General features: G+C 71.9%; 206 protein-coding genes, 6 tRNA genes, 1 other RNA gene, 2 pseudogenes and 1 riboswitch (1 of these 216 only partly in view). Of the genes and pseudogenes, 92 read left to right on the top strand and 123 right to left on the bottom strand.

The window, feature by feature from the left end; translation table 11 throughout:
• Together tesB and ACZ46W_RS27740 are read left to right on the top strand one after the other, a co-directional pair.
• Nucleotides 1-515 carry the 3' portion of an acyl-CoA thioesterase II gene (gene tesB / locus ACZ46W_RS27745; protein ID WP_468342910.1) on the top strand. It extends 361 nt beyond the left edge of the window, so only the last 515 of its 876 coding nucleotides appear in the window; its start codon lies off the left edge, out of view; it ends in the stop codon at nucleotides 513-515.
• Between the two features lie 15 nt (nucleotides 516-530).
• Entirely contained in the window at nucleotides 531-1001 is a 471-nt protein-coding gene (locus ACZ46W_RS27740) for a hypothetical protein (RefSeq protein WP_468342908.1), read from the top strand.
• 10 nt (nucleotides 1002-1011) lie between these two features.
• Here the strand turns inward: ACZ46W_RS27740 and ACZ46W_RS27735 are convergent, their stop codons facing one another.
• Nucleotides 1012-1779, bottom strand: coding sequence for a phosphatase (locus ACZ46W_RS27735; protein ID WP_468342905.1), 768 nt, complete (start codon nucleotides 1777-1779; stop codon nucleotides 1012-1014).
• 68 nt (nucleotides 1780-1847) lie between these two features.
• Entirely contained in the window at nucleotides 1848-2438 is a 591-nt protein-coding gene (locus tag ACZ46W_RS27730) for an SACE_7040 family transcriptional regulator (RefSeq protein WP_468342902.1), read from the bottom strand.
• Nucleotides 2439-2515: 77 nt separating this feature from the next.
• On the opposite strand from ACZ46W_RS27730, the gene ACZ46W_RS27725 reads away from it, so the two are divergent.
• From ACZ46W_RS27725 to ACZ46W_RS27700, 6 genes are all read left to right on the top strand, one after another.
• Entirely contained in the window at nucleotides 2516-4132 is a 1617-nt protein-coding gene (locus tag ACZ46W_RS27725) for a carboxyl transferase domain-containing protein (protein ID WP_468343415.1), read from the top strand.
• Between the two features lie 7 nt (nucleotides 4133-4139).
• Nucleotides 4140-6092 (top strand): acetyl/propionyl/methylcrotonyl-CoA carboxylase subunit alpha, encoded by a 1953-nt coding sequence (locus ACZ46W_RS27720; RefSeq protein ID WP_468342899.1) that lies wholly within the window; start codon nucleotides 4140-4142, stop codon nucleotides 6090-6092.
• Between the two features lie 14 nt (nucleotides 6093-6106).
• On the top strand, nucleotides 6107-7042 hold the full coding sequence (locus tag ACZ46W_RS27715; protein ID WP_468343412.1) for a hydroxymethylglutaryl-CoA lyase: 936 nt from the start codon (nucleotides 6107-6109) through the stop codon (nucleotides 7040-7042).
• A 3-nt stretch (nucleotides 7043-7045) separates the two neighbouring features.
• Entirely contained in the window at nucleotides 7046-8206 is a 1161-nt protein-coding gene (locus tag ACZ46W_RS27710) for an acyl-CoA dehydrogenase family protein (protein WP_468342896.1), read from the top strand.
• 156 nt (nucleotides 8207-8362) lie between these two features.
• Nucleotides 8363-9409, top strand: a complete 1047-nt coding sequence (locus ACZ46W_RS27705) for an ABC transporter substrate-binding protein (RefSeq protein WP_468342894.1) — start codon at nucleotides 8363-8365, stop codon at nucleotides 9407-9409.
• 5 nt (nucleotides 9410-9414) lie between these two features.
• Complete coding sequence (locus ACZ46W_RS27700) at nucleotides 9415-10308, top strand: siderophore-interacting protein (protein ID WP_468342892.1); 894 nt, start codon at nucleotides 9415-9417, stop codon at nucleotides 10306-10308.
• Between the two features lie 61 nt (nucleotides 10309-10369).
• Here ACZ46W_RS27700 and ACZ46W_RS27695 read toward each other — a convergent pair whose 3' ends face one another.
• Entirely contained in the window at nucleotides 10370-12001 is a 1632-nt protein-coding gene (locus ACZ46W_RS27695; protein WP_468342889.1) for a beta-N-acetylhexosaminidase, read from the bottom strand.
• A gap of 131 nt (nucleotides 12002-12132) precedes the next feature.
• Between ACZ46W_RS27695 and ACZ46W_RS27690 the strand changes: the two genes are divergently transcribed.
• From ACZ46W_RS27690 to glmS, 3 genes are all read left to right on the top strand, one after another.
• Nucleotides 12133-13014 carry a DUF4429 domain-containing protein gene (locus ACZ46W_RS27690; protein WP_468342886.1) on the top strand — a complete coding sequence of 294 codons (882 nt, stop codon included), beginning with the start codon at nucleotides 12133-12135 and terminating at the stop codon, nucleotides 13012-13014.
• Nucleotides 13015-13089: 75 nt separating this feature from the next.
• Nucleotides 13090-13365 carry a hypothetical protein gene (locus tag ACZ46W_RS27685; RefSeq protein WP_064069380.1) on the top strand — a complete coding sequence of 92 codons (276 nt, stop codon included), beginning with the start codon at nucleotides 13090-13092 and terminating at the stop codon, nucleotides 13363-13365.
• Nucleotides 13366-13412: 47 nt separating this feature from the next.
• Nucleotides 13413-15230 (top strand): glutamine--fructose-6-phosphate transaminase (isomerizing), encoded by a 1818-nt coding sequence (glmS, locus tag ACZ46W_RS27680; protein ID WP_468342883.1) that lies wholly within the window; start codon nucleotides 13413-13415, stop codon nucleotides 15228-15230.
• A 180-nt stretch (nucleotides 15231-15410) separates the two neighbouring features.
• On the opposite strand, the gene ACZ46W_RS27675 is transcribed toward glmS, so the two are convergent.
• Entirely contained in the window at nucleotides 15411-15980 is a 570-nt protein-coding gene (locus ACZ46W_RS27675; protein WP_468342880.1) for a GPR1/FUN34/YaaH family transporter, read from the bottom strand.
• 151 nt (nucleotides 15981-16131) lie between these two features.
• Nucleotides 16132-16653: a universal stress protein gene (locus ACZ46W_RS27670; RefSeq protein ID WP_468342877.1), complete on the bottom strand. Its 522-nt coding sequence runs from the start codon at nucleotides 16651-16653 to the stop codon at nucleotides 16132-16134.
• 571 nt (nucleotides 16654-17224) lie between these two features.
• On the opposite strand from ACZ46W_RS27670, the gene ACZ46W_RS27665 reads away from it, so the two are divergent.
• From ACZ46W_RS27665 to ACZ46W_RS27640, 6 genes are all read left to right on the top strand, one after another.
• Nucleotides 17225-17545: a hypothetical protein gene (locus ACZ46W_RS27665; protein WP_468342875.1), complete on the top strand. Its 321-nt coding sequence runs from the start codon at nucleotides 17225-17227 to the stop codon at nucleotides 17543-17545.
• A gap of 377 nt (nucleotides 17546-17922) precedes the next feature.
• Complete coding sequence (locus ACZ46W_RS27660) at nucleotides 17923-19170, top strand: helix-turn-helix domain-containing protein (RefSeq protein WP_468342872.1); 1248 nt, start codon at nucleotides 17923-17925, stop codon at nucleotides 19168-19170.
• A gap of 85 nt (nucleotides 19171-19255) precedes the next feature.
• Nucleotides 19256-19855 carry an oligoribonuclease gene (orn, locus tag ACZ46W_RS27655; RefSeq protein ID WP_468342869.1) on the top strand — a complete coding sequence of 200 codons (600 nt, stop codon included), beginning with the start codon at nucleotides 19256-19258 and terminating at the stop codon, nucleotides 19853-19855.
• A 111-nt stretch (nucleotides 19856-19966) separates the two neighbouring features.
• A tRNA-His gene (locus ACZ46W_RS27650) sits at nucleotides 19967-20039 on the top strand.
• 198 nt (nucleotides 20040-20237) lie between these two features.
• The gene (locus tag ACZ46W_RS27645; protein WP_468342866.1) at nucleotides 20238-22064 is read left to right on the top strand and encodes a rhamnogalacturonan lyase; all 1827 of its coding nucleotides are present in this window, start codon (nucleotides 20238-20240) and stop codon (nucleotides 22062-22064) included.
• 579 nt (nucleotides 22065-22643) lie between these two features.
• A complete protein-coding gene (locus ACZ46W_RS27640) occupies nucleotides 22644-24371 on the top strand; it encodes a glycoside hydrolase family 6 protein (RefSeq protein ID WP_468342863.1) in 1728 nt (575 codons plus the stop codon).
• 138 nt (nucleotides 24372-24509) lie between these two features.
• Here the strand turns inward: ACZ46W_RS27640 and ACZ46W_RS27635 are convergent, their stop codons facing one another.
• Nucleotides 24510-25562 carry a LacI family DNA-binding transcriptional regulator gene (locus ACZ46W_RS27635; protein ID WP_468342860.1) on the bottom strand — a complete coding sequence of 351 codons (1053 nt, stop codon included), beginning with the start codon at nucleotides 25560-25562 and terminating at the stop codon, nucleotides 24510-24512.
• 231 nt (nucleotides 25563-25793) lie between these two features.
• On the opposite strand from ACZ46W_RS27635, the gene ACZ46W_RS27630 reads away from it, so the two are divergent.
• From ACZ46W_RS27630 to ACZ46W_RS27600, 7 genes are all read left to right on the top strand, one after another.
• A complete protein-coding gene (locus tag ACZ46W_RS27630; protein ID WP_468342857.1) occupies nucleotides 25794-27137 on the top strand; it encodes an ABC transporter substrate-binding protein in 1344 nt (447 codons plus the stop codon).
• 17 nt (nucleotides 27138-27154) lie between these two features.
• A complete protein-coding gene (locus ACZ46W_RS27625) occupies nucleotides 27155-28135 on the top strand; it encodes a carbohydrate ABC transporter permease (protein ID WP_468343409.1) in 981 nt (326 codons plus the stop codon).
• A 2-nt stretch (nucleotides 28136-28137) separates the two neighbouring features.
• Nucleotides 28138-28980 (top strand): carbohydrate ABC transporter permease, encoded by an 843-nt coding sequence (locus tag ACZ46W_RS27620; RefSeq protein ID WP_468343406.1) that lies wholly within the window; start codon nucleotides 28138-28140, stop codon nucleotides 28978-28980.
• 60 nt (nucleotides 28981-29040) lie between these two features.
• Nucleotides 29041-30483, top strand: a complete 1443-nt coding sequence (locus ACZ46W_RS27615) for a GH1 family beta-glucosidase (protein WP_468342854.1) — start codon at nucleotides 29041-29043, stop codon at nucleotides 30481-30483.
• Between the two features lie 87 nt (nucleotides 30484-30570).
• Nucleotides 30571-31869, top strand: a complete 1299-nt coding sequence (locus tag ACZ46W_RS27610; protein WP_468342851.1) for an ABC transporter substrate-binding protein — start codon at nucleotides 30571-30573, stop codon at nucleotides 31867-31869.
• Between the two features lie 5 nt (nucleotides 31870-31874).
• The gene (locus tag ACZ46W_RS27605; RefSeq protein WP_468342848.1) at nucleotides 31875-32840 is read left to right on the top strand and encodes a carbohydrate ABC transporter permease; all 966 of its coding nucleotides are present in this window, start codon (nucleotides 31875-31877) and stop codon (nucleotides 32838-32840) included.
• A gap of 17 nt (nucleotides 32841-32857) precedes the next feature.
• Entirely contained in the window at nucleotides 32858-33655 is a 798-nt protein-coding gene (locus ACZ46W_RS27600) for a carbohydrate ABC transporter permease (RefSeq protein WP_468343403.1), read from the top strand.
• Between the two features lie 70 nt (nucleotides 33656-33725).
• Here ACZ46W_RS27600 and ACZ46W_RS27595 read toward each other — a convergent pair whose 3' ends face one another.
• From ACZ46W_RS27595 to ACZ46W_RS27585, 3 genes are all read right to left on the bottom strand, one after another.
• Nucleotides 33726-35195 carry a glycoside hydrolase family 18 protein gene (locus ACZ46W_RS27595; RefSeq protein ID WP_468342845.1) on the bottom strand — a complete coding sequence of 490 codons (1470 nt, stop codon included), beginning with the start codon at nucleotides 35193-35195 and terminating at the stop codon, nucleotides 33726-33728.
• A gap of 154 nt (nucleotides 35196-35349) precedes the next feature.
• On the bottom strand, nucleotides 35350-36738 hold the full coding sequence (locus ACZ46W_RS27590) for a HAMP domain-containing sensor histidine kinase (protein WP_468342842.1): 1389 nt from the start codon (nucleotides 36736-36738) through the stop codon (nucleotides 35350-35352).
• Nucleotides 36735-37424 (bottom strand): response regulator transcription factor, encoded by a 690-nt coding sequence (locus ACZ46W_RS27585; protein WP_468342840.1) that lies wholly within the window; start codon nucleotides 37422-37424, stop codon nucleotides 36735-36737. The genes ACZ46W_RS27590 and ACZ46W_RS27585 overlap by 4 nt, the downstream gene beginning before the upstream one ends.
• 69 nt (nucleotides 37425-37493) lie before the next feature.
• On the opposite strand from ACZ46W_RS27585, the gene ACZ46W_RS27580 reads away from it, so the two are divergent.
• Nucleotides 37494-38048 (top strand): hypothetical protein, encoded by a 555-nt coding sequence (locus ACZ46W_RS27580; RefSeq protein ID WP_468342837.1) that lies wholly within the window; start codon nucleotides 37494-37496, stop codon nucleotides 38046-38048.
• 11 nt (nucleotides 38049-38059) lie between these two features.
• On the opposite strand, the gene ACZ46W_RS27575 is transcribed toward ACZ46W_RS27580, so the two are convergent.
• From ACZ46W_RS27575 to ACZ46W_RS27565, 3 genes are all read right to left on the bottom strand, one after another.
• Complete coding sequence (locus tag ACZ46W_RS27575) at nucleotides 38060-38188, bottom strand: hypothetical protein (protein ID WP_468342834.1); 129 nt, start codon at nucleotides 38186-38188, stop codon at nucleotides 38060-38062.
• Between the two features lie 101 nt (nucleotides 38189-38289).
• On the bottom strand, nucleotides 38290-39156 hold the full coding sequence (locus ACZ46W_RS27570; protein WP_468342831.1) for a spermidine synthase: 867 nt from the start codon (nucleotides 39154-39156) through the stop codon (nucleotides 38290-38292).
• A 190-nt stretch (nucleotides 39157-39346) separates the two neighbouring features.
• Nucleotides 39347-39796, bottom strand: a complete 450-nt coding sequence (locus tag ACZ46W_RS27565; RefSeq protein ID WP_468342829.1) for a hypothetical protein — start codon at nucleotides 39794-39796, stop codon at nucleotides 39347-39349.
• 254 nt (nucleotides 39797-40050) lie between these two features.
• Between ACZ46W_RS27565 and ACZ46W_RS27560 the strand changes: the two genes are divergently transcribed.
• Nucleotides 40051-41385, top strand: coding sequence for a tetratricopeptide repeat protein (locus tag ACZ46W_RS27560; protein ID WP_468342826.1), 1335 nt, complete (start codon nucleotides 40051-40053; stop codon nucleotides 41383-41385).
• Here ACZ46W_RS27560 and ACZ46W_RS27555 read toward each other — a convergent pair.
• Nucleotides 41382-41978, bottom strand: coding sequence for a histidine phosphatase family protein (locus tag ACZ46W_RS27555; protein ID WP_468342823.1), 597 nt, complete (start codon nucleotides 41976-41978; stop codon nucleotides 41382-41384). The two genes, ACZ46W_RS27560 and ACZ46W_RS27555, sit on opposite strands and share 4 nt — an antisense overlap.
• 118 nt (nucleotides 41979-42096) lie before the next feature.
• On the opposite strand from ACZ46W_RS27555, the gene ACZ46W_RS27550 reads away from it, so the two are divergent.
• The 6 genes from ACZ46W_RS27550 (at nucleotide 42097) to ACZ46W_RS27525 (ending at nucleotide 47512) form a co-directional block, all read left to right on the top strand.
• Nucleotides 42097-43221, top strand: coding sequence for a hypothetical protein (locus tag ACZ46W_RS27550; RefSeq protein ID WP_468342820.1), 1125 nt, complete (start codon nucleotides 42097-42099; stop codon nucleotides 43219-43221).
• Nucleotides 43212-44801 carry a hypothetical protein gene (locus tag ACZ46W_RS27545; protein WP_468342818.1) on the top strand — a complete coding sequence of 530 codons (1590 nt, stop codon included), beginning with the start codon at nucleotides 43212-43214 and terminating at the stop codon, nucleotides 44799-44801. Before ACZ46W_RS27550 ends, ACZ46W_RS27545 begins: the two co-directional genes overlap by 10 nt.
• On the top strand, nucleotides 44798-46126 hold the full coding sequence (locus tag ACZ46W_RS27540; protein WP_468342815.1) for an AAA domain-containing protein: 1329 nt from the start codon (nucleotides 44798-44800) through the stop codon (nucleotides 46124-46126). The genes ACZ46W_RS27545 and ACZ46W_RS27540 overlap by 4 nt, the downstream gene beginning before the upstream one ends.
• Nucleotides 46127-46371: 245 nt before the next feature.
• Nucleotides 46372-46722, top strand: coding sequence for a hypothetical protein (locus ACZ46W_RS27535; protein WP_366131102.1), 351 nt, complete (start codon nucleotides 46372-46374; stop codon nucleotides 46720-46722).
• Nucleotides 46723-46830: 108 nt separating this feature from the next.
• Complete coding sequence (locus ACZ46W_RS27530; RefSeq protein ID WP_468342811.1) at nucleotides 46831-47448, top strand: bifunctional DNA primase/polymerase; 618 nt, start codon at nucleotides 46831-46833, stop codon at nucleotides 47446-47448.
• A tRNA-Lys gene (locus ACZ46W_RS27525) sits at nucleotides 47439-47512 on the top strand. The genes ACZ46W_RS27530 and ACZ46W_RS27525 overlap by 10 nt, the downstream gene beginning before the upstream one ends.
• A gap of 45 nt (nucleotides 47513-47557) precedes the next feature.
• On the opposite strand, the gene ACZ46W_RS27520 is transcribed toward ACZ46W_RS27525, so the two are convergent.
• The gene (locus ACZ46W_RS27520; protein WP_468342808.1) at nucleotides 47558-48799 is read right to left on the bottom strand and encodes a M6 family metalloprotease domain-containing protein; all 1242 of its coding nucleotides are present in this window, start codon (nucleotides 48797-48799) and stop codon (nucleotides 47558-47560) included.
• 550 nt (nucleotides 48800-49349) lie between these two features.
• Between ACZ46W_RS27520 and ACZ46W_RS27515 the strand changes: the two genes are divergently transcribed.
• Nucleotides 49350-51302: a putative bifunctional diguanylate cyclase/phosphodiesterase gene (locus ACZ46W_RS27515; protein WP_468342806.1), complete on the top strand. Its 1953-nt coding sequence runs from the start codon at nucleotides 49350-49352 to the stop codon at nucleotides 51300-51302.
• Here the strand turns inward: ACZ46W_RS27515 and ACZ46W_RS27510 are convergent.
• Nucleotides 51289-52194: a LysR family transcriptional regulator gene (locus ACZ46W_RS27510; protein ID WP_468342803.1), complete on the bottom strand. Its 906-nt coding sequence runs from the start codon at nucleotides 52192-52194 to the stop codon at nucleotides 51289-51291. The genes ACZ46W_RS27515 and ACZ46W_RS27510 overlap by 14 nt on opposite strands.
• A gap of 92 nt (nucleotides 52195-52286) precedes the next feature.
• Here ACZ46W_RS27510 and ACZ46W_RS27505 point away from each other — a divergent pair, with 92 nt between their 5' ends.
• On the top strand, nucleotides 52287-52691 hold the full coding sequence (locus ACZ46W_RS27505) for a nuclear transport factor 2 family protein (protein ID WP_468342800.1): 405 nt from the start codon (nucleotides 52287-52289) through the stop codon (nucleotides 52689-52691).
• Between the two features lie 41 nt (nucleotides 52692-52732).
• Here ACZ46W_RS27505 and ACZ46W_RS27500 read toward each other — a convergent pair whose 3' ends face one another.
• From ACZ46W_RS27500 to ACZ46W_RS27485, 4 genes are all read right to left on the bottom strand, one after another.
• Nucleotides 52733-54406 carry a glycosyl hydrolase family 18 protein gene (locus ACZ46W_RS27500; RefSeq protein ID WP_468342797.1) on the bottom strand — a complete coding sequence of 558 codons (1674 nt, stop codon included), beginning with the start codon at nucleotides 54404-54406 and terminating at the stop codon, nucleotides 52733-52735.
• Nucleotides 54407-54791: 385 nt separating this feature from the next.
• Nucleotides 54792-55874 (bottom strand): LLM class flavin-dependent oxidoreductase, encoded by a 1083-nt coding sequence (locus ACZ46W_RS27495; RefSeq protein WP_468342794.1) that lies wholly within the window; start codon nucleotides 55872-55874, stop codon nucleotides 54792-54794.
• 84 nt (nucleotides 55875-55958) lie between these two features.
• Nucleotides 55959-56678, bottom strand: a complete 720-nt coding sequence (locus tag ACZ46W_RS27490) for a maleate cis-trans isomerase family protein (protein WP_468342791.1) — start codon at nucleotides 56676-56678, stop codon at nucleotides 55959-55961.
• Nucleotides 56675-57511 carry a maleate cis-trans isomerase family protein gene (locus ACZ46W_RS27485; RefSeq protein WP_468342788.1) on the bottom strand — a complete coding sequence of 279 codons (837 nt, stop codon included), beginning with the start codon at nucleotides 57509-57511 and terminating at the stop codon, nucleotides 56675-56677. The genes ACZ46W_RS27490 and ACZ46W_RS27485 overlap by 4 nt, the downstream gene beginning before the upstream one ends.
• 76 nt (nucleotides 57512-57587) lie before the next feature.
• Between ACZ46W_RS27485 and ACZ46W_RS27480 the strand changes: the two genes are divergently transcribed.
• Together ACZ46W_RS27480 and ACZ46W_RS27475 are read left to right on the top strand one after the other, a co-directional pair.
• Nucleotides 57588-58538 carry a D-2-hydroxyacid dehydrogenase gene (locus ACZ46W_RS27480; protein ID WP_468342785.1) on the top strand — a complete coding sequence of 317 codons (951 nt, stop codon included), beginning with the start codon at nucleotides 57588-57590 and terminating at the stop codon, nucleotides 58536-58538.
• A complete protein-coding gene (locus tag ACZ46W_RS27475; RefSeq protein WP_468342782.1) occupies nucleotides 58531-59952 on the top strand; it encodes an amidase in 1422 nt (473 codons plus the stop codon). Before ACZ46W_RS27480 ends, ACZ46W_RS27475 begins: the two co-directional genes overlap by 8 nt.
• Here ACZ46W_RS27475 and ACZ46W_RS27470 read toward each other — a convergent pair.
• Entirely contained in the window at nucleotides 59933-60430 is a 498-nt protein-coding gene (locus ACZ46W_RS27470; protein ID WP_366131114.1) for a DUF3830 family protein, read from the bottom strand. The genes ACZ46W_RS27475 and ACZ46W_RS27470 overlap by 20 nt on opposite strands.
• Before the next feature lie 42 nt (nucleotides 60431-60472).
• Here ACZ46W_RS27470 and ehuB point away from each other — a divergent pair, with 42 nt between their 5' ends.
• From ehuB to ACZ46W_RS27440, 6 genes are all read left to right on the top strand, one after another.
• On the top strand, nucleotides 60473-61360 hold the full coding sequence (gene ehuB, locus ACZ46W_RS27465; RefSeq protein ID WP_468342779.1) for an ectoine/hydroxyectoine ABC transporter substrate-binding protein EhuB: 888 nt from the start codon (nucleotides 60473-60475) through the stop codon (nucleotides 61358-61360).
• Nucleotides 61357-62109, top strand: a complete 753-nt coding sequence (ehuC, locus tag ACZ46W_RS27460; RefSeq protein WP_468342776.1) for an ectoine/hydroxyectoine ABC transporter permease subunit EhuC — start codon at nucleotides 61357-61359, stop codon at nucleotides 62107-62109. Before ehuB ends, ehuC begins: the two co-directional genes overlap by 4 nt.
• Nucleotides 62106-62756 (top strand): ectoine/hydroxyectoine ABC transporter permease subunit EhuD, encoded by a 651-nt coding sequence (ehuD, locus tag ACZ46W_RS27455; protein WP_468342773.1) that lies wholly within the window; start codon nucleotides 62106-62108, stop codon nucleotides 62754-62756. Before ehuC ends, ehuD begins: the two co-directional genes overlap by 4 nt.
• Nucleotides 62746-63501 (top strand): ectoine/hydroxyectoine ABC transporter ATP-binding protein EhuA, encoded by a 756-nt coding sequence (gene ehuA / locus ACZ46W_RS27450; protein ID WP_468342770.1) that lies wholly within the window; start codon nucleotides 62746-62748, stop codon nucleotides 63499-63501. The genes ehuD and ehuA overlap by 11 nt, the downstream gene beginning before the upstream one ends.
• Nucleotides 63502-63667: 166 nt before the next feature.
• Nucleotides 63668-64426, top strand: a complete 759-nt coding sequence (locus tag ACZ46W_RS27445) for an IclR family transcriptional regulator (RefSeq protein WP_366131119.1) — start codon at nucleotides 63668-63670, stop codon at nucleotides 64424-64426.
• 86 nt (nucleotides 64427-64512) lie between these two features.
• Nucleotides 64513-64586: transfer RNA gene (locus ACZ46W_RS27440), tRNA-Lys, on the top strand.
• Between the two features lie 57 nt (nucleotides 64587-64643).
• On the opposite strand, the gene ACZ46W_RS27435 is transcribed toward ACZ46W_RS27440, so the two are convergent.
• From ACZ46W_RS27435 to ACZ46W_RS27415, 5 genes and pseudogenes are all read right to left on the bottom strand, one after another.
• The gene (locus ACZ46W_RS27435; protein WP_468342766.1) at nucleotides 64644-65297 is read right to left on the bottom strand and encodes a response regulator; all 654 of its coding nucleotides are present in this window, start codon (nucleotides 65295-65297) and stop codon (nucleotides 64644-64646) included.
• A complete protein-coding gene (locus ACZ46W_RS27430) occupies nucleotides 65276-66529 on the bottom strand; it encodes a sensor histidine kinase (RefSeq protein WP_468342763.1) in 1254 nt (417 codons plus the stop codon). Before ACZ46W_RS27430 ends, ACZ46W_RS27435 begins: the two co-directional genes overlap by 22 nt.
• A 107-nt stretch (nucleotides 66530-66636) precedes the next feature.
• Nucleotides 66637-67227: a lytic polysaccharide monooxygenase auxiliary activity family 9 protein gene (locus ACZ46W_RS27425; protein WP_468342760.1), complete on the bottom strand. Its 591-nt coding sequence runs from the start codon at nucleotides 67225-67227 to the stop codon at nucleotides 66637-66639.
• A gap of 179 nt (nucleotides 67228-67406) precedes the next feature.
• Nucleotides 67407-68729: pseudogene (locus tag ACZ46W_RS27420) on the bottom strand (SPFH domain-containing protein); the annotation flags it as partial.
• 56 nt (nucleotides 68730-68785) lie between these two features.
• Nucleotides 68786-70111 (bottom strand): peptidoglycan-binding protein, encoded by a 1326-nt coding sequence (locus ACZ46W_RS27415; protein ID WP_468342757.1) that lies wholly within the window; start codon nucleotides 70109-70111, stop codon nucleotides 68786-68788.
• A gap of 196 nt (nucleotides 70112-70307) precedes the next feature.
• On the opposite strand from ACZ46W_RS27415, the gene ACZ46W_RS27410 reads away from it, so the two are divergent.
• The 3 genes from ACZ46W_RS27410 to glxA all read left to right on the top strand — a co-directional run bounded on the left by ACZ46W_RS27410 (nucleotide 70308) and on the right by glxA (nucleotide 74671).
• Nucleotides 70308-70381 (top strand) — tRNA-Lys (locus ACZ46W_RS27410).
• A gap of 415 nt (nucleotides 70382-70796) precedes the next feature.
• The gene (locus ACZ46W_RS27405) at nucleotides 70797-72722 is read left to right on the top strand and encodes a glycosyltransferase family 2 protein (protein WP_468342754.1); all 1926 of its coding nucleotides are present in this window, start codon (nucleotides 70797-70799) and stop codon (nucleotides 72720-72722) included.
• Nucleotides 72719-74671: a radical copper oxidase GlxA gene (gene glxA / locus ACZ46W_RS27400; RefSeq protein ID WP_468342751.1), complete on the top strand. Its 1953-nt coding sequence runs from the start codon at nucleotides 72719-72721 to the stop codon at nucleotides 74669-74671. The genes ACZ46W_RS27405 and glxA overlap by 4 nt, the downstream gene beginning before the upstream one ends.
• Nucleotides 74672-74731: 60 nt before the next feature.
• Here glxA and ACZ46W_RS27395 read toward each other — a convergent pair whose 3' ends face one another.
• From ACZ46W_RS27395 to ACZ46W_RS27330, 14 genes are all read right to left on the bottom strand, one after another.
• Nucleotides 74732-75760 (bottom strand): glycoside hydrolase family 6 protein, encoded by a 1029-nt coding sequence (locus tag ACZ46W_RS27395; protein ID WP_468342748.1) that lies wholly within the window; start codon nucleotides 75758-75760, stop codon nucleotides 74732-74734.
• Nucleotides 75761-76135: 375 nt separating this feature from the next.
• Nucleotides 76136-76804 (bottom strand): class F sortase, encoded by a 669-nt coding sequence (locus ACZ46W_RS27390; RefSeq protein ID WP_468343400.1) that lies wholly within the window; start codon nucleotides 76802-76804, stop codon nucleotides 76136-76138.
• Nucleotides 76801-77388 carry a hypothetical protein gene (locus ACZ46W_RS27385; RefSeq protein ID WP_468342745.1) on the bottom strand — a complete coding sequence of 196 codons (588 nt, stop codon included), beginning with the start codon at nucleotides 77386-77388 and terminating at the stop codon, nucleotides 76801-76803. The genes ACZ46W_RS27390 and ACZ46W_RS27385 overlap by 4 nt, the downstream gene beginning before the upstream one ends.
• 125 nt (nucleotides 77389-77513) lie before the next feature.
• Nucleotides 77514-78293 carry an HAD-IIA family hydrolase gene (locus ACZ46W_RS27380; RefSeq protein WP_468342742.1) on the bottom strand — a complete coding sequence of 260 codons (780 nt, stop codon included), beginning with the start codon at nucleotides 78291-78293 and terminating at the stop codon, nucleotides 77514-77516.
• 81 nt (nucleotides 78294-78374) lie between these two features.
• A complete protein-coding gene (locus ACZ46W_RS27375) occupies nucleotides 78375-79898 on the bottom strand; it encodes an alkaline phosphatase family protein (RefSeq protein ID WP_468342739.1) in 1524 nt (507 codons plus the stop codon).
• A 137-nt stretch (nucleotides 79899-80035) separates the two neighbouring features.
• Complete coding sequence (locus ACZ46W_RS27370; protein ID WP_468342736.1) at nucleotides 80036-81097, bottom strand: 2-aminoethylphosphonate ABC transporter substrate-binding protein; 1062 nt, start codon at nucleotides 81095-81097, stop codon at nucleotides 80036-80038.
• Nucleotides 81098-81111: 14 nt separating this feature from the next.
• Nucleotides 81112-81909 carry an ABC transporter permease gene (locus ACZ46W_RS27365; protein WP_468342733.1) on the bottom strand — a complete coding sequence of 266 codons (798 nt, stop codon included), beginning with the start codon at nucleotides 81907-81909 and terminating at the stop codon, nucleotides 81112-81114.
• On the bottom strand, nucleotides 81890-82732 hold the full coding sequence (locus ACZ46W_RS27360) for a 2-aminoethylphosphonate ABC transporter permease subunit (protein WP_468342730.1): 843 nt from the start codon (nucleotides 82730-82732) through the stop codon (nucleotides 81890-81892). The genes ACZ46W_RS27365 and ACZ46W_RS27360 overlap by 20 nt, the downstream gene beginning before the upstream one ends.
• The gene (locus ACZ46W_RS27355) at nucleotides 82729-83775 is read right to left on the bottom strand and encodes an ABC transporter ATP-binding protein (RefSeq protein WP_468342727.1); all 1047 of its coding nucleotides are present in this window, start codon (nucleotides 83773-83775) and stop codon (nucleotides 82729-82731) included. The genes ACZ46W_RS27360 and ACZ46W_RS27355 overlap by 4 nt, the downstream gene beginning before the upstream one ends.
• The gene (locus tag ACZ46W_RS27350; protein WP_468342724.1) at nucleotides 83772-84455 is read right to left on the bottom strand and encodes a phosphonatase-like hydrolase; all 684 of its coding nucleotides are present in this window, start codon (nucleotides 84453-84455) and stop codon (nucleotides 83772-83774) included. The genes ACZ46W_RS27355 and ACZ46W_RS27350 overlap by 4 nt, the downstream gene beginning before the upstream one ends.
• Before the next feature lie 2 nt (nucleotides 84456-84457).
• A complete protein-coding gene (locus ACZ46W_RS27345) occupies nucleotides 84458-85570 on the bottom strand; it encodes a TIGR03364 family FAD-dependent oxidoreductase (RefSeq protein WP_468342721.1) in 1113 nt (370 codons plus the stop codon).
• Between the two features lie 88 nt (nucleotides 85571-85658).
• The gene (locus tag ACZ46W_RS27340) at nucleotides 85659-86429 is read right to left on the bottom strand and encodes a GntR family transcriptional regulator (protein WP_468343397.1); all 771 of its coding nucleotides are present in this window, start codon (nucleotides 86427-86429) and stop codon (nucleotides 85659-85661) included.
• A 74-nt stretch (nucleotides 86430-86503) separates the two neighbouring features.
• Nucleotides 86504-87247 (bottom strand): hypothetical protein, encoded by a 744-nt coding sequence (locus ACZ46W_RS27335; protein ID WP_468342718.1) that lies wholly within the window; start codon nucleotides 87245-87247, stop codon nucleotides 86504-86506.
• A gap of 259 nt (nucleotides 87248-87506) precedes the next feature.
• Nucleotides 87507-88574, bottom strand: a complete 1068-nt coding sequence (locus ACZ46W_RS27330) for an ROK family transcriptional regulator (RefSeq protein ID WP_468342715.1) — start codon at nucleotides 88572-88574, stop codon at nucleotides 87507-87509.
• A gap of 56 nt (nucleotides 88575-88630) precedes the next feature.
• On the opposite strand from ACZ46W_RS27330, the gene ACZ46W_RS27325 reads away from it, so the two are divergent.
• Together ACZ46W_RS27325 and ACZ46W_RS27320 are read left to right on the top strand one after the other, a co-directional pair.
• Nucleotides 88631-89698, top strand: coding sequence for a Gfo/Idh/MocA family oxidoreductase (locus ACZ46W_RS27325; protein WP_468342711.1), 1068 nt, complete (start codon nucleotides 88631-88633; stop codon nucleotides 89696-89698).
• On the top strand, nucleotides 89695-90159 hold the full coding sequence (locus ACZ46W_RS27320) for a heme-degrading domain-containing protein (RefSeq protein WP_468342708.1): 465 nt from the start codon (nucleotides 89695-89697) through the stop codon (nucleotides 90157-90159). Before ACZ46W_RS27325 ends, ACZ46W_RS27320 begins: the two co-directional genes overlap by 4 nt.
• Nucleotides 90160-90223: 64 nt before the next feature.
• Here the strand turns inward: ACZ46W_RS27320 and ACZ46W_RS27315 are convergent, their stop codons facing one another.
• The 4 genes from ACZ46W_RS27315 to ACZ46W_RS27300 form a co-directional block, all read right to left on the bottom strand.
• Nucleotides 90224-91081, bottom strand: coding sequence for a fumarylacetoacetate hydrolase family protein (locus ACZ46W_RS27315; protein WP_468342705.1), 858 nt, complete (start codon nucleotides 91079-91081; stop codon nucleotides 90224-90226).
• A 101-nt stretch (nucleotides 91082-91182) separates the two neighbouring features.
• Complete coding sequence (locus tag ACZ46W_RS27310; RefSeq protein WP_468342702.1) at nucleotides 91183-91884, bottom strand: YidC/Oxa1 family membrane protein insertase; 702 nt, start codon at nucleotides 91882-91884, stop codon at nucleotides 91183-91185.
• 87 nt (nucleotides 91885-91971) lie between these two features.
• Nucleotides 91972-92280: a DUF6412 domain-containing protein gene (locus tag ACZ46W_RS27305; protein WP_468342699.1), complete on the bottom strand. Its 309-nt coding sequence runs from the start codon at nucleotides 92278-92280 to the stop codon at nucleotides 91972-91974.
• Nucleotides 92281-92307: 27 nt separating this feature from the next.
• Nucleotides 92308-93072 carry a class E sortase gene (locus ACZ46W_RS27300; RefSeq protein WP_468342696.1) on the bottom strand — a complete coding sequence of 255 codons (765 nt, stop codon included), beginning with the start codon at nucleotides 93070-93072 and terminating at the stop codon, nucleotides 92308-92310.
• A gap of 65 nt (nucleotides 93073-93137) precedes the next feature.
• Between ACZ46W_RS27300 and ACZ46W_RS27295 the strand changes: the two genes are divergently transcribed.
• Nucleotides 93138-94151 carry an SEC-C metal-binding domain-containing protein gene (locus tag ACZ46W_RS27295; RefSeq protein WP_468342693.1) on the top strand — a complete coding sequence of 338 codons (1014 nt, stop codon included), beginning with the start codon at nucleotides 93138-93140 and terminating at the stop codon, nucleotides 94149-94151.
• 132 nt (nucleotides 94152-94283) lie between these two features.
• Entirely contained in the window at nucleotides 94284-94736 is a 453-nt protein-coding gene (locus tag ACZ46W_RS27290) for an excalibur calcium-binding domain-containing protein (protein ID WP_468342690.1), read from the top strand.
• A 12-nt stretch (nucleotides 94737-94748) separates the two neighbouring features.
• On the opposite strand, the gene ACZ46W_RS27285 is transcribed toward ACZ46W_RS27290, so the two are convergent.
• Nucleotides 94749-95852: an MrcB family domain-containing protein gene (locus tag ACZ46W_RS27285; RefSeq protein WP_468342687.1), complete on the bottom strand. Its 1104-nt coding sequence runs from the start codon at nucleotides 95850-95852 to the stop codon at nucleotides 94749-94751.
• 157 nt (nucleotides 95853-96009) lie between these two features.
• Between ACZ46W_RS27285 and ACZ46W_RS27280 the strand changes: the two genes are divergently transcribed.
• Nucleotides 96010-99162, top strand: a complete 3153-nt coding sequence (locus tag ACZ46W_RS27280; protein ID WP_468342684.1) for a DEAD/DEAH box helicase — start codon at nucleotides 96010-96012, stop codon at nucleotides 99160-99162.
• On the opposite strand, the gene ACZ46W_RS27275 is transcribed toward ACZ46W_RS27280, so the two are convergent.
• Nucleotides 99159-99806, bottom strand: a complete 648-nt coding sequence (locus ACZ46W_RS27275) for an ATP-binding protein (protein ID WP_468342681.1) — start codon at nucleotides 99804-99806, stop codon at nucleotides 99159-99161. The genes ACZ46W_RS27280 and ACZ46W_RS27275 overlap by 4 nt on opposite strands.
• Before the next feature lie 178 nt (nucleotides 99807-99984).
• Here ACZ46W_RS27275 and ACZ46W_RS27270 point away from each other — a divergent pair, with 178 nt between their 5' ends.
• Nucleotides 99985-100833: a helix-turn-helix domain-containing protein gene (locus ACZ46W_RS27270; RefSeq protein ID WP_468342678.1), complete on the top strand. Its 849-nt coding sequence runs from the start codon at nucleotides 99985-99987 to the stop codon at nucleotides 100831-100833.
• Nucleotides 100830-101054 carry a DUF397 domain-containing protein gene (locus ACZ46W_RS27265; RefSeq protein ID WP_468342676.1) on the top strand — a complete coding sequence of 75 codons (225 nt, stop codon included), beginning with the start codon at nucleotides 100830-100832 and terminating at the stop codon, nucleotides 101052-101054. Before ACZ46W_RS27270 ends, ACZ46W_RS27265 begins: the two co-directional genes overlap by 4 nt.
• On the opposite strand, the gene ACZ46W_RS27260 is transcribed toward ACZ46W_RS27265, so the two are convergent.
• From ACZ46W_RS27260 to ACZ46W_RS27245, 4 genes are read right to left on the bottom strand one after another with little or no spacing between them, the layout of a single operon-like run.
• On the bottom strand, nucleotides 101024-102025 hold the full coding sequence (locus ACZ46W_RS27260; RefSeq protein ID WP_468342673.1) for an aminoglycoside phosphotransferase family protein: 1002 nt from the start codon (nucleotides 102023-102025) through the stop codon (nucleotides 101024-101026). The two genes, ACZ46W_RS27265 and ACZ46W_RS27260, sit on opposite strands and share 31 nt — an antisense overlap.
• Nucleotides 102026-102027: 2 nt before the next feature.
• Nucleotides 102028-103029, bottom strand: coding sequence for a phosphotransferase family protein (locus ACZ46W_RS27255; protein ID WP_468342670.1), 1002 nt, complete (start codon nucleotides 103027-103029; stop codon nucleotides 102028-102030).
• Nucleotides 103026-105533 (bottom strand): hypothetical protein, encoded by a 2508-nt coding sequence (locus ACZ46W_RS27250; RefSeq protein WP_468342668.1) that lies wholly within the window; start codon nucleotides 105531-105533, stop codon nucleotides 103026-103028. Before ACZ46W_RS27250 ends, ACZ46W_RS27255 begins: the two co-directional genes overlap by 4 nt.
• 51 nt (nucleotides 105534-105584) lie before the next feature.
• Entirely contained in the window at nucleotides 105585-106187 is a 603-nt protein-coding gene (locus tag ACZ46W_RS27245; protein WP_468342665.1) for a hypothetical protein, read from the bottom strand.
• A gap of 189 nt (nucleotides 106188-106376) precedes the next feature.
• Between ACZ46W_RS27245 and ACZ46W_RS27240 the strand changes: the two genes are divergently transcribed.
• The 3 genes from ACZ46W_RS27240 to ACZ46W_RS27230 all read left to right on the top strand — a co-directional run bounded on the left by ACZ46W_RS27240 (nucleotide 106377) and on the right by ACZ46W_RS27230 (nucleotide 107466).
• Entirely contained in the window at nucleotides 106377-106844 is a 468-nt protein-coding gene (locus ACZ46W_RS27240; protein ID WP_468342662.1) for a hypothetical protein, read from the top strand.
• A gap of 15 nt (nucleotides 106845-106859) precedes the next feature.
• Nucleotides 106860-107099 (top strand): hypothetical protein, encoded by a 240-nt coding sequence (locus ACZ46W_RS27235; protein ID WP_468342659.1) that lies wholly within the window; start codon nucleotides 106860-106862, stop codon nucleotides 107097-107099.
• A 64-nt stretch (nucleotides 107100-107163) separates the two neighbouring features.
• Nucleotides 107164-107466 (top strand): hypothetical protein, encoded by a 303-nt coding sequence (locus tag ACZ46W_RS27230; protein WP_366131280.1) that lies wholly within the window; start codon nucleotides 107164-107166, stop codon nucleotides 107464-107466.
• Nucleotides 107467-107604: 138 nt separating this feature from the next.
• Here ACZ46W_RS27230 and ACZ46W_RS27225 read toward each other — a convergent pair whose 3' ends face one another.
• From ACZ46W_RS27225 to ACZ46W_RS27205, 5 genes are all read right to left on the bottom strand, one after another.
• Nucleotides 107605-108894: a DUF445 domain-containing protein gene (locus tag ACZ46W_RS27225; protein ID WP_468342657.1), complete on the bottom strand. Its 1290-nt coding sequence runs from the start codon at nucleotides 108892-108894 to the stop codon at nucleotides 107605-107607.
• A gap of 100 nt (nucleotides 108895-108994) precedes the next feature.
• Complete coding sequence (locus tag ACZ46W_RS27220; RefSeq protein WP_468342654.1) at nucleotides 108995-109603, bottom strand: DUF1707 SHOCT-like domain-containing protein; 609 nt, start codon at nucleotides 109601-109603, stop codon at nucleotides 108995-108997.
• A 25-nt stretch (nucleotides 109604-109628) separates the two neighbouring features.
• Nucleotides 109629-110594 (bottom strand): ABC transporter ATP-binding protein, encoded by a 966-nt coding sequence (locus tag ACZ46W_RS27215; RefSeq protein ID WP_468342651.1) that lies wholly within the window; start codon nucleotides 110592-110594, stop codon nucleotides 109629-109631.
• Nucleotides 110595-110602: 8 nt separating this feature from the next.
• Nucleotides 110603-111367, bottom strand: coding sequence for an ABC transporter permease (locus ACZ46W_RS27210; RefSeq protein ID WP_468343393.1), 765 nt, complete (start codon nucleotides 111365-111367; stop codon nucleotides 110603-110605).
• Between the two features lie 40 nt (nucleotides 111368-111407).
• A complete protein-coding gene (locus ACZ46W_RS27205) occupies nucleotides 111408-112208 on the bottom strand; it encodes an ABC transporter permease (protein WP_468342648.1) in 801 nt (266 codons plus the stop codon).
• 170 nt (nucleotides 112209-112378) lie between these two features.
• On the opposite strand from ACZ46W_RS27205, the gene ACZ46W_RS27200 reads away from it, so the two are divergent.
• Nucleotides 112379-114763: a transglycosylase domain-containing protein gene (locus ACZ46W_RS27200; RefSeq protein ID WP_468342645.1), complete on the top strand. Its 2385-nt coding sequence runs from the start codon at nucleotides 112379-112381 to the stop codon at nucleotides 114761-114763.
• Here the strand turns inward: ACZ46W_RS27200 and ACZ46W_RS27195 are convergent, their stop codons facing one another.
• From ACZ46W_RS27195 to ACZ46W_RS27185, 3 genes are all read right to left on the bottom strand, one after another.
• Nucleotides 114764-115084 (bottom strand): DMT family transporter, encoded by a 321-nt coding sequence (locus ACZ46W_RS27195; protein ID WP_468342643.1) that lies wholly within the window; start codon nucleotides 115082-115084, stop codon nucleotides 114764-114766. It abuts the gene before it with no gap.
• 38 nt (nucleotides 115085-115122) lie between these two features.
• Nucleotides 115123-115189: riboswitch (guanidine-III (ykkC-III) riboswitch) on the bottom strand.
• A 62-nt stretch (nucleotides 115190-115251) separates the two neighbouring features.
• A complete protein-coding gene (locus tag ACZ46W_RS27190; protein ID WP_073750705.1) occupies nucleotides 115252-115590 on the bottom strand; it encodes a GroES family chaperonin in 339 nt (112 codons plus the stop codon).
• 55 nt (nucleotides 115591-115645) lie between these two features.
• A complete protein-coding gene (locus tag ACZ46W_RS27185; RefSeq protein ID WP_468342638.1) occupies nucleotides 115646-115966 on the bottom strand; it encodes a DUF3618 domain-containing protein in 321 nt (106 codons plus the stop codon).
• A gap of 140 nt (nucleotides 115967-116106) precedes the next feature.
• On the opposite strand from ACZ46W_RS27185, the gene bcp reads away from it, so the two are divergent.
• The 3 genes from bcp to ACZ46W_RS27170 all read left to right on the top strand — a co-directional run bounded on the left by bcp (nucleotide 116107) and on the right by ACZ46W_RS27170 (nucleotide 118320).
• Nucleotides 116107-116574 (top strand): thioredoxin-dependent thiol peroxidase, encoded by a 468-nt coding sequence (gene bcp / locus ACZ46W_RS27180; RefSeq protein ID WP_468342635.1) that lies wholly within the window; start codon nucleotides 116107-116109, stop codon nucleotides 116572-116574.
• 130 nt (nucleotides 116575-116704) lie between these two features.
• Nucleotides 116705-118186: a glycine betaine/L-proline transporter ProP gene (proP, locus tag ACZ46W_RS27175; protein ID WP_468342632.1), complete on the top strand. Its 1482-nt coding sequence runs from the start codon at nucleotides 116705-116707 to the stop codon at nucleotides 118184-118186.
• Nucleotides 118187-118236: 50 nt separating this feature from the next.
• A tRNA-Leu gene (locus tag ACZ46W_RS27170) sits at nucleotides 118237-118320 on the top strand.
• A 61-nt stretch (nucleotides 118321-118381) separates the two neighbouring features.
• Here the strand turns inward: ACZ46W_RS27170 and rdgB are convergent.
• The 4 genes from rdgB to ACZ46W_RS27150 form a co-directional block, all read right to left on the bottom strand.
• Nucleotides 118382-118984: an RdgB/HAM1 family non-canonical purine NTP pyrophosphatase gene (gene rdgB, locus ACZ46W_RS27165; RefSeq protein ID WP_468342629.1), complete on the bottom strand. Its 603-nt coding sequence runs from the start codon at nucleotides 118982-118984 to the stop codon at nucleotides 118382-118384.
• An 11-nt stretch (nucleotides 118985-118995) separates the two neighbouring features.
• Nucleotides 118996-119379, bottom strand: coding sequence for a hypothetical protein (locus ACZ46W_RS27160; RefSeq protein WP_468342626.1), 384 nt, complete (start codon nucleotides 119377-119379; stop codon nucleotides 118996-118998).
• A 91-nt stretch (nucleotides 119380-119470) separates the two neighbouring features.
• Nucleotides 119471-120202 carry a ribonuclease PH gene (rph, locus tag ACZ46W_RS27155; protein WP_366131171.1) on the bottom strand — a complete coding sequence of 244 codons (732 nt, stop codon included), beginning with the start codon at nucleotides 120200-120202 and terminating at the stop codon, nucleotides 119471-119473.
• 76 nt (nucleotides 120203-120278) lie between these two features.
• Nucleotides 120279-120512 (bottom strand): PTS sugar transporter subunit IIB, encoded by a 234-nt coding sequence (locus tag ACZ46W_RS27150; RefSeq protein WP_031076305.1) that lies wholly within the window; start codon nucleotides 120510-120512, stop codon nucleotides 120279-120281.
• 167 nt (nucleotides 120513-120679) lie between these two features.
• Between ACZ46W_RS27150 and ACZ46W_RS27145 the strand changes: the two genes are divergently transcribed.
• Nucleotides 120680-121966, top strand: a complete 1287-nt coding sequence (locus ACZ46W_RS27145) for a PTS transporter subunit EIIC (RefSeq protein WP_468342622.1) — start codon at nucleotides 120680-120682, stop codon at nucleotides 121964-121966.
• 165 nt (nucleotides 121967-122131) lie between these two features.
• Nucleotides 122132-123397 (top strand): PTS transporter subunit EIIC, encoded by a 1266-nt coding sequence (locus tag ACZ46W_RS27140; RefSeq protein WP_468342619.1) that lies wholly within the window; start codon nucleotides 122132-122134, stop codon nucleotides 123395-123397.
• Nucleotides 123398-123448: 51 nt separating this feature from the next.
• Here the strand turns inward: ACZ46W_RS27140 and ACZ46W_RS27135 are convergent, their stop codons facing one another.
• Nucleotides 123449-124201 carry an MBL fold metallo-hydrolase gene (locus ACZ46W_RS27135; protein ID WP_468342616.1) on the bottom strand — a complete coding sequence of 251 codons (753 nt, stop codon included), beginning with the start codon at nucleotides 124199-124201 and terminating at the stop codon, nucleotides 123449-123451.
• A 164-nt stretch (nucleotides 124202-124365) separates the two neighbouring features.
• Here ACZ46W_RS27135 and ACZ46W_RS27130 point away from each other — a divergent pair, with 164 nt between their 5' ends.
• A complete protein-coding gene (locus ACZ46W_RS27130; RefSeq protein ID WP_468342613.1) occupies nucleotides 124366-124818 on the top strand; it encodes a type II toxin-antitoxin system PemK/MazF family toxin in 453 nt (150 codons plus the stop codon).
• 145 nt (nucleotides 124819-124963) lie between these two features.
• Here ACZ46W_RS27130 and ACZ46W_RS27125 read toward each other — a convergent pair whose 3' ends face one another.
• The 7 genes from ACZ46W_RS27125 to clpS form a co-directional block, all read right to left on the bottom strand.
• Nucleotides 124964-125914, bottom strand: coding sequence for a PLP-dependent cysteine synthase family protein (locus ACZ46W_RS27125; RefSeq protein WP_468342610.1), 951 nt, complete (start codon nucleotides 125912-125914; stop codon nucleotides 124964-124966).
• Nucleotides 125914-126192, bottom strand: a complete 279-nt coding sequence (locus ACZ46W_RS27120; protein ID WP_468342607.1) for a MoaD/ThiS family protein — start codon at nucleotides 126190-126192, stop codon at nucleotides 125914-125916. The genes ACZ46W_RS27125 and ACZ46W_RS27120 overlap by 1 nt, the downstream gene beginning before the upstream one ends.
• Before the next feature lie 139 nt (nucleotides 126193-126331).
• Entirely contained in the window at nucleotides 126332-126448 is a 117-nt protein-coding gene (locus tag ACZ46W_RS27115) for a putative leader peptide (RefSeq protein WP_023588470.1), read from the bottom strand.
• Between the two features lie 87 nt (nucleotides 126449-126535).
• Complete coding sequence (locus ACZ46W_RS27110; RefSeq protein WP_351808889.1) at nucleotides 126536-126958, bottom strand: M67 family metallopeptidase; 423 nt, start codon at nucleotides 126956-126958, stop codon at nucleotides 126536-126538.
• Nucleotides 126959-127054: 96 nt separating this feature from the next.
• Nucleotides 127055-128485, bottom strand: coding sequence for an amino acid permease (locus ACZ46W_RS27105; RefSeq protein ID WP_468342603.1), 1431 nt, complete (start codon nucleotides 128483-128485; stop codon nucleotides 127055-127057).
• Nucleotides 128486-128808: 323 nt separating this feature from the next.
• Nucleotides 128809-129384 (bottom strand): DUF2017 domain-containing protein, encoded by a 576-nt coding sequence (locus ACZ46W_RS27100; RefSeq protein WP_468342600.1) that lies wholly within the window; start codon nucleotides 129382-129384, stop codon nucleotides 128809-128811.
• Nucleotides 129384-129689 (bottom strand): ATP-dependent Clp protease adapter ClpS, encoded by a 306-nt coding sequence (clpS, locus tag ACZ46W_RS27095; RefSeq protein WP_366131180.1) that lies wholly within the window; start codon nucleotides 129687-129689, stop codon nucleotides 129384-129386. The genes ACZ46W_RS27100 and clpS overlap by 1 nt, the downstream gene beginning before the upstream one ends.
• A gap of 103 nt (nucleotides 129690-129792) precedes the next feature.
• Between clpS and ACZ46W_RS27090 the strand changes: the two genes are divergently transcribed.
• Entirely contained in the window at nucleotides 129793-131121 is a 1329-nt protein-coding gene (locus ACZ46W_RS27090; protein WP_468342597.1) for a nicotinate phosphoribosyltransferase, read from the top strand.
• A 127-nt stretch (nucleotides 131122-131248) separates the two neighbouring features.
• Nucleotides 131249-131836 carry an isochorismatase family protein gene (locus ACZ46W_RS27085; protein WP_468342594.1) on the top strand — a complete coding sequence of 196 codons (588 nt, stop codon included), beginning with the start codon at nucleotides 131249-131251 and terminating at the stop codon, nucleotides 131834-131836.
• Nucleotides 131837-131940: 104 nt separating this feature from the next.
• Here the strand turns inward: ACZ46W_RS27085 and ACZ46W_RS27080 are convergent, their stop codons facing one another.
• The 3 genes from ACZ46W_RS27080 to ACZ46W_RS27070 all read right to left on the bottom strand — a co-directional run bounded on the left by ACZ46W_RS27080 (nucleotide 131941) and on the right by ACZ46W_RS27070 (nucleotide 137453).
• Nucleotides 131941-132273: a hypothetical protein gene (locus ACZ46W_RS27080; RefSeq protein WP_468342591.1), complete on the bottom strand. Its 333-nt coding sequence runs from the start codon at nucleotides 132271-132273 to the stop codon at nucleotides 131941-131943.
• A 123-nt stretch (nucleotides 132274-132396) separates the two neighbouring features.
• A complete protein-coding gene (locus tag ACZ46W_RS27075) occupies nucleotides 132397-134853 on the bottom strand; it encodes an immune inhibitor A domain-containing protein (protein ID WP_468342588.1) in 2457 nt (818 codons plus the stop codon).
• 188 nt (nucleotides 134854-135041) lie between these two features.
• Complete coding sequence (locus ACZ46W_RS27070) at nucleotides 135042-137453, bottom strand: immune inhibitor A domain-containing protein (RefSeq protein ID WP_468342585.1); 2412 nt, start codon at nucleotides 137451-137453, stop codon at nucleotides 135042-135044.
• A gap of 221 nt (nucleotides 137454-137674) precedes the next feature.
• On the opposite strand from ACZ46W_RS27070, the gene ACZ46W_RS27065 reads away from it, so the two are divergent.
• On the top strand, nucleotides 137675-137920 hold the full coding sequence (locus ACZ46W_RS27065) for a hypothetical protein (protein WP_366131186.1): 246 nt from the start codon (nucleotides 137675-137677) through the stop codon (nucleotides 137918-137920).
• On the opposite strand, the gene ACZ46W_RS27060 is transcribed toward ACZ46W_RS27065, so the two are convergent.
• Together ACZ46W_RS27060 and ACZ46W_RS27055 are read right to left on the bottom strand one after the other, a co-directional pair.
• Entirely contained in the window at nucleotides 137906-138640 is a 735-nt protein-coding gene (locus tag ACZ46W_RS27060; RefSeq protein ID WP_468342582.1) for an RDD family protein, read from the bottom strand. The genes ACZ46W_RS27065 and ACZ46W_RS27060 overlap by 15 nt on opposite strands.
• A 55-nt stretch (nucleotides 138641-138695) precedes the next feature.
• The gene (locus ACZ46W_RS27055) at nucleotides 138696-140054 is read right to left on the bottom strand and encodes an RDD family protein (RefSeq protein WP_468342579.1); all 1359 of its coding nucleotides are present in this window, start codon (nucleotides 140052-140054) and stop codon (nucleotides 138696-138698) included.
• 227 nt (nucleotides 140055-140281) lie between these two features.
• On the opposite strand from ACZ46W_RS27055, the gene ACZ46W_RS27050 reads away from it, so the two are divergent.
• Nucleotides 140282-140692, top strand: coding sequence for an SsgA family sporulation/cell division regulator (locus ACZ46W_RS27050; protein WP_468342576.1), 411 nt, complete (start codon nucleotides 140282-140284; stop codon nucleotides 140690-140692).
• Nucleotides 140693-140700: 8 nt separating this feature from the next.
• On the opposite strand, the gene ACZ46W_RS27045 is transcribed toward ACZ46W_RS27050, so the two are convergent.
• Together ACZ46W_RS27045 and ACZ46W_RS27040 are read right to left on the bottom strand one after the other, a co-directional pair.
• Nucleotides 140701-141084 carry a VOC family protein gene (locus ACZ46W_RS27045; RefSeq protein ID WP_468342573.1) on the bottom strand — a complete coding sequence of 128 codons (384 nt, stop codon included), beginning with the start codon at nucleotides 141082-141084 and terminating at the stop codon, nucleotides 140701-140703.
• 93 nt (nucleotides 141085-141177) lie between these two features.
• A complete protein-coding gene (locus tag ACZ46W_RS27040) occupies nucleotides 141178-142557 on the bottom strand; it encodes an FAD-binding oxidoreductase (protein ID WP_468342570.1) in 1380 nt (459 codons plus the stop codon).
• A 97-nt stretch (nucleotides 142558-142654) separates the two neighbouring features.
• Between ACZ46W_RS27040 and ACZ46W_RS27035 the strand changes: the two genes are divergently transcribed.
• On the top strand, nucleotides 142655-144217 hold the full coding sequence (locus tag ACZ46W_RS27035) for a tetratricopeptide repeat protein (protein ID WP_468342567.1): 1563 nt from the start codon (nucleotides 142655-142657) through the stop codon (nucleotides 144215-144217).
• 4 nt (nucleotides 144218-144221) lie between these two features.
• On the opposite strand, the gene nthA is transcribed toward ACZ46W_RS27035, so the two are convergent.
• The 4 genes from nthA to hppD all read right to left on the bottom strand — a co-directional run bounded on the left by nthA (nucleotide 144222) and on the right by hppD (nucleotide 146676).
• On the bottom strand, nucleotides 144222-144806 hold the full coding sequence (gene nthA / locus ACZ46W_RS27030) for a nitrile hydratase subunit alpha (protein ID WP_468342564.1): 585 nt from the start codon (nucleotides 144804-144806) through the stop codon (nucleotides 144222-144224).
• Nucleotides 144803-145075 (bottom strand): SH3-like domain-containing protein, encoded by a 273-nt coding sequence (locus ACZ46W_RS27025; RefSeq protein WP_468342561.1) that lies wholly within the window; start codon nucleotides 145073-145075, stop codon nucleotides 144803-144805. Before ACZ46W_RS27025 ends, nthA begins: the two co-directional genes overlap by 4 nt.
• Entirely contained in the window at nucleotides 145068-145349 is a 282-nt protein-coding gene (locus ACZ46W_RS27020; protein ID WP_468342559.1) for a hypothetical protein, read from the bottom strand. Before ACZ46W_RS27020 ends, ACZ46W_RS27025 begins: the two co-directional genes overlap by 8 nt.
• A 181-nt stretch (nucleotides 145350-145530) precedes the next feature.
• A complete protein-coding gene (gene hppD / locus ACZ46W_RS27015; RefSeq protein ID WP_468342556.1) occupies nucleotides 145531-146676 on the bottom strand; it encodes a 4-hydroxyphenylpyruvate dioxygenase in 1146 nt (381 codons plus the stop codon).
• A gap of 121 nt (nucleotides 146677-146797) precedes the next feature.
• Between hppD and ACZ46W_RS27010 the strand changes: the two genes are divergently transcribed.
• From ACZ46W_RS27010 to ACZ46W_RS26975, 8 genes are all read left to right on the top strand, one after another.
• Complete coding sequence (locus ACZ46W_RS27010; RefSeq protein ID WP_366131197.1) at nucleotides 146798-147268, top strand: Lrp/AsnC family transcriptional regulator; 471 nt, start codon at nucleotides 146798-146800, stop codon at nucleotides 147266-147268.
• Between the two features lie 15 nt (nucleotides 147269-147283).
• A complete protein-coding gene (locus tag ACZ46W_RS27005; protein WP_468342552.1) occupies nucleotides 147284-147940 on the top strand; it encodes an ABC transporter permease in 657 nt (218 codons plus the stop codon).
• A complete protein-coding gene (locus ACZ46W_RS27000) occupies nucleotides 147924-149129 on the top strand; it encodes an ABC transporter ATP-binding protein (RefSeq protein ID WP_468342549.1) in 1206 nt (401 codons plus the stop codon). The genes ACZ46W_RS27005 and ACZ46W_RS27000 overlap by 17 nt, the downstream gene beginning before the upstream one ends.
• Nucleotides 149126-149920, top strand: a complete 795-nt coding sequence (locus ACZ46W_RS26995) for an ABC transporter permease (RefSeq protein WP_468342546.1) — start codon at nucleotides 149126-149128, stop codon at nucleotides 149918-149920. The genes ACZ46W_RS27000 and ACZ46W_RS26995 overlap by 4 nt, the downstream gene beginning before the upstream one ends.
• Nucleotides 149920-150888, top strand: a complete 969-nt coding sequence (locus tag ACZ46W_RS26990) for a glycine betaine ABC transporter substrate-binding protein (RefSeq protein ID WP_468342543.1) — start codon at nucleotides 149920-149922, stop codon at nucleotides 150886-150888. Before ACZ46W_RS26995 ends, ACZ46W_RS26990 begins: the two co-directional genes overlap by 1 nt.
• Before the next feature lie 99 nt (nucleotides 150889-150987).
• Nucleotides 150988-151578: an ArsR/SmtB family transcription factor gene (locus ACZ46W_RS26985; RefSeq protein WP_468342540.1), complete on the top strand. Its 591-nt coding sequence runs from the start codon at nucleotides 150988-150990 to the stop codon at nucleotides 151576-151578.
• Nucleotides 151579-151594: 16 nt separating this feature from the next.
• A complete protein-coding gene (locus ACZ46W_RS26980; RefSeq protein WP_468342537.1) occupies nucleotides 151595-151771 on the top strand; it encodes a hypothetical protein in 177 nt (58 codons plus the stop codon).
• Nucleotides 151768-153057 carry an MFS transporter gene (locus ACZ46W_RS26975; RefSeq protein ID WP_468342534.1) on the top strand — a complete coding sequence of 430 codons (1290 nt, stop codon included), beginning with the start codon at nucleotides 151768-151770 and terminating at the stop codon, nucleotides 153055-153057. The genes ACZ46W_RS26980 and ACZ46W_RS26975 overlap by 4 nt, the downstream gene beginning before the upstream one ends.
• Here the strand turns inward: ACZ46W_RS26975 and ACZ46W_RS26970 are convergent.
• The 4 genes from ACZ46W_RS26970 to ACZ46W_RS26955 all read right to left on the bottom strand — a co-directional run bounded on the left by ACZ46W_RS26970 (nucleotide 152996) and on the right by ACZ46W_RS26955 (nucleotide 158170).
• Complete coding sequence (locus ACZ46W_RS26970) at nucleotides 152996-153784, bottom strand: S16 family serine protease (protein ID WP_468342532.1); 789 nt, start codon at nucleotides 153782-153784, stop codon at nucleotides 152996-152998. The genes ACZ46W_RS26975 and ACZ46W_RS26970 overlap by 62 nt on opposite strands.
• A 93-nt stretch (nucleotides 153785-153877) precedes the next feature.
• Nucleotides 153878-154519, bottom strand: a complete 642-nt coding sequence (locus ACZ46W_RS26965) for an IclR family transcriptional regulator (protein WP_468342529.1) — start codon at nucleotides 154517-154519, stop codon at nucleotides 153878-153880.
• A gap of 280 nt (nucleotides 154520-154799) precedes the next feature.
• Entirely contained in the window at nucleotides 154800-156587 is a 1788-nt protein-coding gene (locus ACZ46W_RS26960; RefSeq protein ID WP_468342526.1) for a DEAD/DEAH box helicase, read from the bottom strand.
• A gap of 134 nt (nucleotides 156588-156721) precedes the next feature.
• Nucleotides 156722-158170: an MFS transporter gene (locus ACZ46W_RS26955; RefSeq protein ID WP_468342523.1), complete on the bottom strand. Its 1449-nt coding sequence runs from the start codon at nucleotides 158168-158170 to the stop codon at nucleotides 156722-156724.
• A gap of 160 nt (nucleotides 158171-158330) precedes the next feature.
• Between ACZ46W_RS26955 and ACZ46W_RS26950 the strand changes: the two genes are divergently transcribed.
• A tRNA-Cys gene (locus tag ACZ46W_RS26950) sits at nucleotides 158331-158402 on the top strand.
• Here the strand turns inward: ACZ46W_RS26950 and ACZ46W_RS26945 are convergent.
• The 10 genes and pseudogenes from ACZ46W_RS26945 to ACZ46W_RS26900 all read right to left on the bottom strand — a co-directional run bounded on the left by ACZ46W_RS26945 (nucleotide 158403) and on the right by ACZ46W_RS26900 (nucleotide 169689).
• Nucleotides 158403-158905: pseudogene (locus ACZ46W_RS26945) on the bottom strand (AAA family ATPase).
• 35 nt (nucleotides 158906-158940) lie between these two features.
• Complete coding sequence (locus ACZ46W_RS26940; RefSeq protein ID WP_468342520.1) at nucleotides 158941-161253, bottom strand: xanthine dehydrogenase family protein molybdopterin-binding subunit; 2313 nt, start codon at nucleotides 161251-161253, stop codon at nucleotides 158941-158943.
• On the bottom strand, nucleotides 161250-162614 hold the full coding sequence (locus tag ACZ46W_RS26935) for a (2Fe-2S)-binding protein (RefSeq protein WP_468342517.1): 1365 nt from the start codon (nucleotides 162612-162614) through the stop codon (nucleotides 161250-161252). Before ACZ46W_RS26935 ends, ACZ46W_RS26940 begins: the two co-directional genes overlap by 4 nt.
• Nucleotides 162611-163486 carry an FAD binding domain-containing protein gene (locus ACZ46W_RS26930; protein ID WP_366131215.1) on the bottom strand — a complete coding sequence of 292 codons (876 nt, stop codon included), beginning with the start codon at nucleotides 163484-163486 and terminating at the stop codon, nucleotides 162611-162613. The genes ACZ46W_RS26935 and ACZ46W_RS26930 overlap by 4 nt, the downstream gene beginning before the upstream one ends.
• Nucleotides 163487-163780: 294 nt before the next feature.
• Nucleotides 163781-165424 (bottom strand): beta-N-acetylhexosaminidase, encoded by a 1644-nt coding sequence (locus ACZ46W_RS26925; protein ID WP_468342514.1) that lies wholly within the window; start codon nucleotides 165422-165424, stop codon nucleotides 163781-163783.
• A 4-nt stretch (nucleotides 165425-165428) separates the two neighbouring features.
• A complete protein-coding gene (locus ACZ46W_RS26920) occupies nucleotides 165429-166262 on the bottom strand; it encodes a carbohydrate ABC transporter permease (protein ID WP_468342511.1) in 834 nt (277 codons plus the stop codon).
• Nucleotides 166259-167164, bottom strand: coding sequence for a carbohydrate ABC transporter permease (locus ACZ46W_RS26915; protein WP_468342508.1), 906 nt, complete (start codon nucleotides 167162-167164; stop codon nucleotides 166259-166261). Before ACZ46W_RS26915 ends, ACZ46W_RS26920 begins: the two co-directional genes overlap by 4 nt.
• Nucleotides 167165-167168: 4 nt before the next feature.
• On the bottom strand, nucleotides 167169-168473 hold the full coding sequence (locus tag ACZ46W_RS26910; protein WP_468342505.1) for an extracellular solute-binding protein: 1305 nt from the start codon (nucleotides 168471-168473) through the stop codon (nucleotides 167169-167171).
• Between the two features lie 201 nt (nucleotides 168474-168674).
• Nucleotides 168675-168962 carry a DUF3039 domain-containing protein gene (locus ACZ46W_RS26905; RefSeq protein ID WP_023588437.1) on the bottom strand — a complete coding sequence of 96 codons (288 nt, stop codon included), beginning with the start codon at nucleotides 168960-168962 and terminating at the stop codon, nucleotides 168675-168677.
• Between the two features lie 166 nt (nucleotides 168963-169128).
• A complete protein-coding gene (locus ACZ46W_RS26900) occupies nucleotides 169129-169689 on the bottom strand; it encodes a YqgE/AlgH family protein (protein ID WP_064072171.1) in 561 nt (186 codons plus the stop codon).
• A gap of 263 nt (nucleotides 169690-169952) precedes the next feature.
• Between ACZ46W_RS26900 and murA the strand changes: the two genes are divergently transcribed.
• Entirely contained in the window at nucleotides 169953-171293 is a 1341-nt protein-coding gene (murA, locus tag ACZ46W_RS26895; RefSeq protein ID WP_126886772.1) for a UDP-N-acetylglucosamine 1-carboxyvinyltransferase, read from the top strand.
• Nucleotides 171294-171629: 336 nt separating this feature from the next.
• On the opposite strand, the gene ACZ46W_RS26890 is transcribed toward murA, so the two are convergent.
• The 6 genes from ACZ46W_RS26890 to ACZ46W_RS26865 form a co-directional block, all read right to left on the bottom strand.
• Complete coding sequence (locus ACZ46W_RS26890; RefSeq protein WP_084894445.1) at nucleotides 171630-171911, bottom strand: HU family DNA-binding protein; 282 nt, start codon at nucleotides 171909-171911, stop codon at nucleotides 171630-171632.
• Between the two features lie 324 nt (nucleotides 171912-172235).
• Nucleotides 172236-173669, bottom strand: coding sequence for an NAD-dependent malic enzyme (locus ACZ46W_RS26885; RefSeq protein ID WP_468342499.1), 1434 nt, complete (start codon nucleotides 173667-173669; stop codon nucleotides 172236-172238).
• Between the two features lie 428 nt (nucleotides 173670-174097).
• Nucleotides 174098-176398, bottom strand: a complete 2301-nt coding sequence (locus ACZ46W_RS26880) for a HelD family protein (RefSeq protein ID WP_468342496.1) — start codon at nucleotides 176396-176398, stop codon at nucleotides 174098-174100.
• A 60-nt stretch (nucleotides 176399-176458) separates the two neighbouring features.
• A complete protein-coding gene (locus tag ACZ46W_RS26875; protein WP_468342493.1) occupies nucleotides 176459-177283 on the bottom strand; it encodes an anti-sigma factor family protein in 825 nt (274 codons plus the stop codon).
• The gene (locus tag ACZ46W_RS26870) at nucleotides 177280-177873 is read right to left on the bottom strand and encodes a sigma-70 family RNA polymerase sigma factor (RefSeq protein ID WP_064072166.1); all 594 of its coding nucleotides are present in this window, start codon (nucleotides 177871-177873) and stop codon (nucleotides 177280-177282) included. The genes ACZ46W_RS26875 and ACZ46W_RS26870 overlap by 4 nt, the downstream gene beginning before the upstream one ends.
• A gap of 109 nt (nucleotides 177874-177982) precedes the next feature.
• A complete protein-coding gene (locus ACZ46W_RS26865) occupies nucleotides 177983-178528 on the bottom strand; it encodes a CGNR zinc finger domain-containing protein (RefSeq protein WP_468342489.1) in 546 nt (181 codons plus the stop codon).
• Between the two features lie 95 nt (nucleotides 178529-178623).
• On the opposite strand from ACZ46W_RS26865, the gene ACZ46W_RS26860 reads away from it, so the two are divergent.
• Entirely contained in the window at nucleotides 178624-178863 is a 240-nt protein-coding gene (locus ACZ46W_RS26860) for a hypothetical protein (RefSeq protein WP_468342486.1), read from the top strand.
• Nucleotides 178860-179255, top strand: coding sequence for a type II toxin-antitoxin system VapC family toxin (locus ACZ46W_RS26855; protein WP_468342483.1), 396 nt, complete (start codon nucleotides 178860-178862; stop codon nucleotides 179253-179255). Before ACZ46W_RS26860 ends, ACZ46W_RS26855 begins: the two co-directional genes overlap by 4 nt.
• A 15-nt stretch (nucleotides 179256-179270) precedes the next feature.
• Here the strand turns inward: ACZ46W_RS26855 and ACZ46W_RS26850 are convergent, their stop codons facing one another.
• The 7 genes from ACZ46W_RS26850 to ACZ46W_RS26820 all read right to left on the bottom strand — a co-directional run bounded on the left by ACZ46W_RS26850 (nucleotide 179271) and on the right by ACZ46W_RS26820 (nucleotide 188829).
• A complete protein-coding gene (locus tag ACZ46W_RS26850; protein WP_468342480.1) occupies nucleotides 179271-180419 on the bottom strand; it encodes a uroporphyrinogen-III synthase in 1149 nt (382 codons plus the stop codon).
• Between the two features lie 89 nt (nucleotides 180420-180508).
• Complete coding sequence (locus ACZ46W_RS26845; RefSeq protein ID WP_468342477.1) at nucleotides 180509-181840, bottom strand: nitrate/nitrite transporter; 1332 nt, start codon at nucleotides 181838-181840, stop codon at nucleotides 180509-180511.
• Between the two features lie 135 nt (nucleotides 181841-181975).
• A complete protein-coding gene (locus tag ACZ46W_RS26840) occupies nucleotides 181976-182866 on the bottom strand; it encodes a chitosanase (protein WP_468343390.1) in 891 nt (296 codons plus the stop codon).
• Nucleotides 182866-184422, bottom strand: a complete 1557-nt coding sequence (locus ACZ46W_RS26835) for an acyltransferase family protein (RefSeq protein WP_468342474.1) — start codon at nucleotides 184420-184422, stop codon at nucleotides 182866-182868. Before ACZ46W_RS26835 ends, ACZ46W_RS26840 begins: the two co-directional genes overlap by 1 nt.
• Entirely contained in the window at nucleotides 184419-186545 is a 2127-nt protein-coding gene (locus tag ACZ46W_RS26830; protein WP_468343387.1) for a bifunctional polysaccharide deacetylase/glycosyltransferase family 2 protein, read from the bottom strand. Before ACZ46W_RS26830 ends, ACZ46W_RS26835 begins: the two co-directional genes overlap by 4 nt.
• A 60-nt stretch (nucleotides 186546-186605) precedes the next feature.
• Nucleotides 186606-187706, bottom strand: coding sequence for a hypothetical protein (locus tag ACZ46W_RS26825; protein WP_468342471.1), 1101 nt, complete (start codon nucleotides 187704-187706; stop codon nucleotides 186606-186608).
• A gap of 157 nt (nucleotides 187707-187863) precedes the next feature.
• Nucleotides 187864-188829, bottom strand: a complete 966-nt coding sequence (locus ACZ46W_RS26820; RefSeq protein ID WP_468342468.1) for a LysR family transcriptional regulator — start codon at nucleotides 188827-188829, stop codon at nucleotides 187864-187866.
• Between the two features lie 84 nt (nucleotides 188830-188913).
• Between ACZ46W_RS26820 and ACZ46W_RS26815 the strand changes: the two genes are divergently transcribed.
• Entirely contained in the window at nucleotides 188914-190242 is a 1329-nt protein-coding gene (locus ACZ46W_RS26815; RefSeq protein ID WP_468342466.1) for an MFS transporter, read from the top strand.
• A gap of 61 nt (nucleotides 190243-190303) precedes the next feature.
• Here ACZ46W_RS26815 and ssrA read toward each other — a convergent pair.
• From ssrA to ftsE, 5 genes are all read right to left on the bottom strand, one after another.
• Nucleotides 190304-190673: a transfer-messenger RNA gene (gene ssrA / locus ACZ46W_RS26810) on the bottom strand.
• Nucleotides 190674-190864: 191 nt separating this feature from the next.
• Entirely contained in the window at nucleotides 190865-191344 is a 480-nt protein-coding gene (smpB, locus tag ACZ46W_RS26805) for an SsrA-binding protein SmpB (protein ID WP_468342463.1), read from the bottom strand.
• Nucleotides 191345-191362: 18 nt separating this feature from the next.
• Nucleotides 191363-192550: a S41 family peptidase gene (locus tag ACZ46W_RS26800; RefSeq protein WP_468342458.1), complete on the bottom strand. Its 1188-nt coding sequence runs from the start codon at nucleotides 192548-192550 to the stop codon at nucleotides 191363-191365.
• Nucleotides 192551-192617: 67 nt separating this feature from the next.
• Nucleotides 192618-193538 carry a permease-like cell division protein FtsX gene (gene ftsX, locus ACZ46W_RS26795; protein WP_468342455.1) on the bottom strand — a complete coding sequence of 307 codons (921 nt, stop codon included), beginning with the start codon at nucleotides 193536-193538 and terminating at the stop codon, nucleotides 192618-192620.
• 39 nt (nucleotides 193539-193577) lie between these two features.
• Entirely contained in the window at nucleotides 193578-194267 is a 690-nt protein-coding gene (gene ftsE / locus ACZ46W_RS26790; RefSeq protein WP_064072157.1) for a cell division ATP-binding protein FtsE, read from the bottom strand.
• A 278-nt stretch (nucleotides 194268-194545) separates the two neighbouring features.
• On the opposite strand from ftsE, the gene ACZ46W_RS26785 reads away from it, so the two are divergent.
• The gene (locus tag ACZ46W_RS26785) at nucleotides 194546-194737 is read left to right on the top strand and encodes a hypothetical protein (protein WP_366131234.1); all 192 of its coding nucleotides are present in this window, start codon (nucleotides 194546-194548) and stop codon (nucleotides 194735-194737) included.
• An 87-nt stretch (nucleotides 194738-194824) separates the two neighbouring features.
• On the opposite strand, the gene ACZ46W_RS26780 is transcribed toward ACZ46W_RS26785, so the two are convergent.
• From ACZ46W_RS26780 to ACZ46W_RS26765, 4 genes are all read right to left on the bottom strand, one after another.
• Nucleotides 194825-195865: a hypothetical protein gene (locus ACZ46W_RS26780; RefSeq protein ID WP_468342451.1), complete on the bottom strand. Its 1041-nt coding sequence runs from the start codon at nucleotides 195863-195865 to the stop codon at nucleotides 194825-194827.
• A gap of 369 nt (nucleotides 195866-196234) precedes the next feature.
• The gene (gene prfB / locus ACZ46W_RS26775; RefSeq protein WP_468342449.1) at nucleotides 196235-197341 is read right to left on the bottom strand and encodes a peptide chain release factor 2; all 1107 of its coding nucleotides are present in this window, start codon (nucleotides 197339-197341) and stop codon (nucleotides 196235-196237) included.
• A gap of 49 nt (nucleotides 197342-197390) precedes the next feature.
• Complete coding sequence (locus ACZ46W_RS26770; RefSeq protein WP_468342446.1) at nucleotides 197391-198626, bottom strand: serine/threonine-protein kinase; 1236 nt, start codon at nucleotides 198624-198626, stop codon at nucleotides 197391-197393.
• A 126-nt stretch (nucleotides 198627-198752) separates the two neighbouring features.
• Nucleotides 198753-200414, bottom strand: coding sequence for a serine/threonine-protein kinase (locus tag ACZ46W_RS26765; protein ID WP_468342443.1), 1662 nt, complete (start codon nucleotides 200412-200414; stop codon nucleotides 198753-198755).
• A gap of 443 nt (nucleotides 200415-200857) precedes the next feature.
• Here ACZ46W_RS26765 and ACZ46W_RS26760 point away from each other — a divergent pair, with 443 nt between their 5' ends.
• The 5 genes from ACZ46W_RS26760 to ACZ46W_RS26740 all read left to right on the top strand — a co-directional run bounded on the left by ACZ46W_RS26760 (nucleotide 200858) and on the right by ACZ46W_RS26740 (nucleotide 210208).
• Nucleotides 200858-204154 carry an FtsK/SpoIIIE domain-containing protein gene (locus ACZ46W_RS26760; protein ID WP_468342441.1) on the top strand — a complete coding sequence of 1099 codons (3297 nt, stop codon included), beginning with the start codon at nucleotides 200858-200860 and terminating at the stop codon, nucleotides 204152-204154.
• Between the two features lie 133 nt (nucleotides 204155-204287).
• Nucleotides 204288-205691, top strand: a complete 1404-nt coding sequence (locus tag ACZ46W_RS26755) for an ABC transporter substrate-binding protein (RefSeq protein ID WP_468342438.1) — start codon at nucleotides 204288-204290, stop codon at nucleotides 205689-205691.
• A 4-nt stretch (nucleotides 205692-205695) separates the two neighbouring features.
• The gene (locus ACZ46W_RS26750; protein ID WP_468342435.1) at nucleotides 205696-207045 is read left to right on the top strand and encodes a carbohydrate ABC transporter permease; all 1350 of its coding nucleotides are present in this window, start codon (nucleotides 205696-205698) and stop codon (nucleotides 207043-207045) included.
• Nucleotides 207042-207908, top strand: coding sequence for a carbohydrate ABC transporter permease (locus ACZ46W_RS26745; protein ID WP_468342432.1), 867 nt, complete (start codon nucleotides 207042-207044; stop codon nucleotides 207906-207908). Before ACZ46W_RS26750 ends, ACZ46W_RS26745 begins: the two co-directional genes overlap by 4 nt.
• A 68-nt stretch (nucleotides 207909-207976) precedes the next feature.
• Nucleotides 207977-210208 carry a bifunctional glycosyltransferase/CDP-glycerol:glycerophosphate glycerophosphotransferase gene (locus tag ACZ46W_RS26740; RefSeq protein ID WP_468342429.1) on the top strand — a complete coding sequence of 744 codons (2232 nt, stop codon included), beginning with the start codon at nucleotides 207977-207979 and terminating at the stop codon, nucleotides 210206-210208.
• 33 nt (nucleotides 210209-210241) lie between these two features.
• Here the strand turns inward: ACZ46W_RS26740 and ACZ46W_RS26735 are convergent, their stop codons facing one another.
• The 5 genes from ACZ46W_RS26735 to ACZ46W_RS26715 form a co-directional block, all read right to left on the bottom strand.
• Nucleotides 210242-211885, bottom strand: a complete 1644-nt coding sequence (locus ACZ46W_RS26735) for a glycosyltransferase family 2 protein (RefSeq protein ID WP_468342426.1) — start codon at nucleotides 211883-211885, stop codon at nucleotides 210242-210244.
• Complete coding sequence (locus ACZ46W_RS26730; RefSeq protein WP_468342424.1) at nucleotides 211882-214107, bottom strand: CDP-glycerol glycerophosphotransferase family protein; 2226 nt, start codon at nucleotides 214105-214107, stop codon at nucleotides 211882-211884. The genes ACZ46W_RS26735 and ACZ46W_RS26730 overlap by 4 nt, the downstream gene beginning before the upstream one ends.
• Before the next feature lie 61 nt (nucleotides 214108-214168).
• Entirely contained in the window at nucleotides 214169-214543 is a 375-nt protein-coding gene (locus ACZ46W_RS26725) for a DMT family transporter (RefSeq protein WP_468342421.1), read from the bottom strand.
• Between the two features lie 10 nt (nucleotides 214544-214553).
• Nucleotides 214554-216098 (bottom strand): methyltransferase domain-containing protein, encoded by a 1545-nt coding sequence (locus tag ACZ46W_RS26720; protein ID WP_468342418.1) that lies wholly within the window; start codon nucleotides 216096-216098, stop codon nucleotides 214554-214556.
• Nucleotides 216099-216133: 35 nt separating this feature from the next.
• A complete protein-coding gene (locus ACZ46W_RS26715) occupies nucleotides 216134-217360 on the bottom strand; it encodes a glycosyltransferase 87 family protein (RefSeq protein ID WP_468342415.1) in 1227 nt (408 codons plus the stop codon).
• Nucleotides 217361-217586: 226 nt separating this feature from the next.
• Between ACZ46W_RS26715 and ACZ46W_RS26710 the strand changes: the two genes are divergently transcribed.
• The 3 genes from ACZ46W_RS26710 to rfbD are packed head-to-tail and all read left to right on the top strand — an operon-like array spanning nucleotide 217587 to nucleotide 220488.
• Nucleotides 217587-218657 carry a glucose-1-phosphate thymidylyltransferase gene (locus ACZ46W_RS26710; RefSeq protein ID WP_468342412.1) on the top strand — a complete coding sequence of 357 codons (1071 nt, stop codon included), beginning with the start codon at nucleotides 217587-217589 and terminating at the stop codon, nucleotides 218655-218657.
• The gene (gene rfbB / locus ACZ46W_RS26705) at nucleotides 218654-219643 is read left to right on the top strand and encodes a dTDP-glucose 4,6-dehydratase (protein ID WP_468342409.1); all 990 of its coding nucleotides are present in this window, start codon (nucleotides 218654-218656) and stop codon (nucleotides 219641-219643) included. Before ACZ46W_RS26710 ends, rfbB begins: the two co-directional genes overlap by 4 nt.
• 26 nt (nucleotides 219644-219669) lie before the next feature.
• Nucleotides 219670-220488 carry a dTDP-4-dehydrorhamnose reductase gene (rfbD, locus tag ACZ46W_RS26700; protein WP_468343384.1) on the top strand — a complete coding sequence of 273 codons (819 nt, stop codon included), beginning with the start codon at nucleotides 219670-219672 and terminating at the stop codon, nucleotides 220486-220488.
• A gap of 4 nt (nucleotides 220489-220492) precedes the next feature.
• Here the strand turns inward: rfbD and rfbC are convergent, their stop codons facing one another.
• Entirely contained in the window at nucleotides 220493-221131 is a 639-nt protein-coding gene (rfbC, locus tag ACZ46W_RS26695) for a dTDP-4-dehydrorhamnose 3,5-epimerase (protein ID WP_468342406.1), read from the bottom strand.
• 112 nt (nucleotides 221132-221243) lie between these two features.
• Entirely contained in the window at nucleotides 221244-221855 is a 612-nt protein-coding gene (locus ACZ46W_RS26690; protein WP_468342403.1) for a TetR/AcrR family transcriptional regulator, read from the bottom strand.
• Between the two features lie 123 nt (nucleotides 221856-221978).
• Here ACZ46W_RS26690 and ACZ46W_RS26685 point away from each other — a divergent pair, with 123 nt between their 5' ends.
• Genes ACZ46W_RS26685 through ACZ46W_RS26675 form a run of 3 tightly spaced genes read left to right on the top strand, consistent with a single transcriptional unit; the run spans nucleotide 221979 to nucleotide 224918 of the window.
• Nucleotides 221979-222887 (top strand): ABC transporter permease, encoded by a 909-nt coding sequence (locus tag ACZ46W_RS26685; protein ID WP_468342400.1) that lies wholly within the window; start codon nucleotides 221979-221981, stop codon nucleotides 222885-222887.
• Nucleotides 222880-223668, top strand: coding sequence for an ABC transporter ATP-binding protein (locus tag ACZ46W_RS26680; protein ID WP_468342397.1), 789 nt, complete (start codon nucleotides 222880-222882; stop codon nucleotides 223666-223668). Before ACZ46W_RS26685 ends, ACZ46W_RS26680 begins: the two co-directional genes overlap by 8 nt.
• 26 nt (nucleotides 223669-223694) lie before the next feature.
• Nucleotides 223695-224918 (top strand): glycosyltransferase 87 family protein, encoded by a 1224-nt coding sequence (locus ACZ46W_RS26675; RefSeq protein WP_468342394.1) that lies wholly within the window; start codon nucleotides 223695-223697, stop codon nucleotides 224916-224918.
• The last annotated feature ends 97 nt before the right edge of the window (nucleotides 224919-225015 follow it).

Here is a 225015-nt window from a genome sequence, read left to right as displayed (position 1 = left end):
TGCCACCCGCGCCGGACCCGGACACGCTGCCGACGGCCGCCGAGATCCTCCCCCGGTACGCGGACCGGTTCGTCCACCCGGACACCGTGGACCGGCTCCTGGAGGCCCGGGCGGCGGTCGACCTGCGGTACGTCGAGGAGCCCCCGTACGCGACGGCGGGCGTGCGGCGCGAGCCGCGCTCCCAGGTGTGGTTCCGCACCAACGGCAAGCTCGCGGACGACCCGCTGCTGCACGTGTGCCTGGCGACGTACGTCTCCGACATGACGCTGCTCGACTCGGTGCTCCTCGCCCACGGGCGCGGCGGCTGGGCGGTCGGTGACGTGGTGGGCGCGTCCCTGGACCACGCCATGTGGTTCCACCGCCCCTTCCGGGCGGACGAGTGGCTCCTGTACGACCAGGAGTCCCCCTCGGCCTCCGGCGGCCGGGGGCTGGGCCAGGCCCGCATCTACACCCAGGACGGCCGGCTCGCCATCTCGGTGATCCAGGAGGGCGTGGTGCGCGTCCCGCGCGGGTGAGGTTTCCTTGGGCCCATGGAAACACTGACGGGGGGAACGGCCCTGGCGCTGGCCGGAGTTGTGCTCGGCACGCTGGGCACGCTCATAGGCCAGCACCTGGCGACGCGGGTCGAGAACCGGCGCCACCAGTGGGAGCGGGCCGCCACCGAACGCGCGGAGCGGAAGGCGGCCATCATGGACTTCCTCGGCTCCGCGCAGCGGATCGAGCTGGTCCTCGACAGCAGGAACCTCGGGCTCTCGGAGGCGTGCGGCACCGACGAGGAAGCGCTGCACGACCTCTGGCTGGCGACCAAGGCCGTCGAACTGGTCTGCGCGAACGAGACCGCCGAGGCCGCCCGGGACTACGCCGGGGCGCTCCACGCACGCGTGCGGGGCGGCACCGCGAAGGCGGCGCGGCCCGCCAAGCGGGAGCGGCGGGCCGCGTTCATGGAGGCCGCGCGGCACGAGCTGAGCGGCGGCCGCCGCCACGGGCTGAAGGTCCGCTGAGCGGCCCGGGTCAGAGCAGCCCGGCCGCGTCCAGGAGGTACTGCGTCATCGGCTCGTAGAAGCGCGGGTCGACGACGTGGTCGTCCAGCGGGATGGTGACCTGCATGGTGCCCTCGGCCTCGCCGATGAACAGGGCGGGGTCGTTGCAGTCGGCGTATCCGACCGAGTCGATCCCGCGCTGCCCCGCCCGGCCCGCCCACCCGTGGTCGGCGACGACCAGGTCCGGCTGCACGTCCAGGTGGTCCAGGATCGCGTTCATCGGCTCGGGCGAATGGGTGTGCCACAGGCTGGCGCCACGCTCGAAGACGGCGACGTCCGCGAACTGCACGACGTACCCCTCGTCCGCGATCAGCCCGCCCGGGATCCGCACGATGTCGCACCCGGCGCCGCGCAACGCGGCGGCGGTTCTGCTGTGCACGTCCAGCAGCGCACCCGGGTGCCCGGTCGCGAACAGCACCCGCTGCCTGCCCGCCGCCGCCTTCCGCAGCCGCGCGGCCGCCCGCTCCAGCGCGTCGACGGTCAGCTCCGGGTCGATGGTGTCCTGCCCGGCCCGGTGCGACGGGTCGTCGTTCACCCCGCACCGCTCCGCCATCACGGCGAGCACGTCCTGCTCGTCCGTCCACCGGTCGCCCAGCTCCAGACCGAGCCAGTAGTGGCGGTCGCCGTTCGCCAGTTTGCGGTAGTGGGAGAGGTTGTTGTCGCGCGGCGTGGCGACGTCTCCGGCGATACGGGTACGGACGAGGTGCTCGACGAGGGCGGCACGGCTGGGTATCGGCATGGCCCCATTGTGCCGCCCCAGCACGCTGGGTGGCGGGGTGGTTCCGCCCCGTGGACGTGTCGCGCGCCTCAGTCGGCCGACGGGCTCCCCAGCGAGCCGAACGCCCCGTGCGCCAGACGGCGCAGCAGCCCCTCCATGGCCGTGCGGCCGAGGAGGCCGATGTGGGGGGTGGAGTTGAGCAGGCCGAAGACGGCGTGGACGGTGGCCCGGGCCTCCGCCTCCGGGGGCGCCGGGTAGAGCTCGCGGACCACGGCGACCCAGAGCTCGACGTACTGCCGCTGGAGCTGGCGGACCCTCTTTCGGTCGGTCTCCCGGAGGCGGTCCAGCTCGCGGTCGTGCAGGGTGATCAGGGGGCGGTCGTCGAGCGCGAAGTCGATGTGCCCGTCGATGAGCGAGCCGAGCAGCGCCTCGGGGTCGCCCGCCGCCTCCTGTACGCGTCGCCGGCCGCCGTCGAGGAGCCGCTCACTGATGCCGACCAGCAGCTCGGCCAGCATGGCGTCCTTGCCGGGGAAGTGCCGGTAGAGGCCGGGGCCGCTGATGCCGACCGCGGCTCCTATCTCGTCGACGCCTACGCCGTGGAAGCCGCGCTCGGCGAAGAGGCGGGCGGCCTCCTTGAGGATCTGCTCACGGCGCGTCGGGGCGTCGGTCCTGGTGCTCATGGGATTGATTCTAGACAAGGCGGTTAGCGGTCGTTAACCTGATGGACATACGTTAACGGTCATTAACTGGGGGCATGATGCAGCAGGCGCCTGTGCTGACCAGCACGGCAGATCCGGCCTCCGCCGCCTGGCAGGCCAATGAGGCGGCGCACCACGAGCTGGCCGACGGGCTGCGCGCCCGGCTGGCCGCCGCCCGCCTCGGAGGCGGCGAGAAGGCCCGCGCCCGGCACACCGCGCGCGGCAAGCTGCTGCCGCGCGACCGCGTCGACACCCTGCTCGATCCCGGGTCGCCGTTCCTGGAGCTGGCGCCCCTCGCGGCGAACGGGATGTACGACGACCAGGCACCGGCCGCCGGGGTGATCGCCGGCATCGGCCGGGTGAGCGGCCGCGAGGTCGTCGTCGTGGCGAACGACGCCACGGTCAAGGGCGGCACGTACTACCCGATGACGGTGAAGAAGCACCTCCGCGCCCAGGAGGTGGCCCTGGAGAACCGCCTCCCGTGCGTGTACCTGGTGGACTCGGGCGGCGCCTTCCTGCCCAAGCAGGACGAGGTCTTCCCCGACCGGGAGCACTTCGGGCGGATCTTCTACAACCAGGCCCGGATGTCGGGCGCCGGCATCCCGCAGATCGCCGCGGTGCTGGGGTCCTGCACGGCGGGCGGGGCCTATGTGCCCGCCATGAGCGACGAGGCCGTGATCGTACGGAACCAGGGCACGATCTTCCTGGGCGGCCCGCCGCTGGTGAAGGCGGCGACCGGCGAGGTCGTCACGGCCGAGGAGCTGGGCGGCGGCGAGGTCCACTCCCGCACCTCCGGCGTCACCGACCACCTCGCGGAGGACGACGCGCACGCCCTCCGTATCGTGCGGAACATCGTCTCCACGCTGCCCGCGCGCGGCCCGCTGCCCTGGTCCGTGGAGCCCGCCGAGGAGCCGAAGGTCGACCCGGCGGGGCTGTACGGCGCGGTGCCGGTCGACTCGCGCACGCCCTACGACGCGCGGGAGATCATCGCGCGGATCGTGGACGGCTCACGGTTCCAGGAGTTCAAGTCGGAGTTCGGGCAGACGCTCGTCACCGGCTTCGCCCGGATCCACGGCCACCCGGTGGGGATCGTCGCCAACAACGGCATCCTGTTCGCCGAGTCCGCCCAGAAGGGCGCCCACTTCATCGAGCTGTGCGACCAGCGCGGCATCCCGCTGCTGTTCCTCCAGAACATCTCCGGCTTCATGGTCGGCCGGGACTACGAGGCGGGCGGCATCGCCAAGCACGGCGCCAAGATGGTCACCGCCGTCGCCTGCACGCGCGTGCCCAAGCTGACGGTCGTCGTCGGCGGTTCGTACGGCGCGGGCAACTACTCGATGTGCGGCCGGGCCTACAGCCCCCGGTTCCTGTGGATGTGGCCCAACGCCAAGATCTCCGTCATGGGCGGTGAGCAGGCCGCCTCCGTCCTCGCCACCGTCAAGCGCGATCAGATCGAGGGGCGCGGGGAGGCCTGGTCGGCCGAGGACGAGGAGGCGTTCAAGGACCCGATCCGCGCGCAGTACGAGCAGCAGGGGAACGCCTACTACGCGACGGCCCGGCTCTGGGACGACGGCGTGATCGACCCCTTGGAGACCCGTCAGGTGCTGGGTCTGGCCCTGACCGCCTGTGCCAACGCCCCGCTGGGAGACCCCCAGTTCGGCGTCTTCCGGATGTGAGGGACTGATGTTCACGACTGTTCTTGTCGCCAACCGGGGCGAGATCGCGGTCCGCGTCATCCGTACGCTGCGGGCCCTCGGCATCCGCTCGGTCGCCGTCTTCAGCGACGCGGACGCCGACGCCCGGCATGTGAGGGAGGCGGACACGGCGGTACGGATCGGCCCGCCGGCCGCCGCCGAGAGCTATCTGCGCGTGGACCGGCTGCTGGAGGCGGCCGCGCGAACCGGCGCCGAGGCGGTCCACCCCGGGTACGGCTTCCTGGCGGAGAACGCCACGTTCGCCCAGGCCTGCGAGGACGCCGGACTGGTCTTCATCGGGCCGCCGGCGTCCGCGATCGCCCTCATGGGCGACAAGATCCGCGCCAAGGAGACGGTGAAGGCCGCCGGTGTGCCGGTGGTGCCCGGCTCCTCGGGCAGCGGGCTGAGCGACGACGAACTGGCGGCGGCCGCGCGCGAGATCGGCATGCCGGTGCTGCTGAAGCCCTCGGCGGGCGGCGGCGGCAAGGGCATGCGCCTCACGCGCGTGGAGTCGGCCCTGCTGGACGAGATCGCGGCCGCCCGGCGCGAGGCGCGGGCGTCGTTCGGCGACGACACGCTCCTGGTCGAGCGGTGGATCGACCGGCCCCGGCACATCGAGATCCAGGTGCTGGCGGACGGGCACGGCAATGTCGTCCACCTCGGCGAGCGCGAGTGCTCGCTCCAGCGACGCCACCAGAAGATCATCGAAGAGGCCCCGTCCGTCCTGCTGGACGACAAGACCCGCGCGGCGATGGGCGAGGCGGCCGTCCAGGCGGCCCGCTCGTGCGGCTACCGGGGCGCGGGGACGGTGGAGTTCATCGTCCCGGGCGGTGACCCGTCCGCGTACTACTTCATGGAGATGAACACCCGGCTCCAGGTCGAGCACCCGGTCACCGAGCTGATCACGGGCGTGGACCTGGTGGAGTGGCAGTTGCGGGTGGCCGCCGGGGAGCCGCTCGGGTTCGCCCAGGACGACATCACCCTGACCGGCCACTCCATCGAGGCCCGTATCTGCGCCGAGACTGTGTCCATTAAAGAGGGCTCCCGGGGCTTCCTGCCGTCCGGTGGCACGGTGCTGGCGCTGAACGAGCCTCAGGGTGAGGGGGTGCGCACCGACTCGGGTCTGAGCGAGGGCACGGAGGTGTCCAGCCTGTACGACCCGATGCTGGCGAAGGTCATCGTGCACGGGCCCGACCGCCCGACCGCGCTGCGCAAGCTGCGCGCCGCACTCGCCGACACGGTCACCCTCGGCGTCCCGACCAACGCGGGTTTCCTCCGCCGCCTCCTCGCCCACCCGGACGTCGTCACGGGCGACCTGGACACGGGCCTGGTGGAGCGGGACGTGGACGGCTTGGTCCCCCAGGGCGTGCCGGAGGAGGTGTACGAAGCCGCCGCGGCGGTACGGGAGGCCGCGCTCGGGCCACGGCCGGACGCCACCGGCTGGACGGACCCGTTCTCGGTGCCCAGCGGCTGGCGGCTCGGCGGGGAGCCCGTGCCGGTCACGCACTGGCTGCGCGTACCGGGACTCGAACCCGTCGCGCACCGGACGCGGGGCCACGCGCGCGTGACCGACGACCGGGTCACCGTCACCGTGGACGGCCTCACCCACACCTTCCACCGGGCCGGGACGTGGCTGGGCCGGGACGGGGACAGTTGGAACGTCCTGGACCACGACCCCGTCGAGGCGTCCCTCAGCCGGACCGCCCACGCGGGAGCCGATTCGCTCACCGCGCCCATGCCGGGCACGGTCACCGTCGTGAAGGTGGCCGTCGGCGACGAGGTGACGGCCGGGCAGGGACTGGTGGTCGTCGAGGCCATGAAGATGGAGCACGTCATCTCCGCCCCGCACGACGGCACCGTCGCCGAGCTGGACGTCACGCCCGGCACCACCGTCGCCATGGACCAGGTGCTGGCCGTGGTGGTCCCCAAGGAGGAGCAGTGACCGGCGGACTTCCCATGGCCTTCCCCGCGGACGGCCTGCCCGCGCGCGTGCGCATCCACGAGGTCGGCGCGCGCGACGGCCTCCAGAACGAGCAGGGCGTCGTCCCCACCGAGGTGAAGGCCGAGTTCATCCGGCGCCTCGCGGACGCCGGGCTGTCCACCATCGAGGCGACGAGCTTCGTCCACCCCAAGTGGGTCCCCCAGCTCGCCGACGCCGAGAAGCTGTTCCCGCTCGTCAGGGACCTCGAAGGCGTACGGCTGCCGGTCCTCGTGCCGAACGAGCGGGGGCTGGACCGCGCGCTGGCGCTCGGCGCGCGTGAGGTGGCCGTCTTCGCCAGCGCCACCGAGTCGTTCGCCAAGGCCAACCTGAACCGCACGGTCGACGAGGCGCTCGCCATGTTCGCCCCGGTCGTCACCCGCGCCATCGAGCACGGCCTCACCGTGCGCGGGTACCTGTCCATGTGCTTCGGCGACCCCTGGGAAGGCCCCGTCCCGGTCGGCCAGGTGGTCGCCGTCTGCCGGCGCCTGAAGGACATGGGCTGCGACGAGCTGAGCCTGGGCGACACCATCGGCGTGGCCACCCCCGGCCACGTGGCCCGGCTCCTCACCGCGCTGAACGACGCGGGCATCCCGACGGACGCGCTGGCCGTGCACTTCCACGACACCTACGGCCAGGCGCTCGCCAACACCCTCGCCGCCCTCCAGCACGGCGTCACCACGGTCGACGCCTCCGCCGGTGGCCTCGGCGGCTGCCCGTACGCCAAGTCCGCCACCGGCAACCTCGCCACCGAAGACCTCGTGTGGATGCTCCACGGCCTCGGCATCGACACCGGGGTCGACCTCGGCCGGCTCACCGCCACGAGCGTGTGGCTGGCCGGACAACTGGGCCGTCCCAGCCCGTCCCGCACCGTCCGCGCCCTCGGCGGCGCGGCCTCCCACAAGGAGTCCTGAGACATGTCCCTGGACCACCGGCTCTCACCGGAGCACGAGGAACTGCGCCGTACCGTGGAGGAGTTCGCCCGCGAGGTCGTCGCCCCGAAGATCGGGGACTTCTACGAGCGCCATGAGTTCCCGTACGAGATCGTCCGCGAGATGGGGCAGATGGGCCTGTTCGGCCTGCCCTTCCCGGAGGAGTACGGCGGCATGGGCGGCGACTACCTCGCCCTCGGCATCGCCCTGGAGGAGCTGGCCCGCGTCGACTCGTCCGTGGCCATCACCCTGGAGGCGGGCGTCTCGCTCGGCGCGATGCCGGTCTACCGCTTCGGCACCGAGGAGCAGAAGCGGGAGTGGCTGCCGCGCATGTGCAGCGGGGAGATCCTGGGCGCGTTCGGGCTGACCGAGCCGGGCGCGGGCTCGGACGCGGGCGGCACCCGCACCACGGCCGTGCGGGACGGCGACGAGTGGGTCATCAACGGCTCCAAGTGCTTCATCACCAACTCCGGTACGGACATCACGGGCCTGGTCACGGTCACCGCCGTCACCGGCCGCACCCCTGAGGGCAAGCCGCTGATCTCCTCGATCATCGTCCCGTCGGGCACCCCCGGTTTCACGGTCGCGGCGCCCTACTCCAAGGTCGGCTGGAACGCCTCGGACACCCGTGAGCTGTCCTTCTCCGACGTCCGCGTCCCGGTGACGAACCTGCTCGGCGAGGAGGGGCGCGGGTACGCCCAGTTCCTCCGCATCCTCGACGAGGGCCGGATCGCGATCTCGGCGCTGGCGACGGGCCTGGCGCAGGGGTGCGTGGACGAGTCGGTGAAGTACGCCAAGGAGCGGCACGCCTTCGGGCGGCCCATCGGCGACAACCAGGCCATCCAGTTCAAGATCGCCGACATGGAGATGCGGGCGCACATGGCCCGGATCGGCTGGCGTGACGCGGCGTCCCGCCTGGTGAGCGGTGAGCCGTTCAAGAAGGAGGCGGCGCTGGCGAAGCTGTACTCGTCGACGGTCGCCGTCGACAACGCCCGCGAGGCCACCCAGATCCACGGCGGCTACGGCTTCATGAACGAGTACCCGGTGGCCCGGATGTGGCGCGACTCCAAGATCCTGGAGATCGGCGAGGGCACGAGCGAGGTCCAGCGCATGCTGATCGCGCGGGAGTTGGGCCTGTCCGCCTGACCCCCGGGCGTGCGTCGCGGCCGCCGTCACCCACTGGCGGCGGCCGGCCGTGCTCCATCGCACACCGGGGCACCCTCTGGACGAGTCCTGAGGTTAGGCTAACCTACCTTCGACCTCGACCAGTGGCCGAATGCGGCCGTACGAAAGCGACTCGCCATGCCCAGCAACGCCCGAGCCACCCACCTCACCCGTCGCGGTCTGCTCGCCGCGGGCGGCGCCCTCGGGCTCGGTGCCGCGCTCGTGGCGTGCGGCGGCACCGACAAGGACGGCAAGGGCTCGGCCGAGGCCGGTGGGAAGTCCGGCCCGTGGAAGTTCACCGACGACCGCGGCAAGAAGGTCGAGCTGAAGTCCACCCCCAAGAACATCGTCGCCTTCATCGGCACCGCCGCCGCCCTCCACGACTACGGCATCGAGGTCAAGGGCGTTTTCGGCCCGACGACCGTCAAGGACCCGAAGACCGGCAAGGACAAGGCCGACATCCAGGCCGGTGACCTCGACGTCACGAAGGTGAAGAACCTGGGCAACGTCTGGGGCACCTTCAACATCGAGGAGTACCTGAAGCTGGAGCCCGAGCTGCTGGTCTCGGCGATGTGGGACAAGGACGTGCTGTGGTACCTGCCGCCGCAGTCCCACGACAAGATCGTCAAACTGGCGCCGACCGTCGCGCTGTGGGCCGCCAACACCACGATGCCCAAGGCCCTGGAGCGCCACGCCCAGCTCGCCGAGTCACTGGGCGCGGACCTGAAGGACAAGAAGACGGTCGACGCCAAGGCCCGCTTCGAGAAGGCCGCCGGACGGCTGCGCGCCGCCGCGAAGGCCCGGCCCGAGATCCGCGTCATGATCGGCTCGGCCAGCGCGGAGCTGTTCTACGTCTCGCTCGCCAAGATGTCCGCGGACACCGCGTACTTCGAGGAACTGGGCGTGAAGTTCGTGCGGCCGAAGGTGAACGCCCAGGGCTACTTCGAGGAGCTGAGCTGGGAGAACCTCGACAAGTACCCGGCCGACATCATCATGATGGACAACCGCAGCCAGGCCATCCAGCCCGCGGACCTGAAGTCCAAGCCGACCTGGACGCAGTTGCCCGCCGTCAAGGCCGGCCAGGTGATCCCGCGCTTCACCGAGCCGATCTACTCCTACGACAAGTGCGCCGTCCTCCTGGAGGACCTCGCCACCGCCATCGAGAACGCCAAGAAGGTGGCCTGAGCCGCATGTTCGGTTTCTTCCCCCTGAAGGTGGTGCGGACCCGGCGGCTCAGCCCGTCGATGGTGCGCGTCACCTTCGCCGAGGCGACCGGGGCTGACGGGGCCACAGGGACTGCCGGGGCGACCAGGGCTGCCGAAGCTGCCGGGCCGGGGCTGAAGGGCTTCGCCTCCGGGGGCCGGGACCAGAGCCTGTCGCTGTTCCTGCCGCACCCGGGCCAGCCGGAGCCGGTCATGCCGCCCCTGGAGGACGGCGACCTGTACGGCGCGCTCGGCGCGTGGCGGGCCATGCCCGACGACGTACGGGCGGTGATGCGCTCGTACACCGTGCGGGCACAGCGCCGGGACCTCGACGAGATCGACATCGACTTCGCCCTCCATGAGGACGGCGGCGGCCCGGCGTGCCGCTGGGCCGCGCGAGCCTCGGAGGGCGACCGCGTGGTCGTCCTCGGCCCGACCGTCGCCGACAACACCGGTGTGCGTTTCCGGTTGCCCGAGGACGCGGACGAGGTGCTGATCTGGGCCGACGAGACGGCGCTGCCCGCCGCCTCGTCGATCCTGGAGTCGCTCCCCGCCGGGATACGGGCACAGGTGTGGCTCGAAGTCCCGTACACCGCCGACCGGCTGGAGCCGCGGACGGCGGCGGACGCCACCGTCACCTGGCTGGTACGGGAGGAGGGCGCGCCCGCCGCCGCCGACGCCGTGCGCGCCGCCGGGCTGTCCGGCACGGCCCCCTACGCCTGGATCGCGGGCGAGGCCGGCTCGGTCAGGGCACTGCGCCGCCACCTGGTGGGCGAGCGCGGCATCGACCGCCGGCGCGTGACGTTCGTCGGCTACTGGCGCAAGGGCTTGAGCGAGGACGCCCTGCGCGAGGCCCCGGACACGTCGGAGCAGGACGCCTGACTCCGGCGGCCGGCGCCCGGGTACGGTCCCCGGGCGCCGGCTCCTTTCCGGCCGACCCCGCCTACTCCGTCCTCCACGGCACCTGCGGCGACCGGTAGAAGTCGACGCCCAGTGCCGCCAGGCGCGGCCCCTGCCCCGCGAGCCGCTGCTTGTACGCCTCCCAGTCGTGCGAGGCGGCCGGGGACCAGCCCAGCTCGGCGGCGCCGAGCAGCCTGGGGAACGCCATGTGGTCGATGTGCGCGTTCGACGAGATGGTCTCCGTCCACAGCGGCGCCTCGACGCCGGCGACGGCCGAAGCGGGCACGCCCGGGAGGTAGGTCGCCGGGTCCCAGTCGTACGAGCGCCGGACCTCGACGTACCCGGCCCAGGACAGGCCGAGCGGGGTGTCCTTGGTGTACTTCATGTCGAGGTAGAGCCGGTCGGCGGGCGACAGGATCAGCCCGGTGCCGTTCTGCGCGGCCCGCGCCACCCGCGCCTTCTCGGCGTCGCTGGTGCGGTCCAGGCCCCAGTACTGGGCGAGGGCGCCCTTGGCGGGGTTCGCGCCGGTGAGCTGGTGCCAGCCGATGACGGTCTTGCCGTACTTCGCCACGGTCGCCTGGGCCCGGTCCATGAAGGCGACGTAGTCCTCGTGGCTGGTGGAGTGCGCCTCGTCGCCGCCGATGTGGATGTACCGGCCGGGGGTGAGCGCGGCGAGCTCGCGGATGACGTCGTCGACGAAGTCGTAGGTGATGTCCTTGCCCACGCACAGGCTGCTGAAGCCGACGGCCGTGCCCGTGTAGAGGGGCGGGGCGACGCCGTCGCAGTTCAGCTCGGCGTACGAGGCGAGGGCGGCGTTGGTGTGGCCGGGCATGTCGATCTCGGGCACGACCTCCAGGTGGCGGGAGGCGGCGTGGGCGACGATGTCCCTGTACTGGGCCTTGGTGTAGTAGCCGCCGGGCCCGCCGCCGACCTGGGTGGAGCCGCCGTAGGTGGCCAGGCGCGGCCAGGAGTCGACGGCGATGCGCCAGCCCTGGTCGTCGCTCAGGTGCAGGTGCAGCTTGTTGATCTTGTAGAGCGCCATCCGGTCGATGTAGCGCTTGACCTGCTCGACGGTGAAGAAGTGCCGGGAGACGTCGAGCATCGCGCCCCGGTAGCCGAAGCGGGGCGTGTCGGTGATGGTGCCGCCCGCGACCTGCCAGGGGCCGCTTTGGCGGGTGCCCTCCTCTATGGAGGCCGGCAACTGCTGCCGCAGCGTCTGGACGCCGTGGAAGAGCCCGGCGGGCGTGCGGGCGGTGACGGTGACGCCCCGGCGACCGGACTCCATCCGGTAGCCCTCCTCGCCCAGCGCCGACTCACGGCCGCTGAGCCGCAGCCGGATGCCACCGGGCCCCTCGTCGTCGTCCACGACGGGCAGCGCGTACCCGGTGGACGGCCGCAGCACGTCCGCGAGGTACGCCCCGATCCGGCGCGCCTCGCGCGAGTCGTCGTCCACGTGGATGCGGGTGCGCGCGGTGAGGGTGTACGGGCTGCCACCGGGGCGTACGGAGGCGGGTACGGGCACGATGTCGCCGAGCGGCCGGGGGCCCGACGCGGCGGCGGCCCGGCCGGGCGCGGCACCACCGGGCGCGGCCCCGATGCCGGCGGCCCCGGCCGCCACGACGAGCAGCAGCGAGCCGAGGAGGCGGAGGCGGGGGAACGTTCTGTGCTGTCTCACGAGCTGGTCCCTTCGACGGGCCTCGCAACTGTGGTGCAGAGCAACCGAACGGTCACCATGCGTACCGTGCGCCTCAGGACGGGTCAAGGTGTAGACCACTTCCCGCCCCCTCCAATGCCAGAATCCTCCCCATGACGGAGATCATCCAGAAGGACGGGACCTGGAGTTTCGACGGGGACGTCATACGTATCGTGCCGGGTGGCGACAAGAGCGTGGGGCCGCTGCGCAGGACGCTCGGCGAAGTGACCGTTCCGCTGCGGGCGTTGGCCGGGATCTCGTTCGAGGCGGGGAAGAAGGCGGGCCGGCTGCGGTTGCGGCTGCGGGACGGCGCCTGCCCGCTGCTCCAGATCACCGGCGGCGGGCTGGCGGACGGCTCCGATCCGTACCGGCTGGCGGTGGCGAACGACCGCGGCGGGGTGGCGGAGTACTTCGTGGACGAGGTGCGCCACGCGCTGCTGCTGGAGCAGGTGGAGAGCGGACCCGTGGACACCTACCTGCTCCCGGTGCCGTCCCTGCCGATCACCGTCGGCGCGGGCGACGCCACGGTGACGTTCGACGGGGAACGCGTCCGCCTGGAGTGGAACTGGAAGACCGAGGAGTCCAAGGCGTCCGGGGGCGACCGCACCCTGGCGGTGGCCGACGTCCGGGCCGTGGAGTGGCTGCCGGCCGCCGGGCTGGAGAACGGCTACCTGCGCTTCCGTACCGACGGCACGGCGGCCGCTCCCCCGGCGCCCAAGTACGACCCGCACGCCGTGGAGCTGTGGGGCTTCCGCAAGGACCCGCTGATGGCGCTGGTCGGCGCCGCCGTGGTGGCGCGGCTGCCGCACCCGAACGCCCCGGTGGCCGCCCTCCCGGCGGCGGAAGCACCGCCCGCACCGGAGCCGGCGCCCGCCGCCGCCGACCATGACGTACTGCTGCGGCGGCTGCGGGAGCTGGGCGAGCTGCACCGGACCGGGGTCCTCACCGACGACGAGTTCGCCACCGCGAAACAGGCGGTTCTCAAGCAACTCTGACCAAAACGGACTCATCTCTGCCCGATATCGGGCAGGATTTTTGCCATCCATACCCGTGTCCTTCACTATCTACGGGTGCTCGAACACCGCCCGTCGCACGACGACCTCATCGACCACCTGGTCCGCAGCACCGCGCTCCAGCGCGGTGAGGCCGCCCGGGTGGTGCTCGACGTGCTGGCGTACTTCGACGAGACGACCGAGGAGTTCGTCCGCCGCCGCCACCGCGAGCTGCAATCCGGTGGCGAGGTGAACGCCACGATCTTCGAGCGCATCGCGGCCGAGCTGCCGCACCGCGCCGTGGCGCCCCCGGAGCTCTCGCTCCGGCAACTGCGCCGCATCGTCTACGGCTGAACGTCTCGGGCCGAGCACACACCACACACCTGGAGGGGCAACACTTTATGTGCGGAATCGTCGGTTACATCGGTAAGCGTGACGTGGCTCCGCTGCTGCTGGAAGGTCTGGCGCGGCTGGAGTACCGGGGATACGACTCGGCGGGCATGGTGATCACCAGCCCGAAGTCCACCGGCCTGAAGATGGTCAAGGCCAAGGGCAGGGTCCGTGACCTGGAGGCCCGGGTCCCCAAGCGCTTCACCGGCACCACCGGCATCGCCCACACCCGCTGGGCCACGCACGGCGCCCCGAGCGACATCAACTCGCACCCGCACATGGACCCCGAGAACAAGGTCGCGGTCGTCCACAACGGCATCGTCGACAACGCCCAGGAGCTGCGCGCCAAGCTCGAGGCGGACGGCGTGGTCTTCGCCTCCGAGACCGACACCGAGGTCCTCACCCACCTGATCGCCCGCTCCCAGGCCGAGACCCTGGAGGAGAAGGTCCGCGAGGCGCTCAAGGTCGTCGAGGGCACGTACGGCATCGCCGTCATGCACGCCGACTTCAACGACCGCATCGTCGTCGCCCGCAACGGCTCCCCGGTCGTCCTCGGCATCGGCGAGAAGGAGATGCTCGTCGCCTCCGACATCGCCGCGCTGATCGCCCACACCCGCCAGATCGTCACCCTCGACGACGGCGAGATGGCCACCCTCAAGGCCGACGAGTTCCGCACGTACACCACCTCGGGCACGCTGACCACCGCCACCCCCGAGACCGTGGAGTGGGAGGCCGCCTCCTACGACATGGGCGGTCACGACACGTACATGCACAAGGAGATCTCGGAGCAGGCCGACGCCGTCGACCGCGTCCTGCGCGGCCGCATCGACGAGAAGTTCTCCACCGTGCACCTGGGCGGCCTCAACCTGGACGCCCGCGAGGCCCGTGGCATCCGCCGCGTCAAGATCCTCGGCTGTGGAACCTCGTACCACGCCGGCATGATCGGCGCCTCGCTGATCGAGGGCCTGGCCCGCATCCCGGCCGACTCCGAGCCGGCCTCCGAGTTCCGCTACCGCAACCCGGTCGTGGACCCCGACACGCTCTACATCGCCGTCTCGCAGTCCGGTGAGACGTACGACGTGCTGGCCGCCGTCCAGGAGCTCAAGCGCAAGGGCGCCCGCGTCCTCGGCGTGGTGAACGTGGTCGGCTCCGCCATCGCCCGCGAGGCGGACGGCGGCGTGTACGTGCACGCCGGCCCGGAGGTCTGCGTGGTCTCCACCAAGTGCTTCACCAACACGGTCGTCGCCTTCGCCCTGCTCGCCCTGCACCTGGGCCGTATCCGCGACCTGTCGGTCGCCGACGGCAAGCGGATCATCGAGGGCCTGCGCAAGCTGCCCGGCCAGATCCAGGAGATCCTCAAGGGCGAGGAGGACATCAAGAAGCTCGCCGCCGTGTACGCGGACGCCAAGTCGATGATGTTCATCGGCCGTGTCCGGGGCTACCCGGTCGCCCTGGAGGCCTCCCTGAAGCTCAAGGAGATCTCCTACATCCACGCCGAGGCGTACCCCGCCTCCGAGCTCAAGCACGGCCCGCTCGCGCTCATCGAGCCCGCCATGCCGACCGTCGCGATCGTCCCGAACGACTCCCTGCTGGAGAAGAACCGGGCCGCGATGGAGGAGATCAAGGCCCGCAGCGGCAAAATCCTCGCGGTCGCGCACCAGGAGCAGGAGAAGGCGGACCACACGATCATCGTCCCGAAGAACGAGGACGAGCTCGACCCGATCCTGATGGGCATCCCGCTCCAGCTCCTCGCCTACCACACCGCCCTGGCCCTCGGCCGGGACATCGACAAGCCGCGCAACCTCGCCAAGTCCGTCACGGTCGAGTAAATCCCGCCCGTGACAACGGCAGCGACAATTGAGCAACCCCCGCGGCGAGCAACCACCTCCGCGAGAGCGGCGGCGGTTTAGCCGCAAAAGGGGGCGACCCCCGGCGCGTGCCACCAACGCGCCGGGGGTCACCCTTTTCGTACGGCCGGTGCCGCCCTTGCACCGGCCTCAGTGGCCGCTTCAGCCGGTGGCCGTCACACCCCGGCCCGCGGCGCGCCCTTTGAGCGTCGGCCACTTGGCGAGCGACGCGGTCGCGCCGTACCAGGCGCCGAGGCCCGCCAGCGCGGCAGCCCAGCCGCCGATCCGCCCGAGCGCGGAGGCGTCCGCGAAGGCGCCGATGCCGGAGAGCAGCAGGGAGAGCGTCAGCAGCCCGTACACGCCCTGACCGAGCAGCCCGCTGCCGGAGGCGGCCGTGGTCAGGGTGAGCGACAGCATCGCCCACAGGACCATGAACAGCCCGGCGGCCTCGGCGGAGACCGCGCCGCCGTCCACTCCGTTGCCCCAGGCGAACCAGAAGGCGCCGAGGCCGGCGAAGGCGGTGCCGGTGCGGCCGTTGCCCGCGCGCAGTTCGAGGAGGCCGGCGGCGAAGAGGGCGACCCCGCCGACCCAGGTGGCGAGGGCCGCGGCGTCGGAGGCCGCGACGTTGTCGATCACACCGGTGCCGCCGACGCCGTACGCCAGCAGCGTCAGACCGAGTGCGAGGTGGCCGAGAGTAGAGGTGGTGCTCCCCGCAGAGACGTCGTTGTCCACGGCGGGCTCCCTTCATGCTCATGTGCAGTTGTGCTGCTTCCCAGCCACCTGGATATACCCTTCACAAGCGCACAACCCACCTCGCGGGGCGGCCGAATTTCGCCTACGGGGAGGGAAATTGACGCCGCATCACCGGCGGATAACGGCGGGGCTACGGGATGACGACGACCGGCCGCTGCGCGCGCCGCGCGAGCCGTCCGGCGACCGAGCCGAACATGCGGCCGACGATCCCGTGCGTGGAGCCGACGACGATGGCGTCGGCCGAGTACTCGCGGCCGACCTCCTCCAGCTCGTGGCAGATGTCCCCGCCGCGCTCGACGAGGATCCACGGCACCTCGGAGAGGTAGTCCGCACAGGCCAGCTCCAGACCGAGGACCTCGGTGCGGTGGTCCGGTACGTCGACGAAGACGGGCGGCTCGCAGCCGGCCCACACGGTGGTGGGCAGCCGGTTCGCCACGTGCACGATGATCAGGCCGGAGCCGGACCGCCGGGCCATGCCGATGGCGTACGCGAGCGCCCGCTCACTGGAGGTCGAGCCGTCGAAGCCGACCACCACTCCGTGCTGGAAGGCGGGGTCGCAGGAGTGGCGCGTCTCTTCCGCCGCGAGGGGGTCGACCGGGGAGTCGGCGACCTGCCTGCGGTCCGCGGGTTCAGGGAATTCGTGACCGGCCATCGGTGTCTCGGCGAAGAAGTCCTCTTGGGAAGGAGCAGGGGTGCAACGGTTGGCGGCGGAGGTGTGTCCGGGAATCATCTTCCCAACCCCATACCCCCAAGGGTACGGCGGCACTCCTCCGCTGCCCAGTGCCCGCCACCCTGCTGCGGCGGCACACGGCGTTCCAGGGAGCATGCACGAGCCGGTCCCGTATGGCAATGCCGGATGCCCCTTACAGCGGTCCGCCGCCCGCCGCCGGGACCGCCCCGGAACCGCCCCGACCGCACCGCCACGGCCTCCCCACCGGCGCCGTGGCCACCCGGGCGGCCACTCACCAGCCCAGGCGGCCACTCACCGGCCCGGGCGGCCGGAGGCCCGCAGGCGCCCGGCCCGCCGGACGGCCACCCCGCCGCCACCCCGCCGGGACGGCCACCCCGCGCCGCGCACCTGCCGTAGCCGCCCGACCACGCTCCGCAGCCGGGCCCGCCCCCCCCCTGCCCGGCCATCCGGCCCCGGGGGCAGTGACCGGGGCGGCCGGTCGTCGTTGGCCACACGGTCCGACCGGTCATACCGCAGCCAGCAGGGAGCCCCCGTGCCCGCACACCCGCCCGCCCCCGCCCCGTCGTCCGCGTCCGAGTCGGCGAGCGACGTGGTCCGCTGGGCGGCCTTCAGTTGCGCCCTGGTCCCCGTGATCCTCCTCGTGTACGGCACGTCCTTCGGCGGCGCCGCCGGGACCGCCGTCGGGCTGGCCGCCGTGACCGCCGCCTGCCGGGTGCTGCTGCGCCGCTCGGAGCGGATGGCCGAGGAGAGCCGGCGGCCGGCCGCGCCGCACCGCGGCGGCCGGCACTCGCGACCCGGCACCGGAGCGCACCGAGGGGGCCGCCGCGGTGCGGGGTGTGCGCCCGTGGACTGACGCGTTCGCACACTCGCGCCCGTATGTTTTCAGCCAACTTCAGCGCACTGGCCATTCCTTGCCAGAATGGCCTGCCAACCCCCTTGTCACCAGGCGAGAAAGGACCGAGGGGGCCGCTCGCACCCTACGTGGATGGGCCATGCGCGCGAGGCGCACTTCCCTGCGGAGTCCGCGAGTGGAACGCTTCGTGATCGAATGCTTCGCGCCAAGTTGCCTTGTCGACATAGTGCCGAATACGGAACTTGTCGCTCCGGTGCCACGGGACACAGTAGATTCGATCATGACTATCGAAGACTGGGGACTCGTGCAAAACCGAGGGGAATCGTGCAGGAGCGACAGGACCTAGGAGACGCGAACACCGAGGGGGGCTTAGCGTCATGAGCCAGGACTCCGCCGCACCGGAGACCGGACGCAAACTGTCCGGCCGGCGCCGTCGCGAGGTCGTCGCAGTGCTGCTGTTCAGCGGCGGCCCCATCTTCGAGAGTTCGATCCCACTCTCGGTGTTCGGGATTGACCGCCAGGACGCCGGAGTTCCGCGCTACAGGCTGCTCGTCTGCGCGGGCGAGGACGGACCGCTGCGGACCACCGGCGGGCTCGAACTGACCGCGCCGTACGGGCTGGAGGCCATCAGCCGGGCCGGCACCGTCGTCGTACCGGCCTGGCGGTCGATCACCTCGCCGCCACCGGCCGAGGCGCTCGACGCGCTGCGCCGCGCACACGAGGAGGGCGCCCGCATCGTCGGCCTGTGCACCGGCGCGTTCGTGCTCGCCGCCGCCGGTTTACTGGACGGGCGGCCCGCCACCACGCACTGGATGTACGCGCCGACGCTCGCCAAGCGCTATCCGTCGGTCCATGTGGACCCGCGGGAGCTGTTCGTCGACGACGGCGACGTACTCACCTCCGCCGGAACGGCGGCCGGGATCGACCTCTGTCTGCACATCGTGCGCACCGACCACGGGACGGAGGCGGCCGGGGCACTCGCCCGCCGGCTCGTCGTGCCGCCCCGGCGCAGCGGCGGACAGGAGCGTTATCTCGACCGGTCGCTGCCGGAGGAGATCGGCGCCGACCCGCTGGCCGAGGTGGTCGCCTGGGCGCTGGAGCACCTCCACGAGCAGTTCGACGTGGAGACGCTGGCGGCCCGCGCGTACATGAGCCGGCGGACCTTCGACCGGCGCTTCCGCTCACTGACGGGGTCCGCCCCGCTCCAGTGGCTGATCACCCAGCGGGTGCTCCAGGCGCAGCGGCTGCTGGAGACGTCCGACTACTCGGTCGACGAGGTGGCCGGGCGCTGCGGCTTCCGCTCGCCCGTCGCGCTGCGCGGGCACTTCCGCCGCCAGCTCGGCTCCTCGCCCGCCGCCTACCGGGCCGCCTACCGGGCCCGGCGCCCGCAGGGCGACCCGGCGGGGCCGTCGGGGCCGCCGGGCATGGTGGAGTCGATGGTGCCGTCCCAGGTGCCGTCGGCGGCGAGACGGGCGGCCGCGGCGTCCACCGCGGCGGGCCCGACGGCGACCTCCGCGGCCCCGCCGGAGCACGGGCACGGCCACGCACACGGGCACGGCAAGGCGCACGCGGACGCCTTCACGGGCGGCCGGGCGGCCCTCCCGGGCCAGCGCAGCGCGCCGTAGCGGGCGCCCACCGCCATCGAGGGGCGGCCGTCGAGGGGAAGCGGACACGCGTCCCCCCGGCGGCCGCCCCTCTAAGGTAGGACGCATGAACGATCGCATGGTGTGGATCGACTGCGAGATGACCGGGCTCTCGCTGACGGATGACGCACTCATCGAGGTGGCCGCACTGGTCACCGACTCGGAACTGAACGTACTCGGTCAAGGTGTGGACATCGTGATCCGCCCGCCGGACGCGGCGCTGGAGACCATGCCCGACGTGGTGCGCCAGATGCACACCGCCTCGGGGCTGCTGGACGAGCTCCCCCACGGCACCACCCTCGCCGACGCCGAGGAGCAGGTCCTCGCCTACGTACGCGAACACGTCAAGGAGCCCGGCAAGGCCCCGCTGTGCGGGAACTCGGTCTCCACCGACCGCGGCTTCCTGCTGCGTGACATGCCGACGCTGGAGGACTACCTCCACTACCGGATCGTCGATGTCTCCTCGGTCAAGGAGCTGGCCCGCCGCTGGTACCCGAGGGCGTACTTCAACAGTCCGGAGAAGGCCGGCAACCACCGGGCGCTCGCCGACATCCGTGAGTCCATCGCCGAGCTGCGCTACTACCGCGAGGCGATCTTCGTCCCGCAGCCCGGCCCGGACTCGGAGACGGCGAAGCAGATCGCCGCGCGCCACGTCCTGCCGGAGTAGCCCGGCGACCGGCTCCCGGGCACGTCACCCGGCCGCCCGAAAGGCGGGAGCGAGCACCCTCCCGGACCCTGTACACTTTTTCTCGGCCGGTCGGGAAAAAGACCGGTCGTGGTGGGTATAGCTCAGTTGGTAGAGCACCTGGTTGTGGTCCAGGATGTCGCGGGTTCGAGTCCCGTTACTCACCCTGATCGATCGAGGCCCCGGTTCATGGAACCGGGGCCTCGGCCGTTTCCGGGCGACGTCGTTCCCGGCGAGGTCCGGCAACGCTTCCCCGCGCAGTGGCGACTGTGAGGTACGCAACACGACCCTCTCCCCCACAGGAGGAATCGTGCACCACCCACAGCACCGGATCCCCCGCACGAGACGTCGCCGTTCCGCCCTCATGGCCACCGTCACCGTCTGTGCCCTTCACGCGTCCCCCGCCGTGGCGGCCGAGGCCGCGGCCGCCCGGCAGGTGGAGCGGCTCGACCGGGGCGTCGTCAGCGTCCACACCGGGACCGGCAACCTGGTCGGCTGGCGGTGGCTCGGCACCGACCCCGACACCGTGGCGTTCAACGTCTACCGGGCCGGTACGAAGGTGAACGCCACGCCCGTCACCGGCGCCACCAGCTACTTCCACCCCGGCGCGCCCAGCCACGCCGACTACACCGTCCGCGCCGTCGTGGACGGCGTCGAGCAGGGCGACTCCGTCCACGCCGTGCAGTTCCGGGCCGGCTACAAGGACGTGCCCATCACGCCGCCCGCCGGGGGCACGACGCCGGACGGGGTGGCGTACACGTACGAGGCGAACGACGCGTCCGTCGGCGACCTCGACGGCGACGGCGCGCTGGACTTCGTCCTCAAGTGGCAGCCCACCAACGCCAAGGACAACTCGCAGTCCGGCCACACCGGCAACACGGTCGTCGACGGCATCCGGCTCGACGGCACCCGGCTGTGGCGGATCGACCTGGGGCGCAACATCCGCTCCGGCGCGCACTACACACAGTTCCAGGTGTACGACTACGACGGCGACGGGCGGGCCGAGGTCGCCATGAAGACCGCCGACGGGACCGTCGACGGGACGGGGAAGGCCATCGGCAACGCGTCCGCCGACCACCGGAACGGCAGCGGGTACGTCCTCGCCGGGCCCGAGTACCTCACCATGTTCAACGGCCGTACCGGAGCCGCCATGGGGACGGTCGACTACGTGCCGCCGCGCGGCAACGTGGCGTCCTGGGGCGACGGTTACGGCAACCGCGTCGACCGGTTCCTCGCCGGGACCGCGTACCTGGACGGCACCCGGCCCTCGCTCATCATGGCGCGCGGGTACTACACCCGGACCGTGATCGCGGCCTGGGACTGGCGCGAGGGGCGGTTCACCCGGCGCTGGACCTTCGACTCCAGCTCCTCGACGAACGCGGGCAAGGGCTACGACGGGCAGGGCAACCACAGCCTGTCGGTGGCGGACGTGGACGGCGACGGGCGGGACGAGGTCGTGTACGGGGCGATGACCGTGGACGACAACGGCAACGGGCTGTGGACGACGCGGCTCGGGCACGGAGACGCGGGCCACGTCGGGGACCTGAACCCGGCCCGGGCGGGGCTGGAGTACTTCAAGGTGTCCGAGGACAGCGCCAAGCCCGGCTCCTGGATGGCCGACGCCCGTACCGGTCAGATGCTGTGGCAGACCGCGTCGGGCGGCGACAACGGCAGGGGCGTCTGTGCCGACGTCCACGCCGGCTCGCCCGGCGCCGAGTCGTGGTCGGCCACCGACACCACGCTGCGCTCGGCGACCGGGGCCCCGCTCGGGCGGGAGCCGTCGAGCGTCAACTTCGTGAGCTGGTGGGACGGGGACACCACCCGTGAGCTGCTGGACGGCACCCGGATCGACAAGTACGGCACCGGTGGTGACACCAGGCTGCTGACCGGCGCCTCCGTGGCGTCCAACAACGGCACCAAGGCGACCCCGGCGCTCTCCGGTGACATCCTCGGCGACTGGCGCGAGGAGGTGGTGTGGCGTACGTCGGACAACCGGGCGCTGCGGATTCACTCGACGCCGTACGAGACGGGCACGAGGATCACCACCCTGCTGCACGACACCATGTACCGCACGGGGCTGGCGTGGCAGAACACCGCCTACAACCAGCCCCCGCACCCGAGTTTCCACATCGGGGCCGGGATGCGCGCGGCACCCCGGCCGGCGGTCACCACCCCGGTCACCGCCCCGTAGCGTCGCCGTAGTCGATGCCTGACGGCGCCGTTGCCGGGGTCCACCTGTTGCGAGCGCCAGGCCGAGGAGGAGGTTGCGCGTTCTGGTGTTCCGCCTTCTGCGCACGGGGGCTTCCTCTCGGAGTGGGGAATCGTCGTGCACAAGCCTTGAACCAGTGGGAGCGCTCCCACTATGAGGAGAGGGAGGCGAGCGGTCAAGGTGCTTGAAGAGTCGAAGAAAATCGACAGCGAAAATTGACGGCCCCTCTGTTCCTTGACGGAACTTGCCGCTACGGTCTGCTGCACCAGTGGGAGCGGTTCCATTTTTTCGGTCGGCGCATGGTCGCACGGGCCTTCGCACGCCCACCGGGCGCTCGCTCCTCCCACCACCCGCCGCGGCTCGTGGCAGGTGACTCGGCGACGCGCTCGTACGCCTGATCAGCGACTGAGCGACTCAGCGACGACCACGGCACGTCCCCGCACGTTCCGCATGTTCCGCACGTCTCCGTACGTCCGCATGTCTCCGCACGTCTCCGTACGTATCCGTCACAGGGCCGCGCGACCACCGACGCGCGCCCTCGACCGAGAGGTAGCACCGGACATGAGCCGCAGCAGAACCGCCGCACCGCCCTCCCGCCGCACCGCGTTACTGGCCGCCTGCACCCTGATGGCGGCGACCGGCGCCACCGCCACCGCGCTGAGCACCACGGCCGGCGCAGCCGCCCCGGGCTGCCGGGTCGACTACCAGGTCACCAACCAGTGGAGCACCGGCTTCGGCGCCAACGTCACCGTCACCAACACCGGTGACCCGGTGAGCTCCTGGACCCTGGAGTGGACCTACGCTGGCGACCAGCGCATCACCCAGTCCTGGAACGCGACCACCACGCAGACCGGCGCCGCCGTCACCGCCAGGAACGTGTCGTACAACGGCAGCCTGGCCACCGGTGGTTCCGCCTCCTTCGGCTTCAACGCCTCCTACAGCGGCACCAACGCCGTACCCACGACGTTCAAGCTGAACGGCGTGACCTGCAACGGCGGCCCGACGGACCCGCCGACCGACCCGCCGCCGCCCGTCGGCACCCGCGTCGACAACCCGTACGCGGGCGCCAAGGTGTACGTGAACCCCGAGTGGTCCGCGAAGGCCGCCGCCGAGCCGGGCGGCACCCGGATCTCCAACCAGCCGACCGGCGTCTGGCTGGACCGCACCGCCGCGATCAACGGTGTGAACGGCGGCATGGGCCTGCGCGCCCACCTCGACGAGGCGCTGCGCCAGAAGGGCACCGGCGAACTCGCCGTCCAGTTGGTCATCTACAACCTGCCGGGCCGCGACTGCGCCGCCCTCGCCTCCAACGGCGAGCTGGGCCCCACGGAGATCGACCGCTACAAGCGGGAGTACATCGACCCGATCGCGGCGATCCTGGCCGACCCGAAGTACGCGGGCCTGCGCATCGTCACGACGGTCGAGCTCGACAGCCTGCCGAACCTCGTCACGAACGTGACGCCGCGCCCGACCGCCACGCCGAACTGCGACGTGATGAAGGCGAACGGCAACTACATCAAGGGCGTGGGCTACGCGCTGGCCAAGCTGGGCGCCGTCAAGAACGTCTACAACTACGTGGACGCGGGCCACCACGGCTGGCTGGGCTGGGACGACAACTTCGGCGCGTCCGCCCAGCTCTTCAAGCAGGCGGCGACGGCCGAGGGCTCGACGGTCGCCAACGTGCACGGCTTCATCGTGAACACGGCGAACTACAGCGCGCTGAAGGAGGACCACTTCACGATCAACGACACCGTGAACGGCGTGTCGGTGCGCCAGTCGAAGTGGGTCGACTGGAACCGGTACACCGACGAGCTGTCGTACGCGCAGGCCATGCGGGCGGAGCTGATCCGGATCGGCTTCTCGTCGAACCTCGGCATGCTGATCGACACCTCCCGCAACGGCTGGGGCGGCACGGCCCGCCCGACCGGCCCCGGCGCGCAGACGAACGTCGACACGTACGTCGACGGCGGCCGCTACGACCGCCGTATCAACCCCGGCAACTGGTGCAACCAGGCGGGCGCCGGTCTCGGTGAACGCCCGAAGGCCGCGCCCGCGGCGGGCATCGACGCGTACGTCTGGATGAAGCCGCCGGGCGAGTCGGACGGGGCGAGCCGCGAGATCCCGAACGACGAGGGCAAGGGCTTCGACCGCATGTGCGACCCCACGTACACGGGCAACCCGCGGAACAACTACAACATGTCGGGCGCCCTCCCCGACGCCCCGCTCTCGGGCAAGTGGTTCTCGGCCCAGTTCCAGGAGCTGATGAAGAACGCCCACCCGGCGCTCTGACCACCGCCCGCCCTGACCCCGCCCCCGGTGACCGTCACGGCCACCGGGGGCGGACCCGGTCCGGTAAGACACCGCCCACCCGGGCCGGCCCACACGGCCAACGTGAACGAAACGCCCGCCCCGAGGGGCTGCCCCGCGTCACGTCGAGTCGCGGACCACCAGTTCCGTCGGCAGGACGACCTGGCTCGGCTCGGTGCCGGTGCCGGTGATCTCCTGGAGCAGTACGCGGGCCATGCGGCGGCCCATCTCCTCGATCGGCTGGCGCACGCTCGTGAGCGGCGGGTCCATGAGGCGGGCCACCGCCGAGTCGTCGACGCCGATGAGCGCCACGTCGTCGGGGACGCGCCGGCCCGCCTCGCGCAGCACGCTCCGGGCGCCCGCCGCCATGACGTCCGAGGCGGCGAAGACGCCGTCCACGTCGGGGCAGCGGTCCAGCAGCTCCCGCATGGCGCGGCGGCCGCCCTCCTCGGTGAAGTCGGCGGCGGCGACCAGCCGGTCGTCGGCCGGGAGGCCCGCCGCCTCGATGCCCTGGCGGTAGCCGTCGAGGCGGCAGCGTGCCACGTACATGTCGAGCGGTCCCGTGATGGTCGCGATCCGGCGGCGGCCCCGCCCGGTGAGGTGGTCGACGGCCGAGCGGCCGGCGCCCACGTTGTCGGAGTCGACGTAGGCCACGGGCTCGTCGCCGGACCGGCGGCCGTTCAGCACGGCGGGCAGGCCCAGTTCCCGCGCGAGGTCCGGCAGCGGGTCGTCCCCGTGGATGGACACCAGCAGCACACCGTCCACCCGCTGGGCGGACAGGTACTGCTCGAACCGCTGCCGCTCCTTGCTGGACCGGATCAGCGTCAGCAGGAGCTGCATGTCCGCGTCCGCGAGTTCGGCGCTGACGCCCCTGATGATGTCGAGGAAGTACGGCTCGGCGAACAGACGGGCCTCGGTCTCGGGTATCACCAGGGCGATGGCGTCCGTGCGGGCGCCGGCCAGCGCACGGGCGGCGCGGTTGGGGACGTACCCCAGCTCGGCGATGGCCTGGCCGACCGCCTCCTTCGCCCGGTCGCTGACCCGCGGCGACCCGTTGATCACCCGGGACACGGTGCCGCGCCCGACACCCGCCCGGGCCGCGACCTCCTCCAGCGTGGGCCTGCCGGTCTGCCGTCCACTCACCGCATCGGTCTCCCATCGAACCTTGAGCATCGAACATCGAAAGCCGGTGGCTGTCGTCAACCTAGAGGGTGCCCCTCCGCGGCGGCGAGCGGGAGTACCGGTTCGCAAACCCGTCATGGGAGCGCTCCCACCGTAGAGGAAAGCACCGCCGGCCGCCACCGACGACTTTGCGCACGCGCCTTGACACCCGTACCCGGCAGGCAGCAACCTTCCGGGCATGGCGCGGTGGGAGCGCTCCCACCACCGGACGAGGAGAGTGGAATGCGCACTTCCAGAAGTACCCGCGGCCGCCGCCGCCCCGCATCCGCGGCCGTCGCGGCGTTCATCGCCGGCGCGGCCCTGATCACCGGATGCAGCAGCGACGGCGGTGGCTCCGGCGGGGCCACCGGCGACGAGAAGATCACCCTGCGCATAGGAACCTTCGGTTCCTTCGGCTACGACGACGAGAACGGCGCCAAGCTCTACGCCGAGTACGAAAAGCTCAACCCGCACATCACGATCGTCGAGTCGAACGTCGCCGACGGCCAGAAGTACTGGGACACGCTGAAACTGCGCCTCTCCCGCAACAGCGGCCTCGCCGACATCCAGGCCATCGAGGTCGGCTACATCGCCGAGGCCATCGGACCCACCATGGCGAACAAGTGGGTGGACCTGTCCAGGACCGGCGGCGCGGACACCTCCGCCTTCCTCGACTGGAAGGTCAAGCAGGCGACGACGGCCGACGGCAGGGTCATCGGCCTCGGGACGGACATCGGGCCGATGGCCATCTGCTACAACAAGGACCTCTTCGCCAAGGCCAAGCTCCCCACGGACCGCACCGAGGTCGCCAAGCTGTGGGCGGGCGACTGGGCGAAGTTCGTCGCCACCGGCAGGACGTACCAGAAGAACGCCCCGGCCGGGACCGCGTTCCACGACTCCGCGAGCGGCCTGTTCAACGCCGTGCTCTCCAGCCAGCCGCAGCAGTACGCCAACGCCGAGGGCGAGCTCGACTACGAGAACAGCCCGGGTGTGCGCAAAGCCTGGGACCTGGCCGTCGAGGCCGCACAGGGCGGGATCACCGCCAAGCTGCGGCAGTTCGACGAGAAGGGCACCTGGAACGCCGGGTTCAAGAACTCCCGGTTCGCCACCGTGGCCTGCCCGAGCTGGATGACCGGCATCATCAAGGACCAGGCCGGACCGGCCAACAAGGGCAAGTGGGACATCGCGAGCCCACCGGTCGCCGGCAACTGGGGCGGCTCCTTCCTCGCCGTACCGAAGGCGGGCAAGCACACGGCGGAGGCCGCCAAGCTCGCCGCCTGGCTGACGGCGCCCGAACAGCACGCCAAGGTGTTCGGCGTCAACGGCAACATCCCGTCCACCAAGGAGACGCTCGCCTCGGCGGCCGTGCAGAACGCCAAGATCCCGTACTTCGGTGACACGCCCGTCGGCAGGATCTACTCGGAGGCCGCGGCCGGCATCACGCCCGCGCCGGTCAGCCGCTACGACGGCCAGGTGAAGACGTTCATCACCGACAACGGCATCCTCGACATCGAGCAGCGCGGGACGGCGCCGGACGCGGCCTGGGAGAACGTCAGGAAGCTGATCGACGACAAGATCGACCCGTGACCTGGAAGGACGCCCCCGTGGCCACCTCCGTCCGCGCGGCGGCCGACCGCGTGCCACCGCCCGATCCGCCCGCCGCCCGCGGGACCCCCGGGGCCGACTGGCGCAGTCGCCTCTACCGGTGGGACCTCAAGGCGTCCCCGTACGCGTTCGTCTCGCCGTTCTTCCTCTGCTTCGCCGCCTTCGGGCTCTTCCCCCTCGTTTACACGGGCTGGCTCTCGCTGCACCGCGTGGAGCTGGGCGGGGAGGCGGAGTGGCGCGGCTTCGGCAACTACACGGGTCTGTGGGACAGCGACTTCTTCTGGAACGCGCTGGCGAACACGTTCACCATCGGCGTCATCTCCACCGTCCCGCAGTTGCTGATGGCGCTGGGGCTGGCCCACCTGCTCAACTACCGACTGCGCGGCCGGGGGTTCTTCCGGGTCGCGGTCCTGGCGCCGTACGCCACGTCGATCGCCGCCGCGACGCTGGTCTTCGCCCAGTTGTTCAACAGCGACTACGGGCTGATCAACACCGTGCTGGGGTGGGTCGGGTTCCAGCCGGTCGACTGGGAGTCGTCCAAGTGGCCGGCCCAGGTCGCGATCTCGGTGATCGTCATCTGGCGGTGGACCGGCTACAACGCGCTCATCTACCTCGCCGCCATGCAGGCCGTGCCCCAGGACCTGTACGAGGCCGCCTCGCTGGACGGGGCGTCGCGCTGGCGGCAGTTCGTCAGTGTGACCATTCCGTCGATCCGTCCGACCATCCTGTTCACCATCGTGGTGTCGACGATCGGCGCGACCCAGTTGTTCGGTGAGCCGATGCTGTACGGCGGGAGCCTCGGGGTGAGCGGCGGCAGCGGGAACCAGTTCCAGACGCTGAGCCTGCTGATGTACGAGAAGGGCTGGGTGACCGGGGCGCTGGGGCAGGCGTCCGCCATCGCGTGGGTGATGTTGCTGATCCTGCTGGTGATCGGTGCCGTCCGGCTGCTCATCGCCAAGCTGAACAGGGAGACGGCGTGAAGATGAAGCAGGTGGCGGGGCGTCAGCACCACGCCGGGCCGCTGACGTACGTCCTGCTGGGGCTGGCCACCCTGGTCTCGCTCTTCCCGCTGTACTGGAACCTCGTCGCCGCCTCGCACACCGGTGAGCGGGTCGTGGCGGCTCCGGCGCCGCTGCTGCCGGGACCGCACCTCCTGGACAACCTCACCTTCGCCTGGAACCAGGTGGACATGGGTGAGGCGCTGGTCAACACCACGGTGGTGGCCGGGCTGGTGGCGGTGTCGACGGTGGTCTTCTCCACGCTCGCGGGTTTCGCCTTCGCCAAACTGCCGTTCCGGGGCCGCAATGTACTGCTGGCGCTGGTGGTGGCGACGATGACGATCCCGCCGCAGCTCAGCGTGATCCCGCTGTACCGGATCATCACCGACCTGGGGTGGGTGGACCAGCTCCAGTCGGTGGTGCTGCCGTCGCTGGTGGCGGCGTTCGGGGTGTTCTTCATGCGCCAGTACCTGCTGGAGGCGCTGCCCGTGGAGCTGGTGGAGGCGGCGCGGGTGGACGGGGCGCACAGCCTGCGGATCATCTGGCACGTCGTCTTCCCGGTGGCGCGGCCCGCCATGGCCGTGCTGGGCATGCTGGTCTTCGTGCAGGCCTGGAACGACTTCTTCTGGCCGTTCATCGCGCTGACGCCGGACGGCGATCCGACGCTCCAGGTGGCGCTGGCCGGGCTCGGCTCGGGGAACCACACCGTCAACCAGGCGATCGTGCTGACCGGCGCGCTGCTCTCCACCCTGCCGCTGCTGCTGGTGTTCGCGGTGCTCGGCAAGCACATCGTGGGTGGCATCACCTCGGGCGCGGTCAAGAGCTGACCGCGCGCGGTCGATTCCGTACGTACCACCATTCTCATTCTGCGTTGGGAGCGCTCCCGTATGACTGCGTCCGATTCCCTGCCGCTGACGGCGACCCGCCGGTTTCCGCCCGGTTTCCTGTGGGGCGCGGCCACCGCCGCGTACCAGATCGAGGGGGCGGCGGCCGAGGACGGCCGTACCCCGTCCATCTGGGACACCTTCTCCCGTACGCCCGGGAAGGTCTTCGAGGGCCATACGGGCGATGTGGCGGTCGACCACTACCACCGGTTCCGTGACGATGTGGCGCTCATGGCGGACCTGGGGCTGAGCGCGTACCGCTTCTCCGTCTCCTGGTCGCGGGTGCAGCCGACCGGGCGCGGCCCCGCCGTGCAGAAGGGCCTGGACTTCTACCGCCGGCTGGTGGACGACCTGCTCGCGCACGGCATCGAGCCGGTCCTGACCCTGTACCACTGGGACCTGCCGCAGGAGCTGGAGGACGCGGGCGGCTGGCCGCACCGGGCCACGGCCGAGCGGTTCGCCGAGTACGCCGGGATCGTCGCCGGCGCGCTCGGTGACCGCGTCGGCCGCTGGACCACCCTCAACGAGCCCTGGTGCAGCGCCTTCCTCGGGTACGGCTCCGGCGTCCACGCCCCGGGGCGCACCGACCCGGTCGCCGCCCTGCGCGCCGCCCACCACCTGAACCTGGGGCACGGGCTGGCGGTCCGGGCGCTGCGCGCCGCGCTGCCGCCGCGCGCGGAGATGTCCGTCTCGCTGAACCTGCACGAGCTGCGGCCGCTCACCTCGGCGCCCGTGGACCTGGACGCGGTGCGCCGGATCGACGCGGTGGGCAACCGGATCTGGCTCGGGCCCATGCTGAACGGCGCCTACCCGGACGACCTGGTGCGGGACACCGCCCACCTCACCGACTGGGGGTTCATCCGTCCCGGCGACCTCACCGACATCCACCAGCCCCTGGACACCCTGGGCATCAACTACTACACGCCCACCGTGGTGGCGGCGGCCCGCGAGGGCGCCGAAGGGCCGCGCGACGACGGCCACGGCGCCAGCGCGTACTCACCCTGGCCGGGCTCGGAGGACGTCGCCTTCCACCAGCCGCCCGGCGAGCGGACCGCGATGGGCTGGGCCGTCGACCCGACGGGCCTGTACGACCTGCTGCTGCGGGTGGCCGGTGAGTACCCGGGCCTGCCGCTGCTGATCACCGAGAACGGCGCGGCGTACGAGGACGAGGTGGCCGCCGACGGCTCGGTCCACGACCCGGAGCGCCTCGCGTACGTGCACGGCCACCTGGACGCGGTGCACCGGGCGATCTCCGACGGGGCGGACGTGCGCGGGTACTTCCTGTGGTCGTTGCTGGACAACTTCGAGTGGGCGTACGGCTACGCGAAGCGGTTCGGCGCGGTGCACGTCGACTACGACACGCAACGGCGTACGCCGAAGTCCACGGCCCACTGGTACGCGCGCGTGGCCCGTTCCGGTGAACTGCCCGCGCTCGACGGGGCGTAACCGGCACCGGTGGGTTCAGGCCGAGGCGCCCGGGCCGGCCCGGGCGCCTCGGCGCGTCGCGCTCCCGTTTGCGTACAGAATCGGCTCATGCGCGCACACATCCGCCGGTTCCGGAGGCGGGCCCTGCTGCTCGCGGCCGTCGTGGCGCTCGGCGCGGCCCCGGCCGCCGGCTGCGCCCACGGCGACCCGGCCGGCCGGACCACGCTGACCGTGGGCCTGTTCGGGACGTTCGGGTACGAGGAGGCCGGGCTCTACGCCGAGTACATGAGGCTGCACAAGGACGTCGTCATCGAGCAGACGTCCATCCAGCGCAACGAGAACTACTACCCGCAGCTCCTCACCCACCTGGTCTCCGACAGCGGCCTGGCCGACATCCAGGCCGTCGAGGCGATCAACATCGCGGAGGTCACGGCCACCCAGGCGGACAAGCTGGAGGACCTCGGCAGCGCGCCCGGGGTGCGCCGGGAGGACTTCCTGCCGTGGAAGTGGGCGCAGGCCACCACGAGGGACGGCCGCACGGTCGGGCTCGGCACCGACATCGGGCCGCAGGGCGTCTGCTACCGCAAGGACCTCTTCGCCGGGGCCGGGCTGCCGACCGACCGGGAGGCGGTGGGCCGGCTCTGGGCGGGCCACTGGCGGAAGTTCCTGGAGACGGGCAAGCGGTACCGGGCGAAGGCCCCGGCGGGCACCGCGTTCACCGACTCGGCCTCGGGCGTCCTGTCGGCCATCACCGGCAGCAGCGCCCGGCGGTACTACGACGAGGACGGCACCGTCGTCTACAAGACGAACCCGGCCGTGCGCGAGGCGTGGGACATCGCCGCCTCGTTCGCCACCGAGGGGCTGACGGCCCGGCTCCAGCAGTTCACGCCCGCCTGGGACCAGGCGTTCGCGAACGGCACGTTCGCCACCGTCTCCTGCCCCGCCTGGATGCTCGGCTACATCGAGGACAAGGCGGGCCCGGCGGGCGAGGACAAGTGGGACGTGGCGGCCGCGCCCCGGCCCGGCAACTGGGGCGGTTCCTTCCTGGTCGTACCGAGGTCGGGCGAGCACCGGGCGGAGGCGGCGCGGCTGGCGGCCTGGCTGACGGCGCCCGCGCAGCAGGCCAAGCTGTTCCAGCGGCGCGGCAGCTTCCCCAGCGCGTCCGCCGCCCACGCCCTCCCGGCCGTCGCGGGGGCGAGGCACCCGTACTTCGGCGACGCCCCGATCGGCCGGATCTACACCCGTGCCGCTCAGGGCGTCCCGGTGACGGTCCTCGGCCCGAAGGACCTGGTCATCGCGCAGAACCTGGCCGACGTCGGCATGCTCCAGGTGGACCAGAAGGGCCGGCGGCCCGAGGACGGCTGGGACGAGGCGGTCAGGACCATCGACAACGCACTGGACCTGTGAGCGCCATGGCGAGCGACACGACGACGACCCCCTTGCCGGAGCCCCGCGTGGAGCGGATCGCCCCGCGCGGGCGCACGCGCCGGTGGGGCGCGCGGTGGACCCCGTACGCGTACATCGCGCCGTTCTTCGTCCTCTTCGCCGCGTTCGGGCTCTTCCCGCTCCTGTACACCGGCTGGGCCTCGCTGCACCGGGTGGAGCTGACCGCGCCCACCGACATGGAGTGGGTGGGGCTGCGCAACTTCTCCCGCCTGCTGGAGGACGAGTTCTTCTGGAACGCCCTCGGGAACACGGTCACCATCGGGCTGCTGTCCACCGTCCCGCAGTTGCTGATGGCCCTCGGCATCGCGCACCTGCTCCACCACCGGCTGCGCGGCTCGATGTTCTTCCGCGTCGTCGCCCTCACTCCGTACGCCACGTCCGTCGCGGCCGCGACGCTCGTGTTCGTGCTGCTGTTCGGCCGGGACTTCGGCTTCGTCAACTGGGCGCTGGGGTTCGTCGGCATCGACCCGGTGGACTGGCAGAACGGCCGGTGGACCTCCCAGATCGCGGTGTCGACGATCGTCATCTGGCGGTGGACCGGCTACAACGCGCTGATCTACCTCGCCGCGATGCAGGCCGTGCCCGGCGAGCTGTACGAGTCGGCGGCGCTGGACGGCGCCTCGCGGTGGCGGCAGTTCGTGCACGTGACGGTGCCGTCGCTGCGGCCGACGATCCTGTTCACGTGCGTCGTGTCGACAATCGGCGCCACCCAGTTGTTCGGGGAGCCGCTGCTGTTCAACGGCAGCGCGGGCGCGACGGGCGGCTCGGAGCACCAGTTCCAGACGCTCGGGCTGTACCTGTACGAGCAGGGCTGGGTGAACCTGCACCTGGGCCGCGCTTCGGCGATCGCGTGGGCGATGTTCCTGATCCTCGTCCTCCTCGGGGCGGCCGTCGCACTGATCAACGCCTACCGGAGGAGGAGGTCGGGTTGAGGGCTCGTCCGGGCTGGATGACGTACGCCGTGCTCGTCGTCTTCGCCGTGCTGTCGTTGTTCCCGCTCGTGTGGACGGCGATCGCGGCGTCCAGCAGCAACGGCCGGCTGGCGCGGACACCGCCGCCCTTCTGGTTCGGCGGCAATCTCCTCAAGAACCTGGGCATCGCCTGGACCGACGCCGACATGGGCCTGGCGCTGCTCAACACGACGATCGTGGCGGGCACGGTCGCGGCGGGCACGGTCCTGTTCTCCACGCTCGCCGGTTTCGCCTTCGCCAAGCTGCGGTTCCGCTTCAAGAACGTGCTCCTGCTGCTGGTGATCGGCACGATGACGGTGCCGCCGCAGCTCAGTGTCGTCCCGCTGTTCATGCTGGTCGCCGAACTCTCCTGGACGGACCGGCTCCAGTCCGTGGTCCTGCCGGCGCTGGTGAGCGGCTTCGGGGTGTTCTTCATGCGCCAGTACCTGGTGCGGGCGCTGCCCACCGAGCTGATCGAGGCGGCCCGGGTGGACGGCGCGGGCGGCCTGCGGGTGGTGTGGCACGTCGTCTTCCCGGCGGCCCGGCCCGCGATGGCGGTGCTGGCCATGCTGACGTTCGTGATGGCCTGGAACGACTTCTTCTGGCCGATCATCGCCCTCACCCAGAGCAACCCGACGGTCCAGGTGGCCCTCACGTCCCTCGGCCGCGGCTACATCCCCGACCAGTCGGTCATCATGGCGGGCGCGCTGCTGGGCACGCTGCCGCTGCTGCTCGCGTTCGTGGTCTTCGGCCGGCAGATCGTCGGCGGCATCATGCAGGGCGCGGTGAAGGGCTGAGCCGGGAGCCGGGATGGGGCGCGCTCCGGCCGGGTGGGGGGCGGGCCCGGCCGGAGCGCTCGGCAGGTGGTCAGTTGTAGGCGGCGAACGCCTTGGTGAAGGCCAGCGGCTGCTGGAGGATCGAGCTGCACGTGGCGTCCGCGTGGTTCACGGCGCCGGCCGCGCACTGCTTGTCGCGGGTCGAGGACCACATCGACAGCCACCCGAGCCCCTTGGACTTCGCGAAGTCGACGAGCTGCGTGGCGTCGTCGACCTTGAAGATCTCGGTGGTGACGTCGTTGACGCCGATCATCGGGGTGACGGCGACGGTCTTCCAGGCGGCCGCGTCGGAGAGCCCGAGGACGCCCTTGATCTGCGCCTGGGTGGCGGTGGCGGCCTGGATGGCGTACTGGCCCATGTCGCCGCTGTACGCCGGGCCGTAGTCCATGGCCATGATGTTGACGGCGTCGATCCTCACGCCGTTCTTCTTGGCGTCGGCGAGGAGGTCCACGCCCGGCTGGGTCAGCCCCTCGGGCATGACGGGCAGGGTGAAGGACACGTCCAGGCCCGGGTGGGACTTCTGGAGCTGTGCGATGGCCTGGGCGCGGCGGGTGTTGGCCGCGGTGTCGGGCAGGGCCGCGCCCTCGACGTCGAAGTCCACCTTGGTGAGCCCGTACCGGTCGACGACCTTGCCGTACGCCTTGGCGAGGTCATCGGCGTTCGCGCAGTTGAGCGCCAGCTCGTGGCCCGCCGCGCCGCCGAACGACACCCGCACGTCACCGCCCTTGGCGCGCAGGGCGCCTATCTGGGCGGCGACCTTGTCGCTCGCCAGGTCGGTGACCCCGCCCCACAGGGGGGCGCAGGAGCCACCGGAGGTGATGAAGGCGAGGTTGAACTCCTTCACGCCCGTCTTGGCGGCGGTGTCGAGCAGGTCGTACGCGGGGTGGAGGGAGGTGTCGACGTACGGGGCGAACCGGGCGGCCGGTTGCTGTGCGGGCGGCGGGGTGGGGGTGCTCGCCGTCGGGGTGGGCGTGGGCTTGGTGGTCGCCGTCGGCGTGGGCGTCGGCTTGGGCTGTTCCGTCGGGCGGCCGCTGGGCTGGGGGGTGGGCCCGGGGTCGGCCGAGCACGTCGCCCTGTCGATGAGGCACTTCACCGGGTCGCCCGCCCTGCCCGCCGCGCTGGTGACGAAGCCGACCGTGACGGAGGCGCCGGGGGCCAGCTCCTTGTTCCAGCTCGCGGGCTTCACGGTGACGTGCTGCCCGTCCACGGTGTGGTCGCCGTTCCACAGGGAGCCGATCTGCGTGCCGGCGGGCAGGTCGAATTCGAGGGTCCAGTCCGACTGGGCCTTGTCCGTCTCGTTGGTGATGACGTACTGACCGGTGTAACCGCCGTCCCAGGAGCTGGTCCTGGTGTACGCGGCTCCGACGGCCGCCGCCTGCGCGGTGCCGGTGAACGCGAACGCCGCGCCGCCGATCACCCCGGCCGCCACGACCGCGCCGATCGCCCTGGTCCTGCCGCTCGCCCTGCGCCGGTGCGTGGCCCTGTTGCCCGTGCTGCCCATCGCGTGCCTGCCTCCGTACTGCTGTGGGGGGTTGGTGGTGCGGCAGCACGCTAGCGAGCCGGAAACGGACAAATGTTCACTACAGGACGGCGGTTGAGGAACTTAGGTTCTGCTTAAGGGAGCCATGGGAGCCGATTAATGATGGGCACGGCGGTCAATGATGGGCACGGCGACGCCGGCTCACCCCGCGCCCGCGCCGCCGCCCCTCCGTCGTGGCGCGCCGCCCGTCCAGGCCGATCCACACGCGGACCTCCGTACCGCCCAGGACCGAGCGCCCGATGCGGACGTCGCCGCCCGTCGACTCGGCGACCCGCCGCACGATGTCCAGCCCGAGGCCCGTCGAGCCGTCCCGCGCCCCGCTGTTGCCGCGCGCCAGGGCGGCCTCCGGGTCGGCGATGCCGGGCCCCGCGTCCGAGACGAGGACGATGACGGCGTCGTCGCCGTTGTGGACGTCGACGGAGAAGGCGGTGCCCTCCGGGGTGTGCCGGAAGACGTTGCCCAGCAGCGCGTCCAGCGCGGCGACCAGCTCCGGGCGGGCGACCGGGATGCGTACGGGCCGGTCGACGCCCGCCAGGCGCACCTTGCGGCCCTCGTCCTCGGCAAGCGCGGACCAGAAGTCCATGCGTTCGCGCACGACTTCGGAGGCGTCGCACCCGGCGCCCGGCCCGGTCGCCTGGGTCTGCGGCTTGGCCTCCCTCGCCGTGCGGATGATGGTGTCGACCTCGCGTTCCAACTGCTCCACGGCCGCCCGTGTCTGGTCGGCGGCGGGCCCGTCGCCGAGCGAGGCGGCGTTGAGGCGCAGCACCGTCAGGGGCGTGCGCAGCCGGTGGGAGAGGTCGGCGGCGAGCTCGCGTTCGTTGGCGAGGAGCTGGACGACCTGGTCGGCCATCGAGTTGAAGGCGATGGCGGCGGACTTCAGCTCGGCAGGCCCGTCCTCGGGAACGCGGGCGCCGAGCTTGCCCTCGCCCAGGTCGTGGGCGGCGTGGGCGAGCCGCTGGGCGGGCTGCACCATGCGGATGCCGAGCCGGTCGGCGACGGCCACGGAGCCGACGACCAGCGCGACGCCCACCCCGGCGAGGATCAGCCAGGCGGTGGCGAGGCCGTTGGTGACCTCGCCCTCGGGGACGTACACCTCGACGATCGCGATCTGACCGGTGCTGATGGCGGTCGGCTGGAGCAGGGCGTAGCCGCCGGGGACCTCGGTGGTGGAGGCGCGCGGTACGCGCTGGACGGTGGCCAGGTCCTTCGCGGTGGCCCGGCCGGTGCCGATCTCCATGGGGCGGCTGCCCGGTTCGCCCGACGCCGGGATGTGCACGGCCAGGCGCCCGGCGGCGCCCGCCTGGGTGGAGGCGACGGCCCGGTCGAGCTGGGCGCGGTCGGTGGTGATGGACAGGGAGGTGCCGATGGCGGCGGCCTGCCGTTCAGCGTTGGTGAAGGCCCGGTCGCGGGCCATCTCCTTGATGACGAGCCCCAGCGGCACGGCGAACGCCACCACGACCATCACCGTGACGGCCAGCGCCACCTTGACGAGCGCCCACCTCACAGCGGCGGCTCCAGCTTGACCCCCACGCCCCGAAGGGTGTGCAGGTAGCGGGGCTTGGCGGCCGTTTCGCCCAGTTTCCGCCGCAGCCATGACAGATGTACGTCGATGGTCTGGTCGTCCCCGTACGACTGCTGCCACACCTCGGCGAGCAGTTCCTTGCGCGGGACGACCACGCCGGGCCGTGCGGCGAGGAAGGCCAGCAGGTCGAACTCCCGGCGCGTCAGGTCCAGCCGCACCCCGTCCAGTTCCGCCTGGCGCCGCAGCGGGTCGACGGTGAGGCCGCCGACCTGGAGGACGCTGCTCGGGGGCGCCTCGCCGGTGGCCGCGCGCGAGCGCCGCAGCACCGCGGCCATCCGGGCGGACAGGTGCTCCACCGAGAACGGCTTGGTGAGGTAGTCGTCGGCGCCGTCGTTGAGGAGCCGGACGATCTCGGCCTCGTCGTCCCGCGCGGTGGCGATGATCACGGGTACGTCGGTGATGCCGCGCAGCATCTTCAGCGCCTCGGACCCGTCCAGGTCGGGCAGTCCGAGGTCCAGGATGACGACGTCGAAGCGGAAATGGGCGACCTCGCGCAGCGCCTCCAGTGCCGTGCCGACGCTCCGTACGGTGTGGGAGGCCTCGGTCAGGTGCCGGATGAGGGCGGAGCGCACGAACTGGTCGTCCTCGACCACGAGCACACTTGCCATGGGCGGCACCGTACGCCATACGGCGGAATGAGGGGGACCGGTGTTGACCTCTGGGGCGTGTGGTGCAGGATGGCCCGGATGCGTAGAGGACTCGTACATGCCATGGCGTGGTCGCTCGCCACGGGCGCGGCGGTCACTCTGTCGTGGTGGGGCGTGCACACGGTGATGGCGGGGACGGCGTACGACCCGCCGCGCGCCCTGCCGATCACGGCCGACCGCCCGGCGGCGACGACGCCGAGCGTGGCGCCGCAGGCGTCCTCCACGCGGCGCCCGAAGCCGTCCCGGACGCCGAGCCCCACGCCACCCCCGGCGTCCTCCGCCGCCCCGGACCGTGAGCCGTCGGCCACCCCGCCGCGCCGGTCGTCACCGCCGCCGACCACGCCGCCCGTGAGCACCGGCGACGTGAAGAGCTACACGGTCGACGGCGGCCGGGTGGCCTTCGACATCGGCGCCTCGTCCGCCGAGCTGGTCTCGGCGACCCCGGCGTCTGGCTGGCAGATGCAGGTGTGGAAGCAGCCGACGTACATCCGCGTGACGTTCAGCCGGGACGGCAAGGAGATCGACGTGTTCTGCACGTGGCACGACCACGCGCCGACGGTGCAGATCGAGGAGCGCGAGCGCTGAGCGCCGGGCGCTCAGTCCTCCTCGACCCGGTACGCCGTCGTCCAGGTGGCGCCGCAGCGGCAGTGGTAGTGCTCGATGAGCTCCCCGCTCTCGGAGACGCCCATGCCCTGGTGGACGCGAACATGGACATGCGTACCCATGAGTGCCTCTCTCTGCCATCGGGGACAATTGACCGATTTTCGCCAGGGCGTCTCATTGCGGCAAGGAAGCGTCCACCATGCGGACGTGACCTTTGCGGCCTTCAGCGGAACACCGAGGGGGGCGGTACGGGTGAGTCCTTGGCGCTCGCGTCGGTGACGGCGACCGCCCCGCCCGTGAAGTCGGTCAGCCCCCGCCCGTGCTCGACCCTCCCCGGGTGCGGGTCGGTCGCGACCCGGCGGGTCAGTTCGGCGACCGGCAGGGCGGTGTCGGAGGCGACGAGCACGGCGTTGCCGAAGCGGCGTCCGCGCAGCACGGCCGGGTCGGCGGCCAGCGCCAGCTCGGGGAAGACGGCGGCGGCGGTGGCGACCTGGCCGCGCACGTGGGCCAGCGGCGGCCCGTCGGCGAGGTTGGCGGCGTAGTGCCCGCCGGGTGCCAGGACGCGCCGCACCTCGGCGAGGAACTCGGTGCTGGTGAGGTGCGCGGGGGTACGGGCCCCGCTGAAGACGTCGGCGATGACCAGGTCCGCCCAGCCGTCCGGCAACTTGCCCAGCCCGGCGCGGGCGTCGGCGCCGCGCACCCGGATGCGGGCGGCCGGGTCGAGCGGCAGTTCGCGGCGCACGAGCTGGACGAGGGGCGCGTCGAGCTCGACGATCTGCTGAGTGGAACGGGGCCGGGTGGCGGCCACGTACCGGGCGAGGGTGAAGGCACCGCCACCGAGGTGGACCACCCGGAGGGGCCGGCCGGGCGGGGCGACGAGGTCGGCGACATGGCCGAGGCGCCGCTGGTACGCGAAGCTCAGCCGGGCCGGGTCGTCGAGGTCCACGTGCGACTGGGGCGCCCCGTCGATGAGCAGCGTCCAGGCCCGTGCGCGCTCCGGGTCGGGTATGAGTTCGGCGACCCCGCCGGCGACGGCCTCGACGACGGCCTCGGCCGCCGCCGCACGCCCACGCCGCTTGTTCCTTGCCATCCGCCCATTATCGGCGCTCGGCCCCGGAGCCCGGCCCGGACCGCGCCAGGCCAACGGGCGCGGGGCCGACCACGCCGGGCGTCCGGCGTGCCGGGCCGACCACGCCGGGCGTCCGGCGTGCCGGGCCGACCGCGCCGGGCACGCTCGAACGGCCCGGCGGGGCGACCGGCCGGGCGGGGCGGAGAGGGGCCTAACGGCAGTTGTCGGCGGCCTCGATCAGGCGGGCGGCCTCGCCGAGCGCCTCGCGCAGGACCACGGGGTCGGTGACCGGGCCGGTGTCGGTCGGGGGCAGCAGCCAGCCGGTGCCGGAGACGGGGGGCTCCGGCTGGGCGCCGGGGAGAGGAGGGATCCGCAGGCCGCGCCCGGAGGTCCGGGTGCAGGCGCTGCCCGGCATGTCCCAGCCGGCGGCGGTGCCCGGCGGCACCAGGAAGCCGAGGGTGTCGCACGACCCGTCGTGCAGCACGGGTCCGACGACGGGGGCGCCACCGCGCCGCAGGATGTCGACCGCTTCGAGGCCCTGACGGGCCGGGACGGTCACCAGATCACAGGGCTCGCCCCCGGGCGGGGCGCTCGCGTCGGGTGTGGGCCAGTGCTGCGCGGTGGTCCCTGACGCACCGCCGGATTGCGGGTTCGCCTGCATGCCGACCTCCAACAAGGGGTCCCCTCCTCGCTCGAGTCCCCGTATGGAGACACGTTGCGTCTCTCCACATGGTTCAACGCCCATGCGCGTCAACGGCTACGGCGGCACGCCGCCGCAAAGGATGGCAGTTCATGGCGGATCGTGGGTGAGATATCCCGTTTGTAGCCAAACAGCGCGTAGCCGGACCGTCACAGCAGGTACGTTCTTGCCCCGCCGGAACAACGGCAGTGCAGTACGCAGGAGAGGGCTCGGCCATGGCGTCGTCACGGGCAGTTCCCAATCTCGCCTTCCGCCGACTGCGCGGGCAGCGCTCCGCGGGGGAGTTCGCCGCCGCGGTCCGCCGGGCCGCCCGGGAGATCGGCGAACAGGTCGCGTGCGACGCCCGCTACATCGGGCGCGTGGAATCGGGCGAGATCCGCTGCCCCAACTACGCGTACGAGCGGGTGTTCCTGCACATGTTCCCCGGACTGTCCCTGACGGACCTGGGGTTCACGGCGCGGGAGCACGTACGCGGCCGGGGGGCGCGTGCCGCGGCCGCCGCCGCACCGGCGCCACAGAACACCATCCGGAACGATGAGGAGAGCGACGTGCTGCGTCGCGCATTCATGACGAGCGGCACCGCCACCCTGGCGGCCGCCTCGCTCGGCCTCGGCGGCGCCGTCCCCGCGCCGCGCGCCGGCGGCAGGTTCGGCGACGCCGAGGTGAACGCCGTCGAGGAGGCGGTGCGACGGATCCGGCTGCTCGACGACCGGCACGGCGCCGACCGGCTGTACCGGATGGCCGCCGAGCCGCTGCGCAGCGCCTACGCGCTGCTCGACGCCGGCACGGCGGCCCGCCAGTCGACCGCCGACCGGATGCACGCGGGCGCCGGCGAACTGGCGCTCTCGGTGGGGTGGCTGGCACACGACTCGGGCCGCCTGGACGACGCCCGCTCGCACTACGCCGAGGCCCTGGCCACCGCGCGCGTGGCGGGCGATCCCGCCCTGGAGGCGCACGCCTTCTCCAACACGTCGTTCCTGGCCAGGGACGCGGGCCGGTACCGCGAGGCGGTCCGGGCGGCGCAGGCCGGGCAGCAGGCGGGCAAGCACCTGTCCTCGCCCCGGCTGCTGGCCCTGCTGGCGCTGCGGGAGGCGGGCGGCTGGGCGGGCCTGGGCGACCGGGCCGCGTGCGAGGAGGCCCTGGGCCGGGCGCACACCCTCTTCGGGCGCGGCCCGGGCGACGCCGACCCCGAGTGGATGTCGTTCTTCGGCGAACCGGAGCTGGAGGCGCTGGAGGCCCAGTGCTGGTCCGCCCTGGGCGACTGGTCGCGCGCCGCCCGGCACTCGCACCGGGCGATCGTCCTCCAAAACCCGCACTTCACCCGCAACCTGGCGCTGTACCGCGCCCAGCTCGCGGCCGACCTGGCACGCGGCGGCTCCCCGGAGGAGGCCGCGGCGGCCGGTGAACGGGTCCTGGACCTGCTGGACCAGGTCCAGTCGAGCCGTATCCGCGCGATGCTGGCCGAGACGGTCCGGCTCCTCGCCCCGCACCCGGGCAACCCGGTGGTGACGGGGTTCGTTACCCGTCACGCGACCCTGGTGACCCGCTAGCTCTCCAGGTGCCCCGTGTCGTTCCAGCGCTCGATCGCGGGGGCGCCGTAGGCCCACCCGAGGGCGGACAGGCTCGTCGGGTCGAGGCGGACACGGGCCGCGAACGACACGTCCTCGCCCAGCCAGCGCGCGGCGATGGAGCGCAGGATGTGGCCGTGCGCGAAGACCAGCACGTCACGGTCGGCCGAGCGCGCCCACTCCACGACCTCGTCCGCGCGGGCGGAGAGCTGCGCCAGGGTCTCCCCCTCCGGCACACCGTCGCGCCAGATGAACCAGTCGGGCTTGATCGCCTTGATCTCGGCGGGCGTCATGCCCTCGTACGCGCCGTAGTCCCACTCCATCAGCGCGTCCCAGCGCTCGGCGCGGTCGCCGAAGCCGGCCAGTTCGCAGGTCTCACGCGCGCGTGCCAGCGGGCTCGTACGGATCTCGACACCGGCCAGGCCGTCCCAGGGCCCGCGGTGGAGCCGTTCACCGAGCAGCTTCGCGCCCCGGCGGCCCTCCTCCAGCAGCGGTATGTCTGTCCTGCCGGTGTGCTTGCCCAGCAGCGACCATTCGGTCTGACCGTGCCGGGCGAGCAGGATCCGCGGTGCCATGGGGGCTCTCCTGAAGTCTCGCGAGGGGTGTCCGTCCATCATCGCGCACGGGCTCCGGCGCCCTGGAGGGCGGGCGTCCGCTCCCCGGTTGTCAGTGCCGGATGCGAGACTTCCGCGGGTGAGCGAATCCCTGGGCAGCGGACCGGTTCGGCGTCCGCACACGACACTGCGGCACCAGCTCGCCGAGCTGCGCGGACCGGCCACCGCGCCGCGCCCGCTGGACGCCCGTGCGCTGGCGGCGCTGGCCGCCAATCCCGGCTGCCGGCGCCGGGCGCTGCTGGACGGCGCCGGGGTCGACAAGGCCGCGCTGGCGTCGGCGCTGGGGGCGCCGTCCGGCTTCGGCCAGTCGCAGTTCGCGTTCATGCGGGGCAATGCCTTCGAGGCGAAGGTGAAGGCCGACGGCGGCATGGAGCTGATGCGGCTGCTGGGCGTGGCCGAGCTCGAGGACGTCCGGGTCCCCGACCTGGCGGCCGCCGGGCCCGAGGGCCGCGCGGCGCGGACGGCGCTGGCGCTGCGGGAGGCGACCGCGGCCGGGGCGTGGGCGCTGCTGGACCACCCGATGCTGGCCCTGGAGGTGGCCGGTTCGCCCGCGTATCTGGAGCCGGACGCGGTCGTGGTGCACCCGGACGGCCGGTGGACGGTCGTGGAGATCAAGTCGTTCCCGATGATCGACGGTTCGGCGGACGCGGCGAAGGTCGGCGCGGCGGCCCGGCAGGCCGCGGTGTACGTGCTGGCGCTGGAGCGGGTCGCGGCCGTCACGGGCGGCGCCCGGGTGGCGCACTCGGTGTTGCTGGTGTGCCCCCGGGACTTCTCCAACCAGCCGACCGGTTCGGTCGTCGACGTACGCAAGCAGTTGTCCGTCACACGGCGGCAGCTCGCCCGCCTCACCCGCATCGAGGACATCGCGGCGGCGCTGCCCGACGGGGTGACCTTCGATGTGGAGGCGTGCTCGGCGGAGCAGCTCGCGGCGGCGGTGGAGACGGTTCCGCACGCGTACGCGCCGGAGTGCCTGGCGGCGTGCGAGCTGGCGTTCCACTGCCGGGACCGGGCCAGGGCGGCCGGCGCGGTGGAGGCGCTGGGGCGTTCGGTGCGCGGCGAGCTGGGCGGGCTGACGACGGTCGGCGCGGTGCTGGCGGCGGCGCGCGGCGAGTCCGGCGACCCGGACGACCCGACGGTGTCGGCGCTGCGGCGGGCGGCGGCGCTGCGGGCGGAATCGCTGGAGGCGGTGGGCGCATGTCGCTGATCTCCACGCTCGCGAGGCTGGAGGCCGTCGAGTCCGGGCGCGCCCAGCCGCTGGCCACCGTGCGGCACCGGCACCTGTCGGAGCGGCCCCTCGTCCTCGTACCGCTGACGACCGCCGGTGAGGCCGGTGCGCCGCTGGGGGCGCTCGTCGGGACGGACCCGGAGGAGCCCCGGCTGCTGGTCGTGCCGCAGCCGCGCGACCGGGACCTGCGGTTCGGGTTCCTCGCGGACCTGGCCGAGGCGGTCCTGCCGCACATCGAGGGGTACGCGGACGACGTCGAGGCGGCGGAGCGCAACGAGACGGACCCGGAGACCGGCAAGAAGGTCAAGGTCGAGGTGGAGCTGTGCGCGGACGCGCCGCAGCTCGTCGTGCCGAGCCGCGCGGGTATCGAGTACGTACGGCTGCTGGGCCGGTCGATGCGGTTCCGCCGCACGGCCGAGCAGGACCCGGAGACGCCGTTCCCGGCGCCGCCGCGCGTGCCGCTGCTCGGCCGGTGGCTGACGCATTACGGGGAGCGGGCCCGCGTGCCGGGCTCGTCGCTGCTGCCGGCGGCCACCGACCTGCTGAACCGGCACTGGGCGACCGGCCAGTCCTCGCTGGAGGACCAGCACCTGGGGGCGCTGCTCGCCTGGATCGACCCCCCGGAGGGGGAGTCGGGGGCGGAGGCGGCACTGCGGGCCGAGCTGGCGCGGGACCGGGAGGGGCAGTTGCTGTGCCCGCCCGCCGGTCCGGCGACCGACCCGGCGTTCGACAACCGGCTGCTGGCGCCCGCGATCGAGCGGTACGACCGGGCGAGGCAGGCTCTGGCGTCGGCGGAGGACGGGGAGGCGGCCGACGAGCGGCTGGGCGAGCTGCACCGGGCCGAGCGGGAGATCCGGCGGCTGATCCTGACCCAGCTCCAGCCGACCTGGCACGCCGTGTGGCGGGCGATCGGGCTGCTGCGCGCCCTGCCGCCGGGCGCGCGCGTGGCGGACCGGTGGACCCGCGACCGCTGGTCGTTCACCGGCCACCGGGACCGGGTGCGGGCGGGCGAGCCGCCGCAGCCGCGCCGGGACGACGCCGTGACGGCGGCGAACAAGCTGGCCGCACGGGAGAGCGCGCAGGCGCAGTTGGAGGCGCAGGAGGCGCTGGACGACCCGCTGGTGATGGCGGGGCGGCGCCTTACGGGTGAGGCGTTCGTGGCCGAGGTGGTGGACGTGACGATGGCCTGGTCGGAATCGAAGCGGCCCTCGCCCCGGCCGCTGCTGACGGTGCGGACGGACGACCGGCCGCACCTGGGCGAGCGGGTGAAGGTGTACCGCTCGCTGGACGGCAAGCCGCAGGCGGCGGAGTTCGTGCGGTACGAGGAGGACGGGGCGCCGGTGCTGCGGCTGCTGGACCGGATGGGCCGCTCCAGGGAACCGGTGGAGGGCTCCGTACCGGAGAAGGGCGACCGGGCGGTGTGGACGCTGTTCGAGCACGACCAGCGGGTGGGCCCGAAGCTCCCGGACCCGGAGGAGACACCGTGGACGCACGGCGGCCCGCCCCGCCCCGACGCGGTCGAAACCCCCGATGCCGTGACCCCGGAGGACCTGCTGTGACCTTCAACGCCTCGGTGGAGGCCGACCGGGCGACCCGCGACATCCTCGCCGACACGCTGCGCGGCGAGGCCCGGGGCGTCGTGGTGGACTCGCCCCCGGGCGCCGGCAAGTCCACCCTCGTCGTGCGCGCCGCGCTGGAGCTCGCGGCGGCCGGCCGCCCCCTGATGGTGGTCGCCCAGACGAACGCGCAGGTCGACGACCTGGTGCTGCGGCTCGCCGAGAAGGAGCCGGAGCTGCCGGTGGGCCGGCTGCACAGCAACGACTCGGACCCGTACGACAAGGCGCTCGACGACCTCGGCAACGTACGCAAGTCGGCGAAGGCGGCGGACCTGGCCGGGCTGGACGTGGTGATCTCGACGGCCGCGAAGTGGGCGCACGTGAAGGGCGTCGAGCCGTGGGGGCACGCCATCGTCGACGAGGCGTACCAGATGCGGTCGGACGCGCTGCTGGCGGTGGCGGGGCTGTTCGAGCGGGCGCTTTTCGTGGGCGACCCGGGGCAGTTGGACCCGTTCAGCGTGGTCGGCGCGGAGCAGTGGGCGGGCCTGTCGTACGACCCGTCCGCGAGCGCGGTCTCGACGCTGCTGGCCCACAACCCGGACCTGCCGCAGCACCGGCTGCCGGTGTCCTGGCGGCTGCCGGCGTCGGCCGCGCCGCTGGTGTCGGACGCGTTCTACCCGTACACGCCGTTCCGCAGCGGGACGGGCCCCGGCGACCGGCGGCTGGCCTTCGGCGTGCCGTCGGACGGTTCGGGCCCGGACCGGGTCCTGGACGAGGCGGCCGAGTCGGGCTGGGGCCTGCTGGAGCTGCCCGCCCGGCACACCCCACGCACCGACCCGGAGGCGGTACGGGCGGTGGCCCTGGTGGTGCGGCGGCTCCTGGACCGGGGCGGGGCGGCCGTTTCAGAGCGCTCGGAGCACCCCGTGCCGCTGGGTCCCGACCGGATCGCCGTCGGCACGGCCCACCGCGACCAGGCGGCGGCGGTACGGGCGGCGCTCGCGGAGCTGGGCGTGGCGGGGGTCACGGTCGACACGGCGAACCGCCTCCAGGGGCGGGAGTACGACGTGACGGTCGTCCTCCACCCCCTGTCGGGCCGCCCGGACGCGACGGCCTTCCACCTGGAGACCGGCCGCCTGTGCGTCCTGGCCTCCCGCCACCGGCACGCCTGCATCGTCGTCTGCCGCGCGGGCGTCGCCGGCCTACTGGACGAGCACCCCTCGACGGAGCCGGTCCAACTGGGCGTGACGGTGAAGTTCCCCGACGGCTGGGAAGCCAACCACGCGGTCCTCTCCCACCTGTCGGAACACCGCGTGGTGTGGCACCCGTGACCGATCCCCCGCGCCCCGCACCGCCACCCCGCCGGACGAAGTCCGGCACGCCGCCGGAGGCGGCCATGAACACAGCCCCGACGGCTGGGAAGCCAACCACGCGGTCCTCTCCCACCTGTCGGAACACCGCGTCACGTGGGCGCCATAGGGCGTACTTGCGGCGGGCGGGAGAATGGAAGGTGGTCCATCACGACGGGGGCGTCCCCGCGGGTGGGGGAAGCGCGTCGTGCGAGGAGGAGACACTCATGGCGGAAACCGAGCGGAGTGAGCGGCGACTGAGGCCCGCGCCCCTGCTCTTCGAACCCGCGGAGGCCGCCTCCGACCCCGAGCACTTCTTCGACCTGGAGTCGATGGAGGACCCCCGGGAGCTGCTCGCCCGGTCCACGGAGCTGGCGCTGGCGTTCCGGGCGGCGACCGACCGGGCGGTCGAGTTCCAGGCGCTCGCGGCCGCGCAGCTCGCCGATCCGCAGCGGTTCGACCGGCTGACGGCCGGGGACATCGCCGAGCGCGCCGAGTGGACCGAGGACTACGCCAAGAAGATGATCGAGTTCGGGCGCGACCTGCTGCGCAACGGAGGCCGTCCCGGCGAGGAGTAGCCGGGTGGCATATGACGGAGGCGGAAGATACTCCTCCCCGCCCCGTCCTGTCCCGGTTTCCGGCAACTCCCCGGAATCGCGCCGTCACCACCGGTAGACGTGGATGCCATGAGCGCATGGCTGCGAAACGACACGCCCCACGATCACGCCACGGAGGTCACGGCCGCGGGAGTCGACTGGCTGACGTCGGCGGCGGCGTACCCGCGTTCCACCCTCGCCCTGTGGCAGTCCCGGCCCGCCGCCCCGGCGGTGCTGCCGTGCGGCTCGGTCTTCGACGTGGTGAGCGTGGAGTCGGTCTTCGGACGCCGCATGCTCGACCGGCTGTGGGGCGAGGGCCCCGGCTCCGGCCCGGTGGCCGTGCACCGTGGGCGGATGCTGCTGTTCACCGCGCCCGGCACCGCGCACCGGCTGCCGTCCCTGCTCCGCTGGGAGGTGGGGGACCCGGGACGAAGCCCGAGCGGGAGGGGCGACGCCGTACCGCCCCTGCTGTGCCACGGCACCGGCGACGCGATCACCGTCCCCGCGCCGGCCCCCGGCGGCGACGGCGGCGCGCCGCGCTGGCTGGTGGCTCCGGACACCCGGCACCCCTGGCTGCCCGGCCCCGAGGTGATCCTCTGGGCATGTGTGCGGGCCGCCCGGGCGGGGGTGGCCGCCGGCGTGCGGGTTTCGATTTTTCCTACCGCCGACCAGGGTGCTAAGGTCTACGACGTCAGCAGGCGCCGCTAGCTCAGTTGGTTAGAGCAGCTGACTCTTAATCAGCGGGTCCGGGGTTCGAGTCCCTGGCGGCGCACAGACGGAGAAAGCCCCTCGCGGAAGCGGGGGGCTTTCTCGTGTGTCACGGTACGGTCACCCGGACCGTCCACGCGCCCGTCCGCGTCCGGTCGGCGACCTCGACCCGGGCGGTTCCCCCCGGCACCGTGAACGTCTCCCCCACGCGCAGCGGCGCGTCCGCGAGCGGCGGGTAGACCGACCGGTCCCAGCAGGCGTCGGTGGACGGATGGGTGTCGATCACCTCGACGGGCCCGCCGCCGGACACGGCGTCCGTACGGACCCGGTAGATCAGCACGCCCTCGGTGCAGGTGCCGTGGTCGTTCCCGGTCGCCCCGCGCGCCTCGATCGCCAGCGCGCTGTTGCTGCCGGTCCTGACGACCGCCAGCCGGGTGCCGACCGAGGCGCCCCGCTCGGGTCTCGCCGCCAGTGGCTCCAGGGTGAAGCGGCTGCTGCCGGGTCCGGCCACGCAGTGCACCTGGCGCCGGTCCAGCCAGCCCAGCTTCCACTTGTGCCAGCCGAACAGTTCCGGCGCCAGGGCGAACTGGCTGCCCATGACGTCCCAGTCACCCACGTGGGTGTCCCAGTCGCCCTTGCCGTCCATCGGCCGGTGGTAGAGGTCGGGCAGGTCGAAGACGTGCCCGGTCTCGTGGGCGAGGACGTTGCGGTCCGGCGGGTGCCGCTCGAAAACGGTCACCACGCGTTTGATCGGGGCACCGTCGGCGTACAGCGGCGTGTTGAAGTTGACGACTTTCGTCGCGTCGGAGTCCACGCCGGGCGCGTCCGGGTCGGCGACCAGGTAGACGATGTCGTACCGCGAGAAGTCGACCACCGGGTCGGCCGCGGCGAGCGCGTCGCGCAGGTAGGCGGCGCGGCGGTCCGGCGCCCAGTCGCGCCGTATGGCGTACGAGGTGGACGGGTGCGGCATCCGGATCCAGTCGCGCCGTGGATGCGGGCGGAGGGTGAATTTTCCGTACGAGGCCCGTTCGAAGAAGTGGCTGGTCTCGGGGAAGTAGTCGGCGGCGAGCTGGTCGGGGGCGGTCAGCGGCCGGGAGTCGGGGAACGACAGGAAGACCATCAGCGCGTCGAGCCGGCGGACGGGGCGCGGGTAGGCGGTGTTCCAGGTGTCCAGGCCCAGCGAGTGGTGGGCGTCGGTACGCCGCAGGGCGCACGGCCCGGCCACCGGCTCGGCGCTCGCGGGGCCGGCGACGAGTCCGGTGGCGGCGAGCGAGAGGAGGGCGAAGAGCCCCGCGGCGGTGGAGCGCAGGCGGCGGCGTTCCACTCCCTCGGGTGTCTGCTGACCCTCCACGTCAACCTCCGGTGCGGCATACGGGACGTCTCACCACCCTGTGGCGATTTGTGGTCATACGTCCTGTTCCGCTGCCCCAGTCGGGTGAGCCGCCGACGCGCCCCGCCGGTCCGGGAAGTTCACCGACAGTCACAACCGGTCACGGCAGGACCGGGCCGTGCCACACCCGTGCAGAAACGATCGGCCTCGTGTGGGTGGTGCGCTTCCTCACAACAACCCCACCTGTCTCACGCGGTGGCGGCGCTGGAACGGCCGCCGCGAGAGCCTCTATGATCGGCACACTTTCCTGGCCGACCCATCCCGACCACATCTGTGCGTCACAACTGCCTTGCGGGAGCGAGCCGTGAACGGAACCTCCGAAGGACCGGGAGCTGCGGCAGCCTCAACGACCGGAACCACCCGGCGTCCGGTCACAGAGCGTCATGAAACCGTCGGCGAACCGCGCCCCTCGGCCACCGCTGCCCGCGTCCTGCCCGAGACGCCCGACGCGCGTGCCACGACGCCCTCCCCACCGGCCCCGCCCGACCGCGCCCCGGCCCGGAACGACGCCGTGCGGCCCGCCCCGCCCCCGGTCGGCGACCGGCCGGACCCGGATCACGAGCCCGCCACGGCCCCGGCCTCAGCCCCCCGCACGCCGCGCTCGGACCGCGCCCCCCACACACCGCACCCGAACGGCGAGCCGGTCCCCCACACCCCGGCCGGCGAGCCCCCGGCCGGCGAGCCCGCCCGGGACACCCCCGGCACCTCCCCTGCCCCTCAGAGCCCGCACCCGGACCCCGCCAACGCCTCCGAGACCCACGCCCACGACTACCGGGCCGCCTTCAACGCGGCCCATATCGCGATGGCCGTCGTGGACCCCGACGGGCTCGTCGTGACCGCGAACGACGCCCTCGCCGCGCTGCTCGGCACCGACACCGCCTCGCTCCGCGAACAGGCCGCCGCCGACCTCGTCGACCTGGCGTCGGACAGCCGGACCTGGCACGCGTACCACGAGGTGCTGCGCGGCCGGCGCTCCCGCTTCCGCTGCACGCGCCGCCTCAAACACCCCGACGGGCGGTCGCTGTGGGCCGAGGTGACCGTCGCGCCCGTCACCCCCAGCCGGGGCGTCCTGCTGTCGATCGCCGACATCAGCGACCGCCGCCAGCTCCAGGCGCGGCTGCGGCACCTCCAGATGCACGACCCGGTGACCCGGCTGCCCAACCGCACGCTGTTCTTCGAGCGCCTGACCTCCGCACTGGAGAACTCCTCGTACGACGACGGCGGCACCGGCCGGATCGGGCTGTGCTACCTCGACCTCGACGGCTTCAAGGCGGTCAACGACACCCTCGGGCACCGCGTCGGCGACCGGCTGCTCGCCGCCGTCGCCGCGCGGCTCACCGAGTGCGCCGACAGCGACGGCTACACCCGCGGCGGCGGCCACCTCGTGGCCCGGCTCGGCGGGGACGAGTTCGCGATCCTCGTCGAGGACTCCACCGGTACGGAACAGCTCGCCGACCTCGCCAGGTCCGTACTCGCCGCCGTACAGAGGCCGTTCGACCTCGCCGGGCAGCGGCTGTCGGTGTCGGCGTCCATCGGGGTCGTCGAACGGACCGCCGCCGGCACCACCGTGAACGGCCTGATGCAGGCCGCCGACACCACGCTCTACTGGGCCAAGGCCGACGGCAAGGCCCGCTGGACGCTCTTCGACCCGGAGCGCAACGCCCATCGCATGACCCGGCAGTCGCTCTCCTCCACCCTCCGCCCGGCCGTCGAACGCGGCGAGTTCGCCCTGGAGTACCAGCCCCTCGTCGGCATGGCCGACGGAACGGTCCGGGGCGTGGAGGCGCTGGTCCGCTGGAACCACCCGCAGTTCGGCTCCCTGGCGCCGAATCGGTTCATCGGAATTGCTGAAGAGGACGGCTCGATCGTCCAGCTCGGCCGCTGGGTGCTGCGCACGGCGTGCCGGCAGGCCAGGCAGTGGCAGCTCGACCACCCGCACGAACGGCCGCTGTTCGTCAGCGTCAACGTCGCCGTACGCCAGGTCTGGGACTCCGACCTGGTCGCGGACGTCGCCGAGATCCTCGCCGAGACCGGACTCGCACCCCACCTGCTCCAACTGGAACTGACCGAGTCGGCGGTGATGGGCTCCGCCGGGCGGCCGCTGCAAGCCCTCCAGGCGCTCAGCGACATGGGTGTGCGGATCGCCATCGACGACTTCGGCACCGGGTACTCCAACCTCGCCTACCTCAGCCGCCTGCCCGTGTCCGTCCTCAAACTGGACGGATCCTTCGTCCGGGGCTTCCAGGACGAGGAGCATCCGAACCCGGCCGACGAGGTGATCGTGGAGGCGCTGGTGCAGCTCGCGCACCGGCTCGGGCTGACCGTGACCGCCGAGTGCGTGGAGACGTCCGGCCAGGCGGCCCGGCTGCGGCGCATCGGCTGCGACACCGGCCAGGGCTGGCTCTACTCCCGCGCGGTCACCGCCGAGCGCATCGCCGAACTGATCGGGGTCACTGCGGGCTGACCCCACGGCTCACGGTCACCGCGCTGCGGACGAAGTCCCGCACCACGCCCGGGACTTCGCCGTCACGGGACCACACCACCCCGACCTGACTGTGGCTCACGCCGCGCACCGGCCGGTAGACCACGTCGGGGCGCTGGTAGAAGCGGGCGGTGGCCTCCGGGGTGAGGCTGATGCCGTAGCCGTTCGCGATGGCGTTGAGCCACTCGTCCGGGTTGTTCGCCACCGCGCCGACCCGCACGGGGTGGCCGTCACGTTCGTCGGCGGCCAGCCAGTAGTCGCGCCACCAGCCGGAGGCGTCCGGCGTGGCGACGAACGGCTCGTCGAAGACCTCGCGGAAGTCGATGACGTCACGGCCGGCCAGCCGGTGCGTGGCGGGCAGGGCGAGCCACCGGTCCTCGGTGAGCAGCACCTCCACACCCAGCTCGTCCTGGCCGGGGAACGGCAGCCGCAGCAGCGCCACGTCGGCCTCGCCGCCGGCCAGCCCGGCCGTCGGGTCCTCCCAGCCGGTCTGGATCATCCGCACCCGCCAGCCCGGGCGGCGGCGGGCGAACTCGGCGATGATCTGCTGGGTCAGCTCGTTCGCGGCGGACGCCACGAACCCGACCCGCAGCACCCGTGCCGCCCGCTCCGCCGCGACCTTGGTGGCGCGCAGCGCGGTACTCCACGCCTCGAGAACGGGGGGTACGGCGGCGGCGAGCGCGGTACCCGACTCGGTGAGGGTCATGCCGTTGCGGGAGCGTACGAACAGCTCCACGCCCAACTGGGTTTCGAGTTGCCTGATCTGCCTGGTCAGTGCGGGCTGCGAGATGAATAACCGTTCCGCGGCGCGGGTCAGGTTGCCCTCTTCGGCGACGGCGGCGAAGTAGCGCAACAGCCGGGTGTCGATGTCCATGCCGCAAGGTTATGGATTCAAGCATTGGACCGGAGCGGTGGATCGGCGGGAAGCTCGATCACACAAGGAGCCGCAGGCCGGGGAGACGTGAGATGAGCAACCCCAACATCGAGTTGATCAGACGCTTCTGGGCCGGATACGCCACCGGCGACCTGGATGGCCTGCGCGACTCCGTGCTGGCGCCGGAAGCCGTGTGGCACGTACCCGGCAACCACCCCCTGGCCGGCAGCCACCGCGGCGCGGAGGGCATCACGACGTACCTGGAGGGGCTCGCGACCGGCGACTTCACCGCGGACGTGTGGTACGCCGGTGCCGACGAGAGCCATGTGGTGGAGGTCCACCACTGCGTGAGCCACCGGGGGGACGGCACGGACATCGACATGGACTGGGTGCTGGTCTTCCGCATCGAGAACGGGCGCATCGCCGAGATCCGGCACTTCCCGGCCGACCAGTCCGCCGTGGACGAGTTCTTCAACGTCCTGGTGGAAAACGGCTGAGAACCCCTGCCCGGAGTGACTCCGGGCAGGGGCGAAGGGTCTCAGCAGGCGCCGAGGTCCTGCCAGACACCCCACTCGCCGGTGGTGCCGGGCTCCTCGCCCTTCGTCCACCACTTGGCCTTCCAGGTGTGCCCCTTGTGCGAGACCTGGGCTCCGCCGGTGTACTCCGTCACCGACGACCACGCCGCCGCCGAGCAGCCCACGGGCGGGTCCGTCGGCGTGGGGGTCGGAGTCGGCGTGGGCGTCGGCGTGGGCGTCGGCGTCGGATCGGGGGTCGTCGGGGACGAACCGACCGCCGCCACGATGTCGTTGAGCAGCGTCGTCCGCTCGTCCAGGCCGAGCAGCGAGTACATCATCGCGCCCGCCAGGCCCCGGCTGTGGGCGTAGTCCGCGCGGGCCTGGATGGCACGCTTGTCCAGCCCGGTGAAGAACTCACCGTCCTTGTAGAAGTACGCGGCCTTCGCTTCGTCGTCCCAGAAGGTCGTCGCCGGGTTGTCGACGATGCCGCCGAGCTCCTTGTAGTGCGCGATGCCTGCCTGCTGGCTGACCGGCCGGGCGGCGGAGGCACCGGTCGCCGGCTGCGCGAGGCCGTTCTTGGCCCCGGCCGGAACGCCCTTCCAGCCCCGGTAGTAGAACTCGTACCCCAGCGTCAGCTTGTTCGCCGGGAAGCCACCGGCGATCCCGTAGGCCGGCTTGCCGTCGATCCAGGAGTCGATGGCGTTGTCGATCGAGTACTTCTCGTTCCCCGGCTTGATCGGGTCGGTCGGGTCACCGGCACCGGAGTACAACGGCGACTGGTGGTACGTCGGCCCGTCACCGTCCCAGGCGCCGTGCATGTCGTACGTCATGATGTTCGCGTAGTCGAGGTACGCGCCGATCTTGTCGGTCTCGATGTGCTTGATCTTGTCCTGGCCGGCCGGCAGAGCAGCGGTCAGCAGGTACTTCTTCCCCTTCTCCGCCCCGTACGCGTCGAGCTGCTTGCGGAACTCGGCGAGCAGCAGCGTGAAGTTCTGCTTGTCCTCGGGCCCGTAATGGTTGCCGAGGTGCCCGTCGGGCGAGCCCGGGTACTCCCAGTCGATGTCGATGCCGTCGAAGATCCCGGCGGCCGTACCGGGCCCGCCGTACCCGCCCTCGACCGGCAGATCGCCGGCGATGTACTGCTTGATGCACGAGGCCACGAACTTCTTGCGGCTGGCATCGGTCTTCGCGGCGTCGTGGAAGTACTTGGAGTAGGTCCACCCGCCGAGCGAAATGTTGATCTTCAGTTTCGGGTACTTCGCCTTCAGCTCCTTGAACTGGTTGAAGACGCCCACGATCGGCTGGTCCCACTTGTCGGCGACACCGTCCACGCTGTCGGCGGCCGAGAAGGAGCGCTGGTAATCGGCGTACGAATCACCCGCGCCGTCACCGGCGTTGGGGTTGTTGTCGTCACCGGCCGCCTTGTTGGCCTCGAAGCACGTCAGCTCCGTGGGGTGGATGTTGCCGAACGAGTAGTTCAGGACATCCAGCTTCCCGGCAATGCCCCGCGTATCCAGGTGCTTGGGGTAGAAGGCGTTCCCGTACACGCTCCACTGGTCGTAGTACGCGATCTTCACCCCACCGGAAGAGGCGGCGGTCTGGGCGCTGGCCGTACCGGCGCCACCGAACGAGGCCAGCACTCCGGCGGCGAGCGCCACGCTCGTGAGCGCGGCGATGAGGGGTCTGCGGTGGTGCACGTGCGGCCTCCGGGGGATTACGCAGCGGTAGTTGACGAAGTGATAGCCGCCGCGTGAACGCCCCGTCAATGGTCCGGACCAAAACAGGACTAGACCAATCTCCGCCCAAAATCCCTAGTCAGAGGGGCGTCCGCCCACGAAAAAGCCGCCGCCACCACGGGTGACGAGCGGCTTAAGCCGGGCTTAGGAAGCTTGTGCATCCGTTCCCAAGCCAGAACCAACGGTCAGACGGCGTACGACCGGGGTGGGGCCGTGCAGGGTCGCCCCCGCAGAGACCGGCGGCAAGGGGCGGGCTCCCTTACGCGTGGCCCAAGGCCGCCGGCCTCGAGGAGGTGAGCCCGGAGGGGCCACGCCCCCCACCCGAAAACCGACCCGCCCTCCCCGCTCACCCCGCCAAGTCGTACGCGTCCGCGATCAGCTCGTACGAGCGCAGCCGCGCCTCCGCCCCGTGCGCGTTGGCCGTGATCATCAGCTCGTCCGCGCCCGTGCGCTTCTGAAGGTCGTCCAGCCCGGCCCGGACCGCGTCCGGGGTGCCGTGCACGACGTTCGACAGCCAACCGTCGACGAAGTCCCGCTCGACCGCGCTGAACTCGTACGCCTCCGCCTCCTCCGGCGTCGGAATGAGCCCCGGGCGCCCGGTGCGGAGCCGGACCATCGACAGCGCGCCCGTCAGCACCTGCCGACGTGCCTCCCGCTCCTCGTCCGCGGCGAGCGCCGAGACGCCGATAAGGGCGTACGGCGCGTCCAGGACGGCCGAGGGCCGGAACGAGTCCCGGTACAGCTCCAGCGCCGGGATGGTGTTCCGGGCCGAGAAATGATGGGCGAACGCGAACGGCAGCCCCAGCATCCCCGCCAGCCGCGCGCTGAACCCGGACGAACCCAGCAGCCACACCGGCGGACGCCCCGTCGGACCCTGCACCGGCCCCGGCACGGCGTGGATGCGCGCGTAGGGGTGACCGTCCGGGAAGTCGTCGTCCAGGAAGCGCGTCAGCTCCGCCAACTGCTCCGGGAACTCGTCGGCCCCCTCCGCCAGCCGTTCGGTGCGGCGCAGCGCGGCGGCCGTGGCGCCGTCCGTCCCCGGGGCCCGGCCGAGCCCCAGGTCGATGCGCCCCGGCGCCATCGCTTCCAGGGTGCCGAACTGCTCGGCGATGACGAGCGGCGCGTGGTTGGGCAGCATGACGCCGCCCGATCCGAGCCGGATGCGCGACGTGTGGGCGGCGAGGTGGGCGAGGATCACGGCCGGCGACGAGGAGGCGACGCCGGGCATGGAGTGGTGCTCGGCGACCCAGTGGCGGTGGTACCCGCGCCGCTCGGCGAGCCGGGCGAGGTCGACGCTGGTGCCCAGCGCCTGGGTGGCGGTGCGGCCGCTGCCCACGGTGACCAGGTCCAGCACCGACAGGGGTACGGGCGCGCTCCCCTGCGCCTTGCCTCGTATGACGTCGTCGCTCACCGCTGGACCCTCCTGCACAGGAAACACGTACAGCCACCCAGCAACAGGAGGACCACTCCGCTTATTCCCCTCCCCCTCCCCCCTCCCCCCCTCCCCCGCGCGTCAGTCCTTCCGCGCGAACAGCGCCCCCAGCTCCGCCGACCACGCCCCCCGCCGCTCCGCCAGCCGCAGCCCCTCCCACACCGTCACCTGGTTGGCGGTGAGCACCGGCTTGCCCACCGCCGCCTCGAGCTCCGGCAGGCAGCCCACCGTGTGCAGTGCCGTATCCGGCACGAGGACGGCCTCCGCGCCCGGATGGTCGGCCGCCCGCACCAGCTCCAGCACCCGCTCCGGCCCCCACGTCGCGACCTCGGCCGCCGTGACGACCCCGCCCGCCCGCGACGCGACGACCTCGATGCCCGCCGCCTTCAGGAACCGGGCGAACAGCTCCGTGACGTCCTCCGGGTACGTGGCCGCCACCGCCACCCGCCCGGCGCCCACCTCCCGCGCCGCGTGGACGAAGCCGAACGAGGTGCTCGACGCCGGGAGCCCGGCCGTCACCGCCAGGGCGCGGACCTGCTCGTGGGCGCCCTCCCACCCGTACACGAACGACCCGCTCGTGCACGCCCACACCACCGACTCGGCGCCGGACAGGCGCAGCTCCTCCACCCCGGCGGCGAGCCGCTCGGCCGAGCCCATCTCCAGCAGGGCGTCGACGCGGTGGGCGTCCTCACCGATGTCGGTGTGGACGATCGGCACGTTGACGCCCGTGAGCAGCGCCTCGATGCGGGGGTAGTCGTCCTCGGCGGAGTGCCCGGGGTAGAGCAGTCCGACAGTCGTCATGTCACGCCCTCCTGGGGGTCGGGGGCCGCCGGGGCAGCCCCGGGGGCCGCCTGGGCGATCCCGGGGGCCGCCTGGGCAACCCCGGGGCCCGGCTCGGCGGCCCCGTTCATGAGCAGCGCCTGGTACGGGCCGACGGCCTCCGCGCCGATCCGGCGCAGCGCCGCCCACATGGTGACCTGGTTCGCGGAGAGCACCGGCATCCTGAGTTCCGCCTCCAGTTGCGGTATCGCGTCGTACGTCGCCAGGTTCGTGCAACTGATGAACAGCGCGTCGGCCGCGCCCCGCACCGCCCGCCGCGCCATGTCCACCACGTCGCGGTAGGGCACCTTCCAGATGTGCCTGGTCAGTCCGAGGAAGGCCCGCCCCGTGACGGCTGCCCCGGCTTCGCGCAGATAGTCCTCCAGGGCGCGGGTCACCGACTCGGTGTAGGGCGTGACCAGCGCGATCCGCCGCGCGCCCAGTTCCGTCAGCGCCTCCAGCAGGGCACCGGAGGTCGTCACGGAGGCGACCTCGCCCGCCCGGGTCATGGCCGCGCACATGGCCCGCTCCCCCGCGAGGCCCGCGACGAAACTGCCGGAGGCGCAGGCGTACGCGACGACCTCCGGCTCGGACGCCGACAGGGCCCGTACGGCGTCGGTCAGCGTCTCGTGCTCGCTGACCAGCCGGGCCAGGTCCAGGGACACCTCGACCGGCACGTAGGGCGTCCGGGTCAGCCGCAGCGAGACGTCGTCGGGCACCCAGCGCCACAGCTCGCGGTCGAGGGCGAAGTCGAACGGCGCGACGACGCCGACACCGCGCTGCGGGCCGGGCCCGCCCAGGAAGGAGACGTCCATGACAGGCCCCCAGCGTTCACAGGCTCCCCAGCCTCTTGTTGACGACGGTAGGTTCGGGTGCGAGCGTGGTCAATTGATGCCGCTGCCCACACTTCTCGTTCTCAGGGCGGACCCTCCGCCCCGCCTCGGCAGGCTGATCGGCCGGGCCGACGTCCGGTACGCCGACGAGCGCTCCCTCGCCTCGGAGCTCGCGGCCGCCGATGTGCTCCTCGTGTGGGACTTCACCTCCGACGCGGTCCGCGCGGCCTGGCCCGGCGACGGGCGCAGACCCCGCTGGGTGCACACGGCGAGCGCGGGGGTCGACCGGCTGCTGTGCCCGGAACTGGTCGCCTCGGACACGGTGGTGACGAACGCGCGGGGCGTGTTCGAGGAGCCGATCGCCGAGTACGTGGCCGGTCTGGTGCTGGCCATGGCGAAGGACCTGCCGGGCACGCTGGAGCTGCAACGGCAGCGGCGCTGGCGGCACCGCGAGAGCCTGCGGGTGGCGGGCAGCCGGGCGGTGGTGGTCGGGGCGGGGCCGATCGGCCGGGCGGTCGCCACGACGCTGCGGGCCCTCGGTGTGCGGACGGCGGTCGTGGGGCGGACCGCGCGGCCGCGCGTCCACGGCGCCGATGAGCTGGACCTGCTGCTGACGCGGGCGGACTGGGTGGTGTGCGCGGCGCCGCTGACGGAGTCGACGCGCGGCATGTTCGACGCGCGGCGCTTCGGGTTGATGCAGCCGTCGGCCCGGTTCATCAATGTGGGGCGCGGGCAGCTCGTCGTGGAGGAGGACCTGGTCACGGCGGTGCGCGAGCGGGGGATCGCGGGGGCGGCGCTGGATGTGTTCACCGAGGAACCGCTCGGCGAGGACAGCGCGCTGTGGGACGTGCCGGGGCTGATCGTCTCGCCGCACATGAGCGGGGACACGGTGGGCTGGCGGGACCGGCTGGCGGCGCAGTTCGTGGAGCTGTACGAGCTGTGGGCGGCCGGGCGGCCGCTGCCGAACGTGGTGGACAAGAAACGTGGGTACGTACCCGTGCATGACTGAGCCGACGACGTTCCTCACGGACCTGACCGCACGTCAACTCCTGGACGGTTACGCACGGGGCGATTTTTCGCCGGTGGACGCGGTGCGCGCGGCGCTGGAGCGCATCGAGGCGGTCCAGCCGCTGGTGAACGCGTTCGTGCGGGTCGACGCCGAGGAGGCGCTGGCGGGCGCGGCGGCGTCGGCGGAGCGGTGGCGGCGCGGGGAGCCGAGGGGGCGGCTCGACGGGGTGCCGGTGACGGTCAAGGACGTCCTGCTCCAGGCGGGCGGTCCGACGCTGCGCGGGTCGCGGACCACCCGTGCGCAAGGGGCGTGGGACGAGGACGCGCCACCCGTGGCCCGGATGCGGGAGGAGGGAGCGGTGTTCCTCGGCAAGACGACGACGCCGGAGTTCGGCTGGAAGGGCGTCACCGACTCACCGCTGTCGGGCGTCACCCGCAACCCGCACGACCCCTCCCGGACCGCCGGCGGTTCCAGCGGGGGCAGCGCGGCGGCGGTGGCCCTGGGGGCGGGCGCGCTGTCGCTGGGGACGGACGGGGGCGGGTCGGTCCGCATCCCGGCGTCGTTCTGCGGGATCTTCGGGCTGAAGCCGACGTACGGGCGGGTGCCGATCTATCCGGCGAGCCCGTACGGCACGCTGTCGCACACGGGTCCGATGACCCGGGACGCGGCGGACGCGGCGCTGCTGCTGGACGTGATCAGCGGCGACGACTGGCGGGACTGGTCCCACCTGGGCCCGGCGCGGCCGGTGAGCGCCACGCTCCAGGAGGGCGTGAAGGGGCTGCGGATCGCCTACTCGGCGTCCTTGGGCGGGCAGGTCGCGGTGCGCCCGGCGGTGGCGTCGGCGGTGCGGACGGCGGTGGAGCGGCTGGCGGGCCTGGGCGCGTACGTGGAGGAGGCCGACCCGGACGTCGCCGACCCGGTGGACGCCTTCCACACGCTGTGGTTCAGCGGGGCGGCGCGGCTGGTCCAGCCCCTGGGGCGGGAGCAGCGGGAGCTGCTGGACCCGGGGTTGCGGGAGGTCGCCGAGCGGGGTGCGCGGTACAGCGCGCTGGAGTACCTGGCGGCGGTGGACACGCGGATGGCGCTGGGCCGGCGGATGGGGAGGTTCCACACGTCGTACGACCTGCTGGTGACGCCCACGCTGCCGCTGACCGCGTTCGAGGCGGGCGTGGAGGCGCCGAACGGCTCGCGGCGCTGGACGGCGTGGACGCCGTTCACGTACCCGTTCAACCTCACGCAGCAGCCGGCGGCGACCGTGCCGGTCGGCGCGGACGGCGACGGTCTGCCGATCGGGCTGCAGTTGGTCGCCGCCCGGCACCGGGACGACCTGGTGCTGCGGGCGGCGCACGCGCTGTACGAGTCGGGCGCCGCGCAGGCCATGAGGCCCGGCGCCGCTACGCCCGGCGGAAGCTGAGCGTCTCGCCGAGCGCGCCCGCGCGCCACAGGTCCTGGCAGGCCTCGGCCATCCGGTCGAGGCCGTCGACCACCGTGCCCCACACGATGCCGGGGACCCAGCCGGTGTCGCCGTTCAGCAGCAGGTTGTTGCGCTCGTAGAAGAGGGCGAGGTCGACGGTGACGGGGCGGCGGGAGAGCTCCTCGCGCCCGTATCCGTACGCCGCCGTTCCCAACTCCGTACCTTCGAAGGTGAAGTAACACAAATCGCCCGGAATCGGGGTAACCGTCGGGTTCTCCAGCGGCGGTTCCGCCTCCGCGAACGCCGGAAACAGGGCATAGATCTCATTACGGGCATACTTCGCGTGGTAGACATCACCGCCCAGCGGCAGCGCGTCCCACACGGCCGCGCAGGTCAACGGCGCCCGGTCGTCCAGCAGTTTCGCGGTGCACCGCACCCCGCGCTTGTCCAGGGACACGGTCAGGTATCGGTCGGCCATCCCGTACGCATACCCCGACCGCTCCCGGGTAGCCGCGCGCCCATGGCTCGAACAGCTCGTCGACACAGAACTCACCCCATACGGCGGCGCACCCTCCTGCTGGCCCCGGCCGTGGCGGCCGTCGGCGCCGCCTCCGCCACCGGTTGCAGCCGGGTCGCCTCCGGCAGCGCGCTGGACCGGCTCAGATCCCAGGGCACCGTCCGCCTCGGCATCGCCGGCGAGGTGCCCTACGGGTACGTCGACGACCAGGGCGAATTCACCGGCGAGGCGCCGGAGCTGGCCAAAGTGGTCTTCAAGCGGCTCGGCATCGGCCGCGTCCAACCCGTGGCGACCGACTTCGCCTCCCTCATCCCCGGCCTGAACTCCCAGCAGTTCGACGTCGTCTCGGCGGGGATGTACATCAACAAGGAGCGGTGCGAGCAGGTCATCTTCTCCGACCCCGAGTACCAGATGCTCGACTCCTTCATCGTCCGCAAGGGCAACCCCAAGAACCTCCGGTCGTACGAGGACGTGGTGCGCACCAAGGCCAGGTTCGCCACCGGCACCGGGTACGCCGAGATCGACTACGCCGTGGCGGCCGGGTACCCCGAGAAGGACATCGTCATTCTCCAGGATCAGGTGGCCGGGCTGAACGCCGTCGAGTCCGGCCGCGTGGACGTCTTCGCCGGCACCGCGCTCACCACCCGTGAGGTGGTGAAGAAGAGCCGCCGGGCCGAGGCGACGCCGCCGTTCGCGGCCGTCGTCGACGGCAAGAAGAAGATCGACGGCGGCGGCTTCGCCTTCCGCCCCACCGACACCGAGCTGCGTGACGCCTTCAACACCGAGATCCACAAGATGAGGAAGAGCGGCGAACTCTTCCGCATCATGCGGCGCTTCGGCTTCACCGAGGCGGAGATGACCACCCTCACCGCCGAGGAGCTGTGCCGATGACCGCCGGACTCTGGCAGAACTGGGTACTCCCCGGCATCTGGATCACCATCCAACTGCTTGTCTACAGCGCGGCGCTCGGCGCGCTGGTCGCCTTCGGCGTCGGCATGGCCCGCACCCACCGCTCCCTGCTCGTCCGCTTCGTGGCGGGCGCCTACACGGAGATCTTCCGGGGCACGTCCGCGCTGATCCTGATGTTCTGGCTGTTCTTCGTGGTCCCGCCGCTGCTGGGCTGGCAGCTCGTCCCGATGTGGGCGGCGGTCCTCGCGCTCGGCCTGTCGTACGGGGCGTACGGCGCCGAGATCGTGCGCGGCGCCCTCAACTCCGTGCCCGAGGCGCAGCGGGAGGCGGGCGTCGCGCTCAGCTTCACGCCGTGGCAGCGGATGCGGCTGGTGGTGCTGCCGCAGGCGGTGCCCGAGATGATCCCGAGCTTCTGCAACCTGCTCGTCGAACTGCTCAAGGGCACGGCGCTGGTGTCGCTGCTCGGGGTCGGTGACGTGTCCTTCGCCGCGTATCTGGTGCGCCTGGCCACCCAGGAGAGCGCGCAGATCTACTCCATCATCCTGGTGATCTACTTCGTGATCGCGTTCGTCATCACCCGCTCCATGAAGGCCCTCGAACGGAAGACCAAGGCCAACCTGGGGGTGGTGGTCAAGTACTCCAATCCCCCGGGGGACAACCCCCGGACCCCCGGCAGAAGGACCAGGCGCCTCGGCGCGACCGGCACGTCTGTGCGGGGTGGTCTCCAGTGACCTGGGACTGGTCCGCGGTGGCGGACTTCATGCCGCGCTTCTGGGACGGGCTGCTGGTCACCCTCCAGGTGCTGGTGCTCGGCTCGCTGATCTCCTTCACCCTGGGGTTGGTGTGGGCGGCCGGTTTCCGGGCGCCGAGCCGGTTCGTGCGGTGGCCGGTCAACGTGGTGACCGAGTTCATCCGCAACACGCCGCTGCTGGTGCAGCTCTTCTTCCTGTTCTTCGTCCTGCCGGAGTGGGGGGTGCAGTTCTCGGCGCTGACCACCGGAACCCTCGCCATCGGGCTGCACTACTCGACGTACACCGCGCAGGTCTACCGGGCCGGTATCGACGCCGTGCCCGTGGGCCAGTGGGAGGCGGCCACCGCGCTGAGCCTGCCGGCCCACCGGACCTGGTTCGCGGTGATCCTGCCGCAGGCGCTGCGCCGGATCGCGCCGGCGCTCGGCAACTACGTCATCGCGATGCTGAAGGACACGCCGCTGCTGGCCGGCATCAGCGTGCTGGAGCTGCTCCAGCAGTCCCGGCTGGAGAGCGCGTCCACCTTCCAGTACACCGAGCCGCTCACGGTCGTCGGTGTCGCCTTCGTCCTGATCGCCTACCCGGCTTCCCTCTTCGTACGGTCCCTGGAGCGCCGCCTTGTCAAGTGAACCCGTCCGCAGTGAACTCATCCGTTTCGAGAACGTCAGCAAGCGCTTCGGCGAGAACACCGTCCTCGACGACCTGTGCTTCTCCGTCGAGGAGGGCCGGCACGTCACGCTCATCGGGCCGTCCGGCTCCGGCAAGACCACGATCCTCCGGATGCTGATGACCCTGGAGCGCCCCGACTCGGGGACCATCCGGGTGAACGGCGGCCACCTGTTCCCGGCCGACGAGAAGCAGAGGCGCGAGACGCGCAAGAAGATCGGCATGGTCTTCCAGCAGTTCAACCTGTTTCCCAACATGTCCGTGCTGCGCAACATCACCGAGGCCCCGGTACGGGTCCTCGGCCTGGACCGGGACGAGGCCGAGCAGCGTGCCCGGGAGCTGCTGGACCTGGTGGGGCTGGCCGACAAGTGCGGCGCCAGACCCGCCCAGCTCTCGGGCGGCCAGCAGCAGCGGGTGGCGATCGCCCGCGCGCTGGCGATGCGGCCGAAGGTGCTGCTGCTGGACGAGGTGACGTCCGCGCTCGACCCGGAGCTGGTCGCCGGGGTGCTGGACCTGCTGCGGGACATCGCCAGGAGCAGGGACATCACCATGCTCTGCGTCACCCACGAGATGAACTTCGCCCGTGACATCTCGGACGAGGTCTTCATGTTCGATTCGGGGAAGGTCATCGAGTCCGGTTCGCCGGAGAAAATCTTCTCCGATCCGGCGCACGAACGTACGCGCGACTTCCTCGGTGCGGTCCTCTGACCTCTCATTACCGACCGGAAGTGTGCCGGTGGCATATGCCCCCGTGTCCCGCCCCAGCGTATGCGTGTGGGGCGGGACAGTTTCTTGTCAACAGGAGCCCACGAAACGGCTCTTGGCGGCTATCGTGGTACGGAAGCTTGCGGTCACAACCTGGTAGGGGGAAACCGTGGCGCTGAAGCCCGAGCCGACCGCGCCGTTCCATTCGGTGCAGTACGCCCTGCGTGTTCTCGAAACGATCTCCAGGCACGGCGGCGGGGTGACCGACGTCCAGATCGCACGTGAGACAGGGCTCCCGGCCGGCCATCTGACCCCGCTGCTGCTGATGCTGCGCCGCGAGGGGTACGTCGAGCAGGTCAGCGACGGCGCCTATGTCGTGGGCGACTCCCTGGTGCTGCTGGGCTCGGGTGCCACCCGCCGCGAGGCCCTCCAGAACAAACTCCAGGAGACGCTCACCGAGCTGCGCGACTCCGTCGGCGCCGCCGTCTACATCAGCCGGTACATCGACGGCGAGGTCAAGATCACCCAGATGGCCGACGGTCCGCACACACCGAAGGTCAACGAGTGGGTCGACTTCCGCTCGGCGGCCCACGCCAGCGCGGTCGGCAAGTGTCTGCTGACCCAGCTCGACCAGAACGGCCGCCGCGACCACCTCTCCCGCCACAAGATCGCCCGGCTCACCTCCCGGACGATCACCAGCGAGAAGGTCCTGTTCTCCAAGCTGGACAGCCAGCCGCCGACCGTCCCGGTGCTGGACCTCCAGGAGTACGCCGTGGGCACGGTCTGCGCGGCGGTGCCGCTGACGGCCGGATCGGCGGTCGGCTGCCTCGCGCTGTCGCTCCCGATCGAGCACGCGCACCGGCTCCGCTCGGCGGCGGACACGCTCAATCGCAAGGCGGCACCGGTGGTGCTCTCGCTGGCCCTCTAAACCTCCCGGAGCCCTACTGTGAGCCAGCTCACGCCCTCGTGGTCGGGAGCACCCCTCGGACCAGGTAGTATTAACTCTGTCAGCAGGCGCCGCTAGCTCAGTTGGTTAGAGCAGCTGACTCTTAATCAGCGGGTCCGGGGTTCGAGTCCCTGGCGGCGCACAGACGGAGAAAGCCCCTCGCGGAAGCGGGGGGCTTTCTCGTGCTCGGGATCCGTCCTCACGCGCGGAGGAAGGCGAGGACGGCCAGGACCCGGCGGTGGGTGTCCTCGGCCGGCGGCAGGTTCAGCTTCCCCAGGATGTTGCCGATGTGCTTGCCGACCGCCGCCTCGGTCACCGTCAGCCGCCGCGCGATCTCGCCGTTCGAGTGACCTTCCGCCACCAGGGCGAGCACCTCGCGCTCGCGCGGCGTCAGCGCCTCCAGCGGATCACGGTGCCGGCGCAACAGTTGGCGCACGACCTCCGGGTCCACCACCGTGCCGCCCGCCGCGACCCGGGTCAGGGCGTCCAGGAACTCCTCCACCTGGCCGACCCGGTCCTTGAGCAGGTAGCCCACACCGCTGCCGTCGCCCGACTCCAGCAGCTCGGCGGCGTACGCACGCTGGACGTACTGGCTGAGGACCAGCACCGGCAGGGCGGGGCGCTCGGCGCGCAGCGCCACGGCGGCGCGCAGCCCCTCGTCCCGGAAGCCCGGCGGCATCCGCACGTCGGTGACCACGATGTCCGGGTCGTGCTCGGCGACCGCGCCCTGCATGGCGGCCGCGTCACCGACCGCCGCGACGACCTCGTGGCCGAACCGGGCGAGGAGCCCGGTCAGCCCCTCGCGCAGCAGCACACTGTCCTCGGCCAGGACTATCCGCAGAGGGCTCGGCACGGGATCTCCACTCGCAGCACGGTCGGCCCGCCCGTCGGGCTGTTGATCGCCAGTCTGCCATCGAGGACGGCGATCCGGTCGGCCAAGCCGGTCAGACCGGTGCCTTTCCGCGCGTCCGCGCCGCCCGTGCCGTCGTCCTCCACCTCTATGCGGAGCAGCTCGCCGCCGTGCCGGGCGGTGAGCCGGGCCCGGGTGGCGCCGCTGTGCTTGCCGATGTTGGTGAGCGCCTCGCAGACCGCGAAGTAGGCGGCGCTCTCGACGGGCGGCGGGAGGCGCGGCAGGTCGAGGTCGGTGTCCACGGGGACGGCCGACCGGTCGGCGGCGTCGGTCAGGGCGGCGCCCAGGCCGTAGTCGGCGAGGACCTGGGGGTGGATGCCATGGATCAGCTCCCGCAGCTCGGTGAGGACCCGGCCGGCCTCGTCGTGGGCCTTGGCGAGCTGGTCGGCGAGCGGACCGGGCGGGGCGTCGAGCCGGGCGAGGCCGAGGGTCATGGCGAGGGCGACCAGCCGCTGCTGGGCGCCGTCGTGCAGGTCGCGCTCGATGCGGCGGCGCTCGGCCTCGAACGCGGCGACCAGGCGGGCGCGCGAGCGGGTGACCTCGCCGATGCGGCGGCGCAGCTCGGTGTCGCGGGGCGCGAGGAGCAGCCGGGTCAGCGCGGCGCGGGCACCGGCCAGGGCGCCGAGCGGGTAGAGCAGGGCGGGCAGCAGGAGCAGCCCGCACAGGGCGGCCGCGAAGGCCACCGGGTACGTGGTGACCAGGGGACCCTTCAGCACCCGTATCTCGTGCCCGTCCAGGGCCAGCCCGACGGGCGTCGCCAGCAGGGCGAGCGGCGCGCCCAGGGTCACGGTGAGGGCGAGCAGCTCCAGGGGCCACAGCACGCAGCCGTGCAGCAGCGCGTACGCCAGCTCCCGCCAGGTGGCCTGCTCCCGCGCCCGGAGCCGGAGCCAGGCCCACAGCCCCGGCTCTTCCGGTATCCCGTGCGGGTCGGCGGCCGGGTCGGTGTCGACGAGCCGCAGCCGCCACCGCTCGACGCCGCCGAGGGCGACCCCGGCGAGCAGCAGCAGCGGCACGCCGACGAGCACCAGCGAGAACGCGGCCAGCACCAGCAGCACGGCCAGCACGGGTACGCCGACGAGCGCGCCGCTCGCCAGATAGCCGGCCGACCGCCAGGGCCAGCCGCCGCGCAGGTAGTCACCCCTGGTCAGGGCCTGCCAGGGCGTACGGGGATCCATGGGAATCACGGTAGGCGCCGGGCTCACGGCGCCACCATGGCCCCAGCGGGGGTACGCGGGGTATGGCAGGCCCTACCAGCCGCACGGCGGCTGTCCCTGCCCGTCCGTCAGAACTGCACGTCGGAGCAGGCGTAGAAGGCGTTCGCCGTGTCCGCGATGGTCCAGACGGCCAGGATCAGGTGCTTGCCCGTCTTGCCGCTGGGGATCGTCCCCTGGTGGGTCAGCGTGGACGGCGGCTGCTGGGCGTTGTACGGGACGGTCAGGAACGGCTGGGGGTCCAGGGCCGCGCGGGTGAGCGGCGCGGTGCGGTTCCAGCCGTTCTTGGTGATGTAGTACTTGAAGTCGGTGGTGCGGTGCCGAGCGGTGAACTGCCAGCGGAAGGTGTAGCTCTGGCCGCCGGTCACCCTCGTGGCGGGCCAATTGCCGCCGCGCGGGTCGTCGAGCTGGGCGAACTGCCCGTTGCCTCCGGCGCAGATCCTGCCGTCGGCGGGGCCGGCGGCCGGGAAGCCCTTGGGTCCCTCGACCGACTGGGGCTCCCACTGGATGTTGCCGCAGTTGGTCACGGTGCCGTTGGCACAGAGCTTCTGACGGCTGATCGGCGAGTCGGTGTAGCCGTGGCTGCTGGCGCTGCCGGTGGCCAGGAGGGAGACCCCGGCCACGCCGAGGGCCACCACGGCCGCGCCTATCTTGTGTCGCATGCTGTTGCTCCAGGTGGACGTGGGGGAAGTTCCATGAGCCGTGCTGCACGCGTGCGGGTGGTACGGGTGGTGCCGGTGGTGCGGGGTGGTGCGGGGTGATGCCGGGGGCACCACGGGTGGGGATTGCGGTCTAGACCAAGTTCCAATGTATGGACAGGAGTTGAGCATGTCCATACCAATCACGGGCCTTCGACCGGACCACTCCTGCCCGTGTAGAAGGCCACCGTCAGGTCCTTGACCAGCGCCTTGCGGTCGTAGTCGTCCAGCTCGACCAGACCACGCGTGGTCAGCCGGTGGACCATGTCGTCCACCGCGTCCACCACCGACGTCAGGACCGTGTCCCGGTGCTTGGCGTCGATCGCCGCGACCCGGCGCCGCTGCATCGCGGCCGCGATCTCCGGCGCGTACTCGATCCGCGTCGGCTGCGCCGAGAAGACGTCGATCCCCACCGGGGCGCACTCCGCCGCCAGCATCCGCGTCAGCGCCTCCCCCACCACCTCCGCGTCCCGCAGCGTCGGGGCGTCGTCGTGGAAGGCGTCGGCGGGCAGCCGCGACAGCACCCGGGCCATCGCCGACTCCACCTGCTCACGCAAGTACTGCTCGTGGTCCGCCACCCCGAGCGCCGCCCGTACCGTGTCCCGGATGCGCCACACCACCAGCACCACCACCCGCAGCGCGGTGCCGTTCGCGTCGACGGCCGGGAGCGGCTCGCTGCGCCAGTGCCGCAGCCGTACGTCGATCCGGCGCCGCAGCAGCAGCGGGCTCACCCACATGAGCCCCGTGCGCCGCACGCTGCCCCGGTAGTCGCCGAACAGGGTGAGGACCCAGGCGTACCCGACCCGCCCCCGCCCCAGCCCGCCGAACGCGAACAACACCACCAGCACGCCCAGTGCCAGCACCGCCCAGAACCCGAGCGGGATGCCGTGGTACGGGCGCGACGGCAGCCCCAGCATGCCGGTCACCGACACCGGCACCACCCCCGTCCACCACAGCAGCGCCGCGCACCCCGCCAGCGCGACCGTCCCGGCCGCCACCCCGGCCCACCCGGGCAGCACCGGCCCGGGCCGCTCGGCCAGCTCCGGGTCGGCGGCCGGCGCGCCCCGCCGCACCGGCGCGGCCACGCCGACAGCGACCGGCTCCGCCGGTGCCGCCGATGCCACCGGTCCTGCCGGTCCTGCCGGTTTCGCCGGTGCCTCCGGTGCTGCCGGCGCCACCGGTGCCGCTGATGCCGCCGGGGCCGCCGGTTCAACCCGTGCCGCCGATTCCGCCGCCGGTGCCTCCGGCGCAACCGGTACCGCCGGTGCCGCCGGGGTGACCGATGCCGCCGATGCGGCTGTCGCGGCCGGGCGTACCTCCGTGGTCACGCGGCTGCCCCGCACGACCGTGACCGGTCCGGCGGTGTCCACCGCTCCCGGGTCCTGCTTCCCGTCGTCCCGGAACAGCAGATGCACCGGGATCGTCCCGGTGGTCTCGTTCCCGATCACCGGGACGCGCCGACCGGCCGTCGCCCCGCCGCCCTCCGGCGTCGCCGTACTCAACCCTGCCTCCTCGTGGTCGTTCATCGGAACAGGCGCCGCCAGGTCTCGGGGCCCGGGTAGCCGTTGGCGGCGGCGCCGCGCCAGCCCTGGGCCCGCTGGAACGCCTCGACGTTGCGCCGGTCCGCCTCGCTCCAGCGCGGCCCGGGCCCTGAGCGGTAGTGGGCGCCGAAGCCCCGCTCCACCAACCGGCGCCCGAGCCGCTCGACGTGCTCGTTGGACCGGCCGGGCCGGAAGTGGTCGCGCCCCGGAAAAGCGGGCGCGCCGGCGGTCCGGCCGCCGTCGGGGATGTCCCGGCCCTCTCCCCTGACCAGCAGCCGCCAGGTGTCCGGGCCGGGCAGCCCGTCCGCGTCCCGTCCGGTCCAGCCCTGCGCCCGCTGGAAGGCCCGCGTCGCCTTGCGGTCCGCCTCGCTCCAGCGCGGGCCGGGCCCGGAGCGGTAGAAACGCCCGCCGCCCCGCTCGACGAGCATCCGCCCGAGTCTCGTGACGTAGCGGTTGTCCGCTCCCGGCCCGAACGACGCCCGGCCCGGGTAGGCCACGGACGCGCCGGGGCTGCCGGGGTTGCCGGGGGTCCCGCCGCTCAGGCCCTTGTAGCGGTAGGCGACGTAACGGCTGGAGTTGTTCCAGTACGCCATCGGGGTGGCCAGCCTGCGGGCGTGCGGCCGGGTCTGCTCGTAGGCCGTGTAGAAGGTGTGCGTGTAGTCGGTCCAGCCGCCGAAGATGGTGACGTGCGAGCCGTGGCTGGGGTCGGCCGGGTTGTGGAAGAGCAGGATGTCGCCGGGCTGGAGCTCGGAGCGGTCCAGCCGGGTGCCGAAGCGGTCGAGGGTGCCGGTCCATTCGTTGCCGGCGAGGTTCCAGGCCATCGACACGAAACCCGAGCAGTCCTGGCGGTACCCGTCCGTCCAGTACTTCTCCATGGAGTACGGGACCTTGGCGGCGACCCAGCGCTTGGCCCGGTTGATGATCTCGGCCCGGGTGGATTTGCGCAGGGCCGGGGCGGAGACGTGGCCGCCCGTCGGCCCGGCGTGCGGGCGCCCGTGCAGTGGCCCGGTGCCGCCCTGCGGGGTGGCCGCGTCCGGGTCGTCCCGGACCCTGCCGGGGCCCACGGGGCCGGCAGGACCGGCCGGGCCGGCGGGACCGGACGGGTGGGCGGCCGCGACGGCGCCGCCGCCGAGGGCCACCCCGGCGGCGGTGACCAGGACCAGGGCGCGGCGCGCGCCGTGCGCGGCGGGGTGGCCGCCGGACCGCACGGCCAGGCGGAGCGCGGTCTCGCGGCGCTGCCGGGCGCAGCCGGTGCAGGGGCAGTCGGCGGGGGGCTCGTACTCCTCGAAGTCCGGTACGGCGGCCATGCGGTTCCCCTCCAGGATCTTCCGGTGCTGCGGTACGGGCGCCAGTGTCTCAACTGTCCCGACATATCGCATTTTGACGGTTGAAAGGGAAAAAACGGCTCGCCGACAGGCCGGGAAGGGCCGCCAATGATCACCGGGCGGGCCGCGGTGGTCCGGAGCACCCCTGGAGATCGGGTAGAGTTATGCAGGTCAGCAGGCGCCGCTAGCTCAGTTGGTTAGAGCAGCTGACTCTTAATCAGCGGGTCCGGGGTTCGAGTCCCTGGCGGCGCACGCGAGGCCGAGGCCCTCTCACCACGGGTGAGGGGGCCTCAGTCGTACCACCGCTCCCGGGAAGCTCACAAACCATGCCCATGCCCGGCAAACGGTCCGTTTCACCCTTGCGATCAAGAGTGGCGGGCGTAGACCCTATCCTGGAGCCGATGCCCCTCAATGGGGCATGAGGTTCGTGCAGTTGGGAGCAGTTTCGGGGGATGCTCCGGTTGCGGGAACCGCGGGGTGGGGGCCCCGTTCACGACGGGATGCCGTGGCAGGCATCATGCAACCGGAAGGTCGTCTTTCTCTGTCTACAGGGACGGTGGCCTGCCACTTGTGCGTCGGGACACGCCGGTCCAAGGGGGGACCGCGCGCTCCGGACGGAAACGACACGACCAATCACGCAGCCAGCATGCGTGCGGGGGGAAGACTCATGACGTCGACGCCGACCGGCGCCCGGCAGGACAACGACCCGTCCAGGACCACCCAGCTCCGGGTACCCCCGCAGCTCCGGACCGGCGGGCCCCGGCAGCGCGCCGCCGCGAAGCCGCTGCCCCGCTACGACTACGAGCACTACAGCAGGCTCGCCGGTCCCCTCACCCAGCCGGACGCGAACAAGCCGTACAAGGTGCAGTACCGCTCGCTGATCTCGCAGGAGCCGCACCGCATCCGGATCGCCCTGATGCTGGCCGCCGCCCCGGTGCTGTCGCTGGTGCTGCTGGTCTGGCTGCTCCAGCCCTCGCACTGGACCGAGCGGGACTACCCGGCCTTCGACTGGCTGCCCGCGCTCGACATGGTGATGCTCGTCTCGATCGGCCTGATCGAGTTCTTCCGCTGCATGAACGTCCTGTCGAACGCACACGCGACGCTGGTCGCCCGTGACCCGGTCCCGGTCGTGCCGGAGTCCGGCACCCGGGTCGCCTTCCTCACCTCCTTCGTTCCGGGCAAGGAACCCCTGGAGATGGTGACGAAGACGCTGGAGGCCGCCGTCAGGATCCGGCACCGCGGCCTGATGCACGTCTGGCTGCTCGACGAGGGCAACGACCCCGAGGTCAAGGCCGTCTGTGAGCGCCTGGGCGTGCACCACTTCTCCCGCAAGGGCATCGCGAAGTGGAACCAGCCCTCCGGCCCCCACCGCGCCAAGACCAAGCACGGCAACTACAACGCCTGGCTGGACGCGCACGGAGACAAGTACGACTTCTTCGCCTCGGTCGACACCGACCACGTGCCGCTGCCGAACTACCTGGAGCGCATGCTCGGCTTCTTCCGGGACCCGGACGTCGGCTTCGTCATCGGCCCGCAGGTCTACGGCAACTACGACAACTTCGTCACCAAGGCCGCCGAGTCGCAGCAGTTCCTCTTCCACGCGCTGATCCAGCGCGCGGGCAACCGCTACGGCGCGCCCATGTTCGTCGGCACGTCGAACGCCGTGCGCATCAAGGCGCTCAAGCAGATCGGCGGCCTGTACGACTCGATCACCGAGGACATGGCGACCGGCTTCGAGATCCACCGCCACAAGAACCCGGCGACGGGCAACAAGTGGCGCTCCGTCTACACCCCGGACGTCCTCGCGGTCGGCGAGGGCCCCAGCGCCTGGACGGACTTCTTCACCCAGCAGATGCGCTGGTCGCGGGGCACGTACGAGACGATCCTCAAGCAGTACTGGAAGGGCTGGTACTCGCTGCCGCCGAGCAAGCTCTTCAACTACACGATGATGATCATCTTCTACCCGATGTCGGCCCTGAACTGGATCCTCGCGGCCCTCAGTTGCGCGCTGTTCCTGGGCCTGGGCGCCTCGGGTGTGAACATCGACCCGACCGTGTGGCTGATGCTCTACGGCAACGCCTCGGCGCTCCAGATCGGCCTGTACGTCTGGAACCGCCGGCACAACGTCTCCCCGCACGAGCCGGAGGGCTCCGGCGGTGTGGCCGGCATGGTGATGTCCGCGCTGTCCGCGCCCCTCTACGCCAAGGCGCTGCTCGACTCCGCCCTCCGCCGCAAGAGCAAGTTCGTGGTCACCCCCAAGGGCGACTCGGCGAGCCCGGACCGGTGGTTCGCGACCTTCCGCTACCACTGGTACTTCATCGGGATCTTCGGCGCCTCCATGGCCGCCGGTTTCGTCTTCGGGAACTCCCACCCCGCCATGATCATCTGGGCGTCGTTCGCCACACTGATCACCGCGACACCGATCTTCGCCTGGCGGTACATGCTGCGCCAGGAGAAGAAGCGCCCCAACCGGCACCGGAGCGGACAGCAGCATCCGCCCGCACCGGCCGTGGACCACGCGCCGCAGGCCAAGCCGAGCTTGGCCGAGCAGAACGACACCATGCAGATCGCCCTTGGGGGACGTAACAAATGAGCAGCCTGCCCGTCCGGCCCAACCACCGGAGGAACCGCGCCCGTCGCATCCTGATAGGCACGGCGGTGGTTGCTGTGGTCGCCGGGTTCAACGGACCGGCCCTGTACCGGTACGGCTCGGAGCAGTACCACGAGTACACGATCAACAAGCCGGAGTACAAAGCCGCCAACGGCCACTGGGACTTCCTCGACGTCCCCTCCGAGTTCCGGATCAACACCATCCACGCGGCCCTGCTGCACACCGGCAAGGTGCTGCTGGTCGCGGGGTCCGGCAACAACCAGAAGAACTTCGACGCGAACAAGTTCGAGTCGGTCCTGTGGGACCCGAAGACGAACAAGTTCAAGAAGATCCCCACCCCCAAGGACATGTTCTGCGCCGGGCACACGCAGTTGCCCGACGGGAAGCTGCTCATCGCCGGCGGCACCAAGCGCTACGAGAAGCTCAAGGGTGACGTCACCAAGGCCGGCGGCCTGATGATCGTCCACAACGAGGACCCGGACAAGCCGATCACGCTGCCCGCCGGGACGAAGTTCACCGGCAAGGCCAACGGCAAGACGTTCGTCTCCAAGGACCCGATCCTGGTGGAGAAGGCCGAGAAGGTCTTCGACAAGGCCACCGGCCGCTTCCTGCGCACCCAGCCGGGCCTGGGCCGGATCTACGTCGAGGCCGAGGAGTCCGGCAAGGAGTTCGAGACCGGCACCGAGGACAACTACAAGGTCGAGGGCCTCAAGGGCAAGGACGCCCGCAACGTCTACGGCATGGCGCAGAAGCTCGCCCTCGACAAGAAGGACTTCCAGGGCATCAGGGACGCCTTCGAGTTCGACCCGCTCGCCGAGAAGTACATCAAGGTCGACCCGATGAACGAGGCGCGCTGGTACCCGACGCTGACCACGCTCAAGGACGGCAAGGTCCTCGCCCTCTCCGGGCTGGACGAGATCGGGCAGATCGTCCCCGGCAAGGACGAGATCTACGACCCGAAGACCAGGACGTGGGAGTACACCGGGATCGAGCGCCGCTTCCCGACGTACCCGGCGATCTTCCTGATGGACAACGGCAAGCTGTTCTACTCCGGCTCCAACGCCGGGTACGGGCCCGCCGACGTCGGCCGTGACCCGGGCGTCTGGGACCTGGAGACCAACAAGTTCGACAAGATCCCCGGACTGAGCGACGCGGACAAGATGGAGACGTCCGCGACGGTCATGCTGCCGCCCGCGCAGGACCAGCGGTTCATGGTCATCGGCGGCGGCGGGGTCGGCGAGTCCCAGGAGTCCAGCGAGAAGTCCCGGCTGGTCGACCTGAAGGACCCCAACCCCCGCTTCAAGGACGGCGCGTCCCTCGACAAGGGCACCCGCTACCCGAGCGCCTCGCTGATGCCGGACGACACCGTCCTGGTCACCGGCGGGTCGGAGGACTACCGGGGCCGCAGCGACTCCAACGTGCTGGAGGCGCGGACGTACGACCCGAAGACCGGGCAGTACACGCGCGTCGCCGACCCACGGGTGGGGCGCAACTACCACTCCGGTTCGGTGCTGCTGCCCGACGGCCGTGTGATGATCTTCGGCTCGGACTCGCTCTTCGCCGACAAGGCCAACACCAAGCCGGGCGTCTTCGAGCAGCGCATCGAGATCTACACCCCGCCCTATCTCTTCCGGGACTCCAAGCCCAGGATCACCGGTGGCCCCAAGACGATCGAGCGCGGTGACAGCGGGGTCTTCGAGACCCCGGACGCCGCGAAGATCAAGACGGCCAAGCTGATGCGGCCGAGCGCCGTCACGCACGTCACGGACGTCGACCAGCGCTCGATCGCCCTGGAGATGAAGAAGACGGCCAAGGGCATCGAGGTCACCGTGCCGAAGAACCGCTCCCTGGTCCCGTCCGGCTGGTACATGCTCTTCGTCACCGACGACAAGGGCACGCCGTCCGAGGCGGTGTGGGTCGAGGTCCCGTAGGGCCACGCATGCGAAGAAGGGGCGCCCCCGGCGGGGGCGCCCCTTCTCGCGTCCGTCGTCCTACTTGCTGTTGCGGGCCAGTTCGAGGGCGTACTCCGGGAACCAGTCGCCCGCCTTCGGGCCGCCCTTGCAGTCGCCGTCGGACTCGCCCGGGCGCTTGATCCACAGGTACGCGTCGACCAGCGGGTCGCCGGTGTTGGTGGTGGGCGTCTCACCGAGGGCGCGGCCCGGGGGGTTGCACCAGTTCTCGGCCGGGTCGCCGCCGGTGTAGGGGCCGTTGCCGTTGCGGCTGGTGTCGATGACGAACGGCTTGTTCCCGACCTTCGCCGAGACCTTCTTGCCGTACTCCTTGCTGGCCTCGGTGGTCTGGAAGTTGGCCACGTTCACCGCGAAGCCGTCGGCCTCGCCGACGCCCGCCCGCTGCAACGGCTCGAAGATCTGGTCCGGCTTGCCCCAGCCGGCGTTCCCCGCGTCCAGGTACACCTTGGTGTTCGGGAGCTCCTTCAGGCGCTTGACGGCGCCCTTGAGCAGGTCGTACCGCTCCTCGTGGTACTCGCCGCCGGTGCAGCCGTCCACCATGTGCATCACGGCGTCCGGTTCCACGATCACCGTGGCGCGCCGGTCGCCGATGCCCTTGGCGACCTTGTCCAGCCACGCGCGGTACGCGTTGCCGTCGGCGGCGCCGCCAGCGGAGTGCTGGCCGCAGTCGCGGTGCGGGATGTTGTAGAGGACCAGCACGGCGTCCCGGTCGGCCTTCGCGGCGGCCTCGGTGAAGCCCCGGGCGTCCTCCTCCGGCTGCTCCGAGCCGACCCATTCGCCCACCGGCTGGGAGGCGATCTTCTTGATGAGTTCGGCGTCGTCCTTCTTGCCGTCGCGCAGATAGCTCGCGACCTGCTGCGCCGCCTTGCTGCCGGGGTTGACCCAGAACGGGTCGGTCGACTTCGGCTGCTGGCTCACGCCGGGCACGGCCTCGGGCTTCGCGCCGCCGTCGGAGGAGGTGCAGCCCGCCAGCAGCAAAGCCGCCGCGGCACCCACCGCCCCCACCGCGGCCGCCCTCGCGCGGGCACGCCCGGAGCAACTGCCGTACATCCACTCCCCCTTGGGTGCACTGTGTGCGGGTCCACCCCCCAGGTGTCCCCTCCCGGACAACCCGGTCGAATCCATCCTGACACAGGTGTCCGGAAAGCCACGAGGGCGGCCGCCCGGGCCCCGCGCGCCCCACCACCGAGGGCGACGGGATCGCGACATGGTGTCAGATGGCCTCTGGAACCCGCCGGTGCCGCGCTCTACAGTGAGCGGGAGCTGCCGGACCATCCCCGACCTCCCGCGCCGATGCCGGGCTTCTCCCGCAGCCCGGGTTCACGCGGTCGAGGGCCGGCTCGGTCGACGGCCCGGGGATGGGGGGTCCCCGGCAAAGCCGGGGAGGGCCGTCGGCCGGGCCAGGTGGCGCGTCACGCCGGTGCGTCAAGTCCCTCCGGTGAGGTACGCGGAGACCACGACGTTCGCCGTGTAGGCGCCGGACGCGCGGTCGAAGGTGCCGCCGCAGGTGATCAGGCGCAGCTCGGCCCGGCCGGGCTGCCGCTGCCCGTACGCCTTCTTCGGGTCGAACTCGTGCCGGGCGAAGACCTGTACGTCGTCGATGGTGAACTCGGCGACCGAGCCGTCCGTCCGCTTCACCGTGATCCGTTCGCCGGGGCGGGCGGAGCTCAGGCCGTAGAAGACGGCCGGTTTCGTCTCGGTGTCGACATGGCCGACGAAGAGCGCGGCGCCGTCCGTGCCCGGCTTCGCCCCGTCGCCGAACCAGCCGACGGTCTGCGCCCTCTCGTACGGGGGCGGGTCTATCGCACCCGCCTCGTCCAGGGCGCGCGGGACGACCGGGGCGGTGATCCCGAGCGACGGGACCTCCAGGCGCTCGGGCGCGGCGGGCGCCATCGGCGGGCGGGCCGGGGGCAGCGGCACGCCCAGGGGGCGGCCGACGGCGGCGACGTCACCGGTGGTGGGAGCGGACAGGCCGCCGGGGCCGGCCGTGATGTCCTTGCCCCACAGCCACAGGCCCAGCAGCAACAGCGCCCAGGCCACACCGGTGAGCAGCCGGCCCTGCCCGGCGGGGTGCGGTGCGGTGGACACGGTCAGTCCGCGCGGGTACGGCGACGGCGGCGTGTGCTGCGCAGCGCGACGGCGACGGCCGCGACGCCCGCCAGCACCAGACCGATCACGGTGTGCGGGGTGCTGGGCCCGTGTTCCTCGACGCCCCTGGGCGCGTCGGCGGCGAGCGCCGCGGTGCCTCCGCCGCCGGCCTTGACCGGGGCGACGGGGCTGGGCGGCGCGTGGTGGGTGACGTGGACGCTGCCGGCGTCGTGGTGGTCACGCCCGTCGCAGTGGACGGTGAGCGAGTACGTACCGGGGTCCAGGTGCGACTTGACGGTGGTGTCGCCGTGCAGCGGCCCGCCCTTGCCTTCGCGGCCGGACAGCTCGGACTCCGCGACGAACGCCTTGGACCTGACCGAGCCGTGCTTGCCGTGGCAGCCGTGGACCTGGATGTCCACGTCGCCGCCGGGCTTGACGGTGGCCGGGACGACCAGGGCCGTCACCTTCTCCCGGTGCTTCTCGCCGTCCCGGTGCTCATCGCCGTCACCGGCGTACGCGGCTGCCGTGGCCGACAGGACGAGGGCGCCGGCCGCCCCCGCGGCACGGAGAGCAAACAGAGCTGAACGCATCGTGAACCTCCTGCACTGAAGATTCACCCCGTTCGGCGGTTTCCGCATCCGCAGGGGGGCGGCTTTCACCCGGTCTTTCACCCGGTCGGGCGCCGCTGACCTGGGCTGATCGGCCCGGAGAAGGGTCAGATGCGATCGACCAGATCGGCGATCGAGTCGACGACCTTGGAGGGGCGGAACGGGTAGCGGTCCACGTCGGCGGGGGTGGTGAGCCCCGTCAGGACCAGGAACGTCTCCATACCCGCTTCCAGCCCGGCCAGCACGTCGGTGTCCATCCGGTCGCCGATCATGGCGCTGGTCTCGGAGTGGGCGCCGATGGCGTTCAGGCCGGTGCGCATCATCAGCGGGTTGGGCTTGCCCGCGAAGTACGGGTCCTTGCCGGTGGCCTTGGTGATCAGCGCGGCGACGGAGCCGGTGGCGGGCAGCGGGCCCTCGGCGGACGGGCCGGTCTCGTCGGGGTTGGTGCAGATGAACCTGGCCCCGCCGTTGATCAGCCGGATCGCCTTGGTGAGGGACTCGAAGCTGTAGGTGCGGGTCTCGCCGAGCACCACGTAGTCGGGGTCGTGGTCGGTGAGGATGTAGCCGATGTCGTGCAGCGCGGTGGTGAGCCCCGCCTCGCCGATGACGTACGCCGTGCCGCCGGGCCGCTGGTCGTCCAGGAACTGGGCGGTGGCCAGGGCGGAGGTCCAGATGTTCTCGACGGGCACGTCCAGGCCCATGCGGGCGAGGCGGGCGTGCAGGTCGCGGGCGGTGTAGATGGAGTTGTTGGTGAGGACCAGGAAGGGCCGCTCCGCATCCCGCAGCTTCTTGATGAAGGCGTCGGCGCCGGGGATGGGGACGCCCTCGTGGATGAGGACGCCGTCCATGTCGGTGAGCCAGGATTCGATCGGCTTGCGCTCTGCCATGGGGCGGGACTCCTGCCGTACAGGTTCATGCATGCGTGCTGGGGACGCCGCGACAGCGCTGTGGCGACGCCCCCAGCCTAATCAGGAAGCCGTGACCTTGACCCCGTCGATGGTCCAGTACCAGTTGTTGGACCCGGTGTAGCGGAACCGGAAGCTGACGCTGGAGGCCCCGGAGGGGACGGCGACGGTCAGCGACTGCGGCTTGGAGACGACGTCGGAGGTGTAGCTCTTGACGAGGGTCGGCGCTCCGCCGTTGAAGGAGGCCAGGACTTCGGCGGTCTGGCTGCCCTCCTGCCGGTAGAGCGTGGTGAAGTCCAGCGTGACCTTCGCCTTGCCGGTGACGCCGTACGCGGGGGTGACCAGGGTCGAGTCGTACGTACCGGAGAAGGACTTGTCCGCCCACTCGTCGGAGTCGGCGACCGCGAAGACGCCCCGCGCCCGGACGTTGAGCTCACGCTGCTGGTCGCGCTGGGTACGGGACCAGAACTCGTCGGTGGCGAAGGACCAGCCGCGCCACTCGGTCATGCCGCCCGTGCCCATGGCGTTGTTGATGACGGACCAGCCGCTGGGCGGGGTGTGGGTGAAGCCCAGGACCCCGGCGGGGATGCCGGTCTCGTCGACCCGCTGGGTGAGGGAGGACTGGAGGGTGTCGAAGGGGTCGGCGGAGCGCTGCTGGATGGGCTTGCCGTCCAGGCCCCAGGAGGGGTCGGGGGCGATGCCGAGCTGGTGGAACACGGTGGCGGCGACGTCGACGAGCCGGGTGTCGAGGGGTCGCGCGCCGGCCGCTATGCCGGGCCCGGTGGCGAGGACGAAGGTGCGCCGCTCCTCGATGGAGCTGCCGCCGTGGCCGCCCGCGTCGACGTGGCCGTGGTCGGTGGCGACGATGACGGTCCAGCGCTCGGTGGCGTAGGAGGGGCGGGCCTTGATGGCGGCGAGCATCCGGCCGAGCTGGGCGTCCTGGACGGCGATGGCGTCCAGGTACTTCTGTCCGGTGCCGTTCGCGTGCGCGACCACGTCGGTGTTGCCGAGGTAGACGAACAGGACGTCGGGGTTCTGGTCGCGCAGGATCGACTCGGTCTCGGCGGTGATGGTGGCGTCGTGGGCGACGTACCCGTCCCGGTCGCCGTCGAGGACCAGCTTGGCGTCGGCGCCGGGGGTGACGGTGCCCTGGGTGTCCAGCGGCTTCCAGTCGACGGCGGCGTAGGTGGACAGCTCGGGCCGCACCTGGGCGAGGCGGGCCAGGAAGCCGGGGTAGGTGCCGTAGTTCTTGCCGGTGAAGGTGTTGTCCCTGACGCCGTGCTTGTCGGGCCAGACGCCGGTGGAGATGGTCGACCAGCCGGGGCCGGAGGAGGTGGCGGCCATGGGGTTGGCGTACAGCAGGGACAGGCCGTAGGTGCCGTCTCTCATCATCGACTTCAGGTGCGGGGCGTTGGCCGCGTCGATCCTGTCGTGGCGCAGCCCGTCCATCCCGACGACGAGCACCTTGTCGCTGCTGGTGCCGTTGGGGAGGGTGGGCGCGGCGACGGCCGGGGCGGCGGCCACTGCCGCCGTAGCGGCTCCGGCCGCTGCTACGAGCACGGTACGGCGGGACATGCCGTTCGGCATCGGGAAACCTCCATCGAAGGGTCGGCGTACACGCCAACGCCCCTGGTTTTCCAGGGGCGTTGGTCCGTACCCGTTATCTTTCCGCTACCTTTCGCGGGGCACCAGGTACGTGCGGTGAACTATTGGCTTCGCGTTGGCTAGCTGCCCGTTGCGCTCTTCCACGCGTCGACGTACGACGTCAGGTTCTTGTCGATGTCCGCCCAGTCCGGTTCGAAGATGTCGACGCCCTCCATCAGCCCGGCCAGCTCGATGGCGTTGGCGTCGGTGGGCTTGACGTCGGCGCGGGCGGGGAAGCCGCCGCCGATGGCGCTGACCTGTCGCTGCGCCTGCTCGCTGAGCATGAAGTCGAGGAGCTTCTTGCCGTTGTCGGCGTGCGGGGCGTCCTTGACGAGCCCGGCGGCGTACGGGAGGGCGAAGGTGGTGGGCTTCCCGCCCTGCCGGGCCGGGAACCAGATGCCGAGGTTCGGCATGGACCTGGCTTGGGCGAAGTTCATCTGGACGTCACCATTGGCGACGAGCAGCTCGCCCTTGTCGACCTTGGGGGCGAGCTTGGAGGTGGAGGAGGACGGGCCGACGTTGTTGGCCTGGAGCTTCTTCAGGAACTCCATGGCCGGCTTCTGGCCGCCGAAGTCGTGCATGGCCTTGATGACGACGGCGGTGCCGTCGCCCGCGACACCGGGGGTCGAGTACTGGAGCTTGTTCTCGTACTTCGGATCGAGGAGCTCCTCCCAGGTGGTGGGGGCCTTGGGGAGTTCCTTCTTGTTGTGGACGAACCCGAAGTAGTTGTTGACGACGGACGTCCAGGTGCCGTCGGCCGCCTTGTCGGCGCCGCTCACCTGGTCGGAGCCCTTCGGCTCGTACGGCTGGAGCAGGCCCTTGGAGCCGGCCTGCTGGATGAAGGGCGGGAGGGTGACGATGACGTCGGCCTGGGTGTTGCGCTTCTCGCGCAGGGCGCGCTGCACCATCTCGCCGGAGCCGCCCTCGACGTACTCGACCCTGATGCCGGTCTGCTTCTCGAAGTCCTCGAAGACCCGGTCGTACCAGCCGTCGCCCTTCTCGCCCTTGAGGCCGTCGGCGCTGTAGACGGTGACGACCTTCTCGTCGGAGGCGGCGGGGGACCCGCCGCAGGCGGTGAGGCCGGCGGCGAGGAGGAGGCTGCCGGCGAGGGCGGCGAGCGGCCTGGTGGCGTGCTTAAGCATGACGTCGTTCTCTCCTAGCGGTGGGAAGCGCGGGTACGGATGCGGGAGACGGCCAGCAGGACGAGCAGGGTCGTCGCCATGAGGACGACCGCGATGGCCGAGCCGGTGAACAGGGAGCCCCGGTCCGTGGCGGTGAAGATCAGCACCGGCAGCGGCAGCCAGTCCGGGGGGTAGAGCATCATCGTGGCGCTCAGCTCGCCCATGGACAGGGCGAAGCAGAGCCCGGCGGCCGCGTTCAGGGACGGCAGCAGGAGCGGGAGCTTGACCCGGAGGAGTACCCGGACGGGCCGGGCGCCGAGGCCGGCGGCGGCCTGCTCGTACATCGGGTCCAGGCGGACCAGGGCCGCCGAGACGGACTGGTACGCGAAGGCCGTGACCAGCACGGTGTGGGCGAGGATCACGATCCAGCGGGTGCCGTTGAGGAGGAACGGCGGCTGGGAGAACGCCACGAGGACGGCGAGGCCGACCACGACGGACGGGACGGCGACGGGCAGCATGAACAGCGCGTCCAGCGTCCGCCGCCCGCGCCCCTTCAGGGACTGCGCGGCGAGGGCGGCCCACGTGCCGACGACGAGCGCGAGGAGGCTCGCCGTGACGGCGGTGACCAGGCTGGTGGTCAGCGCCTGGAGGGACTCGCCGCGCACGGCGGCGGCGTAGTGCTCGGCGGTCGGGCCGGAGGGCAGGGCGCCGGACCAGTTCGTCGAGAACGACGCGGCGAGGATGACGAGCAGGGGGACCGCGAAGAGCGGCAGGAACAGGACGGCGAAGAGGGCCCAGGCGGCCCACCTGCCCTTAGCGCTGTGCACCAGCACGACGGCTCACCACCCGGTACAGGGCGTACAGCCCCACGGAGATCGCGATGTTGACGACCGCGACGACGCACGCGGCCGGATAGTCGGATTCGAGGATCGCCTTGCCGTAGACGAGCATCGGCAGGGTCGTCACGCCCTTGGCGCCGGTGAACAGCACGATGCCGAACTCGTTGAGGCACATGACGAGGACGAGGCTCCCGCCCGCCGCGAGGGCGGGCAGCGCCTCGGGCAGGATCACCCGCCGGACGATCCGCCCGGGACCGGCGCCCAGCGAGGACGCCACCTCCAACTGCGCGGTGTCGAGCTGGGAGAACGCGGCGAGCAGCGGGCGCATCACGAAGGGCGTGAAGTACGTGATCTCGGCGAGCAGCACGCCCCACGGCGTCGTCAGGAACCGGAACGGCCCCTCGGCCGCGCCCGTGACGTCCGTCCACAGGCCGTTGGCCATGCCGACGGTGCCGTAGACGAAGAGGAGCGCGAGCGTGATGAGGAAGGAGGGGAAGGAGAGGAACACGTCGATGAACCGGGCCACCGCCTTCCCGCCGGGAAACGGCACGAACGCGATGACGAGCGCCAGCGCGAACCCGAGCACCAGGCACCCGACGGTCGCCCCGCCCGCCAGCCACACGGTCGTGACCAGTGCGTCCCTGAACGCCTCGGACGCGAAGACGTCCCCGTACGCCCCGGGGGCGAGGGACTCGCGCACGACCAGCCCGAGCGGGTAGAGGAACACGAGCCCGAGGACGGCGACGGGCGGGAGGGCCCAGACCCAGGGGGGTACGGCGCGACTCGCGGGCGCGCCCACGGACACCGGCGCGCTCACTCCGTCACCTCCGCTCCCAGCAGCACCGCGTCGTCCGGGGCGAAGTGCAGCGTCACGTCGGCGCCCAGGCGTGGCGGGTCGCGCAGCTCACGGAGGTCGGCCATCACCCGGTGGCCGTCGACCTCGGCGTACAGCCGGTGCGTGGCGCCCCGCCACTGGACCTCGGCGAGCGTGCCGCGCAACGCGTTCGGGCCGTCGCCGAGCCCGATGAGGTGCGGGCGGACGCACAGGGTGGCGTTCCCCGTCACGCCCTCCGGCACCGGCACCTTCAGCTCGCGGCCCGCGAAGGCGACCCCGTCACCGGTGACCGTCACCGGCAGGAGGTTCGCGTTGCCGACGAACGACGCCGTGAACCGCGTACGCGGCCGCCGGTACAGCTCCCGCGGCGTGCCGCAGTCCCGCAGCCGCGCCCGGTCCATGACGGCGATCCGGTCGGCGAGCGTGAGGGCCTCGACCTGGTCGTGGGTGACGTACAGGATGGACACGTCGGGCAGTTCGCGGTGCAGCCGGGCCAGTTCGGCGAGCATCCCGGAGCGCAGTTGCGCGTCGAGCGCGGACAGTGGCTCGTCCAGCAGCAGGACGCCCGGCCGGATGGCGAGCGCCCGCGCGATGGCGACGCGCTGCTGCTGGCCGCCGGACAGCTCGCGCGGGTAGCGCCTGGCGTACGCGGCCATGCCGGTCAGCTCCAGCGCCTCGGCGACCCGGCCCGGGATCTCGCCCTTCGGCGTCTTCCGGGCGCGCAGTCCGAACGCCACGTTGTCCGCCACCCGCATGTGCGGGAACAGCGCGTAGCTCTGGACGACCATCCCGATGCCACGCCGGTGCGGCGGCAGCGCGGTCACGTCACGGTCGCCGATGAACACCCGCCCCGACACCGGGCGTACGAACCCGGCGACGGCGCGCAGCGCGGTGGTCTTGCCCGACCCGGACGGTCCGAGCAGCGCCATGACCTCGCCGGGCCCGACGGTCAGGTCGAGGGAGTCGAGGACGACGTTCTCGCCGTACGCGACGGAGACCTGCTCGAAGCGGATGCCGCTGGTCATGACTCCACCCGGGCTAGGAGACCCGGCAGTTCGGCGACCGAGCCGAGGACGTGCGTGGCGCCCGCGCCCCGCAGTGCCTCGGCGTCGTGCGCACCGGTCAGCACCCCGGCGACGACCCGCGCCCCGGCGCGTACGCCGCTGAGCATGTCGTACGCGGTGTCGCCGGCGACCGCGACGCCCTGGACGCCGTCCGCCGCGCCGGTGCGGAGGAGGGCGGCGAGGACCATGTCGGGGTACGGGCGCCCGCGCCCGCCCGGGGTGTCGGCCGGGCACAGGGTCAGCCCGACGAGGTCGCGCCAGCCGAGCGCGCCGAGGATGGCGTCCTGGGTGACGCGGGCGAACCCGGTCGTCAGGACCACCGTGCGTCCCTGGTCGCGCAGTTCGCGGATGGCGTCGGCGGCTCCCGGCACGGGCGCGATCCGCCCGGCGGCGACGAGCTTGCCGTACGCCTCCTCGAAGGCGGTGTTGGCCCGCTGCGCGCGGGGTTCGTCGCCGAAGAGGTGGCGGAAGACGGAGATCTTGGACTCGCCCATGGTGGCGCGGACGTGGTCGAGCATGTGCTCGTCCGGTTCGGTGCCCAGCGCGCGGGCGGCCGCGGCGAAGGCCTCCTCGACCAGGCCGCCGTCGGCGACGGTGGTACCGGCCATGTCGAGAACGACGAGTTTCATGTCGGTCGTCATGGTCACCATCCCAGTTCGTTCGCGGTCGTTTCGGCGATGGCGGGCGAGCACGTCATGCCGCGTCCGCCGGGGCCGGTCACCAGCCACACGCGGTCGCGCACCCGCTGGCGGTGGACGACGCGGCCGGGGTCGGTGCACTGCGCGTACACCCCGGCCCAGCGGCGGCGGACGGGCGGCAGCGGGCGGCCGAGGAGGGACTCGACGACCCGGGTGAGGTGCTCGTAGGGGTCTTCGAGGGTGTCGAAGGCGAAGGGGTGCTCGTACTCGTGGGTGTCGCCGATGGTCAGCCCGCCGTCGAGGCGCTGGACCATCAGCAGTTGCATCCTGTGCGCGGCGGCGACCGGCTCCTGGGCCTGCCCGGCCTCCAGGGCGGCGGAGTCGTACGCCGGGTAGTAGCGGAAGCTGTCGGCGTCGGCGACGGAGGTGGTCAGGGGCTCGCCGAGCGGGTCGGTCTGCATCATCTGGAGGCGTACGCGGCGTACGGGGATGTCACCGGCGACCTCGCGGACGAGCCCGCCGAGCCACGCTCCCGTGCACAGGACGACGGCGTCGCCGGTGTGGACGTCGCCGTGGTCGTCGCGTACGGCGTTCTCGCCGATGACGTCGCGGACCTCGCGGCCGGGGAGGAACGTGTAGCGCCCGGAGGCGTTGAGGGCCTGCCTCAGGGCGAGTTGGGCGGTGCGGGGCTCGACGGCCGCGTCCCGTTCGCACCACAGGGCGGCGCGGAAGTCGCCGCGGAGGGCGGGGTTCATGGCGCGGGCGTCGTCGGCGGTGACCAGTCGGAAGCCGCGGGCGGCGGCGTCGGGGCGGGCGACCGCGGCTTCGGCGACGGCCAGCTCCAGGTCGGTACGGACGGGGGTGAGCGAGCCGATGGCCCGGAAGCCCAGCCCCGGGACGCGGGCGCCGATGCCCTCCCACAACTCGCGGGCGCGCAGGGCCGTTTCCAGCTCCTCGCCGCCGGCGCGGCCGCTCACCCAGATCTGGCCGAAGTTGCGGAGTGAGGCGCCGCGGGCCTCGCTCTCGCGCTCGATCTGTACGACCTCGTGGCCGCGTTCCACTGCGTGCCAGGCGTGCATGGTGCCCACCACGCCGGCTCCTACGACGATGACTCTCACGCCGGAAACGGTCGTGGCGGTGGGTGGCGCCGACGGGTCGGGGCGGCGACGGGAGGGTGAACGGCCCCTCAAGCTTGGCCTAGACCCGTTATCGATCCGTTACTTCCCCGAGGTGCGTCGTGAAGCTGAACCGGTCGCCCCGGTAGAGGGTGCGCACCCGCTCCAGCGGGCGGCCCGCCGTGTCCCGCGAGCGGCGGTGCAGCAGCAGCATCGGCAGGGCGGGCGGGGTGCCGATGAGCAGCGCCTCGCGCGGGGTGGCCAGCACGGTCTCGATGCGCTCGTCGGCGTCGCCGAACTCGATCCCGAGCCGTTCGCGGAGGTGGGCGTAGAAGGACGAGTCGGGGTCGAAGTCGGCGTCCAGGCGCGGGACCCGGGCCTCGGTGACGTACGTGCTCTCCAGGCCGACGCGCTCGTCGTCGGCGAGCAGCACCCGCTCCATGTGCCAGACGGGCTCACCGGGCTCGGTGCCCAGGTCGGCGGCGAGCGCGGCGGGGCAGGGGAAGCGGTCGAGGGTGACGAGGTTACGGCCGGGGCGGCGGCCCTGGCGGCGTACGCCCTCGGTGTAGCTGGCCAGCGACAGCGGCTGCTCCAGCTTGGGCCCGGCGACGACCGTGCCGCGCCCCTGGCGGCGCAGCCGGCCTTCGAGCAGCAGCTCGCGCAGGGCCTGGCGTACGGTCTCGCGGGAGACCTCGTACCGCACGGCGAGGTCCCGCTCGGCGGGCAGCGCCCGCCCCTCGCCCAACTCGTCGATGAGCGCCGCGACATGGGCCTTGACCGCGTAGTACTTCGGGATGCGGCCGTGCTCCGGGATGCCGGATCGGACGGGTGCGCCAGGTGCCTGGCCGTTCGGGTAGTCCACGTTGTCCACGGACGGGATGGTCGCAGACGTACGTGAACGGACGGGGGGACGGGCGGGACGCTCTCGCTGGCCGGTCAGCCCTTGCGGCCGCGCAGCCACCCGGCCAGGGAGAGCGTCGCGGCGCCGAGGAGGAAGGCGAGGGCGGAGGCCCCGGCGACGATCAGGACGTTCCGGCCGGTCCTGGGCAGTTCCTCGGCGAACTCGCTGGCGGGCTCCTCGTCCACGAGGGTGAACCGGTAGTCGGCCGACTCGCCCACCCAGTCGCCGTCGCCGCCGCGCCGCTGGACGATCGCGGCGTTGGCGGTGACCGCGTCGGGCCGGGCGTCGGAGGTGAAGGCGAGCCGGACGGGCACGGTGACGGTCCGGCCGGGCGGGACGGCGAAGCCACGGAAGCGGTCGCCACCGTCGTCCAGGACGCCGACGAGTTCGCTCTCGTCGGTCTCCTCGATGGTGACGGGGTACTGGCGGCCACCGTCCTCGTAGAACTCGAGCTGGATCTGGCCCGGCTTCAGCGCGCGGGCACGGTCGGTGAAGACGATCACGGGGTGGATGTTGCCGCAGGGCTCGCTGGTGGTGTTGGTGAGCTGGACGGTCCAGGTGTGGAAGCCGCCGCCGGGGCGGTAGGCGGGGGGTCCGCCGCTGATGCGGGTACGGATCGGGAAGTCGGCGGAGGAGGGGTTGCCGCACGTCGGCTGCCGGTCGGGGGCCGCGGCTTCGAACGCCCCGGTGCCGGTGCCGTCGGCCGGTGCGGCCGCGGTGAGCCCGAGTACGGCGACGGCGACGGTGGCGCCGAGGGCGGTGACGTTGCGCAGTCGCATGGCGGACCTTTGGCGGCGGCGTGGACGGTCGTACGCCGAGAACGTCCCCCACGAGCCCGTCGACACACCGGCGGAACGGCGACATCCCGCCGTACGGCGGCGCGGATGCCCCCGAACGGCGCATCGGCCCGCTGAGGCCCCTGCCCTCGGTCACCCCACGGCCGGCGCCCCTGCCCTCGGTCACCCCACGGCCGGCGCCCCTGCCCTCGGTCACCCCACGGCCGGCGCCCCTGCCCTCGTTCACCCCACGGCCGGCGCCCTACCGCCCGAACACCGGCGCCAGGATCAACTGCGCCGCGCCCTCCGCCACCGGGTGGGCCGAGCCCTCCGCGAGGGACACGGGCACCGCGGCGTCGCCCCCGCGCCGGGCGCGCTCCTCCAGTACGGCGCGCACGCCGCGCAGGAACGGCTCCACCGCGCCGGTCACCACCCGGCCACCGAGCAGGACACGGTCGATGTCCAGCAGCTTGACCAGGTTCGCCGCCCCCGCGCCCAGCACCCTGGCCGCCTCCGCCAGGTCGCCCCGCGCGACGGCGGCCAGGCACAGCGCCTCCAGGCACCCGTACCCGCCGCACCCGCACACGGGACCGTCCAACTGGATGGTCTGGTGCCCGAACTCCCCCGCCCCCGTCCGCGCGCCCCGGTACACCGCGCCGCCGAGGACGAGGCCCGCGCCCAGCCCCGTACCGAGGTGGAGGTACGCGAACGAGTCCCCGCCCACCCCGTTCAGCGCGAGGCTGAGCGCCGCCGTGTTCGTGTCCTTGTCGAGCACCACGGGCAGCCCGAGCCGCCGGGCGAGCTCGTCGCGCAGCGGGAAGCCGTCCCACTCGGGAAAGCCGGTCACCCGGTGCGGTACGCCCGCCGCGTGGTCGAGCGGCCCCGGCATGGCGACGCCGACGCCGAGGACGGTTCGCGTGGCGAGCGCGGCGACCTCCCCCGCCACCACGTCCATGACGACCTCGGCTCCCCATCCCAGGTCCAGCGGGACGACGCTCGCCGTGACGACGGCGCCCGACAGGTCGACGAGGACCGCGGTGAGCTCGTCGCGGTCCAGGTACAGGCCCACGGCGTGGGCGGCGCCGGGCGCCAGGCGCAGGACGGTGCGCGGCTTGCCGCCCGTGGAGGCGCGCCGCCCCGCGTCGACGGCGAGCCCCTCGTCGCGCAGCCTGCCGGTGATCTTGCTGACCGCCTGGGGGGTGAGCCCGGTCCGCTCGGCGAGTTCCAGCCGGCTGGCCCCGTCCTCGCCCGCCGTGCGCAGCAGGTCGAGCACCAGCGCGGCGTTGTGGCTGCGGAGGGCCGGCAGGTTCACACCCGTATCGCTGTTCACCGTCCCATTGTCGCGCCCGCTTGCACTTTGGCAACAGCGTTGCTTAAGTGGCGTGCATGACTGGACGACCGCTCCGCGTCGGACTCGTCGGCTACGGCCTGGCGGGGTCCGTCTTCCACGCTCCGCTGATCGCCGCGACCGAGGGCCTGGTCCTCGACACGGTCGTCACCGCCAACCCGGAGCGGCAGCGGCAGGCCCGTGACGCGTTCGGCGGGGTCCGCCTCGCCGCGTCGGCGGACGAGCTGTGGACGCGGGCCGGTGAGCTGGACCTGGTCGTGATCGCGTCCCCCAACAAGACGCACGTCCCGCTCGCGACCGCCGCCCTCAAGGCGGGCCTGCCGGTCGTGGTCGACAAGCCGGTCGCCGGCACGGCGGCGGAGGCGCGCGGGCTGGCCGCCCTCGCCGACGAGCGCGGCCTGCTCCTGTCCGTCTTCCAGAACCGCCGCTGGGACAACGACTTCCTCACTCTGCGCGCCCTGCTCGACCGGGGCGAGCTGGGCGACGTACAGCGCTTCGAGTCCCGCTTCGAGCGGTGGCGGCCGCGGCTCAAGGGCGGCTGGCGCGAGTCGGGGGCGCCGGAGGAGTTCGGCGGGCTGCTGTACGACCTGGGCAGCCATGTCGTCGACCAGGCGCTGGTGCTCTTCGGCCCCGCCGCCCAGGTGTACGCCGAGTCGGACGTACGCCGCCCAGGCGCCGAGGCGGACGACGACACGTTCATCGCGCTCACGCACGCCGGCGGCGTCCGCTCCCACCTGTACGTCAGCGCCACCGCCGCCCAGTTGGGCCCGCGCTTCCGGGTGCTCGGCTCGCGGGCCGGGTACGTGAAGTACGGCCTGGACCCCCAGGAGGCGGCGCTGCGCGCGGGCGAGCGGCCCGGCCCGGGGTGGGGCGCCGAGCCCGAGTCGATGTGGGGCGCGCTGGGCGCCGGTGAGTCCCCGCTGACCGGCGGCGGCACCCCGGTCGCGTCCCTCCCCGGCGACTACCCGGCGTACTACGCCGCCATCGCCGCCGCCCTGCGTGACGGCACGCCCCCGCCGGTCACCGCGCACGAGGCGGCGGCCGCGCTGGACATCCTGGAGGCGGCGCGCCGGTCGGCCCGCGACGGTGTGACGGTGACGCTGTGACCGCCCCCACCCTCGCGGAGCTGGAGGAGCAGCAGGCCCGCCTCACCCTCCCCCGCTTCACCTACGACGACGCCTGGACGCTCGGCACCCTCCTGGTCGACCTCGCCCGCGAGCGCCGCGCCCCGGTCGCCATCGACATCCGGCGCGGCGGCCAGCAGCTCTTCCACGCCGCCCTGCCCGGCTCCAGCGCCGACAACGACGCCTGGATCGACCGCAAGCGCCGCGTCGTCGAGCGGTACGCCGAGAGCTCCCTCCTCGTCGGCACCCGCTTCCGCGCCAAGGGCAAGTCCTTCGACACGGACTCCCGCCTGGACCCCGACCGCTACGCCGCCCACGGCGGCTCGTTCCCCATCACGGTGACGGGCGCGGGCGTCATCGGCACGGTCACGGTCTCGGGCCTGCCTCAGGTCGAGGACCACGCGCTGGTGGTGGAGGCCCTGGAACGCCTCACCGGCGCCTGACCAAAGACCGGCGGGCCACCCCCCTCCCCCGAGGGGTGGCCCGCCTTCCCTTTCACGCCTGACGTCAGGCGTCCTTGAGCTCCTGCCGCTGCCGCCCGAGCCCCTCGATCTCCAGCTCCACGACGTCACCGGCCCGCAGGAACGGCTTCGGCTCCGGCTGGCCCATGGCCACGCCCGCCGGCGTACCGGTGTTGATGACGTCGCCCGGGTACAGCGTCATGAACTGGCTGACGTACCGCACCACTTCCCCCACCGGGAAGATCTGGTCGGAGGTGGAGCCGTCCTGCTTCAGCTCGCCGTTCACCCAGAGCTTCAGCGACAGCGCCTGCGGGTCCGGCACCTCGTCGGCCGTCACGAGCCAGGGGCCGAGCGGGTTGAACGTCTCGCAGTTCTTGCCCTTGTCCCAGGTGCCGCCGCGCTCGATCTGGAACTCGCGCTCGGAGACGTCGTGGGCGACCGCGTACCCCGCGACATGCAGGAGCGCGGCCTCCGCGGAGTCCACATAGCGGGCCGTACGTCCGATGACTACCGCCAGCTCGACCTCCCAGTCGGTCTTGCGGCTGCCGCGCGGTACGAGCACGGTGTCGTCCGGGCCGACGACCGTGTCGGACGCTTTGAGGAAGACGACCGGCTCGGCGGGGGTCGCCTGGCCCGTCTCGGCGGCGTGGTCGTGGTAGTTCAGCCCGATGCACACGACCTTGCCGACGCGCGCCACCGGCGGCCCGATCCGCAGCCCGGCCGGGTCCAGTTCGGGCAGCACACCGGCGTCGGCGGCGGCGCGGACCCGGTCGAGGGCGGAGGCGTCGGAGAGCAGGTCCCCGTCGATGTCCGGGACGACCGCCGACAGATCCCGCAGGACCCCGTCCTGGTCGAGCAGCGCGGGGCGCTCGGCGCCCGCCGTACCGACGCGCAGCAGCTTCATGGTCTTCTCCCTGTGGTCGAGGTATGCCCCGGCCGATGGAGTGCGGCCATCGGAGGATTGGTCGATCCTCCAAGACATCGGACCACCCCGCAAGACCCCGTTCACCCAGTGGACGAGCCCCGGAAGAGGTACGCCCGCTCGGCGGCGGTCCAGGCGGTGCTCGTGACGACATAGAGCGCGGCGGCCAGGGGGACGACGGCGACGGTGACGAGGGTCGCGAACGACAGCAGCGGCATGACCTTCGCCATGCCGCCGGGCATGGCCCCGGGCGTGGCCCCGCCCAGGTCTCCCATCTCCGCCATCTGCCCCTTGGTACGCCGGTACGTGTACGTGGCGACGGCGGCGACGATCACGAACAGCGCCAGGTACACCAGCCCGGCGGCCCCGAGGACGCCGCCGTCCGCGAGGGCGTCCGCCCAGCGCCCGCCGAGGGGCGCGGCGAGCAGGGTGTGCCCGCTCAGGCTCCCGCCCGAGAAGAGGTGGTACATCAGGAAGAACGCGGGCGCCTGCAACAGGCTCGGCAGGCACCCGGCCAGCGGCGACACCTTCTCCTCGGCGTGCAGCTCCAGCACGGCCCGCTGCAACCGCTCCGGATCCTTGGCGTGCTTCTTGCGCAGCTCGGCCACCCGCGGCGCCAGCCGCGTACGCGCCTTCTGCCCGCGTGCGGCGGCCCGGGACAGCGGGTGCACGGCGAGCCGTACGAGCATGGTGAAGGCGACGATGGCGGCGGCCGTGGCGGAGCCGTGGAACAGCGGCTGGAGCAGCCCGGCGAGCTGCTCGACAAGTGAGGCGAAAACGGACATGGAAAGGAGCCCTCCGAGGGGTCTCGTCGTACCGGAATGTGACTCTCGGCATGACGAACCGCGGAGGAGGACCGGGAAGCGGAGCCCCTACGCGGCCGTCGGAAGGAGACGGCCGGGCGCTCGGGGCCGCCGGCGCCCGGAGGCGTCGGGGTCGCGCTGCGGCAGGAACGCGGTGCGCCGCTCACGGTCGCGGATGGCCGTACGCACCCGGGTCGGCGGTACGGCGGGCACGCGGCGCGCGGCGATGACGGCGCACGCGACGAGCTCGGAGCCGACGGCGACGAGCGCCACGGCAGCGGAGAGGGCGCCGCCCTCGGCGTGGAGGCCCTCGGAGAAGAGGAACAGCAGGAAGCCGACGAGGCCGCAGCGCGCCAGCGGCGCGACAAGACGACTCATGAACCCCTCACCCCCCCTCTCGTGCCTCTAACGTGGCCGCATCGAACGGAGTTCCCCCCACACGATGAGCCGGTACGCCGAACTGTACTCGGGAGTACACGTGGTGAGCGTCACGTAGTAGCCGGGCTCGCTGTACCCCTTCGGTACGGCGGCGATGGCGGCGGTATCGCGGGGCGAGGTCCGCGCGAGCGTCCGGTCGACCACGTACGTGAACACCCCGTCGCGCGTCTCGACGATGATCTCGTCGCCCTTCCGGAGCCGGTTGATGTACCGGAACGGCTCGCCGTGGGTGTTGCGGTGCCCGGCGAGGGCGAAGTTCCCGGCCTGCCCGGGCTGGGCGGTGCCGGGGTAGTGGCCGGCGTACCCCTTGTCGAGGAGGGGTTTGCCGACGCCCCGGCCGATGGGCACGGCGAGCCGGAGGGCGGGGATGCGGAGGATGGCGTACGCGGCAGGCTGCCGCACGGCCGGACGACTCGCCGCACCGGAGGCCCGGCCCGCGCTCTGCCCGCCCTCAGCCACCGAAGGCGAGGGCGCGGGGGCGGGGGCGGGGGCGGGGGCGGGGGCGGGCGGCGGGAGCGCCCTCCCTCCCCACTCCCGCTCCAGGGCGTGGACCTGGCGCTGGGCACCGGCGCGGGCCTGCTGGTTGGTCCACCAGAACTGGTGGACGACGAGGAGCATCAGGACGACCCCGACCGTCACCACGATCTCGGCCCCGACCCACATCCCCCGGGCGAGCATCCCGCGCCACCCGCCCTGCCGCCGCCGTACCACCACCGGTATCCGCTCGCGCACGCGGGCACCATAGGTGCTGCCCCGACAACCCACCAGACCCGCCGCACAGCAGTACGGTGTCCCCCATGCGCCCCGACACGCCTGCCGATCACATCACCGAAGCCGAGCGTCTGCTGCGCACCGCGGCGCAGTACCCCGAGGACCGCGAACCGCTGCTCCTCCAGGCGGCCGCCCACCTGGAGCTGGCCGGTGCCCGCGCTCGCGCGACGACGCTGTACGACGACCTCCTGGCCGCGACGCCGCCGCCGGAGAACCCATACCTGATCAAGGCCCTCAAGGCGGCCAACCTCTGGGAGTACGGCCACGAGGCCGAGGCCCGCGCCATCATCGAGGGCATCCGCGCCACGCCCCCCGCCGACCCGGCCGCCTGGGAGATCGTCGCGGAGACGCTGGAGGCCCACGACGAATTGGAATCCTCCGAAGCCGTCTTCACCACCGCGGTGACGACCCTGGTCCCCTCCCCGGACGACGAGGTCCCGTACCCGACGCAGTCCCTCCTCATGGGCCGCCACCGCGTGCGCCGCCTGCTGGGCCTCCGCCACGACGACTGGGACGTCCTGGCGGACCGCCTCCACACCGGCGCGGTCCCGCTGGACGAGCTGCACGACCCCAAGCGCCTGTGGTCCCTCGGCTCCTCCGACCCCGCCGAGCTCCAGGCCGAGATCACCCGCCTGCGCAGCGAGCTGGGCTCCTACCGCACGGCCCTGTCCCGCCCCTTCCCGGTGGCGGTCCTGCTCTGGCCGGCCGACGAGCTGACCGAGCTCCTCGCCGCCTACCCGGAGCTGGAGTCCGAGTACCCGACCCACGCGGCCCACCTCACCGACATCGAAGCCTCCCTCCGCGAACTCTCCGCCGCGGGCACCCCCAACCTGGGCATCGTCCAGGGCACGGTCCCCTCCTACGAAGCCTTCGCCGCCTCCGAGTCCACCTCCCCCTCCAACGCGGCGCTCCTCCCCCAGTACGCCACCACCCTCGCCGCCCGCGGCCGCGCCACCCCCTGGCCCCCGGCCCGCACCTCCCCGTGCTGGTGCGGCTCGGGCACGAAGTACGGGGACTGTCACGGCACTGCCCGAATCTGACCCTCCACGATTCGGATCGTTCCCCTCCTCTTCACCATTCGCATGCAGTACTTTCACAATTGACTACTGCCGCGACTGGCTCCCTGTTCCCCCACACAGTCCCAGTCCCTGTGTGCGAGGGAGACGTGTGCCATGACGAACGCGTACCAGCAGCCCACCACCGCCCGCCCCCTGTACCGCATGAAGCGCGTCTGGGCGGGCGGCCTGCTGCTCCTGCTGATCGGCACCGGCTGCGGAGCCCTGACCACCGAGGGCAACACCGAACCGGCCACCAAGGCCGCCCCCGCCGTCACCGTGACCACCACGGCCACGGCCACCGCCACGGTCACCGCGACCCCCACCACCGCCCCCGCCCCGGCTGTCACCGTCACCGAAACGGTCACAGCCACGGCCACGGTCACCCGCGAGGCCCCCGCCAACGACGACTCGGGCAGCGGCGATTCGGGCACCTCCGACGAGAACGTCTACTACCCCAACTGCGCCGCCGCCCGCGCCGCCGGCGCCGCCCCCGTCCTCCGCGGCGAACCGGGCTACGCCAGCCACCTGGACAGGGACAACGACGGGGTGGGGTGCGACAACGGTTGACCGGCGGCGTCCCTAGTCGGCCAGTCGCCAGTCGACGGCTTGTGGGGAGCCACCCCAACCAATGGGGCGCTCCCACACGGCCACGATGCCCAGCGATGCGAGGTAGTCGGCGTAGTGCCCTATGTCGTGGGTGAAGAGGGCGACCAAGTGCGGAGCCGGCTGCTGCTTCTTCTCGTAGTAGAAGTGCCGGTACTCGTACAACTGCCCAACGGCCTCACGTACGGCCCGGTATTCCTTCCCAGGCTTCACCGTCTTGCCCTCGACCAGCCACTCCCGCTCGGGTGAACGAGGGTCGCGGAGGACTACGTCACGCGGGTGCATCCCCTCGGTGATCGGGATGTACCCGCATGCGACGGCGTGCTGTGCGAACCTCAGCATCAGCGCCTCGTGTTCCTTGGTCCGCTCTTGTCTGCCGCCCTGGACGTCGACGTAGTAGCTCTCGCTGCTCTTCGGTCGGAACCCGCGCAGCGGGTCGTCGGCATGCCCACGCTCCGGGTACTCAATGACGGGTTCGTCGTCCTTCGGTGTCTGGAGCCAGAAGCGGTCGACGGCGGCGGCGTCCCGAAGGAGCTGCACCGCCTCGTCCAAATCGCTCGCCAAGACCTCATCTGACGGCAGGTCCTCGATCAGATACCGCCGCGCCGCCACATTGGCCTTCTCATACGAGCGCGGCCGCCAGTGCTTCGCCTCAACGCGCAGATCCATCGAGTCCTGCCACTGTTCAGCCAGCGTCGGCCGCAACGCTCCGCGCAACGTCTGTGCCTGTGCGGTCAGATAACGGTGCAGCTTGCCGCCCTTCCCGTACGCCTTACTCAGCTTGGTCACGCCCTGCTGGAGCGTCAGGGTGACCGAACTGCGGGGGTAGTCGAAGATGTAAGCGAGGTAGAGACCGTCGTGCGGGTTTTCGTTGATGGTGCGGTCGAAGACACCGATCCAGGGAGTCAGGCTCGCCTTTCCCTGCCCTCCGTAGCCGATGGCGGAGCACCTCTTTGGCCAGGGCAAGTCCGTTCGCTTCTCCACCGCCCACAGCAGGGCGTGTCCAGGAAGATCACTGGTCGCCATGCCATCAGGCTCGTACGTCTCGGCTATGCGTATCAGCAGGTCACGGAGGGACATTCACAGAAAGTAGCCCGAGTCGATCACTTTCGGCCACACAATTGACGATTAGCGATCAACATAGCCAAGTTACGGAGCACGGTCTGGCCATGCCAGACCAAGTTGTCAGTGCCTCTTGGTAGAACGAGTCCAACGATCACGTCTACTGGGAGCCGCGATGCCTCAGATCGGCAGCGATTCATCGACCCTGTCAGCGGGGCTGTACGAGCAGCTCATCACCATGCGGCTCGAACAGCAGTTGGCGGGGATCGCCGATCAGGGGTGGCACCAGATCAGCGGCACCATCGGGCCGGAGTCCGTCCCTCACGTCCTCGCCAGACACGTCGCCGAGACGGTGCGCCGCGTGCTCCACGGTCTGCCGGCCGAGGAGCGAGTCCACGCCGCGAACCACATCCTGGAATCCATCAGCACCCTGGAGGGCGCCCGCGAGTGGGTGGAGTTGGTGGCCGATGGCCCGCGTGAACTCCTCGCACTGGCCCGCCAGGAAGCCCCGGGCGTCTACGCGGTCCGACCGGCGACGCCCCTCTCGGACACCGCGCTCCTCACCAACTCCCCCGAGGACCCGAGCCTCGGCTTCGAGCTCCGTACCGAAATCGCCACCGCCGACCGCGTCGACCTCCTCTGCGCCTTCGTGAAGTGGCATGGGCTGCGCATCATCGAGCAGTCCTTGAAGGCCGCTTGTGAGCGCAGGGTGCCGATACGCGTCATCACGACGACATACATCGGGGCTACCGAACGCCGGGCCCTGGACCGCCTCGTGCGGGAATTCGGTGCCACGGTCAAGGTCAACTACGAGACCCGCTCCACCCGCCTCCACGCCAAGGCCTGGCTGTTCCGTCGCCACACCGGATACGACACCGCGTACGTCGGCAGCTCGAACCTCTCCAAGGCGGCGCTGTTGGACGGCCTGGAGTGGAACGTCCGCCTCTCGTCCGTCGCCACGCCGGACGTCCTCCGCAAGTTCGAGGGCACCTTCGACGCCTACTGGAGCGATCCCTCCTTCGAGACGTACGACCCGGAGCACGACGGCAGCCGCCTCGACGAGGCACTCACCATCGCTGGTGGCACGTCCTCAGCCTCCTCCACCCGAATCACGCTGTCCGGTCTGGAGGTCCGGCCGTATCCGCACCAGCGCGACATGCTGGAGCGTCTGGAGGTGGAACGGGCCGTCCATGACTGTCACCGCAACCTCCTCGTGGCCGCGACAGGTACCGGCAAAACGGTGATGGCCGCCCTCGACTACAAGCAGCTCCGCAAGCGGTACGGACGCGATCTCCGACTGCTCTTCGTGGCACACCGCCGGGAAATCCTGCAGCAGTCGATGCGGACGTACCAAGACGTGCTGACCGATGCGAACTTCGGTGAGCATTTCCACAGCGGTGAGATTCCTGAGCGCTGGAACCATGTCTTCGCCAGCGTACAGTCCCTCAATACACGTGCGCTGGAGCAGTTGACGCCCGACCACTTCGACGTGATCGTGATCGACGAGTTCCACCACGGAACATCGCCGACGTACCGGAAGATCATTGACCACTTCGCCCCCCTGGAGTTGCTCGGCCTGACGGCAACGCCCGAGCGGATGGACGGCAAGAACATCCAGGACGAATTCTTCAATGGGCGGATCGCCGCGGAAATGCGCCTGTGGGAGGCGCTGGAGAACGACCTGCTCAGCCCGTTCCACTACTTCGGCATCAGCGACAACACCGACCTCAGCGCGGTCCAGTGGAAGCGCGGTGGGTACGACGCGACGGACTTGGGCAACGTGCTCACGGGTAACGACGCCCGGGCACGGTTGGTCGTCAAGTCAGTGCAGGACAAGATCGCCAACCCGTCGACCATGCGGGCTCTCGGCTTCTGCGTGACCGTCGCCCACGCCCACTTCATGGCGGAGTTCTTCCGCACTGCCGGCCTGAACGCCGTCGCGCTGTCCGGCGAGACACCTCCCGAGCAGCGAAAGCGGGCCCTGGCCGATCTCAAGGCCGGCGCGCTCCAGGTGATCTTCTCGGTCGACCTCTTCAATGAAGGGCTCGACATTCCCGACGTTGACACCTTGCTCCTACTGCGTCCCACCTCCAGCGCCACCGTCTTCCTCCAACAGCTCGGCCGTGGGCTCCGGCGCAGCGAGAACAAGGCCGTGCTGACCGTTCTCGACTTCATCGGCCAGCACCGCAAGGAGTTCCGCTTCGAGAACCAATTCCGTGCGCTGACGAACCTCACACGTAAGCGCCTGCTGGCCAACATCGAGCACGACTTCCCCCAGTTGCCGTCCGGGTGCCAGATCATCCTGGAGGAAAAGGCCAAGAAGACGATCATCGCGAACATCAAGGACCAGATCGGCGTCAATGTCACCGCTCTGGCCCGCGAGGTGGCTGACTACGCCATCCCCGAGCTCAGTCACTACCTCGCGGAGAGCGGCCGTGAGCTGAAGGAGCTATACCGGGGCAGCGGAAACTCCTGGACCGGGCTGCTCCGCCGGGCTGGGCTGTTGAAGGCCGACGCGCCGGATGGCGAGGCCGCTCTGCTGAAGCGCATCCCTTCCTTCCTGCACGTCGATGACCCACTCCGCGTCGCGGCCTACACCCGTCTCCTCGAGGACAGCGCCCCCGCCTACGACGAGCTTGACGAGAAGGGCCAGGCGTACGCCCGCATGCTGTTCTTCCAGCTCTGGCCGTTGGGGGGCGTCACCCGCAAGGGCTTCGCGAGCTACGACGAGGGCTTCGCCAGCCTCCGCGGCCAGCACGCCTTCCGCGACGAGCTACGCCAGGTCCTGGCGTACAACCTGGCGCACACGGAGCACGTCCCGATCCCACTGGTGGGCGACCAAGCCGGTCTGCCGCTGACAGTGCATGCCTCGTACAGCCGCGAGGAGATCCTGCCCGCACTCGGCCAGTCATTCATCGGCGGCTTCCTACCGGGCGACTTCCGTGAGGGCGTGAAGTGGTGTGACTCCATCAAGACGGACGCCTTGTTGATCACCCTAGAAAAGGACGAGAAGGACTTCTCCCCGCAGACGCGCTATCACGACTACGCCTTGAGTGACACGCTCTTCCACTGGGAATCGCAGAACCAGACCTCCGAAACCTCACCCACCGGCCTGCGGTACCAGCGTCACGCCACGGAAGGCAGCCATGTCCTGCTCTTCGTCCGCCGCTACAAGAGCACGGACATAGGCGGAGCCCAGCCGTGGATGCTGCTCGGACCAGCCACGTATGACGGCCACAAGGGCAGCAAGCCGATGGCCATCACCTGGCGGCTCCACCACGAAATCCCCGCCGACGTGTACACCTACGCGGCGATCGCAGCGAGCTAGGCGTACGCCTCGGCCTCGAAGTGCGTCTGCGCCCGGTCCAGCGCTTCGTCCGGATCGCATCCGTGAGCCCGTAGCCAGTGGAGGAGGTCGGCGATCACATCGATCACCGCCTCCTCCGCGGCGGCGACGCTCAGCAGGCTCGGCGTCGCCACACGCGGCAGCTTGGACGCGCCGTAGAGGGTGAGCATCGCTTCGGCCCGGGTCACCCGTGCACCACCGCTGTGACCGTCGGGTGCGGTGAGGCCCGTCGCGATCTCGCACCAGGTCACCTTCCGGTCGGCGCGGAGCTGGACGCCCCAGCGATCGGCAACCGCGTCGATGAGGGCCATCCCTCGGCCGCCCTCGGCGTCTGGGCCGGCCTGGAGGAGGGTGGGCAGGGCTCGGGTGTCGGGGTCGTGTACCTCGATGCGGAGGTAGGTGCCGCTCATGGACATGGCGAGCGTCGCGGGCGTCCCGACGCCGACGTGCGTGATGACATTGGCGACCAGCTCACTCGCGCAGAGCTGAGCAGCTTCCGTCTGCTCGCCGAGTCCCCACAGTTTCAGGTGGGTCCTGATGACGTTCCGGATCCCGGCGGCCTCTCGTGGGTCCGCCAGGAACGGGAGTTCCCAGGGCTTTCTCGACATGCAGGCTTCGTGAATCATGTCCGTCCCCTTTCGCCGTGCGTCTCCGCCTCCCGAGGCGGAGCGTCACGGTGGCCAGCATGGAGCCTGACCCATCCCGCCATGCAATGTGCACAACGGGATTCCCACCAATGAGTGATTGGCACCAGCGTGGTGCGGAGCGGACACTTGAACGCCTCTCAGAGAAAAGAGGGTTGAGATGGCAGGGTCACCGACAGCCCGGCGCCGCCGCCTGTCGATCGAGCTGAAGAAGCTCCGCGAGAGCAACGGGTACACGTGCGCCCAGGTGGGTGAGGCACTGGACTGGAGTGGCTCCAAGGTCAACCGCATGGAAACGGGCCACGGGCGGGTCCAACCGTCGGACGTTGACGCGCTGTGCCGCTTCTACGAGACCGACGACGAACTGCGCGAGTTCCTCAAGTCGCTGGCTCGGCAGGCCAAGACGCGCGGCTGGTGGCAGGCACACGGAAGCGGAGTGCCACCTTGGTTCTCCATCTACATCGGCCTGGAGCAGGACATCTCCACGTTCAGGCAGTATCAGTGCGAGTTCGTGCCCGGCCTCATGCAGACTCCTGCCTACGCCGCCGAGTTGCACCGCGCAACGAACCAGCTTCCGCCCGAGGACGTCGAGCGGGCCGTACGGGTAAGGATGGAACGCCAGGCGATGCTTGCCCGCCCTGATGCTCCTGACGCCTGGTTCATCATGCACGAGGGCACCTTGCGCAACGTCATCGGGGACACGGCGCTGATGCGGGAGCAGTTGGAGCGCATCCTAAGCTCAATGGAGCTGCCGAGCGTGACCATCCAGGTGCTGCCCTTCGACACCGGCTCCTATCCCGCGACGGGGTCCTTCACCATGCTGGGCTTCCCTGATCCGGAAGACCCGGACATCGTGTATCGGGACGGCATCACCGATGCCATCTACCTGGAGGGGGAGAGCGACGTGCGGGAGTACGCGCGGGCGTTCGACATGCTGAGGGCCGCCGCAGCGAGCCCTCAGCGTTCCGCCCAGGTGATTCGGTCCGTACTGAAGGATTACGCGAGATGAATCAACGCCCCAGCCACATAGGCCCGACCGACCTTCGATGGTTCACGTCCTCGTACAGCAATGGCTCCGGTGGGGAATGCGTGGAGTGCGCGCCCACCCGTGACGGGATGCTCGTGCGGGACTCCAAGCGGCACGGTGGGCCTACCGTGGCCGTGTCCGGGCAGGCGTGGCGGGCCTTCGTCGGATGGGCTCAGCCCAGCCAGCGCTCCGCCGCCGCCTGAACGGCCTCTGGTGTCGGAACCGGGCGGGAATCGGCCGGCCAGTGGGGGTGGGCGGTCGCGAGCTTGGTGGTGAGTTCGTGGGCTAGGGCCAGGCGGGCGTCCTGGGACGGTTCCGTGGCGATGCGGCGGCCCCAGCGGACCGTGTCGACGATGGCGGACTTCACCGCCTCGTAGGCGAGGTAGTAGTCGAGGGCCTCGTGCCAGTGCTCGCGGCATGCGGGGGGTGCCGCGTGGTGCCAGGCGGTGGTGATGGCCGTTCGGTCGGCGGCCGTGGGGGAGGTCTTGTGGAGGTGGTCCGCGAGGTCGTAGACCGGGTCTCCCCACAGGGCCAGTTCCCAGTCGAGGAAGACGACGTGGTTCTGGTCGGTGAGGATCATGTTCTTGCGGTGGATGTCCGCGTGGAGCAGGCGGAAGGGGCGGGCGGTCAGGGTGGCCGCGCGGGTCTGGAGGAGGGCGCATGGGTCGTCGGGGACGCCGAGGGCGTCGTACAGGGCGCTGATGGAAGCGTCGCCCCGGTGCCGGATGGTGCGGACGAGGGCCAGGAGGCGGCCGGCGAAGGCGGGCGTGTCGCCGTCGCGGGGCCAGTCGGGCGGCACCGGCGGGAGGGCGTGGGGCGGGACGTGGAGCAGGTGGGCGAAGAGCGTCCCGATGGCGTCCAGCACCGGCTCGGGGAGCGGCTTGCCGTCGGGGGCGAGGTCGTCGACGCGGCGGCCCTCGACGAACTCGTGGATCTGGAAGTCGGGGTCGGCGCCCGCGTGCAGCAGGCGCGGGGCCGAGGGGACGTGCGGGGCGATGGCGGCGAGTACGTCGGCCTCCGGCCACAGGGTGGGGTCCATGGCCTCGGCCCCGCCCGAGCGCATCCGGACGATGACCGGGCCTCTGTCGCCCTCCACGCGGACGTTGCGGTGGTAGTGGCCCGACTGGGCGCCTTCCCGGGCGCGGGCCTCCTCGTAGAGGGCGACAGGGTCCACGGTTACCTCTCCAGCCAGGGGGCGAGGGCGGCGGCGACCCGCTGCGGGGTCATGTCGGGAGGCGAACCCCACACCCGGCGGGCGGCGTTCAGCTTCTTCGCCAGGCGGCCGATGAGGAAGTCCCGCTCCGCAGGGGCGGCGGGCCCGAGCTGCTTGGAGTACCTGATCGTGTCGACGATCGCCGACTTGACGCGCTCGTGGGCCATGTACAGGTTGAGGTCCGTGCGGGGGCCGGCGATGCACTGGGGCGGTAGCCGGTCCCGCCATTGGCGCAGCACCTCGGTCCGCTGCTCGTCCGGGTAGTCCATCTTGTGGAAGTGGATCGCGATCTCGTACACGGGGTCGCCCCACAGCGCCAGCTCCCAGTCCAGGAACCAGGTGGCCGCGTCGGAGACGATCATGTTCTTGCGGTGGAGGTCCGCGTGCAGCATCACGAACGGCCGGGAGGTGAGCCCGTCCCACAGCGGGTCGACCACCGCCAGCGGCTCGGCCGGGATGCCGAAGGCGGCGAAGACGTCCCCGTACTCCCCCAGGTGCGTGGTGTGGATGCGCCGGGTGAGGCCGGCCAACAGTCGGCCGAAGCCGGCGCTGTCGCCCGATTCCGGCCAGTCGAGCGGACGGGCCGGGGTCTTCTCCGCCGGGATGCGGGCCAGTTGGTCCATCAGCGTCACCACGTCGGTCATGACGTGGGCGGGCACCGCGCTGCCCCGTGGGCAGAAGCCGTCCAGGACGCGTCCCTCGATGAAGTGGTGCACCTGGAAGCGCGGGTCCTCCGACACATGGCGCAGCCCGGGCGCCTGGCCGACGTAGGGGCCGATGCAGGCGAGTACGTCCTCCTCGCGCCAGATCCGTACGTCCATCACGTCCGCCGCCGCGAGCGGGATGCGCACATTCACCTTGCCCTCCGGCGTACGCACCCCCACGTTGCGGTTGTAGTAGCCGGCGGCGGCATCCTCCGACGCCAGGGCCTGCTCGTACAGCGTCAGCCACGTCACGGGGCTCACGAGGCCACCTCTTCGAGCATCATCGACAGCACCTCGTCCGTCCGGCGGTTCAGGTCCTCCAGCGTGCCCAGCGGTCGCAGCAAGGGGCGGGCCCGGTCGGCGGCCGCCACGAGCTCCGGCGTCGCGAGGCCCGTCCGCTCGGCCGCGCTGTGGATCGCCAGGACCAGCGAAGGATAGACCTGGCACGCCTCGAACTCCCGCGCCGCGTGGTGCAGCAGCCGCTGTGTCGCCTGCCGCTCGCCCCGGCGCAGCAGCAGGAACGCCCGGAACATGTCCGCCCGCGCCCGCCCCGACCGGTAACCGGCCTGGTCCAGTGCGGTGTTGGCGTTGCGGAAGGAGACCTCCGCCCGGTCCAACTGCCCGAGCCGGAGCTGTGCGATGGCCATCGCCGTGTACACCTTGCCGAGCTCGTGCTGGGCGCCCAGGTCCCGCTGGACGTCGAGGGCCGCGCCCGCCTCCGCCACGGCTGCCCCCGGGTCGGTGAAGGCCAGCAGCTCGGCCCTGTTGGTCCGGATGTTGGCAAGGCCCACGACGGCGCCCACGGCCTGGTACTCCTCCTCCGCCTCGGCCAGGAGACCGGCGGCCCTGGTGAAGTCCATCAGGAACCGGTGGCCCAGGTGCATCAGGCGTTTCAGGTCGCCCCGGGTGACGCGCTCGTGCGGCGCGCAGATGCCGTGGACCTCCTCCGCCAGTGCGAACGCGCCCGCGAAGTCGCCCTGCCACATGCGGATGTCCGCGACGCACAGCCCAGCCGAAGCACGGGCTTCCCCGGCGTGCTCGGCCCATACCCGCTCGAAGATGCTCGCCGCGTGGCTGCTCTCCCCGGCGATCCGGCGCGCGTTCGCCCCGGCGAGGGCGAGCCGCGCCGACACCACGGACCGCACGGGCATGTCGAGGGCGGGGGTCATCGCGATGACCGCGCTCGCGTCCCCGAGTTCCAGCCTGGACTCCGCGTCCAGGCAGTCGGCGGCGTCCCGGATGCCGGGCAGGGCGTCCAGGGCGTACGGCGTCGCGGGCGGGGAGGCCAGGAAGTCCCGGATGTCCTTGATCATCCCGTCGCGGGCCTGCCGGCCGCTCATCACGACGGCCCGGTCGGCGTGCTTCTGGATCTGCTCCGGCGAGATGTCCTCCGCGTGCAGGCCGTGGTAAACGGCCTCCCGCAGCGGGGAGGACCGGGCCACGCCGGAGTCCCCCGAGCCGGTTTCCATCCGGTCCGCGAGCTCCTCCCAGTACTGCCGCATGACGGAGTGGACGTGGCGTTTGACGGAAGGGGACAGGTGGTGCTGGAGGGCGACGATCATGAGCTGGTGCAGCCGGTACCAACCCTGCGGCAGCGGATACGCGAACGAGTACGCGGTCAGTGACTCCCAGGTCAGCAGGTTCGCCGGCAGGTCGAAGCTCCGGCCGATCGCGCGGAACATCCCCAGGTCGAAGGTCCGGGCGACGCTCAGCAGCTCCAGGATGCGCACCTCGTCGGGCGCCACGTGCTGGAGGAACCGCTGGACGATCTCCTCGGCCGTCCCCGCGTCCGCCGCCGTCCTCGCCGGGTTCTGCGCGTGCGTGTCCACGGCGAGGTGGAGGTAGAACGGCACCCCCGCACTGGCCTCGGCGATCATCCGCTGCTTGGGGTTCTCGGTGATGCCCGCCTGGGCGAGGAGGTCCAGGCGGGCCGGCATCGGCAGCCCGTCGATCCGGGCCTTCCGGATCACCGTCTCCCACTCCTTGTCGTACGCCGCCCACGGCACCGTCTCCCGGCTCGCGAGGACGGTCAGCCCGCCGTGGAGCTGGCCGAGCAGGTCCCGCAGCCACGCGTCGGACCCGTAGCTGCGGCCGCCCGGCAGCGGTGTGGGCACCATCGCCTCGTAGGCGTCGACGAACAGGACGTACGGCCGCTCCTCGGCCGACTGGCGCATCTCCTCGGCGAACAGGTACGACACCGCGTGCCCCAGCTCGGCGTTCGACAGGTTGTCGAGCTCCTGGAGCGTCGGGTCGGCCTCGATCCGCTGGCGCCGCTGGCGGTTGGCCATGGCGCGGCCCGTCAGGCGCACGAGCCCGGCGGCCGTTCCGAAGACGGGTAGGCCCATGGCGTCGTCGAGGATCTTCGACAGCACCTCGCTGTCCTCGGCGAAGGGCGTGTTCTTCCGGTCCATCTGGAGCTGGGGGTGCACGCGCTGCCACAGCACGGCGTACGCGATGTCGAAGCGGTCGAACTTCACGCCCTGCGCCCCGAACTCCATGCGCAGCACGGCCAGCGCGTCCTCCTGCTGCCGCAGCGTGGGCAGTTGCAGGTCCAGACGGGCCGTACGGCAGGTGTCGGGGGTGCGGTTGCGCAGCTCCTGGAGGAGCCGGGACTTCCCGATCCCGCCGACGCCGACGACGTTCAGGATCCTCAGCCGGTCGGCGATCCCGTGCAGCTCCTCGTCGTACGTGGCGAGCAGTTCCTCACGGTTGAAGAACTGGCGTTGCAGCGCCGAAACTCGTCGATAACGCGGCCTGATCGGCATGGCGGTCGCTCCCCCTGATACCCCAACGCTACGAGGGTGAGGCTACGGGATTCAGTGCCCGGTCGCCCCCCGTAGCACCTCCATCACCCAAGGATTGTGCGGGAGTTGTGCTGCCCGGGCCTCGGCCATGAGCTCGTCGCGGTGGCACAGGCCCCGCTCGGCGATCTCCGCGAGCAGCACGGTGACGGCGTCCTCCGTCTCCAGGTACGGGATCGCGTCCATCACGGCGCGCGGCAGGGGTACGCAGGCGAGGCCGGCGACCGGTACGCGGCGTGCGGGGCGGATCGTGGGGCGTACGCGGACGTAGGCGTGACCGCGCGGGCCGGCGCGGTGGGTGACGAGGACGTCGACCTTGGGGGCCGGTACGGACGTGACGCCGTACAGGGCGAGGGCGGCCGGGCCGGTGAGGAGGGCGTCGGGGCCGGCGTACAGGAGGGCTCCGCGCAGGCGCTGTTGCCGGGTGGGCGCGGCGGTCTGGAGCACGATCACGCGTGGCAGCAGGCGGCGCCAGGGGCCTGGTGGTCGGCAGAGGCCGGCGATCGCGGAGGAGGCACAACCCAGGTCCATGAGCTGGTGGACGGTGGCGACCCCGTCCTGGGCGACGACGAGCGGGTCCGCGGCGAGGCGGTGCGGAGGCATGGGGGTGGTCGGCATGCGCGGTTGGTGCCCTAGGGGCGCGTGCGCCTATCCGCTTGGCCCTGTGCCGTTACGTGATGGTGGCAGGAAGGCTCCTGCACCACCCCTGGTGGTTACTTCTTGTCATCGGACGGTCACCGTGCGGTTGGGCGGCCGGTGCGCGGGGATCTTCGGCGCGTCGCCGAACCCCGATGAACGGAGCCTTGGATGCGCCGAGTTGTGAAGTACGCCCAGGTCTTTTGCGCCGCGGCCGTTCTGGTCGCCACGGCGGCGGAACCGGCGGCGGCGAGTGCGGTGGGGTACGCGAAGGTGAGCGGGTTCTGCTACACCATGCAGGGTCACGACCTCTGCCTCCCCTGGACGACCCTCGGTCACTTCATCCGGGGCTCGGGCAAGAAGATCACCCGGCAGGAGGCGTCCATCCAGGACACGGCCGGGCTCGACAGCGCCGGGGCGGCTTGGTGCAACTGGCGCATCGACTGGCGGTACGTGAACACCAATGGCCGCACGTACCAGGTCAGCCGGGGCGCTACCCACCACGGCTGCGACGGCTGGAACTCCATCGGCCGTGTCGACAAGAAGAAGCGCACGTTGAAGCACTACGGCAAGGCATGCGCGGACTTCTTCGTGAACGGTTCGAAGCGCGCCACCCAGTGCCACTACATCACCAAGTGACAGGTGGATCAGATCATGGCTCGACGCCTCCTCACCTCTCCCCAGGCCCGTGCGTTGCGGTGGCTGCTGATCGGCATGCTGTGCTCCATCGGCGGAGCGCTGTTGGTGATGGGGGTGACGCTGCTCCTCCCCGACGACGTGACGCGGTCAATCTCGGAGCGCACCTACAGCGGCCTGGTTCTTACCGCCGCCCTGGCGCTCTGCGCCGTCGTGTACGTACGCACCCGCCGCAAATCCCCCCGCCCCCCGCGTTAGCCTCGACCAAGGCATGACCGAGCGTCGTACGGGCGTACGACTGGACGTAAGGCAGGGCGACGACATGGCGAGGGTTCCGGCAGCGGTGGTGGCGGCGGGTGGGCTCGTCGGGGGGTACGCCGTGGCACGGTGGACGAAGAAGCGGCCGCTCGGTGGGGTGGCCCTGGCGGCGGCGGGGGCCGTGGCCGCGCGGGAGTGGCGGGAGCGCAGTGGGGGCAAGGCCGCCGCGGGGCTGACCGCGGCGTACGTCGCGGCGTTCGCCGGGTCGCATCCGCTGGCCAAGAAGGTCGGGGCGTGGCCGGCGGTGTTCTCGGTGGCCGGGGCGATGGCGGCGGCGTCGTGGGCGGTCAGCCGGAAGAGCGGTTGACCGGGAACGGTTGAACACCCGCTCGACGGCGTACGTATAAGACAGCACCTCCCCACAGTGGCTGGGCGGGTGACCGGTCGGGCAGGGGCCGGTCCCCCGCCCGGCGACGCCGGGCGGCGCCCGGGGTTCCCCGGGGTGTCAGCCGGCCACCACGTGGGAGATCGTGTAGATCAGCAGGCCCGCCAGCGCGCCGACCACCGTGCCGTTGATGCGGATGAACTGGAGGTCGCGGCCGATGTGGGCCTCGATCTTCTTGGAGGTCTGCTCGGCGTCCCAGCTCGCGATCGTGTCGCTGATCAGCGAGGTGATCTCGGCGCGGTACGTCGTGACGACGTACACCGCCGCGTCCTCGACCCAGCCCTCGACCTTCGCCTGGAGGCGGCCGTCGGTGGCCAGCCGGGTGCCGAGCGAGATGAGGGAGGCGCGGGCGCGGAGGCGGAGCTCGCTGCGTTCGTCCTCGGCCGCCGAGATGATCATGGCGCGTACGGAGGACCAGGCGGAGGCGATGATGTCCTGGACCTCGGGCCGGGCCACCAGGTCGGACTTGAGGCGCTCCACCCGGGCGCGGGTGTCGGTGTCGCCCTGGAGGTCGGCGGCGAAGTCCGTCAGGAACCGGTCCAGCGCGCCGCGCGCCGGGTGGGCGGGCATGTCGCGCATCTCCGTGACGAACCGCAGCAGCTCCTTGTGGACGCGCTCGCCGACCTTCCGGTCCACGAAGCGGGGCGTCCACCCGGGGGCGCCGCCCTGGACCGCGTCCATGATCGAGTCGGCGTGGAGGACCAGCCAGTCGTGGGCGCGGTTGCAGATCAGGTCGACCGCCCCGTGGTGGGCCCCGTCGGCGACGACCTTCTCCAGGGTCTTGCCGATCCCGGGCGCGATCTCCGCCGCCTCGGCCCGCCGCGTGATCGCCTCGCCCACCACCGCCTGGACGTCGGCGTCCCGCAGCACGGTCAGGGCGCCGCGCAGCGCCGTGGACAGCTCGGCCGTCACCCGGTCGGCGTGCGCGGGTTCGGCCAGCCAGGCGCCGAGGCGGCCGCCGATGCCGAGGGCGTGCAGCCGGGCGCGTACGACGCCCTCGGAGAGGAAGTTCTCGCCGACGAAGGAGCCGAGGGAGGCGCCGAGCTGGTCCTTCTTGGTCGGGATGATCGCCGTGTGCGGAATGGGCAGCCCCATCGGGCGCCGGAACAGCGCCGTGACCGCGAACCAGTCCGCCAGCGCGCCCACCATGCCGGCCTCGGCGGCGGCGGCCACGTAGCCGGGCCAGCCGGTCACGCCGGAATTGCGGGCCCAGGTCGCCAGGACGTAGATCAGGGCGACCAGGAGCAGCAGGGCGGTCGCGGTGAGTTTCATCCGGCGTACGCCCCGGCGCTTCTCCTCGTCGGCGGCCGTGTACGAGAAGGCGACCAGCGGGGTCTTCGTATGGTTCATCCGACTCATCCGGCTCCACCCGTCCGCGCGCGTGCGTACTTATGTCCCTATCTCAGGTACTCCTGAGCCGCACGGCGAGTTCCCCGCGAACACGGAAAGGTCACTTCCGGAGCTGCTTGCGGGCCGCCTTCCGCTCCTTGCGCTTCACGTCCACCCCGCCCATCAGCGCGAATCCGGTGATCCGCACGCGCGGCGAGCCGGGGGTGCCCTCGCCCGCGCCCCGGTCGTCGAAGCCGCCCATGAAGCCGAAGCCGGTCACCTCGACGTGCAGCTCGGGCGGGACGACGACCTGGATGCCGCCCATGACGGCGAAGCAGCGGATGACGATCTCCCCGTCCTCGAAGTCCGCCTCGCGCAGGTCGATGTCGCCGCCACCCTGGAGCACGGCCGCCGTGAAGTTCCGGGCGACGGTCCACTTGCCGCGCCGGCCGAAGCCGCTCCAGAAGGCGAAGGCGCCCTTGGAGGTGGCGGGCTTGCCGATGCGGGCCGGCCAGGCGGGGTCACCGGCCTCCACGGGGGCGGTGGTGGCCGGCAGGTCACGGACGAGCGGGGCCAACTCGCCGTGCGTACGCGCCTTGTACGCCAGGTCGAGCCGCTCCTCGAACTCGGTCATGTCGAGGCGGCCCTCCGCGACCGCGTCCCGCAGCCGCTCCGCGATCCGCTCACGGTCGGCGTCCGAGGCCCGCATCTCGGGCAGTTCGCTCGTCATACGAACAGACTAATGCGGGGTGCCGTCAGAGGCCCGTTGATCGCTCCGCGTACATCTTGGCGATCACCGTCTCGATGTCCGGCTCCCGCACCGAGAGGTCCACCAGCGGGTACTCGGCCGCGATCCGGGCCACCAGCGGCGCTGCCGACGTCGCCGCGGGGAACGCCAGCCACTGGCGCGGCCCGTCCACCTTCACCACCCGGGCGCCCTCCGCGGTGATCGGCGGCAGCTCCCGTTCCAGGTCCACCACCAGCGTCCGCTCGCTCTCGCCCACCTCGTGCAGGCCGCCCAAGGGCCCGTCGTACATCAGCTTCCCGTGGTCGATGACCATCACGCGCTTGCAGAGCTGCTCGATGTCGGTGAGGTCGTGCGTGGTGAGCAGCACCGTCGTGCCGCGCTCGGCGTTCAGGTCGCGGAGGAAGTCACGGACCTTCGCCTTGGAGATGACATCCAGGCCGATCGTCGGCTCGTCCAGGTAGAGGACCTCCGGATCGTGCAGCAGCGCCGCCGCGATGTCGCCGCGCATCCGCTGGCCCAGCGAGAGCTGACGGACCGGCACCTCCAGCAGGTCGGCGAGGTCGAGCAGTTCGACGCACCGGTCGAGGTTCTCCCGGAAGCGGGCGTCCGGGATGCGGTACATGCGGTGCACCAGGCGGTAGGAGTCGCGCAGCGGCAGGTCCCACCACAGCGTCGTGCGCTGCCCGAAGACCACACCGATGCGGCGCGCCAGCCGGGTCCGGTCCCGGGAGGGATCGATGCCCGCGACGCTCAGCCGGCCGCCGCTGGGGGTGAGGATGCCGGTCAGCATCTTGATGGTGGTCGACTTGCCGGCGCCGTTGGGCCCGATGTAGCCGACCATCTCGCCGCGCGGCACCCGGAAGCTGATCCCGTCGACCGCCCTCACCTGGTGCCTCTCGCGCCGGAAACGGCCGGCCTTGCGGCGTACGTCGAAGACCTTCTCGACGCCGTCCAGTTCGATGAAGTCCTGCATGTACGCGCTCAACTCCCCGTGCTCCGGTACGAACGAATCCCCACGCGCCAGGCCAGCCCCGCCACCGCCCAGAAGACCGCCGCGACCAGCGGCGAGGCGAACGCCGTCCACCCCGGCAGCCCCGCCGGTGCCTCGCGCCCCAGCACGTACAGCGCCGGGACCCAGTTCACGAAGGCGAGGGGCACCATGTAGACCACTCCGCGCACCAGGTCCTGCGCGAAGATCACCGGCGGGTACTGCAGGAGGGTGTTCCCGCCGTACGTGAACGCGTTGGCGACCTCCGAGCCGTCCTGTGCCCAGAACTGGAAGGCCGCGCCCACCACCATCACCGCCGAGAAGATCAGCCACCCACTGATCACCATCAGGGGCACCAGCGCCACCTTCACCGGCGTCCACGCCACGTCCAGCAGGACCAGCGACCAGACCAGCACGATCAGCCCCTGGATCACCCGCCCCACCCGTCGCAGCGCGAACCGGTCCGCCGCCACCTGCGCCAGCACCGGCACGGGCCGCACCAGCAGCGTGTCCAGCGTGCCGTCCCGCACCCGCCGCCCCAGCCGCTGGACCTGACCCAGCGCCAGGTCGGCCAGCCCGAAGGCGGTGCCGGTCGTCCCGTACAGGAAGGCCACCTCCGCGAAGGAGAAACCGCCCAGGCCGCGCACCTGACCGAACATCAGCAGGATGACGACGAAGTCGAAGCCGGTGGCCGTGAAGTTGGACAGCAGCGTCATCGCGAAGGAGAAGCGGTACGTCATGGTCGAGCGCACCCACATCGCGGCGATCAGCCCGTACGCCCGCAGCCCCGCGGTCACCTCAGCCACCCTGGACCACCACCCGCCGCGTCGCGGCCGCCTGGACCGCGCGCCCCGCCGTCAGCAGCACCAGCGCCCAGCCGGCCTGGAACGCGTACGCCTCCATCAGCTCCCACCCCGTCCGCTTCTCCAGGAACACATCCGCCGGGACCTGGAGCAGTGACGCCCACGGCAGCGCCCGCGCCACCTCGCCCAGCGCGCCGGGGAACACGGTCAGCGGCAGCAGCATCCCGGAGAAGAACGTCCCCGACAGCCAGGCCACCTGCACCACCCCGGCCCCGTCCATCAGCCAGAACGCGCTCAGCGCGACCAGGAACCAGACCGCGAAGCTCACCACCACGCCCAGCGCCACCGACACCAGGAAGGCGAGCCAGGTCAGCGGGTGCTCGGGCAGGGCGAGGTCGAAGGCGAGCGCCCCGATCGCCATCGGCGCCACGCCCCGACCGAGGAGCTGGAAGCCGGAACGGCCCAGGGCGACCGAGAGCCACCACATCTGAAGGTCGGCCGGGCGGTAGAGGTCGACGGCGATGTCGCCCGTCTTGACGCGCTCCATCAGCTCGTCCTCGAACCCGCCGCCCATCAGCCCGCAGGTCGCCAGCAGGGCCTGTCCGATCCACACATAGGCGAGCGCCTCGGCCATGTCGTAGCCGCCGAGACCGGGCCGCTCGTCCCAGAGGGCGATGTAGGTGTACGCCAGGATGAAGCCGAAGACGGTGTTGGTGAACACCCCGGCGGCGGTCGCCATCCGGTACGTCGCATAGCGCCGGAACCCGCCCGCCGCCACGGCCGCGTACAGCCGCATCTCCCCGCTCCCTTCCACCCCCGGAACACACCAAAGCCGAGGAGCCTAGCCCTCCCCGGTCCACGCCCGCGAGCGGTTTTCGGCCGCCGTTGCCGGGGTTGGGCGGGTGGGCCGTGCACTATGAGAGGGCTACGCAAGCCGGACATAAGCCACGAACCAGGCCGGAGACCATGAGCGACGAGCCATCGCAGCCAGGCTGGGAGCCCCGCGACCCGACCGTCGCCGGGCCGCCCCGCGAAGCCCCCGACCACCCCGCCAAGCGGAAGCGGAAGAAGCGCACCGGCTGGCGGCGGCTCGTCCCGACCTGGCGGATGGTCCTCGGCGCGTTCCTCTTCACCGCCCTGCTGCTGATCGGCGGCTTCTTCGCCGGCTACCACCTCGTCGACATCCCGCCCGCCAACGCCGCCGCCACGGCCCAGTCCAACGTGTACCTGTACCGCGACGGCACCCCGCTCGCCCAGAAGGGTGACGTCAACCGCGAGAACGTGCGCCTCTCCCAGGTCCCCCTCCCCGTCCAGCGCGCCGTACTGGCCGCCGAGGACCGCGACTTCTACTCCCAGCCGGGCGTGGACCCCGAGGCGATGGTCCGCGCCGCCTGGAACACGCTCACCGGCAAGGGCACCCAGGGCGGCTCCACCATCACCCAGCAGTACGTCAAGAACTACTACCTCGGCCAGGAACGGACCCTGGTCCGCAAGGTGAAGGAGTTCTTCATCTCCATCAAACTCGACCGGGAGAAAACCAAGGACGACATCTTCGAGGGCTACCTCAACACCAGCTTCTACGGCCGCAACGCCTACGGAATCCAGGCCGCCGCCCGCGCCTACTACGGCAAGGACGCCCAGGACCTGACGACCGCTCAGGGCGCCTACCTCGCCGTGCTGCTCAACGCCCCCAGCGCGTACGACGTCGACGGCCGCCCCGAGAACCGCTCCAAGGCGATCGGGCGCTGGAGGTACGTGCTGGACGCCATGGTCACGGAGAAGTGGCTCACCCACGCCGCCCGCGCCGCCACCACCTTCCCCGAACCGGAGGACGCCACGGCCACGACCGGCCTGTCCGGCCAGCGCGGCTACATCGTCCAGGCCGTCGAGGACTACCTCACCGACCACAACGTCATCGACAAGAAGACCCTGGCCCAGGGCGGCTTCCGCATCACCACCACGCTGGAGCAGCACAAGCAGGAGTCCCTCGCCGCGGCGGTCGACGACCAGGTCATGTCCCAGCTCGACACCGCCAACCAGACGGACCGCTACGTACGCGTCGGCGGCGTGTCCATCGACCCGGCCACCAGCAAGGTGGTCGCCATGTACGGCGGCGTCGACTACACCCGGCAGTTCGTCAACAACGCGACCCGCCGCGACTACCAGGTCGGCTCCACCTTCAAGCCGTTCGTGTTCGCCGCCGCCATCCACAACTCCTCCGTCACCCAGGACGGTGAACGCATCCTCCCCAACACCCGGTACGACGGCACCAACAAGCGCCAGGTGCTGGGCTGGGGCGGCCACCCGTACGCCCCGGCCAACGAGGACGACGTCGACTACGGCCCCATCACCGTGCGCACCGCCACGGACAAGTCCGTCAACGCGGTGTACGCCCAGCTCGCCGTGGACGTCGGCCCGGCGAAGGTGGAGCAGACCGCCATCGACCTGGGCCTGCCCGCCGACACCCCCGACCTGAACCCGTCGCCCTCCATCGCGCTCGGCCCGGCCACCGCGAGCGTGCTGGACATGGCGCAGGCGTACGCGACCCTCGCCAACCACGGCAAGCACGGCACGTACGCGCTGGTGGAGAAGGTCGAGAGGGACGGCGCCGAGCTTCCGCTGCCCGCCGTGGAGCGCAAGCAGGCGATCAGCCGGGAGGCCGCCGACACGACGACGGCCATGCTGCGCAGCGTCATCGAGGGCGGCACCGGCACCGCCGCACAGGCGGCCGGGCGCCCGGCCGCCGGCAAGACCGGGACGGCGGAGGACGACAAGGCGGCCTGGTTCGCCGGCTACACCCCGGACCTGGCGACCGTGATCACGGTGATGGGCCAGGACCCGGACACGGGGGCGCAGAAGCCGCTGTACGGGGCGCTGGGGCTGGAGCGGATGAACGGCGGCGGGGCGCCGGCGTCGATCTGGGGCCAGTACACCCGGGCGGCGCTGGAGGGCAGCCCGGTGCGGGACTTCGACCTGGTGCTGGCGGAGGGCGCGGACGAGGAGCCGGAGGAGGAGCCCTGGCCCTTCGAGCCCGGCGACTCCGAGGGCCCGGACGGCTGGAACGAGGAGGGCGACCAGGAAGGCATGGAGGCGGGCCGGGGACGGGAGGGGCGCGACGGGTACGACGGGGACGACGGCTACCGGGGCCCCGGCACGCCGGGCGGCCCGGGCGGGGCACAGGGCACCGGCGGTACGCGGGGGACGCCCACGGGTCCGGCGGGCGCCGCGACCACCGGGCCCGCCACCGGCACGCCCGCCGGCCCGCCCGGTGGCCCGGCACCCGCCGTGCCCGGCGTACCGCCCGTACCCGCCATGCCGGACGTACCGGTACCGCCGGTGCCCGGCCGGTAGTCAGTGGCCCGAGGTGGCCTTCAGGCCCACCACGGCGACCAGCAGCAGGCACACGAAGAAGATCCGGGCGGCGGTCACCGGCTCACCGAGCACCACCATGCCGACCACCGCCGCACCGGCCGCGCCGATGCCGACCCACACGCCGTACGCGGTGCCGATCGGCAGGGTCTTGGCGGCCTGGGACAGCAGCGCCATGCTGGCGACGATCCCGATGCCGGTGAGCAGGCTGGGCCACAGCCGGGTGAAGCCGTCCGTGAACTTCATCCCGATCGACCAGCCCACCTCCAGCAGACCGGCGACGATCAACAGGACCCAGGCCATGACGGCACCTCCGAGACGCGGGAAACGTACGAACAAGGGGTGCGTCGTCTTTGCGGAAACCCGGTACGGCGCGTCTCGTCGGGGTCCCTCCACGCTAGCAAACGCAGGCACGAAGGCCTGGTGACATCCGCCACCAGGCCTTTCCACACGCGTTGCGACAGGTGTCGCTACAGATACAGACCGGTCGAGTCTTCCGAACCACCGAAACGGTCCGCCGCGACCGCGTGCAGGTCGCGTTCCCTCATCAGTACGTACGCCACGCCCCGCACCTCGACCTCGGCGCGGTCCTCGGGGTCGTACAGCACCCGGTCACCGGTCTCCACGGTCCGTACGTTCTGACCGACCGCGACCACCTCGGCCCAGGCGAGCCGGCGGCCGACAGCGGCGGTCGCCGGGATCAGGATGCCGCCGCCCGAACGCCTCTCGCCCTCGGGCGTGTCGGTGCGGACCAGCACCCGGTCGTGCAGCATCCGGATGGGCAGCTTGTCGTGGGTGTTCTCGCTCACGCCACGAACCTACCTGCCCCGCCGCGTCCCGCACGCCAGAGGGTCATGGCTCGTGTCAGCCCTTGCGCTTCCGGGTGGTCAGGGCGAGCAGCCCGACCACGCCGACGGCGAGCAGCGCCACCGGCACGACCCGCTCCAGCCGCGGTGTGCCGTCCTCCGCGACGAACCGTCCCTTCACGTCGGTGACCACGCGGTTCACCGTGACGAAGGCCCGCCCCGCGGTCTGGTCGACCGTCGACGCCACCTTGGCCTTCGCGTCCCCGATGATCGTCTTCGGGTGCATGCGTACGCCGATCTCGTCGAGAGTGACGGCGAGCTGCTCGCGTCGGCGGACGATGTCCGCCTCGATCTGCGCAGGGGTCCTGGCTTCCGACACCGCGCTGCCTCCGTAGGTCCGTCCAAATCCGTGGTGGACAGTCTGTCAGCTCGGGGGCCCGGTGACTGTCGCAGACCCCCATTAGGCTCTGAAGGCGTACGACCATCCCCCCTCCCAAGCCCCCGAGGAGCCAGGAAGCCATGAGCGAGCGACTCCAGCCCGGCGACACCGCCCCCGCCTTCACCCTGCCCGACGCGGACGGCAAGGACGTGTCGCTCGCCGACTACCGGGGCCGCAAGGTCATCGTCTACTTCTACCCGGCCGCCATGACGCCCGGCTGCACCAAGCAGGCGTGCGACTTCACCGACAACCTCGACGTGCTCGCGTCGGCGGGCTACGACGTGATCGGGGTCTCGCCCGACAAGCCGGAGAAGCTCGCGAAGTTCCGCGAGAAGGAGGACCTGAAGGTCACGCTGGTCGGCGACCCGTCCAAGGCGACCCTGGAGGCCTACGGCGCCTTCGGCGAGAAGAAGCTGTACGGCAAGACGGTGACCGGCGTGATCCGCTCGACGGTCGTCGTGGACGAGGAGGGCAAGGTCGAGCGGGCGCTGTACAACGTGAAGGCGACCGGCCACGTGGCCAAGATCATCAAGGACCTCGGCATCTGAGCCGCCCGTCCGACCGGCCCGCCGCCATGTGACCGAAGTCCCCATCAATCAGGGCTTCGGTTTGCGAAAGCGAGGACCGAGCAGGTGTTCCCCTTGGATTGATCCCGAAGTCCAGGAAAGGAACCTGCCCATGGCGGCCACGGCCGATCCAGCGGCGGTCAGGCGCCACCGCATCCTGTTCCGCACCATCCAGCAGCGGAAGAACCCCAAGCTCCGGCGGTCCGACATCACCGTCACCGACCAGGCGGCGGTCAAGCGGGCCGTGAAGGCGGCCTCGCTCGGCAACGCCATGGAGTGGTTCGACTTCGGCATCTACAGCTACCTGGCCGTCACCATCGGCCATGTCTTCTTCCCTTCCGGGAACGACACGGCGCAGCTCCTCTCCTCCTTCGCGACCTTCGCCGTCGCCTTCCTGATCCGGCCGCTGGGCGGCCTGGTCTTCGGGCCGATGGGCGACCGGATCGGCCGCAAGAAGGTCCTCGCGCTGACGATGATCCTGATGGCGGTCGGCACGTTCGCGATCGGCCTGATCCCCTCGTACGCGTCCATCGGCTTCTGGGCCCCGGTGCTGCTGATCTTCTTCCGGCTGGTGCAGGGCTTCTCGACGGGCGGTGAGTACGGCGGCGCGTCCACCTTCATCGCCGAGTACGCCCCCGACAAGCGGCGCGGCTTCTTCGGCAGCTTCCTGGAGTTCGGCACGCTGGCCGGCTACGTCGGCGCGGCGGGCCTGGTCACCGCGCTCACGGCGGTCCTGGGCGACGCGTCCATGGAGGCCTGGGGCTGGCGCGTGCCGTTCCTGGTGGCGGGGCCGCTGGGGCTGGTGGGGCTCTACCTCCGGCTGAGGCTGGACGAGACGCCGGCGTTCCAGCAACTGGCGTCGGAGAGCGCGTCCGCCTCCGAGGCGGCCGACACCGTGGAGACGTCCGCCAAGGGCGACCTCGCCACGATCTTCCGCCAGTACTGGCCGACGCTGATCCTGTGCGTCGCCCTCGTCGGGGCGTACAACGTCACGGACTACATGCTGCTGTCGTACATGCCGACGTACCTCTCCGACGAGCTCGGCTACAGCGCGACGCACGGGCTGCTGATCCTGCTGGCCGTCATGGCGTTCCTGATGCTGGTCATCAACCAGGTGGGCCGCCTCAGCGACCGCTACGGCCGCAAGCCGCTGCTGATGGCGGGCATGCTGGGCTTCCTGTTCCTGTCGGCGCCGGCGTTCTGGCTGATCGGCCTCGGCGGCGTCCTCGCCATCACGGCGGGCATGCTGATGCTGGGCCTGTCGCTGGTGTGCCTGCTGGGCACCATGTCGGCGGCGCTCCCGGCGCTGTTCCCGACCCAGGTGCGCTACGGCTCGCTGTCGGTGGGCTACAACCTCTCCGCCTCCCTCTTCGGCGGCACCACCCCGCTGGTCATCACGGCCCTCATCAGCCTCACCGGCAGCACCCTGATGCCGGCGTACTACGCGATGGCGGCCGCATTGGTGGGTGTGGTCGCGGTGGCCTGCATGAAGGAGACGGCCCGTCAGCCCCTGGCCGGCTCACCGCCGTCGGTCTGCACGAAGGAGGAGGCCGCCGCACTCGTCCAGGCCCAGGCGCCCGAGCCCCGGTTCTGACGGGTGCCGCCCACCGGCCGCGGGCGGCCCACTACGATGGGGGCGCGCACGCGGCCGTGGTGGAATTGGCAGTCACGCTGGGTTTAGGTCCCAGTGGGGTAACACCCGTGAGGGTTCGAGTCCCTCCGGCCGCACGTACGCCCGAAGGGCCGCCCCCGTTTCCCGGGGGCGGCCCTTCGGGCGTAACCGGCCGCGTCAGCCGACCAGTTCACGGATGACCGGGACCAGGGCGCGGAAGGCCTGGCCGCGGTGGCTGATGGCGTTCTTCTCCGCCGCCGTCAGCTCCGCGCACGTGCGGGTCTCCCCGTCCGGCTGGAGGATCGGGTCGTAGCCGAAGCCGCCGGTTCCGGCCGGGACGTGGCGCAGGGTGCCGCGCAGCCGGCCTTCCACCACGCGCTCGGTGCCGTCCGGCAGGGCCAGGGCGGCCGCGCAGGCGAAGTGGGCGGCACGGTGTTCGGGGGCGATGTCGGCGAGCTGGGCGAGGAGCAGGTCCAGGTTGGCCTTGTCGTCGCCGTGCCGGCCCGCCCAGCGCGCCGAGAAGATGCCGGGCGCGCCGCCGAGGACGTCGACGCACAGGCCGGAGTCGTCGGCGATGGCGGGCAGGCCGGTGGCCCGCGCCAGGGCGTGGGCCTTGAGCAGGGCGTTCTCGGCGAAGGTGACGCCGGTCTCCTTGACGTCGGGCACCTCGGGATAGGCGTCCGCGCCGACGAGTTCGTGGTCGAGCCCCGCGTCGGCGAGGATCGCGTGCAGTTCGGTGATCTTCCCGGCGTTGCGGGTGGCGAGGATCAGGCGGGTCATGCCCCCAGTATCTACGGGGTGCAGACCTTGCCGATCTCGGTGGCGGCGTCGGTGACGGGCTTGATGTCCGGGGTGGTGTCGCCGTTCTTGACGGCGGTGCGGACGCTGTCGACGCCCTTGCCGAGGTCGTCGACGGCCTTGGACAGATCGGCGTTGTCCGTCTTGTCCTTGAGGCCGGCGAGCTCCTTGTCGATCTCGTCGAGGGACTCGTTGAGCTGCGTGGGGTCGTTGGTGGCGGACGAGACCGCCTGGCTCAGTTGGTCGACGCTGGTGGCGATGGAGTCGGCGGCCTGGACGCAGTCCATGGCCTTGTCGAGCGCGCCGCAGCCGACCGCTCCGGTGAGGGCGAGCACGACGGTGGCGGCGGCGAGAGCGGCGGTACGACGACGGCGCATGGAACAGGTCCTCCCGAGAGCTGCGGACGGGCGTACGGTTCGGCCCGTACGCCCGCACTCATAGGGACGCCCACGGGGGCGCCCTCGGTTGCTAGAGGGTGATGTCGAGGGCGTCGCGCTGGAGCGCGGCGAGGTCGGCGCAGCCTCCGGTGGCGAGGTCGAGCAGCGCGTTGAGCTCCTTGCGGTCGAAGGGCTCGGCCTCGGCGGTGCCCTGGACCTCGACGAAGCGGCCGTCGCCGGTGCAGACGACGTTCATGTCGGTCTCGGCGCGCACGTCCTCCTCGTAGCACAGGTCCAGCAGCGGCGTGCCGTCCACGATGCCGACGGACACGGCGGACACGGTGCCGGTCAGCGGCTTGCGCCCGGCCTTGACGAGCTTGTTGCGCTGCGCCCAGGCGACGGCGTCGGCGAGGGCGACGTACGCGCCGGTGATGGCGGCGGTGCGGGTGCCGCCGTCGGCCTGGAGGACGTCGCAGTCCAGGACGATGGTGTTCTCGCCGAGGGCCTTGTAGTCGATGACGGCCCGCAGCGAGCGGCCGATCAGCCGGCTGATCTCGTGCGTACGGCCGCCGATCTTGCCGCGTACGGACTCGCGGTCGCCGCGGGTGTTGGTGGAGCGCGGCAGCATGGAGTACTCGGCGGTCACCCAGCCCTCGCCGCTGCCCTTGCGCCAGCGCGGGACGCCCTCGGTGACGGAGGCGGTGCAGAAGACCTTGGTGTCGCCGAAGGAGATGAGGACGGAGCCCTCGGCGTGCTTGCTCCATCCACGTTCGATGGTGACCGGGCGGAGCTGTTCGGGGGTGCGGCCGTCGATTCGAGACATGCCCTGAGCCTAGTCGCCGATGTGTGAGGGGCCCGTTCCGGTACCGGAACGGGCCCCTCACGGGTGAGCGGTCAGCTCACATCATGTCTTCGATCTCGGCGGCGATCGGGTCGGCGTCGGTGCCGATGACGACCTGGATCGCGCTGCCCATCTTGACGACGCCGTGGGCCCCCGCGGCCTTCAGCGCGGCCTCGTCGACCAGGGCGGGGTCGGCGACCTCGGTACGCAGGCGGGTGATGCAGCCCTCGACCTCTTCGATGTTGTCGATGCCGCCGAGCCCGGCGACGATCTTCTCAGCCTTGCTGGCCATGTCTCTCTCCCTGCGTTCGGCGCACCTAGGTCTTTCGTCACGGTAACGCACGGTTGGCCCATCTTCGCGGGCGCGTTACCCGGTTGTACCGAAGGATGACGATCACCAGCGCCTACGATATCGCAACTGGTCTACACCAGTCTCGCCAGGAGACCAGGAGGACGCCGATGAGCTCCGACAGCGCGGCCGCACCCAGGCAGAAGCGGTGGACCGGTGCCTTCCAGGGGCTACAGAAGATGGGCCGCAGCCTCCAGCTCCCCATCGCGGTGCTGCCGGCGGCGGGCATCCTCAACCGGCTGGGCCAGCCGGACGTCTTCGGCGCCGACGGGCTGGGCTGGGAGAACGTCGCCAAGGTGATCGCGGGCGCGGGCGGCGCCCTCCTCGACGCCGACCTGGGCCTCCCGCTCCTCTTCTGCGTGGGCGTCGCGATCGGCATGGCCAAGAAGGCGGACGGCTCCACCGCGCTCGCGGCCGTCGCCGGCTTCCTGGTCTACCGGGGCGTGCTGCGCGCCTTCCCCAAGGACTGCCCGCCGGGCACCACCGACGTGGGCGGCGGCTGCCTGGGCGCGGACGACACCTTCGTGGCGTACACGTACCAGAACCCGGGCGTCTTCGGCGGCATCATCATGGGCCTGCTCACCGCCTTCTTCTGGCAGCGGTACCACCGCACCAAGCTGGTCGACTGGCTGGGCTTCTTCAACGGCCGCCGGCTCGTCCCGATCATCATGTCGTTCGTCGCCATCGCCTTCGCCGTGATCTGCCTGTTCGTCTGGCCCCCGATCGGCGACGCCCTGGAGGACTTCAGCGACTGGCTGGTCGGTCTCGGGGCATGGGGCTCGGGCCTGTTCGGCGTCGCCAACCGCGCGCTGCTGGTGATCGGCCTGCACCAATTCCTGAACGTCCCCGTGTGGTTCCAGTTCGGCACGTTCACCAAGCCGGACGGCACGGTCGTGCACGGCGACATCAGCATGTTCCTGGCGGGCGACCCGGACGCGGGGCAGTTCACCACCGGCTTCTTCCCCATCATGATGTTCGCCCTCCCGGCGGCCGCGCTGGCCATCACGCACTGCGCCAAGCCGCACCGCCGCAAGGAGGTCGGCGGCCTGATGCTCTCGGTGGCGCTCACCTCGTTCGTCACCGGCATCACCGAGCCGATCGAGTACTCGTTCCTCTTCATCGCCCCGGCGCTGTACGTGGTCCACGCCCTGCTGACCGGCGTCTCCATGGCCGTCACCTGGGCGTTCGGCGTGAAGGACGGCTTCAGCTTCTCGGCGGGCCTGATCGACTACGTCATCAACTGGGGCCTGGCCACCAAGCCGTGGCTGATCATCCCGATCGGCCTGGTCTTCGCGGTCGTCTACTACGTGATCTTCCGGTTCGCGATCACCAAGTTCGACATCCCGACGCCGGGCCGCGAGCCCGAAGAGGCGGAGACGGACGTCACCAAGCCGTAGCCCCTCGGCGTTACCGAATCGCAAGTTCCTTATACAACGCTCACCGTGCTACAACAGGTCTACACCACTACTGGTGTAGACCACGCGGCGCTGCCGCGCTTCCTTGAGACGCCGCCACCCCCATTTGATCATGCCAGGCGGCGCCTTGCCCACCTGGAGGAACTTATGTCCACGGCCAGCGCCGCCCCCGCGGCGGAGAAGAAGAAGGGCGCGGGCGTGATGTCGGTCATGCAGCGCATCGGCCGCAGCCTCATGCTGCCGGTCGCCGTGCTGCCGGCCGCCGCGCTCCTGGTGCGTTTCGGTCAGCCCGACATGCTCGGCCGGGAGTCCTTCCCGACCTTCGTCACCAAGATCGCCGGCTACATGGCGGCCGGTGGCGGCGCCCTCCTGGACAACATGGCGCTGCTGTTCGCCGTCGGTATCGCGATCGGCTTCGCGAAGAAGTCCGACGGCTCCACGGCCCTGGCGGCCGTCACCGGCTACCTGGTCTTCAAGAGCGTGCTCGGCACCTTCACGGACAGCAGCCTGCCCAAGAAGGAAGCCATCGTCGACGGCAAGATCGTCATGGTGGAGCAGGCCGTCGACGCCAAGGTGCTCGGCGGCGTGGTCATGGGCATCATCGTGGCTCTCCTCTACCAGCGCTTCTACCGCACCAAGCTGCCGGACTGGCTGGGCTTCTTCGGCGGCCGCCGCCTCGTCCCGATCCTGTCCGCCTTCGCCGGCCTGGTCACCGGCATCGTCTTCGGTCTCATCTGGCCGTGGCTGGGCTCGGGTCTGCACTGGATCGGTGAGAGCCTGGTCGGCTCCGGCGCCGTCGGCGCGGGCATCTTCGGTGTCGCCAACCGCGCGCTGATCCCGGTCGGCATGCACCACCTGCTCAACTCCTTCCCGTGGTTCCAGGCCGGTTCGTACGAGGGCAAGAGCGGCGACATCGCCCGCTTCCTCGCCGGTGACCCGAGCGCCGGACAGTTCATGACCGGCTTCTTCCCGATCATGATGTTCGCCCTCCCCGCCGCGTGCCTCGCGATCGTGCACTGCGCCCGCCCCGAGCGCCGCAAGGTCGTCGGCGGCATGATGTTCTCCCTCGCGCTGACCTCGTTCGTCACCGGTGTCACCGAGCCGATCGAGTTCACGTTCATGTTCATCGCCCCGGTGCTGTACGCGGTCCACGCCGTGCTGACCGGTGTCTCCATGGCGCTGACCTGGGCGCTGGGCATGAAGGACGGCTTCGGCTTCTCCGCCGGTGCGGTCGACTTCCTCCTCAACCTGGGCATCGCGTCCAACCCGTGGGGCCTGGCCCTGGTGGGCCTCTGCTTCGCGGCGGTCTACTACGTGGTCTTCCGCTTCGCGATCACCAAGTTCAACCTCCCGACGCCGGGCCGCGAGTCCGACGAGGAGCTGGCCGAGCTCCAGAAGGCCGAGGCCAAGTAACCAAGCCGAAGGCCCCCGGAACCGACCGGTTCCGGGGGCCTTCGCATGTCGTCACACTTCGTAGACCGCGCCCGCGTACGCGAGCTCCGACGGCCCGTCGTACACCGCCCGTGCGTCCGCCAGGTTCCGCTCGCCGTCCGTCCACGGCGGGATGTGCGTGAGCACCAGCCGCCCCGCCCCCGCCCGCGCCGCGTGCGCGCCCGCCTCGCGGCCGTTCAGGTGCAGGCCGGGGATGTCCTCCTTGCCGTACGTGAAGGACGCCTCGCACAGGAACAGGTCGGCACCCGCCGCGAGCGTGTCCAGCTCGTCGCAGACGCCCGTGTCACCCGAGTACACGAGGGACTTCCCGCCGTGCTCCACCCGGATCCCGTAGGCCTCGACCGGGTGGCAGACCTTCTCCGTACGCACCCGGAACGGGCCGATGTCGAACGAGCCGGGCTTGAGCGTGTGGAAGTCGAACACCTCGCTCATCGACTTGTCGGACGGCGTGTCCGCGTACGCCGTCGTCAGGCGCTGCTCGGCGCCGTCGGGGGCGTACACCGGGATGGCGGGGCAGCGACCACCCTCGTGGCGGTAGTAGCGCGCGACGAAGTACCCGCACATGTCGATGCAGTGATCGGCGTGCAGATGGCTGAGGAAGATCGCGTCCAGGTCGTACAGACCGATGTGGCGCTGCAACTCGCCCAGGGCGCCATTGCCCATGTCGAGGAGCAGCCGGAAGCCGTCGGCCTCTACGAGGTAGCTCGAACAGGCCGATTCCGCGGACGGGAACGACCCCGAGCAGCCGACGACGGTGAGCTTCATGGAGCGTGAACCTCCGAGGACGGGAGCCGGGCAGGCGCTGACAGGGGAGGTCGTGCGGTTTACCGAGCGTAAGGCGCGGCGAGCCGGGTCGCTCCTCCGCAGTGGCCCCTTGTGGTCGAACTCACCCGCGCTGTCACCGGTTCGGGCGGGTAGCGTCCGGAGGTATGGACACGTCCTGGTGGCTGGCGCTCGGCGCCGTCGTGGTGATCGCGCTGGTCGCGGCGGTGTCCGACGCGACGGGGCGCGGGCGCCGTCCGGGCGGCCGGACGCGCCCGCCGGCCCGCCCCGGCGAGCCGCCGCCCGGCCGGCGCCCCCGGCCGGGTGAGATCTGGTGGGCGGACGTCCCCTACGAGGACGGCCCCGGTTCCAAGGACCGCCCGTGCCTGGTCCTGGCGGTACGCGGGGACACGGCGCTCGTCGCCAAGATCACCAGCCGCTACCGGGACGAACGGCCGGGCGTGATCGCCCTGCACCCCGACGCGGTGGGCGACGCGCGGGGCCGCCCGAGCTTCCTGGAGACGGACGAGCTCCGTGACGTCCCGCTCCGGCGCTTCCGCCGCCGCGCGAGCCAGGTGGACCCCCTGGTCTGGGACCAGGTGCGCCACCTGTCGGCGTGACTCGGGGCCCCGCCCCGGGTCCCGTGCCGGGTGCGGACCGTTTGTGCCCACCCGTTCCGCCCCAGCGGAACGAATGCCCACAAACGGTCGGCGAGTCGGCGACCCCACCCGCACCCGGCGCCCTTGGCAGGGACCAGCGGAGGGCTTAGGCCCAGAGCTGGCCCTGGAGGGTATCGATGGCCTCTTCCGTCGTCGCGGCGGTGTAGACGCCCGTCGACAGGTACTTCCACCCGCCGTCGGCCACGACGAAGACGATGTCCGCGCTCTCGCCCGCCTTGACCGCCTTCTTCCCGACCCCGATCGCCGCGTGCAGCGCCGCGCCCGTCGAGACGCCCGCGAAGATGCCCTCCTGCTGGAGGAGCTCCCGCGTGCGGGTCACCGCGTCGGCCGAGCCGACCGAGAAGCGGGTGGTCAGCACGGAGGCGTCGTACAGCTCGGGGACGAAGCCCTCGTCGAGGTTCCGCAGGCCGTACACGAGGTCGTCGTACCGCGGCTCGGCGGCGACGATCTTCACGTCCGGCTTGTGCTCCCGCAGGAAGCGGCCGACCCCCATCAGGGTGCCCGTCGTCCCGAGCCCCGCCACGAAGTGGGTGACGGACGGCAGGTCGGCCAGGATCTCCGGCCCCGTCGTCGCGTAGTGCGCGCCCGCGTTGGCCGGGTTGCCGTACTGGTACAGCATCACCCAGTCGGGGTGCTCCGCGGCGAGCTCCTTCGCGACCCGCACCGCCGTGTTGGAGCCGCCCGCCGCCGGGGACGAGATGATCTCGGCGCCCCACATGGCGAGCAGGTCGCGCCGCTCCTGGGAGGTGTTCTCCGGCATCACGCACACGATGCGGTAGCCCTTGAGCTTGGCCGCCATCGCGAGTGAGATGCCCGTGTTGCCGCTGGTCGGTTCCAGGATGGTGCAGCCGGGCACGAGCCGGCCGTCCTTCTCGGCCTGCTCGATCATGTGCAGGGCCGGACGGTCCTTGATCGAGCCGGTGGGGTTGCGGTCCTCCAGCTTGGCCCAGATCCGCACGTCCTCCGAGGGGGACAGGCGCGGGAGCCGGACGAGCGGGGTGTTGCCGACCGCGGCGAGGGGCGAGTCGTAGCGCATCAGCGCATTCCGCCGGCCACGGCCGGGAGGATCGTCACGTTGTCGCCGTCCGACAGCTTGGTGTTGATGCCGTCCAGGAAGCGGACGTCCTCGTCGTTCAGGTAGACGTTCACGAAGCGACGCAGCTCGCCGCCGTCGACGATCCGCTCCTGGATGCCCGAGTGCCGGGTCTCGAGGTCGGCGAAGAGGTGGGCGAGGGTTTCCCCGCTGCCCTCGACGGCCTTGGCGCCGTCGGTGTAGGTGCGGAGGATGGTCGGGATGCGGACCTCGATGGCCATGGCGTGGGCTCCTGTCGGAAGCGGAAGGTGAGTCACAAGAAGCAGGGCAGGCAGGGCGTACTGCGTGCGCGCACGGACGGTTCGCGCGCACAGGGGCGCTGGTGCGCGGGCGGAACGGAGTGGTGCGCGGCCGGGCCGCTCAAGCGGCGGCGCCGCGCGGACACATCGCGCTGGCGAGGCGGCACAGGTCGACGTGCAGCCGCGCCACGAGCAGCACGGTGCCCGGCGTCTGTTCGCTCACGTCGATGGAAACCATGCGGTCATCGTATCGATTCCCGGTCCGGCATTCGGAGTGTGATCTCGCATGGTGGACGTTTTCCGCCCACAGCGCGAGACGGAACACTCAGTACGCCTCCACGACCTGGACCTCTTCCTCCGTGATCTCGCCCTCGACGATCCGGTAGGACCGGAACTGGAACGGTCCGGCGCCGTCGGTGTCCGCCGTCGAGACCAGCACGTAGTGCGCGCCGGGCTCGTTGGCGTACGACACGTCCGTGCGGGACGGGTACGCCTCGGTCGCGGTGTGCGAGTGGTAGATGACGACCGGCTCCTCGTCGCGGTCGTCCATCTCGCGGTACAGCTTCAGCAGGTCGCCCGAGTCGAACTCGTAGAACGTGGGCGAGCGGGCGGCGTTGAGCATCGGGATGAAGCGCTCCGGGCGCCCGGAGCCGGCCGGGCCCGCGACCACGCCGCACGCCTCGTCCGGGTGGTCCTCGCGCGCGTGCGCGACGATCTGGTCGTACAGAGCCCGTGTGATGGTCAGCATGCGCATCAGGATAAGCAGACGGGCCCGCCCGTACCGAAGGTCGGTACGGACGGGCCCACATCCTGGACAAGCCGTCCCGGACACCGCGCTAGAGGGTCACCGCTTGAACGCCGCGTTCTCCGGGTTCCGGCTCTTGAGCACCAGGTAGGAGACGCCCAGCAGCAGGCCCCACAGCGGGGCGCAGTACAGGGAGACCCGCGCACCCTCGTCGATGCCCATCATCACGATCACGCCGAAGATGAACAGCAGCGCGAACCAGCTCGTGAACGGGGCGCCGGGGGCCTTGAACTCCGACTCCGGCGCCTCGCCCCGGGCGACGGCGCGCCGGTAGCGGATCTGGGAGACCAGGATCATGATCCAGGCCCACATGCCCGAGATGGTCGCGAAGGAGACGACGTACTCGAAGGCCTTGCCGGGGGCGACGTAGTTGATCCAGACGCCGACCAGCATCAGCGCCGCCGAGAAGGTGGTGCCGAGCAGCGGGGTGCCGGACTTCGTCAGCTTGGTGAAGACGCGCGGGCCCTGGCCGTTGAGCGCGAGGTCGCGCAGCATGCGGCCGGTGGAGTACATGCCCGAGTTGCAGGAGGACAGGGCGGCCGTCAGCACCACGAAGTTGACGATGGCGGCACCGATGCCGAGGCCCATCTGCTCGAAGGCGGCGACGAACGGCGAGACGCCCGGCTTGAAGTGCGTCCACGGCACGACCGAGAGGATCATGATGAGCGCGCCGACGTAGAAGACGGCGATCCGCCACGGCACGGTGTTGATGGCCTTCGGCAGGGTGACCTTCGGGTCCTTGGACTCGCCGGCGGTGACGCCGACCAGCTCGACCGCGAGGAAGGCGAACATCACGATCTGGAGGGTCATCAGCGTGCCGCCGATGCCCTTGGGGAAGAAGCCGCCCTCGGACCACAGCATGCTCACGGACGCGGTGTCGGCGGCGTCGGAGAAGCCGATGGTGAGGATGCCGGCGCAGATCAGGATCATGCCGATGATGGCGGTGACCTTGATCATCGAGAACCAGAACTCCAGCTCGCCGAAGAGCTTCACGGAGATGAGGTTCGCGCCGTACAGGATGATCGTGAAGACCAGGGCCGAGACCCACTGCGGGATGTCCCACCAGTACGTCATGTAGGTGGCGGCCGCGGTGACCTCGGTGATGCCGGTGACGACCCAGAAGAGCCAGTACGTCCAGCCGGTGACGAAGCCCGCGAAGGGGCCGATGAACTCACGGGCGTACTCGGAGAACGAGCCCGAGACGGGGCGGTACATGAGCAGCTCGCCCAGCGCCCGCATGATGAAGAAGATGACGAGGCCGGCGATGGCGTACGCCAGGATGAGGCTCGGTCCGGCCTTGGAGATGGCCTTGCCCGCGCCGAGGAAGAGCCCGGTGCCGATGGCTCCGCCGATCGCGATCATCTGGATCTGACGGGCCCCGAGGCCCCGCTGATAGCCCTCACCCTCGCCGGATGCGGCCCCCGCGGCCTCACTGCCGTCGTGCTGCTTGTCGACCTGCACTGAGGTCATGGTTGTGCGCCTTTCTCCACGCTGATCCGCGTCGTTCGCACTGGACTGCGCGTGACCGCGGATCAGGTCCTGATCCCCCCGGATATGGATGGAGTGCCACCGGCGGTCTGCCGGCCGTAGCGCACCCGGGAACAGGGGTGGCGTCCCCGGGCGATTCGAGAAGGTTTATCACGGTCGCAACCGTGATCGACTCGCACGAGAGTGACGCGCGCCACAGGGAAAAGCGGACAAACGGCACCTACGGCCGCAATGGAGGGTGCGCGGGTAACCCGATCGTTATACGGATTTGAGCGTCCGCTGAGCGAACGAAGGTCACACCGGGGTCACATGAGGGTCTCGACCAGAGTCTCCTGGAGGGCGCCCAGCCACAGGTACGCCATCACCATCGGCTTGCGCGGGTCGGAGTCCGGCAGCCGGTACAGCGCCTCGTTCTCGTCGTCGTCCCGGACGTCGAGCCGGGTGCCGATGGTCAGCCGCAGGTCGTTGAGCGCGCCGAGCCAGTGGCGGGCCTCGTCGGCCGTCAGCTTCAGCACCGCCCCGCCCTCGCCCGCCACGCTCAGCGCGTCCAGGCTCCGTACGACGGTGAGGGCGTCCTCGCGCTTGCGGGCGCGCAGGTCGTTCTCGGTGTAGCGGCGGAACTCGGCGGACGCGGCGCGCAGCTCCTCGTCGCCGTCCTCGTACGCGTTGGGGAAGAGGCGGGCCAGCGCCGGGTCGGCGGGCGGCTCGCTGGGGCCCTCGCGGAACAGCTCGGCCAGCGGGTCCTCGCCCTTGGGCGGCACCTCGCCGGGCCCGATCAGCTCCAGGAGCTGGACGGCCAGGGAGCGGAGGATGGAGATCTCGACCTCGTCGAGCGGCACGGCCGCGCCGCCGCCGGGCAGCGCCTCGAAGTGCCCGCTCATCAGGTGCGGTCCTGGGAGAGGGTCGCCCACAGTCCGTAACCGTGCATGGCCTGCACGTCCCGTTCCATCTCCTCGCGGGTGCCGCTGGAGACGACGGCCCGGCCCTTGTGGTGCACGTCCAGCATCAGCTTGTGCGCCTTGTCCTTGGAGTAGCCGAAGTACGCCTGGAAGACGTAGGTGACGTAGCTCATGAGGTTGACCGGGTCGTTGTGGACGATCGTCACCCAGGGCACGTCGGGTTCGGTGACGGCGAATTCCTCTTCGGCCGCTTGGGTGCGTTCGATCTCTGCGGGAGCAACACTCACCTAGCCCATGCTGCCACTCGGGGTGGGGGGTCGCACAAACGGGGCTCGTACGATCCGGGCGGGAAATCGTCACTCTGACGAGTATTCGGGGTAGCATCGTCGTATGAATGCTGCGGATCTTGGGCTGCCGGTGGACGTGCCGTCTACCGCGCTCTTCACCGACCAGTACGAGCTGACGATGCTCCAGGCGGCACTGCGGGGCGGCACGGCCGACCGGCGGTCGGTCTTCGAGGTGTTCACCCGGCGGCTGCCCGAGGGGCGGCGCTACGGCGTCGTGGCCGGCACCGGCCGCGTGCTGGACGCCGTGGAGAACTTCCGCTTCGACGCGGGCGTCCTCGGCTTCCTCCGTGAGCGCGGCATCGTCGACGAGCCGACGCTGGCCTGGCTCGCGGACTACCGCTTCGGCGGCGACATCTGGGGCTACCCCGAGGGCGAGGTGTACTTCCCCGGCTCGCCGATCCTGCGCGTCGAGGGCTCCTTCGCCGAGTGCGTGCTGCTGGAGACCGTGATCCTGTCGATCCTCAACCACGACTCGGCGATCGCGGCCGCCGCCTCCCGGATGTCCGCCGCGGCCGGCGAGCGGCGGCTGATCGAGATGGGCGCCCGGCGCACGCACGAGCTGTCGGCGGTCGCCGCGGCCCGCGCCGCGTACGTGGGCGGCTTCTCCTCCACCTCCGACCTGGCGGCGGGCTTCCGCTACGGCATCCCGACGGTCGGCACCTCCGCGCACGCGTTCACCCTCCTCCACGACACCGAGCGGGACGCCTTCCGGGCGCAGGTGGACTCCCTGGGCCGTGGTACGACGCTGCTCGTCGACACCTACGACGTGGCCGAGGCGGTGCGTACCGCCGTGGAGATCGCCGGGCCCGAGCTGGGCGCGGTGCGCATCGACTCCGGTGACCTGCTGCTGGTCGCGCACCGGGTGCGCCAGCAGTTGGACGAGCTGGGTGCGCGCGACACGAAGATCGTCGTCACGTCGGACCTGGACGAGTACGCGATCGCCTCGCTGGCGGCCGCGCCGGTCGACGCGTACGGCGTCGGTACGCAGCTCGTGACCGGCAGCGGTCACCCCACGTGCTCGATGGTCTACAAGCTGGTCGCCCGGGCCGAGTCGGCGGACCCGAAGGCGCCGCTGCGGTCGGTGGCGAAGAAGTCGCTGGGCGGCAAGCTGTCGATCGGCGGGCGCAAGTGGGCGGCGCGGCGCGTGGACGCGGACGGGGTGGCCGAGGCGGAGGTCGTCGGCACCGGTCCGGTACCCGTCGGGCTGGCGGACCGCCAGCTCCTGGTCGAGCTGGTCAAGGGCGGCGAGGTGGTGGCGCGCGAGCCGCTGGAGGCGGCGCGGGAGCGGCACTTGGCGGCGCGGGCGGGGCTGCCGATGTCGGCGATCCAGCTCTCCCGGGGCGAGGCCGTCATTCCCACGGAGTACGTCTGAGACGGCGGCCCCGCGGGCGGTGGGTGCCCCCTCCCGCCGGGCCGGGTAAGTCTCTAGGCTCGATCCCATCCCCCGGAACCACGCTCGCACGTCCGACCGACCGCTCCCCCACCGAAGGACAACCGCCATGCACCGCGCACTGATCGTCGTCGACGTACAGAACGACTTCTGCGAGGGCGGCAGCCTCGCGGTGGCGGGGGGCGCGGATGTCGCCGCCGCCATCACGGACCTGGTCGGCGAGGCCGCCGGGGCCGTCTACCAGCACGTCGTGGCCACCCGTGACCACCACGTCGACCCCGGCGACCACTTCTCGGACGCGCCCGACTACGTCCGCTCCTGGCCGAGGCACTGCGTGGCCGGTACGGAGGGGGTGGGCTTCCACCCGAACTTCGCGCCGGCGGTCGCGTCGGGCGCCATCGACGCGGTGTTCGACAAGGGCGCGTACGCGGCGGCGTACAGCGGCTTCGAGGGCACCGACGAGAACGACGTGCGGCTGGCCGACTGGCTGCGGGAGCGGGAGGTCACGGAGGTGGACGTGGTGGGCATCGCCACCGACCACTGCGTGCGCGCCACCGCCCTGGACGCGGCCCGTGAGGGCTTCCGCACCCAGGTGCTGCTGGACCTGACCGCCGGGGTCTCGGCGGAGACCACGGAGCGGGCCCTGAAGGAGCTCCGGGACGCGGGCGTGGAGCTGACCGGCAAGCCGGTCCTCTGACGCCCGCACCGGCCGAGGGGCCCGTGGCGCCCCCACCGGCCGCCAGGGCGCTCAGGGCTGCCCGCACCGGCGGCCAGGAGGCGCTCGGCGCGGCCCGCACGGCGCTAGGGGGCGCTCGGGGCGCCCCAGGCCCTGGACTGCGGGAGCAGGGCGCGGATGGGGCGCCAGAGCTCGGTGTGGCTCTCCGGGACCGTGCGCCAGAGCAGGCCGTCGGGGTGGTGGAGCACCGCGGTGATCTCGTCCGGAGTGGGCGGGTGGGTGTTGCCGCGCAGGTAGACCGCTCTCAGGCCCAGGTTCCGCAGCCGGGTCAGGGCGCGGGCGCGGTTGGCCGCGTGGACCAGGACGCGGACCGTGGAGCCGTCGCCGACCGGGCTGGGCAGGCTCAGGGCGACCACGACCTTGCCTCCGGGCAACTTGGTGAAACCTCCGCCGGGCATACGAAACCACTCCCCCGTGAGATGGTGTGTCAATAAGAAAGGGTCACCACGCACCTAAACAGAATCGGCCGCCGCCCGCTAGGGGGCGACGGCCGATCATGCTTTGACCTGCGGTGATGCCTTTTACTTGGTCGACGGGCCGACCTGGACCGTGATCGTCTGGCCGTTCTTCGGCTGCTTGACGATCGCGATCTTGGTGTTGGTGTCAGTTACCTTGACGCCCGCACGCGGGTTCGACTCGTACCAGTAGACACCCTTGCGGTCGTCGAAGACCGGGACACCCGGCTGGGACGCGATGGTGGCCGCGACACCCGCCTTGTGCAGGGTGAGGCCGTTCGTCCGGTAGAGGCTGAACGGCGAGTCGTAGGACTGGATGCGGTTGCGCATCAGGGTGCCGTCGGCCCACTTCGTCGGCGTGGCGTGGGCGTCCACCGGAAGGATCAGGCCCTGGCCCGGGTGGACGGCGGTGTTGTTGTCCTTCTGGGATGTGTCCCACTGCCAGACCATCAGGCCGGTCTGGTACGGGTAGTGCTCCACCCAACTGTCCATCGGCGCCGCGAAGCCGAAGTTGTACGGGCCGACCTTCAGGGTCTTGTCGTACGAGACGTACTGGCGGTTCTCGGCGATGTAGTACTGGTCGTACTCGTTGGTGAAGGACTCGCCGATCCGGGAGAAGCCCTTGGGGGTCCAGCCGTTGTCGCCGTTCTCGGCGTTGTCCGAGAAGACCGCCGCGCCGTCGGCCGTCAGCGTGATGGCGTCGGCCGTGAAGCCCTTGCCGCCCGCGCCGCCGTCGGTCTGGTAGCGGAAGCGGAGGTCGAACTTCTTACCGGCGTACGCGTCCAGCGGGTACACCAGCTTCTGCCACGAGCCGGAGACGTCCGTCAGGGCCGGGGCACCGCTGGCGTCGGCCGGGATGGCCTTGCCGCCCGCCGTGCCCGCCAGGGCCGTCCAGTTCTTGCCGCCGTCGGTCGACACCTCGGTGTAGAGGTAGTCGTAGTCCTTCTCGATGTCCCACCAGCCGTCGAGCGTGAGCTCGGCCTTGGCCTTGCCGGTGAGGTCGACGGAGCGGGTGAGGGTGTTCTTGAGGTCGTCACCCATGTCGCTCCACCACTGCGTGGCGCCCTCGGCGGGCTTCACGACCGGGGTGGTGACCTTCTTCTTCGGCAGCTCGACGACGAGGGCCTGCGGGTTCTTGGTGTTGTACTCCGCGACGCCCAGCGTGTGCTTGGACTTGGTCGCCGCCTTGGCCTTCTCGTAGTTGAGCCAGCCGAGCTGGAGCTTGTCCCACGCGGTCATGTCGCCGGGCAGGTCGCCGATCGAGTCCTTGCCGGTGCCCAGCCAGGAGCCGGACGACATCAGGGACCAGAAGCCGGTCGAGTTCTCGGCGCCCGCCCTGCCGGAGGTGTCGTACAGGTCCGGCAGGCCCAGGTCGTGGCCGTACTCGTGGGCGAAGACGCCGAGGCCGCCGTTCTCCGGCTGCATCGTGTAGTCGCCGACCCAGATGCCGGTGTCGCCGATCTGCGTACCGCCGGCCTTGTTGTTCGCCGGGCCGGTCTTGCCGGCGTCGGTGCCGTACGCGTACCAGCGGTGGGCCCACAGCGCGTCGCCGCCCTGGGCGCCGCCGCCCGCGGACTCATCCTCGCCGGCGTGGACGATCTGGAAGTGGTCGATGTAGCCGTCGGCCTCGTTGAAGTTGCCGTCGGCGTCGAAGTCGTAGCGGTCCCACTGGTCGTACTGGGCGAGCTGCGCCTTGATCTCGGCGTCCGTCTTACCGGCCGCCTTCTGCTGCGCGGTCCACGCGGTCACACCGTCGCGGACGGCGTCCCAGACGTTGGAGCAGTTGCTGTTGCCGCAGTAGTTCGAGCCGTAGCGGGCCTCGTTGTACTCGACCTTGACCCAGTCGGAGACCGCGCCGTCGACCGAGTACCGGCCCGAGGAGGTCTTCTCGTAGTAGGTCTTCAGGGACTGCTTCTGCTGACCGGTCTTCTTGTCCTTGCCGGTGCCGAAGTACAGGTCCTGGAAGTGTTGCTGGTTGTAGTCCTTCTGCCAGGCCGTCGAATTGTCCTTCGTACGGTCCGGCTCGGCTATCTGGTTGTGCAGCGGGCCGGGCGTGCCGCCGTACTTCGGCTTGAGCGTGTGGTCGTCGCCGTCGTCCGCCCGGTCGATCAGCGTCGTGTTGTCGACCTTGTCACCGAACTCGACCAGGATCGTGAAGATCTTGTCGGTCTTCTCGCGGCCCAGCTCGACGTACTTCTTGTCGTCGAGCCTGACGACCTTGGAGGCACCCCTGCGCTCCACCTTGAGGTCGCCGGCCAGCACCTGCTCCAGCGCCGCCTCGCGCGCTTGCGCCTGCTGCTTGCTGAACGGGCCGTCGAGGTCGTGGTCGACCTTGGCGGCGTGGTCGTGTCCGGGAGCCCCGTGTCCCGCGTCGTGCGCGCCCGGTGCCGGGTCATGGCGCTCGATGCCGTTGGTGGGGCGGTTGTCGGCCTGCGCCGTCGTGAGGGCCGAGGCGGTCGCGGCGGTGGCGGCCAGCGCCACGATCACCGCGGACGCTCTGAACGCCCGTCGTCTGCTGGTCACTTGATCTTGTCCTCCCCGCGCCCGCGAACCGCGGATGGGGGGTCGATGTGATATCCGCGTGCGGTGTCGCGCCACAAGTGACGACATTCGACCGGAGAATGACGCGAAAAGACAGATCTTGACTTGGACAGGCCAAGTGCTCTATGTGAACAGACCGCCCCGCATTGCGAACAGGAGAACCGGCCAGGTCACCCGGTGGACGGGCCGACTTCCACGGTGATCCAGGAGCCGTTGGGCGGTTGGGCGGCGATGGCGATCCGGGTGTTGGTGTCCGTGGTCCGCACCCCGCCGAACTCGTTGTCGGCGTACCAGTAGACACCCTCGTGGTCATCGAAGACCGAATTGCCCGCGTGTGGTGCGATGTAGTGCGGTACGCCCCGCTTGTGGAGCGTGAAGCCGGGAGTGGGACGGAGGCTGAACGCCGCGTCGTACGGGGTGATCTTGTTGGACATCAGCGTGCCGTCCGGCCACGTCATCGGGCGCGGATGGGCGTCCACCGGCAGCAGCAGGCCCTGGCCGGGATGGTCGGTGACGTTGTTGTCCCGCTGCGAGGTGTCCCACTGCCAGATCATCAGCCCGGGCCGGTAGGCGTAGTGCTCCACCCAGTTGTCCCGGGGCTTGGGGAACCCGAAGTGGTACGGGCCCGTCGCCAGCACCCGGTCGTACGACACGTACTGCCGGTTCTCCGCGATGTAGTACTGCGGGTAGTCCCCGGTGACCGACTCCCCCACCCGCGCGAACCCCCGTGCCGCCCAGCCACCGTCACCGCTCCCCTCCGCGTCGTCCCGGAACAGCGTCACGCCGTCCGCCCTCACGGTGATGCCGTCCGCCGCGAACCCCTTGCCGGCCACGCCGCCGTCCGTCTTGTAGCGGAAGCGGACGGCGATCCGCTTCCCGGCGTACGCGTCCAGCGGGTAGACCAGTTTCCGGTACGTCGCCGAGACCCCCGTCAGGGCCGGCTTGTCGCCGCCGTCCCGGGGGATCACCTCGCCGTCGGCCGTACCGTCGACCGCCTTCCAGGTCTCCCCGCCGTCCGTGGAGACCTGGACGTAGAGGTGGTCGTAGTCCTTCTCGATGTCCCACCAGCCGTCGAGCGTCAGCTCGGCCCGGGACCTGCCGGTGAGGTCGACCGTCCGGGTCAGCGTGTGGGACAGGTTGTCGCCGTGGTCGCTCCACCACTGTCCCGCTCCCCCCGCCGGCTTCACGACCGGGGTGGTGACCGTCTTCTCCGGCAGCTCCACGACCAGCGCCTGCGGCCGGTCGGTGTTGTACGCGGACACACCCAGCGTGTGCGTGGAAGCCTTGGCCGCCTCGGCCCGCTCGTAATTGAGCCAGCCGAGCTGGAGCTTGTCCCAGGCCGTCATGTCCCCCGGCAGGTCACCGATCACCTCCTTGCCGGTGCCGAGCCACGACCCGGACGACATCAGGGACCAGAACCCGACCGAATTCTCCGCCCCCGCCACGTTGTTGGTGTCGTACAGGTCCGGCAGCCCCAGATCGTGGGCGTACTCGTGGGCGAAGACGCCCAGCCCGCCGTTCTCCGGCTGCATCGTGTAGTCGCCCACCCAGATGCCGGTGTTCCCGACGGGCACGCCCCCCGCCTTGAACCCCGCCGGACCGGTGTCGCCGTCGTCCCTGCTGTACGCGTACCCCCGGTGCGCCCACAGCGCGTCGGGACCCTGCGCCCCGCCGCCCGCCGAACCGTCCTCACCCGCGTGCACGATCTGGAAGTGGTCGATGTAGCCGTCGGGCTCGTTGAAGTTGCCGTCGTTGTCGTGGTCCGTACGGTCCCACTCGTCGAACCGCGCCACCCGCTCCCTGATCCGGGCGTCCGTCCAGCCCGCCGCCCGCCGGCCGGCGACCCAGGCGGCCACCCCGTCGAAGACCAGGTCCTCGACGTTGGGGCAGTTGTTGCCGCCGCAGTAGTTCGAGCCGTACCGGGCCTCGTTGTACTCGACCTTCACCCAGTCCGACACCTCGCCCTCGACCGAATAGCGGCCGGAAGAGGTCTTCTCGTAGTACGTCTTCAGCGACTCCACCCCCTCGCCCTCGCCGAAGTACAGCCGCTCGTAGTGCTCGCGGTCGTAGTCGGGGCGCCAGTCCGTGGAGTTGTCCTTCGTCCGGTCCGGCTCGGGAATCCGGTTGTGCGGCGGGCCCGGCGTCCCGCCGTACTTGACGACGGGCGGCTTCGGCCCGGCCGGGCCGTCCGGGTCGTACATCGTCGTGTTGTCGACCTTGTCCCCGAACTCGACCAGGATCGTGAAGATCTTGTCCGTGCGCTCCCGGCCGAGCTCGACGTACTTGCGGTCGCCGAGCTTCACGACCCTGGAGCCGCCGCGCCGCTCCACGTTCGCCCGGCCGCTCAGCACCTGCTCCAGCGCCGCCTGGCGCTGCTGCCGCTGCCGGGCGCTGAAGGGGCCGTCGATGACGTGCCCGTCGTGCTTGCCCTCGGCGGTGCCGTGCGCGGTGTCGTCGTGCACGGGAGCGGTGGTGGCGGGAGCGGTGGCGGTGGCGGCTGTGGTGGCGGGGGCGACGGCTGTGGCTCCCGCCAGGAGGGCGAGCACGACGCCCGCTCTCAACGCGCCCTTGGTGTACGACACTTGTTACGGTCCTCCCCTGCGGATCGCGTCAACGGGCGCCGTCTTCAGGCCATATGGCATAGGCCGTGATGCTGTGCGCCCCCCATGCACCGGTACCGTGGGTTAGGTCACGCTTACTACCGGTTCCTCTCGGGCATCCACCGTCGTAGAGTCAGAAATCAGTGCGACCGAGTTGCGTGACCCCCATCCGGTGCTCCATTGCTTCGAGGACGGAACCCGCCATGCCGCGTCCGACCGCCGCACAGCTCGCCTACGGTTCGGCCACCGTCGTCTTCGCGACCGTCGCCATGCTGCTGATGTCCCGCACCACCACCGGACTGGGTGTCGCGATGATCGGGGTGGCCGCGCTCGCACTCGGCCTGCTGGTCGCGATGACACTGCCGCTGCCGGCCGCACGGCGCGCGGCGCACCAGGACGCGCGTGCGGCCGCCCCGGCGCGGCCCAGGGAGCACTCACTGCGTCGTTGACACGACGACGGTCCTGGCCGCCTTGTCGTGCAGGCCCTGCTTGTACGGCTTGTCGACCAGGATGAGGATCAGCAGGAGCAACGGCCACAGGCAGGGACAGCAGATCAACTGCGGCAGCCACAGCACGCCCGCCCGGGTCAGCGCGGCGTTCATGTTCGGCACGCTGCCGTCGTTGAGCATCGCCACCCGCATGCCCATCAGCCGCTTGCCGATGGTCTGTCCGTTCCGCTTCGCGGTCATGAGGGTGTCGTAGGCCACGTACGCCACGATCGCGATGAGCTGGAAGACCCACTGCCCGCCGTCGTTGGTGTTCTGCCACACCTCGGCCAGCTCGTCCTGGTCGGTCACCCTGGTGTAGATGTCGAACGGGATGCCGATGAGGGCCAGCGGTACGACGATGATGACCCAGTCGATCAGCCGGGCCAGGACGCGCCTGCCCGAATCGGCCAGCGGCGGCATCCCCGCCAGCGGATCGGCCCCGCCGTAGCCGTAGGGACCGCCACCGTAAGGGCCGCCGCCGGGACCGCCGCCGTAGGGACCGCCCCCGGGCGGCCCTCCGCCCGGACCGCCGTCGTAGGGCCCGCCTCCGCCGTAGGGGCCCTGTCCCCCGTACGGACCGCCGCCGCCCGAAGGGGGAGGCGGCGGTGCGGGCGGCGGCTGGGAGCCGTCGTCCTGCGGCTTCTTGCGGAACGGGTCGTCCTCGGGTGGCTCGTTGCTCATGGGGGCAGTGCATCCCGCACGGCGGGGCCCCGCAACGGATCACCGGCCGTTCGGGCTACCCGGCCACGAAGGTGTGGGCCGCCTTGTCGTGCCAGCACTGGCGCCACGGCCGGTCGATCAGGGCCCACAGGACGTTGACCACGCCGATCACCAGGACGCCGAGCACCCCGTAGACCAGCCAGCGCCGCAGCGCCGCGCCGAACGGCGGGGGCTCGTGCGACTCGATGTCCCGCACCTCCAGGCCCATCAGCCGCTTGCCGAGCGTACGGCCCCACTTGGCGGTCGGCAGCGCCTCGTACAGCACGCCCAGCACCAGCAGGGCGGCCAGCGCGATGCCGAAGTACGTCGAGGTCGTGCCGTCCAGGAGCCAGACCGTGACCGTCTCGCCGGACTGCTTGGCCTGCTCGATCTTGCCGTCGATGTGGTCGAGCGCCTTGATGACGAACGGCACGGCGACGGCGCCGGCGGCCGCCCCGAGGACCAGGGTGTCGATCAGCCGGGCCACGAACCGCTTGCCGAGGGCGGCGGGGCGGGCGGCGGCCTGAGCCTGGGCGGCGGCCAGGAACGGGTCGTTGACCGGGGGCTTCCACGGCAGGACGGGCTGCTGGACCTGCGCCTGCGGGTGCGCCTGCGGGTGGGGCTGCTGCTCCGGCTGGGCGAGCTGGTGCACCTGCTGCGCCCAGGACGCGGCGCCACCACCGGGGCCGTGGGTGACGGGCGCGGCGGGGGCCGTGGCGGGCGCGGGGGCGGGCGTGGCGGCGGCCGTGGCGGGCCCGGGCTGCGGGGCCGGGGCGGCCGGCTGCGGCTGGGCCGGGACCTGCGGGGTGCGCGGGGCGGCGTCCGGCTTGAGGGCGCGGATGGTCATCGTGCCGTCGGCGGGCTGCTCGGGCTTCGCCTTCGCCTGCGGCTTGACCGCGCGGATGGTGACCGTGCCCTCCGGGGCCGCCGCCTTCGCGGGCTCGGGCTCCACCTTCCGTACGCCGGGCAGCGCGCCGCCCGTCGGGTCGGCGGCGCCGGCGGCCGGGAGGCGCGGGTCCTGGCCCGCCTCGGCGCCCCAGGAGACCCGGCGGTCGCGGTCGCCGCCGAACCCGGTCTGACGCGAGGCGTCCGCCTGCCACGCGGACGCGGGCTCCGGCTCGGGCCGGGCCTCGGCGGCCGCCTCCTCCTCGTCGAAGAAGACCGGCCCGGTCTCCTCCACGGCGGGGGTCGCCGGGGCGGACGGCGCCGGGGCGGACACCGGGGCCGCCGAGGCCGGGGGCGTCGGCATCGCCTCACCGTCCTTGGGCGCGGGGCGGCTCGTCCCCGGCACCCAGGCGGCGCCGTTCCAGAACCGGATATATCCGGGGATGGACGGATCGGGGTAGTAGCCAGGCGTGGGGCTGCCGTCGCCGGTTGCCGGGGTTGGGGCGCTCATCACCGTGGTCCCGTATCTCCTCGAGGCCTCAATTCAAGGCACCACATCTACCAGACCGCCGAGCGCCCCCGGACCGGTCCGTCCACAACGACCACGATCCGGTCACATGTGTGTTACGGAAAGTAAGAGAAAACCCGTCGCCGGAAGTCGCGTAATGGCGGGCGCGGAACCGCCTCTCATCCGTGCGGCCCGCTCCAGGGCCGCACCCGAGAGAAGGGAACCGTCCCATGCAGCACACCGTCGTCGAACGCGAACTGGAGCTCAGCCTGGTGCTGTCGCCCGAGCGCAGCGTCCCCGTCCCGGCCAGGCTCGTCTACCGCACGGACGACCCGTACGCCGTGCACATCACCTTCCACATCGGCTCCGACCACCCCGTGCACTGGACCTTCGCCCGTGAGCTGCTGATCGAGGGGGTCTTCCGGCCGTGCGGCCACGGCGACGTGCGGGTCTGGCCCACCACGCTCGACGGGCGGGCCGTGGTGCTGATGGCGCTGTCCTCGCCGGACGGTGACGCGCTGCTGGAGGTCCCCGCGGCGCAGGTGTCCGCGTGGCTGGAGCGGACGCTGCACGTGGTGCCGCCCGGCTCGGAGTCGCAAGCGCTCGGCCTGGACGACGGGCTGGCCGAGCTGCTCGCGTGACGGCCCGGTCAGTCGGTCACGTACGTGTGCGTGATGAATTCGATCGAGTGGCCGTCGGGGTCGTCGATGTACACCCCACGGCCACCGTAATGGTGGTTGATCCGCTGCGGGTCCTGGTGGTGCGGGTCCGCCCAGTACGGCAGTTCGCGCTCCTGGATCCGGCCGAAGATCTCGTCGAACTCCTCCTCGGAGACGAGGAAGGCGAGGTGCTGCGGCACGATCCGGGGCGCGTCGTCGTCCAGGTAGTCCAGGGTGACGCCGCCCTCCAGCGGGACGCTGGCGAACGGGCCGAAGGGCTTCGGCTCGGGCGCGTCGATCAGTTCCGTGAGGAAACGGGCGGCGGCGAACCGGTCGCGGCTGCGGACGATGGTGTGGTCAAGACGAGCGGGCACTGCTCCTCCTTCATCGGTCCCCTTCACGCTATGCGGACGGCCGCGTCCGGACCATCGGACATGGGGCCTAGGGCGGAAGCCCCAGGCGCGCCCTCAGAAGAGCTTGCCGGGGTTGAGGATGCCGAGCGGGTCGAAGGTCTGCTTGATGCCGCGCTGCAACTCGACCCCCACCGGGCCGAGTTCGCGGGCGAGCCACTCCTTCTTCAGTACGCCGACGCCGTGTTCCCCCGTGATGGTGCCGCCGAGTTCCAGGCCGAGCGCCATGATCTCGTCGAACGACTCACGGGCGCGCCGCGATTCGTCGGGGTCGGTGTGGTCGAAGCAGACGACGGGATGGGTGTTGCCGTCGCCCGCGTGCGCGCAGACGCCGATGGTCAGGCCGTACTTGGCGGCGATGGCGGCCGTGCCGTCGATCATCGCGGCGAGCCGCGAGCGCGGTACGCACACGTCGTCGATCATCGTCGCGGACTTGACGGCCTCCAGGGCGGTCAGCGACATCCGGCGGGCCTTCAGCAGCATTTCGGACTCGGCCGCGTCTTCCGCCGGTACGACCTGGGTGGCCCCGGCGGCCGTGCACAGCTCGCCCACGGCGGCCATGTCGGCGGCGGGGTCGGGGCTGTCGAACGCGGCGAGCAGCAGGGCCTCGGTGGACTCGGGCAGGCCCATCCGGCCCAGCCTGTTGACCGCCCGCACGGTCGTACGGTCCATGAGTTCGAGGAGCGACGGCGTGTGGCCGCGCTCCATGACCGCGCACACGGCGTCGCAGGCGGCGGCCGCCGAGGGGAACTCGGCGGCCAGCACGAGCTGTTGCGCCGGCTGCGGCCGCAGCGCCAGCACGGCCCGCACGACGATGCCGAGCGTGCCCTCCGAGCCGACGAACAGCCGGGTCAGGTCGTACCCGGCCACGCCCTTGGCGGTGCGGCGGCCGGTGGACAGCAGGCGGCCGTCGGCGAGGACGACGTCCAGGCCGAGGACGTACTCCGCCGTGACCCCGTACTTGACGCAGCACAGGCCGCCGGAGGCGGTGCCGATGTTCCCGCCGATGGTGCACATCTCCCAGCTCGACGGGTCGGGAGGGTAGTAGAGGCCGTGCTCGCCGACGGCGCGGGAGAGCGTGGCGTTGACGACTCCTGGTTCGACGACGGCGATCCGGTCGACCGGGCTGATCTCCAGGATGCGGTCCATCCTGGTGAGGGAGAGCACGATGCAGCCGTCGGAGGCGTTCGCCGCGCCGGACAGGCCCGTGCGGGCGCCCTGCGGGACGACCGGGACGCGCAGTTCGGTCGCCGTGCGCATGACGTGCTGCACCTGCTCGACGGTGCTGGGCAGGACGACCACGGCGGGTGCGCCGGCGTCGCAGAAGCTCGCCATGTCGTGGGCGTAGGAGGCGGTGACGTCCGGATCGGTGAGGACGGCTTCCGCGGGCAGGCCGGCGCGCAGCCGTTCGTGGAGCCGGGTCACTAGGTCGTCCATGATCCCAGACTGGCATCCGGGGCCATCGGTGTGAACCCGTCGAGGGGGCGGGTTCGGGTACGCCGGGTGCTCGTCGTATTGACGCACAGTTGGCGCCATGAAGACGGAACGGGTCCCTCAGATCGTCCTGGGCGTGGGCGCGGGCGCGGTGCTGGCCGGCGCGGCCGTCCTGTTCGTACCGGGCGCCCTCGGAGACGGGCGCGGGGCGGCGCCCGCGCCCGGTGCCGTCGCGCGGGCCGTCTCGGCGGCGCACACCGGCACGCAGGCGTCGCTGCCCGAGCTGGCCGCGCTGATCGGCGAGCGTGAGTCGTGGCTGCGCGCGCACCCGGGCGACGACGCCTCGTGGGCGCTGCTGGGCACCGCGTACGTGGAGCGGGGCGCCCGGAGCGGTGACACCGCCTCGTACGTACGGGCGGAGAAGGCGCTGAAGCGGTCCCTGGCCGTCCTGCCGGCCGGGAAGGGCAACACCGACGCCCAGTTGGGCATGGCGGCCCTGGCCAACGCCCGCGGGGACTTCGCGGCGGCGCGGAAGTGGGGCGAAGCGGTGCGCGGGCACAAGCCCCGGCGCTGGCAGTCGTACGCCGTGCTGGTCGACGCCTACAGCGGGCTCGGGGACTACGTGTCGGCCGGGCGGGCGATGGAGAAGCTACGGGCGCTGCGCGCCGGGGCACCGGCGCTGTCGCGTGCGGCGCTGGTGTACCGGGACCGGGGCTGGCGCGAGGACGCCTCGGCGCTCGCGCACGACGCGGTGGCGATGGCCACCACGCCGGCCGAGAAGGCGGCGTGCCTGGCGCGGCTGGGCGACCTGGCGTGGGAGCGCGGCGAGCCCGCCGAGGCCCTCGCCGCCTACGAACCGGCGCTGCGGCTCGTGCCCGGCCACGCCCCGTCGCTGGCCGGGCGGGCGCGGGCGCTGGCCGCGCTGGGGCGCACGGACGAGGCGCTGCGCGACTACGGGGCCGCCCTGGAGGCGCTGCCGCTGCCCGAGTACGCGCTGGAGGCGGGCGAGTTGTACGAGTCGCTCGGCCTGGACGGGGACGCGCACACGCAGTACGAGATGCTGCGCGTACGGGCCACGGAGGCGGGGACGCACGGAGTGAACGGGGCGCTCGTGCTGGCCCGCTACGAGACGGACCACGCCGACCCCGGCTCCGCCGTCAAGCGGCTGCGCGCCGAGTGGGCCAAGGGGCACCGTTCCGTGCACGTCGCCGACGCGCTGGGCTGGGCGCTGTACCGGGCGGGGCAGCCGGAGGACGCGCTGCCGTACGCCAAGCGGGCCACGGAGGCGGGCCTGCGCAGCGCGCTGTTCGCGTACCACCGGGGCCAGATCGAGCGGGAGCTGCGGCAGTGGGGCCCGGCGCGCCGGCACATCACCGAGGCGCTCCGGATCAACCCGGACTTCTCCCCCCTGCTGGCGCCCAGGGCCCGCCAGGCACTGGCCGCGCTGGGCGAGCCCCCGGAGGGCGGGCCGAAGGACGTGTACGGCGAGGAGGCGCCGCGCCCGTCGGCGTCGTCGCGGGTCTGGTCGCCGCCCCCGCGCGATCCGGAGCGTCAGCGGCCGCAGTCGCGCAAGCCGCGGCGGCCGGAGGGTACGGCGTCGCCGAGTGCGTCCCCGTCGGTCTCCGCCTCGGCGCCTTCCGCTTCGCCGTCGCCCGGGCGGTGAGCGCTCACAGTGCCGCGGTGCCGATGAGCGCGTTGCGGGTGACCAGGCCCGCCAGGGCGTCCTCGTCCAGCCCCTCCGTGCCCTCCGGGCGGCGCGGCAGGACCATGTAGCGGGTCTCGGACGTCGAGTCCCACACCGTGACGGCGGTGGACGTGGGAAGGTGGAGCCCGAACTCGGCGAGCACGGCGCGAGGTTCGCGTACCACCCGGGCGCGGTAGGCCTCGCTGCGGTACCAGCCCGGGGACGGGCCGAGCAGGCGCAGCGGGTAGCAGGAGCAGAGGGTGCAGACCACCACGTTGTGGACCCGCTCGGTGTTCTCGACGACGCGGAGGCGCTGCTTCTGCACGCCCCCGGCGGCGTAGCCGAGCTCGGCGACGGCGGCCGTACCGTCGGCGAGGAGGCGTTCGCGGTACGCCGGGTCCGTCCAGGCGCGGGCGACGACGCGGGCGCCGTTCGCGGGGCCGGACTCGGCGAGGTAGGCGTCGATGACCTCTTCGACCGCCTCGCCGGCGATGACGCCGCGCTCCTGGAGGAGGGTCTCCAGGCGGCGTACGCGGCGGGAGATCACGGCGTCGTGGTGCTCGGTCACGCGTCCTCCAGATAGCTCTCGAACAGGTCGAGTACGACGTGGTGGTCGCCCTGCCCCCACAGGTCGCGGGCGGCGAACCGTACGGCGTACACCTGTTCCAGCGGGGCGTCCTCGACGCCCTGGGCGCGGGCGTCCGCGAGCGGGGCGCGGCCCTCCGGCTCGATGACCGTGCCGGTCTTGCCGCGGGCGTAGCGCGGGAGACGGGTGTGGTGCGGCGGGTCGTGGTGGACGGTGCGCACGGCGTCCCCGGCCCGGAACCGGTCACGCATCGAGCTCGCCCTCCTCGATCACGCCCTTGCGTTCGAGGAGCGTGCGGACGGCGTGGAACCAGCGCTCGTAGTAGGAGGCGGCGAGGTAGTCGGCGGGCGGCATCGTCTCGACGGCGTCCCGGAACTCGTCGAGGTTGTAGACGCCGGCGCCCAGCAGCGCCCGGTTGAGGGCGAAGACGCGGGCCTCCCAGTCGGCGCGGAAGGGCTGGGCGTCGTCGGCGGTGTCGATGGGGCCGAAGCCCTCCATACCGCCGACATCGTTGATCCTGGCCATGCCCGGCACCCTAACGGCCCCTGGCCACCCTCGTGTGCGTAATCCTCGCGCGCCCGCCCGTCCCCCCACGCCGGGCGGGCGCGCCCCGGGCACCCGCGCACCGGGCGGGTGCCGGGTGCCCGGGCCGGGTGCCCGGGCGCCCGGCGGGTGGCCGCGCCCGGACCGGCACCCGGGCGGAGGGTTACAGGTTGCCGCGCTTGGCCTGCTCCCGCTCGATCGCTTCGAAGAGCGCCTTGAAGTTGCCCTTGCCGAAGCCCATGGAGCCGTGGCGCTCGATGAGCTCGAAGAAGACCGTCGGGCGGTCCTGGACCGGCTTGGTGAAGATCTGGAGCAGGTAGCCGTCCTCGTCGCGGTCGGCGAGGATCTTCAGCTCGCGCAGCTCGTCGATCGGCACGCGCGTGTCGCCGACCCACTCGCCGAGCGTGTCGTAGTACGAGTCCGGGACGTCCAGGAACTGGACGCCGCCGGCGCGCATGGTGCGCACGGTGGCGACGATGTCGTTGGTGGCGAGGGCGATGTGCTGCACGCCCGGGCCGTTGTAGAACTCGAGGTACTCGTCGATCTGCGACTTCTTCTTCGCGATCGCGGGCTCGTTGATCGGGAACTTGACCTTCTTGGTGCCGTCCGCGACGACCTTGGACATGAGCGCGGAGTACTCGGTGGCGATGTCGTCGCCGACGAACTCCTTCATGTTGGTGAAGCCCATGACCTTGTTGTAGAAGGTCACCCACTCGTTCATCTTGCCGAGCTCGACGTTGCCCACGCAGTGGTCGATGGCCTGGAAGGTGCGCTTGGCGGGCGGCTCGACCATCGGCTTGGCGGTGACGAAGCCGGGGAGGTACGGGCCGTCGTAGCCGGAGCGGTCGACGAGGGTGTGGCGGGTCTTGCCGTACGTCGCGATGGCGGCGAGGACGACCGTGCCGTGCTCGTCCTTCACCTCGTAGGGCTCGGTGATGCCGGTCGCGCCGTGCTCGACGGCGTACGCGTACGCCTTGCGGGCGTCCGGGACCTCGATGGCGAGGTCGATGACGCCGTCGCCGTGCTCGGCGACGTGCTCGGCGAGGAAGCGGCCCCAGTCGGTGGACGGCTTGATGACGGAGGTGAGCACGAAGCGCGCGGCGCCGTTCGTCAGGACGTAACTGGCGGTCTCGCGGCTGCCGTTCTCCGGTCCGGAGTAGGCGACGAGCTTCATGCCGAAGGCCGTGGAGTAGTAGTGCGCGGCCTGCTTGGCGTTGCCGACGGCGAAGACGACCGCGTCCATTCCCTTCACCGGGAAGGGGTCGGCCTGCCGGGCGGTGTCAGGGGTGTGATCGATGGTCTCAGTCATGGCGGCAGGCTCTCTCCGATTGGCAAGGTGCGCAATAGTTGGTGTGGAGGCTGGTCAATCTGCCCAGTGGTTGGGCACTGTGGTGGGGCGTTCTGTACAGGGTGACCATTGGAGGGCCGTCATGGCGATCGATCATCTGGACGGCAGACTCATCGCGCTGCTGGCGCGTGAGCCGCGCATAGGGGTTCTGGAGGCGTCACGCCGGCTGGGCGTGGCGCGGGGCACGGTGCAGGCGCGGCTGGACCGGCTTCAGTCGAATGGAGTCATCCGGGGGTTCGGACCCGATGTGGACCCGGCGGCCCTGGGGTACCCGGTGACGGCTTTCGCGACGCTGGAGATCAAGCAGGGGCAAGGCGCCGATGTGCGCGAGCACTTGGCGGGGGTGCCGGAGGTGCTGGAGCTGCACACCACGACCGGCCACGGGGACATGCTGTGCCGGCTGGTGGCCAGGTCCAACGCGGACCTTCAGCGGGTGATCGACCGGGTTGTCGGTTTTGATGGCATCGTGCGGGCCTCCACGGCGATCGTCATGGAGAACCCCGTGCCTCTGCGGATCATCCCGCTGGTGGAGCAGGCCGCGTCGGAGGAGTGAGACGAGGGAGCGCGCGTGGGCTTCTGGGAGTACGTGGTCACCAGGGACCAGCAGTTGTTCACGGACGCGTTGCAGCACGTCAGCGCCGTTTTCCAGTGCATGGTGATCGCGACGGTGCTGGGCGTGGCGATCGCCCTGGTCACGTACCGCAGCGGGTGGGCGGGGAACCTGGCCATCGCCTCCACGGCGACGGTGCTGACCATTCCCTCGCTGGCGCTGATCGGTCTGCTGATCCCGCTGGTGGGGCTCGGCGTGGCGCCCACGGTGATCGCGCTGGTGCTGTACGGGCTGCTGCCGGTCGTGCGCAACGCGATCGTGGGCCTGCGGGGTGTCGATCCGGCGCTGGTGGACGCCGCGAGGGGCATCGGGATGTCCCAGGCCGCCCGGCTGCTGCGGGTGGAGCTGCCGCTGGCGTGGCCGCCGATCCTGGCCGGCATCCGGGTGTCCACGCAGATGCTGATGGGCATCGCGGCGATCGCGGCGTACGCGTCGGGGCCGGGGCTGGGCAATGAGATCTTCCGTGGCATCGCCTCACTGGGCAGCGCCAACGCCATCAACCAGGTGCTGGCCGGGACGCTGGGGATCGTGGTGCTGGCGCTGCTCTTCGACGCCGCGTACGTGCTGCTCGGGCGACTGACGATTCCGAGGGGGATCCGTGGGCGCGAGCATTGAGCTGGAGAACCTGTCGAAGAGGTACCCGGGCAATCCGAGCCCGGCCGTGGACAACGTCTCGATGGAGATCCGGGCGGGCGAGACGGTGGTCTTCGTGGGTCCCTCGGGGTGTGGGAAGTCGACGACGCTGAAGATGATCAATCGGCTGATCGAGCCGTCGTCGGGGCGCATCCGGATCGACGACGAGGACGTGACGCGGATCGATCCGGTGAAGCTGAGGCGGAAGGTCGGGTACGCCATCCAGTCCTCGGGGCTGTTCCCGCACATGACGGTCGCGGAGAACATCGCCCTCGTACCGAGGATGGTGGGCTGGTCGAAGGCGCGGGTGCGCGACCGGGTCGAGGAGATGCTGGACATGGTGGGGCTCGATCCGAGGGAGTTCCACGGCCGGTATCCGCGTCAGTTGTCGGGCGGCCAGCAGCAGCGGGTGGGGGTCGCGAGGGCGCTGGCGGCGGACCCGCCGGTACTGCTGATGGACGAGCCGTTCGGGGCCGTGGACCCGATCACTCGTGACCATTTGCAGGACGAGCTGATCCGGTTGCAGCACGAGTTGCACAAGACCGTCGTCTTCGTGACGCACGACTTCGACGAGGCGATCAAGCTCGGCGACCGGATCGCGGTGCTGCGCGAGCGCTCGCACATCGCCCAGTTCGACACGCCCGAGGCGATCCTGACGAACCCGGCGGACGACTTCGTGTCGGGGTTCGTGGGGGCGGGGGCCGCGCTGAAGCGGCTCAATCTCACGCGCGTACGGGATGTGGAGATCGCCGACTTCCCGACGGTGTCGGTCGACGACCCCTTGCAGACCATCTTCAACCGGCTGCGCGGAGGGCTGCACAACGAGCTGTTGATGCTGGACCGGCGCCGGCGCCCGTACAAGTGGCTGCGGCGCGGCGACCTGATGCGGGCGAAGGGGTCGCTGGCGCGGGCGGGGCAGTTGGTGCACGACACGGTGACACGGGACGCGACGCTGCACGACGCGCTGGAGGCGGTGCTGATCGACTCGGCGGGGCGGGTGGCGGTGACGGGGCGGCGCGGCGAGTACATCGGGGTCGTCGACATGGAGACGCTGATGAACTCGGTGCACGAGATGCTGGAGGCGGACCGGCTGGCCGCGATCGAGCACCAGCACGACCTGGAGCAACTGCGCCACCACCAGACCGAGGTGGAGCTGGAGGGCGGGTCGTGACCTCCCCGGTGGAGGAGGTGGACACGGAGCCCGTTCCGGTACGGCGCACGCCGAAGCGGCGCGTTCCGTGGCGGCGGCTGGTGGCCGTGCCGGCCGTGCTGACCGTGGTGCTGGTGGTGACGTACGTCTGGATCTCGGGCGCCCGGCTGGACGCGATCGCCGAGAACTCGCTGGCGGGCGGGAACGTGCAGTTGCGGCTGTGGCAGCACGTCCAACTGACGGCCGTCTCCACCTTCTGGGTGCTGCTCATCGCCGTCCCGCTCGGCATCGCCCTGACCCGGCGGGGAGTGAGCCGGGCGGCGCCGGTCGCGACGGCGGTGGCGAACGTGGGCCAGGCGACCCCGGCGATCGGTCTGCTGGCGCTGCTGGTGATCTGGCTGGGCATCGGGCCGTCGACAGCGATCGTCGGCATGGTGATCTACGCCGTGCTGCCGGTGCTGGCCAACACGGTGGCCGGCCTGCGGGCCATCGACCCGCAGCTCGTGGAGGCCGCCCGGGGCATCGGCATGTCCGCGTGGGGCACGCTGCTGCGGGTCGAACTGCCCCTGGCCGTACCGCTGATCCTGGCGGGCGTACGCACGGCGCTGGTGCTCAACGTCGGTACGGCGACGCTCGCGACGTTCGGCGGTGGTGGCGGGCTCGGCGACCTCATCACCTCGGGCATCCAGACGCAGCGGATGGCGGTACTGGTGCTGGGGTCCGTGCTGACGGTGGTGCTGGCGCTGTTCGTCGACTGGCTGGCGTCGCTGGCCGAGCTGGCGCTGGCCCCACGCGGGCTGGGGGCGGGCTGATGCGGTGCGGGCGGGCGGGGCTGGGAGTGTGTCTGGTGCTGGCGCTGTCCGGCTGCGGGCTGAAGAGCGGCTCGCCGATGGCCGACGACGTGCTGCCGGGCTCGGTGGGGCGCGGGCAGCCGCTCAAGGGTGCCTCGTTGACGGTCACGTCGAAGAACTTCAGCGAGAACATCATCCTCGGCCACATGATCGGCCTGATCTTCAAGGCCGCGGGCGCGGAGGTGCTGGACCGGACGAACCTGCCCGGTTCCATCAGCGGGCGCGAGGCGATCATCAAGGGCGACGCGGACGCGATCTACGAGTACACGGGCACGGCGTGGATCACGTACCAGGGCCATCAGAAGCCGATCGTCGACCCCGAGGCGCAGTGGCGGGCGGTACGGGACGCGGATGTGCCGAACGGCGTCACCTGGCTGCCGCAGTCCACGCTCAACAACACGTACACGCTGGCCATCAACAAGCGGAACAACGCCAAGTACCGGCTGCGCACGCTGTCGGACGTGGCCGCGCTGGCGCGCGAGGACCCGTCGGCGGTGACGCTGTGCGTGGAGAACGAGTTCGCGTCCCGGGAGGACGGGCTGCCGGGCATGCAGAAGGCGTACGGGATGAGCATCCCGGCCGCCAACATCCGCAAGATGGACGCCGGGATCATCTACACGCAGGTGGCGAAGTCGGACACCTGCCTGCTGGGCGAGGCGTACACGACGGACGGCCGGATCAAGGCGATGGACCTGGACACGCTCGCGGACGACAAGCGGTTCTTCCCCAACTACAACGCGGCGCCGTCGCTGCACTCGGCGACGTACGAGAAGTACCCGGCCATCGCGGGGCTGCTGAACCCGCTGAGCGCCAAGCTCAACACGGCGGTGGCGCAGGAGCTGAACGCGCGGGTGGACGTGGGTGGGGAGGACCCGCACGAGGTGGCGAAGGAGTGGCTGGTGGAGCAGGGGTTCATCAGGACGCGGTGAGGCGGCGGGGTGAGGAGAGAGGTAAGGAGAGGGAAGATGCAAAGGGTTGATTGCAAAGAAGTACTTGCAAGGAGTTCTTTGCAACTCTAGGGTGGGGGTATGCCCGAGCCCGAGAAGAACGACACCGGCGCGCCGGCGATCCGGCAGCTCGACCCGCGCTCCCTCCGCGGCCTCGCCCATCCGCTGCGCATCCGGCTGCTCGCCGCCCTGCGCCACCACGGCCCCGCCACCGCATCCCAACTGGCCGAGCGCCTCGGCGAGTCGAGCGGCGCCACCAGCTACCACCTGCGTCAGCTCGCCTCGCACGGCTTCGTCGAGGACGCCCCCGAGCGGGGCAAGGGGCGCGAACGCTGGTGGCAGGCCGTGCACCAGGGCACGTCCTGGGACGCGTCGATCTTCGACGAGCAGGACCCCGAGACGCGCGGCGCGGTCAATGTGTTCATGCACGAGATCGCCACCATCCACGGCCAGGAGCTGTCCACCTGGATCGGCACGATGAGCGACTGGCCGGCGGAGTGGATCAGGAACGCCGACCTGAGCGACTTCACCCTGCGGCTCGGCCCGCTCCAGGTGCGCGAGCTCAGCGAGAGGATGCACGCGCTCATCAACAGCTACCGCGACGTCGAACCGGCCGAGGACGCCACCAAGGTCCGCCTCCACCTGCACGCCTTCCCGCAGCAGCACGACTGAAGGGACCCCGATCACCATGCACTCCGACATACATCTGCGCCTGCACGAGCTGCGTGCCGCCGAGTTAAGGCACCGCGCGCCCCGGCGGCCGGCTCCCCGTCGCCCGCTGCGTACGCAACTGGGCTGGACCCTCGTCGAGCTGGGCCTCCGGCTGGTCGCCGCTCCCCCGCCACGCACCGCCCGTATCGCATGAGGGGGCCGGGCCCGCTGGCCACCGTCCTGGCCGCCAACGCCGTCTCCATCAGCGGCAACGCGCTGACCCTCATCGGCGTCCCGTGGTTCGCGCTCCAGACGACCGGGAGCCCCGGCAAGGCGGGGCTCGTCGCCTTCTGCGCCACCCTGCCGGTCGTCGTCTCGGCGATCGTCGGCGGACCGGTCATCGACCGGATCGGCCGCCGGCGCGTCAGCATCGCCTCGGACCTGGTCTGCGCGCTGGCCCTCGCCGCGATCCCGCTCCTGCACCACGCGGGGCGACTCGACTACTGGATGCTGTGCGCCCTGATGGGCGTCACCGGACTGTTCCACGCGCCCGGCGAGACGGCCCGGCACGTCCTCGTCCCCGACCTCGCCGAACGGGCCGGGACGACGCTCGCGCGGGCGGCGAGCCTGTTCGACGCGGTGTCGCGCGGGGCGCGGATGACGGGGGCGGCGCTGGCGGGCGTACTGATCGCGGTCGTCGGCGCGGAAACGGTCCTGCTGCTGGACGCGGTCACCTTCGGCCTCTCCGCGCTGCTGGTCTTCGGCGGCGTACGGGGCGTGCCGGCCGCCGAGCCGCAGCGGGCCGGTGCGCCGGTGTCGTTGGCGCGGTACCGGGCGGAGCTGCGCGAGGGGTACGCCTTCGTGCTCGGCTCCCGGCTGCTGCTGGCGATCACGCTGATGGTGATGTTCACCAACGGCCTCAACCAGGGCTGGAGTTCGGTGCTCCTGCCGGTGCACGCGCAGCGCAACCTGGGCGGCGCGGCCGCGATCGGCCTGGTCACGGCGGTGTTCGGCGGGTGCGCGCTGCTGGGGGCGCTGCTGTACGCGGCGGTGGGGCACCGATGGCGGCGGCGGACGGTGTTCACCGTCGCGTTCCTGGTCGGCGGGGCGCCGCCGTACGTGGTGGCGGCGCTCACGGACAGCGTGCTGCCGATGGTGGTGATGGCGGCGGTCGCCGGGCTGGGCGTCGGAACGCTCAACCCGATCCTGACGACCGTGATGTACGAGCGGGTGCCGGACGCCCTGCGCAGCCGGGTGGCGGGGGTGACGACGGCCGGGGTGCTGATGACCACGCCGCTGGGCGGGGTGGGCGCGGGCTACCTGGTGGAGCGGGTGGGTCTCGTACCGACGCTGCTGACGATCGGTGGCCTGTACCTCGTGGCGACGCTGACCCCGGCGCTCTTCCCCTCCTGGCGGGGCATGGACGCACCGGCGGAGGTCAGCAGCTCGGGACGTCCTTCCCCTGCCCGAGGGCGCGCAGCGACGACACCGCGTCCTTGAGCGTGCCGACCGGGATGAGCTGGAGGCCCTCGGGCTTCTCGGCCTGGGCGTCGGCGCACTCGTCCTTCGGCACGAGGAAGACGGTGGCGCCGTCCCGGTGCGCGGCCTGCGTCTTCAGGGACACCCCGCCCACGGCACCGACCGTGCCGTCGGCGGCGACCGTGCCCGTACCGGCGACGGTGCGGCCGCCGGTGAGGTCACCGCCCGAGCCGTTGCCCTGGATCTTGTCGATGATCCCGAGCGCGAAGAACAGCCCGGCGCTGGGCCCGCCGACGTCGGCCAGCTCCAGGTCGACCTTCACCTGCCGCGGGCTCTTGCCGAGGTAGCCGAGCGCGGCCTGGACGGCGCTGTTCTGGGACTCCCGCATCTGGCCGATGTTGCGCTTCTCGATCTCGGCGTCGGACTTGCCGGCCGGGTAGACGGAGTCGCGCGGCAGTACGGCCCGGTCGCCGCGGAACCAACTGCCGACGACGTCGCCGAGGTCCACGTCGGCGCGGGGCCCGGTGGCCACGATGGTCGTCATGCGCAGCTCGCCCTTGGTCGGGCGGACGGGTACGCCGGAGATCGTGATCACCGGGCGACCCTTGTGCTCCCCGAGCACGTCGCTGGTCCCCCCCGGCTGCGCGAGGGTGAACGGCAGCGGCGCGACCCCGGCGACGACGAGCAGCGCGACGACGGGAAGGGCGCACAGGGCGAGGGCGCGGGGGCGCGTGAGACTGGAGAACACGGTGCCAATCTATCGGCCACCCCGGGACCCCCGCCGCCGGGCGGGGCGCCCACCCGGCCGCCGGTGCGACGGTCCCGCCCCGCACGGCGCGGCTCAGCGCAACGCGTCCGCCACCTCGCGGGCGGCGTCGACGACGCGGGGGCCCACGCGTTCCGGTACGGCGTCCGCGAGCATGACCACGCCGACGCTGCCCTCGATGCCGGTCACCCCGAGCAGCGGGGCCGCGGCGCCGCTCGCGCCGGCCTCCAGCTCGCCGTGCGTGAGCGTGTAGCCGGGCTCGCTGAGCGCGCCCTGCCGGGCGGCGAGTATCGCGCGGCCGGCCGCGCCCCGGTCGAGCGGATGGCGGAACCCGGCCCGGTAGGCCACGTGGTAGTCCGTCCAGGTCGGTTCGACGACCGCGACGGCGAGCGCCTCCGCCCCGTCGACGAGCGTCAGGTGGGCGGTGGCGCCGATGTCCTCGGCCAGCGACCGCAGCGCGGGCAGCGCGGCCTCGCGCACCAGCGGGTGCACCTGGCGGCCGAGCCGCAGCACGCCGAGGCCGACGCGGGCGCGGCCGCCGAGGTCACGGCGGACCAGGGCGTGCTGTTCGAGCGTGGCGAGCAGACGGTAGACGACGGTGCGGTTGACGCCGAGTTTGTTGGACAACTCGGTGACGGTCAGCCCGTGGTCGGTGTCGGCGAGCAGCTTGAGGACACGCAGTCCTCTGTCGAGCGTCTGGGAGGTCTCCGCGGTCACGACGCCCTCTCCTTCGGAGTGAGTGACGGCGGACACTCTCAACGGCGGACGCGTCACCGGTCCCATCGGCGACGCACGGAGAGGCCGCCGGCAGGCCATGGCACACCGGCTGCGCTCCGCGGCGGCGCTGCCACGGGGCGTTTGCATTGCGATTGCCGGGACAGTAGCGAGCGACTCCGCTCAGCGGAAGCCCTCGTCCAGAATCCGGTCGCAAGCGATTGCCGTACGGAAATTTCGTCCCGTTACGCCCCAAGTGCACCGACGCTCGGCCGCGCGACGCTCAACGCATGCGCGTAGCCCACTCCTGGACCTTCTTGATCCGCTCGCGGATCTGCCCCGCCGTCGCCTCCGCGCTCGGCGGCCCGCCGCACACCCGGCGCAGCTCGGTGTGGATGACGCCGTGCGGCTTGCCGCTCTGGTGGACGTACGCGCCGACCATCGTGTTGAGCTGCTTGCGCAGCTCCAGCAGCTCCTTGTGCGAAACGACGGGGCGCCGCTCGGCCGGGAGCTCCAGCAGGTCGGCCTCCTCGGCCGGCTTCTGCCTGCTGTGCGCGATCTGCCGCGCCTGCCGCTTGCGCAGCAGCAACTGCACCTGGTCGGGCTCCAGGAGGCCCGGGATGCCGAGGTAGTCCTGCTCCTCCGCGCTGCCGGGATGGGCCTGCATGCCGAACTCGGCGCCGTCGTACAGCACCCGGTCGAAGACCGCGTCGGACTCCAGCGCCTCGAAGGGCAGCATGTCCTGCTCGCCGGTGTCCTCGTCCTGCTGCTTGTTCGCCTCGTCCATCTCCTTCTCGGACTGGGCGTACGGGTCCTCGTCGGCCCCGTCCTTCTTCGGCTTGTCGAGGGCGTGGTCGCGCTCGACCTCCATCTCGTTGGCGAAGGTCAGCAGCGTCGGGATGGTGGGAAGGAACACCGACGCGGTCTCGCCGCGCCTGCGGGATCGTACGAATCGGCCGACCGCCTGCGCGAAGAACAGCGGCGTCGAGATGGTCGTCGCGTACACCCCGACCGCGAGGCGCGGGACGTCGACGCCCTCGGACACCATGCGGACGGCGACCATCCAGCGGTCGTCACTCGCACTGAAGTCGTCGATCCGCTTCGACGCGCCCGCGTCGTCGGAGAGGACGACGGTCGCCTTGGTCCCGGTGATCTCGCGGATCAGCTTGGCGTACGCGCGCGCCGAGTCCTGGTCGGAGGCGATGACGAGGCCGCCCGCGTCGGGGATGCCCTTCCTGACCTCGGTGAGCCGCTGGTCGGCGGCGCGCAGCACGTTGGGCATCCAGTCGCCGCGCGGGTCGAGCGCGGTGCGCCAGGCCTGCGAGATCGCGTCCTTGGTCATCGGCTCGCCGAGCCTGGCCGCGACCTCGTCACCGGCCTTGGTGCGCCAGCGCATGTTGCCGCTGTAGCTGAGGAAGATGACGGGGCGGACGACGCCGTCGCCGAGCGCGTTGCCGTATCCGTACGTGTAGTCGGCGGACGACCGCCGGATGCCGTCGTTGCCCTCCTCGTACGTGACGAAGGGGATGGGGTTGGTGTCGGACCGGAACGGCGTACCGGTCAGGGCCAGTCGCCGCGTGGCGGGCTCGAACGCCTCCAGGCAGGCCTCGCCCCACGACTTGGAGTCACCGGCGTGGTGGATCTCGTCGAGGATGACGAGCGTCTTGCGCTGCTCGCTGCGGTTGCGGTGCAGCATGGGCCGTACGCCGACGCCCGCGTAGGTGACCGCGACCCCGTGGTACTCCTTGCTCAGCGGCCCGGCGCTGTACTCCGGGTCCAGCTTGATGCCTATCCGCGCGGCGGCGGCCGCCCACTGCTTCTTCAGGTGCTCGGTCGGCGCGACGACGGTGACCTGCTGGACCACGTGGTGGTGCAGCAGCCAGGACGCGAGGGTGAGCGCGAAGGTGGTCTTGCCGGCGCCGGGCGTCGCGACCGCGAGGAAGTCGCGGGGCTGTTCCTGGATGTACTTGTCCATCGCGGCCTGCTGCCAGGCACGCAGCTTGTTGGCGGTGCCCCAGGGGGCGCGGCCGGGGAAGGCGGGTGAGAGGTGATGGGAGGCGGTAGTAGTCACGGTCTCCGATTCGGTCTCTCGGCTGTTACGTACGACAACCGGGCCACCCTACCGGTGGCCCGGCACCACCCCGCCCGGGACGGCGCCGTGACCTCGCGGAGTGCGACGCGGGTCACATTCCCCGCGCCGGGCGGTCACCGCGGTCCGGGCGCGGCCCGCAGCCTCGTCGCCACCCACGCCCCGGCCAGTCCCACCGCCGCCATCGGCAGGAACACCGCCGCGAAGGCCACCGGGTGGGAACCCCCGGCCGAGGCGGCGTGACCGGCGACCGAACCGCCGCCCAGGGCCGCGAAGGCGGCGCCGCCGGCGGTGAGGAGCAGGGCGTTGGAGAGGCCGTCGGAGATCTGGAGCGCCGCCGAGTTGGTGCCCGCCTCCTCCGGTGCCGACAGTTTCAGCAGCAGCACGCTCGTCGATGCGATGACCATGCCCATGCCGAAGCAGCCGAAGCCCCAGGCGACGCCCACGATCCACACCGGTACGGAGGGGAGCAGCACGCTCGGCGCCGTCGCGATGGCCGCCGCGACCAGCAGCATCCCCAGCACCATCAGCCGCTCCCGGTACGGCTCCACGCGCGGCCGCGACTGGATGTACGAGCCCAGTGCCCATGTCGCGCCGCCCACCGCCAGCGACAGCCCGGCCAGCGTCGGGCTCACACCCCGCTCGGTGACCAGCATCAGCGGCACGAACGACTCGGCCGAGATGAACGCGCCCGCCGCCACCCCGCGCAGCAGCACCACCGACGGCAGCCCGCGCGCCGCCCGGTAGGTGCCGCGCGGCAGCAGCCCGAGCGCGGCGGGGACCAGCAGCGCCACGCCCGCCACCGCCGGGGCCAGCGACAGCCACCTCAGGTCCTGGCCCGCGTACTGCAACAGGCCCGCGCCCAGCGAGATGCCCAGCGCCAGCCGGATGCGCCGCCCGTCGAACGGCACCGCCGGCGCCTCCGGGTCCGCGGGCCCCGACGCCATCCGCCGTATCGCCGGCAGGGCGAGCGCCAACGGCAGGACGACGAGCACCGGGATGCCGACGAACACCCAGCGCCACCCGAGCTGCTCGGTGACCGTCCCGGCGGCGAGCGGCCCGACGATGGAGGGCACCACCCAGCCGGCCGCGAACGCCGCCATGATCGCGGGCCGCAGCCGCTCCTCGTACGCCCGGCTGACCACCACGTACAGGCCCACGATCACCATCCCGCCGCCCAGCCCCTGGACGGCCCGCCCGAGGATGAACAGCCACATGGCTCCCGCCGTCCCCGACATCAGCAGCCCCGCCGCGAACGCGGTGATCCCGACGGTCACCGGCGCGAGCGGCCCCGCGCGGTCGGACCACTGACCGGACAGCACCATGGCGAAGAGGCTGGTGGTGAAGTACGCGGAGAACGCGAACGCGTACAGCGGTACGCCGTGCAACTCCCGCGCGGCGACCGGCATCGCGGTCCCGACGGCGGTCGCCTCGAAGGCGATCAGCATCACGACGGAGACGATGCCGACGCTGAGCGCGCGGTGCTCCCGGCCGAGAACACCGCCGGGCTTTCCCTGCCCGGCGGCGGCGATTGTCCGGCTGTTGCTGCTGTCCAAGGCGGTCATGCCCCTCAGAGTAAGAGGCGTCCCCGCATTTGGCCCCTGTCCGGAGACGGGCCGCCCCTCGTCCTTCCGGCGTACGCCCATGAACACCGTGTGGCAGTCGTGTTGCGTCCGTTCCGCCACCGTGCCCGGGCGTTCTACGGTCGTACCGGAGCAACCGCCCGACCGTGTACCCGAGAGGCTCAGGGAGTCGCCTGCAAAGCGACTGACGCGGGTTCGAATCCCGCCACGGTCTCTAGACGGCGATCCTGGCCTCGCCCAGCCGGGCCAGGATCGTCTCCACCGTCTCGTCCACGGTGAGTTCCGAGGTGTCGAGCCAGAGCCCGATGCGCTCGGTCTCCTCCCGCATCGCCCGGTCCATCCCCTCGGGCGTCCAGCCGCCCCCGTATCCCGTCTTCCCCCGCCCCGCCTCCCGCGCGGCCACGGCGTCCGGGCGCGGGGCGAGCACGACAACATGGAAGGGCCGGGTCCGCACGAGCCGCGTGTACGCCGCCAGTTCGGGACCCAGCACCACGTCCTGCACGACGGCGGTGAACCCCTCCGCCGCGTACGCGTCGGCCGTCGCGGCCGACAGCCGGTAGCGCAGGCGCAGTTGCGCGAGCGCCCCCTCGCCCGCCCCGGCACCATCTCCTCGCGCCCCGACACGATCATGCGCCGGAACACGTCCCCCCGCACGTGCGCGGCCTTCGGCAGGCGTTCGGCGAGCGCCTGGGCGACGGTCGACTTCCCGGCGGCCATGACGCCGGTGACGAGGACGACGGCGGACACGGCGGCTAGGGTGCCGCCACCGCCGCCTGGGGGCGGATGGGGAGGCGGTTGACGGGGCGGCCGGTGGCGGAGCGGACCGCGGAGGCCACCGCGGCCGGGGCGGTGACCACGGGGACCGCGCTGGCGGCCTTGGCGCCGAAGGGGGCGACCACGTCGCGCTCCTCGACGAGTTTGACGATGCGGATGTCCGGGGCGTCCAGGGCCGTCGGGAGGGCGTAGCCGGTCAGGTCGGGGTGGCGGACCAGGCCCCGGGCGGTGCGGAGGTTCTCGGTGAGGGCCGCGCCGACGCCCTGGGTGACGCCGGCTTCGATGCGGGTGGCGAGCTGGGCGGGGTTGAGGACGCGGCCGACGTCCTGGGCGACCGCCATCTCGACCACGCGGATGGAGCCGAGCTCGATGTCGACGTCCACGACCGCGCGGATGGCGCAGAACGCGAGACCGACGAAGGCGTCGCCCTGACCGGCGTCGTCGAGGGGTTCGGTGGGGTGCGGGCGGCACTGCGCGGTGGCCCAGAGTTCCTTGCCGTCCATGGCCTCGGTGACGGTGGTGGACAGGACGCCGTCGTAGGAGGTGATCTTCCCGTCGGTGATCTGGAGCAGCTCGGTGGACATGCCGAACTTGTGCGCCAGGGGCTGGAGCAGTTGGGTGCGGACCATTTTCGCCGCGCGCTCGACCGCGCCGCCCGAGACCCAGGTGTGGCGGCCGTGGGTGGCCGGGCCGGCGGGGGGCTGGTCGGTGTCGACGGGGGCGACGTGGACCTCGTCGATGCCCAGCGTGTCCTGCACGATCTGGCGGGCGAGGGTGGAGAAGCCCTGGCCGGTCTCCACCGCCGCGCAGATGACGGTCGCCACGCCGTCGTGGACCTTGACCGTGGCCGTGGAGACCTCGTCGGTGCCCTCGGCGCCGAGCATGTGGACCATGCCGAGCCCGTAGCCGACGCCACGGCGTACGGCGCCGGGCTCGCCCGCGCCCTCCGGGCCGCCGGGGAGCAGCCAGCCGTCCTCCGGGGAGTCCTTCGGGAGCGGCGGGAGGGGGAAGTCCCGGACGGCCTGGAGGAGTTCGGCGACCGGCGCCGGGCAGGTGACCGTCTGGCCGGTGGGGAGGATGTCCCCGGTGGCCAGGACGTTGCGCAGGCGCAGTTCGGCGGGGTCCAGGCCGAGGCGGGCGGCGAGCTTGTCCATCTGGGCCTCGTACGCGGCGCAGACCTGCATCGCGCCCTCGCCGCGCACATGACCGGACGGCGGGTTGTTGGTGCGTACCGCCCAGCCCTCGACGAACGCGTGCGGGACGACGTACGGGCCGCAGGCGAAGGCGACGGCGGCGGCGAGCGACTCGGAGGACGCCTCGGCGTAGGCGCCCGCGTCGAGGAGGATCTGCGCCTCGACCTTGACCAGGCGGCCCTCCGCGTCCGCGTGGTGGCGGTAGCGCAGCAGGGTGGGGTGGCGGTGGGCGTGGCCGAGGAAGGACTCCTCGCGGGTGGCGGCCAGTTTGACGGGACAGCCGGTGCGCAGCGCGAGCAGGCCCAGCGGGATCTGGAAGCCCGGGTCCTCGCGGTCGCCGGTCGCGCCCGGCACGCCGGTGACGACGACCTTGACCTGCTCGGGCGGCAGGCCGAAGCAGGCGGCAGCCAGGTCGCGGTCGGTGTGCGGGTCGGTGGAGGCGGTGTAGATGTCGACGCCGCCGTCCGGGCGGGGCACGGCGAGCCCGGCCTCGGCGCCGATCGGCGCGGGGTCCTGGCGGCCGATGCGGTACAGGCCCTCGACGATGACCTCGCCCGTCGCCTCCGGGTCGCCGTAGCGCAGCGGGATGTGGCGGATCAGGTTGCCGTCGGGGTGGAGCGGCGGGGCGGCGAAGGCCTTCTCGGGGTCGGTGACCGGGTCGAGGACCTCGTACTCGACGGCGATGGCCGCGGCGGCGAGGCGGGCCGTGTCCGGGTGGTCGGCCGCGACGGCGGCGATGGCCTCGCCGTGGTGGCGTACGAGGTCGGCGGCGAAGACCGGGCGGTCGGCGACCGTGCGGCCGTACGTGGCGTCGCCGGGGACGTCCGCGTGGGTCACCACGGCACGGACGCCCGGCATCTCGGCGGCGGCCGTGGTGTCGATCGAGACCACGCGCGCGTGCGCGTGCGGGGAGCGGAGCACGGCCGCCCAGAGCAGGCCCTCGGCCCACAGGTCGGAGGCGTAGGGGAAGGTCCCCTCGGTCTTGGCGCGGGCGTCGGCGGACGGGAGGGACGCGCCGAGCCCGTGGGCCGGGAGCTCCTGCTGGGGCCCCTGGGGGCCGTCGACCGCCGGGATGGCGGTGGCCGCGTCGTTGCTCACGCCATGCCTCCGTCGTGCGGGTGGGGGATCTGGTGCGGGATGCGGGCCTGTGCGGCGCCCTCGCCGCCGTCGGCCACCTCGGCCGTGCCGGCCGCTTCGGCCGCGGCGGCCGCGCTGGCGGCGCGTTCGGCGACGACCTGACGCACGGCGTCGACGACTCCCCGGTAGCCGGTGCAGCGGCAGAGGTTGCCGCAGAGCGCCTGGCGGGTCTCCAGCTCGCTCGGGGCGTGGTTGCCTTCGAGGAGGTCGTGCACCGTCATGGCCATGCCCGGGATGCAGAAGCCGCACTGGACGGCTCCGCACGCGGCGAGGGCGCGCTGTACGTCGGAGGGCTCGCCGTCCGTGGCCAGCCCCTCGACCGTGCGCACCTCGCTGCCGGCCGCCGTCGCCGCGGGCACCAGGCAGGAGGCGACGAGGCGCCCGTCGACCTGGACGTTGCAGGCGCCGCACTCGCCTTGCGAGCAGCCGTCCTTGGCGCCGGCGAGGCCGAGCCGTTCGCGCAGCACGTACAGCAGGGACTCGCCGATCCACGCCTCGGTGACGGGACGGTCGGTGCCGTTGACGCGCAGGACGTACGAGATGTGCGGGTGCTCGTCGCTGTCCGTGACGTGGGTGGGAGACGCGGCGGGCTCGTGGCCGCCCTCCTGGGCCGCTTCCGGGGCCGCTTCCTGTGCCACTTCCTGGGCCGCCTGTTGAGCCGGCTCTGGGGCCGGCTCTTGAACCGGTTCGGGGTCAAGCTCCCCGGCCGGTTCCTCGTCCGGGCCGGCGGCGGGCACGCCGGCCGGTCCGTGGCCGGGTCCGTGGACCGGCTCATGGACCGGCGTCCGGGGCGCTTCCTGGGGTGCTTCCCGGGGCGGTCCGGGAACCGGATTCGATTCCGGGTGCGGCGCGGCATGCGCCTCCGGATGCGGATACGGCTCCGCTTCGGCGGCTTCCTGGGCGGGCTCCCGCACCGCGTCCGGCGTGGCCCAGGGCGCGGGCGCGCCGCCCGGGAGCGTCGCCGGCGGGTTGCCGCTCGTCCACTGCGAGGCGAGCGCCGAGGTCGTGAACTCACCCGATTCGTCCGGAAGGTCCCCCTGGGCGACCGGAATCGTCCACTGCCCGGTCAGCTCCGAGGGCGCGGGCTCGGGCGCCGCCGCCTGGGCCGCCTGGAAGTTCCACTGCGCCGTCGCGTTCGGGTCGTGCGCCGCCCACGCCTCCGGCGGCACGTAGCCGTGCCCGGGGGCCTCCAGCGGGGCACCGGCCGTCGACATGTCCGGCGGGAGCTGTACGAAGGCGGTCGCATCGCCGTCGTACTCGCCCTGGGGCGTCGGCTGCCAGCCGCCCTGACCCTGCTGGTTCTCGTTCTCGCCGGTGGTCACGACAGCGCCCTCCCCAGTGCCCGTCGGGCCAGCGCGGCGACCGTGCGCCGCAGGTGCAGTACGGCGGGCGGCAACTGCTCCTCGCCCGGCGGGTCCGGGATGCAGGCGGCCGCGACGTACTCGCCGAACGCCGTCAGCGCCTCCGGCGCCAGCCCGCGGTCGCCGTCCCAGTCGATGAGCGAGGCGATCCAGCGCTCCGCCTCCAGCGGCCGCAGCGGCATCGGGGCGATCGCCCCGACCGCGCAGCGCACGCCGCGCCGCGCCGGGTCCAGGACGACCGCGACGGACGCGGTGGCCCGCCCGGGGCCGGTCCGGCCGGTGGCCTTCAGGAACACCTGCGGGGCGTGCAGGAGCGGTACGCGGACGAACCCGATCAGCTCGGCGGGCCCGAGGAGTTCCCGGCCGGCCAGCAGGTGCGTCACCGGGATCTCGCGCGTGCCGCCCGGGCCCGCGACGACCAGGTCCGCCTCCAGGGCGGCCAGCACGGGCAGGGAGTCACCGGTGGGCGCGGAGGTGACGATGTTGCCGCCCAGGGTGCCCGCGTTGCGGATCTGGGGCGGTCCGGCCGCGCGGGCGGCCGCGGCGAGGGCGGGGATGAGCGCCGCGAAGTCGGGGCGGCCCATGCGCGCGTGCGTGAGGCCGGCGCCCAGCAGGGCGTGGCCGTCCTGGTACTGCCAGCCACGGATCTCATTGACGCGGCCGAGGCCGACGAGGCCCGCGGGGCGCAGTTGGCCCTTGTTGACGGCGGCCATCAGATCCGTACCGCCCGCCACGGGCACGGCGGCGGGCATGGCGCTGAGCGCCGCCACGGCCTCGCCGAGCGTGGCCGGCAGCGTCACGGACTGCGCCGCCTGCGGTGCGTGCGTGGTCAACCCGCTGCCCCTTCCCGGTGTCCCCGGCTGTCCCGGCTGTCCCGCCTGTGTTGCCGTACCGTACGTGCTCACAGCCCCGACGTGGCAACTCTGGCACATCTTCCGGGCCGGTCGGCGCGAGGGTCCGCGAAGGACGCATCCGCCCCGGACATCCCGTGACCTGCGAGATGGGCGGTTTGCCGCGGCATTGGCGGCACGCGCGGATTGCCACTTCTCGGCGACCTTGTACGACTTATTCCTGGCGGCCCACGGTCCCAGGTGCCGGGCGCGGGCGCGCGCGCCTTTCCGCCGGGCTCACACGTTTGGGGGCGCCCCCTCGATCGGGCGTCCGAGCACCCCCGGGCGCCGCTGCCACGGCAACGGTCCACCGGGCGGCCGGTAGTCGACGCCGAGCGCGTCAAGGCGCGCGTAGTGGGCGGTCATTCGGCGGGTGAAGTCCGCGAAGTCGCGCTCGGCGGGGTCGGCCGGGAGCCGGGTGGACCAGGCGACCTCGGCGAAGGCGGCGAGGCGGGGGAAGACCTGGTAGTCGACGCGGGAACGGCTGTCCAGGACCTCGGTCCAGACGTTCGCCTGGGTACCGATGATGTGCGCGGCCGCGTCCGGGGACAGCCCGGGCGGTACGGGTTCGAAGCGGTAGACGTCCTCCAGGGTGCGTACGTATCCGATGGGCACCGGCTCGTCGGGGCCGCCGTCCTGCCGGTGGTCCAGGTAGACGTGCTGCTCGGGGCACATGACGACGTCGTGGCCCGCCTCGGCGGCGGCGATCCCGCCGGCGTACCCGCGCCAGGAGGACACGGCGGCGCCGGGCGGCAGACCGCCCTCCAGGATCTCGTCCCACCCGATCAGGCGGCGTCCCCGCTCGGCCAGCCAGCGGTCGAAGTGCCGGACGAACCACGCCTGGAGCCCGTCCTCGTCGGCGAGCCCGAGCTCCTTCACGCGGGCCTGGGCCGCCGGGGACGCCCTCCACTGGTCCGTGGGGCACTCGTCGCCACCGAGGTGGACGAAGGGGGACGTGTCGGCGGGGAAGAGCGCGAGGACTTCCTCAAGTACGCCTTCGTAGAAGCGGAGGGTGTTGTCAGTGGGGGCGAGTACGTTCGGGTTGATGCCCCAGGTGTCCCAGACGGGGAGGGTGGTCGTGTCGATGACGTCGGTGTTGCCGAGTTCCGGGTACGCGGCGATGGCGGCCTGCGAGTGGCCGGGGAGGTCGATCTCGGGGACGACGCGGATATGCCGCTCGGCGGCGTACGCGACGATCTCGCGGATGTCGTCCTGGGTGTAGTAGCCACCGTGCGGGGTCTCGTCCCAGAGTTCCGAGGCCCGGTGTCCCCGTTTCGTGCGCGCCCGCCAGGCGCCGACCTCGGTGAGCCGGGGGTAGCGCTTGATCTCGATGCGCCAGCCCTGGTCGTCGGTGAGGTGCAGGTGCAGGACGTTGAGCTTGTGGGCGGCGAGGAGGTCGAGGTAACGGAGGACGTCGTCCTTGGGGAGGAAGTGGCGGGCGACGTCGAGCATCAGACCGCGCCAGGGGAAGCGGGGCGCGTCCTCGACGACGACGGCGGGGACGTCCCACTCACGGCGGGGCGGCCCGATGGGTGCCTTGCGGTAGGCGTCGGGCCCGAGGAGTTGGCGGTAGGTCTGGACGGCCCGGAAGACACCGGCGGCGCTGCCGCCCTCGATGCGCTGGGCGTAGCCGTCGATGACGATGCGGTAGCCCTCATGCGGCAGCTCGGGGTCGATGCTCAGCACGATGCGGTTGTCGTCGTCGGTCCCGGCCGGGAAGGGCAGGCCCGTGGCGGCCCCGATGGTGGCCCGGAACCACCGGGCGACGCCGTCGGTGCCCGGCCGGGCCTCCAGTTGGGTGTCCGCGTCGAGGACGTCGTACCCGGCGGGCGGCACCCACCAGGAGGCGGACGGCGCGGGGATCAGGTCCAGGGCATCCATGAGGTCAGTCCTTCACCGCGCCGCCGAGCCCGGACACCAGGCGGCGCTGTACGAGTACGAAGAAGACCAGCACCGGGATGGTCATCACGGTGGAGGCGGCCATGATGCCGCCCCAGTCGTTCTCGTCCGGCTTGAAGAAGACGAGCAGGGCCATGGGGAGCGTCGACCGGGAGGTGTCGCTGATGATGAACGACTTGGCGAACAGGAAGTCGTTCCAGGTCGAGATGAAGGAGAAGACGCTCGTCGCGACGAGCCCCGGCAGGACCAGCGGGAAGAGGATCTGCCACAGGAATCGTGCCCGGCTCGCCCCGTCGATGTACGCGGCCTCCTCCAGGGCCTCCGGGACCGCCTTGACGAAGCCGCGCAGCATCCAGATGGCGAAGGGCAGCGAGAACGCGATGTGCGGCAGGATCAGCGAGCCGAGGGTGTTGAGCTGGCCGAGGTCCCGCATGAGGAAGAAGAGCGGGATGGTCAGCGCCTCGATCGGCACCATCTGCGCGATCAGGAACATCACCAGCAGGGTCGTGCGGAACCGGAAGCGGAAGCGGGCGACGGCCGTCGCCGCGAGGAAGGCGATGAGGGCGGAGGCGACGACGACGGCGGAGGCGACGAGCAGGCTGTTGAGGAAGTAGCGGCCGAAGTCCTGCTGTTCGAAGACGCGGCGGAAGGAGTCCAGGGACGGCGACAGGGTCCAGGGCCGGGGGTCGGTGGACTGGATCTCACCCGCCGGTTTCAGCGCGGAGAGGACCATCCAGTACAGCGGGAAGGCGACGACGGCCGCGATGAGCAGGGCGGCGGCCTCGGCGGCGAGGCGCCACGGGCGCTGCGCACGGATCACAGTTCTGCTCCCTGGCGGCGTATCAGGCGGAGGTGGACGAGGGTGACCGCGAGCAGGATCAGCAGCATGACGACGCCGATCGCCGAGCCCAGGCTGTACTCGGAGGACGCGAAGGCCTTCTGGTACGCGTAGACGTTGAGGACGAGGTTCTGGCCGGCGATGCCGCCGCCGCCCGTCATGACGTAGATCTGGGTGAAGACCTTGAAGTCCCAGATGACCGACTGGATGGTGACGACGGCCAGGATGGGCCGCAGCATCGGGGCGGTGACGGAGCGCCAGGTCCGCCACTGCGAGGCACCGTCGAGGGAGGCCGCCTCCAGGACCTCGGACGGAATGGCCTTGATGCCCGCGTAGACGGTCACCATCACGAACGGGAACGAGCACCACACGACCTCGAACAGGACGAGCGCGAAGGCACTGAGGCGCCCGTACGTCCAGGAGAAGTCGCCCAGGCCGAGCAGCCTGTTGACGGGGCCGAAGTCGGGGTCGAAGAGGAACACCCAGACGGTGGACCCCGTGATGGCGGGCGTCGCCCAGGCACCGAGCGCGGCGAGCATGAGCGCGAGGCGCGGCAGGGCGCGGACGCGGGTGAGGAGCACCGCGAGGGCGCACCCGACGGCCAGGGTGGCGATGACGCACGCAGCGGCGAACAGCACGGTGGCGAGGAGGACCTGCCGGAACTGCGGGTCGCGCAAGAGCGTGGCGTAGTTGCCCAGCCCCTGGAAGGAGGTCGGCTCTCCGCCGCTGACCTGGGCCTGGGTGTACTCCAGGAACGAGATGAGCCCGAGCTGGTAGACGGGGTAGACGAGCAGGGCGCCCAGCACGGCGAGCGCGGGCGCGAGGTACATCCACGGCGTCCAGCCCCCGTGCCGCCCCGGGGAACGGTCGGCGTCGTGCGTCATGGGGTCAGCCCGCCGTCGAGGCGAACGCGGCGTTCATCTTCTCCGCCGCGTCGTCCGACGCCGCCGCCACGTCCTTACGGCCGCTCACGATCTCCTGGAACATCGTCGGGAGGACCAGCGAGGCGTCGATCCGGCCCCAGGCCGGGGAGGCGGGGACGAACCTGGTGCCGGCTGAGAGCGTGTCGATGAAGGGCTTCACGAAGGGCTGCTTCTTCGCCGCCTCCGCCCGCACGTCCGTGTACGTCGGCAGGAAGCCCATCGCGTCGAACAGCTCGCGCTGCGCGTCCTTGCCCGCCAGGGACTTCATCAGGTCCACCGCCAGCGTGCGGTGCGAACTGCTCCTGAGGACACCAACGTTGTTGCCGCCCGCGAAGGCGGGTGCGATCGAACCCGGCGTCACGCCCGGCAGCGGGACGACCGCGTACGCGCCCTTCGCCCTGCCCGCCTCCACCGCCGCGTGGCTGAAGTCGCCGCCGATGGCCATCGCGGCCTTGCCGGAGGCGAAGGCCGTGACGGTCGCGTTGCCGCCCATGGAGGCGCACTTGGCGGCGGGGCAGTTGTCGTCGCCGAAGAGCGAGGTGTACGCGGCGATGCCCTTGCGGGCGGCCGCGGTGTTGATGGCCGAGGTGTACGAACCGCCCTTCTCCGTGGCGAGTTCGCCGCCGTTCGCCCAGATGAAGGGCAGCGCGCCGTAGGTGTACGCGCCGCCGACGGCGATCCCGTACAGCTCCGGCTTCGCCTTGCGGATCTTCTTCGCGGTCGCGATCAGTTCGGTCTGCGTCCTGGGCGGGGTCAGGCCCAGCTCCTTGAACACGTCGGTGCGGTAGTACAGCGCCCGTACGCCGACGAAGAGCGGCGCGCCGTACACCTTGCCGTCCACCGTGACCGAGGCCCGTGCGGTCGTGTCGGTGTCCTTCGCCTCATCCCAGGCGCCGAACTCGGCGCTGACGTCGGCGAGTCCGCCGTCCCTGACGTACCCGGCGGTGTCGGTGTTGCCGTACTCGATGACGTCCGGCGCGCTCGTGGGGTCGTTGAAGGCGGCCTTGACGCGCTGCGCGCGGGTCTCGACGGGGATGTACTCGACCTCGACGGCGGCGCCGGGGTGCCGCTTCTCGAAGGCGGCGACGGCGGCGTCGACGACCCGCTCCTTGGGCTTGTTGTTGACCTCCTGGAAGAGCCAGACGCGCAACGTGCCGGTCTTCGCGTCCTCCTTCGCGCCGGTGTCGGAGGTCTGCGGGGCGCAGGCGGCCGCCGCCGTCATCAGGAGGACGGCGGCGACGGGGGCGGCGAGTCGGGCAGGAAGCTTCATGGCGGATCCCCTCCGATGGCGTTGCAGCATACGCAACGATCGTTTCGTGCTGCACAACACGCAGGAGGTTAGGGCGGACCCGGCACCCCCACAAGAGGTCTCGACCAGTCCGTGATCAAACGACGAAGGCCCCCGGGGCGCGTACACACGTACGCGCCACGGGGGCCATCGCCCAGCGGGCCCGGAGGCGGGCCGGGGACGCTACTTCTTGTCCTTGCCGCCCTTGTCCTTGTCGCCACCGGCGCCCATGGACTCGTAGATCTCCTTGCACATCGGGCAGACCGGGTACTTCTTCGGGTCGCGCCCCGGTACCCAGACCTTCCCGCACAGCGCCACCACGGGAGTGCCGTCGAGGGCGCTCGCCATGATCTTGTCCTTCTGGACATAGTGGGCGTAGCGCTCGTGGTCGCCGTCGCCGTGCGACACCTGCGGCGTCGGCTCTACGAGGGTCCCCGTACCTGCCCCGCGCTCGGGCTCAAGAGTGCTCATGAGCTCCAAGGGTACTCACGTCGGCGCCGTCCCGGGAGCGTGGCCCCACGCGCCCCGACACCCGGATGTGAAGCCCGTCACGCGCGCGCCGGGCCGTGGGCGGCCCCGGCGGATGGCCCGGCAGCCGGCCGACAGATGGCCGAAAGTCACCGTATCGGCCAAAGGCTCAGTTCAGCGAGGGATCGTCCGGGTACGTGGCGATCATCGCCAGCTCGCTGCGCTGGCGCCGCAGCACCTCCCGCCACAGGCTCTCGGGCCGTGGCGAGGAGACGTCACCCGGCTCGGAGTCCACGACGAACCAGGCGCCCTCGGCGAGCTCGTCCTCGAGCTGGCCCGGTCCCCACCCCGCGTACCCGGCGAAGATCCGCAGGCTGCCCAGGGCGGCGGCCAGCAGCTCCGGCGGCGTCTCCAGGTCCACGAGCCCGATGGCGCCGTACACCCGGCGCCAGCCCAGCGGACCCTCGTCACCAGGGATGACGGCGAGCCCGAGGGCCGCGTCGAGGGAGACGGGGCCGCCCTGGAACACCACGCCCGGCTCACCGGCCAGCGGGGCCCAGCCTTCGAGGATGTCGCCGACACCGACGGGTGTCGGGCGGTTGAGGACCACGCCGAGGGAGCCCTCGTCGTCGTGATCGAGCAGCAGTACCACCGCGCGGTCGAAGTTCGGGTCCGCCAGCGCGGGGGTGGCGACGAGCAGCCGTCCTGTGAGCGAGGACACCTCGGTCATGCCAGACATGATCCCGCATCTCGGCCGTTCGCGGGGGGTGAGCGGCCGACTCGCGACGACCGGGCGCGAGCCGCAGCTCATGGGGCGGCCGGCGTCGGTCCTGGCCTGAAGCGGACCGTAACCCTCCGCAAGGAGCGGGAGACGGAGGGTGTTGTGCCGAATTCATTACATCTGCCTGGCGTCCACGGGCTACCAAGAAGGCCACTCCGCCCCCTTACCCTTTTCCCTGGCCCCCTGCCCGACCTCTCCGGAACGCGAGATTCATGACCGGCACAGACGATGTACTGCTTGTCCACGGCGGAACCCCGCTGGAGGGCGAGATCCGCGTCCGCGGCGCGAAGAACCTCGTGCCCAAGGCGATGGTCGCCGCCCTGCTCGGCAGCGAGCCGAGCCGACTGCGCAATGTGCCCGACATCCGTGACGTCCGCGTCGTCCGCGGACTGCTCCAGCTCCACGGTGTGACCGTCCGGCCCGGCGAGGAGCCGGGCGAGCTGGTCCTGGACCCCACGCACGTCGAGTCCGCCAACGTCGCCGACATCGATGCCCACGCGGGCTCGTCGCGCATCCCGATCCTGTTCTGCGGCCCGCTGCTGCACCGCCTCGGCCACGCCTTCATCCCGGGCCTTGGCGGCTGCGACATCGGCGGCCGGCCCATCGACTTCCACTTCGACGTGCTGCGCCAGTTCGGCGCGACCATCGAGAAGCGGGCGGACGGCCAGTACCTGGAGGCCCCGCAGCGGCTGCGCGGCACGAAGATCCGGCTGCCGTACCCCTCGGTCGGCTCGACCGAGCAGGTGCTGCTGACGGCGGTGCTCGCGGAGGGCGTCACCGAGCTGTCCAACGCGGCGGTGGAGCCGGAGATCGAGGACCTGATCTGCGTGCTCCAGAAGATGGGCGCGATCATCTCCATGGACACCGACCGGACCATCCGGATCACCGGTGTCGACAAGCTCGGCGGCTACACCCACCGCGCGCTCCCGGACCGCCTGGAGGCGGCCTCCTGGGCGAGCGCGGCGCTGGCCACCGAGGGCAACATCTACGTGCGCGGCGCCCAGCAGCGCTCGATGATGACGTTCCTCAACACGTTCCGGAAGGTGGGCGGCGCCTTCGAGATCGACGACGAGGGCATCCGCTTCTGGCACCCGGGCGGCGCGCTCAACGCGATCGCCCTGGAGACGGACGTGCACCCCGGTTTCCAGACCGACTGGCAGCAGCCGCTGGTGGTGGCCCTGACGCAGGCCGCCGGCCTGTCCATCGTCCACGAGACGGTGTACGAGTCGCGGCTCGGCTTCACCTCCGCGCTGAACCAGATGGGCGCGCACATCCAGTTGTACCGGGAGTGCCTGGGCGGCTCGGACTGCCGCTTCGGCCAGCGCAACTTCCTGCACTCGGCGGTCGTGTCGGGCCCGACGAAACTCCAGGGCGCGGACCTGGTCATCCCGGACCTGCGCGGCGGCTTCTCGTACCTGATCGCCGCCCTGGCGGCGCAGGGCACCTCGCGGGTGCACGGCATCGACCTGATCAACCGCGGCTACGAGAACTTCATGGAGAAGCTCGTGGAGCTCGGCGCGAAGGTCGAACTCCCCGGCAGCGCGATCGTCTGACGCCCCGTAAGACGGCTTTCGAGCCCTGGACGGCCCCTCGCCCCCGGCGAGGGGCCGTCGGCCGTTCCTGGGGCCCTACAAGGCCTGTACGGGGCGTGTACTGGGCCTGTCCGGGGGCTGTACGAGCCGCGTACGAGCCGTACGAGCGGCGTACCGGACGTACAGGCCGTACGCCGGCGCGCCGCCCACGCGCGCGCGCCGGGGCCGCCACACGCCGCCCGCGCGTGCGTGCCGGGCCGCCCCCGCACCGCCCACGCGCGCGTGCCGGGGCCATGTACGCCGAAGGGCGGCCGCCCCGCAGTGGGGTGGCCGCCCTTCTCAACGCGCCATGGGGGCTTACTTGCCCTTGGCGGCTTCCTTGAGCTTGGAGCCCGCGGAGACCTTCACGCTGAACCCGGCCGGGATGTTGATCGGCTCGCCGGTCTGCGGGTTACGAGCGGTGCGAGCGGCACGCGAGGTGCGCTCGAAGGTCAGGAAGCCGGGGATGGTGACCTTCTCGTCGCCCTTGGCGACGACCTCACCGACGGTCTCGGCGAGCGCGGCCAGCACGGCGTCGGCGTCCTTGCGGGTCACCTCGGCGCGGTCGGCCAGGGCGGCCACCAGCTCACTGCGGTTCATGTTCTTACTCCCGTGTTCTTCTTGCCTATGAGGCGTGCCACGCGGCGGAGCCGCGTGTTCGGCCCAGCGAAGCCGATGCTGCCAGGGCCCTTGGACAGTCCCCGGACCGGGTCTGCTGTCAGACCCTCGCGCCCGAATACGCATCCTGCCCCCACCAGCGGCGGGAAAGCCAATCCGGCACCCTCCGGAGTCACACGAAAAGCGCCACAGCCCCGCCGTGGTGACGTTCGGTCGACTCCCCCGGGACTCTCCGAGACTTCCCGGGGCCGGAACCGCCACCCTAAAGGCGGGTTCACGGCCCCGGGACCCGCGACGCGCCGGAGGTCAGGCGGACGTGGGCGCCGTCACACCGGCGCCGGCGGCCTTGGCGGCGTCGCGCACCGCACCCGCCACGGCGCCCGCGACCTTGTCGTTGAAGACGGACGGGATGATGTAGTTCGGGTTCAGCTCGTCCTCGGTGACGACGTCGGCGAGGGCGGCCGCCGCCGCGAGCATCATCTCCGTGTTGACCGTGCGCGACTGGGCGTCCAGCAGGCCCCGGAAGACGCCGGGGAAGACCAGCACGTTGTTGATCTGGTTGGGGAAGTCCGACCGGCCGGTGGCCACAACTGCCGCCGTCTGACGGGCGATTGCGGGCTCGACCTCGGGGTCCGGGTTCGCGAGCGCGAACACGATCGCGCCGTCCGCCATGGCCGCCACGTCGTCGCCGGAGAGGACGTTCGGGGCGGAGACGCCGATGAAGACGTCGGCGCCGCGCACGGCCTCCTTCAGGGTGCCGGTGACGCCCTCGGGGTTGGTGTTGTCGGCGATCCAGCGCAGCGGCGACTCGGGGTCGGCGGAGATGAGGTCCTCGCGGCCCGCGTGCACGACGCCGTGGATGTCGGCGACCACGGCGTGCTTGACGCCCGCGGCGATCAGCAGCTTGAGGATGGCCGTACCGGCCGCTCCGGCGCCGGACATGACGACGCGTACGTCACCGATGGCCTTGCCCACCACGCGCAGCGCGTTGGTCAGGGCGGCCAGGACGACGATGGCGGTGCCGTGCTGGTCGTCGTGGAAGACCGGGATGTCGAGGGCCTCGCGCAGCCGCGCCTCGATCTCGAAGCAGCGGGGCGCGGAGATGTCCTCCAGGTTGATGCCGGCGAAGCCGGGGGCGATCGCCTTGACGATCTCGACGATGGCGTCGGAGTCCTGGGTGTCCAGGCAGATGGGCCAGGCGTCGATGCCGGCGAACCGCTTGAAGAGGGCCGCCTTGCCCTCCATGACCGGCAGCGCGGCCTTGGGCCCGATGTTGCCGAGGCCCAGCACGGCGGAGCCGTCCGTCACAACTGCGACGGAATTGCGCTTGATGGTGAGGCGGCGGGCGTCCTCGGGGTTCTCGGCGATCGCCATGCACACGCGGGCGACGCCCGGGGTGTAGACCATGGACAGGTCGTCACGGTTGCGGATGGGGTGTTTGGACGCCATCTCGATCTTGCCGCCGAGGTGCATCAGGAACGTACGGTCGGAGACCTTGCCCAGGACGACGCCCTCGATGCCGCGCAGCTTCTCGACGATCTCCTCGGCGTGCGCGGTGGAGGTGGCGGCGATGGTGACGTCGATCCGCAGCTTCTCGTGGCCGGACGCGGTGACGTCGAGGCCGGTGACCGAGCCGCCGGAGGATTCCACAGCCGTGGTGAGCTGGGAGACCGCGGTTCCGCTCGCGGGCACCTCCAGCCGGACCGTCATCGAGTACGAGACGCTGGGCGCCGTTGCCATGGCCGTGTTCCTCTGCTTTCCCTGGTTTCGTTGCCGCGCCGCGCCGGCGGGTGGCCGGGCGGAGCCCTCCGATGGTCGCACCTACCTGCGAGTAGCAGGTAATAGCGGTCGTTTCGGTCGTACAGTTTTCGGAAACTGTTTTCCACCATACGAGAGATGACGGTCTTGGCGGAAGCCCCAACGGACAAACGACAGCAGGTCCGCGCCATCGGAGGATGACACGGACCTGCTGTGTACGACGTGAGTGGCACCGACCCGCCATGCTCGCCTCGCGGCAAGTGGTCGCTCGAAGCGACGAAGGTTGGGCCCGGGGGCTTGGATCGGGCCGGTGCCACACCCAGGCTAACAAACCGCCCCGGTAAGTGATTCCCCCATCGCCAGTTGACTCGGAATCAGGCCCGGGACCGGTGGTCCGCCCGGCCCTCTCCTCAGTCCCTGAGCAGGTCCGGAACGCCCTCGGCGTCCGGCTCGTCGCGCCGCCCCGACACCACCGTGAGCTGCTGCGTCGCGCGCGTCAGCGCCACGTACAGCACCCGCAGGCCCGCCGGGGACTCGTCGGCGATCTCGGCCGGCGACACGACGACCGTCGCGTCGTACTCCAGGCCCTTCGCCTCCAGGCTGCCCAGCGCCACCACCCGGTCGCCCAGGTCCGCCAGCCAGCGCGCCGCCTGCTCGCGCCGGTTCATGGCCACCACGACGCCCACCGTGCCGTCCACGCGGTCCAGCAGCCGCCGCGCCTCCTCGCGTACGACCTCCGCCAGGTCCCCGTCCCGGACGGCGACGAAACGCGGCTCCACCCCCGTCGAGCGGACCGCCCGGGGCGCCTCCATGCCGGGCATGGCGAGGGCCAGCACCTTGGCCGCGAGCTCCGCGATCTCGGCCGGGTTGCGGTAGTTCACCGTCAGCTCGAAGCGGCGGCGCGGCCGGGTGCCCAGCGCCTCGTCCCGCGCCTCGGCCGCCTCGTCCGGCACCGACCACGACGACTGCGCCGGGTCGCCCACCACCGTCCAGGTGGCGTGCCGCCCACGCCGGCCGACCATCCGCCACTGCATGGGTGTGAGGTCCTGCGCCTCGTCGACGATCACGTGGGCGTACTCGGTGCGCTCCTGCGCCAGCCGCTCCGCCCGCTCGCGCTGGGTCTCCTCGCGTACCGGCATCAGCTCCTCCAGGCCGGTGAGCTGGTCCAGCGGGTCGAGCTCCCGCTTCTTGCGCGGGCGCGCCGGGGCGCCCAGCAGGGTCTGGAGCTCGTCCAGCAGTGCCACGTCGTGCACGGACAGCTCGTCGCGCCGCAGCGAGCGGGCCAGGCGCCGCACCTCGCCGGGGTTGAGCACCCGGCGCGCCCAGCGGCCGAGCCGCTTCTCGTCGGCCATGGCGGTCAGCACCTGGCGCGGGGTGAGCTCGGGCCACCAGGCGTTCAGGAACTCGATGAAGCTGTCCTCGGTGGTGACGTCCTCGTCGAAGGAGGAGCGCAGCTCGGCGGCCAGCTCCGGGTCGCCGGGGTGCCGGGAGGCGGCGCCCGACTTGGCGTACAGGGCATCCAGCAGCAGCTTGCGCGCCCGGGGGCGCAGCAGGTTGACCGGCGCCGTGCCGCCGAGCGCGGCGTGCCGGATGCGGGCCAGCTCATCGCCCTCCAGCTCCAGGCGCCGCCCGAAGGCCACCACCCGCAGCCGCTCGGGAGCGTCGCCCAGCTCGAGGGCGCCCCGCACGGCCTTGCGCAGCACCTTCAGCATCCGCGATGAGCCCTTGACGCGGGCCACGGCCGGCTCGTCGTACGCCGTGGCCTCCGCCCCGTCGACCAGGCTGCCGACCGCGCGGATCGCCACCTGGCCCTCCTCGCCCAGCGACGGCAGGACGCCCTCGGTGTAGGCGACCAGCAGCGGGGTCGGCGAGACGATCAGGATGCCGCCCGCGTATCTGCGCCGGTCCTGGTAGAGCAGGTAGGCCGCGCGGTGCAGCGCGACGGCGGTCTTGCCGGTGCCGGGGCCGCCCTCGACGTACGTCACGGAGGCGGCGGGCGCGCGGATGACGAGGTCCTGCTCCGCCTGGATGGAGGAGACGATGTCGCGCATGGTGTGGCTGCGCGCCTGGCCGAGCGCGGCCATCAGCGCGCCGTCGCCGATCACCGCCAGCTCCTCGCCGCCGAGGCGGGCCTTCAGCTCGGGGCGCATCAGGTCGTCCTCGACACCGAGGACCTTGCGGCCCCGGGAGCGGATGACCCGGCGGCGTACCACCCGGCCGGGCTCGACCGGGGTCGAGCGGTAGAAGGGGGCGGCGGCCGGGGCCCGCCAGTCGATGACCAGCGGGGCGTAGTCGGAGTCCAGGACGCCGATGCGGCCGATGTGGAGGGTCTCGCCGATGTCGGCGGTGTTGTCCGGGCGCACGGCGTCGTCGGCCGGCTCGATGGAGGTGTACGCGCCGTCGGGGCCCTTCTTGCCGTCCTTGCCGTAGAGCAGGTCGATGCGGCCGAAGAGGAAGTCCTCGTACTCGTTGTTGAGCCGGTTGAGGTGGATACCGGCCCGGAACACCTGGGCGTCCCGCTCGGCGAGCGCGCCGGGCGTGCCGACCTGGCCGCGCTTGGCGGCGTCGTTCATCAGGAACTCCGCCTCGTGGATCTTCTCCTCGAGGCGGCGGTACACCTGATCCAGGTGGTCCTGTTCGATACCGATCTCTCGGTCCCGGACCGTATCGACACCACGATCGACACCACGGTCGGCTTCCTGCGCGGCCACCGAGGCCCCCTTCTGACGTGCTGGGCAGCCGTCGAGCGTACGCCACGGGAGGCCGATATGTCAGGCGGTGGTCGCGTCGACCTCCACCAGGCGCTGTCCGTCGAACGTCCGGACCTCGAAGTGATCGATGTCGTTCCGGTCCATGGCCGCGCCGCCGTGGACGTAGAGCGGGTTCTTGCCGACCTCGTGCGTGCTGCCCGGGATGCCGTAGCCCCACTTCGGGACGGCCCAGGACGTGACGACCTCCTCCTCGCCGCTCTTGGAGACGGCGATCAGGTTGCACTTCAGCGGGCCCTTGACGTTCTTGAGCTCCAGGACGGTGTGGGTGCCCCAGGCCTTCTTCTCCATGCCGACGGTGGCGCTGACCTTGGTGGAGGCGTCGGTGTGCTGGACCTTCTCCTCCATGTGGTGGAAGAAGGCGTCCTCGGCGGGGCTGGTCGGGTGGGGGTCCGCGGCCTGGTTGGTGCGGTCGGTGTCGTCGCCGGACGTGGCGACGAACGCGGCCGCGGGACCGGCGATGATCAGCGCGGCGGCCGCCGCGACCAGGAAACGGCTGCGGCGGCGGCGCTGGGCGCGCTTGAGCGCGACCTCGTCGACCAGGCGGTCGAGCATCGGCGCCGGTGGGGCGCCGGGCGCGCCGGGCGCGCCGGTGCGTTCCGGCATCGGGAGGACGACGGGCCGGGCCGCCGGGCCGGGGGCCTCGGCGAGCATGGCCAGCATCGGTTCCATCCCGGAGAACTCCTCCAGGTGGTGGGCGCACAGGTCGCAGCCCGCCAGATGCGCCTCGAAGGCGGTGGCTTCGGCGTCGTCCAGAATGCCGAGCACGTACGCGCCGACGGCGTCGTGCACCGACTCGTTCCCCTGTGGAGCGTGGTGCGACGTCATGCCGAGATCCCCCTCTCCTCCAGCGCGAGCTTCATCGAACGCAGTGCGTAGAACACCCGGGACCGGACGGTCCCGCTGGGTATGCCGAGGATCTCGGCAGCCTCGTTGACCGTACGCCCCTTGAAGTACGTCTCGACCAAGACTTCCCGGTGGGCCGGGGTCAAATCGTCGAGCGCATCAGAGAGCGTCATGAGCCACAACGCCTTGTCGATCTCGTCCTCCGCGGGCATGACCTCGAGCGGCGACGGGTCGACCTCCTGCGGCCGGGCCTGCCGGCTTCGGTGGCCGTCGATGACGATACGCCGGGCGACCGTCACCAGCCAGGGTCGGACAGAGCCGGTCGCCCGATTGAGCTGACCGGCGTTCTTCCAGGCACGGATGAGCGTCTCCTGTACGACGTCCTCGGCTCGCTGGCGGTCGCCGGCGACGAGGCGGAGCACATAGGCGAGCAGGGGCCCGGCGTGTTCACGGTAGAGGGCCCGCATCAACTCTTCGTCCGGGACGTCGGGTTGGGTGCGTGCGGGCACCGCTCGATGCCGGGCTCGATGCGTCCCCCGACGGTCATCGGCCACGGCGGCATCCTTGCGCACCTGGAACCTCCCGGTCGAGACCTTGATCTGACTCGTTGTCTCCCATCACTACGGACACGGCGGCGGATCGTCTCAACGCGCGGAGATTTTTTCTCAGGAAGTTTCGGAACTAGCCGTGGGTACGCGCCCGGTGACGGGCCACGCGCTCTCTGTTGCCGCAGGTTTCGCTGGAGCACCAGCGGCGCCGGTGCCCGCGCGAGGTGTCGAGGTAGACGCGGTCGCAGCGGTCGCCCTCGCACTGGCGGAGCCGGGCACGGGCCACCGGGTCGGTGAGCAGCTCGACGGCGTCACGGGCGACGACCGCGAGGAGGGCGCCGCAGTCGGGCGGGGTGCTCAACGCCCGGACGAGGCGGCCCTCCTGGCCGGGTACGGCGCGGAGGGCCGGGGGCGGGGCGGCGGCGAGCGCGTTGAGGTGGTCGAGGCGGGGGCCCGCGTACCGGCCGCGTCCGTCGAGCTCGTCGCGCACCAACGTGTCGATGTCGCCGGCGAGTTCGGCGAACCGCCGCGCCCAGTGTTCGTCCACCCCGTCGAGCGGTGTCCCGGCCGGTACGAGTCCGGCGCCGACGAGCCACTGTGCGAGCCGCCCGCCGTCGGACGGGGGCTCGGCCATCAGGTCCAGGCAGAGCCGCCCGGAGTGGAACCGCCATGCCACCATGCGCCCCAGAGTGCCCGCCCCGGGCGGCGACCGGAACCCCGCCTGCGCGTCGGGGCGCGATTGCGGCACGCACCCCGCGCATGCATAATGCATGCATGGTGGCTCTTCAGATCCGTGACGTGCCGGACGAGGTGCGCGACATCCTGGCCGACCGAGCCCGGCAGCTCGGGCAGTCGCTCCAGACCTACCTCCTGTCCCTGGTCACCGCCGAAGCGGAGCGGGCGAACAACCTCGCGCTGCTGCGCGCTTTCGAGGACCGCGCCGACGGCGTCGACACGGCCATGACGGAGACCGTGGCCGAGATCGAGGCCGGCCGGGCGGAGCGCGACAGTTGATCGTCATCGACGCCTCCGTACTCACCGAGGCCCTGACCGGCGACGGCACAGCGGGCAAGGCCGCCCGTGCCCGGCTCATGCGGGACACTCACTGGGCGGCCCCCGAACATCTCCTGGTCGAGACCTTTCACGCGGTCCGGGGGCGACTGCTCGGACAGAAGATCACCCCCGAAAGAGCCGACGCCGCAATCGCGGCCCTGTCCGACCTCTCCCTGGAGACGGTCCAGGTACGGCGTCTACTCCCGCGCATGTGGGAGCTGCGGCAGAACGTGTCGGGCTACGACGCCGCCTACATCGCGGCGGCAGAGGCCTTCGGGTGCCCGCTGATCACCGGAGACGTGCGTCTCAGCCGCTGCGGGGCCGCGACGTGCGCCATCGAGGTCATCGGCTGACGCACCCCTCCATCCCTACGCGTCGGCGTACTTGGCGTCCGCGCCCGGGTCCAGGGCGAGCCGGTAGCCGCGCTTGACGACCGTCTGGATCAGCTTGGGCGCGCCCAGGGCCGAGCGGAGGCGGGCCATCGCGGTCTCCACGGCGTGCTCGTCGCGGCCGGCGCCCGGGAGGGCGCGCAGCAGGTCGGCGCGGGAGACGACCCAGCCGGGGCGGCGGGCCAGCGAGTGGAGCAGGGACATGCCGGCGGGCGGCACCGGGCGCAGGTCGCCGTCGACCAGGACCGCGTGGCCCCGGATCTCGATGCGGCGCCCGGCCACCGGGAGGGTGCGCGCCCGCGCGGGCAGCTCCTGGCACAGGAGTTGGACCAGCGGGCCGAGCCGGAAGCGGGCCGGCTGGACGGTGTCGATGCCGTGCGCCTGGAGCGGCAGCGCGGTGACCGGCCCGACGCAGGCGGCCAGCACGTCGTGGCGCAGCGCGTCGAGCAGCTCGGGCAGCAGGCCCCGGTCCTGGGCCCGGGACAGGAGCGACGCGCCCGCCGGAGCGCTGGTGAAGGTCACCGCGTCCAGCGAGCGGGCGACGGTCGCGTCGATGAGCCGGTCCAGGGGCGCCGGCTCCTCGGGCGGCATCCACCGGTAGACCGGGACGACCACGACGTCGGCGCCCGCGTCGCGCAGCGCCTCCACGAACCCGGGCAGCGGCTCCCCGTGGAGCTGGAGCGCGATGCGGCGGCCGGCCACGTCCTGGCCGAGGAGCCGGTCCAGTACCTCGGCCATGGAGTCCGAGGCGGGCGACCACTCCTCGGTGAGCCCGGCCGCGCGCACCGCGCCCTTGACCTTGGGGCCACGGGCGAGGACCTGCGCGTCGCGAAGCCGGTCCAGGAGCTCCTCCCCGTACCCCCAGCCGTCGGCCGCCTCCACCCAGCCCCGGAAGCCGATCGCGGTCGTGGCGACCACGATGTCCGGGGCGTGGCTGATCAGGGCCTTGGTGGCGTCGAGGAGCTCGGCGTCGTCGGCGAGCGGCACGATCCGCAGCGCCGGCGCGTGCTGGACGGCCGCGCCCCGGCGTTCCAGCAGCGCGCCCAGCTCGTCCGCGCGGCGGGCCGCGGTGACGCCGACGGTGAACCCGGCCAGCGGGCCGTGGGAACCATGCTCTTGCTGGTGCATGGCATCAGAGACTGGCAAGGATGCGTGACAGTCTCGGTTCGCGGAGATTTCTGCCCCGTTACGTGCCGTCCCGTCGCCTGCCACGCGCGTCACACCTCGGAGTAGCTGAGCTGCCGCTTGGCGGGGATCTCCACCGGGCGGCGAAGGTATACCGCCCAGGTGACGGTCAGGCACGCCCCGTAGAAGAGGAGGAAGGCGACGAAGGCGGCGGTGCCCGTGCCGGCGGTCTGGAAGGACTGCCGGAACGCCAGGTTGATGGCGAGGCCGCCGATCGCGCCGATCGCGCCGATCAGCCCGATCGCTGCGCCCGAGAGCCGCCGGCCGTAGGCCTCGGCCTCCTCGCCCGCCAGCCCGGCGGCGTACGCCTTGGCCTGGAAGATCGCGGGGATCATCTTGAACGTGGAGCCGTTGCCGAGCCCGCTCAGGATGAACAGCGAGATGAAGCCGACGAGGAAGACGGTCAGCGACTCGATCACGGACGCGTAGATCACCACACCGGTCGCGGCGGCCATGGCGACGAAGGTCCCCACCGTGATGCGGGCGCCGCCGTGCCGGTCGGCCAGGGAGCCGCCGAGCGGCCGGATCAGCGAGCCGAGCAGCGGGCCGATGAAGGTGAGGGAGGCGGCCTGGAGCGGCGTACGGCCGAACTGGGTCTGGAGGACCAGACCGAAGGCGAAGCTGTAGCCGATGAACGAGCCGAAGGTGCCGATGTAGAGGAACGCCATGATCCAGGTGTGGGCGTCCTTGACGGCCTCCTTGACGGCCCCGGTGTCGTTCTTCACGGGCGCCAGGTTGTCCATGTACAGGGCGGCGCACACGGCGGCGATCACGATGAGCGGGATGTAGATCCCGAGCACCACGCGCGGCTGGGCCGCCCCCGCCGTACCGATGACGAGCAGGCCGACGAGCTGGACGACGGGGACGCCGATGTTGCCGCCGCCCGCGTTGAGGCCGAGGGCCCAGCCCTTCTTGTGGAGCGGGAAGAAGGCGTTGATGTTGGTCATCGACGACGCGAAGTTGCCGCCGCCGACGCCGGTGAGCGCGGCCACCAGCAGGAACGTGGTGTACGACGTGCCCGGCTCCATCACGGCGTACGCCGCGCCCGTGGGGAGCAGGAGCAGCAGGGCGCTGAAGATCGTCCAGTTGCGTCCGCCGAAGCGCGCGACGGCGAAGGTGTAGGGGACGCGGATCAGGGCCCCGACGAGCGTCGCCACCGCGATGAGGGAGAACTTGCCGGCCGGGTCGATGCCGTACTCCGGGCCCATGAACAGGACCATCACGGACCACAGCGACCAGATCGAGAACCCGATGTGCTCGGAGAAGACGGAGAAGAGCAGGTTGCGCTTGGCGATCCGCTCACCCTTCTCCCGCCAGAAGGTCTCGTCCTCGGGTTCCCACTGCTCGATCCACCGGCCGCTCATCGCGTACCTCCACCTTGCTGTCAGACCCTGAATCCCGTCAGGACCGACGCTAGGGAGGATGCGTTTCAGCCCGGTCATATGACGTGACCGGGCTGAAACCTTGCTCTCACGGAGCGGGCGGGGCGGCGGTGAGGCTTACGACGCGCGGAAGGTCTCCCCGTACATCTGCCAGACCAGCGGCGTCTTCAGGGTGAGGTTGCCGTCGCGCAGGAAGGCGCGCTGCGCCGTGTCGATGCGGCTGGTGTCCTGGGCGGACTTCGACTCCGTCATGACCTTGCGGCACTCGTCCAGGAAGGCGTTCAGGTACGCCTTCTCCTTACCGCCCTCGGCCTTGGTCTTCTGGGCGGCCCGGACCCGCTCGCGGATCTCGTAGAAGCCGTTCTTGTCGATGCCGGGCCCGTGGAAGACCATCGCGTCGTAGTAGATGAACTGGCCGAGCGTCCCCAGGCCGTCCAGCTTGGCCAGGTCGACGGCCGGCTTGAAGTACATCGTGTCGCGGACCTTGTCCTGGGCCTTGCGGAAGGCCGGCTTCTCGCTCTCCGCCTGCCACGCCTCGACGAACCCGGCGCCCAGCCCCTCGTGCGAGTCCGTCCCGTCGACCGCGCGCAGCGCCGGCAGGTACTCGGCCAGGCCGTTGTCCGGGTGGTCCTTGGTGTACGACTCGACGAGGATCCGCATGTCCTTGGTGCCGGAGCAGAAGCCGATCACGCCGCCGCAGTAGCCGTCACCGTCGTCGCCGTCGGCGATGTGGCCGTACAGCGTGCGCCAGTCCTTCGTGGAGTTCATGGCGGAGCCGAGGATCTGGTGCGCCAGCTCCTTCTTGTCGGCGGCCGCGAGGCCGGGCGGCATCTTGGCGAGCAGGTCCTCGGCCGACTCCAGCTCCTCCTCCGCCCGCTTGGCCGCGCCCTGGCTCTCCGACTGGCCGGAGGCCTGCGCGGCCTCCGGCTTCGGGGCCGGCGTGAGGGTGAAGATCGTGAGGGCGAGGAGCGGGGCGACGGCGAGCAGCAGCCACCTGGCACGCAGGATCATGCGACGGAACCCTTCTTGCTGCGCGACGCCTTGCCCGCGCCCGACGGCCACAGCCTCGGGCGCCGCTTGGCGGCCACGTCCTCCAGCCAGCCGAACATCAGAATGCAGTAGGCGATCAGCGACCAACTGAAGATCAGCGTCGGCCATGGACTGTTCATCAGCCACGGCAGATCGCGCCACATCACTTCCAGGGACCACAGCCGGTTCCACATCGTCACGGCGATCGCGATGCAGACGTTGTGCCAGAGGTAGACGGTGACGGCGCGCGAGTTGAGCAGCGTGATGGCGCCGTCGAAGCGCTCCAGCAGGCGCGGCCACTCGGACCACGAGGGGCTGAAGTGCAGCAGCAGCAGGACGAAGCCGAAGCCCCAGAAGGCCGAGGCGAACGGCATGTTCCCGAGCTGGTTCTCGGCGCTCAGCCCGTGGTCCACGGCCCACCAGATGCCGAAGCCCATGATGAACGGGGCGATGGACGGGATCACGTAGTTGGGGAGGCGCTTGAGCACCCCCTCCTGGTGTGCCATGCCGAGCACCCAGCAGGCACCGAACTCGCCGATGCCGTACAGGATCGGGGCGATCGACTCGGCTGCCTGGAGGTAGCCGAAGTTGAGCGCCGCCATCAGCACGAGCGGCGCGGCGATCGTCAGCCACGGCTGCTTGCGCAGGGCCGCCAAGAAGAGCGGCGAGAGCAGGACGAACCAGAGGTAGGCGCGGATGTACCACAGGGGGCCGGCGAAGGGCTCGGCCCAGGTGCCGGGCAGGATTCCGGGGACACCGGCGAGCTCGGCGGCGTTGGGCGGGTCGCTGAGCGGCAGGACCCAGAACAGCAGCTCCAGCCACCAGGTGAGGGTGTCCTCGCCCTCGGCGGGGCCCCAGCCCTGGACGAGCATGCCGGTCACGCCGATCGCGCCGGCGGCCCACAGCGGGGGCAGCAGGCGCCGGACCCGGCTCTTGATGACCTGGGCGGGCGGGCGCTTGAGGGAGCGCGCCATCAGGTTGCCCGCGAGGGCGAACATGACGCCCATGGACGGGAAGACCAGCGGGAGCCACATCCAGCCGGTGAGGTGGTAGAGCACGACCCGGAAGAGGGCGAGCGCCCGCAGCAGGTCGAAGTACCGGTCACGGCCGGGCGCCTTCGGCGCTGCTTCGGGCACGGGGTCGGGGTCGGTGGCCGGCCCGGCGTCCGGGGTGGCGGTCGCCGTCACGGCTCCGGTCCCGGTCTCCGGCTCGGTGAGAGTCGCGGAGGCCGACGGGTACGCGGCCGGATACGCCGGCTGCCGGGCCGGCCCGCGCGGCGGCGCGTAGGGCTGGGCGAAGGGGTCCGGCTCCGTGCCGAACGGCGCGTACGACCGCGTGTCCTGCTCCGGCGCGCCCCATCCGGCGGGCTCGGGGGCCCGGCCGGCCGCCGCGTACGGCTGCGTGGCGTCGGCTGCACCGGACTGCTCGTACGGCCAGGCGGCGTAGGACCCGTCGTCGTAGGGCCGGTCGTAGCCGCGGTCGTCAGGGCGGCCCTCGGCGTCGTCGTACGGGCCGCCCCTGTAGTTGTCCGTCATCCGACGGGTCTCCGATCGTCACTGTGGGCGGCGCGCTGCGTGGGTATGGAGCCCGGCGCCTCCACGACTCCGGTGCGGCGCAGCTTCTGCCAGCGCAGGCGGCCGCCGGTGAGGGCGGTGATCCAGGACTGGAGCAGTACGACGTACATCAACTGCCGGTAGAGGATCTGCTGGAGCGGCAGGGAGATGAGGTGGGTCATCTTCTCCTTGTCGAGCCGGAAGGCGTACGCCGCGCACACCGCCTGCACCAGGAGCACGCCCAGCCACGCCAGGATCGTCTTCTGCGTGGGACCGAAGATCAGGCCGTACAGCAGGAAGACGTCGATCAGCGGCGCGAGCAGCGGTGTGATCACCATGAAGAGCGAGACCAGCGGCAGGCCGACGCGGCCGAAACGGCCGGAGGGGCCCCGGTCGAACACGGCGCCGCGGTGCTTCCAGATGGCCTGCATGGTGCCGTAGCTCCAGCGGTAACGCTGGGACCACAGTTGCTGGACGGACTCGGGGGCCTCGGTCCAGGCGCGGGCGTTCTCCGCGTACACCACGTGCCAGCCGTCGCGGTGGATGGCCATGGTGATGTCGGTGTCCTCGGCGAGGGTGTCCTCGCTCATGCCGCCGACCCGGTCCAGCGCGGTGCGGCGGAACGCGCCGACCGCGCCGGGGATGGTCGGCATGCAGCGCAGTACGTCGTACATGCGGCGGTCGAGGTTGAAGCCCATCACGTACTCGATGTGCTGCCAGGCGCCGATGAGGGTGTCGCGGTTGCCGACCTTGGCGTTGCCGGCCACCGCGCCGACGCGCGGGTCGCCGAAGGGCTGCACCAGGTGGCGGACCGTGGACGGCTCGAAGACCGTGTCACCGTCCATCATCACGATGATGTCGTGGCTGGCGTGCGCGATGCCGTTGTTGAGGGCGGCGGGCTTGCCGGAGTTGACCTGCCGGACGACGCGGACGTTGGGCAGCCACATCCGCTCGACGATGTCGGCGGTGCCGTCGGACGAGCCGTCGTCGATGACGATGACCTCGATCGGATGGTCGCTCGCCATCAGCGACCGGACCGTGTTCTCGATGCACTCCTTCTCGTTGTACGCCGGGACCAGGACCGTGACGGGTTCGGTGACGGGCGCGCCCCAGCGGAAGCCGCGCCGGCGCACCTTGCGGGCGTGCGCGAAGGCGAGGACGAGCATCAGGCCGAAGCGGCCGATGACGAGGACACCGACGATGGCGAGGCCGCCCACCAGGACGACGGTGATGTTCTCGGAGATGCCGACGGCGTAGACGAACGCCTTGCCCTTCCACAGCTCCATGCCGCTGACCTCGGTGTGGGCGCTGGGCGCCCCGAGGGCTTCGGTGAGCGTGGTGAAGTCGTACCCCTTGGCCTTCTGCTGCGGCAGGAAGCGGCCGAGGGCCGCGACCGTCTGCTCCCGGTTGCCACCGGAGTCGTGCATCAGCACGATCGCGCCCTTGCCGGGCTTCGGCGTGGCGTTCTTGATGATCTTGTCGACGCCCTGGCGCCGCCAGTCGTGGCTGTCGGTGTCGTTGAACGCCGCGATGTAGCCGCGGCTGCCGGCGTACTTGATCAGGTCCCAGTTCTTGTTGTCCAGGTGCCAGACGAAGTTCGAGTACGGCGCGCGGAAGAGGGACGAGCGGACACCGGTGGCGCCCGCGAGCGCCATCTGGTTCTGGGAGAGCTCCCAGTCGATGCGCTCCTTGGACTGGAGGGAGAGATCGGGGTGGTTGAAGGTGTGCAGGCCCACCTCGTGGCCTTCCTCGACCATCCGCTCGACCAGGTCGGGATGGCGCGCGGTCATGGCACCGGTGACGAAGAAGACCGCGCGGGCGTCGTGCTTCTTCAACTGGTCCAGGACCTTGGGCGTCCACACCGGGTCCGGGCCGTCGTCGAAGGTCAGAACGATCTTGTCGTTCGGGACGTTCAGGCTGACCGGCTTGTCCGGGTCCCTCGCGTCGATGACCGGTCCGCCCTTGTGCATGGCGGAGGGCACCTGGTCGCGGGCCTCAAGGAGCCGGATCCGGTGATCGGGCCGGATCTCGTTGTGTACGTAGCCGCGCAGCATCAGCATCGCGAACAGCGCGACCAGGAAGAGCGACGGCAGCAGATAGCGCATGGGCAGCCTGCGCCGGACGGCACGCGCCTTCTTCGCGCGCCGTCTGCCTGACGTTGTCATTTACGGTGTGCCTTCCGCGGCCATCTGCTGGCCGCCGCTCTCTTCGACCGGCGGATCGGTCGGGTCTTCCGTCGGGGTCGTCGGGTCGTCCGTGGGGTCGCCCTGCTCCGGCGTGGGGACCGGCGGCTGTGGGGTGGGGTCGTCCTTGGCGGGCCCGGGGGGCTGAGTCCTGTTCGCGCCCTTGTCCTCGGCCTCGCCCGCGGGGCGGTCCGGGCCGGTGCTGGGCGGGGTGGCGGGCTCGGCGGGGCCGCGCGGGTCCGCCGGGTCGGCCGGGGTGTCGTCGGCGGAGGCGGCACCGCTGGGCTGCGGGGCGGCCTCGCCGGTGGAGTGGGTGGGCACCGGGGCGCTCGGGCCGTCGGGGGCGTCGGTGGCGCCGGGGCTGGTGGAGCTGGCGGGGACGACCGTGGTGGTGTCGGTCTTCTTCTCGTCTGCGGGCCCCGGTATGAGGAGCCAGGGGGCGCTGGAATTGCCGCCGGCTATGGCGACGACGAGCGTGATGGCGTACACCGCGCACGCGGTCGCGAGCACCCAGCCGATGCGGCGGAACTTCTTGCTGCGGCGGCCGCTCTCGTCGACGAACACCGGCCCGTCGCCGGGCTCCTGCTCCGCCGGCGCGGAGGCCGGGGCGGGCGCGGAGGCCGGGGCGGGCGCGGACGCCGGTGCGGAGACCGTCACGGCCGGGAGCTCGGCGGTCTGGAACTCCAGGCCCAGGCTGTCGGCGCGGTAGGCGATGGTCTCGTCCTCGTGGGCGAGGCCGCCGGGCTGGTGGGCGTGGGCGGCCCCGGCCGGGTATGCCTGTCCGTCCGCCGCGTATCCGGCGCCGTCGCTGGGATATCCGTGACCGTCGGCCTCGTAGCCGGTGCCGCCGGGGTGGTAGGGCCGGCTGTCGGCCGCGTACCCGGAGCTGTCGGGATGACGGGCGTGACCGTCGTCCGGGTAGCCGTGGGCACCGGCCTGGTAACCGTGACCCTCGGGCGGGAATCCGGCACCGTCGGCTCGATGCCCGAACGCGTTGAACTCGCTGAGGCTGTCGAGCTGGACGGTGCTGTCGAGTGGCTCATTCTGGCGCCCGTTCCAGGCACCTTCTCGCCGATTGTCCACTTTGTACGCACATCCCCCACTGAATGGACCAAGGGTGCGCACACGGACTACCTGGGTACTCGCCACCGGACCGGGCCCCCACCCTGCCGGAGCGCCCCCACCACACTGCACCCGGACCATGAATGTAGCGCACGCTTATGACAAGAGTGCTTATGGTTCATTCATTTGGACACATGTGCAACAAATCACCCTCTGGTAGCCACGCTCCGGGCGGCATCTCCAGCCATCCTTCCGACTCGGCCATCTCGGCCGCCGCCGCGCGCAGCGCGTCGAGCCCCGGATGCTTCAGCCCCCTGCGCCACACCAGCGACACGGGCGACAGCGGTACGGGCCCGACGAGGGGCCGCATGACGCACCCGGGCATGGCCGGAAAGTCCACCGCGGCCAGAACTGGCGTACGCGTTTTGGCCATGACCCGGCGGAACTCCTCGAAGCCGATCGCCACCGGCGCCGGCGGCGCGACCCTGATGCCACGCCCGGCGAAGAGCCGCTCGGCCAGGTCGGTCCATTCCCTGGTCGCGGGGTTGCCGGCGCCCGCGTACACGCTCTCCCCGGCGAGCGCGTCCAGCTCCACCTCGACCCGGTCGGCGAGGGGGTGGCCCTCCGGCAGCAGCACGGCCATCGGCTCGTACCGCACGGGCTGCGCCGACAGCCGGGCGCGGACGGCGGGCGGCAGTCCGGCGAACCGCCCGAAGGACACGTCGAGGCGCCCGGCGGCGATCTCGGTGGCCGCGCTCGTCAGCCCGCTCTGGTAGCGGGCCATCAGCTCGCACTGGGGCGCCAGTTCGCGGGCCCGCGCCAGCACCCGGCCGCTGGTCAGGCCGTCGGTGTTGAGGTCCACCAGCAGCGGCCGCACCTCATCGGCGAAGGCGGCGCCCAGCTCGTCGTACGCCGCCAGCACGGCGTGCGCGTACGGCAGCAGCCGCTCGCCCTCCAGCGTGAGCGTGACCTGCCGGGTGGTGCGGGTGAACAGCTCGGCGCCCAACTCCCGCTCCAGGCGCCGGATGTCCCGGCTGAGCGCCTGCTGGGCGACGTACAGCCGGGCGGCGGCACGGGTGAAGTGCAGCTCGTCGGCGACGGCCACGAAGGCGCGGAGGAGCCGTGGTTCGATGTCATGGGCCACCCGCCGGAATTTACAACACGGGTGCGTCAATGGGCTCCCACCAGGTGTTGGACCGGCGGTCGGCCGCGAGGCGAGGCTGGGCGCATGCCGCAAACGACGAACGCTCCGCTGCTCGCCCTCACCCCCGAGTCCCCCGTCCTCGCCCCCCGCTACGAGGCCCCGCGCCACGACACCCCGTACCCATACGCCCCGCGACGGACGCCGCCCCGCACACCGCGCCGGAAACCAGGGCCCCTGGAGCGCTACGCCCGGCTCTTCGCGCTGCCCGGCACGCGCGCGTTCACCGTGGGCAACCTCATCGCCCGCCTGCCGATGGGGATGTTCAGCGTGAGCGCGGTCATCATGATCGCCGGGGCGTACGGCTCCTACGCCCTCGCCGGTGCCGTCACCGCCACCGGGCTCGCCGCCACCGCCCTGGTGGCACCGTTCACGGCCCGGCTGGTCGACCGGTACGGGCAGGCACGGGTCGCCGTGCCCGCCACCGTCGTCGCCGTAGCCGGATCGCTCGCCCTGCTGCTGTGCGTGCACCACCACGCGCCCGCGTGGACGCTGTTCGCCGCGTACGCGGCCACCGCGACCACGCCCAACACCGGCGGCATGTCCCGCGCCCGCTGGGCGCACCTGTACCGCGACGACCCCGCCGCCGTCCACACCGCGAACGCCTTCGAGCAGGCAGCCGACGAACTGTGCTTCATGCTGGGCCCGGTGCTCGCCGCGTTCCTGTGCGCCGCGCTGTTCCCGGAGGCCGGCACGCTGACCGGCGCCGTGCTGCTGCTCACCGGGGTGCTGGTCTTCGCGGCGCAGCGCGCCACCGAGCCGCCCGTCACGCCCCGCGCGGGCGGGGCGCGCACCCCGCTCCGTACGCCCGGCATGCCCGCCCTGCTGGCGGTGTTCCTGGCGACGGGCGCGGTGTTCGGGTCGATGGAGGTCGTCACGCTCGCCTTCGTGGACGGCCCGGCGGCCGGTGCCGTACTGGCGCTCCAGGCGGCGGGGTCGTGCGCGGCGGGCCTGGTGTACGGCTCGGTGCGGCCCGCACGCCACGTGGGGCGCCGTCTGCTGGGATGCCTCGCCGCGATGACCGCGCTGATGTCGCTGCCGCTGCTGGCTGCGGCCGGCACCGGCTCGCTGCTCGCGCTGGCGGGCGCGCTGCTGGCGGCGGGGATGGCGACCGCGCCGACCATGGTGACGGGCATGACGCTGGTCCAGCGCCTGACGCCCACGGCGCAGCTCAACGAGGGCATGACCTTGGCCGTCACCGCCCTGCTGGGCGGCATCGCGGCCGGCTCGGCGACCGGCGGCTGGACGGTCGAGCACGCCGGGGCGTGGGCCGGGTACGTGGTGCCGGTCGCGGCGGCGGCCGCCGCCCTGGTCCTGGCGGCGGCGGGTACGACGAAGGCCCGGCCGTCGCGATGACGGCCGGGCCTTCGCCCACATGGGATGACGGGTCCGGGGGGGCAACCCCCGGAGGTACCGCTCGTGGAGATGGCGGGAATCGAACCCGCGTCCAACGGTGCAGAACCAGGGCTTCTCCGTGTGCAGTCCGCTGCGCTTTTCTCGGCCCCGGAGATCACGCGGACAAGTCTCCGACGGGCTCAGTCACTGTTTGATTTCCCTCTGCACCCCGTGACCGGGTTCAGAGGTTTAGTTCCCTAGCTGATGCCAGGATCCGGGTCGGGAACAGCCCCGGGCTGACACTTCGCGAGTCGCTACTTAGGCAGCGAGGGCGAAGGAATCGCGCTTGGAGTTGGCGATTATTGGTTGCGACATATGGTTTACGAGATCATTGCCGCTTCCTCGACACGCTTCCCCTGCTTCGACATCCGCTGTCGAAACCGATCATCCCCATGTTGATTTATCAATGCCCCCGAAGGGGGCGCGCCTCTGCCGTGCGAGGCAGGTGCCATCGTACGTGACCAACGTACGACGGTGCCAGCGTATTCCCGGGGCGTCCCCCGGGTGTCCCCCGGGCGTCCCGGAGCCGGGCACGCTAGGTGTCAACGCCCGACCGGGCCGGTGTGTTCCCGGCCCCCGGACGTCACGCCCGCTGGCGGCGGCGCACCGCCGAGATGGCGCGCTCGGCCTCGCGCCGGTCCTGCTTCTCGCGGAGCGTCTGACGCTTGTCGTACTCCTTCTTGCCCTTGGCGAGCGCGATCTCGACCTTGGCCCGGCCGTCCTTGAAGTACAGGGACAGGGGCACGATCGTGTGACCCGTCTCCTGGGACTTGGACTCCAGCTTGTCGATCTCGACCCGGTGCAGCAGCAGCTTCCGCTTCCGCCGTGCGCTGTGGTTGGTCCAGGTGCCCTGGCTGTACTCCGGTACGTGCACGTTGTGCAGCCACGCCTCATTGCCGTCGATCTGGACGAAACCGTCCACGAGAGAGGCCCGCCCCTGGCGCAGCGACTTCACCTCGGTGCCGGTCAGCACCAGACCGCACTCGTAGGTGTCCAGAATGTGGTAGTCGTGCCGCGCCTTCTTGTTCTGCGCGATCAGCTTGCGCCCTTTTTCCTTAGCCATAGTGCCGCCATTTTCGCACTACGAGCCGCCCCCGAGGCCACTCAATACTGTGCGGGCCCGTTCCTCGGCACGATCGGGGGCCACCAGGTCCGGGGTAATGCCGCGGCCGTCGACGCTGTGCCCCGCGGGGGTGCGGTAGTGGCCGACGGTCAGCTCGGCGACCGAACCGTCGGGCAGGGGGCTCGGCATCTGGACGGACCCCTTGCCGAAGGTCCGGCTACCGACGGTGACCGCCCGGCCACGGTCCTTCAGGGCCCCGGCCAGCAGCTCGGCCGCGCTCATGGTGCCGCCGTCCACCAGCGCCACCAGGGGCCGGGCGGTGTCGCCGCCAGGGTCGGCGTACAGCGCCTGTTCCCTGCCGTGCACGTCGTACGTGGCGACGAGGCCGCCGTCCAGGAACGCGGAGGCCGCCGTGACCGCCTCGGTGACCAGGCCGCCGCTGTTGCCCCGCAGGTCCAGCAGGACGCCCGCGTCCGCCGGGGCGCCGCGGACCGCGTCCCGCACGCGCTGCCCGGCGCCCTTGGTGAACGCCGCCACCCTGATCCGCAAGGAGCCGTCGGCCAGCCGCTGCACGGTCACGTCCTCGGTGGCGAGCCTGGCCCGCCGCAGCGACTCGGTCCACGCGCGCGTGCCGCGCTGCACCCCGACGGCGACCACCGAGCCGGGCGGCGCGCCGTCCCCGCGCAGCAGGGCGACGACCTCGGCGGCGGAACGGCCGTCGACGGGGCGGCCGTCGACCGTGCGGATGCGGTCCCCGGCCTTCAGGCCCGCGCGGGCCGCCGGGCCGCCGCCCTGGACACGGGCCACCTCGATGCGGCCGTCAGCGGCACGCCGGGCGGAGAGGCCCACGCCCGTGTACCGGCCGTCCAGGGCCTGCTCGAACTCCTCGTACTCGCGCTGGTCGTAGACGGCACCCCACCGGTCGCCGCTGCGGCTGACGACCTCCTTGGCCGCCTTGGCACCGGACTTGCCGTCCGCCATCGCCTCGGCCGCCGCGCGGGCCAGCTCCCGCTGGTCGACCGGACCGCGCTCCACGCCGGGGCTCGCGGCGGCCCGGGTGACGGTACGGGTGCCCGCGTCCTCGCCGTCCTGGGGAAGGCAGTTGGTCACCGCGGCGGCGACGAGGACGGAGGCGAAGACGAATGTGAGGGCCGCCCCGCGGCTCCGTACGCCGCGGGGCCGGGTACAGAACTCGGGGCCCAGCATGGCGACCACTCTAGGACAAGCGAACGGCGCCGTACGGTTGTTGACCGCACGGCGCCAGGGGCGATCGTCACACCTTCAGATACTTGCGCAGCGCGATGGCGGCCGCCAGCGAGGGCATCAGCAGGCCGATGACCACGACGAGCGGCAGCACGGTGACCACCGCGTCCCAGCCGATGAAGTTCACCAGCGGCATGCTCTCGGCGAGGTTGAGCCCCGCGTCGATCATGAAGTACCGGCCCACCAGCAGCATCACGCAGGCCACCACGCCGCCCAGCAGGCCGGCGACGGCGGCCTCCATGATGAACGGCATCTGGATGTAGAAGCTCGACGCGCCGACCAGCCGCATGATGCCGGTCTCCCGGCGCCGGCTGAACGCCGAGACCCGCACGGTGTTGACGATCAGCATCAGCGCGATGACGAGCATCAGCGCCATGACGCAGAGCGCGGCGACGTTCATGCCCCGCATCATCTGGAAGAGGTTCTCCAGCGTCTGGCGCTGGTCCTGCACGGAGTGCACACCGGGCCGCCCGGCGAAGGCGGTGGCGACCACCTTGTACTTCTCCGGGTCCTTCAGCTTGACCCGGTACGACTCCTGCATCTGGTCCGGCGTGATGATGCTGGCGATGGCGGTGTCGCCGTACTGCTCCTTGTAGTGCTTGTACGCCTCGTCCGCCGTCTCGTGGTGGACCTTCTCCACGAGGTTGTCGAGCTTCTTGAGGTCGGTCTCGATCTCCTTCTTCTGCTGGGCGGTGACCGCGCCCTTGTCGCACGTTCCGCCGGCCGCGGCGTCGTTCTTGTTGCAGAGGTAGATCGTGACGTTGACCTTGTCGTACCAGAAGTCCTTCATCACGCTGACCTGCTCGCGCATGAGCAGCGCGCCGCCGAAGAGGGCGAGGGACAGAGCCACGGAGACGATGACGGCGAAGGTCATCGTGAGATTGCGACGGAGGCCGACACCGATCTCCGACAGTACGAACTGGGCGCGCATCGCGTGCGTTCAGCCTTTCCTTGCTAGTGCTGGTAGCCGCTAGTGCTGGTAGCCGTAGACGCCGCGCGCCTGGTCGCGTACGAGACGGCCCTTCTCCAGCTCGATGACCCGCTTGCGCATCTGGTCGACGATGTTCTGGTCGTGCGTCGCCATGATCACGGTGGTACCGGTGCGGTTGATCCGGTCCAGCAACTTCATGATGCCGACGGAGGTCTGCGGGTCCAGGTTGCCGGTCGGCTCGTCGGCGATCAGCAGCATCGGGCGGTTGACGAACGCGCGCGCGATGGCGACCCGCTGCTGCTCACCGCCGGACAGCTCGCCGGGCATCCGGTCCTCCTTGCCGCCGAGGCCGACGAGGTCGAGGACCTGGGGGACGGCCTTGCGGATCTCGCCGCGCGGCTTGCCGATGACCTCCTGCGCGAACGCGACGTTCTGCGCGACGGTCTTGTTGGGCAGCAGGCGGAAGTCCTGGAAGACGGTGCCGAGCTGGCGGCGCATGTGCGGCACCTTCCAGTTGGACAGCCGGGCGAGGTCCTTGCCCAGGACGTGCACCGTGCCGTGGCTGGCGCGCTCCTCGCGCAGCACCAGCCGCAGGAAGGTGGACTTTCCGGAGCCGGAGGACCCCACCAGGAAGACGAACTCGCCCTTCTCGATCTCGAGGGAGACGTCCCTCAGCGCGGGGCGGTTCTGCTTCGGGTAGGTCTTGGAGACGTTGTCGAATCGGATCACGGGTGCACCACGGTCGGCAGGGAGTAGGTGTGCGTGACCATACGCGACTGGGGATGCCGCGTGCAGTCGCCGTCCTGCCTTGCACCTTTTGTCGGGGTGAGGTACAAGCCCGAACCGGGGGTAATCCGGCGGGGCGCGCCTAAACTCTCCGGAGCTGGCACAGTGGGAGGGGGAACGGATGCGTTTCCCTGAGCGTTGTGCGGAGAGAACTGTGTGCACAGTCCGCGTCAGTGCACGGTCCGCGTCTGCGGCTCCGCCGCGCGGGAGGAGGAGAGCGCATGACCTATGACCGATTGGTGTGCGCCAACTGCGCGGCCCCCGTCAGCGAGGGCCGGTGCCCCGTCTGCCGGGCGAACCGGGAGCGTCTCCAGCAGGAGGGACCCTTCGGCGGGCTGAACCCGGTGGCTCTGCTGACGCTGCTGGTCATCCTGGTCGCGGCGGTGGCCCTGCTGGCCCACCAGACCGCGTAAGGCCCCGCTGTAAGCACGCTGTACGCACGGAGAGGGCCCGGGCGGCCATCATGGCCCGCCCGGGCCCTTCCGTCGCTCTACGGCACGTTACGCGGCCGTACGGCCACCGCCCACGAGGCGCGGCAGCATCCGGAAGCCGATGCCACCGGCGATCATCGTCGCGGCGCCAATGAGCAGGAACGAGGTCTCGGCGGCGCCGGTCTCGGCGAGCTCCTCCTTGGCCTGGCCCTGCTCGACCGGCTTCGAGCCGGCGGAGTCGGTGTCGGTGTTGTCGGCGCACTCGGCACCGCCGAGGTCGACGGTGCAGGTGCCGGCGTCGTCGCCGCCGGTGGCGGACCCGGCGGTGCCGCCCTGGTCGCCGCCGGTGCTGCCACCGTTGGTGGAGCCGCCCTGGTCACCGCCGTTGCTGCCGCCGGTGGCGGTGGAGCCACCGGAGTTGCCGCCGGAAGTGCCGTTGCCGCCGCTGTTGCCGCCGGAGTTGCCGTTCCCGCCGGAGTTGCCGCCGGAGTTGCCGCCGGAGTTGCCGTTGCCGCCGGAGTCGCCACCGCCGGTCACGGTGCCGCCACCGGTCGCCGTGCCACCCGTGGTCGTGTCACCGCCACCGGTCGCCGTGCCACCGCCGGTCGCCGTGCCACCGCCGGTCGCCGTGCCGCCACCGGTCGCCGTGCCACCCGTGGTCGTGTCACCGCCGCCCGTCGCCGTGCCACCGCCGGTCACGGTGCCGCCACCGGTCACCGTGCCACCCGTGGTCGTGTCGCCGCCACCGGTCACGGTGCCGCCACCGGTCACCGTGCCACCGGTGGTCGTGTCACCGCCGCCCGTCACGGTGCCGCCACCGGTCACCGTGCCACCCGTGGTCGTGTCACCGCCACCGGTCGCGGTGCCGCCACCCGCGGTCGTGCCACCGGCGATCTGACCGACGGTGTCGTTGCCGCCGTCCGTGCCGTCACCAATGCCGAGGCCGGCCTCCAGGCCGTTCTCGTCCGCCTCCGCCCGGACGCCGATACCGGCGACGTTGACGTCTATGCCGACCGCCGAGGCGGCGCCGGCCGCGGTCAGGGACGCTCCGGCCGCGATCACCGCGCCGGCTGCGATCCGCGCCACGCGGACCCGCGTCTTCTTGGTCATCTGCCTGCTACCCCCAGTAGCTGATTCGTCAGTGGAGCAGCGCTCGGGGCAGCGGACGCTGGGGGTCTTGCTCAGTTGCCCCCGATCACACGCGCCCCAGTCATGCGCATGCCGCGCGTCAGCTTTCCCAGTTTTCGTACAAGCGTCAAGGCGGTTGCGCGTGCGATGCCCGGAATGATCACACTTGCCTGGCCTGCAACGATGCAACTGTGACGTAAACGGCGAACACCGGCCTGCCATAGGCCGGTTTCCTTGTCGACAAAGCGAGGTGACGGCCAACGGGCCGCTTGCGTCAGCGAATTGGGCCGCGTACGCGAACGGCGCCGGACCGCCCGCTCGATGGGCTGTCCGGCGCCGGAACGCCGAGTGCTACTTCTCCTGCTGCTTCCGCCAGCGGATACCGGCCTCCAGGAAGCCGTCGATCTCACCGTCCAGCACCGACTGCGGGTTGCCGACCTCGAACTCCGTACGGAGGTCCTTGACCATCTGGTACGGGTGCAGGACGTACGAACGCATCTGGTTGCCCCAGGAGTTGCCGCCGTCGCCCTTGAGGGCGTCCATCTTGGCCTGCTCCTCCTGGCGGCGGCGCTCAAGGAGCTTGGCCTGGAGGACGTTCATCGCGCTCGCCTTGTTCTGGATCTGCGAGCGCTCGTTCTGGCAGGAGACCACGATGCCGGTCGGGATGTGCGTGATGCGCACGGCCGAGTCGGTGGTGTTGACGCCCTGACCGCCCGGACCGGAGGCGCGGTAGACGTCCACGCGCAGCTCGGACTCGTCGATCTCGACGTGGTCGGACTGCTCGACGACCGGCAGCACCTCGACGCCCGCGAAGGACGTCTGGCGGCGGCCCTGGTTGTCGAACGGGGAGATGCGGACCAGGCGGTGCGTGCCCTGCTCCACCGAAAGCGTGCCGTAGGCGTAGGGGGCCTTGACGACGAAGGTGGTCGACTTGATGCCGGCCTCTTCGGCGTACGACGTCTCGAAGACCTCCGTCGAGTACCCGTGCCGCTCGGCCCAGCGCAGGTACATGCGCTGGAGGCGCTCGGCGAAGTCGGAGGCGTCGACGCCACCGGCCTCCGCGCGGATGTTGACCAGCGCCTCGCGCTCGTCGTACTCGCCGGACAGGAGGGTGCGCACCTCCATCTCGTCGAGCGCCTTGCGGACGGAGGCCAGCTCCGCCTCGGCCTCGGCGAGGGTGTCCGGGTCGTCCATCTCCTCGGCGAGCTCGAAGAGGACGGCGAGGTCGTCGATGCGACTGCGCAGCGCCTCGGTCTTGCGCACCTCGGCCTGGAGGTGCGAGAGCTTGCTCGTGATCTTCTGCGCCGCCTCCGGGTCGTCCCACAGGGACGGGGCCGCGGCCTGCTCCTCGAGCACGGCGATGTCTGCCCTCATCCTGTCGAGGTCCAGGACGGCCTCGATCGACCCCATGGTCGAGGAGAGGGACTTCAGCTCTTCGGATACATCGACGACTGCCACGACACCAGCGTAACGGCTGCGTGCGACACCCCGGGCCCCCAGGCGGGCCCTAGGGCTGTGACGGGGCCGACTGCTTGGAGTCCTGGGGCGGGGCGCCCGGGTCGTCGTCGCTGGTCGCCACGTAGCCGCCGACCCCCGCGGCGGTGACGAGGGCGAGGGCGGCGATACCGAGGGTGAGGCGGCGCTTGCGGACGGTGCCGGACTTGTGGCGGGCGGAGCCGGGGCGGCGCCCGCCGGCCGGGCGGGGGGCGCGAGCGGTGCCGTGGGGACCGCCGGAGAGCTCGTCGGGGGCCGGGACGCGCATCGAGGTGTGGGTGTCCCGGTTGGAGTCGGTGGACGAGCCGGGGACCAGCGGGACGGCGGCCCGGCGCGGGGCGTTCGGGATGGTCGGGTAGGGGTCGTCCTCGTACGGCTCCGGGGCGGGCTCGGCGTCCGGCTCGTCGACGTCGAGCGGCGGCATGCCCGCGACGAGCGGGAGGAGGTCGTGCAGCCGGGCGGCGAGCTCGGAGGCGCGCAGCCGGGAGGCGGGCGCCTTGGCGAGGCACTGGACGATGAGCTGCCACAGCTCGTCCGGGATGCCGGGGAGCGGGACGACGGTCTCGGTGACGTGGCGGCGCAGGACGGCGCCGGGGTGGCCGCCGCCGAACGGCGTGAAGCCCGCGAGCAGCTCGTACAGCACCGTCGCCAGGGCGTAGATGTCGACCGCCGCGCGGGGCGGGAGCCCTTCGACGATCTCGGGGGCGACGTAGTCCGGCGTGCCGATCACGCGGGTGGACTTGGTGCGGCCCGGGGTGTCGATCAGTTTGGCGACGCCGAAGTCGGTGAGCAGGGCGGGGTGGGCGCCGCCGGGGCCGAGCGGCCCCTCCATGTCGAGCAGGATGTTCTCCGGCTTGACGTCGCGGTGGACGACCCCGGCGGCGTGCGCGGCCGCCAGGCCCTCGGCGACGTCCGCGATGATGGCGACGGCCGCCTCGGGGGCGAGGCGGCGCTCGCGGTCCAGCCGGGTGCGCAGGTCGGTGCCGCGCACCAGGTCCATGACGAGCGCGAGGTCGTTGCCGTCGACGACCAGGTCGCGGACGGCCACCACGCGCGCGTGGTCCAGCCCGAGCAGGGCGGTGCGCTCCTGGACGAAGCGTCCGACGAGTTCCTGGTCGGAGGCCAGGTCCTCGCGCAACAGCTTGATGGCGACGGGGCCCTCCGGGCCCTCGCCGAGCCACACCGTTCCGGCGCTGCCCCGCCCCAGGATCTGGTGGGCCGTGTACCGGCTGCCGATTTTCCGTGCCAAGACTGCTCCCTCAGCGGCTGGCGTTCCCGACCAAGTTACGCGGGCGCGGGCGCCGGTATTCACCTCCGAGGGGAAATCACCCCTCGGAAGTCGACAAATCGGCAAGGTTGCCGCCCGGAGGCCGGGTCACTGCCCGGACGGTGTGCCGGTGCCGCCGGAGCCGCCGGTGCTGTCGCCGATCTCCGAGATCCACCGGGACACCGTCGACACGCCGTCGCTGATGGCCTGCCAGTAGCTCTTGCCCTCGGCGATCCAGTCCTGGAGCGGGGTCAGCTCCCAGATGAGCCAGCCCGCCACGACGAACAGCACGATCGTGAACAGGCAGCCCTTGAGGCAGCCGAGGCCCGGGATGCGCATCGGGTTGGCGCTGCGCTGCCGGGGCTGGCGCGGCTCGCGTGGCGGGCGCGGGGCCGGCTGCTGGGGCTGCTGGGGCTGCTGCGGCGGGTGCGGCTGGTGGCGCTGCGGCGGGTACTGCTGCTGCGGGGGCGGCGGCGCGTACTGCTGACGCTGCGGCGGGCGCTGCGGCGGCCTCTGCTGCTGGGGCTGCGGGGGGTACGGCTGCTGGTGCTGCGGGGGCTGCTGGCGCTGCGGGCGGCGGCGCAGGGGGTCCTGGCCCGGGTCGAGGTACTGGACCTGGGTCTGCTCGTTGCGGTCCCGGGCGGCGCGCAGTTGGGTCTGCCACGGGTGCGGCTCCTCCGGCTGCGGCGGGCCGTCGGGGCGCGGGGGTACGGGCGGCATGACCGCGGTCGGGTCGGCCGCGCCCGCGCTGTTGGTGGGCATCACGCTGGTGGCGGCGTTGGGGTCGTACTGGCCCGCGTTGCTCGGCAGCACCTGGGTCGGGTCGGCAGCGCCCGGGGTCTCCGGGACGTGCGCCGGTGCCGGGTCGGGGGCGAGCAGGGCGCCCACGCCCTCGGCGGCCTCGATCTGGGCGGGCGTGGCGTGCACGCCGATGCCGGAGGCGACGGTACGCAAGGCCCGGGCGAGGTTCTCGGCGCTCGGGCGGCGCTCCGGATCCTTGCTGAGGCAGCGCTCTATGACGGTCCACAGGGGGCCGGGAACGGTCGAGGGTCGCCGCGGCTCCTCGCTGAGGTGGCGGTGCAGCACCTCCAGCGCGGTGCCGCCGGCGAACGGCGGGCGGCCGGTGACCAGCTCGTACAGCAGGATGCCGGCGCCGTAGATGTCCACGGCCGAGGTCTGCGGGCGGCCCTCGGCGGACTCGGGCGCGACGTACGCGGGCGTGCCGACGAATTCGTGCGTACGGGTGAGGCCGGGGCTGTCCGCGAGGCGCGCGATGCCGAAGTCGGTGAGCATCGGGTGCATCTGGCCGTCGCGCTCGGCGAGCAGCACGTTGGCGGGCTTCAGGTCGCGGTGGACGACGCCGTCTGCGTGGCTGGCGGCGAGCGCGTCGGCGATCTGGGCGGTCAGCAGGGAGGCGGCCACCGGGCTGAGGGGGCCGTTCTCCCGGATGTACCGGTGCAGGTCCGGGCCGTCGACCAGGTCCATGACCAGGGCGAGGAGGTCGCCCTCGACGACGAGGTCGCGGGTGCGCACGATGTTCGGGTGCGTCAGGCGGAGCAGGACGGAGCGTTCCCGGAGGAACCGCATCACCACGTCCGCGTCGTTCGCGAGCTCCTCCTTGAGGACCTTGATCGCGACGGTCTCGCCGGGCTGGCCCGGTACGGCCGCCTCGGCGCCCGCGGTCTCCCGCTGGCGGGCTCGCCAGACGGTGCCCGTGGCGCCGCGTCCGAGCGGCTCCTCGAGCAGGTACTTGCTGCCTACCGGCCGCACGTCATGCGCTCCCTGGATCGTGGTCCTTGCCTGGCCCGTGCCTCCCTCTCGGGCCCGCCCGGGTGTCCGACCCACTGTAGTGCCGCGGAGCGGCTCACCGGCGGGTCGTCTTCCGGTCCCGTTCGACCCTGCAAGACGCGTTCGAAGGGGACACGGTTGCCAGGGTGACATGAGCTGCGCCGGTCCACATGGTCCCAAGCCGTACGCAAGCAGGCGTTTTCATGATCGGGTGCGACCGATCAAGATCATTTCTGCCCGGGTCGGCGACGGGCTGTCAGTGGCAGGTGGGAGGATGCCTCCAGCACGGCCCATCGCGGGGTCGGGAGCCTCGTGGTCCGTGCCGACCTGACCGGACGACGCGTCCGTGGCGGGTGGGGGGCGAGCGAGACCGGCCATCCCCCTTCCCTGCCGGGCGCGCCGCGCAGAAGGGACCGCTGACGGCGATGCAGATCCGGCTGACCGTCCTCGCGGCGCCGCCCGGCGGCCAGGCCGCCGGGCGAGCCTGTGACGTGCTTGTCACCGCCCCGGCCGGGACCGCGCTGGCCGCCGTCGCGGGCGGGCTGGCGGCCGCCGTGTCGGGCGCCGACTCCTCGGGCGCCGTCGTGTTGTACGCGGGCGGGGAGCGGCTGGACGTCCAGCGCCGTGTCCTGGGCGAGCCGCCGCTGGTGGACGGAGCGGTGCTCTCGCTCCAGGTGCCCGGCGAGGACCGGGCGCCGCTGGACGGCGGGGCCGCGCGGCTGCACGTCGTGGCCGGGCCGGACGCGGGCGGGGTCCACCTGCTGCACGCCGGCCAGATCCGCATCGGCCGCTCCGCCGACGCCGACGTCCCCCTCGACGACCCGGACGTCTCCCGGCTGCACGCCGCGGTCACCGTCACCGAGAGCGGCCGGATCACGGTCGCCGACCTGGGCTCCACGAACGGCACCACCCTGGACGGCGCCGAGGTCGGCACCCGCCCGGTCCGCCTGGCGCCGGGCGCGCTGCTGCGGCTGGGCGAGTCGTCGCTGCGGCTGACGGCGGGCCCGCCCCCGCCGGACGGTGCCCCGCTGCCGACCACCCCCGACGGCGAGGGCCACCTCCGGGTGCCCCGCGCGGGCGCGGCACCTCCCCGGGCGGAGGCCGCCCCGACGGTGGGCGCCCCCGCGACCGGCACGGTGGGCGCCCCTTCGGCCGGCACCCCCACGGTGGGCTCGACGGTGGGCGCCACGGCCGCCGGCACTCCCGCGACCGGCACCCCCACGGTGCGCTCGACGGCCGGCACCCCCGCGGCCGGCACCCCCGCCGGCGGGGCCTCTCACGCACGGCTGCCGCGCCAGGGCGCCACGGCCGCCGGCCCCGGCGGGGCGCCCACGGGCCCGGACGGCACCGCGCCGGCCGCCGCGCACGCCCCCGACGGCACCCCACCCACCGCCGCCCCGCCCACCGGAAGCGCGCCGCTCGCCACGTCGCCGCTCGGCGGCGTGCCCCATCAGGGCGGCAGCGCCCGGCAGGCCACCCCGCCCCGTGGCACCCCCGTGGGCACCGCCCCGCACGCGACCGCCGCAGAGCCGCCCGTCGGCGCCGGAGAACCACCCGCCCCGCCCACCCGCAAGCGGGGCATAGGCGCATGGGCGCGGCGGTTCGCGGGCGGTGGGCGGGGCGACGAGGCGGTGCACGCGCCGGAGGGGCCCGTCACGGCGGCGCTCGCGGGCGGGGCCGTCCGGGAGACCTGGCCCGACCCGGCGGCCGTGCTGCTCACCGCGCTCGGCCCGGGACCGCGCCTGTGGGAGCGGGGCCCCGGCCACCCGGAGGCGCTGGTCGTGCGGCTCGGCACCACCGACCGGGCCGACCTGGCCGCCGTGCCCGTCACGGTGGGGCTGCGCGAGGCCGGTTCCCTCGGGCTCGCCGGGCCCCGGTCGCGGCTGCTGGGCCTGACCCGCTCCGTCGTGGCGCAGCTCGCCGCGCTCCACGCGCCCGACGGCCTGGAGATCGTGCTGATCAGCGGCGCGGGCCGGAGCCGCGAGTGGAGCTGGCTCGGCTGGCTGCCGCACGTGCGCCCGGGCCACGGCCAGGACTGCCGGCTGCTCCTCGCGTACGACCGGGAGCAGGCCGCCGCCCGGGCCGCCGAGCTGACCCGGCGGCTGGACGACGGGCCGCTCGGCCCCGGTTGGGCGAGCGCCGACCGCAAGGCCGTCGCCCGGGCCGCCGAGGAGCACGACGCGGCGTACGGCACGCGCACGGTCGTGATCGTCGACGGCGACCCCGGCTCCGCCGCGCTGCGCGAGACGACCGCCCGGCTCGCCTCGGCGGGCGCGGCGGCCGGCATCCACCTCGTCTGCCTGGCCGAGACCCCGGCCGCCTCGCCGCTGTCGCCGGTCGCGGCGACGTACGAGACCGCGTGCGCCGCGTCCCTGGCGTTCCGCGAATGCGGGGCCGTCGCCCTGCTGTCGGGCGACGTGGCGACCGCGCTGCGCCTGATGCGTACGGCCGGCGGGCAGCCCGCCGGTCACGGCACCGTCGGCACGGTCGACGCGGTCTCGGCCGCCTGGGCCGAGCGGTTCGCGCGGGCGCTCGCCCCGCTGCGGGCGGACCGCGCCGAGGGCGCCGAAGCCGGGGGTGCCGTGGGAGCAGCGCCCCGCCCCGCCTCCGTACCGCTGCCCCCGTCGTCCCGGCTGCTGGACGAGCTGGGGCTGGCCCGGGCCACGCCCGCGTCCCTGATGGCCCGCTGGGCCTCGGCCCCGGACGGCACCGCCGTGCTGGGCACCGGCCCGCGCGGGCCCCTGGCCGTGGACCTCACCGCGGAAGGGCCCCACCTGCTGGTCGAGGGTCCGGCCGGCAGCGGCCGCACCGAGCTGCTGCGTACCGTCGCCGCGTCCCTGGCGGCCGCGTCCCGCCCCGACCGGCTGGGCCTGCTGCTCGTCGACGGCGCGGGCGGCGGGCGCGGCGAAGGGCTCGCGCCCTGCACGGAGCTGCCGCACGCCACCGAGCACCTGGTGGCCTCCGACCCGGTGCGGATGCGGGAGTTCGCCCAGGCGCTCGGGGCGGAGCTGAAGCGCCGCGCGGAGCTGCTCGGCCGGCAGGAGTTCACCGAGTGGCACACCCAGCGGGAGGTCGCCGACCGCATGGTCGGGCAGCGCCCGCCCGCCCCCGGCGACCTCGACACCCCGCCCTCCGGCACGCTGCGGCTGCGCCCTGCCGCCCGTACCGCCGAGGACGAGGTTCCGCCGCCGTTGCCGCGCCTGGTCGTCCTGGTCGACGACTACGACGCGCTGGTCGCGCCCGCGCTGGGCAGCCCGGGGCGTCCCGCGGCCGGTTCGGTGGTGCGGGCGCTGGAGGCCGTGGCGCGGGACGGCCACCGGCTGGGCGTGCACCTGGTGGCGGCGTCCGCCCGGCCGGACCGCACGGCCGACACGGAGCTGGCCCGCGCGGCGCGGCTGCGCGTGGTGCTGGACGCCCCGCCCGCCTCCCCCGGGCCGGACGTCCCGGCGCCGGGGCGCGGCCGGCTGGGGCATCCGGACGGCCGGGTGACGCCGTTCCAGGGCGGCCGGGTCACCGGGCGCATCCCCCGTACGGCGACGCAGCGGCCCACGGTGGTGCCGCTGGAGTGGGAGCGGATGGGCGACCCGCCGGCCCGCCGCCCGGTGCGGGAGCTGGGCAACGGCCCGACGGATCTGGCGCTGCTGGCCAGCGCACTGGAGCGGGCGGCCCGCTCGGTCGGGGCGACGCCGCTGCCCCCGCTCACCACGCCCCAGCACCAATGAGCGGGCGCTGACGGGACGTCACGACCGGATCACGATCCCCGAGTTGACACGGAAGGCGGTATTGCGACCCCCGTACGCCCGGCGTAGACCTGACGGACGGGACGCGTACGCGCACGGAAGAGACGGGGCAGTGATGCGCACAACTCTTCGGACACGCAGGACACGCTGGACACGCACGACCCGCAAGGCGCCCAGGGCCGCCGCCGCGCTGGCGGCCGCCTGTGCGCTCGCCCTCGCCGGCTGCGGCGACGGTGACGGCGGCGGGGGCGGCTCCGAGCCGGACAAGGACACCAGGACCGGTGGGGCGACCGTTCAGTTGCCCAAGCTGGACGGTCAGAAGGTCCAGGTCGTGGCGGTGTGGACGGGCCCGGAGCAGGAGGCGTTCACCAAGGTCCTCGACGAGTTCGAGAAGCGCACCGGGGCGGAGGTCGCGTACGTACCGACACAGGACGCGATGCTGAACTACATCGGTACGAAGATCGCGGGTGGTGCCCCGCCGGACGTCGCGATGCTCCAGCAGGTCGGAGCGCTCCACCAGGCCGTGGAGCGCAAGTGGGCCAAGCCGGCCGGCGCCGGGGCCAAGGCGCAGTTGGCCAAGAACTACTCCAAGGGCTGGCAGGACCTCGGGGCGGTGAACGGCACCCAGTACGGCGTGTACTTCAAGGCGGCCAACAAGTCGCTGATCTGGTACAACACGGCCGTCTTCGAGAACGCGGGCGTGTCGGAGCCGAAGACCTGGAAGGAGCTGCTCACCACGGCGGAGACGGTCTCGGCGTCCGGCGTGACGCCCTTCTCGGTCGGCGGCGCGGACGGCTGGACGCTGACGGACTGGTTCGAGAACGTCTACCTCTCGCAGGCCGGGCCGGAGAAGTACGACCAACTGGCCAAGCACGAGATCAAGTGGACCGACCCGTCCGTGAAGCAGGCCCTGACCACCCTCGCCGAGCTGTTCGGCAAGCCGAACCTGATCGCGGGCGGCGCGGCGGGCGCCCTCCAGACGGAGTTCCCGGCATCCGTCACGCAGACGTTCACCGGCGGCGACCAGCCGAAGGCCGGGATGGTCTTCGAGGGCGACTTCGTCTCGATCAACATCGCCCAGACCGAGGCGAAGATCGGCGAGGACGCGAAGGTGTTCCCGTTCCCGGCGGTGGGGTCCGAGGCGCCCGTGGTGACCGGCGGGGACGTGGCGGTCGCGCTGACCGACAAGCCCGCGACCCAGGCGCTGCTGACGTTCCTGGCGTCGCCGGACGCGGCGGCCATCTGGGCGGCCGAGGGCGGGTTCATCTCGCCCAACAAGTCGCTGGACCCGGCGGCGTACCCGAACGACGTCCAGCGCGGCATCGGCAAGGCGCTGATCGCGGCGGGCGACGACTTCCGCTTCGACATGTCGGACCAGATGCCGCAGTCGTTCGGCGGGACGCCCGGCAAGGGCGAGTGGAAGGCGCTCCAGGACTTCCTGAAGAACCCGAAGGACATCGCGGGTACGCAGGCGAGGCTGGAGGCCGACGCGGCCAAGGCGTTCAAGGGCCAGAGCTGACGCCATGGCGGCGCCGACAGCGGGGGGCGCGGCGAGCACGTCGCCGGCGCCCCCGGGTTCACGCAAGAGCGTCACCGGCACCCGCAAGCTCGTCGCGGCCGGCTTCCTGCTGCCCGCGCTGGTGCTGCTGGGCGCGCTCGTGGTCTACCCGATCGGGTACTCGCTCTACCGGTCCTTCTTCGACCAGGCCGGCAGCGGCTTCGCCGGGCTGGACAACTACGTCGAGATCTTCACCGACGACACGATCCTCACGGCCGTCAAGAACAACGCCGTCTGGGTCGTGGTCGCGCCGACCGTCGCCACCGCCCTCGGCCTGATCTTCGCGGTCCTGACGGAGCGGGTGCGGTGGGGTACGGCGTTCAAGCTGATCGTCTTCATGCCGATGGCGATCTCGATGCTGGCCGCCGGGATCATCTTCCGGCTGGTGTACGAGCAGGACCCGGACCGTGGCGTCGCCAACGCCGTCTGGGTGGGCGTGCACGACACGTTCGCCGAGACGGCCGGCTACCCCAAGGCGCGGCCGCTGGGCGTCCACCCGCTGAAGGCTGCGGGCGGCGGGGCGTTCATCACCAAGGAGCCGGTGCGGGCGGGGACGCCCGCCAGGCTGCCGCTGATCGGCGTGGCGCCCCCGGACATGCCGGGCGACGCCGAGCCGGCGAAGGCGCCGGAGCCGTCCGGCGACGCGGTGTCGGGCACGGCGTGGCTGGACTTCACCCGGGGCGGTGGCGGCACGTCCAACACCATCGACGCCAAGGAGCTGGGCCTGAAGGGCCTGAAGGTGGAGGCGGTGAAGGACGGCCGGGTCGTCGCCACGGCGACGGCGGCCGCCGACGGCACGTTCTCGCTGCCCGAGGAGGCGGACGGCGCGTATCTGCGGCTGCCGGAGAGCAATTTCCGGGAGCGGTACAACGGCGTGGACTGGCTCGGCCCGTCCCTGGTCACCCCGGCCATCATCGGCAGTTACGTCTGGATGTGGGCGGGCTTCGCGATGGTGCTGATCGCCGCCGGCCTGGCGAGCCTGCCGCGCGAGCTGCTGGAGGCGGCCCGGGTGGACGGCGCCAACGAGTGGCAGGTCTTCCGCCGCGTGACGGTCCCGCTGCTGGCGCCGGTCCTCGCGGTCGTCCTGGTCACCCTGATGATCAACGTCCTGAAGATCTTCGACCTGGTGTTCATCATCGCGCCCGGCTCGGTGCAGGACGACGCGAACGTGCTCGCGCTCCAGCTCTACCGCTCGTCGTTCGGCACGGACGCGCACCTCGGCGTGGGCAGCGCCATCTCGGTCCTGCTGCTGTTGCTGGTGATCCCGGTGATGTTCTTCAACATCCGGCGCATCCGGAAGGAGACCCGGCGATGAGCGAGCGGCCGAAGGCGTCGGTGGCGGCGCGGATCGCGGCGCGGACCGGTGGCGGGGTCATGCGGGTGTTCCTCGTGCTGGTCGCGCTGTTCTGGCTGATGCCCACCGTCGGCCTGCTGCTGTCCTCGCTGCGCGACCCGGCCGACATGAACGCGAGCGGCTGGTGGACGGTGTTCACGGCGCCCGCCCAGCTCACCGCCACCAACTACGCGAACATCCTGGAGAACGACACCATCACCGGTTCGCTGCTCTCCACGGTCCTGATCACCGTGCCGGCGACCGTCCTCGTCGTCGTGATCGGGTCGCTCGCCGGGTACGCCTTCGCGTGGATGGAGTTCCCGGGCCGGGACTGGTGGTTCCTGGTCGTGGTGGGGCTGCTGGTGGTGCCCGTGCAGGTGGCGCTCGTACCCGTGTCGAAGCTGTTCGGCGCGGTCGGGATCTTCGAGACGACGCTGGGCGTCGTGCTGTTCCACGTGGCGTTCGGCCTGCCGTTCGCGATCTTCCTGCTGCGCAACTTCTTCGCGGAGATCCCGCGCGAGCTGCTGGAGGCCGCCCGGCTGGACGGGGCGGGTGAGATCCGGCTGTTCACGCGGGTGGTCATGCCGCTCGGCGGCCCGGCCATCGCCTCGCTCGGCATCTTCCAGTTCCTGTGGGTGTGGAACGACATGCTGGTCGCGCTGATCTTCGCGGACTCCGAGTCGCCGCCGATCACGGTGGCGCTCCAGCAGCAGGTGCGGCAGTTCGGCAACAACGTGGACATCCTGGCGCCCGGCGCGTTCGTGTCGATGGTGATACCGCTCGCCGTCTTCTTCGCCTTCCAGCGGCAGTTCGTCTCCGGTGTGATGGCGGGTGCGGTCAAATGAGGTACGCGGCCGTCCCCCGTATGCCACGGCGGGCGTAACCCGGTCGGTTCATCCGACGTTCCCGGGCCATGCCCCGGTTCAGCGTCATCGTCCCCGCGTACAAGGTCCAGGCCTATCTGCACGAGTGCCTGGAGTCGGTGCTCTCCCAGTCCTTCGAGGACCTGGAGCTGATCGCCGTGGACGACTGTTCGCCCGACGGTTGCGGGGCGGTCATCGACGAGTTCGCCGCCCGCGACCGCCGGGTCGTCGCCGTGCACCTGTCCGAGAACGCCGGGCTGGGGCCCGCCCGCAACGCGGGGCTCGCCCGGGCGACCGGCGACTACATCGTCTTCCTGGACGGCGACGACACCTTCGTACCGGGCGCCCTCCAGGCCATCGCCGACCGCCTGAAGGAGACCGGCTCGCCCGATCTGCTGGTCTACGACTACGCCCGCGTCTACTGGTCGGGCGAGACGGTGCGCCACGAGTTCCGCAGCCACCTCTCCGAGGCCGGCCCGGCGCCCTTCCCGCTGACCGAGCGGCCGGGGCTGCTGAAGGTGCTGATGGTGGTGTGGAACAAGGCGTACAAGCGGGAGTTCGTCGAGCGGGAGGGGTTCACCTTCCCGCCCGGCTTCTACGAGGACACCCCCTGGACGTACCCGGCGCTGATGGCCGCCGGGTCGATCGCGACGCTCGACCGGGTCTGCGTCCACTACCGCCAGCGCCGCACCGGCTCGATCCTGCGGACCACCAGCCTGAGCCACTTCGACCTGTTCGAACAGTACGAGCGGGTCTTCGCGTTCATCGACTCCCGCCCCGAGCTGGCGCGCTGGCGGCCGGTGCTGTTCCGGCGCATGGCGGACCACTTCACGTCCGTGTTCTCGGCCCGGGGCCGGCTCCCGCGCGGCTCCCGCGCCGACTTCTTCCGCCGCGCCCGCCGCCACTACCGCCGCTTCCGCACGCGCGGCGCCACGCCCAAGTTCACCACCCGGCTGCGCCACGCCCTGGTCCGGCTCGGCAGCCACCGCACGTACCGCGCCATCACGGCCGCCCGCGCGCACCTGAAGCGGACCGGGCGGTACGCCTCCTCCAGCGCCCGGGCCCTGCGCGGCGCGCTGCTCCAGCTCCACTACAAGGTCCAGCTCTGCCTGCCGCTCCGCGAGGACCGGGCGGTGTTCGCCGCCTACTGGAACCGCGGCTACGCGTGCGGCCCGGCCGCCATCGAGGAGCGGGTGCGCGAGCTGGCCCCGCACGTGCGCACCGCGTGGGTGTGCGGGCCCGAGCACTTCCACACCGTGCCGCCCGCGACGCGCAGACTGCGCCCGGGGTCGGCCGCGTACTGGACGGCGCTGGCCCGCTCCAAGTACCTGGTGAACAACGTCAACTTCGACCGGCGGCTGGTCAAGCGGCGCGGCCAGCTCCTGATCCAGACCCAGCACGGCACACCGCTCAAGCACATGGGCCTGGACCTCCAGTACCGGCCGGCGGCCGCGCGGGACATGGACTTCGCGCAGTTGCTGCGCAACATCGACAAGTGGGACGCGGTGGTGTCCGCCAACCGGCACTCCAGCCTGGTGTGGGAGCGGGTCTACCCGGCCGCCTACCGCATGCTGGAGTTCGGCTCGCCGCGCAACGACGTCTTCCACCGGACCACCGCCGCCGAGGTCGCCCGGCTGCGCGAGTCGCTGCGCATCCCGGAGGGCCACACCGCGATCCTCTACGCCCCCACGCACCGCGATTACGTGCGCCCGCAGCCGCCGCTGGTGGACCTGGAGCGGCTGCTGCGGGCGCTCGGCCCCCGGTACGTGGTCCTCGCCCGCCCGCACCCCACGCACGGCGCGCCCTTCGCCGCGACGGGCAGCCCCCGGCTCATCGACGTGTCGGAGCATCCGTCCGTCGAGCAGCTCTGCCTGGCGTCCGACGCGCTGCTGACGGACTATTCGTCGCTGATGTTCGACTACGCGGTGCTCGACCGGCCGATCGTGGTGCACACCGAGGACTGGGCGGCGTACCAAGCGGCCCGTGGCACCTACTTCGACCTGCGGGCCTTCCCGCCCGGCGCGGTGGCCCGCACGCAGGACGAGCTGGTCGACATCTTCGCCTCCGGCCACTGGCGCGGCTCGCGCTCGGCGCAGTTGCGGGCCGCGTTCCGGGCGCGCTTCTGCCCGTACGACGACGGGTACGCGGCCGAGCGGGTGGTGCGGCACCTGTTCCTGGGCGAGGACCCGGGGGCCCTGCCGCCCGTCGTCCCGCTGGAGGAGCGCCGCCCGGCCCCGTCGCTGGGCGGGGCGGGGGCGGTCCTGTTCCCGGCGCCGCGCTAGCCCCCCGGCGCCCGCCGGCCTCCCGGCGCCGCGCTAGCGGGAGCCGATCAGCGCCTTGGCGGCCCGGCGCACGGGCCCCCGCTGCACCACGGGGCCCAGTAGCCTGCCCGCCACTCCCCCGGGCCGCCAGCGGAGCTGCAACCGCCCCGCCTCCCGCCCCTCCGGCTCGACCGTGACGCGGTGGCGCCCCGCCCCGGGCACCTCGAAGGGCGCGAAGTCCAGGGGCGCGAGCAGCACCCCGGTGTTGCCGGCGCGCCCGTCGGTCACCTCCAGCACGGGGTGCCGCACGCCATGGAAGCCGTGGGCGGGCAGCGGGGCGGCGGCCACGTCGAGCCGTACGGCGCCCTCGAAGACGCCCCGCCCCGCCGGGTCCATCCGCAGCGGCACGGTCAGCCGCCGCCCGCCCGGCGAGACGTGCACTCGCGCCGGCAGGGGGGCGAGCGGGAGGCGCCGCCCCGGGTCGTAGGTGCGCAGCCGCAGCTCGACGGCGCCGTCCTCGCCGCGCCCCACGCGGGTGATCTCGTGCCGGAACCGGGCGGATCCGAAGGGGCAGCCCACCAGGTCCAGTTCCGTCAGGTCGAGGTCGGCGCGGCCGGCCGGTGTGCGGGGCGGTTCGCTCCCCCAGTACGTACGCCCGTCGCCGTCCGTGACCGTGCGGCGGGGTCCGACGCCCTGGCCCAGCCCCCGGGCGGCGAGCCGGGCCTCCTCGTACCGCCCCTCGCGCAGCAGCCCCACCACGACCCGCTCGTCGCGCCGCATGCGCCCGAAGGCGGCGGCGGACAGTCCCGCCAGGTACGGGAGCACCTCGGCCGCGAACTCCTCGACCCATGCCGGTTCCCGGTAGGGCAGGTCACCGGCGTACAGGCGGAGGTCGTGGGAGAGGAACTTGTGGTCCTTCTCCTCGCGTACCGCCGCCGACACTCCCTGCTCGGCCAGGAAGTCGTCGATCAGCCGCGCGATCGTCACCCGGTCCCGCACGTTGGAGATCAGATGCCGCCGGTTGGAGATGGTCGCGGCGTCCGCCGCCGCATAGGGCGCGATGTACCAGCGGTAGACCGGTTCGGTGATGACGGTGAAGCAACGGGCGAGGGTGTAGGCGCGGGCGGAGAAGAGCTGGTCCTCGTAGTGGACGTCCTCGGGGAAGCGGAGGGCGTGCCGGTCCAGGAACTCCTTGCGGTACATCTTGTTGGTCGACAGCGGCTCGAACAGCAGCCGTGGCTCGTCCTCGATGCCCCGGACCGTGCGGCGCCGGGCGAAGAGGTGCGCCATCCACGGGGAGACGTCGCCCGTGTCGGTGCGCACGCGTTCCACCGCGCCCATCGCGAAGTCGACGTCCGCCTCGGCGTGCGCGGCGAGCAGCAGTTCGCAGGCGCGCGGCGGGAGTTCGTCGTCGCTGTCGAGGAACATCAGGTAGGGCGCGCGGGCGGTCTCCAGGGCACGGTTGCGGGGTGCGCCGCAGCCGCCGCTGTTGCGCTCCAGCCTCACCACCCGGATGCGGTCGTCGCGCTCGGCCAGCTCCGCCGCGACCTGCGGGGTGGCGTCGGTGGAGTGGTCGTCGCTGATGACGATCTCGATGTCCCGGTGGGTCTGGGCGCGTACGGAGGCGACGGCGCGCGGCAGCCGCTCGGCGTCGTTGTGGACGATGACGGTGACGGTCACGTCGGGGAAGGCGTTCATGGCCGCGCGGCCTCCTCGGGCGTGGGGGCGGGGGTACGCCGCTCCAGCGGCAGGACCGGCGGCAGGCTCTCCTCGCCCTCGCCGAGGAAGACGCGGCGTACGACCCGCTCGGCGGCGCGCCCGTCGTCGTACTCGCAAAAGCGCAGCCGGAAGTCGTGGCGCTGCTTCGCGGCCGCCTCGTCGCACCAGGTGCCGTCGCGGAGGATGCCGGTGAGCTCGTCCTGGCTGCGGGTGACGTGGCCGGGCGGCTCGGCGGTGATGTCGAAGTAGACGCCGCGCGTGGCGGTGTAGGTCTCCCAGTCGTCGGTGTGCAGCACGATGGGGCGGTCGAGGTTGGCGTAGTCGAACATGATCGACGAGTAGTCGGTGATCAGCGCGTCGGAGGCCAGGGCGAGTTCCTCGACGGGGTCGTAGCCGGTGACGTCCAGGACGCGGTCGTGGCGTACCGGCGCGGGCAGCCGGTCGTGGAAGTAGTGGCCGCGCACCAGCAGGACGGTGTCGTCGCCGAGGTCGTCGGCGAGCCGGGGCAGGTCGAGGCGGGGGGTCCAGCGGCTGCGGGCCTGGTAGTCGCGGTGCGTGGGGGCGTACAGCAGGGCGCGGTGGCCGGGCTCGATGCCGAGCTTGGCGCGGGCGGTGCGGACATCGGCGGCGGTGGCGCGGTAGTGGATATCGTTGCGGGGATAGCCGTAGTCGAGGGACCGGTATCCGGCGGGGTAGGCGCGCTGCCAGGTCTCGGTGGAGTGGCTGTTGGCGGACAGGCTGTAGTCCCAGCGGTCGACGCGCTCCAGCAGGGCTTCGAGGTTGAGGCCCTGGGCGGCGGCGGGGTGGTCGCGCTGGTCGACGCCCATGCGCTTGAGCGGGGTGCCGTGGTGCGTCTGGAGGTGGACGGCGCCGGGGCGTTTGACGACGCTGTTGGGGAAGTTGACGTTGTTGACGAGGTACTTGGCGCGGGCGAGGACGTCCCAGTAGCGGGGCGTGCCGGGCACGACGTGGTCGGTGCCGGGCGGCAGCAGCGGGACGCGGTCGGGGTCGGCGATCCAGACCTGGCGGATGTCGGGGGCCAGTTCGGCGAGTTCGGCGGCGATGGCGGCGGGGTTGCAGTGGACCCCGCGCCCCCAGTACGCGGAGAAGACGGCGAGGTCCTCGTCGATGCTCCGGCGCAGCCCGCGGCGGTAGCGGTGGCGGGCGCGGGCGGCGGTCACCTTCTCGGCGCGGGTGGCGGCCCCGGCCCGGACGGCGCGGCGCTTGTCGTTGGCGATGCGCAGCAGCCGGTAGGCGAGGTGGGCGCCGTGGCCGAGGAGGGCGTGGCGTACGCCGTCGAGGCCGCCGGGCCGCTGGTGGCCCTCGGGGCGGAAGCGGGCGGTGTGGCGGGCGGCGCGCCGGAAGTACTCGGTGAGGAGGGCGGGCGGCAGTTCGTCGCGCCGGGCGAGGGTGGCCAGGTAGTCGCCGACCATCAGGTCGTAGAGCCGGGTGCGGAGGGCGGTGGGCGCGGCGGCGGCGTGGGCGAGCTGGTGGAGGCGTTCGTACTGGCCGAAGGCGGCGAAGTGCTGCTCGGGTCCGGCGGCGCGCCGCTGGCTGGGGCGGTCCTTGTGGCGGATCAGGCCGACGGCGGTGGTGGCGGTGATCCGCCGGGCGAGGAGGAGGACGGCGTACGAGAGGTAGAGCTCGTCGTGGCCTTCGGTGCCGATCAGCTCGGGGTGTTCGGCCAGCAGCCGGGCGCTGATGAGGCGGTTGCCGAGGAGCGGCGCGGTGTCGAGGAGCGCGGGGCGGGCGGCGAGGGTGGTGGGGCCGGGAGTGGCGGCGAGGAGGTCGGCTCCGCCGCTGGGCACGGCGTCGTCCCACCAGTGGGCGTGGTGGTGGTCGAAGAGCAGCACGTCCGGCGGTGCCGGGAGGGCGCGGAGGCGGGCGCTGAGGCCGGCCGCCGCGCCGTCGGGAAGCCGGTCGATGGCGGGGTGCAGGAACTGGAGGTGGTCCCCGGTCGCGGCGTGGGCGGCGGCGGCCCGGGCGGCGGCGGCCGGGGCGCCGGGGGCGACGGGCACGAGGGTGACGCGCGGGTCGCGCAGCTCGTGGTGGGCGGCGAGCGCCCGGGCCGGGTCGTCGGTGTCGGGGACGGTGACGACGATGTCGAGGTCGGGCGGGGTCTGGGCGGTGACGCTGTCCAGGCAGGCGCGCAGCCGGCCGAGCGGGGCGGGGCCGGAGACGATGACGCTGAGTGTGGGCATGGGCGGGCGGTCCTTCTGGAGCTTGCAGAGGTGGATCGGTTGGGCGTCAGTTCCGTGGGCGTCAGTTCCGTTGGCCGAGGAAGACCGTCACCAGGCCGATCACCACCAGCAGCGAGCCGGCCCAGGTCCACACCGAGGTCCGCTCGTGCAGCAGCGTGGAGCCGGCCAGCACGATCAGCAGATAGCCGAGGGCGTTGAAGGGGTACGCGATCGACAGCGGAACCCGGGCGAGGGTGGACATCCAGGCGACGGCGGAGATCGCGAAGACGGTGAGGCCCAGCACCACCCAGGGGGTGGTCGCGGCGCGCACGGCCAGGGAGCCGCCGGCCCTCTCGGCGGCGGTCGCGGCGGCCTTCATGCCGTGCTTGAGCATGATCTGGCCGGCCGCCGAGGAGAACACCGCGAACAGCAGCAGCATCAGGCTGGGCAGGGTCAACGTCCGCCTCTTAGACGCCGAGGCGGTGGGTGGGCGCGTCCACGGGGACGAACTGACGGTTGAGGATGTCCTGGACATCGATGTGCTCCCCAGCGATGATCGTCCGCGCCGCATGCGGGGTGAGCAGTGCGACGTACTGGTAGCCGAAGAGGGTGGGCCGCAGCCGGGTGAGCACCTTCGACACGGCGCCGAGCACCCGGGAGACCGGTCCGCTCCCGAGCACGGACCAGAAGGGCGCGCCGGTGGCGCCGATGGACAGCACGTCGTACCCGGCGGCGCGCACGGTGCGGCGGAGGCTGGCCCGGCTGAAGAACCTCAGGTGCGTCTCGTCGAGGATGCCGCGCCGGTCGTAGTCGAAGATGCCGAGCGCGACGCGCAGCCGTGAGTACCAGTGGCCGAAGTTCGGCACGGACAGCAGCACGTGTCCGTCGGGGCGAAGTACGGCGCGCAGTTGGGCGAGGAGGCGTTCGGGGCGGGAGAGGTGTTCGACGACGTCGCCGGCGACGACGTAGTCGTACCCCTCGCCGATGCCCTCGGGCAGGCCCTCCTCCAGGTCGGCGAGGAAGAAGCCCCCGGAGCACTTCTCGCGGACGCCGTCGACCTCGACGCGGTCGATGCCGGTGACCGTGTGGCCGAGGGCTTCGAGGCGCTCGGCGAACGCGCCGCCGGAGCAGCCGACGTCGAGGACGCGGCCGGGCGGCAGGTCGCGCATCCGGTCCAGGATGACGGCGTGGGAGGAGCCGTCGCCCTCCTTGAAGGCGTACTCGACGGGCTTGGGGATCCACCCGCACGTCCCGAAGCCCTTCTTGGCCAGCCGGTATTCGAGGACGTCCTTGACGACGTCCTTGGCGTAGCGCATGCCGTTGACGTAGCAGATCTCGTCGCCGTAGTAGGTGGGGATGGGGATCTCGCGGATGCGCATCCCGGCGTCGGCCATCTGCACGATGATCTGGGTGTCGAAGTCGAAGGCGTCGGTGTTGCGCTCGATGGGCAGGCGCCGCAGGGCATCGACCTTGTAGGCACGGTAGCCGGAGTGGAACTCGGTCAGCTCCGATCCGAGCAGTCTGTTCTCCAGCCGGGTCAGGACGCGGTTGCCGAGCCATTTGTAGAGCGGCATGCCGCCTCGGAGGGCGTCGCGGGGCCGCATCATCCGGGACCCGAACACGGCGTCGCACTCGCCGCGTTCGAGGGGCTCGACCATCCGGGGCAGCAGTTCGGGGGCGTACTGCCCGTCGCCGTGCAGCAGGACGACGATGTCGAGTCCCCGCTCGGCGGCGAGCGCGTACCCGGCCTTCTGGTTGCCGCCGTACCCGAGGTTCTTGGTGTGCCGCATGACGACGGTCGGCGGCATCCCGTCGAGCTGGGACCAGCGGCAGCCGGCGGTGAAGGTCGCGTCATGACTGGCGTCGTCGAGGATCAGGATCTCGGCGATCCTCGGCCGGAAGTCGGCGGGGATGCGGTCGAGGGTCTTCTCCAGCGTCGTTTCCGCGTTGTACGCCACCACCAGGATGCCGATCCTGGGACTGGTCGCGCTGCTGCTGTGGCCTTCCGTCACGGGCTTCTCCACTCTCGCGGGGGGTCGGGGGCAGGTCAGTCGGTGGCGGGTGCCGGGGCGGGCCGGGCCGGGGGCGGTGCCGTCGCCTGGGCGGGCCGGCGTCCGGTGGCGACCGCGCGGTGGATGGCCGAGGCGACGCAGAGGGCCAGCACCGCCCAGCCCAGGGCGCCGAAGGCCATCTCCGTGTCCGTCCAGTGCACCGGCCGCTGGCCGGAGTAGACCGAGGCGGCGACGGCTCCGACGACGGCGCCGTACGCCACGCCCTGCCACAGGCCGACGACGAACAGCCCGGCCGCCGGCCACGCCAGGTACTGGACGCCCGACGCCGTGCTCAGCAACAGCAGCAGCCCGAGCGTGGTGGCGACGGCGAGCGGCGCGTCGGCCGGGCGCCGCCAGACCAGCCAGACGCCCACGGCCATGATCCCGGCGACGATCAGGAAGTGGCCGTCGCCGCGCAGCAGCGTGACGTACGACTCCGGGACGTCGGCCCAGCGGGCGAAGCGGACGATGCCCCAGAAGCTGAAGTTGCCGCCCGCGTACTCCAGGACGTTCGCCTTCAGCCCGCCCGGTACGGTCACCACGACCGGCCCCCACACGGTGAGGAACAGCGCGGCGAACCCGGCCGTGAACCGCAGCAGCACGGGGCGGCCGCCGGCGCGCCAGGCGGTGGCGAAGAGCAGCGGCACGGCGACGACCGGGATGAGCTTGACGCTGAAGCACAGCACCGCCGCGAGCCCCGCCACCACCGGCCTGCCCCGGTCGACCAGCAGGTACGCGGCGGCGAACGCGAACATCACGGCGACCGAGTCGGTGTTGCCGTGGTAGCCGGACGTGGCCACGAGCACCGGGCAGAGCGCCGCGCCGACCGCGCACCACACCGCCGTGCGCAGCGAAGTGGCCCGGCGCCGCACGATGGCGAACACCAGCAGCACGGTGACGAAGTCGGCGAGACACGCCGGGAAGCGGATCAGGGGCCGCCACGGCACGCCCTGCTGGGCCAGCCACTCCAGTCCCAGCAGCATCCAGCTCGCCAGCGGCGGGTGGTTGTAGACCGGCAGCCACGGCATCTGCTCGGCGTAGATCCGTACCGGGTCCGTCCGGGCGATGGCCCGTGCGAAACCCCAGAAGAACCGCACATCGGCCGGCCCGCGCGTGTTCGCCGCGAGCGCCACTTTCGACACGAACGCGACCGCCGCGACAGCGATGACGATGATCCGGGCTTTCCGTACATCCCAGGACAGGGACGACATTCGGACGTTCATGGTTGTCGAACGTAGCAATACCGACCACACCACGCGAAGCACCTATTAACACACTTAAGCCGCAATGCAGTTCACCGCGTGGGTGCTGAGTGGGCGTTATCGCGCCGGGGCGGCTTCGCCGAATCACACGTATGGCCCACGGCGGCACGTAATTCGTGGCGCTCAACTCTCGTTCACAACCTGCACCTTGTCCCCGTCAGTTGAGGCAGACAGGCAGGCCAGTGAAGTGAAAGCACTCGTCCTCTCGGGGGGCGCCGGTACCCGGCTGCGCCCCATTACGCACACGTCCGCCAAACAGCTCGTCCCCGTGGCCAACAAACCGGTGCTCTTCTACGGGCTCGAATCGATCGCCGCCGCCGGAATCCGCGAGGTCGGCATCATCGTCGCCCCCGACACCGCCGAGGAGATCCGGGCGGCCGTCGGCGACGGCTCGCGCTTCGGCCTCGTCGTCACCTACATCCCGCAGCACGCCCCGCTCGGCCTCGCCCACGCCGTGCTCATCGCCCGCGAGTTCCTCGGGGACGACGACTTCGTCATGTACCTCGGGGACAACTTCATCGTCGGGGGCATCACCGACCTGGTGGAGGAGTTCCGCGCCACCCGGCCCGCCGCGCAGATCCTGCTGACCAAGGTGCCCGACCCGCGCGCCTTCGGGGTCGCCGAGCTCGACGTCGACGGACGGGTGGCCAAGCTGGAGGAGAAGCCCGCCCACCCCCGCAGCGACCTGGCGCTCGTCGGGGTCTACCTCTTCACCCGCGCCGTGCACGAGGCGGTGCGCTCCATCGAGCCGTCCGCGCGGGGCGAGCTGGAGATCACCGACGCCATCCAGTGGCTCATCGACGAGCACCGCACCGTCAAGTCGACCGTCGTCTCCGGCTATTGGAAGGACACCGGCAACGTCGCCGACATGCTGGAGGTGAACCGGTCCGTCCTGGAGCTCCTCACCCCGCGCAACGAGGGGTCCGTCGACGACGCCACCGAGATCATCGGCCGTGTCCGCATCGGCGGCGGCGCCACCGTGCGCGGGTCGCGCATCGTCGGCCCGGTGATCATCGGCGCGGGCACGGTCGTGGAGAACTCCTACATCGGGCCGTCCACGTCCATCGCGGAGAACTGCCGGGTCACCGACAGCGAGATCGAGTACTCCATCGTGCTCAGCGGCTCGTCGCTGCTCGGCGTGGGGCGTGTCGAGGCGTCCCTCATCGGCCGTAACGTCGAGATCACCCCCGCCCCGCCCATCCCGGCCGCCCACCGCCTGGTGCTCGGCGATCACAGCAAGGTGCAGATCTCGGCATGAACACCGCCACCCGTGTCCTGGTGACCGGCGGAGCCGGCTTCATCGGCTCCCACTACGTCCGTACGCTGCTGGGCCCCTCGGGCCCCGGCGGCACGGAGGTCACCGTCCTCGACCGACTGACCTACGCGGGCAACCCCGCGAACCTGGACCCGGTGCGCGACCACCCCGGCTTCGCCTTCGTGCACGGCGACATCTGCGACCCGGTCCTGGTCGACAAGCTGGTGTCCGAGCACGACCAGATCGTCCACTTCGCCGCCGAGTCGCACGTCGACCGCTCGATCCTGGGCGCCGACGCCTTCGTACGCACCAATGTGCTGGGCACCCAGACGCTGCTGGACGCGGCTCTGCGGAACCGTATCTCCACCGTCGTCCAGATCTCCACGGACGAGGTGTACGGCTCGATCGACACGGGCTCGTGGACCGAGGAGGAGCCGCTGCGGCCCACCTCCCCGTACGCCGCGACCAAGGCGTCCGCCGACCTGATCGCCCTGTCCTACCACCGCACGCACGGCCTGGACGTGCGGGTGACGCGCTGCTCCAACAACTACGGGCACCACCACTTCCCGGAGAAGGTGATCCCCCTGTTCATCACCCGGCTCCTGGAGGGCGGCCGGGTGCCGCTGTACGGGGACGGCTCGCACGTGCGGGACTGGCTCCACATCGACGACCACGTGCGCGCCGTCGAACTCGTCCGCACCCGGGGCCGCGCGGGCGAGGTCTACAACGTCGGCGGCGGTACGGAGCTGTCCAACCGCGAGCTGACAAGCGCGCTGCTCGACGCGTGTCACGCCGACTGGTCGCGGGTGGACCACGTCGAGGACCGCAAGGGCCACGACCGGCGCTACTCGGTGGACTGGACGAAGATCCGCGACGAACTGGGCTACCGGCCCGGCAAGGACTTCGCGACGGGGCTGGCCGAGACCGTCGCCTGGTACGAGCGGAACCGTTCCTGGTGGCGGCCCCTGCTGGACCGGGCGGCGCTGTGACCTGGGTGGTGACCGGCGCGGGCGGGATGCTCGGGCGGGAGGTGCTGCGGTGTGCGGGGGACGGCGCGATCGGCCTGACGCGGCGGGACCTGGACGTGACGGACCGGGAGGCGGTCCTGGCCGCGCTGCGGGCGCTGCGCCCTTCCGTGGTCGTCAACTGCGCCGCCTGGACGGCGGTGGACGACGCCGAGTCCCGGGAGCCGGACGCCCTGGCGGTCAATGGGACGGCGGTGCGGCACCTGGCCGAGGCGTGCGCCCTCGTCGGCTGCGCCCTGGTGCACGTCTCCACCGACTACGTTTTCGACGGCCACGCGCGCGTGCCGTACGCCGAGACAGCGGTGCCCGGGCCGCGCACGGCGTACGGGCGCACCAAGCTGGCCGGTGAGCGGGCGGTCCTGGAACTCCTGCCCGAGCGGGGGTACGTGGTGCGCACGGCGTGGTTGTACGGGGCGGGCGGCGCCAACTTCGTACGGACGATGATCCGGCTGGAGGGGTCCCGGCCGTACGTGGACGTCGTGGACGACCAGCGCGGCCAGCCGACCTGGAGCGCCGACGTGGCCGGGCTGCTCGTCCGGCTCGTGGGCGCGCCCCCGGGCGTCTACCACGCCACCAACAGCGGGGACGGCACCTGGTACGACCTCGCCCGCGAGACGTTCCGCCTGCTGGGCGCGGACCCCGGGCGCGTCCGGCCCACCACGAGCGCCGCCCACCCCCGCCCGGCGCCCCGACCCGCGTACAGCGTGCTGGGCCACGCCCGTTGGCGGGAGGCGGACCTGCCGCCGCTGCGCGACTGGCGGGAGGCGCTGGCGGAGGGGTTCGGGGCGCTGGTGGCGGCCGGCCGGTAGCCGGTCAGCGGCGGGTCGCCGGGACGCGCGGCCCGGTCGCGCCGGGCGTGCCGGTGCGGAGCGCCGCGTACCACTGGGCGCACGACTCGTAGGACGGCAGCAGGCCCGCGCGTTCGGCTTCGGCGAGCGTGGGGGCGGAGGCGTCCTTCTCGGAGAGTACGGGGGTGAGGCCGGCCGGCCAGTCGATGGCGAGGTCCGGGTCGAGCGGGTGGACGCCGTGCTCGTGGGCGGGGGCGTAGCCGCTCGAGCAGAGGTAGACGACGGTGGCGTCGTCGGTGAGGGCCATGAACGCGTGGCCGAGCCCCTCGGCGAGGTGGACCGCCCGGTGGTCCCGGTCGTCGAGCCGGACGGCCTCCCAGGCCCGGTAGGTGGGCGAGCCGGTGCGGACGTCGACGATCACGTCCAGGACGGCGCCGCGCACGCAGGTGACGTACTTGGCCTGTCCCGGCGGTACGTCGGCGAAGTGCACGCCCCGCAGGGTGCCCCGCGCGGAGACCGAGCAGTTCGCCTGGGCGAGCCCGAGCCCGTATCCGGCCGCCTCGTGGAGCTCCGGCGCCCTGAACCACTCGTGGAAGCTGCCGCGGTTGTCCCGGAAGACCCGCGGCTCCATGACCCAGGCGCCTTCGATGCTCGTCTCACGCACGCGTGACCCACCGTCCTTTCGTGTCGGTGGGTTCAACCGCCCGGCGCCCCGGCCGTCACCGAAGACGCCGCCGAGCGGGTGACGGCCCTCAAGCCCTCAAGCCCTCAAGCCCTCAGGCTTTCAGCGCCGCGACCGCCGACGCCGCCAGGTCGTCGAGGTAGCCCTCGGGGAGCGGTGTGCGGACCACGACCAGGCGCCAGTAGAGCGGGCCGATGATCAGGTCCAGCGCCCGGTCGGGGTCGGCGCCCTCGGGCAGTTCGCCGCGCGCGACCGCGTCGCGGACGACCAGGGCGGCCACGCCCTGCTGGCCGTCCAGCAGGGCCGCCTTGATCGCGTCGGCGATCTCCGGGTGGCGGGCGGCCTCCACCAGGAGGTCCGGGATGACCTGGGAGGCGACCGGGTGGCGCAGCGCGTGCGCGGCGACCTCCAGCAGGGCGCGGACGTCCCCGTACAGCGAGCCGGTGGCGGGGGCCGGGAGGCCCTGGGCGGCGAACGCCGTCAGCAGGTCGAGGACGAGCGACAGCTTGGACTTCCAGCGCCGGTAGACGGCGGTCTTGCCGACGCCCGCGCGCCGGGCGATGCCTTCGATGGACATGCGGGCGAACCCGACGGCCGCCAGTTCCTCGAAGACGGCGGCCCGGATCGCTTCGGTGACGTCCTCCCGGAGGACGGCGGCTCCGGCGGGCTGCCGGCGGGGCGGCGGTGTGCTCATGCCCGGGATCATAGCGCCGGCCCGCGCGTCACGACGGGACGGTTGCGTTCCGACGTCTCATCGTCCTACTCTCCCCGTAGCGACGAAACGGGTCCGTTCCGTCGCTCATCCGCCCGCGCCGAGGGAGACCGCCCTGTGAGTACGCAGACACTCGCGCCACCACCGACGGAGCAGCACGAGGACCTCCGCGCGCTCGCCCTCCGGCACGGGCTCACCGTCAGCGGCGCACGGCCCTCCCTGCCCGAGTACACCCGGCAGCTCTGGTCGAGGCGGCACTTCATCACCGCCTTCGCGACCGCCAAGCTGACCGCCCAGTACAGCCAGGCGCGGCTCGGCCAGGTGTGGCAGGTGATGACCCCGCTGCTCAACGCGGCGGTCTACTACTTCATCTTCGGCGTGCTGATGAACACCCGGGACGGCGTGCCGGATTTCGTGCCGTTCCTGGTCACCGGCGTGTTCATCTGGACCTTCACGTCCAGCTCGATCATGACGGGCACGCGCGCGATCAGCGGCAACATCGGCCTCGTACGGGCCCTGCACTTCCCGCGCGCCAGCCTCCCCGTCGCGCTGGCCCTGCAACAGCTCCAGCAGCTCGTCTTCTCGCTGTGCGCGCTGGTCGTCATCCTGTTCTGCTTCGGCGTCACACCCGGCTGGTCCTGGCTGCTGGCGGTTCCGGCGCTGTTCCTCCAGTCGCTGTTCAACACGGGCGTGTCGCTGGTCATGGCGCGGCTCGCGGCCCGGACGCCCGACATCGCGCAGCTCATGCCGTTCCTGCTGCGGACGTGGATGTACGTGTCCGGCGTGATGTGGAGCGTCGAGCACGTCCTCGCGAACAACCACCTGCCGCACGCCGTGCTGCTGGCCCTGGAGTGCAACCCGGCCGCCGTGTACATCGACCTGGTGCGCTTCGCGCTCATCGACAGCTTCACCTCGGACCAGCTCCCGCCGCACGTCTGGGCCGTGGCGGCCGGCTGGGCCCTACTGGCCGCCGTGGGCGGGTTCATCTGGTTCTGGAAGGCGGAGGAGACGTACGGCCGTGGCTGAAACGCATGCGGGGAAGCGGATTCCGACCGTCGTCGCGGACGGCGTGCACATCACGTACACGGTCCAGGGAGCCGGCCGGGCCGGCAAGGGCAGCGCGACGGCCGCGCTCGGCCGGATGCTGTCCCGGACGAAGGCGGCGCCCGGCACCCGGACGGTCCACGCCGTCAAGGGCGTCAGCTTCGCCGCGTACAAGGGCGAGGCGATCGGGCTGATCGGCTCCAACGGGTCGGGCAAGTCCACCCTGCTCAAGGCGGTCGCGGGCCTGCTGCCGACGAGCGAGGGCCGGATCTACACGCACGGACAGCCGTCCCTCCTGGGCGTGAACGCCGCCCTGATGGGCGATCTGACCGGCGAGCGCAACGTCATCCTGGGCGGGCTCGCGATGGGCATGTCGCGCGAGGAGATCCAGGAGCGGTACCAGGACATCGTCGACTTCTCGGGGATCAACGAGAAGGGTGACTTCATCTCGCTGCCGATGCGTACGTACTCCTCCGGCATGGGCGCCCGGCTGCGGTTCTCCATCGCCGCCGCCAAGTCCCACGACGTGCTGCTGATCGACGAGGCGCTGGCCACCGGCGACGCGAAGTTCCAGCGGCGCAGCCAGGAGCGCATCAGCGAGCTGCGGAAGCAGGCCGGGACGGTCTTCCTGGTCAGCCACAGCAACTCGGCGATCCGGCAGACGTGCGACCGGGCGATCTGGCTGGAGGCCGGACGGATGGTGATGGACGGCCCGGCGGGGGACGTCGTTGATGCGTATGAGGCACACACCAGGAAGAAATAGGGCATAGCGGGCTACAGTGCGCACCGATGACCATTTATCGGATCAGCGCACGCCGCACGCCAATCTTCACGGACCGGTCCTCAGCACTCCCGCTGGCCGCCGTGTGGGCCTTCACGCGCGCCGGGATGCTCGTGCTGCTGTGGCGCGACAGCCTCGGCATCGGCGGGATCGGCCGCGAGGTCTACCTGCTGTACCGGCACTGGTACCAGCAGCTCTCGCAGGGCACGTTCCCGCCCGACGACGTCACCTGGCAGTACCCGCCCGGCGCCGGGCTGGTGTTCCTGGCCCCGGGCCATGTGCCGGGGCTGACGTACTACCAGGCGTTCGTCGCCCTGACGCTGCTCGCCGACGCCCTCGTCACCTTCGCGCTCGCACGGGCCGGGACCAGCGGTGCCTGGCTGTGGGTGGCCGGCCTGCCGCTGCTGCTGCACCTGCCGCTGGCGCGGTACGACGTCCAGGTCACCGCCGTCGCGGTGCTCGGCCTGCTGGCCCTGCGCGGCGGGCACGCCCGGCTCGGCGGCACCCTGGCCGGGCTCGGGGCCATGGTGAAGGTGTGGCCCCTGCTCACCCTGCTGGGCACGCCGCGCGGGCACCTGACGCGCCGGGCGTGGGCGGCGGCGCTGGTGGCGGCGGGCGCGCTGTTCACCGTCCTGGCGCTCGGGTTCTCGCACACCCTGGACTTCGCCCGCCAGCAGGGCAGCCGGGGCGTGCAGATCGAGTCGGTCGGCGGCACCGCGCTGTCGCTGGCGAAGCTGTTCGGGTGGTGGCCCGGCGAGGTCCGCTACCGGTACGGGGCCTTCGAGCTGGCCGGGCCGTACGCCTCCAGCGTGGCCCACTTCGCGCTGGTGCTGACCGCGCTCGCCTTCTGCTGGCTGCTGCTGTGGCGGGTGCGGTCGTGGGAGTGGAGCGCGGCGACTCCGGTGGACGCCGCCCTCACCGCCGTGCTGCTGTTCACCGTGACCAGCCGGGTGATCAGCCCCCAGTACATGGTGTGGCTGCTGGGGCTCGGCGCGGTCTGCCTGACGTGCCGGGAGACCAGCCAGCGCACGGTGGCGCTGCTGCTGGTGCCGGCGGCGGCGCTCAGCGCGCTGGCGTACCCCGTGCTGTACGAGGACGTCATCGCCGTGACGCCGGTCGGCTGCGCGGTGGTGGCGCTGCGCAACGGGCTGCTGGTGGCGGCCGCGCTGCTGTCGTGCCGGCAGTTGTGGGCGGCGACGGTGCCGGGACCGCCCTCGCTCAAGGGGCTGTGAGACGCGGGGGGGGGGGGGGGGGGGGGGGGGGGGGGGGGGGGGGGGGGGGGGGGGGGGGGGGGGGGGGGGGGGGGGGGGGGGGGGGGGGGGGGGGGGG

The sequence above is a fragment of the Streptomyces sp. NPDC031064 genome, assembly GCF_055570965.1.
This window is presented reverse-complemented; position numbering and strand designations above follow the sequence as displayed.

Coding starts and splice junctions, on each gene's coding strand:
- rfbD (WP_468343384.1), top strand. CDS start 219,670: ATGCTCGGGCGGGAGGTGCTGCGGTGTGCGGGGGACGGCGCGATCGGC.
- smpB (WP_468342463.1), bottom strand. CDS start 191,344: ATGGCTAAGGAAAAAGGGCGCAAGCTGATCGCGCAGAACAAGAAGGCG.
- ACZ46W_RS27235 (WP_468342659.1), top strand. CDS start 106,860: ATGGCTCGACGCCTCCTCACCTCTCCCCAGGCCCGTGCGTTGCGGTGG.
- ACZ46W_RS27370 (WP_468342736.1), bottom strand. CDS start 81,097: ATGCTTAAGCACGCCACCAGGCCGCTCGCCGCCCTCGCCGGCAGCCTC.
- ACZ46W_RS27210 (WP_468343393.1), bottom strand. CDS start 111,367: ATGTGGGTGCGCTCGACCATGACGTACCGCTTCTCCTTCGCGATGACG.
- ACZ46W_RS27380 (WP_468342742.1), bottom strand. CDS start 78,293: ATGGCAGAGCGCAAGCCGATCGAATCCTGGCTCACCGACATGGACGGC.
- ACZ46W_RS27600 (WP_468343403.1), top strand. CDS start 32,858: ATGACGTACGCCGTGCTCGTCGTCTTCGCCGTGCTGTCGTTGTTCCCG.
- ACZ46W_RS27195 (WP_468342643.1), bottom strand. CDS start 115,084: ATGGCCTGGGTCCTGTTGATCGTCGCCGGTCTGCTGGAGGTGGGCTGG.
- ACZ46W_RS26785 (WP_366131234.1), top strand. CDS start 194,546: ATGACCTATGACCGATTGGTGTGCGCCAACTGCGCGGCCCCCGTCAGC.
- ACZ46W_RS26815 (WP_468342466.1), top strand. CDS start 188,914: ATGCCGCAAACGACGAACGCTCCGCTGCTCGCCCTCACCCCCGAGTCC.
- ACZ46W_RS27660 (WP_468342872.1), top strand. CDS start 17,923: ATGAGCCAGGACTCCGCCGCACCGGAGACCGGACGCAAACTGTCCGGC.
- ACZ46W_RS27430 (WP_468342763.1), bottom strand. CDS start 66,529: ATGGATCCCCGTACGCCCTGGCAGGCCCTGACCAGGGGTGACTACCTG.
- ACZ46W_RS27200 (WP_468342645.1), top strand. CDS start 112,379: ATGAGCGACGAGCCATCGCAGCCAGGCTGGGAGCCCCGCGACCCGACC.
- ACZ46W_RS26885 (WP_468342499.1), bottom strand. CDS start 173,669: ATGGCAACGGCGCCCAGCGTCTCGTACTCGATGACGGTCCGGCTGGAG.
- bcp (WP_468342635.1), top strand. CDS start 116,107: ATGAGCGAGCGACTCCAGCCCGGCGACACCGCCCCCGCCTTCACCCTG.
- ACZ46W_RS27720 (WP_468342899.1), top strand. CDS start 4,140: ATGTTCACGACTGTTCTTGTCGCCAACCGGGGCGAGATCGCGGTCCGC.
- ACZ46W_RS27305 (WP_468342699.1), bottom strand. CDS start 92,280: ATGAGTCGTCTTGTCGCGCCGCTGGCGCGCTGCGGCCTCGTCGGCTTC.
- ACZ46W_RS27545 (WP_468342818.1), top strand. CDS start 43,212: ATGTCGCTGATCTCCACGCTCGCGAGGCTGGAGGCCGTCGAGTCCGGG.
- ehuB (WP_468342779.1), top strand. CDS start 60,473: ATGGCTCGAACAGCTCGTCGACACAGAACTCACCCCATACGGCGGCGC.
- ACZ46W_RS27375 (WP_468342739.1), bottom strand. CDS start 79,898: ATGCCGAACGGCATGTCCCGCCGTACCGTGCTCGTAGCAGCGGCCGGA.
- ACZ46W_RS26835 (WP_468342474.1), bottom strand. CDS start 184,422: ATGACGGACAACTACAGGGGCGGCCCGTACGACGACGCCGAGGGCCGC.
- ACZ46W_RS27110 (WP_351808889.1), bottom strand. CDS start 126,958: ATGCTGACCATCACACGGGCTCTGTACGACCAGATCGTCGCGCACGCG.
- ACZ46W_RS27280 (WP_468342684.1), top strand. CDS start 96,010: ATGCCTCAGATCGGCAGCGATTCATCGACCCTGTCAGCGGGGCTGTAC.
- ACZ46W_RS26745 (WP_468342432.1), top strand. CDS start 207,042: ATGAGCGAGCGGCCGAAGGCGTCGGTGGCGGCGCGGATCGCGGCGCGG.
- ACZ46W_RS27700 (WP_468342892.1), top strand. CDS start 9,415: ATGTTCGGTTTCTTCCCCCTGAAGGTGGTGCGGACCCGGCGGCTCAGC.
- ACZ46W_RS26860 (WP_468342486.1), top strand. CDS start 178,624: ATGGTGGCTCTTCAGATCCGTGACGTGCCGGACGAGGTGCGCGACATC.
- ACZ46W_RS27205 (WP_468342648.1), bottom strand. CDS start 112,208: ATGCGGCTGTACGCGGCCGTGGCGGCGGGCGGGTTCCGGCGCTATGCG.
- ACZ46W_RS27395 (WP_468342748.1), bottom strand. CDS start 75,760: ATGTACGGCAGTTGCTCCGGGCGTGCCCGCGCGAGGGCGGCCGCGGTG.
- ACZ46W_RS27270 (WP_468342678.1), top strand. CDS start 99,985: ATGGCAGGGTCACCGACAGCCCGGCGCCGCCGCCTGTCGATCGAGCTG.
- ACZ46W_RS26975 (WP_468342534.1), top strand. CDS start 151,768: ATGAGGGGGCCGGGCCCGCTGGCCACCGTCCTGGCCGCCAACGCCGTC.
- ACZ46W_RS26875 (WP_468342493.1), bottom strand. CDS start 177,283: ATGACGTCGCACCACGCTCCACAGGGGAACGAGTCGGTGCACGACGCC.
- ACZ46W_RS27290 (WP_468342690.1), top strand. CDS start 94,284: ATGACGAACGCGTACCAGCAGCCCACCACCGCCCGCCCCCTGTACCGC.
- ACZ46W_RS26735 (WP_468342426.1), bottom strand. CDS start 211,885: ATGAACGCCTTCCCCGACGTGACCGTCACCGTCATCGTCCACAACGAC.
- ACZ46W_RS27315 (WP_468342705.1), bottom strand. CDS start 91,081: ATGAAGCTGCTGCGCGTCGGTACGGCGGGCGCCGAGCGCCCCGCGCTG.
- ACZ46W_RS27240 (WP_468342662.1), top strand. CDS start 106,377: ATGCGCCGAGTTGTGAAGTACGCCCAGGTCTTTTGCGCCGCGGCCGTT.
- ACZ46W_RS27565 (WP_468342829.1), bottom strand. CDS start 39,796: ATGCAGGCGAACCCGCAATCCGGCGGTGCGTCAGGGACCACCGCGCAG.
- ACZ46W_RS27120 (WP_468342607.1), bottom strand. CDS start 126,192: ATGGCCATCGAGGTCCGCATCCCGACCATCCTCCGCACCTACACCGAC.
- ACZ46W_RS27215 (WP_468342651.1), bottom strand. CDS start 110,594: ATGCAGGACTTCATCGAACTGGACGGCGTCGAGAAGGTCTTCGACGTA.
- ACZ46W_RS27510 (WP_468342803.1), bottom strand. CDS start 52,194: ATGGACATCGACACCCGGCTGTTGCGCTACTTCGCCGCCGTCGCCGAA.
- ACZ46W_RS27230 (WP_366131280.1), top strand. CDS start 107,164: ATGGCGAGGGTTCCGGCAGCGGTGGTGGCGGCGGGTGGGCTCGTCGGG.
- ACZ46W_RS27635 (WP_468342860.1), bottom strand. CDS start 25,562: ATGCTCAAGGTTCGATGGGAGACCGATGCGGTGAGTGGACGGCAGACC.
- ACZ46W_RS27610 (WP_468342851.1), top strand. CDS start 30,571: ATGCGCGCACACATCCGCCGGTTCCGGAGGCGGGCCCTGCTGCTCGCG.
- ACZ46W_RS26905 (WP_023588437.1), bottom strand. CDS start 168,962: ATGAGCACTCTTGAGCCCGAGCGCGGGGCAGGTACGGGGACCCTCGTA.
- ACZ46W_RS26750 (WP_468342435.1), top strand. CDS start 205,696: ATGGCGGCGCCGACAGCGGGGGGCGCGGCGAGCACGTCGCCGGCGCCC.
- rph (WP_366131171.1), bottom strand. CDS start 120,202: ATGTCTCGAATCGACGGCCGCACCCCCGAACAGCTCCGCCCGGTCACC.
- ACZ46W_RS27620 (WP_468343406.1), top strand. CDS start 28,138: ATGAAGCAGGTGGCGGGGCGTCAGCACCACGCCGGGCCGCTGACGTAC.
- ACZ46W_RS27265 (WP_468342676.1), top strand. CDS start 100,830: ATGAATCAACGCCCCAGCCACATAGGCCCGACCGACCTTCGATGGTTC.
- ACZ46W_RS27415 (WP_468342757.1), bottom strand. CDS start 70,111: ATGGCCGCCGTACCGGACTTCGAGGAGTACGAGCCCCCCGCCGACTGC.
- ACZ46W_RS27705 (WP_468342894.1), top strand. CDS start 8,363: ATGCCCAGCAACGCCCGAGCCACCCACCTCACCCGTCGCGGTCTGCTC.
- ACZ46W_RS27325 (WP_468342711.1), top strand. CDS start 88,631: ATGACTGGACGACCGCTCCGCGTCGGACTCGTCGGCTACGGCCTGGCG.
- murA (WP_126886772.1), top strand. CDS start 169,953: ATGACCGGCACAGACGATGTACTGCTTGTCCACGGCGGAACCCCGCTG.
- ACZ46W_RS26690 (WP_468342403.1), bottom strand. CDS start 221,855: ATGATCCCGGGCATGAGCACACCGCCGCCCCGCCGGCAGCCCGCCGGA.
- ACZ46W_RS27105 (WP_468342603.1), bottom strand. CDS start 128,485: ATGACCTCAGTGCAGGTCGACAAGCAGCACGACGGCAGTGAGGCCGCG.
- hppD (WP_468342556.1), bottom strand. CDS start 146,676: ATGACTGAGACCATCGATCACACCCCTGACACCGCCCGGCAGGCCGAC.
- ACZ46W_RS27575 (WP_468342834.1), bottom strand. CDS start 38,188: ATGGGTACGCATGTCCATGTTCGCGTCCACCAGGGCATGGGCGTCTCC.
- ACZ46W_RS27040 (WP_468342570.1), bottom strand. CDS start 142,557: ATGGACGACCTAGTGACCCGGCTCCACGAACGGCTGCGCGCCGGCCTG.
- ACZ46W_RS27490 (WP_468342791.1), bottom strand. CDS start 56,678: ATGACGACTGTCGGACTGCTCTACCCCGGGCACTCCGCCGAGGACGAC.
- ACZ46W_RS27100 (WP_468342600.1), bottom strand. CDS start 129,384: ATGAGCGGGCACTTCGAGGCGCTGCCCGGCGGCGGCGCGGCCGTGCCG.
- ACZ46W_RS26980 (WP_468342537.1), top strand. CDS start 151,595: ATGCACTCCGACATACATCTGCGCCTGCACGAGCTGCGTGCCGCCGAG.
- ftsX (WP_468342455.1), bottom strand. CDS start 193,538: ATGCGCGCCCAGTTCGTACTGTCGGAGATCGGTGTCGGCCTCCGTCGC.
- ACZ46W_RS27020 (WP_468342559.1), bottom strand. CDS start 145,349: ATGGCCAGGATCAACGATGTCGGCGGTATGGAGGGCTTCGGCCCCATC.
- rdgB (WP_468342629.1), bottom strand. CDS start 118,984: ATGACCCGCCTGATCCTCGCCACCCGCAACGCCGGGAAGATCACCGAA.
- ACZ46W_RS27065 (WP_366131186.1), top strand. CDS start 137,675: ATGCCGCGTCCGACCGCCGCACAGCTCGCCTACGGTTCGGCCACCGTC.
- ACZ46W_RS26915 (WP_468342508.1), bottom strand. CDS start 167,164: ATGACGCACGACGCCGACCGTTCCCCGGGGCGGCACGGGGGCTGGACG.
- ACZ46W_RS27355 (WP_468342727.1), bottom strand. CDS start 83,775: ATGACCAGCGGCATCCGCTTCGAGCAGGTCTCCGTCGCGTACGGCGAG.
- ACZ46W_RS27010 (WP_366131197.1), top strand. CDS start 146,798: ATGGCGATCGATCATCTGGACGGCAGACTCATCGCGCTGCTGGCGCGT.
- ACZ46W_RS26865 (WP_468342489.1), bottom strand. CDS start 178,528: ATGGTGGCATGGCGGTTCCACTCCGGGCGGCTCTGCCTGGACCTGATG.
- ACZ46W_RS27060 (WP_468342582.1), bottom strand. CDS start 138,640: ATGAGCAACGAGCCACCCGAGGACGACCCGTTCCGCAAGAAGCCGCAG.
- ACZ46W_RS27115 (WP_023588470.1), bottom strand. CDS start 126,448: ATGGTTTCCATCGACGTGAGCGAACAGACGCCGGGCACCGTGCTGCTC.
- ACZ46W_RS27250 (WP_468342668.1), bottom strand. CDS start 105,533: ATGCCGATCAGGCCGCGTTATCGACGAGTTTCGGCGCTGCAACGCCAG.
- ACZ46W_RS27350 (WP_468342724.1), bottom strand. CDS start 84,455: ATGACGACCGACATGAAACTCGTCGTTCTCGACATGGCCGGTACCACC.
- ACZ46W_RS27050 (WP_468342576.1), top strand. CDS start 140,282: ATGCAGCACACCGTCGTCGAACGCGAACTGGAGCTCAGCCTGGTGCTG.
- ACZ46W_RS27160 (WP_468342626.1), bottom strand. CDS start 119,379: ATGCGCCGTCGTCGTACCGCCGCTCTCGCCGCCGCCACCGTCGTGCTC.
- ACZ46W_RS27505 (WP_468342800.1), top strand. CDS start 52,287: ATGAGCAACCCCAACATCGAGTTGATCAGACGCTTCTGGGCCGGATAC.
- ACZ46W_RS27425 (WP_468342760.1), bottom strand. CDS start 67,227: ATGCGACACAAGATAGGCGCGGCCGTGGTGGCCCTCGGCGTGGCCGGG.
- glxA (WP_468342751.1), top strand. CDS start 72,719: ATGAGCAGCCTGCCCGTCCGGCCCAACCACCGGAGGAACCGCGCCCGT.
- ACZ46W_RS27130 (WP_468342613.1), top strand. CDS start 124,366: ATGGACACGTCCTGGTGGCTGGCGCTCGGCGCCGTCGTGGTGATCGCG.
- ACZ46W_RS26850 (WP_468342480.1), bottom strand. CDS start 180,419: ATGCACCAGCAAGAGCATGGTTCCCACGGCCCGCTGGCCGGGTTCACC.
- ACZ46W_RS27640 (WP_468342863.1), top strand. CDS start 22,644: ATGAGCCGCAGCAGAACCGCCGCACCGCCCTCCCGCCGCACCGCGTTA.
- ACZ46W_RS26955 (WP_468342523.1), bottom strand. CDS start 158,170: ATGACCGCCTTGGACAGCAGCAACAGCCGGACAATCGCCGCCGCCGGG.
- ACZ46W_RS27035 (WP_468342567.1), top strand. CDS start 142,655: ATGAAGACGGAACGGGTCCCTCAGATCGTCCTGGGCGTGGGCGCGGGC.
- ACZ46W_RS27645 (WP_468342866.1), top strand. CDS start 20,238: ATGGCCACCGTCACCGTCTGTGCCCTTCACGCGTCCCCCGCCGTGGCG.
- ACZ46W_RS26925 (WP_468342514.1), bottom strand. CDS start 165,424: ATGGATGCCCTGGACCTGATCCCCGCGCCGTCCGCCTCCTGGTGGGTG.
- ACZ46W_RS27135 (WP_468342616.1), bottom strand. CDS start 124,201: ATGAAGCTCACCGTCGTCGGCTGCTCGGGGTCGTTCCCGTCCGCGGAA.
- ACZ46W_RS27335 (WP_468342718.1), bottom strand. CDS start 87,247: ATGCGACTGCGCAACGTCACCGCCCTCGGCGCCACCGTCGCCGTCGCC.
- ACZ46W_RS27295 (WP_468342693.1), top strand. CDS start 93,138: ATGCGCCCCGACACGCCTGCCGATCACATCACCGAAGCCGAGCGTCTG.
- ACZ46W_RS27285 (WP_468342687.1), bottom strand. CDS start 95,852: ATGTCCCTCCGTGACCTGCTGATACGCATAGCCGAGACGTACGAGCCT.
- ACZ46W_RS27530 (WP_468342811.1), top strand. CDS start 46,831: ATGAGCGCATGGCTGCGAAACGACACGCCCCACGATCACGCCACGGAG.
- rfbB (WP_468342409.1), top strand. CDS start 218,654: ATGAACACCGCCACCCGTGTCCTGGTGACCGGCGGAGCCGGCTTCATC.
- ACZ46W_RS27090 (WP_468342597.1), top strand. CDS start 129,793: ATGAATGCTGCGGATCTTGGGCTGCCGGTGGACGTGCCGTCTACCGCG.
- ACZ46W_RS27595 (WP_468342845.1), bottom strand. CDS start 35,195: ATGGGCAGCACGGGCAACAGGGCCACGCACCGGCGCAGGGCGAGCGGC.
- ACZ46W_RS26800 (WP_468342458.1), bottom strand. CDS start 192,550: ATGCTGGGCCCCGAGTTCTGTACCCGGCCCCGCGGCGTACGGAGCCGC.
- ACZ46W_RS27150 (WP_031076305.1), bottom strand. CDS start 120,512: ATGGCCAGCAAGGCTGAGAAGATCGTCGCCGGGCTCGGCGGCATCGAC.
- ACZ46W_RS27225 (WP_468342657.1), bottom strand. CDS start 108,894: ATGAACCATACGAAGACCCCGCTGGTCGCCTTCTCGTACACGGCCGCC.
- ACZ46W_RS26780 (WP_468342451.1), bottom strand. CDS start 195,865: ATGACCAAGAAGACGCGGGTCCGCGTGGCGCGGATCGCAGCCGGCGCG.
- ACZ46W_RS27405 (WP_468342754.1), top strand. CDS start 70,797: ATGACGTCGACGCCGACCGGCGCCCGGCAGGACAACGACCCGTCCAGG.
- ACZ46W_RS26755 (WP_468342438.1), top strand. CDS start 204,288: ATGCGCACAACTCTTCGGACACGCAGGACACGCTGGACACGCACGACC.
- ACZ46W_RS27485 (WP_468342788.1), bottom strand. CDS start 57,511: ATGGACGTCTCCTTCCTGGGCGGGCCCGGCCCGCAGCGCGGTGTCGGC.
- ACZ46W_RS27740 (WP_468342908.1), top strand. CDS start 531: ATGGAAACACTGACGGGGGGAACGGCCCTGGCGCTGGCCGGAGTTGTG.
- ACZ46W_RS27735 (WP_468342905.1), bottom strand. CDS start 1,779: ATGCCGATACCCAGCCGTGCCGCCCTCGTCGAGCACCTCGTCCGTACC.
- ACZ46W_RS26730 (WP_468342424.1), bottom strand. CDS start 214,107: ATGCCCACACTCAGCGTCATCGTCTCCGGCCCCGCCCCGCTCGGCCGG.
- ACZ46W_RS27725 (WP_468343415.1), top strand. CDS start 2,516: ATGCAGCAGGCGCCTGTGCTGACCAGCACGGCAGATCCGGCCTCCGCC.
- ACZ46W_RS26760 (WP_468342441.1), top strand. CDS start 200,858: ATGCAGATCCGGCTGACCGTCCTCGCGGCGCCGCCCGGCGGCCAGGCC.
- ACZ46W_RS27085 (WP_468342594.1), top strand. CDS start 131,249: ATGCACCGCGCACTGATCGTCGTCGACGTACAGAACGACTTCTGCGAG.
- ACZ46W_RS27585 (WP_468342840.1), bottom strand. CDS start 37,424: ATGGCAAGTGTGCTCGTGGTCGAGGACGACCAGTTCGTGCGCTCCGCC.
- ACZ46W_RS27555 (WP_468342823.1), bottom strand. CDS start 41,978: ATGGCACCGCGGATCCTGCTCGCCCGGCACGGTCAGACCGAATGGTCG.
- ACZ46W_RS27715 (WP_468343412.1), top strand. CDS start 6,107: ATGGCCTTCCCCGCGGACGGCCTGCCCGCGCGCGTGCGCATCCACGAG.
- ACZ46W_RS27535 (WP_366131102.1), top strand. CDS start 46,372: ATGGCGGAAACCGAGCGGAGTGAGCGGCGACTGAGGCCCGCGCCCCTG.
- ACZ46W_RS27470 (WP_366131114.1), bottom strand. CDS start 60,430: ATGGCCGACCGATACCTGACCGTGTCCCTGGACAAGCGCGGGGTGCGG.
- glmS (WP_468342883.1), top strand. CDS start 13,413: ATGTGCGGAATCGTCGGTTACATCGGTAAGCGTGACGTGGCTCCGCTG.
- ACZ46W_RS27630 (WP_468342857.1), top strand. CDS start 25,794: ATGCGCACTTCCAGAAGTACCCGCGGCCGCCGCCGCCCCGCATCCGCG.
- ACZ46W_RS26830 (WP_468343387.1), bottom strand. CDS start 186,545: ATGCGCTATCTGCTGCCGTCGCTCTTCCTGGTCGCGCTGTTCGCGATG.
- ehuC (WP_468342776.1), top strand. CDS start 61,357: ATGACCGCCGGACTCTGGCAGAACTGGGTACTCCCCGGCATCTGGATC.
- ACZ46W_RS27275 (WP_468342681.1), bottom strand. CDS start 99,806: ATGATTCACGAAGCCTGCATGTCGAGAAAGCCCTGGGAACTCCCGTTC.
- ACZ46W_RS26675 (WP_468342394.1), top strand. CDS start 223,695: ATGACCATTTATCGGATCAGCGCACGCCGCACGCCAATCTTCACGGAC.
- orn (WP_468342869.1), top strand. CDS start 19,256: ATGAACGATCGCATGGTGTGGATCGACTGCGAGATGACCGGGCTCTCG.
- ACZ46W_RS27480 (WP_468342785.1), top strand. CDS start 57,588: ATGCCGCTGCCCACACTTCTCGTTCTCAGGGCGGACCCTCCGCCCCGC.
- ACZ46W_RS27710 (WP_468342896.1), top strand. CDS start 7,046: ATGTCCCTGGACCACCGGCTCTCACCGGAGCACGAGGAACTGCGCCGT.
- ACZ46W_RS27475 (WP_468342782.1), top strand. CDS start 58,531: ATGACTGAGCCGACGACGTTCCTCACGGACCTGACCGCACGTCAACTC.
- ACZ46W_RS26910 (WP_468342505.1), bottom strand. CDS start 168,473: ATGAAGCTTCCTGCCCGACTCGCCGCCCCCGTCGCCGCCGTCCTCCTG.
- ACZ46W_RS27605 (WP_468342848.1), top strand. CDS start 31,875: ATGGCGAGCGACACGACGACGACCCCCTTGCCGGAGCCCCGCGTGGAG.
- ACZ46W_RS27670 (WP_468342877.1), bottom strand. CDS start 16,653: ATGGCCGGTCACGAATTCCCTGAACCCGCGGACCGCAGGCAGGTCGCC.
- ACZ46W_RS27025 (WP_468342561.1), bottom strand. CDS start 145,075: ATGCGTGACCGGTTCCGGGCCGGGGACGCCGTGCGCACCGTCCACCAC.
- ACZ46W_RS26990 (WP_468342543.1), top strand. CDS start 149,920: ATGCGGTGCGGGCGGGCGGGGCTGGGAGTGTGTCTGGTGCTGGCGCTG.
- ACZ46W_RS27145 (WP_468342622.1), top strand. CDS start 120,680: ATGAGCTCCGACAGCGCGGCCGCACCCAGGCAGAAGCGGTGGACCGGT.
- ACZ46W_RS26845 (WP_468342477.1), bottom strand. CDS start 181,840: ATGAGCGGCCGGTGGATCGAGCAGTGGGAACCCGAGGACGAGACCTTC.
- ACZ46W_RS26900 (WP_064072171.1), bottom strand. CDS start 169,689: ATGACCGAGGTGTCCTCGCTCACAGGACGGCTGCTCGTCGCCACCCCC.
- proP (WP_468342632.1), top strand. CDS start 116,705: ATGGCGGCCACGGCCGATCCAGCGGCGGTCAGGCGCCACCGCATCCTG.
- ACZ46W_RS27220 (WP_468342654.1), bottom strand. CDS start 109,603: ATGACGAGCGAACTGCCCGAGATGCGGGCCTCGGACGCCGACCGTGAG.
- ACZ46W_RS27140 (WP_468342619.1), top strand. CDS start 122,132: ATGTCCACGGCCAGCGCCGCCCCCGCGGCGGAGAAGAAGAAGGGCGCG.
- ACZ46W_RS27730 (WP_468342902.1), bottom strand. CDS start 2,438: ATGAGCACCAGGACCGACGCCCCGACGCGCCGTGAGCAGATCCTCAAG.
- ACZ46W_RS26715 (WP_468342415.1), bottom strand. CDS start 217,360: ATGAACGTCCGAATGTCGTCCCTGTCCTGGGATGTACGGAAAGCCCGG.
- ACZ46W_RS26890 (WP_084894445.1), bottom strand. CDS start 171,911: ATGAACCGCAGTGAGCTGGTGGCCGCCCTGGCCGACCGCGCCGAGGTG.
- ACZ46W_RS27580 (WP_468342837.1), top strand. CDS start 37,494: ATGGCCCGGATGCGTAGAGGACTCGTACATGCCATGGCGTGGTCGCTC.
- ACZ46W_RS27570 (WP_468342831.1), bottom strand. CDS start 39,156: ATGGCAAGGAACAAGCGGCGTGGGCGTGCGGCGGCGGCCGAGGCCGTC.
- ACZ46W_RS27055 (WP_468342579.1), bottom strand. CDS start 140,054: ATGAGCGCCCCAACCCCGGCAACCGGCGACGGCAGCCCCACGCCTGGC.
- ACZ46W_RS26985 (WP_468342540.1), top strand. CDS start 150,988: ATGCCCGAGCCCGAGAAGAACGACACCGGCGCGCCGGCGATCCGGCAG.
- ACZ46W_RS27615 (WP_468342854.1), top strand. CDS start 29,041: ATGACTGCGTCCGATTCCCTGCCGCTGACGGCGACCCGCCGGTTTCCG.
- ACZ46W_RS27245 (WP_468342665.1), bottom strand. CDS start 106,187: ATGCCGACCACCCCCATGCCTCCGCACCGCCTCGCCGCGGACCCGCTC.
- ACZ46W_RS27560 (WP_468342826.1), top strand. CDS start 40,051: ATGGCGTCGTCACGGGCAGTTCCCAATCTCGCCTTCCGCCGACTGCGC.
- ACZ46W_RS27690 (WP_468342886.1), top strand. CDS start 12,133: ATGACGGAGATCATCCAGAAGGACGGGACCTGGAGTTTCGACGGGGAC.
- ACZ46W_RS27310 (WP_468342702.1), bottom strand. CDS start 91,884: ATGTCCGTTTTCGCCTCACTTGTCGAGCAGCTCGCCGGGCTGCTCCAG.
- ACZ46W_RS27080 (WP_468342591.1), bottom strand. CDS start 132,273: ATGCCCGGCGGAGGTTTCACCAAGTTGCCCGGAGGCAAGGTCGTGGTC.
- ACZ46W_RS26740 (WP_468342429.1), top strand. CDS start 207,977: ATGCCCCGGTTCAGCGTCATCGTCCCCGCGTACAAGGTCCAGGCCTAT.
- ACZ46W_RS27385 (WP_468342745.1), bottom strand. CDS start 77,388: ATGCGTTCAGCTCTGTTTGCTCTCCGTGCCGCGGGGGCGGCCGGCGCC.
- ACZ46W_RS27125 (WP_468342610.1), bottom strand. CDS start 125,914: ATGCGCTACGACTCGCCCCTCGCCGCGGTCGGCAACACCCCGCTCGTC.